The organism is Bacillus sp. V2I10 (assembly GCF_030817055.1).
Lineage (GTDB): Bacteria > Bacillota > Bacilli > Bacillales > Bacillaceae > Bacillus_P.
Genome location: NZ_JAUSYV010000001.1, coordinates 976,632 through 1,207,317, shown reverse-complemented (window position 1 = coordinate 1,207,317; position 230,686 = coordinate 976,632). Strand labels below are relative to the sequence as shown.

The 230,686-nt window shown below is 39.6% G+C and carries 232 protein-coding genes, 12 pseudogenes, 8 riboswitches and 1 other annotated feature (2 of these 253 only partly in view); of the genes and pseudogenes, 78 read left to right on the top strand and 166 right to left on the bottom strand.

Features of this window, described 5'->3' with window-relative positions; all coding sequences use genetic code 11:
- Window positions 1–305, bottom strand: the start of a protein-coding gene (locus QFZ72_RS06160) for an NAD(P)H-dependent flavin oxidoreductase (protein WP_307430795.1). 793 nt of this gene lie to the left of the window's left edge; only the first 305 of its 1,098 coding nucleotides appear in the window; the start codon lies at window positions 303–305; the stop codon falls past the left edge of the window.
- A gap of 170 nt (window positions 306–475) precedes the next feature.
- On the opposite strand from QFZ72_RS06160, the gene QFZ72_RS06155 reads away from it, so the two are divergent.
- Together QFZ72_RS06155 and QFZ72_RS06150 are read left to right on the top strand one after the other, a co-directional pair.
- The gene (locus QFZ72_RS06155) at window positions 476–874 is read left to right on the top strand and encodes an HIT family protein (protein WP_373464434.1); all 399 of its coding nucleotides are present in this window, start codon (window positions 476–478) and stop codon (window positions 872–874) included.
- 59 nt (window positions 875–933) lie between these two features.
- Entirely contained in the window at window positions 934–1,266 is a 333-nt protein-coding gene (locus QFZ72_RS06150) for a DUF948 domain-containing protein (protein ID WP_307430793.1), read from the top strand.
- Between the two features lie 58 nt (window positions 1,267–1,324).
- Here the strand turns inward: QFZ72_RS06150 and QFZ72_RS06145 are convergent, their stop codons facing one another.
- From QFZ72_RS06145 to QFZ72_RS06125, 5 genes and pseudogenes are all read right to left on the bottom strand, one after another.
- Window positions 1,325–2,254 (bottom strand): MBL fold metallo-hydrolase, encoded by a 930-nt coding sequence (locus QFZ72_RS06145; RefSeq protein ID WP_373464665.1) that lies wholly within the window; start codon window positions 2,252–2,254, stop codon window positions 1,325–1,327.
- Window positions 2,248–2,652: a secondary thiamine-phosphate synthase enzyme YjbQ gene (locus QFZ72_RS06140; RefSeq protein ID WP_307430789.1), complete on the bottom strand. Its 405-nt coding sequence runs from the start codon at window positions 2,650–2,652 to the stop codon at window positions 2,248–2,250. Before QFZ72_RS06140 ends, QFZ72_RS06145 begins: the two co-directional genes overlap by 7 nt.
- Window positions 2,653–2,815: 163 nt before the next feature.
- Window positions 2,816–4,477, bottom strand: a complete 1,662-nt coding sequence (locus tag QFZ72_RS06135; protein WP_307430786.1) for an alpha-amylase family glycosyl hydrolase — start codon at window positions 4,475–4,477, stop codon at window positions 2,816–2,818.
- A 374-nt stretch (window positions 4,478–4,851) separates the two neighbouring features.
- The gene (locus QFZ72_RS06130) at window positions 4,852–6,165 is read right to left on the bottom strand and encodes a hemolysin family protein (RefSeq protein WP_307430783.1); all 1,314 of its coding nucleotides are present in this window, start codon (window positions 6,163–6,165) and stop codon (window positions 4,852–4,854) included.
- A 118-nt stretch (window positions 6,166–6,283) separates the two neighbouring features.
- Window positions 6,284–6,981: pseudogene (locus QFZ72_RS06125) on the bottom strand (glycosyltransferase family 2 protein); the annotation flags it as partial.
- A 97-nt stretch (window positions 6,982–7,078) separates the two neighbouring features.
- On the opposite strand from QFZ72_RS06125, the gene QFZ72_RS06120 reads away from it, so the two are divergent.
- A complete protein-coding gene (locus tag QFZ72_RS06120; RefSeq protein ID WP_307430780.1) occupies window positions 7,079–7,321 on the top strand; it encodes an atypical membrane-integrating protein (Mistic protein) in 243 nt (80 codons plus the stop codon).
- A 12-nt stretch (window positions 7,322–7,333) separates the two neighbouring features.
- Window positions 7,334–8,326 (top strand): potassium channel family protein, encoded by a 993-nt coding sequence (locus tag QFZ72_RS06115; protein WP_307430776.1) that lies wholly within the window; start codon window positions 7,334–7,336, stop codon window positions 8,324–8,326.
- On the opposite strand, the gene QFZ72_RS06110 is transcribed toward QFZ72_RS06115, so the two are convergent.
- From QFZ72_RS06110 to QFZ72_RS06090, 5 genes and pseudogenes are all read right to left on the bottom strand, one after another.
- Complete coding sequence (locus QFZ72_RS06110) at window positions 8,323–8,727, bottom strand: YugN-like family protein (protein WP_307430773.1); 405 nt, start codon at window positions 8,725–8,727, stop codon at window positions 8,323–8,325. The two genes, QFZ72_RS06115 and QFZ72_RS06110, sit on opposite strands and share 4 nt — an antisense overlap.
- A 416-nt stretch (window positions 8,728–9,143) precedes the next feature.
- Window positions 9,144–9,611, bottom strand: a complete 468-nt coding sequence (locus tag QFZ72_RS06105; protein WP_307430770.1) for a 2-thiouracil desulfurase family protein — start codon at window positions 9,609–9,611, stop codon at window positions 9,144–9,146.
- A 140-nt stretch (window positions 9,612–9,751) separates the two neighbouring features.
- Window positions 9,752–10,222 carry a DinB family protein gene (locus QFZ72_RS06100; protein WP_307430767.1) on the bottom strand — a complete coding sequence of 157 codons (471 nt, stop codon included), beginning with the start codon at window positions 10,220–10,222 and terminating at the stop codon, window positions 9,752–9,754.
- 56 nt (window positions 10,223–10,278) lie between these two features.
- Window positions 10,279–10,436, bottom strand: a pseudogene (locus QFZ72_RS06095) (IS110 family RNA-guided transposase); the annotation flags it as partial.
- A 78-nt stretch (window positions 10,437–10,514) separates the two neighbouring features.
- Window positions 10,515–11,519, bottom strand: coding sequence for a DUF3231 family protein (locus tag QFZ72_RS06090; RefSeq protein ID WP_307430764.1), 1,005 nt, complete (start codon window positions 11,517–11,519; stop codon window positions 10,515–10,517).
- 305 nt (window positions 11,520–11,824) lie between these two features.
- Here QFZ72_RS06090 and QFZ72_RS06085 point away from each other — a divergent pair, with 305 nt between their 5' ends.
- The 3 genes from QFZ72_RS06085 (at window position 11,825) to QFZ72_RS06075 (ending at window position 13,922) form a co-directional block, all read left to right on the top strand.
- Entirely contained in the window at window positions 11,825–11,983 is a 159-nt protein-coding gene (locus tag QFZ72_RS06085) for a hypothetical protein (RefSeq protein WP_162878778.1), read from the top strand.
- A 91-nt stretch (window positions 11,984–12,074) separates the two neighbouring features.
- A complete protein-coding gene (locus QFZ72_RS06080; RefSeq protein WP_307430762.1) occupies window positions 12,075–12,206 on the top strand; it encodes a hypothetical protein in 132 nt (43 codons plus the stop codon).
- Between the two features lie 303 nt (window positions 12,207–12,509).
- Window positions 12,510–13,922 carry a PQQ-dependent sugar dehydrogenase gene (locus QFZ72_RS06075; protein WP_307430759.1) on the top strand — a complete coding sequence of 471 codons (1,413 nt, stop codon included), beginning with the start codon at window positions 12,510–12,512 and terminating at the stop codon, window positions 13,920–13,922.
- A gap of 65 nt (window positions 13,923–13,987) precedes the next feature.
- Here the strand turns inward: QFZ72_RS06075 and QFZ72_RS06070 are convergent, their stop codons facing one another.
- From QFZ72_RS06070 to QFZ72_RS06060, 3 genes are all read right to left on the bottom strand, one after another.
- Window positions 13,988–14,548 (bottom strand): hypothetical protein, encoded by a 561-nt coding sequence (locus QFZ72_RS06070; RefSeq protein WP_307430756.1) that lies wholly within the window; start codon window positions 14,546–14,548, stop codon window positions 13,988–13,990.
- 266 nt (window positions 14,549–14,814) lie between these two features.
- Window positions 14,815–15,204: a cupredoxin domain-containing protein gene (locus QFZ72_RS06065; protein WP_307430754.1), complete on the bottom strand. Its 390-nt coding sequence runs from the start codon at window positions 15,202–15,204 to the stop codon at window positions 14,815–14,817.
- A gap of 582 nt (window positions 15,205–15,786) precedes the next feature.
- Window positions 15,787–17,073 (bottom strand): IS110 family RNA-guided transposase, encoded by a 1,287-nt coding sequence (locus tag QFZ72_RS06060; RefSeq protein ID WP_307430751.1) that lies wholly within the window; start codon window positions 17,071–17,073, stop codon window positions 15,787–15,789.
- A 267-nt stretch (window positions 17,074–17,340) separates the two neighbouring features.
- Between QFZ72_RS06060 and QFZ72_RS06055 the strand changes: the two genes are divergently transcribed.
- Window positions 17,341–17,574: a hypothetical protein gene (locus tag QFZ72_RS06055; RefSeq protein WP_307430747.1), complete on the top strand. Its 234-nt coding sequence runs from the start codon at window positions 17,341–17,343 to the stop codon at window positions 17,572–17,574.
- A 613-nt stretch (window positions 17,575–18,187) separates the two neighbouring features.
- On the opposite strand, the gene QFZ72_RS06050 is transcribed toward QFZ72_RS06055, so the two are convergent.
- Window positions 18,188–18,538: an NTTRR-F1 domain gene (locus QFZ72_RS06050; protein ID WP_373464664.1), complete on the bottom strand. Its 351-nt coding sequence runs from the start codon at window positions 18,536–18,538 to the stop codon at window positions 18,188–18,190.
- A gap of 8 nt (window positions 18,539–18,546) precedes the next feature.
- Here QFZ72_RS06050 and QFZ72_RS06045 point away from each other — a divergent pair.
- Window positions 18,547–18,720: pseudogene (locus tag QFZ72_RS06045) on the top strand (tyrosine-type recombinase/integrase); the annotation flags it as partial.
- A 98-nt stretch (window positions 18,721–18,818) separates the two neighbouring features.
- Here QFZ72_RS06045 and QFZ72_RS06040 read toward each other — a convergent pair.
- Together QFZ72_RS06040 and QFZ72_RS06035 are read right to left on the bottom strand one after the other, a co-directional pair.
- A complete protein-coding gene (locus tag QFZ72_RS06040) occupies window positions 18,819–20,171 on the bottom strand; it encodes a glucose-6-phosphate isomerase (protein WP_307430742.1) in 1,353 nt (450 codons plus the stop codon).
- Between the two features lie 143 nt (window positions 20,172–20,314).
- Window positions 20,315–21,478 carry an iron-containing alcohol dehydrogenase gene (locus QFZ72_RS06035; RefSeq protein ID WP_307430739.1) on the bottom strand — a complete coding sequence of 388 codons (1,164 nt, stop codon included), beginning with the start codon at window positions 21,476–21,478 and terminating at the stop codon, window positions 20,315–20,317.
- A 159-nt stretch (window positions 21,479–21,637) separates the two neighbouring features.
- Between QFZ72_RS06035 and QFZ72_RS06030 the strand changes: the two genes are divergently transcribed.
- A complete protein-coding gene (locus tag QFZ72_RS06030) occupies window positions 21,638–21,871 on the top strand; it encodes a DUF378 domain-containing protein (protein ID WP_223437825.1) in 234 nt (77 codons plus the stop codon).
- A gap of 247 nt (window positions 21,872–22,118) precedes the next feature.
- Here the strand turns inward: QFZ72_RS06030 and yugI are convergent, their stop codons facing one another.
- The 5 genes from yugI to QFZ72_RS06005 all read right to left on the bottom strand — a co-directional run bounded on the left by yugI (window position 22,119) and on the right by QFZ72_RS06005 (window position 27,396).
- A complete protein-coding gene (gene yugI, locus QFZ72_RS06025; protein WP_101569160.1) occupies window positions 22,119–22,517 on the bottom strand; it encodes a S1 domain-containing post-transcriptional regulator GSP13 in 399 nt (132 codons plus the stop codon).
- Window positions 22,518–23,326: 809 nt separating this feature from the next.
- Entirely contained in the window at window positions 23,327–24,970 is a 1,644-nt protein-coding gene (locus QFZ72_RS06020) for a hypothetical protein (protein ID WP_307430732.1), read from the bottom strand.
- Window positions 24,963–25,520: an RNA polymerase sigma factor gene (locus QFZ72_RS06015; RefSeq protein WP_307430729.1), complete on the bottom strand. Its 558-nt coding sequence runs from the start codon at window positions 25,518–25,520 to the stop codon at window positions 24,963–24,965. Before QFZ72_RS06015 ends, QFZ72_RS06020 begins: the two co-directional genes overlap by 8 nt.
- Window positions 25,521–25,732: 212 nt before the next feature.
- Entirely contained in the window at window positions 25,733–26,899 is a 1,167-nt protein-coding gene (locus tag QFZ72_RS06010; RefSeq protein WP_307430726.1) for an aminotransferase, read from the bottom strand.
- Window positions 26,896–27,396 carry an Lrp/AsnC family transcriptional regulator gene (locus QFZ72_RS06005; RefSeq protein WP_070875881.1) on the bottom strand — a complete coding sequence of 167 codons (501 nt, stop codon included), beginning with the start codon at window positions 27,394–27,396 and terminating at the stop codon, window positions 26,896–26,898. The genes QFZ72_RS06010 and QFZ72_RS06005 overlap by 4 nt, the downstream gene beginning before the upstream one ends.
- A 401-nt stretch (window positions 27,397–27,797) precedes the next feature.
- Here QFZ72_RS06005 and QFZ72_RS06000 point away from each other — a divergent pair, with 401 nt between their 5' ends.
- Complete coding sequence (locus QFZ72_RS06000) at window positions 27,798–28,625, top strand: alpha/beta fold hydrolase (protein WP_307430720.1); 828 nt, start codon at window positions 27,798–27,800, stop codon at window positions 28,623–28,625.
- Window positions 28,626–28,668: 43 nt separating this feature from the next.
- Here the strand turns inward: QFZ72_RS06000 and QFZ72_RS05995 are convergent, their stop codons facing one another.
- On the bottom strand, window positions 28,669–28,923 hold the full coding sequence (locus QFZ72_RS05995; RefSeq protein WP_307439611.1) for a DUF1871 family protein: 255 nt from the start codon (window positions 28,921–28,923) through the stop codon (window positions 28,669–28,671).
- A 464-nt stretch (window positions 28,924–29,387) separates the two neighbouring features.
- Here QFZ72_RS05995 and QFZ72_RS05990 point away from each other — a divergent pair, with 464 nt between their 5' ends.
- From QFZ72_RS05990 to QFZ72_RS05980, 3 genes are all read left to right on the top strand, one after another.
- Window positions 29,388–30,554 carry a MalY/PatB family protein gene (locus QFZ72_RS05990; RefSeq protein WP_307430717.1) on the top strand — a complete coding sequence of 389 codons (1,167 nt, stop codon included), beginning with the start codon at window positions 29,388–29,390 and terminating at the stop codon, window positions 30,552–30,554.
- 58 nt (window positions 30,555–30,612) lie between these two features.
- Window positions 30,613–31,089 (top strand): histidine kinase dimerization/phospho-acceptor domain-containing protein, encoded by a 477-nt coding sequence (locus tag QFZ72_RS29410; protein WP_373464431.1) that lies wholly within the window; start codon window positions 30,613–30,615, stop codon window positions 31,087–31,089.
- A gap of 65 nt (window positions 31,090–31,154) precedes the next feature.
- Window positions 31,155–31,469 (top strand): hypothetical protein, encoded by a 315-nt coding sequence (locus tag QFZ72_RS05980; RefSeq protein ID WP_307430713.1) that lies wholly within the window; start codon window positions 31,155–31,157, stop codon window positions 31,467–31,469.
- Window positions 31,470–31,506: 37 nt separating this feature from the next.
- On the opposite strand, the gene QFZ72_RS05975 is transcribed toward QFZ72_RS05980, so the two are convergent.
- Both QFZ72_RS05975 and QFZ72_RS05970 read right to left on the bottom strand, forming a co-directional pair.
- Window positions 31,507–32,079 carry a superoxide dismutase family protein gene (locus QFZ72_RS05975; RefSeq protein ID WP_307430711.1) on the bottom strand — a complete coding sequence of 191 codons (573 nt, stop codon included), beginning with the start codon at window positions 32,077–32,079 and terminating at the stop codon, window positions 31,507–31,509.
- A gap of 202 nt (window positions 32,080–32,281) precedes the next feature.
- Window positions 32,282–32,494 carry a hypothetical protein gene (locus QFZ72_RS05970; RefSeq protein WP_307430708.1) on the bottom strand — a complete coding sequence of 71 codons (213 nt, stop codon included), beginning with the start codon at window positions 32,492–32,494 and terminating at the stop codon, window positions 32,282–32,284.
- Window positions 32,495–32,640: 146 nt separating this feature from the next.
- On the opposite strand from QFZ72_RS05970, the gene kapB reads away from it, so the two are divergent.
- Window positions 32,641–33,024: a kinase-associated lipoprotein KapB gene (kapB, locus tag QFZ72_RS05965; RefSeq protein ID WP_307430705.1), complete on the top strand. Its 384-nt coding sequence runs from the start codon at window positions 32,641–32,643 to the stop codon at window positions 33,022–33,024.
- 34 nt (window positions 33,025–33,058) lie between these two features.
- Here the strand turns inward: kapB and kapD are convergent, their stop codons facing one another.
- Window positions 33,059–33,682, bottom strand: coding sequence for a 3'-5' exonuclease KapD (gene kapD / locus QFZ72_RS05960; protein WP_307430703.1), 624 nt, complete (start codon window positions 33,680–33,682; stop codon window positions 33,059–33,061).
- A 382-nt stretch (window positions 33,683–34,064) separates the two neighbouring features.
- On the opposite strand from kapD, the gene QFZ72_RS05955 reads away from it, so the two are divergent.
- From QFZ72_RS05955 to QFZ72_RS05945, 3 genes are all read left to right on the top strand, one after another.
- Entirely contained in the window at window positions 34,065–35,243 is a 1,179-nt protein-coding gene (locus QFZ72_RS05955; RefSeq protein ID WP_307439609.1) for an MFS transporter, read from the top strand.
- 115 nt (window positions 35,244–35,358) lie between these two features.
- Window positions 35,359–37,230 (top strand): transglycosylase domain-containing protein, encoded by a 1,872-nt coding sequence (locus QFZ72_RS05950; RefSeq protein ID WP_307430700.1) that lies wholly within the window; start codon window positions 35,359–35,361, stop codon window positions 37,228–37,230.
- A 58-nt stretch (window positions 37,231–37,288) separates the two neighbouring features.
- Window positions 37,289–37,687, top strand: coding sequence for a thiol-disulfide oxidoreductase DCC family protein (locus QFZ72_RS05945; protein WP_307430697.1), 399 nt, complete (start codon window positions 37,289–37,291; stop codon window positions 37,685–37,687).
- A gap of 33 nt (window positions 37,688–37,720) precedes the next feature.
- Here QFZ72_RS05945 and QFZ72_RS05940 read toward each other — a convergent pair whose 3' ends face one another.
- Both QFZ72_RS05940 and QFZ72_RS05935 read right to left on the bottom strand, forming a co-directional pair.
- Window positions 37,721–38,278, bottom strand: a complete 558-nt coding sequence (locus QFZ72_RS05940; RefSeq protein ID WP_307430694.1) for a DUF5366 family protein — start codon at window positions 38,276–38,278, stop codon at window positions 37,721–37,723.
- A 115-nt stretch (window positions 38,279–38,393) separates the two neighbouring features.
- Window positions 38,394–38,627: a hypothetical protein gene (locus tag QFZ72_RS05935; protein ID WP_307430691.1), complete on the bottom strand. Its 234-nt coding sequence runs from the start codon at window positions 38,625–38,627 to the stop codon at window positions 38,394–38,396.
- Window positions 38,628–38,856: 229 nt separating this feature from the next.
- Here QFZ72_RS05935 and QFZ72_RS05930 point away from each other — a divergent pair, with 229 nt between their 5' ends.
- From QFZ72_RS05930 to QFZ72_RS05895, 8 genes are read left to right on the top strand one after another with little or no spacing between them, the layout of a single operon-like run.
- Window positions 38,857–41,247: a Na+/H+ antiporter subunit A gene (locus QFZ72_RS05930; RefSeq protein WP_307430688.1), complete on the top strand. Its 2,391-nt coding sequence runs from the start codon at window positions 38,857–38,859 to the stop codon at window positions 41,245–41,247.
- Window positions 41,244–41,681 (top strand): Na(+)/H(+) antiporter subunit B, encoded by a 438-nt coding sequence (locus QFZ72_RS05925; protein ID WP_307430685.1) that lies wholly within the window; start codon window positions 41,244–41,246, stop codon window positions 41,679–41,681. Before QFZ72_RS05930 ends, QFZ72_RS05925 begins: the two co-directional genes overlap by 4 nt.
- Entirely contained in the window at window positions 41,681–42,022 is a 342-nt protein-coding gene (locus tag QFZ72_RS05920) for a Na(+)/H(+) antiporter subunit C (RefSeq protein WP_307430682.1), read from the top strand. The genes QFZ72_RS05925 and QFZ72_RS05920 overlap by 1 nt, the downstream gene beginning before the upstream one ends.
- Complete coding sequence (locus QFZ72_RS05915) at window positions 42,015–43,496, top strand: Na+/H+ antiporter subunit D (RefSeq protein WP_307430679.1); 1,482 nt, start codon at window positions 42,015–42,017, stop codon at window positions 43,494–43,496. The genes QFZ72_RS05920 and QFZ72_RS05915 overlap by 8 nt, the downstream gene beginning before the upstream one ends.
- Before the next feature lie 5 nt (window positions 43,497–43,501).
- On the top strand, window positions 43,502–43,978 hold the full coding sequence (locus tag QFZ72_RS05910; protein ID WP_307430676.1) for a Na+/H+ antiporter subunit E: 477 nt from the start codon (window positions 43,502–43,504) through the stop codon (window positions 43,976–43,978).
- Window positions 43,978–44,262 (top strand): Na(+)/H(+) antiporter subunit F1, encoded by a 285-nt coding sequence (locus QFZ72_RS05905; RefSeq protein ID WP_307430673.1) that lies wholly within the window; start codon window positions 43,978–43,980, stop codon window positions 44,260–44,262. Before QFZ72_RS05910 ends, QFZ72_RS05905 begins: the two co-directional genes overlap by 1 nt.
- On the top strand, window positions 44,246–44,605 hold the full coding sequence (gene mnhG, locus QFZ72_RS05900; protein ID WP_307430671.1) for a monovalent cation/H(+) antiporter subunit G: 360 nt from the start codon (window positions 44,246–44,248) through the stop codon (window positions 44,603–44,605). The genes QFZ72_RS05905 and mnhG overlap by 17 nt, the downstream gene beginning before the upstream one ends.
- A gap of 38 nt (window positions 44,606–44,643) precedes the next feature.
- Window positions 44,644–45,300, top strand: a complete 657-nt coding sequence (locus QFZ72_RS05895) for a DNA alkylation repair protein (protein ID WP_307430668.1) — start codon at window positions 44,644–44,646, stop codon at window positions 45,298–45,300.
- A 348-nt stretch (window positions 45,301–45,648) separates the two neighbouring features.
- Here the strand turns inward: QFZ72_RS05895 and QFZ72_RS05890 are convergent, their stop codons facing one another.
- From QFZ72_RS05890 to QFZ72_RS05845, 10 genes are all read right to left on the bottom strand, one after another.
- Window positions 45,649–46,209, bottom strand: coding sequence for a GNAT family N-acetyltransferase (locus QFZ72_RS05890; RefSeq protein WP_307430665.1), 561 nt, complete (start codon window positions 46,207–46,209; stop codon window positions 45,649–45,651).
- Between the two features lie 68 nt (window positions 46,210–46,277).
- The gene (locus tag QFZ72_RS05885; RefSeq protein ID WP_252202204.1) at window positions 46,278–46,667 is read right to left on the bottom strand and encodes a hotdog fold thioesterase; all 390 of its coding nucleotides are present in this window, start codon (window positions 46,665–46,667) and stop codon (window positions 46,278–46,280) included.
- A gap of 13 nt (window positions 46,668–46,680) precedes the next feature.
- Window positions 46,681–47,763 carry a PQQ-dependent sugar dehydrogenase gene (locus QFZ72_RS05880; protein WP_307430661.1) on the bottom strand — a complete coding sequence of 361 codons (1,083 nt, stop codon included), beginning with the start codon at window positions 47,761–47,763 and terminating at the stop codon, window positions 46,681–46,683.
- Window positions 47,764–48,028: 265 nt separating this feature from the next.
- Window positions 48,029–48,715, bottom strand: coding sequence for an SIMPL domain-containing protein (locus QFZ72_RS05875; RefSeq protein ID WP_307430659.1), 687 nt, complete (start codon window positions 48,713–48,715; stop codon window positions 48,029–48,031).
- Window positions 48,716–48,802: 87 nt separating this feature from the next.
- Window positions 48,803–49,444 (bottom strand): response regulator transcription factor, encoded by a 642-nt coding sequence (locus QFZ72_RS05870; protein ID WP_307430656.1) that lies wholly within the window; start codon window positions 49,442–49,444, stop codon window positions 48,803–48,805.
- 81 nt (window positions 49,445–49,525) lie between these two features.
- Window positions 49,526–51,838 (bottom strand): sensor histidine kinase, encoded by a 2,313-nt coding sequence (locus QFZ72_RS05865; protein WP_307430654.1) that lies wholly within the window; start codon window positions 51,836–51,838, stop codon window positions 49,526–49,528.
- 28 nt (window positions 51,839–51,866) lie between these two features.
- Window positions 51,867–52,028 carry a competence pheromone ComX gene (gene comX, locus QFZ72_RS05860; RefSeq protein WP_307430650.1) on the bottom strand — a complete coding sequence of 54 codons (162 nt, stop codon included), beginning with the start codon at window positions 52,026–52,028 and terminating at the stop codon, window positions 51,867–51,869.
- A gap of 16 nt (window positions 52,029–52,044) precedes the next feature.
- Window positions 52,045–52,980 (bottom strand): polyprenyl synthetase family protein, encoded by a 936-nt coding sequence (locus tag QFZ72_RS05855; RefSeq protein ID WP_307430647.1) that lies wholly within the window; start codon window positions 52,978–52,980, stop codon window positions 52,045–52,047.
- Window positions 52,981–53,114: 134 nt separating this feature from the next.
- Window positions 53,115–53,255 carry a degradation enzyme regulation protein DegQ gene (degQ, locus tag QFZ72_RS05850; protein WP_101567816.1) on the bottom strand — a complete coding sequence of 47 codons (141 nt, stop codon included), beginning with the start codon at window positions 53,253–53,255 and terminating at the stop codon, window positions 53,115–53,117.
- A 240-nt stretch (window positions 53,256–53,495) separates the two neighbouring features.
- Window positions 53,496–53,723, bottom strand: a complete 228-nt coding sequence (locus QFZ72_RS05845; RefSeq protein ID WP_252202211.1) for a hypothetical protein — start codon at window positions 53,721–53,723, stop codon at window positions 53,496–53,498.
- Between the two features lie 237 nt (window positions 53,724–53,960).
- Between QFZ72_RS05845 and QFZ72_RS05840 the strand changes: the two genes are divergently transcribed.
- Window positions 53,961–54,263: a YuzC family spore coat inner layer protein gene (locus tag QFZ72_RS05840; protein ID WP_307430638.1), complete on the top strand. Its 303-nt coding sequence runs from the start codon at window positions 53,961–53,963 to the stop codon at window positions 54,261–54,263.
- Between the two features lie 21 nt (window positions 54,264–54,284).
- Here QFZ72_RS05840 and QFZ72_RS29405 read toward each other — a convergent pair whose 3' ends face one another.
- From QFZ72_RS29405 to QFZ72_RS05790, 11 genes and pseudogenes are all read right to left on the bottom strand, one after another.
- Window positions 54,285–55,109: a methyl-accepting chemotaxis protein gene (locus QFZ72_RS29405; protein WP_373464663.1), complete on the bottom strand. Its 825-nt coding sequence runs from the start codon at window positions 55,107–55,109 to the stop codon at window positions 54,285–54,287.
- A 126-nt stretch (window positions 55,110–55,235) separates the two neighbouring features.
- Window positions 55,236–56,159: pseudogene (locus tag QFZ72_RS29400) on the bottom strand (cache domain-containing protein); the annotation flags it as partial.
- Between the two features lie 193 nt (window positions 56,160–56,352).
- Window positions 56,353–56,961, bottom strand: coding sequence for a pyroglutamyl-peptidase I (locus tag QFZ72_RS05830; protein ID WP_307430632.1), 609 nt, complete (start codon window positions 56,959–56,961; stop codon window positions 56,353–56,355).
- Window positions 56,962–57,101: 140 nt separating this feature from the next.
- On the bottom strand, window positions 57,102–57,737 hold the full coding sequence (locus QFZ72_RS05825; protein ID WP_307430628.1) for an NAD(P)-dependent oxidoreductase: 636 nt from the start codon (window positions 57,735–57,737) through the stop codon (window positions 57,102–57,104).
- Between the two features lie 169 nt (window positions 57,738–57,906).
- On the bottom strand, window positions 57,907–58,557 hold the full coding sequence (locus QFZ72_RS05820) for a DsbA family oxidoreductase (protein WP_307430625.1): 651 nt from the start codon (window positions 58,555–58,557) through the stop codon (window positions 57,907–57,909).
- 84 nt (window positions 58,558–58,641) lie between these two features.
- Window positions 58,642–59,085, bottom strand: a complete 444-nt coding sequence (locus tag QFZ72_RS05815; protein WP_307439608.1) for an Rrf2 family transcriptional regulator — start codon at window positions 59,083–59,085, stop codon at window positions 58,642–58,644.
- Between the two features lie 110 nt (window positions 59,086–59,195).
- Window positions 59,196–60,098, bottom strand: a complete 903-nt coding sequence (locus tag QFZ72_RS05810) for an aldo/keto reductase (protein ID WP_307430622.1) — start codon at window positions 60,096–60,098, stop codon at window positions 59,196–59,198.
- A gap of 218 nt (window positions 60,099–60,316) precedes the next feature.
- A complete protein-coding gene (locus QFZ72_RS05805; protein WP_307430619.1) occupies window positions 60,317–60,748 on the bottom strand; it encodes an HDOD domain-containing protein in 432 nt (143 codons plus the stop codon).
- A complete protein-coding gene (locus QFZ72_RS05800; protein WP_307430616.1) occupies window positions 60,723–61,184 on the bottom strand; it encodes an EAL domain-containing protein in 462 nt (153 codons plus the stop codon). The genes QFZ72_RS05805 and QFZ72_RS05800 overlap by 26 nt, the downstream gene beginning before the upstream one ends.
- Window positions 61,185–61,231: 47 nt before the next feature.
- Window positions 61,232–61,405, bottom strand: a complete 174-nt coding sequence (locus tag QFZ72_RS05795; protein ID WP_307430615.1) for a hypothetical protein — start codon at window positions 61,403–61,405, stop codon at window positions 61,232–61,234.
- A gap of 104 nt (window positions 61,406–61,509) precedes the next feature.
- The gene (locus QFZ72_RS05790) at window positions 61,510–62,781 is read right to left on the bottom strand and encodes a tetratricopeptide repeat protein (protein WP_307430613.1); all 1,272 of its coding nucleotides are present in this window, start codon (window positions 62,779–62,781) and stop codon (window positions 61,510–61,512) included.
- A 138-nt stretch (window positions 62,782–62,919) separates the two neighbouring features.
- Between QFZ72_RS05790 and QFZ72_RS05785 the strand changes: the two genes are divergently transcribed.
- Window positions 62,920–63,060, top strand: coding sequence for a lipoprotein (locus QFZ72_RS05785; RefSeq protein WP_307430609.1), 141 nt, complete (start codon window positions 62,920–62,922; stop codon window positions 63,058–63,060).
- A 155-nt stretch (window positions 63,061–63,215) separates the two neighbouring features.
- On the opposite strand, the gene QFZ72_RS05780 is transcribed toward QFZ72_RS05785, so the two are convergent.
- Together QFZ72_RS05780 and QFZ72_RS05775 are read right to left on the bottom strand one after the other, a co-directional pair.
- Window positions 63,216–64,469, bottom strand: coding sequence for a S8 family peptidase (locus QFZ72_RS05780; RefSeq protein WP_307430606.1), 1,254 nt, complete (start codon window positions 64,467–64,469; stop codon window positions 63,216–63,218).
- A 523-nt stretch (window positions 64,470–64,992) separates the two neighbouring features.
- Window positions 64,993–65,382, bottom strand: a complete 390-nt coding sequence (locus QFZ72_RS05775; protein ID WP_307430605.1) for a YueI family protein — start codon at window positions 65,380–65,382, stop codon at window positions 64,993–64,995.
- Window positions 65,383–65,891: 509 nt separating this feature from the next.
- Between QFZ72_RS05775 and hpaB the strand changes: the two genes are divergently transcribed.
- Entirely contained in the window at window positions 65,892–67,352 is a 1,461-nt protein-coding gene (gene hpaB, locus QFZ72_RS05770; RefSeq protein ID WP_307430602.1) for a 4-hydroxyphenylacetate 3-monooxygenase, oxygenase component, read from the top strand.
- Here hpaB and QFZ72_RS05765 read toward each other — a convergent pair.
- From QFZ72_RS05765 to QFZ72_RS05735, 7 genes are all read right to left on the bottom strand, one after another.
- A complete protein-coding gene (locus QFZ72_RS05765; RefSeq protein ID WP_307430599.1) occupies window positions 67,343–69,397 on the bottom strand; it encodes a molybdopterin oxidoreductase family protein in 2,055 nt (684 codons plus the stop codon). The two genes, hpaB and QFZ72_RS05765, sit on opposite strands and share 10 nt — an antisense overlap.
- Before the next feature lie 131 nt (window positions 69,398–69,528).
- Window positions 69,529–69,750, bottom strand: a complete 222-nt coding sequence (locus tag QFZ72_RS05760) for a substrate-binding domain-containing protein (RefSeq protein ID WP_307430596.1) — start codon at window positions 69,748–69,750, stop codon at window positions 69,529–69,531.
- Window positions 69,710–70,504: a helix-turn-helix transcriptional regulator gene (locus QFZ72_RS05755; protein WP_307430591.1), complete on the bottom strand. Its 795-nt coding sequence runs from the start codon at window positions 70,502–70,504 to the stop codon at window positions 69,710–69,712. The genes QFZ72_RS05760 and QFZ72_RS05755 overlap by 41 nt, the downstream gene beginning before the upstream one ends.
- A 94-nt stretch (window positions 70,505–70,598) precedes the next feature.
- Entirely contained in the window at window positions 70,599–70,814 is a 216-nt protein-coding gene (locus tag QFZ72_RS05750; RefSeq protein WP_307430588.1) for a spore germination protein, read from the bottom strand.
- Between the two features lie 224 nt (window positions 70,815–71,038).
- Window positions 71,039–72,193, bottom strand: a complete 1,155-nt coding sequence (locus QFZ72_RS05745) for an AI-2E family transporter (RefSeq protein ID WP_307439606.1) — start codon at window positions 72,191–72,193, stop codon at window positions 71,039–71,041.
- 179 nt (window positions 72,194–72,372) lie between these two features.
- The gene (locus QFZ72_RS05740; protein WP_307430586.1) at window positions 72,373–73,707 is read right to left on the bottom strand and encodes a hemolysin family protein; all 1,335 of its coding nucleotides are present in this window, start codon (window positions 73,705–73,707) and stop codon (window positions 72,373–72,375) included.
- An 84-nt stretch (window positions 73,708–73,791) separates the two neighbouring features.
- The gene (locus QFZ72_RS05735) at window positions 73,792–74,205 is read right to left on the bottom strand and encodes a MerR family transcriptional regulator (protein WP_307430583.1); all 414 of its coding nucleotides are present in this window, start codon (window positions 74,203–74,205) and stop codon (window positions 73,792–73,794) included.
- Between the two features lie 441 nt (window positions 74,206–74,646).
- Here QFZ72_RS05735 and QFZ72_RS05730 point away from each other — a divergent pair, with 441 nt between their 5' ends.
- Window positions 74,647–75,192, top strand: a complete 546-nt coding sequence (locus QFZ72_RS05730; protein WP_307430581.1) for a TVP38/TMEM64 family protein — start codon at window positions 74,647–74,649, stop codon at window positions 75,190–75,192.
- 229 nt (window positions 75,193–75,421) lie between these two features.
- The gene (locus tag QFZ72_RS05725; protein WP_307430579.1) at window positions 75,422–76,927 is read left to right on the top strand and encodes an esterase/lipase family protein; all 1,506 of its coding nucleotides are present in this window, start codon (window positions 75,422–75,424) and stop codon (window positions 76,925–76,927) included.
- A gap of 42 nt (window positions 76,928–76,969) precedes the next feature.
- Here the strand turns inward: QFZ72_RS05725 and QFZ72_RS05720 are convergent, their stop codons facing one another.
- Window positions 76,970–77,503 (bottom strand): HD domain-containing protein, encoded by a 534-nt coding sequence (locus tag QFZ72_RS05720; RefSeq protein ID WP_307430576.1) that lies wholly within the window; start codon window positions 77,501–77,503, stop codon window positions 76,970–76,972.
- Between the two features lie 238 nt (window positions 77,504–77,741).
- On the opposite strand from QFZ72_RS05720, the gene QFZ72_RS05715 reads away from it, so the two are divergent.
- Complete coding sequence (locus tag QFZ72_RS05715; RefSeq protein WP_307430573.1) at window positions 77,742–78,197, top strand: helix-turn-helix transcriptional regulator; 456 nt, start codon at window positions 77,742–77,744, stop codon at window positions 78,195–78,197.
- 544 nt (window positions 78,198–78,741) lie between these two features.
- Here the strand turns inward: QFZ72_RS05715 and QFZ72_RS05710 are convergent.
- The 11 genes from QFZ72_RS05710 to QFZ72_RS05660 all read right to left on the bottom strand — a co-directional run bounded on the left by QFZ72_RS05710 (window position 78,742) and on the right by QFZ72_RS05660 (window position 91,525).
- On the bottom strand, window positions 78,742–79,740 hold the full coding sequence (locus tag QFZ72_RS05710; protein WP_307430570.1) for an asparaginase: 999 nt from the start codon (window positions 79,738–79,740) through the stop codon (window positions 78,742–78,744).
- A 35-nt stretch (window positions 79,741–79,775) separates the two neighbouring features.
- Window positions 79,776–80,930 (bottom strand): ROK family transcriptional regulator, encoded by a 1,155-nt coding sequence (locus tag QFZ72_RS05705; protein ID WP_307430567.1) that lies wholly within the window; start codon window positions 80,928–80,930, stop codon window positions 79,776–79,778.
- Between the two features lie 245 nt (window positions 80,931–81,175).
- Window positions 81,176–82,063, bottom strand: coding sequence for a sugar phosphate isomerase/epimerase family protein (locus QFZ72_RS05700; protein WP_307430564.1), 888 nt, complete (start codon window positions 82,061–82,063; stop codon window positions 81,176–81,178).
- 2 nt (window positions 82,064–82,065) lie between these two features.
- Window positions 82,066–83,127, bottom strand: a complete 1,062-nt coding sequence (locus QFZ72_RS05695; protein ID WP_307430561.1) for a Gfo/Idh/MocA family protein — start codon at window positions 83,125–83,127, stop codon at window positions 82,066–82,068.
- 51 nt (window positions 83,128–83,178) lie between these two features.
- On the bottom strand, window positions 83,179–84,054 hold the full coding sequence (locus QFZ72_RS05690; protein WP_307430558.1) for a sugar phosphate isomerase/epimerase family protein: 876 nt from the start codon (window positions 84,052–84,054) through the stop codon (window positions 83,179–83,181).
- Window positions 84,055–84,122: 68 nt separating this feature from the next.
- Window positions 84,123–85,091, bottom strand: a complete 969-nt coding sequence (locus QFZ72_RS05685; protein WP_307430556.1) for an ABC transporter ATP-binding protein — start codon at window positions 85,089–85,091, stop codon at window positions 84,123–84,125.
- Window positions 85,084–86,073 (bottom strand): ABC transporter ATP-binding protein, encoded by a 990-nt coding sequence (locus QFZ72_RS05680; RefSeq protein ID WP_307430554.1) that lies wholly within the window; start codon window positions 86,071–86,073, stop codon window positions 85,084–85,086. The genes QFZ72_RS05685 and QFZ72_RS05680 overlap by 8 nt, the downstream gene beginning before the upstream one ends.
- A 14-nt stretch (window positions 86,074–86,087) precedes the next feature.
- A complete protein-coding gene (gene nikC, locus QFZ72_RS05675) occupies window positions 86,088–86,984 on the bottom strand; it encodes a nickel transporter permease (RefSeq protein WP_307430552.1) in 897 nt (298 codons plus the stop codon).
- A 12-nt stretch (window positions 86,985–86,996) separates the two neighbouring features.
- A complete protein-coding gene (gene gsiC, locus QFZ72_RS05670; protein ID WP_307430550.1) occupies window positions 86,997–87,920 on the bottom strand; it encodes a glutathione ABC transporter permease GsiC in 924 nt (307 codons plus the stop codon).
- An 84-nt stretch (window positions 87,921–88,004) separates the two neighbouring features.
- A complete protein-coding gene (locus tag QFZ72_RS05665; RefSeq protein WP_373464662.1) occupies window positions 88,005–89,531 on the bottom strand; it encodes a glutathione ABC transporter substrate-binding protein in 1,527 nt (508 codons plus the stop codon).
- Between the two features lie 1,427 nt (window positions 89,532–90,958).
- Window positions 90,959–91,525 (bottom strand): hypothetical protein, encoded by a 567-nt coding sequence (locus QFZ72_RS05660; protein ID WP_307430544.1) that lies wholly within the window; start codon window positions 91,523–91,525, stop codon window positions 90,959–90,961.
- Window positions 91,526–91,684: 159 nt separating this feature from the next.
- Between QFZ72_RS05660 and QFZ72_RS05655 the strand changes: the two genes are divergently transcribed.
- Window positions 91,685–92,173, top strand: coding sequence for a DinB family protein (locus tag QFZ72_RS05655; RefSeq protein WP_307430542.1), 489 nt, complete (start codon window positions 91,685–91,687; stop codon window positions 92,171–92,173).
- A 274-nt stretch (window positions 92,174–92,447) separates the two neighbouring features.
- On the opposite strand, the gene QFZ72_RS05650 is transcribed toward QFZ72_RS05655, so the two are convergent.
- On the bottom strand, window positions 92,448–93,200 hold the full coding sequence (locus QFZ72_RS05650) for a (S)-benzoin forming benzil reductase (RefSeq protein ID WP_307430539.1): 753 nt from the start codon (window positions 93,198–93,200) through the stop codon (window positions 92,448–92,450).
- Window positions 93,201–93,361: 161 nt separating this feature from the next.
- Entirely contained in the window at window positions 93,362–97,888 is a 4,527-nt protein-coding gene (locus tag QFZ72_RS05645; protein WP_307439604.1) for a cell wall-binding repeat-containing protein, read from the bottom strand.
- A gap of 1,633 nt (window positions 97,889–99,521) precedes the next feature.
- On the opposite strand from QFZ72_RS05645, the gene QFZ72_RS05640 reads away from it, so the two are divergent.
- Both QFZ72_RS05640 and ald read left to right on the top strand, forming a co-directional pair.
- Window positions 99,522–100,754, top strand: coding sequence for a sporulation transcriptional activator AdeR (locus tag QFZ72_RS05640; protein ID WP_307430537.1), 1,233 nt, complete (start codon window positions 99,522–99,524; stop codon window positions 100,752–100,754).
- Between the two features lie 150 nt (window positions 100,755–100,904).
- Window positions 100,905–102,035 carry an alanine dehydrogenase gene (gene ald, locus QFZ72_RS05635; RefSeq protein WP_307430534.1) on the top strand — a complete coding sequence of 377 codons (1,131 nt, stop codon included), beginning with the start codon at window positions 100,905–100,907 and terminating at the stop codon, window positions 102,033–102,035.
- A 68-nt stretch (window positions 102,036–102,103) separates the two neighbouring features.
- On the opposite strand, the gene QFZ72_RS05630 is transcribed toward ald, so the two are convergent.
- Window positions 102,104–102,835, bottom strand: a complete 732-nt coding sequence (locus QFZ72_RS05630) for a DsbA family oxidoreductase (protein ID WP_307430533.1) — start codon at window positions 102,833–102,835, stop codon at window positions 102,104–102,106.
- 285 nt (window positions 102,836–103,120) lie between these two features.
- Here QFZ72_RS05630 and QFZ72_RS05625 point away from each other — a divergent pair, with 285 nt between their 5' ends.
- Window positions 103,121–104,056 carry a DMT family transporter gene (locus tag QFZ72_RS05625; protein ID WP_307430530.1) on the top strand — a complete coding sequence of 312 codons (936 nt, stop codon included), beginning with the start codon at window positions 103,121–103,123 and terminating at the stop codon, window positions 104,054–104,056.
- Here the strand turns inward: QFZ72_RS05625 and QFZ72_RS05620 are convergent.
- Together QFZ72_RS05620 and QFZ72_RS05615 are read right to left on the bottom strand one after the other, a co-directional pair.
- Window positions 104,053–105,822, bottom strand: coding sequence for an ATP-binding protein (locus tag QFZ72_RS05620; RefSeq protein ID WP_307430527.1), 1,770 nt, complete (start codon window positions 105,820–105,822; stop codon window positions 104,053–104,055). The two genes, QFZ72_RS05625 and QFZ72_RS05620, sit on opposite strands and share 4 nt — an antisense overlap.
- A gap of 173 nt (window positions 105,823–105,995) precedes the next feature.
- The gene (locus QFZ72_RS05615) at window positions 105,996–106,592 is read right to left on the bottom strand and encodes a sulfite oxidase-like oxidoreductase (RefSeq protein WP_307430524.1); all 597 of its coding nucleotides are present in this window, start codon (window positions 106,590–106,592) and stop codon (window positions 105,996–105,998) included.
- A gap of 108 nt (window positions 106,593–106,700) precedes the next feature.
- Here QFZ72_RS05615 and QFZ72_RS05610 point away from each other — a divergent pair, with 108 nt between their 5' ends.
- Window positions 106,701–107,285, top strand: a complete 585-nt coding sequence (locus QFZ72_RS05610; RefSeq protein ID WP_307430521.1) for a biotin transporter BioY — start codon at window positions 106,701–106,703, stop codon at window positions 107,283–107,285.
- A 50-nt stretch (window positions 107,286–107,335) separates the two neighbouring features.
- Here the strand turns inward: QFZ72_RS05610 and QFZ72_RS05605 are convergent, their stop codons facing one another.
- A complete protein-coding gene (locus QFZ72_RS05605) occupies window positions 107,336–107,869 on the bottom strand; it encodes a DUF6241 domain-containing protein (protein ID WP_307430518.1) in 534 nt (177 codons plus the stop codon).
- A 187-nt stretch (window positions 107,870–108,056) separates the two neighbouring features.
- Between QFZ72_RS05605 and QFZ72_RS05600 the strand changes: the two genes are divergently transcribed.
- Window positions 108,057–108,200 carry a hypothetical protein gene (locus QFZ72_RS05600; protein ID WP_307430515.1) on the top strand — a complete coding sequence of 48 codons (144 nt, stop codon included), beginning with the start codon at window positions 108,057–108,059 and terminating at the stop codon, window positions 108,198–108,200.
- 115 nt (window positions 108,201–108,315) lie between these two features.
- On the opposite strand, the gene QFZ72_RS05595 is transcribed toward QFZ72_RS05600, so the two are convergent.
- The 3 genes from QFZ72_RS05595 to QFZ72_RS05585 form a co-directional block, all read right to left on the bottom strand.
- Entirely contained in the window at window positions 108,316–109,644 is a 1,329-nt protein-coding gene (locus QFZ72_RS05595; RefSeq protein WP_307430512.1) for a Na+/H+ antiporter family protein, read from the bottom strand.
- Between the two features lie 235 nt (window positions 109,645–109,879).
- The gene (locus tag QFZ72_RS05590; RefSeq protein WP_307430509.1) at window positions 109,880–111,370 is read right to left on the bottom strand and encodes a leucyl aminopeptidase; all 1,491 of its coding nucleotides are present in this window, start codon (window positions 111,368–111,370) and stop codon (window positions 109,880–109,882) included.
- A 15-nt stretch (window positions 111,371–111,385) separates the two neighbouring features.
- The gene (locus QFZ72_RS05585) at window positions 111,386–111,769 is read right to left on the bottom strand and encodes a DUF309 domain-containing protein (protein ID WP_373464661.1); all 384 of its coding nucleotides are present in this window, start codon (window positions 111,767–111,769) and stop codon (window positions 111,386–111,388) included.
- A gap of 172 nt (window positions 111,770–111,941) precedes the next feature.
- On the opposite strand from QFZ72_RS05585, the gene QFZ72_RS05580 reads away from it, so the two are divergent.
- Window positions 111,942–112,421, top strand: a complete 480-nt coding sequence (locus tag QFZ72_RS05580; protein ID WP_307430504.1) for a divergent PAP2 family protein — start codon at window positions 111,942–111,944, stop codon at window positions 112,419–112,421.
- Window positions 112,422–112,433: 12 nt separating this feature from the next.
- Window positions 112,434–113,249: a cobalamin-binding protein gene (locus tag QFZ72_RS05575; RefSeq protein WP_307430501.1), complete on the top strand. Its 816-nt coding sequence runs from the start codon at window positions 112,434–112,436 to the stop codon at window positions 113,247–113,249.
- Between the two features lie 201 nt (window positions 113,250–113,450).
- Here QFZ72_RS05575 and QFZ72_RS05570 read toward each other — a convergent pair whose 3' ends face one another.
- The 5 genes from QFZ72_RS05570 to QFZ72_RS05550 form a co-directional block, all read right to left on the bottom strand.
- Window positions 113,451–114,149: a 3D domain-containing protein gene (locus tag QFZ72_RS05570; RefSeq protein ID WP_307430499.1), complete on the bottom strand. Its 699-nt coding sequence runs from the start codon at window positions 114,147–114,149 to the stop codon at window positions 113,451–113,453.
- Between the two features lie 139 nt (window positions 114,150–114,288).
- Complete coding sequence (locus QFZ72_RS05565; RefSeq protein WP_307439602.1) at window positions 114,289–114,579, bottom strand: YuiB family protein; 291 nt, start codon at window positions 114,577–114,579, stop codon at window positions 114,289–114,291.
- Between the two features lie 102 nt (window positions 114,580–114,681).
- A complete protein-coding gene (locus tag QFZ72_RS05560) occupies window positions 114,682–114,807 on the bottom strand; it encodes a YuiA family protein (protein ID WP_307439600.1) in 126 nt (41 codons plus the stop codon).
- Window positions 114,808–114,970: 163 nt separating this feature from the next.
- Window positions 114,971–115,453, bottom strand: coding sequence for an NUDIX domain-containing protein (locus tag QFZ72_RS05555; RefSeq protein ID WP_307430497.1), 483 nt, complete (start codon window positions 115,451–115,453; stop codon window positions 114,971–114,973).
- Between the two features lie 98 nt (window positions 115,454–115,551).
- Window positions 115,552–116,775 carry an NAD(P)/FAD-dependent oxidoreductase gene (locus QFZ72_RS05550; RefSeq protein WP_307430495.1) on the bottom strand — a complete coding sequence of 408 codons (1,224 nt, stop codon included), beginning with the start codon at window positions 116,773–116,775 and terminating at the stop codon, window positions 115,552–115,554.
- Between the two features lie 389 nt (window positions 116,776–117,164).
- Here QFZ72_RS05550 and yumC point away from each other — a divergent pair, with 389 nt between their 5' ends.
- A complete protein-coding gene (gene yumC / locus QFZ72_RS05545; RefSeq protein WP_307430492.1) occupies window positions 117,165–118,160 on the top strand; it encodes a ferredoxin--NADP reductase 2 in 996 nt (331 codons plus the stop codon).
- 210 nt (window positions 118,161–118,370) lie between these two features.
- Here the strand turns inward: yumC and QFZ72_RS05540 are convergent, their stop codons facing one another.
- A complete protein-coding gene (locus QFZ72_RS05540; RefSeq protein WP_307430489.1) occupies window positions 118,371–119,090 on the bottom strand; it encodes a hypothetical protein in 720 nt (239 codons plus the stop codon).
- A 128-nt stretch (window positions 119,091–119,218) separates the two neighbouring features.
- Between QFZ72_RS05540 and QFZ72_RS05535 the strand changes: the two genes are divergently transcribed.
- Window positions 119,219–119,743 (top strand): hypothetical protein, encoded by a 525-nt coding sequence (locus QFZ72_RS05535; RefSeq protein WP_307430485.1) that lies wholly within the window; start codon window positions 119,219–119,221, stop codon window positions 119,741–119,743.
- 52 nt (window positions 119,744–119,795) lie between these two features.
- Here the strand turns inward: QFZ72_RS05535 and QFZ72_RS05530 are convergent, their stop codons facing one another.
- The 3 genes from QFZ72_RS05530 to QFZ72_RS05520 all read right to left on the bottom strand — a co-directional run bounded on the left by QFZ72_RS05530 (window position 119,796) and on the right by QFZ72_RS05520 (window position 121,773).
- Window positions 119,796–120,158 (bottom strand): HesB/IscA family protein, encoded by a 363-nt coding sequence (locus tag QFZ72_RS05530; protein ID WP_223437992.1) that lies wholly within the window; start codon window positions 120,156–120,158, stop codon window positions 119,796–119,798.
- A gap of 90 nt (window positions 120,159–120,248) precedes the next feature.
- Window positions 120,249–121,109 (bottom strand): diaminopimelate epimerase, encoded by an 861-nt coding sequence (gene dapF, locus QFZ72_RS05525; RefSeq protein ID WP_307430482.1) that lies wholly within the window; start codon window positions 121,107–121,109, stop codon window positions 120,249–120,251.
- Between the two features lie 421 nt (window positions 121,110–121,530).
- Window positions 121,531–121,773, bottom strand: a complete 243-nt coding sequence (locus tag QFZ72_RS05520; RefSeq protein WP_070876045.1) for a YuzB family protein — start codon at window positions 121,771–121,773, stop codon at window positions 121,531–121,533.
- Between the two features lie 283 nt (window positions 121,774–122,056).
- On the opposite strand from QFZ72_RS05520, the gene QFZ72_RS05515 reads away from it, so the two are divergent.
- Window positions 122,057–123,124, top strand: a complete 1,068-nt coding sequence (locus tag QFZ72_RS05515) for an NAD(P)/FAD-dependent oxidoreductase (protein WP_307430474.1) — start codon at window positions 122,057–122,059, stop codon at window positions 123,122–123,124.
- Between the two features lie 811 nt (window positions 123,125–123,935).
- Here the strand turns inward: QFZ72_RS05515 and QFZ72_RS05510 are convergent.
- Both QFZ72_RS05510 and QFZ72_RS05505 read right to left on the bottom strand, forming a co-directional pair.
- Window positions 123,936–124,607: a DUF899 domain-containing protein gene (locus tag QFZ72_RS05510; RefSeq protein ID WP_307430471.1), complete on the bottom strand. Its 672-nt coding sequence runs from the start codon at window positions 124,605–124,607 to the stop codon at window positions 123,936–123,938.
- Between the two features lie 426 nt (window positions 124,608–125,033).
- On the bottom strand, window positions 125,034–125,906 hold the full coding sequence (locus QFZ72_RS05505) for a branched-chain amino acid transaminase (RefSeq protein ID WP_307430468.1): 873 nt from the start codon (window positions 125,904–125,906) through the stop codon (window positions 125,034–125,036).
- 627 nt (window positions 125,907–126,533) lie between these two features.
- Between QFZ72_RS05505 and QFZ72_RS05500 the strand changes: the two genes are divergently transcribed.
- Window positions 126,534–127,256, top strand: a complete 723-nt coding sequence (locus QFZ72_RS05500; protein ID WP_307430465.1) for an HAD family hydrolase — start codon at window positions 126,534–126,536, stop codon at window positions 127,254–127,256.
- Between the two features lie 428 nt (window positions 127,257–127,684).
- Here QFZ72_RS05500 and QFZ72_RS05495 read toward each other — a convergent pair.
- A pseudogene (locus QFZ72_RS05495) lies at window positions 127,685–128,009 on the bottom strand (YuzD family protein).
- A gap of 219 nt (window positions 128,010–128,228) precedes the next feature.
- Between QFZ72_RS05495 and QFZ72_RS05490 the strand changes: the two are divergent.
- Entirely contained in the window at window positions 128,229–128,450 is a 222-nt protein-coding gene (locus QFZ72_RS05490; protein ID WP_101568137.1) for a NifU family protein, read from the top strand.
- 46 nt (window positions 128,451–128,496) lie between these two features.
- Here QFZ72_RS05490 and QFZ72_RS05485 read toward each other — a convergent pair whose 3' ends face one another.
- The 7 genes from QFZ72_RS05485 to yutH all read right to left on the bottom strand — a co-directional run bounded on the left by QFZ72_RS05485 (window position 128,497) and on the right by yutH (window position 136,499).
- On the bottom strand, window positions 128,497–130,485 hold the full coding sequence (locus QFZ72_RS05485; RefSeq protein ID WP_307430462.1) for a S9 family peptidase: 1,989 nt from the start codon (window positions 130,483–130,485) through the stop codon (window positions 128,497–128,499).
- A 180-nt stretch (window positions 130,486–130,665) separates the two neighbouring features.
- The gene (thrB, locus tag QFZ72_RS05480) at window positions 130,666–131,601 is read right to left on the bottom strand and encodes a homoserine kinase (RefSeq protein WP_307439599.1); all 936 of its coding nucleotides are present in this window, start codon (window positions 131,599–131,601) and stop codon (window positions 130,666–130,668) included.
- Window positions 131,598–132,656, bottom strand: a complete 1,059-nt coding sequence (gene thrC, locus QFZ72_RS05475) for a threonine synthase (RefSeq protein WP_307439598.1) — start codon at window positions 132,654–132,656, stop codon at window positions 131,598–131,600. Before thrC ends, thrB begins: the two co-directional genes overlap by 4 nt.
- Complete coding sequence (locus QFZ72_RS05470) at window positions 132,656–133,954, bottom strand: homoserine dehydrogenase (RefSeq protein WP_307430459.1); 1,299 nt, start codon at window positions 133,952–133,954, stop codon at window positions 132,656–132,658. The genes thrC and QFZ72_RS05470 overlap by 1 nt, the downstream gene beginning before the upstream one ends.
- A 294-nt stretch (window positions 133,955–134,248) precedes the next feature.
- Window positions 134,249–134,422 (bottom strand): hypothetical protein, encoded by a 174-nt coding sequence (locus QFZ72_RS05465; protein WP_307430456.1) that lies wholly within the window; start codon window positions 134,420–134,422, stop codon window positions 134,249–134,251.
- 51 nt (window positions 134,423–134,473) lie between these two features.
- Complete coding sequence (locus QFZ72_RS05460) at window positions 134,474–135,439, bottom strand: 2-hydroxyacid dehydrogenase (RefSeq protein WP_307430453.1); 966 nt, start codon at window positions 135,437–135,439, stop codon at window positions 134,474–134,476.
- Between the two features lie 61 nt (window positions 135,440–135,500).
- Complete coding sequence (gene yutH, locus QFZ72_RS05455; protein ID WP_373464660.1) at window positions 135,501–136,499, bottom strand: spore coat putative kinase YutH; 999 nt, start codon at window positions 136,497–136,499, stop codon at window positions 135,501–135,503.
- A 165-nt stretch (window positions 136,500–136,664) separates the two neighbouring features.
- On the opposite strand from yutH, the gene QFZ72_RS05450 reads away from it, so the two are divergent.
- A complete protein-coding gene (locus tag QFZ72_RS05450) occupies window positions 136,665–137,165 on the top strand; it encodes a phosphatidylglycerophosphatase A family protein (protein WP_307430446.1) in 501 nt (166 codons plus the stop codon).
- 434 nt (window positions 137,166–137,599) lie between these two features.
- Here QFZ72_RS05450 and QFZ72_RS05445 read toward each other — a convergent pair whose 3' ends face one another.
- Together QFZ72_RS05445 and QFZ72_RS05440 are read right to left on the bottom strand one after the other, a co-directional pair.
- On the bottom strand, window positions 137,600–138,370 hold the full coding sequence (locus QFZ72_RS05445) for a TIGR01457 family HAD-type hydrolase (RefSeq protein ID WP_307430443.1): 771 nt from the start codon (window positions 138,368–138,370) through the stop codon (window positions 137,600–137,602).
- A gap of 83 nt (window positions 138,371–138,453) precedes the next feature.
- On the bottom strand, window positions 138,454–138,891 hold the full coding sequence (locus tag QFZ72_RS05440; RefSeq protein ID WP_307430440.1) for a DUF86 domain-containing protein: 438 nt from the start codon (window positions 138,889–138,891) through the stop codon (window positions 138,454–138,456).
- Between the two features lie 200 nt (window positions 138,892–139,091).
- Here QFZ72_RS05440 and QFZ72_RS05435 point away from each other — a divergent pair, with 200 nt between their 5' ends.
- Together QFZ72_RS05435 and QFZ72_RS05430 are read left to right on the top strand one after the other, a co-directional pair.
- Window positions 139,092–139,358 carry a DUF3055 domain-containing protein gene (locus tag QFZ72_RS05435; protein WP_307430437.1) on the top strand — a complete coding sequence of 89 codons (267 nt, stop codon included), beginning with the start codon at window positions 139,092–139,094 and terminating at the stop codon, window positions 139,356–139,358.
- Between the two features lie 197 nt (window positions 139,359–139,555).
- Window positions 139,556–139,843 (top strand): cytosolic protein, encoded by a 288-nt coding sequence (locus tag QFZ72_RS05430; protein WP_307430434.1) that lies wholly within the window; start codon window positions 139,556–139,558, stop codon window positions 139,841–139,843.
- A 24-nt stretch (window positions 139,844–139,867) separates the two neighbouring features.
- Here the strand turns inward: QFZ72_RS05430 and QFZ72_RS05425 are convergent, their stop codons facing one another.
- The gene (locus QFZ72_RS05425; RefSeq protein WP_070877943.1) at window positions 139,868–140,143 is read right to left on the bottom strand and encodes a YutD family protein; all 276 of its coding nucleotides are present in this window, start codon (window positions 140,141–140,143) and stop codon (window positions 139,868–139,870) included.
- Window positions 140,144–140,256: 113 nt separating this feature from the next.
- Between QFZ72_RS05425 and QFZ72_RS05420 the strand changes: the two genes are divergently transcribed.
- Complete coding sequence (locus QFZ72_RS05420; RefSeq protein WP_307430431.1) at window positions 140,257–140,910, top strand: YhcN/YlaJ family sporulation lipoprotein; 654 nt, start codon at window positions 140,257–140,259, stop codon at window positions 140,908–140,910.
- Window positions 140,911–141,059: 149 nt separating this feature from the next.
- On the opposite strand, the gene lipA is transcribed toward QFZ72_RS05420, so the two are convergent.
- Entirely contained in the window at window positions 141,060–141,956 is an 897-nt protein-coding gene (lipA, locus tag QFZ72_RS05415; RefSeq protein ID WP_307430428.1) for a lipoyl synthase, read from the bottom strand.
- 273 nt (window positions 141,957–142,229) lie between these two features.
- Here lipA and QFZ72_RS05410 point away from each other — a divergent pair, with 273 nt between their 5' ends.
- Window positions 142,230–143,171 (top strand): M23 family metallopeptidase, encoded by a 942-nt coding sequence (locus tag QFZ72_RS05410; RefSeq protein ID WP_307439594.1) that lies wholly within the window; start codon window positions 142,230–142,232, stop codon window positions 143,169–143,171.
- 34 nt (window positions 143,172–143,205) lie between these two features.
- On the opposite strand, the gene QFZ72_RS05405 is transcribed toward QFZ72_RS05410, so the two are convergent.
- The 7 genes and pseudogenes from QFZ72_RS05405 to QFZ72_RS05375 all read right to left on the bottom strand — a co-directional run bounded on the left by QFZ72_RS05405 (window position 143,206) and on the right by QFZ72_RS05375 (window position 149,503).
- Window positions 143,206–143,313, bottom strand: a complete 108-nt coding sequence (locus tag QFZ72_RS05405) for a methionine/alanine import family NSS transporter small subunit (RefSeq protein WP_307430425.1) — start codon at window positions 143,311–143,313, stop codon at window positions 143,206–143,208.
- A complete protein-coding gene (locus QFZ72_RS05400; protein WP_307430423.1) occupies window positions 143,313–144,818 on the bottom strand; it encodes a sodium-dependent transporter in 1,506 nt (501 codons plus the stop codon). Before QFZ72_RS05400 ends, QFZ72_RS05405 begins: the two co-directional genes overlap by 1 nt.
- 298 nt (window positions 144,819–145,116) lie before the next feature.
- Window positions 145,117–145,886, bottom strand: a pseudogene (gene yunB, locus QFZ72_RS05395) (sporulation protein YunB).
- Between the two features lie 131 nt (window positions 145,887–146,017).
- On the bottom strand, window positions 146,018–146,320 hold the full coding sequence (locus tag QFZ72_RS05390; protein ID WP_223438022.1) for a YunC family protein: 303 nt from the start codon (window positions 146,318–146,320) through the stop codon (window positions 146,018–146,020).
- A gap of 61 nt (window positions 146,321–146,381) precedes the next feature.
- Complete coding sequence (locus QFZ72_RS05385) at window positions 146,382–147,785, bottom strand: bifunctional metallophosphatase/5'-nucleotidase (protein WP_307430417.1); 1,404 nt, start codon at window positions 147,783–147,785, stop codon at window positions 146,382–146,384.
- Between the two features lie 15 nt (window positions 147,786–147,800).
- Window positions 147,801–148,625, bottom strand: coding sequence for a sulfite exporter TauE/SafE family protein (locus tag QFZ72_RS05380; RefSeq protein WP_307430414.1), 825 nt, complete (start codon window positions 148,623–148,625; stop codon window positions 147,801–147,803).
- 20 nt (window positions 148,626–148,645) lie between these two features.
- Window positions 148,646–149,503, bottom strand: coding sequence for a DUF72 domain-containing protein (locus QFZ72_RS05375; RefSeq protein ID WP_307430413.1), 858 nt, complete (start codon window positions 149,501–149,503; stop codon window positions 148,646–148,648).
- Between the two features lie 725 nt (window positions 149,504–150,228).
- On the opposite strand from QFZ72_RS05375, the gene QFZ72_RS05370 reads away from it, so the two are divergent.
- The 3 genes from QFZ72_RS05370 (at window position 150,229) to QFZ72_RS05365 (ending at window position 152,012) form a co-directional block, all read left to right on the top strand.
- Window positions 150,229–150,702 carry a hypothetical protein gene (locus QFZ72_RS05370; protein ID WP_307430409.1) on the top strand — a complete coding sequence of 158 codons (474 nt, stop codon included), beginning with the start codon at window positions 150,229–150,231 and terminating at the stop codon, window positions 150,700–150,702.
- A 549-nt stretch (window positions 150,703–151,251) separates the two neighbouring features.
- Window positions 151,252–151,464: a helix-turn-helix domain-containing protein gene (locus QFZ72_RS29395; RefSeq protein WP_373464428.1), complete on the top strand. Its 213-nt coding sequence runs from the start codon at window positions 151,252–151,254 to the stop codon at window positions 151,462–151,464.
- Between the two features lie 98 nt (window positions 151,465–151,562).
- The gene (locus QFZ72_RS05365) at window positions 151,563–152,012 is read left to right on the top strand and encodes a CBO0543 family protein (RefSeq protein ID WP_307430405.1); all 450 of its coding nucleotides are present in this window, start codon (window positions 151,563–151,565) and stop codon (window positions 152,010–152,012) included.
- Window positions 152,013–153,068: 1,056 nt separating this feature from the next.
- On the opposite strand, the pseudogene QFZ72_RS05360 reads toward QFZ72_RS05365, so the two are convergent.
- From QFZ72_RS05360 to ppsA, 10 genes and pseudogenes are all read right to left on the bottom strand, one after another.
- Window positions 153,069–153,487 (bottom strand): annotated as a pseudogene (locus QFZ72_RS05360) (type I restriction endonuclease subunit R, EcoR124 family); the annotation flags it as partial.
- Between the two features lie 65 nt (window positions 153,488–153,552).
- On the bottom strand, window positions 153,553–153,867 hold the full coding sequence (locus QFZ72_RS05355; RefSeq protein WP_307430402.1) for an XdhC family protein: 315 nt from the start codon (window positions 153,865–153,867) through the stop codon (window positions 153,553–153,555).
- Window positions 153,846–154,679, bottom strand: coding sequence for an XdhC family protein (locus QFZ72_RS05350; RefSeq protein WP_307430399.1), 834 nt, complete (start codon window positions 154,677–154,679; stop codon window positions 153,846–153,848). The genes QFZ72_RS05355 and QFZ72_RS05350 overlap by 22 nt, the downstream gene beginning before the upstream one ends.
- Window positions 154,680–154,685: 6 nt before the next feature.
- Complete coding sequence (locus QFZ72_RS05345; RefSeq protein WP_307430397.1) at window positions 154,686–156,992, bottom strand: xanthine dehydrogenase family protein molybdopterin-binding subunit; 2,307 nt, start codon at window positions 156,990–156,992, stop codon at window positions 154,686–154,688.
- Window positions 156,979–157,863: an FAD binding domain-containing protein gene (locus QFZ72_RS05340; protein ID WP_307430394.1), complete on the bottom strand. Its 885-nt coding sequence runs from the start codon at window positions 157,861–157,863 to the stop codon at window positions 156,979–156,981. The genes QFZ72_RS05345 and QFZ72_RS05340 overlap by 14 nt, the downstream gene beginning before the upstream one ends.
- Complete coding sequence (locus QFZ72_RS05335; protein ID WP_307430391.1) at window positions 157,857–158,468, bottom strand: nucleotidyltransferase family protein; 612 nt, start codon at window positions 158,466–158,468, stop codon at window positions 157,857–157,859. The genes QFZ72_RS05340 and QFZ72_RS05335 overlap by 7 nt, the downstream gene beginning before the upstream one ends.
- Window positions 158,469–158,473: 5 nt before the next feature.
- Entirely contained in the window at window positions 158,474–158,962 is a 489-nt protein-coding gene (locus QFZ72_RS05330; protein WP_307430388.1) for a (2Fe-2S)-binding protein, read from the bottom strand.
- A gap of 162 nt (window positions 158,963–159,124) precedes the next feature.
- Entirely contained in the window at window positions 159,125–159,595 is a 471-nt protein-coding gene (locus QFZ72_RS05325) for a nucleoside deaminase (RefSeq protein WP_307430385.1), read from the bottom strand.
- Window positions 159,596–159,916: 321 nt separating this feature from the next.
- Window positions 159,917–160,339, bottom strand: coding sequence for a hypothetical protein (locus QFZ72_RS05320; protein WP_307430384.1), 423 nt, complete (start codon window positions 160,337–160,339; stop codon window positions 159,917–159,919).
- Between the two features lie 339 nt (window positions 160,340–160,678).
- A pseudogene (gene ppsA, locus QFZ72_RS05315) lies at window positions 160,679–163,292 on the bottom strand (phosphoenolpyruvate synthase).
- Window positions 163,293–163,405: 113 nt separating this feature from the next.
- Between ppsA and QFZ72_RS05310 the strand changes: the two are divergent.
- Window positions 163,406–163,606, top strand: a complete 201-nt coding sequence (locus tag QFZ72_RS05310) for a hypothetical protein (protein WP_307430381.1) — start codon at window positions 163,406–163,408, stop codon at window positions 163,604–163,606.
- Between the two features lie 343 nt (window positions 163,607–163,949).
- On the opposite strand, the gene sufB is transcribed toward QFZ72_RS05310, so the two are convergent.
- The 20 genes and pseudogenes from sufB to QFZ72_RS05210 form a co-directional block, all read right to left on the bottom strand.
- On the bottom strand, window positions 163,950–165,347 hold the full coding sequence (sufB, locus tag QFZ72_RS05305; protein ID WP_252202289.1) for a Fe-S cluster assembly protein SufB: 1,398 nt from the start codon (window positions 165,345–165,347) through the stop codon (window positions 163,950–163,952).
- 80 nt (window positions 165,348–165,427) lie between these two features.
- Window positions 165,428–165,856, bottom strand: a complete 429-nt coding sequence (gene sufU / locus QFZ72_RS05300) for a Fe-S cluster assembly sulfur transfer protein SufU (protein WP_307430377.1) — start codon at window positions 165,854–165,856, stop codon at window positions 165,428–165,430.
- Window positions 165,846–167,066 carry a cysteine desulfurase gene (locus QFZ72_RS05295; protein WP_307430374.1) on the bottom strand — a complete coding sequence of 407 codons (1,221 nt, stop codon included), beginning with the start codon at window positions 167,064–167,066 and terminating at the stop codon, window positions 165,846–165,848. Before QFZ72_RS05295 ends, sufU begins: the two co-directional genes overlap by 11 nt.
- A complete protein-coding gene (sufD, locus tag QFZ72_RS05290; protein ID WP_307430371.1) occupies window positions 167,066–168,370 on the bottom strand; it encodes a Fe-S cluster assembly protein SufD in 1,305 nt (434 codons plus the stop codon). The genes QFZ72_RS05295 and sufD overlap by 1 nt, the downstream gene beginning before the upstream one ends.
- A gap of 17 nt (window positions 168,371–168,387) precedes the next feature.
- On the bottom strand, window positions 168,388–169,173 hold the full coding sequence (gene sufC, locus QFZ72_RS05285) for a Fe-S cluster assembly ATPase SufC (RefSeq protein ID WP_307430368.1): 786 nt from the start codon (window positions 169,171–169,173) through the stop codon (window positions 168,388–168,390).
- Window positions 169,174–169,355: 182 nt separating this feature from the next.
- Complete coding sequence (locus tag QFZ72_RS05280; protein ID WP_307430365.1) at window positions 169,356–169,523, bottom strand: YuzK family famiily protein; 168 nt, start codon at window positions 169,521–169,523, stop codon at window positions 169,356–169,358.
- A 197-nt stretch (window positions 169,524–169,720) separates the two neighbouring features.
- A complete protein-coding gene (locus QFZ72_RS05275; protein ID WP_307430362.1) occupies window positions 169,721–170,089 on the bottom strand; it encodes a carboxymuconolactone decarboxylase family protein in 369 nt (122 codons plus the stop codon).
- A gap of 171 nt (window positions 170,090–170,260) precedes the next feature.
- Window positions 170,261–171,094 carry a MetQ/NlpA family ABC transporter substrate-binding protein gene (locus QFZ72_RS05270; protein WP_307430358.1) on the bottom strand — a complete coding sequence of 278 codons (834 nt, stop codon included), beginning with the start codon at window positions 171,092–171,094 and terminating at the stop codon, window positions 170,261–170,263.
- Window positions 171,095–171,107: 13 nt separating this feature from the next.
- The gene (locus tag QFZ72_RS05265; RefSeq protein ID WP_307430356.1) at window positions 171,108–171,764 is read right to left on the bottom strand and encodes a methionine ABC transporter permease; all 657 of its coding nucleotides are present in this window, start codon (window positions 171,762–171,764) and stop codon (window positions 171,108–171,110) included.
- The gene (locus tag QFZ72_RS05260) at window positions 171,757–172,782 is read right to left on the bottom strand and encodes a methionine ABC transporter ATP-binding protein (RefSeq protein ID WP_307430354.1); all 1,026 of its coding nucleotides are present in this window, start codon (window positions 172,780–172,782) and stop codon (window positions 171,757–171,759) included. The genes QFZ72_RS05265 and QFZ72_RS05260 overlap by 8 nt, the downstream gene beginning before the upstream one ends.
- A gap of 167 nt (window positions 172,783–172,949) precedes the next feature.
- Window positions 172,950–173,061, bottom strand: a riboswitch (SAM riboswitch).
- A 103-nt stretch (window positions 173,062–173,164) separates the two neighbouring features.
- A pseudogene (locus tag QFZ72_RS05255) lies at window positions 173,165–174,438 on the bottom strand (O-acetylhomoserine aminocarboxypropyltransferase/cysteine synthase family protein).
- 119 nt (window positions 174,439–174,557) lie between these two features.
- Window positions 174,558–174,667: riboswitch (SAM riboswitch) on the bottom strand.
- A gap of 76 nt (window positions 174,668–174,743) precedes the next feature.
- Complete coding sequence (locus QFZ72_RS05250) at window positions 174,744–175,067, bottom strand: hypothetical protein (RefSeq protein ID WP_307430349.1); 324 nt, start codon at window positions 175,065–175,067, stop codon at window positions 174,744–174,746.
- 161 nt (window positions 175,068–175,228) lie between these two features.
- Window positions 175,229–175,537, bottom strand: a complete 309-nt coding sequence (locus tag QFZ72_RS05245; protein WP_307430346.1) for a thioredoxin family protein — start codon at window positions 175,535–175,537, stop codon at window positions 175,229–175,231.
- Between the two features lie 25 nt (window positions 175,538–175,562).
- On the bottom strand, window positions 175,563–175,910 hold the full coding sequence (locus QFZ72_RS05240; RefSeq protein WP_070874732.1) for a toprim domain-containing protein: 348 nt from the start codon (window positions 175,908–175,910) through the stop codon (window positions 175,563–175,565).
- 116 nt (window positions 175,911–176,026) lie between these two features.
- On the bottom strand, window positions 176,027–176,272 hold the full coding sequence (locus QFZ72_RS05235; protein ID WP_307430343.1) for a YusG family protein: 246 nt from the start codon (window positions 176,270–176,272) through the stop codon (window positions 176,027–176,029).
- 53 nt (window positions 176,273–176,325) lie between these two features.
- The gene (gene gcvH / locus QFZ72_RS05230) at window positions 176,326–176,709 is read right to left on the bottom strand and encodes a glycine cleavage system protein GcvH (protein ID WP_307430341.1); all 384 of its coding nucleotides are present in this window, start codon (window positions 176,707–176,709) and stop codon (window positions 176,326–176,328) included.
- A 61-nt stretch (window positions 176,710–176,770) separates the two neighbouring features.
- Entirely contained in the window at window positions 176,771–177,130 is a 360-nt protein-coding gene (locus QFZ72_RS05225) for an arsenate reductase family protein (RefSeq protein ID WP_307430338.1), read from the bottom strand.
- Between the two features lie 155 nt (window positions 177,131–177,285).
- Window positions 177,286–179,070: an acyl-CoA dehydrogenase family protein gene (locus tag QFZ72_RS05220; RefSeq protein ID WP_307430336.1), complete on the bottom strand. Its 1,785-nt coding sequence runs from the start codon at window positions 179,068–179,070 to the stop codon at window positions 177,286–177,288.
- Between the two features lie 41 nt (window positions 179,071–179,111).
- Window positions 179,112–180,287, bottom strand: coding sequence for an acetyl-CoA C-acetyltransferase (locus QFZ72_RS05215; RefSeq protein WP_307430333.1), 1,176 nt, complete (start codon window positions 180,285–180,287; stop codon window positions 179,112–179,114).
- A gap of 14 nt (window positions 180,288–180,301) precedes the next feature.
- Window positions 180,302–182,686: a 3-hydroxyacyl-CoA dehydrogenase/enoyl-CoA hydratase family protein gene (locus tag QFZ72_RS05210; protein ID WP_307430330.1), complete on the bottom strand. Its 2,385-nt coding sequence runs from the start codon at window positions 182,684–182,686 to the stop codon at window positions 180,302–180,304.
- Window positions 182,687–182,887: 201 nt separating this feature from the next.
- Here QFZ72_RS05210 and QFZ72_RS05205 point away from each other — a divergent pair, with 201 nt between their 5' ends.
- The gene (locus tag QFZ72_RS05205) at window positions 182,888–183,037 is read left to right on the top strand and encodes a YuzL family protein (protein ID WP_223438051.1); all 150 of its coding nucleotides are present in this window, start codon (window positions 182,888–182,890) and stop codon (window positions 183,035–183,037) included.
- Window positions 183,038–183,258: 221 nt separating this feature from the next.
- Here QFZ72_RS05205 and QFZ72_RS05200 read toward each other — a convergent pair whose 3' ends face one another.
- Entirely contained in the window at window positions 183,259–184,176 is a 918-nt protein-coding gene (locus tag QFZ72_RS05200) for a proline dehydrogenase family protein (RefSeq protein WP_307430326.1), read from the bottom strand.
- A gap of 176 nt (window positions 184,177–184,352) precedes the next feature.
- Here QFZ72_RS05200 and QFZ72_RS05195 point away from each other — a divergent pair, with 176 nt between their 5' ends.
- Window positions 184,353–184,613, top strand: a complete 261-nt coding sequence (locus tag QFZ72_RS05195; RefSeq protein ID WP_307430323.1) for a hypothetical protein — start codon at window positions 184,353–184,355, stop codon at window positions 184,611–184,613.
- A 12-nt stretch (window positions 184,614–184,625) separates the two neighbouring features.
- Window positions 184,626–184,964 carry a spore coat protein gene (locus tag QFZ72_RS05190; RefSeq protein ID WP_307430320.1) on the top strand — a complete coding sequence of 113 codons (339 nt, stop codon included), beginning with the start codon at window positions 184,626–184,628 and terminating at the stop codon, window positions 184,962–184,964.
- 281 nt (window positions 184,965–185,245) lie between these two features.
- Here the strand turns inward: QFZ72_RS05190 and QFZ72_RS05185 are convergent, their stop codons facing one another.
- Both QFZ72_RS05185 and QFZ72_RS05180 read right to left on the bottom strand, forming a co-directional pair.
- Window positions 185,246–185,968, bottom strand: coding sequence for a gamma-glutamyl-gamma-aminobutyrate hydrolase family protein (locus QFZ72_RS05185; RefSeq protein ID WP_307430317.1), 723 nt, complete (start codon window positions 185,966–185,968; stop codon window positions 185,246–185,248).
- An 88-nt stretch (window positions 185,969–186,056) separates the two neighbouring features.
- The gene (locus QFZ72_RS05180) at window positions 186,057–186,599 is read right to left on the bottom strand and encodes a GNAT family N-acetyltransferase (RefSeq protein ID WP_307430316.1); all 543 of its coding nucleotides are present in this window, start codon (window positions 186,597–186,599) and stop codon (window positions 186,057–186,059) included.
- 122 nt (window positions 186,600–186,721) lie between these two features.
- Between QFZ72_RS05180 and QFZ72_RS05175 the strand changes: the two genes are divergently transcribed.
- A complete protein-coding gene (locus QFZ72_RS05175) occupies window positions 186,722–186,937 on the top strand; it encodes a hypothetical protein (RefSeq protein WP_307430313.1) in 216 nt (71 codons plus the stop codon).
- Between the two features lie 194 nt (window positions 186,938–187,131).
- Here QFZ72_RS05175 and QFZ72_RS05170 read toward each other — a convergent pair whose 3' ends face one another.
- The 5 genes and pseudogenes from QFZ72_RS05170 to QFZ72_RS05150 all read right to left on the bottom strand — a co-directional run bounded on the left by QFZ72_RS05170 (window position 187,132) and on the right by QFZ72_RS05150 (window position 191,096).
- Complete coding sequence (locus QFZ72_RS05170) at window positions 187,132–187,398, bottom strand: YusU family protein (RefSeq protein WP_252202312.1); 267 nt, start codon at window positions 187,396–187,398, stop codon at window positions 187,132–187,134.
- 23 nt (window positions 187,399–187,421) lie between these two features.
- On the bottom strand, window positions 187,422–188,153 hold the full coding sequence (locus tag QFZ72_RS05165) for a (2Fe-2S)-binding protein (RefSeq protein WP_307430308.1): 732 nt from the start codon (window positions 188,151–188,153) through the stop codon (window positions 187,422–187,424).
- 2 nt (window positions 188,154–188,155) lie between these two features.
- Window positions 188,156–188,965, bottom strand: coding sequence for an ABC transporter ATP-binding protein (locus QFZ72_RS05160; RefSeq protein ID WP_223438060.1), 810 nt, complete (start codon window positions 188,963–188,965; stop codon window positions 188,156–188,158).
- A 73-nt stretch (window positions 188,966–189,038) separates the two neighbouring features.
- Window positions 189,039–190,095 (bottom strand): annotated as a pseudogene (locus QFZ72_RS05155) (FecCD family ABC transporter permease).
- Complete coding sequence (locus tag QFZ72_RS05150) at window positions 190,095–191,096, bottom strand: FecCD family ABC transporter permease (RefSeq protein ID WP_307430300.1); 1,002 nt, start codon at window positions 191,094–191,096, stop codon at window positions 190,095–190,097. The pseudogene QFZ72_RS05155 and the gene QFZ72_RS05150 overlap by 1 nt, the downstream one beginning before the upstream one ends.
- A gap of 242 nt (window positions 191,097–191,338) precedes the next feature.
- Here QFZ72_RS05150 and QFZ72_RS05145 point away from each other — a divergent pair, with 242 nt between their 5' ends.
- On the top strand, window positions 191,339–192,340 hold the full coding sequence (locus QFZ72_RS05145) for an ABC transporter substrate-binding protein (protein ID WP_307430297.1): 1,002 nt from the start codon (window positions 191,339–191,341) through the stop codon (window positions 192,338–192,340).
- 147 nt (window positions 192,341–192,487) lie between these two features.
- Here QFZ72_RS05145 and QFZ72_RS05140 read toward each other — a convergent pair.
- Window positions 192,488–192,844 (bottom strand): annotated as a pseudogene (locus QFZ72_RS05140) (acyl-CoA dehydrogenase family protein); the annotation flags it as partial.
- Window positions 192,845–192,925: 81 nt separating this feature from the next.
- Between QFZ72_RS05140 and QFZ72_RS05135 the strand changes: the two are divergent.
- A complete protein-coding gene (locus tag QFZ72_RS05135) occupies window positions 192,926–193,651 on the top strand; it encodes a ZIP family metal transporter (RefSeq protein ID WP_307430293.1) in 726 nt (241 codons plus the stop codon).
- A gap of 33 nt (window positions 193,652–193,684) precedes the next feature.
- Here the strand turns inward: QFZ72_RS05135 and QFZ72_RS05130 are convergent, their stop codons facing one another.
- The 5 genes from QFZ72_RS05130 to QFZ72_RS05110 all read right to left on the bottom strand — a co-directional run bounded on the left by QFZ72_RS05130 (window position 193,685) and on the right by QFZ72_RS05110 (window position 199,620).
- Window positions 193,685–194,992, bottom strand: coding sequence for a TrkH family potassium uptake protein (locus QFZ72_RS05130; RefSeq protein ID WP_307439592.1), 1,308 nt, complete (start codon window positions 194,990–194,992; stop codon window positions 193,685–193,687).
- Window positions 194,993–195,019: 27 nt separating this feature from the next.
- Complete coding sequence (locus tag QFZ72_RS05125) at window positions 195,020–195,676, bottom strand: potassium channel family protein (protein WP_307430291.1); 657 nt, start codon at window positions 195,674–195,676, stop codon at window positions 195,020–195,022.
- 98 nt (window positions 195,677–195,774) lie between these two features.
- Window positions 195,775–195,919: riboswitch (cyclic di-AMP (ydaO/yuaA leader) on the bottom strand.
- A 279-nt stretch (window positions 195,920–196,198) separates the two neighbouring features.
- Complete coding sequence (locus QFZ72_RS05120) at window positions 196,199–196,879, bottom strand: response regulator transcription factor (protein ID WP_307430288.1); 681 nt, start codon at window positions 196,877–196,879, stop codon at window positions 196,199–196,201.
- Between the two features lie 3 nt (window positions 196,880–196,882).
- Complete coding sequence (locus tag QFZ72_RS05115; protein WP_307430284.1) at window positions 196,883–198,244, bottom strand: sensor histidine kinase; 1,362 nt, start codon at window positions 198,242–198,244, stop codon at window positions 196,883–196,885.
- A 128-nt stretch (window positions 198,245–198,372) separates the two neighbouring features.
- Entirely contained in the window at window positions 198,373–199,620 is a 1,248-nt protein-coding gene (locus QFZ72_RS05110; RefSeq protein ID WP_307430282.1) for a dicarboxylate/amino acid:cation symporter, read from the bottom strand.
- Between the two features lie 154 nt (window positions 199,621–199,774).
- A riboswitch (cyclic di-AMP (ydaO/yuaA leader) is annotated at window positions 199,775–199,917 on the bottom strand.
- Between the two features lie 117 nt (window positions 199,918–200,034).
- Between QFZ72_RS05110 and QFZ72_RS05105 the strand changes: the two genes are divergently transcribed.
- On the top strand, window positions 200,035–200,769 hold the full coding sequence (locus tag QFZ72_RS05105) for an alpha/beta fold hydrolase (protein ID WP_307430279.1): 735 nt from the start codon (window positions 200,035–200,037) through the stop codon (window positions 200,767–200,769).
- 91 nt (window positions 200,770–200,860) lie between these two features.
- Here the strand turns inward: QFZ72_RS05105 and QFZ72_RS05100 are convergent, their stop codons facing one another.
- Both QFZ72_RS05100 and QFZ72_RS05095 read right to left on the bottom strand, forming a co-directional pair.
- Window positions 200,861–202,654, bottom strand: a complete 1,794-nt coding sequence (locus QFZ72_RS05100; protein WP_307430276.1) for a M3 family oligoendopeptidase — start codon at window positions 202,652–202,654, stop codon at window positions 200,861–200,863.
- Between the two features lie 144 nt (window positions 202,655–202,798).
- Window positions 202,799–202,975, bottom strand: coding sequence for a twin-arginine translocase TatA/TatE family subunit (locus QFZ72_RS05095; RefSeq protein WP_252202324.1), 177 nt, complete (start codon window positions 202,973–202,975; stop codon window positions 202,799–202,801).
- Between the two features lie 224 nt (window positions 202,976–203,199).
- Window positions 203,200–203,377: riboswitch (Lysine riboswitch) on the top strand.
- A 144-nt stretch (window positions 203,378–203,521) separates the two neighbouring features.
- On the opposite strand from QFZ72_RS05095, the gene QFZ72_RS05090 reads away from it, so the two are divergent.
- The gene (locus QFZ72_RS05090; RefSeq protein ID WP_307430274.1) at window positions 203,522–204,937 is read left to right on the top strand and encodes an amino acid permease; all 1,416 of its coding nucleotides are present in this window, start codon (window positions 203,522–203,524) and stop codon (window positions 204,935–204,937) included.
- A 30-nt stretch (window positions 204,938–204,967) separates the two neighbouring features.
- Here QFZ72_RS05090 and QFZ72_RS05085 read toward each other — a convergent pair whose 3' ends face one another.
- The 3 genes and pseudogenes from QFZ72_RS05085 to gltP all read right to left on the bottom strand — a co-directional run bounded on the left by QFZ72_RS05085 (window position 204,968) and on the right by gltP (window position 207,306).
- Window positions 204,968–205,381: a CBS domain-containing protein gene (locus QFZ72_RS05085; protein ID WP_307430272.1), complete on the bottom strand. Its 414-nt coding sequence runs from the start codon at window positions 205,379–205,381 to the stop codon at window positions 204,968–204,970.
- A 15-nt stretch (window positions 205,382–205,396) separates the two neighbouring features.
- Window positions 205,397–205,549 (bottom strand): annotated as a pseudogene (locus tag QFZ72_RS05080) (sensor histidine kinase KdpD); the annotation flags it as partial.
- A 506-nt stretch (window positions 205,550–206,055) separates the two neighbouring features.
- Window positions 206,056–207,306, bottom strand: coding sequence for a glutamate/aspartate:proton symporter GltP (gene gltP / locus QFZ72_RS05075; RefSeq protein ID WP_307430269.1), 1,251 nt, complete (start codon window positions 207,304–207,306; stop codon window positions 206,056–206,058).
- 266 nt (window positions 207,307–207,572) lie between these two features.
- On the opposite strand from gltP, the gene bcaP reads away from it, so the two are divergent.
- Window positions 207,573–208,958, top strand: coding sequence for a branched-chain amino acid transporter BcaP (gene bcaP / locus QFZ72_RS05070; RefSeq protein ID WP_307430266.1), 1,386 nt, complete (start codon window positions 207,573–207,575; stop codon window positions 208,956–208,958).
- A 182-nt stretch (window positions 208,959–209,140) separates the two neighbouring features.
- Here bcaP and QFZ72_RS05065 read toward each other — a convergent pair whose 3' ends face one another.
- Window positions 209,141–210,319: a D-alanyl-D-alanine carboxypeptidase family protein gene (locus QFZ72_RS05065; RefSeq protein ID WP_307430263.1), complete on the bottom strand. Its 1,179-nt coding sequence runs from the start codon at window positions 210,317–210,319 to the stop codon at window positions 209,141–209,143.
- Between the two features lie 180 nt (window positions 210,320–210,499).
- Here QFZ72_RS05065 and QFZ72_RS05060 point away from each other — a divergent pair, with 180 nt between their 5' ends.
- The 4 genes from QFZ72_RS05060 (at window position 210,500) to QFZ72_RS05045 (ending at window position 212,733) form a co-directional block, all read left to right on the top strand.
- Complete coding sequence (locus tag QFZ72_RS05060; protein WP_307430261.1) at window positions 210,500–211,081, top strand: TetR/AcrR family transcriptional regulator; 582 nt, start codon at window positions 210,500–210,502, stop codon at window positions 211,079–211,081.
- Window positions 211,082–211,158: 77 nt separating this feature from the next.
- Window positions 211,159–211,497: a DMT family transporter gene (locus tag QFZ72_RS05055; RefSeq protein WP_307430258.1), complete on the top strand. Its 339-nt coding sequence runs from the start codon at window positions 211,159–211,161 to the stop codon at window positions 211,495–211,497.
- Entirely contained in the window at window positions 211,497–211,811 is a 315-nt protein-coding gene (locus QFZ72_RS05050; RefSeq protein WP_307430255.1) for a DMT family transporter, read from the top strand. Before QFZ72_RS05055 ends, QFZ72_RS05050 begins: the two co-directional genes overlap by 1 nt.
- Window positions 211,812–211,824: 13 nt before the next feature.
- Window positions 211,825–212,733: an EamA family transporter gene (locus QFZ72_RS05045; protein WP_307430251.1), complete on the top strand. Its 909-nt coding sequence runs from the start codon at window positions 211,825–211,827 to the stop codon at window positions 212,731–212,733.
- Window positions 212,734–212,814: 81 nt separating this feature from the next.
- Here the strand turns inward: QFZ72_RS05045 and QFZ72_RS05040 are convergent, their stop codons facing one another.
- Both QFZ72_RS05040 and QFZ72_RS05035 read right to left on the bottom strand, forming a co-directional pair.
- Window positions 212,815–213,378 carry a hypothetical protein gene (locus QFZ72_RS05040; protein ID WP_307430249.1) on the bottom strand — a complete coding sequence of 188 codons (564 nt, stop codon included), beginning with the start codon at window positions 213,376–213,378 and terminating at the stop codon, window positions 212,815–212,817.
- On the bottom strand, window positions 213,368–213,874 hold the full coding sequence (locus QFZ72_RS05035; RefSeq protein ID WP_307430246.1) for an RNA polymerase sigma factor: 507 nt from the start codon (window positions 213,872–213,874) through the stop codon (window positions 213,368–213,370). Before QFZ72_RS05035 ends, QFZ72_RS05040 begins: the two co-directional genes overlap by 11 nt.
- A gap of 244 nt (window positions 213,875–214,118) precedes the next feature.
- Between QFZ72_RS05035 and QFZ72_RS05030 the strand changes: the two genes are divergently transcribed.
- From QFZ72_RS05030 to QFZ72_RS04995, 8 genes are all read left to right on the top strand, one after another.
- Window positions 214,119–215,174, top strand: a complete 1,056-nt coding sequence (locus tag QFZ72_RS05030) for a LacI family DNA-binding transcriptional regulator (protein ID WP_307430244.1) — start codon at window positions 214,119–214,121, stop codon at window positions 215,172–215,174.
- Window positions 215,175–215,329: 155 nt separating this feature from the next.
- Window positions 215,330–216,487, top strand: coding sequence for a Gfo/Idh/MocA family protein (locus tag QFZ72_RS05025; protein ID WP_307430241.1), 1,158 nt, complete (start codon window positions 215,330–215,332; stop codon window positions 216,485–216,487).
- A 114-nt stretch (window positions 216,488–216,601) separates the two neighbouring features.
- A complete protein-coding gene (locus QFZ72_RS05020; protein ID WP_373464659.1) occupies window positions 216,602–217,489 on the top strand; it encodes an ABC transporter permease in 888 nt (295 codons plus the stop codon).
- 12 nt (window positions 217,490–217,501) lie between these two features.
- Window positions 217,502–218,383: a carbohydrate ABC transporter permease gene (locus tag QFZ72_RS05015; protein ID WP_307430238.1), complete on the top strand. Its 882-nt coding sequence runs from the start codon at window positions 217,502–217,504 to the stop codon at window positions 218,381–218,383.
- 18 nt (window positions 218,384–218,401) lie between these two features.
- A complete protein-coding gene (locus QFZ72_RS05010; protein WP_307430234.1) occupies window positions 218,402–220,009 on the top strand; it encodes an extracellular solute-binding protein in 1,608 nt (535 codons plus the stop codon).
- Between the two features lie 70 nt (window positions 220,010–220,079).
- The gene (locus QFZ72_RS05005; protein WP_307430232.1) at window positions 220,080–220,721 is read left to right on the top strand and encodes a YesL family protein; all 642 of its coding nucleotides are present in this window, start codon (window positions 220,080–220,082) and stop codon (window positions 220,719–220,721) included.
- A complete protein-coding gene (locus tag QFZ72_RS05000) occupies window positions 220,718–221,809 on the top strand; it encodes a DUF3472 domain-containing protein (protein ID WP_307430229.1) in 1,092 nt (363 codons plus the stop codon). Before QFZ72_RS05005 ends, QFZ72_RS05000 begins: the two co-directional genes overlap by 4 nt.
- Before the next feature lie 117 nt (window positions 221,810–221,926).
- A complete protein-coding gene (locus QFZ72_RS04995; protein WP_307430226.1) occupies window positions 221,927–222,796 on the top strand; it encodes an oxidoreductase in 870 nt (289 codons plus the stop codon).
- 16 nt (window positions 222,797–222,812) lie between these two features.
- Here QFZ72_RS04995 and QFZ72_RS04990 read toward each other — a convergent pair whose 3' ends face one another.
- The 5 genes from QFZ72_RS04990 to QFZ72_RS04970 all read right to left on the bottom strand — a co-directional run bounded on the left by QFZ72_RS04990 (window position 222,813) and on the right by QFZ72_RS04970 (window position 227,431).
- Window positions 222,813–224,018: a M20 family metallopeptidase gene (locus QFZ72_RS04990; RefSeq protein WP_307430224.1), complete on the bottom strand. Its 1,206-nt coding sequence runs from the start codon at window positions 224,016–224,018 to the stop codon at window positions 222,813–222,815.
- A gap of 19 nt (window positions 224,019–224,037) precedes the next feature.
- Window positions 224,038–224,868 (bottom strand): MetQ/NlpA family ABC transporter substrate-binding protein, encoded by an 831-nt coding sequence (locus QFZ72_RS04985; protein ID WP_307430221.1) that lies wholly within the window; start codon window positions 224,866–224,868, stop codon window positions 224,038–224,040.
- A gap of 13 nt (window positions 224,869–224,881) precedes the next feature.
- Window positions 224,882–225,532, bottom strand: a complete 651-nt coding sequence (locus QFZ72_RS04980; RefSeq protein ID WP_307430219.1) for a methionine ABC transporter permease — start codon at window positions 225,530–225,532, stop codon at window positions 224,882–224,884.
- Window positions 225,522–226,553 (bottom strand): methionine ABC transporter ATP-binding protein, encoded by a 1,032-nt coding sequence (locus QFZ72_RS04975; protein WP_307430215.1) that lies wholly within the window; start codon window positions 226,551–226,553, stop codon window positions 225,522–225,524. Before QFZ72_RS04975 ends, QFZ72_RS04980 begins: the two co-directional genes overlap by 11 nt.
- A gap of 89 nt (window positions 226,554–226,642) precedes the next feature.
- Window positions 226,643–226,749, bottom strand: a riboswitch (SAM riboswitch).
- An 82-nt stretch (window positions 226,750–226,831) separates the two neighbouring features.
- A riboswitch (SAM riboswitch) is annotated at window positions 226,832–226,941 on the bottom strand.
- Window positions 226,942–227,017: 76 nt separating this feature from the next.
- The gene (locus QFZ72_RS04970; protein ID WP_307430211.1) at window positions 227,018–227,431 is read right to left on the bottom strand and encodes a DUF4395 domain-containing protein; all 414 of its coding nucleotides are present in this window, start codon (window positions 227,429–227,431) and stop codon (window positions 227,018–227,020) included.
- 219 nt (window positions 227,432–227,650) lie between these two features.
- A riboswitch (SAM riboswitch) is annotated at window positions 227,651–227,758 on the top strand.
- A gap of 72 nt (window positions 227,759–227,830) precedes the next feature.
- Between QFZ72_RS04970 and QFZ72_RS04965 the strand changes: the two genes are divergently transcribed.
- The 3 genes from QFZ72_RS04965 to metG form a co-directional block, all read left to right on the top strand.
- Window positions 227,831–228,601, top strand: coding sequence for an alpha/beta hydrolase (locus QFZ72_RS04965; RefSeq protein ID WP_307430209.1), 771 nt, complete (start codon window positions 227,831–227,833; stop codon window positions 228,599–228,601).
- A gap of 50 nt (window positions 228,602–228,651) precedes the next feature.
- Window positions 228,652–229,386, top strand: a complete 735-nt coding sequence (locus QFZ72_RS04960) for an AAA family ATPase (RefSeq protein WP_307430206.1) — start codon at window positions 228,652–228,654, stop codon at window positions 229,384–229,386.
- A 47-nt stretch (window positions 229,387–229,433) separates the two neighbouring features.
- Window positions 229,434–229,708: a binding site (T-box leader), on the top strand.
- A 54-nt stretch (window positions 229,709–229,762) separates the two neighbouring features.
- A protein-coding gene (gene metG / locus QFZ72_RS04955; protein ID WP_307430203.1) for a methionine--tRNA ligase crosses the window boundary here: on the top strand, window positions 229,763–230,686 show its 5' portion. It continues 705 nt past the right edge of the window; 924 of the gene's 1,629 nt are visible here — the first part of the coding sequence; its start codon is at window positions 229,763–229,765; its stop codon lies beyond the right edge, outside the window.

The following is a 230,686-nucleotide window of genomic DNA, read 5'->3' as shown; positions in this document are numbered from 1 at the left end:
GTCAGCATGTTTAATTTTTCAAGGACACCCTTCATCATCTGAATATCTTCTTTGCTGATCCCTACTTCTTTTTCAGGGACGAAAAGATTCACATTAAAAGGTTTGTCTGTTAAACCTTTTATTTCTTTTATTTGTTGATCAAGCTGAACGGACTTTAAATACCCTGCACCGACTGATCCCAATGCTCCGGCCTCACTGACCGCGCTGACAAGCTTCGGGACAGTAATTCCTCCTGCCATCGGTGCTTGAACAATTGGGTATTCAATCTTAAGCAGCCTGCTTATAGAGGTATAATTCCATGTCATACAGTTTCCCACCCATCTCAGAAGAATGCTGTATATCTTCTTCTACATGGCGGCCGCTGTTCCCTGCCATACTAAAAGGAATACCCGCCTAGAAGCAAATATCGCGTTCATTTTGGCTGATTATGCTAAAATGGTAAAAAATAGATTCAGATAGATAGGAGTTGTCTTAGTTGGAAGAGTTATGCCCGCTTTGCAATCCCGAAATGATAGAAGATCAAAAAGCCGTTCTGTCCAATGAACATTGCGTCTTTTTGCAAATGCCGCAAAAAGTGCTGAAAGGCTCGGGCTTAATCGTTCCAAGAGAGCACAGGCCAACCGTTTTCGATTTAACAGAAGAAGAGTGGCACGCAACTTTCAGCCTGCTGAAGGAAGTGAAGAAATGGCTCGATGATGAGGATCAGCCTGATGGCTATACGATTGGATGGAATTCAGGAGAAACAGGCGGACAGCATATTTTTCACGCCCACCTGCATGTTATTCCCCGTTTCAAAGACGAGCCTTATGCAGGACGCGGCATTCGCTCATGGCTGAAGGATATAGACAATATGAGGCCCTCTATCCTAGATTAAGAAATGGCCTTTTAGGGTAAAAAATAAAAAAGAGAAGAAATAGAAAGGAGTTTTTATCGATGGCTATTGTTTATATAAGCATCGCGCTTGTAGTTTGTGCACTCATTTATTTAGGAACCTCTGCTTTTAGAACGTTTAAAAAAGCACAGCCTGCATTGCAGGATCTTCAGGAAACGGCTAACCGCATTCAAAAGCAAACAGAGGGCATACAAACTGAAACAACCAAGCTGACTGCCACACAGCAGAAAATCATGTCAGATGTTGAATACAAAAAACAGACAGTCCAGACAACAATTGAGATCGCCAAAGAAACTCCGGAAACAATTAAAGGCTTTAAAGAGTTTTTGCCGGCTAAAAAAAATGAACGGTTTACTTATAAGGTACGGGGATAAAAAGAAGGCGGCTCGTTTAAATGAGCCGCCTTCTTTTTCTGATTTCGGGGAGCAGCTCTCACTGCTTCCTCCACCATGTTTCTCCGATTTTCATGACCATAAGCAGCTCTTTATCAAGCGAAAGTCTTTCCCATTCTGAATACAGGCGCCCGAGGGCTTCGGGCCCTGTATCATCTGCCAGCCTGTATGCACCATAATGCATGGGGATAAATGGTCCTTTTGAATTTATATCAAGAAACGCCTGAATCGCGTCTTCCGGATTTATGTGGGAAACCTTCATAAACCACTCCGGCTCATACGCTCCAATCGGCATTAGGACTGCATCGATATCGTATCTGCTCCCAACCTCTTTAAATCCTCTGAAATAACCTGTATCACCAACGAAATAAACAGTGTATGGCGTGACAGTATCCTCTATCACCCAGCCGCCCCAATGAGAAGAGTTGGTATCCCACAGCGTTCTCCTTGTCCAATGCTGAGCAGGAACGAAGGATAGCTTTCCGCCATTTACTCCAAATGAATCCCACCAATTTGCTTCTATTACCTGCTTATACCCTCTTCTTTTGAAAGCAGGTTTCAGGCCTTCCGGCACATAATACACCGGATTTCCTTTTAATTGTTTAATACTCGAAAAATCAAGGTGGTCATAATGTCCATGCGAGATTAGAACAAAATCGATCTCAGGAAGATCCTGTATTTGAAGTCCGGGCTTAGTAAGCCGTTTTTGAACGCCCATTCTTTCTGCCCATACCGGATCAGTCAGAATATTCATTCCATTTAGCTGTATCAGAAAAGTAGAATGGCCGATCCAGGTGATGCTTATGTCTGATCGATTGCTTTTTAATTCAGCTTCAACTGTTTTGTCTGTTCGTTCAATCGATAGAGAAAGATCCTTTTGCTTGCTCCTTCTTTCTTTCATCCACTTTCTCAAATCGGAAAAGTTCTTCGTATTTTGAACATCGTCAAGATTTTGATACTTTTTCACAATGAAGACTGCAGCTTTACATAAAAAGTACGTTCTCTCGGGCCGTCAAACTCACAGAAGTAAATTCCCTGCCATGTGCCGAGAACCAGCTGTCCGTCTGATACGATAACATGCTGCGTGGCGCCCACTGTGCTCGCTTTCATGTGAGCAGCAGTATTTCCTTCTGCATGCCGGTCTTTCTCATGGTGCCATGGATAGATTTCATCAAAACGTCTGATCATGTCTCTTTTTACGTCTGGATCAGCATTTTCATTAATTGTAATGCCTGCTGTAGTATGCGGGCAGTAAATAAGGACAGTTCCTTCTTTTATAGAAGCTTCTCTCACTAGTTTTTCAACACTTGAAGTCACATCTGCCATCTCGTCGCGAGAGTTTGTTTTTATAGTAAACCTTTTCAGCATTATGCGAGTCCTCCTTATTTCCTTTGGTTGCATTGTATCATTAAGCATCCTAATCCGGCACGTTGGAGCTACTCGCAAGCTTTGATCTGCTCACTTTTAAGGAAATTATCTACTTCATAACAAAACCCCCAAAAGGCATTCATCCTTCTTGAGGGTATGTGGTTTAAAGAACGTAAACTCTTGTTTCAAATGGTTTCATTGTAAATGATGTTGTGTGCTTATGTTCAGCAACATCGTAGTTTTGAAGGATCAGCTGTTCTTTAGATAACGGCAGCTTGCTGTACTGGTAAAAAGCCGTTTTGTTGCTGATGTTTGAGATAACCAGTGCTTTTTTGCCTTCAAAAGTTCTTGTGTAAGCATAGATTTGCTTATCCTCTGGAAGAATCAAATCATAAGATCCATAAACGAAAACCAGATGCTCTTTACGCAGGTCAATCATCTTTTTATAGAAATGATAAACCGAGTTCTCATCTTTTACCTGCTTTTCAACGTTAATTTTTTTATAGTTTTCATTCGCTCCAAACCACGGTGTGCCAGTAGAGAAGCCACCATTTTTCTCTTCATTCCATTGCATAGGTGTACGGGAATTATCACGGCCCTTATGCCAGATAATTTCCATGATTTCTTCATGTGAACGTCCTTTTGCCGTTTCAATACGGTAAAGGTTTTTCATCGCTATATCATCATAATCATCAATTGACGGGAAATGAACATTTGTCATACCAAGCTCCTGTCCCTGATAAATAAATGGTGTACCCTGCATTAAGAAGTACATGGCTGCCAATGCTTTTGCACTTTCTGTCAAAAATTCCTTATCGTTGCCCCAGGTTGATACAGAGCGGGCCTGGTCGTGATTTTCAAGAAATAATGCATTCCAGCCGGATCCGTCCAGCCCTTTTTGCCATTTTGTTAATGTTTCTTTTAACTTAATGAGGTCGACTGTTCCTTCTTTGCCATTATCCCATAATCCGAGGTGCTCAAATTGGAAGATCATGTTGAAGATTCCATTTGTATCGCCAACCCAGTCTTCTGCCTGCTCAAGCTTAACGCCATTCGCTTCGCCGACTGTCATGATATCATAACGCGCAAACGTTTGCGCTTTCAGCTCGCTGAGGTGCTCCATAATGCCTTCTACATTCATGTGGTAATCAAAAGAGGAAACAAAATCAAGTCCGTTCGGATTAGGAAGATCAGGGAAGCCGTCTTTTTTGTTAATATGAGAAATTGCATCTACACGGAAGCCGTCGATGCCTTTATCCAGCCACCAGTTAATCATATCGTAAACTGCTTGCCTCATTTCTTGGTTTTTCCAGTTTAAATCAGGCTGCTTTGTTGCGAATACGTGCATGTAATATTGGTTTGTCGCTTCATCATGCTCCCAGGCAGAACCGCTGAAAATACTTTCCCAGTTGTTTGGCTCTTTTCCTTTTTTGCCGTCGCGCCAGATGTACCAGTCTCGTTTGTCGTTCTCTTTTGAAGATCGTGATTCAATAAACCAAGGATGCTCATCACTAGTATGATTCACTACCAGATCAAGAATCAGCTTCATGTCTCTCTTGTGCACTTCAGCCAGAAGATCATCAAAGTCATCCATTGTACCAAAGTCTGCCATAATGTCTTGATAATCACTGATGTCGTAGCCGTTATCAGCATTAGGTGATGTAAAAATCGGGCAAATCCAGATCACATCAATGCCGAATTCTTTTAAGTAATCTAATTTAGAAATAATCCCGCGGATATCGCCTATTCCGTCACCGTTGGAATCCATAAAGCTTCTAGGATATATTTGGTATGCAACCGCTTCTTTCCACCAAATCTTTTTCAACTTAAACACTCCTTTATATCAACCTTAACGTCAAGTAAGACGAATGAAAAATAGGAATAAAATGTTAAAAAGCAAAGTATTCGCTTACATTTATTAAAAGTTGTCATTACTAAAAAATATTATACTCTAATTATGTTAAAGATTGAACAATTTCCTTCGAATTCCCTCTAATTGTATTTATAAAAAAAAGAAGCAGATACCTGCGGGTAGATACCGTTCTTCTTAAACAATTATGAAAAGTTGGAACTACGTTTTGAAATCATCATTCTGCGACATTATCACCGGCTGCATTGAGCATTAATTGTGCGTTTTTTTAAAATCAGACATGTTTTGTCAGTCATCTGCCATCTTTTTATTCCGAAAAAAACAGGCAATCATTCACGATTACCTGCTGCAGTTTCCACCTTCTTTTTAGCTTCAAGCGTTCTAATATGATGCCCTTCCATATCGGTTACGGTAAACTCGTAGCCGTCAGACATGATTTTGTCTCCTTTTTTCACATCGATTTTCTCTGTGAGCACCCAGCCCCCGATTGTGTCGACATCTTCTGAATCAATCTCGAGCTGAAGGAGATCATTTACTTCTTCAATAAGTGCTTTGCCGTCAAAAATGTAGTGATGCTCGCTTTTCTTTTGAACATTAGGCAGTTCGTCCACATCAAACTCATCCAAGATTTCTCCGACAATTTCTTCAAGAATGTCCTCTACTGTTACAAGCCCTGCTGTACCGCCATATTCATCTACCAGGATTGCCATGTGGATTCGGTCTTTCTGCATTCTCAGCAATAAATCTTGAATGGGAATCGTTTCGATCACCTTGATCACGGGACGTATATAATTTTTAATCAGCACGCCTTCTTTTGACATGTAAAGGGCATTTAATATTTCTTTAATATTGATTAGACCAACAATGTTATCTTTATCTTCATGTTCGAGCGGATATCTTGTATATCTTTCGCTTCTCATGATCTCTAGATTCTCCTCGAGAGAATCTTCAAGGGATACCGTAATCATTTCTGTTCTTGGAACCATAATTTCTTTGGCAATTCTGTTGTCAAACTCAAAAATCTTATTGACGTATTTATATTCTGACTGATTGATTTCCCCGCTTTTTAAGCTTTCAGACAGAATAATCCGCAGCTCTTCTTCTGTATGAGCCACTTCATGCTCGGATGCTGCATGCAGACCGAAGAGCCTGATAATAAATAACGCAGAACCATTCAGCGTTTTTATAAAAGGATACATGATCTTGTAGAAGAAAATGAGCGGACGGGACAGCGTCATTGTCACCCACTCGGCTTTTTGAATGGCAAGCGTTTTTGGGGCAAGCTCTCCAATAACTACATGCAAGTAAGTAATGGCAATAAAAGCTAGCACAAATGATAAAATGCCGGAAAGAGACGGGTTTAATCCCCATGAATCAAATAGCGGATGTAGCAAATATTCAATTGTCGGCTCTCCAAGCCAGCCCAGTCCAAGAGCTGTGATCGTAATTCCCAGCTGGCAGGCAGATAAATATTCATCAAGGGCTCCAGTCACTTTTTTTGCAGCAATGGCATTCTTATTTCCTTCTCCGACAAGCTGATCAATTCTGGAACTTCTCACCTTTACTATGGCAAATTCTGCAGCGACAAAAAAACCGGTTGCAGCAATTAACAGGGCTACCAATATCAAATTTGTGGCAATCAAAAGTTCCCTTACCCGTTAGCGGATAAGGTCACCTCCCTTCTATGGTGAAATCCATCTCGCTGAATTCTTTATATATAGTTTTTATTCTTTACTAAATAGATGGCGTTTATCATCTCACTTATTTCCATATTCGCCTCAAACGAAAAAATTCTTGAAAATAGCCCCATACAGATACTGGTGACATTAAGATTTGATACGTTAAGACAAATAAGAAAAAACCGGCTGTATTTTTTCTGACTCGTAAATCAAGCTCCCTGAACACTTTTTTCTGGTAAGAGTAAATACTGAAATAGCTGATTAAGGTAATCGGGAGAACAAATAGGGTCATCGGGCCGACGATCCAAAATAACCAAATAATGCGAGAATAAGTCCCGGAATCCAAAAAACTGTGTATGTAAAATCAAGGTATGGCATGATAAAGTTTACGCCAGTCAGAAATTTGGCGAACAGAACCGGCTGATGCCAAGGCTTCATTTCCTTTAAAGCTTCTATCATTCCCCTGGCCCATCTTGATCTCTGCTTTGCAAAATGACGAAATGTCGATGGAACTTCAGTAAATGCAACTGAAAAAGGCTCGAAGTATACCCTGTAATTACAGTGAAGGAATCGCCATGTCAGCACGATATCCTCACCAATTGCTTCAGGCCAACCGCCGATTTCTTTAAGCGCTTCTGTTTTATAAAGACTAAAAGCTCCTTGTGCAACAAGCGTTCCCTGATAAAGCCCCTGAAGTCTCTTAATGGCTGCAATTCCAAGGAAATAATCCCATTCCTGCATTTTGGTCAGTAAATTCTCACGGCTGTTTCTGGCAAGAATCCAAACTTTAGAACTTTCACTGATTGCCGAAAAAATAGAGCAAGATTGCACATACTACAGAGGAATACATTTTGAACGGACATAAGGAAGTGAAACGATGAAATTGACTGAAGATGAAAAAAACGCACTCAGCGATGCGATTGATAAAATGAATGAAGGTCTTGATATCTTTATCCAATTCTACAATGACGCAGAAGAGGATAAGCCTATAATCGAATTCAATGAGAAAACATTGTCTGCCATTGAAAAAGCTATAGGTGTCTATGGAAAAGAGGCTGTCACAGAGAAAATCAATTCCATTATCAGAGAGGTACTTTCATTTCTTCCAAAAGATAAATAAGAGGTGAGTTTGGTGAAGTCTAATAAATTATTGATTGATTGGCTGAAATGGCCCCTGTATTTCAGAATTGTTTTGATCGTTATGCTGATCGTGCTGCTTTTCGGTCAGATTATTTCACTCATTGAACCTGAAGTTTTTCCAACCGTGTTTGATGGAATCTGGTGGGCGCTTGTCACCGTATCCACCGTAGGCTTCGGAGACTATGTGCCTGAAACCGTAGCGGGGCGCTCTGTTGGAATGGTGCTCATTTTAATCGGAGCAGGATTTGTCACAACTTATTTCGCAACATTGTCAGCTGCAGCTTTTCAAAAACAGCATTCTTATCTAAAAGGAGATACAGCTTATAAACATGGCAATCATATTGTGATTATCGGATGGAATGAGAAAACGAGTGAACTGATTGAGACTTTCCAGAAAATAAAGCCATACAAAAACCTTGTACTAATTGATGATACGCTTGAGGAATCTCCTCTTATTGAAAATCTTCATTTTATTAAAGGCAACCCGACAATAGATCGGACACTCGTGAGAGCGAATATCGAACATGCAGATGCAGCCATCATTACAGCCAATCAGCATAAAAATGAATCGGATGCAGATATGAGCTCCATTCTCATTTTACTTGCTTTGAAAGGGATAAATCCTGATTTATATACAGTCATCGAGCTCGTAACGGGAATGCATGTGAATAACGCAAAGCGTGCCGGGGCAGATGAAATTATTAAATCGTATCAGCTTTCAAGTCATTTAATGATGAACAGCTACTTAGCAAAATACGGCTTATCGAATGTGTATTCTGAACTGAATGCTGCAAATGGAAACTATTTTAAAATCGAACCGATTCCAGAAGAATTAATTGGAGAAACTTTTCGTGCGGCAAGCCACGCCCTGCTTGAAAAAGAACTGCTGTTAATCGGCATCAAAAAAGGAGACAAGACTAAGTTGAACCCGCCTATCTCCCTTATCCTGCAACAGGATGATCTTCTCATACTGATTACCCATTAATCCAGCAATACTGCTTCAAGTTCTTTCACTAAATCCTTGCCAATATCGACATACTTTTCAGGAAACTCGGCATCCTTATCCTTTGGCTCCTGAAATTGATCAAATGAAGCTTTCGCATTTCCAATATGAACATTATCATCAAGTCCAATTTGGTATTTATGTGAAAGCAGGTATGGATTTGTCAGCTTAACCGTTGTGTTTTGCGAGTCAAGCTGACCATCCACCGCTGTAAATGGCACACGAAGAAACTGATAGCCCGCTTCATCATCAATTTTATAATCAAACGAACCATGATCATACTCCCAGCCCCCGCCGATTGTATAGCCAAGCGGCTTTAGCTGCTGTTCTAGATGGTAAAGCTTAAACGACTTCCCTTCAAGCTTAGATGGAATTTCAATCATGATTTCGACCTCCTTTTTTAGTATGATTTACAACGTGGAGAGATTTTATAAAAAAAGAGTAAGTCGAGTTAATTTTTTTCAATAGAGTTTCCTAAGTCTACAAAAGAAAGATAAAAAAAGATTGAAGAAATAGTAAGAGAAGGAAAATCAAATCAAATTAAGAGAATGTGTTCACTATTCTTCAACTAATCTGCCTATTTAGTTAAATAGCAACATACTCTTTCAGGAAACGCAAGAAAGCCGGGGCATGGTTTCAATCTCCCCGGCTTCTTTTTTTCCAAACATGTATAATTAGTATCAGCCTTTTACTTCTTGTTCAGGCAAAAGCGCCCGATTGTTTAAGAACGAAAGTATGAAATTAGGTAAGAACATTTCTCAATAATACTCAATTACTGCACTCTTTAGTTGAAGATATGCTAGATTAACTCAACAAGATTATCCGAAAACTGTTCTTCTGAAATTACTCGTAATCCGTTTCTTTTTAGTAAAGCAGTTGTGACTCCATTTCCAGCAATTTTCTTACCTATAAATTCACCATTGTAAATCATTGAACTTCCACAGGATGGGCTATTCTCTTTAAGAACAACAATTGTTGCATTAACCTCTTTTGCTTTATTAAAAGTTACATAAGCTCCTTTTATGTACTGTTCAGTTACGTCTCTTCCTGATTTCTCGACTACTTTGGCATTCCCATCCAGTACATCTTCCCCGTTGCCGCCTATTATCTCAGCAGGTTCTCTTGGTGTTGAAAAACCACCAAGCAATTCGGGACAAACGGTTATTGCTTTATTTTCTTCTATTAGTTTACTTATCTTGTTATCTAGACTATGCGTACCGTTATACCTTACCTCTAACCCTGCTAAACAAGAACTCACTAATATCATTTCATATCCCCTCAATCTAATAGTACCTTCTTGTACAACTAAATGGCTCCAATTGTTCAAAAAAATAGCATTATTTATGAAGTTATGCCAACCGTCAATTTAACAATTGATTGATTACTATTAACTTTCAATCTGCCTATTCAGTCCCAAATTCGAACTCTGGGTATGCCTGCAGATCTTAGATAATCTAATACCTGACCAGTGTGGACAGATTCATGATAGGCCACACGCAGCAGCATATCTCCCAGACTTCTTATATATCCAGATTCGGATCTGTCAATTTTTATGGTATCTAAATCTTCTTCAGAAAACGATTTAACTGTATCTAAGAACTGTCTTCTATACAGGTCTGCAAACTCTAATTCTGCTTCTACTGATGTATATGGAAGGTTTTCAAAGGGAGAATCAAAAGTAGAGAGGCTCCCTCTGTTTTTAATTGCCAAGTGATAGTAATGTTCACTTTCTAAAACATGTCTAATCATTTCTAAACATGTCATAGCTTTATCATCTGGTTTCCAATTAAGTTTTTCTGCGGGAATAGAGGTCCAAACCTTTATGCTCCTTCTTCTAACTTCATTAAAATTTAAGATAATCAAATCAATTGAGTTCATAATTTCCTCCTTTAAGAAGTATGTCTCAATTATACACGAATGAACGTTCGATATAGAATAGAAGTAAGCTCTCCAGCACGAAGTAGCTGAGCTAATCCAGTAGAATCTCTTTTATCTGTTTTGACACGATCGCCCGAACGTTTGGGATAAGAGAGGGTGCCACAACCATACATTCAATGTCCATAGATAGAAGTAATCGATAAAGTCCATACCCAGGAAAACCTGTTAGTTGAAACAAAATTAATAGCGATTTGAAAAAGCAAATCGCTGTTTTAGTAACTATCGCTTACAATTAATTAGTTCTATTCCTCAATGCTTCCCTATCCACATTTTGTGGTGGCTGTTCCATCCACCTGTTTTCAATCATCAATTTAACGCCATCATTTGCATATTGCACAATTTCAGCAACTAGTCTTGTATAATGACCACCTAAATCTTTTCTAAGACTCGCCCCAATAGCTGCCCCATAACCAGCGACGCTAATGGCAGTTAAACTATTGGTTTGAAACATCATTAACTTATCAGAAAATGGGGCATCAATAGACTGGGAAATATTCGAATCCCATGTACTTGGTAATGGCACTCCATCTTCCACCAATATTTGTCTAAACATGGTTTCATGCTTTGCGGCTATTTCCGTACCCCTCTCCATATATTTTCTAACTTCTGGTGATTTAGCAGTTTGGGAAAAGCCAGCTACAAACGTTCTACCAATTGAGTTTGTTTCTGTATTTTTAGAAATATGGGCTAATTCAATGGCGGTTAAAGGACGATGCTTGCCGATTAATCCTGATAGAAATGATTCACTTTGAAGGTATTCAGCTTTTTCCATTGGAGCAATAGTAGGCGAACGGACAAATGCCCCTTTCTTTAGAAGAATATCACAAGCATTATTGTAAAGTTTCATAAATATTTCGGAAGTTTTCGAAAAAAATGCTCTTACATCGTTTCTTGCCAATACTTCTAGTAAAGCCGCTGCAGCTGCAGTTCCAGCAGCAGCCACATATTTAATATAACGCAAGGCAAATAGGTCTGAATATACTCGACCCGCTTTTAAGTTTACATCTTCTTGTGTAAATCCAATAGGTATTGCGTGATTTTCTTTTTCAAAGATTTGTTTGATCTCATTTACAACATAATTACAATTTGTTAAAGCAGTTTGAATAATGTCTGTACTTTCAGTATCTTCATTTATATTGGCAAAATGCTGAATAATACAATAAGACATTGAATTCTGCATATAAGCACTCCACAATGCTGCCACTTCTGAAGATATTAGTTTTGGGTTATGCTCCATTTTTATTAACACTCCTAAAATTTTTTCTTAGTATGTACAAAAGTGATTGGAAAAATTTACTCAAATTTCTTTTGGAAAAGTAAAAAGTTTGTTTTTATATCCAATTTGTAAATTACATTAAATCAAGTACCTTCTTGAACTAACCTGACCGTTAGTCGAATAAGAAAAAGGGGCTGCCGCAGCAACCCGATTGTTCAGCGAATGCTCCCTTTACTTTAAGTGAAATTCGCTTAAATCCTCGGGATATACCGAGTGTTTTTTTGTAAATAATAAGATTGTTAAACAATAAATTGAGGAGGAATTGTATGCAACAGGATCAACAAGCTAAAGAGAATTTGGGTTCTATTATGAAACCAGAATTTGCCGGAACTGATGCACAAAAAGTAAAACAAGAAATTCAAAAAGATGTAAGCGAAGGGCAAGGTGCAATGACTTCCCGAGAGGCAGGAGCAATGCGCGATTAAAAAACCACTCTGAGTGGTTTTTTATTTTTCTGCTTCAAAATTAAACACTTTACATCTCTCATTTCGATTTGATGGAGATGCTGCAAATTTAATGATTAAGCACGGTTGGTTTGAAAGAACACCTCAAGCGATTGACCGTGAATATCTAGCTAAAGAAAAAACAAATAAATATAGCAGAAGTTTAGCTACATTAATTGAGCAACCCTTATTTTTATTGAGCTAACCTGCTCTTTCGTATTATAAGGTCAGCCAGAAAATATTTCTGGTTGACCATTTTTTATATGTTTTTATTATTACAGTAGCCAGGGTAGAACGTACCTGCCCGTGGGGCTTGAGGATTTACAACGTTAAGAAAATTCTTAAAAATTTCACTTATTTTAGTTCAACTAACGCACTCCTTTAGTTTAATTACGCTCGTGCGGAAAGTGGTGCAATGCCTTATCAGTCCCCGGCCTAATTTGGTACTAATAGACAGTTCTAATCATATTCTTATAAAAGAAAACAATAAGAAGGAGTGCAAAGTCAGTTGATAAAAGTTAAGGTTGGTTTACGGCCCATTGCAAGTAAGATAAATTTACCTACTGTTTTGAAAACAACTATACTTCCAGGTGACTCAATTGAAAGGTTATTTATTGCAACCCAGGTAGGAGAGATCTTTTACATAGGAAACGGAGTTATAAGGACTTTTTTAGATATTCGCCCGCGAATCCTAAAACTAGGTGTTTCTGGTGGCGGATATGATGAACGGGGATTGCTAGGGCTAGCGTTTCATCCAAATTTTTTTTATAACGGTCTGTTTTATCTTCATTATTCAGTAGCTGGAACACAAGGACCAGGTGCTCTTCCTGAATCTTTTAAGCCTAATCCGTGTGATCCTAGAACTTTAAACCTAAGGTGGATAAAAAGAGAAACTCGATATGATCATATTGATACAATTGAAGAATGGATTTTACAATCGAATGGTCAACCCCAAAAACGACGGACACTACTTAACTTGAGAAGACCATTTTCAAATCATAACGGGTTCAATAGTTTAAACTTTTCACCTGAAACAGGAAAACTTGTTTTAACAACCGGAGATGGTGGATCTGGCTATGATCCATTTAACTTAAGCCAGGACGATCTAGAAATCGCTGGTAAAATAATTGAAATTGATGTAGGTAAGAATACAAACATCAATAACCCACCCATTGTCACACGTTTTAATGAACTTCCCACAACTATTCAGGAAACGCTCATGGTAATGGCCAAAGGGGTTCGCAATATACCTGGAATTTCATTTCAAAGGTTTTATAATCAGTATATTAAATATGCGGGAAATGTCGGCCAGGATTTGGTAGAGTCGATTTTTTCATTCGTTCATTATAAACCAATACCGGTTACTCAGCTTATTCAAGCTTCTTTCATGAATTCTGAACCTGACAAAGAAGGATTTATTAACTTTGGCTGGCGAGGTTGGGAAGGTGTTTTTCCTGCTTCGATTATAAGAGACTGCACTGAAAATCCGACTTTGGATAAGAAAACAATTGCTTATTACAATGAAGCAGTAACACTTTCAGGGAGTCGTCTTCAGCCTTTAACTAGTTATTTTCATAAAGATACCAGACCCGATAAGTTTGGAGGAACTGCACTTACAGGAGTCCAGCCATATATGGGGAAAAGAATCCCTGGTTTAACAGGAAGCGTTGTATTTACCGATCTTGCCCGGAAAGAATCTCAACCTCAGGTTAGAGGGGCTTTAGCTTATACCATCGTAAGACCAAATGGTAAACAAAATGATTTTAGTGTGATACAAACCGATTATGATTTTGGGTCTCAGTCAGCCTATTATGTTAATTTGGGAACGAATCTGAATCACACCAGATTATATTTAGGGGTTTATGACTCTATGAAAGTGACTGATTTTAACCAAGGCACTGTTTTTGAAATAGTTCCATGAATCATAACTATAAAATTCTACTTAATCATCTTACTTGGATTTAATGAATCGAAATTAAAAGATCACTAAATTATTATCATTTTTAATCTTTTAAAAATGATTAAAGCAATTTCAACCCATAACCAACTATAAAGGAAAGCAAATAAAAAGATACTTCCAGTTGTAAGAAATGAAAAGGAAACAGAGACGACTGAACCTAAAACTGGAAAGTGAACAAAAAATAGTAGACTCATAATTCCTAACATTAAAAGAATTGTACCAGTAGCAATAATACTTAATCTCTTCCTAAAAAAGTAAAAAGATGCCCCTATGCCAAGTCCTAACAATCCTGTTGTAAAAGGAAATACAATTAGTTCAGTTGGCTGTAGGATGAATAACAACATAATTGTCAGAAAGTAGGTCATTACTCCAAATGGAATGGAAAACATGGAACATAACAGAATAGGTGCAGTGGCTAGCGGACTTAAAAAATATCCTATACCTGGTAAAAAGCCACCAGCTGCCTGTAGAATAGCAGCAATACAGGCAAAAATCGATCCTAAAATGAGCTTCATCGTTTTTTTATGTTTATTGAATATTATTTGAGATAAACGAACCTCATCAGAAATAGGTTTAAAAAAATACACCTTTCCACCTCATTCTAAATGGTTTATACGTTACCATACATTATATTTACCATTTATTAGAGGTGGAACAATTATTAATAATCCAAACATCAATATCCTGTGTAATGAAAAATAAGCTTAATAAAAAATCTCTAAAACTTAACCGATATTACAAAGGAGAGAACATCAGTTTGCGGAGAAAAAATTAGCTGTTATGATGATGTCTGGGTAATAATAAGTAATTTCCTTTGCCTATTAAAAAAACAAGGCATTATTGGCCCTGTTTTTTATTTGACTATTACTTTTCCAACCATTCCTTCCTGGAAATGGTACCGACATATCAGTTCATATGTACCGGGCTGTTTCGGTTTCACTGTAATGTTTTTTTCTTTACCTGGCTGGACCTCGGCGTCAATTCCGAGCTTTTCCACTGTGAAGGTGTGCTCTTTCTTACCTTTGTTTTTCAATATCAACGTTGTGGTTGTTCCATTCGGAATAGTGATGACTTTCGGATTAAAGTAATCATCGTTCAACTCGACCTCAATCGATTTCACCGTATCCATAGGCTGAGTTACAACACTGGATTCGGCAAATACGCCGAATGAGCCTAGAGTTGTCACAACTACAACTATTGCAAGCACAACGACCAATCCTGTTACCCACTTTTTTACAGACATTCGCAATCCCTCCTTTCCTAAACACTATTTTTTTCCAATTCATAAAATATTATTCCTATAAATTTGGTTGCAGCTTTCAGATAGTAACTTTTTTATCTGAAACAGTGAAAAGAAAAAGATCGACACTAATGACGATCTTCTGGAATCTATTCTTATGCAACTAAACTCCCTCTATAAAGAAAGGAATAACTCTGGATTTCTAGCTTTTTCTTAAGATTTCATCTAGATTTATTTTAATTAGACATCAAAGTTATGGATGTAAGTTGAAAATAAGGATATTTTTGGTGCGTTAGAGAAAAAAAGTCCTTAACTGCCTAACCACTCCTATCCAAAAAGTGGTTAGGCAGTTAAAGTATGGTTGCACTGGTGGATGTCCACATGTCTCATGGAGGTCAACCCTCCCATGTCTCACAGAGTCTACGCTCCAAAATTCCTTCGTCCAACCTTTCCATGAGGTGGATGTCAGTGATGCTGCCCGACAGGATCAAAGTCCGTACTTTAATTGTTTTACTGACTAATCCGTGCTTCAAATGTCTAAATAATAATCCTAAATAAAACCTTTTGAATATTAACTAATGAACCCTAAGCTGCTTTCAGTAAAGGAGCCATATGAGGAATATCCTTCAACATTCTATCTTCACTAAATTCACATTGTTTTGTACCAATCGTAAAAAGAATACGTATCAGCTTATTACATATCGCTATAAGAGACTGCATTTTCTTTAGAGGATTATTTTTACGTGTTGTAAAATACTCATGTAAAGCTTTAAAAGCAGTGTTCTTAGCTACTAAAGGCATCGCTACTCGGAAGAGGAGAGCCCTTAGTGTCTTCCTGCCTCTCTTTGTAATCTTCGTATGCCCTTTGTGCTTTCCAGAGGTGTTCTCCTTTAAACTCAACCCAGCTAACTTGATGATTTGTCGAGGGTGAGAATAGTAACTTAAATTCCCTACTTCAGAAAAGAAGCCAGCTACAGTGTCCTTGCCGATTCCTGTGATGGCCAACATTTGTTGAACACCTGGTATCCGTTCAAGGAGTCCATCAATATCAGATTCTAGTTCTTCGAACTTTTCATTTATTAACTCATACTTGTCTAGTAAAGTGCGAAGCTCTAATTTAGCCATCCTTGAACCTTCACGAATACCGATAGAGTCTTTGGCTACTCGTTTAAGTTCTTGAATTTTACTGAGTCCAACCGCACGTTTTACAGCTTTTCTGAGGTGAATGAGGATCTCTTGTTCCGAGACTATCTCTAACTCATGTGGTAATACGTTTAACTTTAATAATTGTAGTGCTGCTTTTCCTTCCCAATCCTTAAACACTGTAAGGAATTCAGGGAAATATCGATCTAACCAGTTATGAATTTGCCCCTGCACAGCTTGTAAGTCAACAAATAAGAGATCGCGTATTTTCCTTGCCACACGAAGTTCTGCATAAACTCCTTGTGGAATATTAGGTTCGGCATATCTCCCATCTTTGACTAGCTGTGCAATGACTTTAGCGTCCTTCACATCATTTTTGGTTGGAGAATTATCATCTAATTCTTTAGATTTCTTCACATGCATAGGATTTACCACGACAAACTTTATCTCCTCTTCTTTAAGAAAATGAGCGAGGTTGAGCCAATAATGACCTGTCGGCTCCATTCCAATAATCACCTTATCCATGCCGTGTTGTTCCATCAAATGTTTTATCCAGCCTAAAAAAAGATTAAAATGTGATTTGGTATTTTCAAAATGACAAGGTGCACCAAACTCTAGGCCTCTAAAGTCTTGAGCACGAGCTACATGCTTGTACTTCGCAATATCTACACCTACAATTAGTGTTTGAGAAGTTATTTGAGCAATCTTTTTATTTTGGTTATAATTCATTTGAACAGCCTCCTGGTTATTTGAGTTCGTCCTTTTTGCCGGCAAGCACTGGACACTCATATCTTACCAAGAGGTTTATTTTTTGTTCAAACCCCATTTTTCTTCATTACAGGAATGCTGCCCTTTAATGGAGTAACTAATATTTCCATTTTAACATTATTGTCCTATATCCTTCCTTAAGTATCTTATAGAAAAAGCACACCACTTTATGATATTGAACAGATTGATTTTCCAAACAAACAAAAAGAAATGGAGATGAGTGAGGAGATGCAAATAGTAATTGATCTCCATTATTTTGTGAATGGAATGAAAACTTTACAATGTGGATATTTCATGGTGAATGGAAAGAAGTTTAAATATAATCCTGAAGAGGAATCGGCAAGAGTTGCTTTTGAGTGGTTTCAGAAGGTGAAACGTGATTTTATTTATGATGTAGATCTATACAAAGTGCTTTATAATCAAATTGATATTACAGAAAAGGTAAAAACCCTCCTCACCTAAGAGAAGGGTTTTTATACCTTAAGTGTTAAAAACTGTAGCAATCAGCGAGCGTGCTCTAAAAGTTCCAATTGATACATTTGTTGCAACTCCTTGAATTATTAAAGTGTACGTGTAAGTGCCTGCAGATACAAAATCAATACAGTTCAGAGACGTACTAAAGACAGTGTTGTCTTCATTAGTAGGGTTTTCTTTTAAAATATTAGTCTGTCGATCAGTTGTCCTAAAAACATCGGGATTACCATTTCTTAAAAGAAAGAGGTTTGTATTTGCAGTATAAGTAGTGTTTATTTGATCTGACAAATAGGATGTTTCTGTTGTTGCTTCTAATTTGATTATTACATTACCTGTAACTGTAATAGGGCCAACCGATAGGAATTCCGTAAAGTTTCCTGTTTCAAAACCTACACCACTTGTAGTTTGGTCTGCTAAAATCTCTATTACTCCAGTGGCTCCAGTGGCTTCAGTAGCACCGGTAGCACCAGTGGCACTGCTAATACTGTCAATTGTTAGAAGAGCTACATCATCTACTATTACATCAGAAGATCCAGCTTGGGGTAACTTGTTAATTAAAACTAATGCTTGTGTTGTTCCAAGTGGAGCTGGGGAAGTTGTTTCATAGATCTTCTAACCATGTTTCATCTTCAACGTTAGGTAAGCGGCTAGAAGGGATATTTGTAATTAAACCGTAGCCTAAAAACCCAAAAGATGAATCATAGTAAGCGACCGTTAAGGAAACTGGAGGACTTGTGAGAGTGCCTACTTTTGCTAATGAACCTAGAAATTCAAACCTCTCAGTAGGATTTGCTTCGACATACTGAAAGATAAAGCTATTAATATTACCTCCCAATAGACGTGCTGCAAAAGAACCACTATGAGAAAATTGATTCGTAATAGTGGCATTAGAAGCTACCCATGGTGAAAATGTACCTGTTTCAAATCCACCATTTATAACTCGATTTTCAATTAAGGCTTACTCATGCTGTAATGCTGTTAGAAGCAGAAGTTTCCTTAAAAGAGATTCAAGAAAGATTAGGACACAAGGATATTATGACAACGGGAAATATTTATTCCCATGTTACAAAATCTACGGAAACCAAAACAATAAAAAAATTCTCGGAGTATATGGCCGACTCAAACACATTTTAGCAAGGAATGTGGTCAAAATGTGGTCAGTCACCCTTTTTATACCCCGAGAACTAAGAAATTACCTTATAAAATACCACTAAGGAAAGTAGCGTAAAACCTTATTCCTCTAAGCGTTTCTCAAGCTTCGCTTTCACTTCTTCAAAACCTGGTTTCCCAAGTAAAGCAAACATGTTTACTTTATATGCTTCAACACCAGGCTGGTCAAATGGATTGACGCCCAGCAGATATCCGCTCATTGCACATGCTTTTTCGAAGAAATAAACAAGGTATCCGAATGTGTACTCGTTCATTTCCGGAAGATTCACGATTAAGTTCGGAACGCCGCCGTCTGTATGAGCAAGCATTGTGCCCTGGAATGCTTTTTTATTGACGAAATCAACTGTTTCACCAGCTAAGTAGTTTAAGCCGTCCAAATCATTTTCTTCTGCTTCAATCGTTAATTCATGACGAGGCTTCTCTATGTTCAGCACGGTTTCAAATAAATCGCGGCGGCCTTCTTGAACGTATTGTCCCATTGAATGAAGATCCGTTGAGAAGTTTGCTGAAGCAGGGAAAATGCCTTTTTGATCTTTTCCTTCACTTTCGCCAAACAGCTGTTTCCACCACTCTGCAAAGTATTGAAGACCCGGCTCATAGTTAATCAGCATTTCAATCGTTTTACCGCGGTTATATAAAGCATTTCGGACAGCAGCATATTGATATGCAGCATTATCTTCCAGCTCAGAAGTTGCAAAATCCGCCATTGCGGCTGCCGCGCCTTTCATCATTTCCTCGATGTCAGCTCCTGCAGCAGCAATCGGCAATAAGCCAACAGCTGTTAAAACTGAGTAACGTCCGCCGACATCATCTGGAATAATAAATGATTCGTAGCCTTCTTCAGTCGCGAGTGTTTTTAATGCACCGCGGGCTTTGTCTGTTGTTGCGTAAATACGGGATTTAGCTGCAGCTTTGCCGTATTTTTCTTCGAGCAGCTTGCGGAAAATACGGAATGCAAGCGCAGGCTCAGTTGTTGTTCCTGATTTGGAAATAACATTGATAGAGAAATCTTTTCCATCAAGCAGATCCATTAAATCCTTCATATAGGTCGAGCTGATATTGTTGCCCACAAAAATAATCTGAGGCGTTTTGCGCTGTTCTTTAGAAAGAGCATTGTAGAAAGAATGATTCAGCATTTCAAGAGCAGCACGTGCCCCAAGGTATGAACCCCCAATTCCAACAACTAAAAGAACATCTGAATCAGATTTAATTTTTTCAGCACTTTTTTGAATGCGTGCAAATTCTTCTTTATCATACTCAGACGGAAGATCAACCCATCCTAAATAGTCGCTTCCCGCACCTGTTTTTTCATGAATTGAATGATGCGCCACTTTAACGAAATCGCGCAAATATGTAAGTTCGTGTTCACCAAAAAATGACAACGCTTTAGAATAATCAAAACGAACATGTGTCATTGCAGTTCCTCCATCGCATATAAAAATTTTTATCCTCTTTCACTTTAACGAAACTGAGATAGTAAATCAAGCGAGCCTCCCAATGTAAACGCGTCCAATTCAAAAATAAATAAAACACCCTGCCGAAACAGAGTGTTCTTCTATTATAGAGATGCTCTTAAAATCACAAGAACGTCTTCTTTATTCAGCTTTTTAAAGTTGCCGAATTCTCCGTTAGACATTGCTTTATCGGCAATCAGGTCAATCTTCTCGTCTGTGATGCCGTAATCAGCCAAGCGGCTCGGTGCGCCTAAGCTGCTCCAGAATTCACTTAGCTTATCGATGCCCTCTAATGCGATGTCACGATCTGATTTCCCTTCAGGATCTACATTGAATACTCGTACAGCAACTTGTTTGAAGCGGTCAACGTTCTCAGACAGCGTATGTCTCATCCAGTTAGGGAAAAGGATTGCGAGACCTCCTGCATGCGGAATGTCATACACAGCTGATACAGCATGCTCAATGTTATGAGTCGCCCAATCGCCGCGGTAACCCATTTGCAGAGATCCGTTTAATGCAATTGTGCCTGAATATAGGATGGTTTCGCGAAGCTCATAATTTTCTAAGTCATTCATCAGCTTAGGAGCTGTTTCAATTACTGTCTTTAAAGTAGCTTCACAGAAACGGTCCTGCAGCGGTGTGTTTTTCGTATGGTGGAAATATTGTTCAAACACATGCGACATCATGTCAACCATCCCATACACGGTTTGGTCCTTTGGAACTGTAAATGTGTTAACAGGATCTAAAATAGAGAATTTCGGGAATGTAAGAGGACTTCCCCATCCGTACTTCTCTTGTGTTTCCCAGTTAGTGATAACAGAACCTGCATTCATTTCAGATCCAGTTGCAGCTAATGTCAGAACTGTTCCAAACGGAAGAGCTTCTGTCGGCATATGTTTTTTTGTAACGATATCCCAAGCATCTCCGTCATACTTTGCTCCTGCAGCGATTGCTTTTGTACAGTCAATAACACTTCCTCCGCCAACAGCTAAAAGGAAGTCAATATTTTCGCTTTTGGAAAGATTTACGCCGCGCTTTACAGTCGATAACCTTGGATTTGGCTCAACCCCTGCAAGCTCGAACACAATAGCTCCAATTTCCTCAAGCTGTGCAAGAACTTTATCATATAAACCATTACGCTTAATGCTTCCGCCACCGTAAACAAGGAGAACATTTTTGCCGTATTTAGGCACCTCAGTTTTTAGCTGTTCAAGCTGATCTTTACCAAAAATTAATTTAGTAGGATTATGGTATGTAAAATTTTCCACAATTATCGCCTCCTTACTTTTCTATAAAATAAGTATGGCCTTTTTTCGATTGTTTTTGCAAGAAATGCGCTCGGCAAACTCATTTTTGCCTAGATGAATAATTCTGCTGATATCTTCACACTCTATGAGTGCATTCTCATATCTTAAGGAGGTAACAACATGAGCGCATTACAACGCATTGCACTTGTACTTACTATTATCGGAGCGATAAACTGGGGTTTAATCGGCTTCTTTCAATTTGATCTAGTAGCTGCTATTTTCGGCGGCCAAGACTCTGCATTATCAAGAATTATCTACGGACTAGTTGGAATTGCCGGCCTTATCAACCTTGCAATTCTGTTCAAGCCGGCAGCTGAAATTGCTCGCGACGAGCCAAAACCAGAAGCACGATAAATGATAAATGCAGGCACCGAATGCCATTATTCGGTGCTTTTTTTGTTTTTCAGTAAATTTATTATCGCTGATATTCAACTTTATTTAGCTGAATTCTGCTTTTTTATAGCTGAAACTCGTAATCATTTAGCCGAAAAAGCAATTTATTTAGCGAAACCAGCCAAAAAAATTTTTTCGCAGACATTCATTTTTTACACAAAAAAAGAATCCATCCGCAAAGGATGCATTCTTTTAAATAAGGCCGGATTTATTTATTTGTTTGTTTAGATTGCTCGATCCACTCTTCTAATTTTTCTTTAAGAGTGTTGAAACCTTGTGGAGTTTCGTTAGAATAAGCAGGAGTTGCTTTCACTGTAGCTTGACGCTTTTTAGGCTTTTTAGGAGCTTCAGTTTGTGCTGGAGCTTCTTGAGTTGCACGAATTGAAAGGCTGATTTTACCAGCTTGCTCGTCAACTGAAAGAACTTTCACTTGAACTTCGTCGCCTACTTTTAATTGTTCGTTGATATCTTTAACAAAACCGTGTGCGATTTCAGAAATGTGAACTAAACCTTGTGTTGATTCATCTAATGCTACAAACGCTCCGTAGCGTTGGATTCCTGTTACTTTGCCCGTGTGAACAGAACCTGTTTCGTATTTTGTGCTCATGGTAACACTCCTATATAAGTTGTATTTTTCTCGTTTAATATACGCAATTTAAAACTATATCATATATCCCTATTTTTTTCAATGAGGTTTTTTATTTTATGTCAAGCATTTGAGCTCTCTGAAGATAGAAATTTCTTCTTCTCCATCACCCAGTATCCAGGTAAGCGCCTTCATAATAAAGGTGTTTCGGCAGCAAATTCACGTTAGTAAAACCGCACTTTTCATAGCACCCGAATGGCACGCTCGTTTGTCGTCAAAGAATCCATGACAAGTCGATCCCATCAGAAAGCAGGTAGGATGCATCGCCTAATCAGCTTTTGCCCGATTCCCCTGTTCCAAATATCTGACTCTCCTATAAAGTGATCCATTCCAATAACAGATCCCTCTGGGTATCCGTAAATACACCGCTTTTTATGAGTTATTTCATATAAATTGGAGATAGCCAATCGGGGTATGATCATAGGCTATGATACATCTTACGGTTTCGTTATTCCGATTGTAAAATTTCTTTTCAACCATTTCCAAAGAGAACGATTTGTCCTTTCCCTCATAAAACTAAAGGGCCCCTTTTGTCAGACAGCCATTTTGTCCAAAAACCTCTATCTCTCTAATTTTCGAACCGCAAGCTTATCAGTTTGAACCAACATATGAACGCCTTCCTTTTCCAATTAGAAAAACCGGGCTGCAAGCGCCCGGCTGAATCTGAATATGTCTAATCCACCTATTTCTCGGATTTATTAAACGAGATTTAACATTATCTTTCTAAATTAAGATTTTACCTATGAAACGAACCTGACGGAGCAACCTTCTTATTGATAAACCACACTCGAAGTGTAGTCCACCAGATTAATTTTCACTTCATACTTGATTGAGGATCCATCTTTAAATATCAATTCAAATGTTGCTGTATCTCCTTGCTCATTATATTCCTCGTAAACCTTATATATCCTGTTAGAAATATCTTGAAACTCAGCTGATTTATTCTGTATTTTCTTTTCAAAATCTTCTTTTGCCGGTGTTCTTTCTCCTTTGTAGAGAAGGTCATAAGCTGTATCTGCATCTCCTTTTACAATTGCATACATGTAAAGACGGATGCTGTCGGAAGGCTGCAAGTCTTTGAGAGCCTGGACGTCTCCATTCTCTTTATATACAAGGTATGCCTTATGAATTTTGTCAGGAAGGGGAAGGATATTGAACTCCCTGCCCCTCTTATATGAAACAGCAGGAGCTAAACCTTCAGGAACATCCACCTGATATTGCTCATATTGTTCTCTCGAATCAAATGCAAAGTTTTTTTCTTTTAATTCGTTATAGAACCTTGTAACAACAGTCGCCGTTTGACTATTTGAATCCTTCTCCATTACATATTCCAATGCCGACTTCCATTCTTCCTTTAAACGATTCTCTTCATCGATTGCAGGAGAATTCGTAAGTCCTTTTAAGAGTAAGAACAGCCAAAATTCATACCGCTCTTTCAGCTTTTCACCATATTTAAAGTTCGGATTTTTATTAATAAAGTCTTCTAATGCAAGTGCCCGACCCGCAAGCTCCTGAGGTGAAACACTGACTGCACCGTCTTCCGTCACCTGAGCCTGATTTTCAACTTCAAAATACTTCTTCATCTGCGGGCTCGGCTTTAGTTCAGTTTCCAATAATGCCAGGTCAGGCTGAAAATTAATCATCCCTTCACCTTCATGATAAAAACGATAGCCGCTGTCTCTAATTTCTTTCACTATAGGACCTGCTTCAGGGTCGTCTGTGCCAATACGATTCAATTCATCTGCAAAAGCAAACACATCTGTATATTGTAAGTTCAGTGATACAGAAAGCCACTTTTCAAAGTAATATTCATTCATCACACGCTGTTTTTCAAGCAAGTTGATGATTTCTTCATCTTTAATTTGCTTTCCTTCTTCAGCTTTTGCACGCAAGTTGGCAAGCTGTTCACTTGGAACAGAGACATTTTGCTCAACTGTCTGCTTCACCGTATTGTAGTAATTTTCAAGCTCCTGCTTTGATTTATAGGTTTCTCGTTTTTCAAAATCAGCAACAGCTTTCTTGGCGTCTTGTATAAAAGCATATTGTTCCGCATCAGCTATGCTGACAGCTTCATCAAATGCAATTAATTGATCTTCATACAGCTGTCTGACTTCTTTATGCCTTGCTTCAATTTCTTCAGCTGAAGGCGGCACAACTGCTGCCGGAGGCTGATCGCCAGTTCCGCCATTTCCCTGTTCCTTTTGCATTAAAAGCTGGGTACCCAGCAGTCCCGCTATGATTAAGACGCCAATGAAGCTTGCGGCATATAGGGTTTGAGCCGAGAAAAAGCTCCGTTTCTTTTTCTCTTCCTTTTTAATTCGTTCCATTATTTTATCGGAAGAAGTTTGCAAAGGCAACTGCTGATAGGATTGTTTTAAGTTCGATAATTTTTGCTCAAAGATTTGATCATCCATGAGTTTCACCTTCTTTCTTCTCGTGCTCCTCCAATATCTTCTTAAGCATTGTTTTTCCTCGTAATATTCTTGTTTTAACAGTAGATAACGTGATCGACATAATTTCAGCAATCTCTTCATATTTCAGTTCATGAAAATAATAAAGCACAATTGGGACTCTATATTTTTCATCAAGCTTTTGAAGACAAAGATGAAGGGCCCTGTCTTCTTCATTTTGAAGAACATGAGCTTCTACCTCCGGATAATCATTGGCAGGCTCGTTTTGAATTTTAAAGACCTTTTGCATATTTGACATACGTTTTCTTGCAGCATCACGCGTGACATTGAGGGTTATTTTATAAAGCCAGGTTGAAAATTTCGCTTTTGAAAATTGATCAAGAAAACGGTACACGCGTATAAATACTTCCTGTGTAATATCATCTATATCATCACGCCGGTTCCCCAGCTGATAAGCAAACTTTTCAACAACTGGAGTGTATTTCTCAACAAGCTCCTGAAACGCATTTATATTGCCTTTTTTTGCTTTTAAAACCAACTCATCATCGTTCATGTTCTGCCCTCCTTCTGACATCTATGAAACGTTGGCAAGGGAGCATTTGTTTCTAAAATATCTTCAGAATTTAGAAGAGAAAAAATGTAAAATAGAGGTTTAGCCCTCAAAAAAAGGGGAATACTATTAGCGTATAAGCTTTCTAGTATTCCCCCCTTTTGTTTATTGGACAAAACCCAAACGGTTTTGTCCATTTTTTATGTTTAAAATCCCTATTGGAAATTTTTCATAAACATAGAAATTCTTCTTAATGCCTCTTGCAGCTGTTCTAAGGAAGATGCATAGGAACATCTGATAAAACCCTCTCCGCTCTCGCCAAAAACATGGCCAGGCACAACAGCCACCTTTTGTTCGAGCAAAAGACGCTCAGCAAACTCTTCTGAACTGAGTCCGGTATTCGCAATTGAAGGAAATGCGTAAAAAGCTCCTCCCGGCAGATGGCACGGAAGCCCAATTTCATTAAGGGAGTCAACGAAATAATTTCTTCTTTGCCTATAGCTTTTTTTCATCTGTTCAACATCCTGCATTCCGTTTTTCAGCGCTTCGATTGCTCCGAACTGGGCCATCGTTGGAGCACACATCATAGAGTACTGATGAATTTTCAGCATGGCTTGAGAGAGTGCAGCCGGAGCTGCAATAAATCCAAGGCGCCATCCAGTCATCGCAAAGCCTTTTGAAAAGCCTGAGATTAAAATGGTACGTTCCTGCATGCCCTTTAAGCTCGGGAAACTTGTATAGGCCTCATCATATGTAAGTTCTGCATAAATCTCATCGGCTAAAATAATTAAATCGTGTTTTTCAGCCATTTCAGCGATTTGTTCGAGCTCCTTTTTATTTAACACAGCTCCTGTTGGATTGCTTGGCGAGCACAGCAGCAATGCCTTTGTCCTGTCTGTAATCGCCGCTTCTATGTGTTCAGGAAGAAGTTTAAATTGATCTTCTGCCCTTGTATGCAGAGGTACAGGCACCCCTCCTGCAAGCGATACTAAAGGTCCATAAGAAACAAAGCACGGCTCTGGTATCAATACTTCATCTAAAGGATTGGTGATTGCCCTTAAAGCAATATCCAAAGCCTGACTAGCTCCTACAGTTACAATTACCTCGTCCTCATAGCGATAAGAAACATTGAATTTCTTTTGCAAATACCGGACAATCTCCACTCTCAGCTCTGCAAGACCTGCATTCGCTGTGTAAGAGGTAAAGCCCTGCTCGAGCGATAAGATGCATGCTTCTCTGACATTCCATGAAGTGACAAAATCCGGTTCTCCGACTCCAAGCGAAATAACACCTTCCATGCCAGCCGCAAGATCAAAGAACTTGCGGATGCCGGAAGGCTTTAATTGTGAAACGGTTTTAGATAAATACCCCTCTTGTGTCATGGAGACACCACAATTCGTCTGTCTTCATCATCCTGCTCGTAAATTTTGCCATCATGCTTATATTTTTTCAAAATAAAATGAGTCGTTGTTGACAGCACAGAATCAAGAGTAGATAGCTTATCTGAAACAAAATGAGCAACCTCTGACATCGACCTGCCTTCAATCACAACCGATAAGTCGTAAGCCCCAGACATGAGGTACACCGACTTTACCTCTTTAAATCTGTATATTCGTTCAGCAATCGCATCAAAACCTGTTCCTCTTTTGGGAGCGACCTTTACGTCGATCATGGCTGTTACACCTTCATGACCATCTACTTTGCGCCAGTTGACAGTTGTCGAATAATCAATAATGACCTTCAATTCTTCAAGGCGTTTAATCGTTTCAATCGTTTCTTCCTCTGACAGCTGCACCATTTTGGCAATTGCAAGAGGAGTCAGTCTGCTGTTTTCCTCTAAAATCTCAAGTATTTCCGTTTCCTTTTGAGAAAGCTTCATTTCGTCGTCCTCCTTCTATCCATTAGAATGTTCTGATAATTATAGCATGAACATGAGAAAACAGACATGGGGTTTCCTGTTTTTTTTCCTGAAATTACGGGTAGATTTTACATGAGTTATTTCTGGATTCAAGGTTAAAATAGTAGAAACTTTTGCGGCAAAAATGCTGTTAACCGTCAGCTTTTGTCAAATTATACGAATTCATGTCATTGAAGAATAGCGCAAGCGCTTGTTTAGCTCGGGCATGGCAGATAAGAACCGGGCAGGAAAGTCCGGGTTTGACTTTTTGCCGGATTTTTTCTGGCCGGGGAGATGGGCAATTCCGCTCGGCCATCAATGCGCAAATGTTATATTTTCTTATCTCTTAAAGAAAATCAGAATAAATGCTGGAGTGAATGATTATGGTGATTTTTGAAAATAAGCAGGAATTCAAGATGAAGATACAGGGCATTCATGTTCATTACGAGCTCTATGAGAATCCTGGAAAACCTACAATGGTATTGATCCACGGCTTTCTTTCTTCCACATTCAGCTACCGGCGGCTGATCCCATATTTAAGAAATGAGTATCGTATTATTGCGGTTGACCTGCCTCCTTTTGGGCAGTCGGAAAAGTCCATCGCATTTGTTTACTCATACCGCAATATGGCTAAAGTCGTCATTGAGCTTTTAAAAAACCTTCAAGTGGATGACGCCATTCTTGTAGGACATTCGATGGGCGGGCAAATTTCTTTGTACGCTTTAAAAGAAATGCCTGAAATGTTCAGAAAGGTAGTCCTTCTTTGCAGCTCAGGATATATGAAAAGATCTCATCCCTCCCTTATATTCGGTTCATATGTGCCTTATTTCTATCTTTGCATCAAACATATTATGAGCCGGCAGGGAGTAAGGAAAAACCTTTGCAATGTCGTTTATGACCATTCATTGATTGATCAGGAAATGATGGATGGCTATATTCAGCCGTTTTATGATGACCGGATTTTTATGGCTTTATCACGCATGATTCGTGACCGTGAAGGTGATTTATCTGCAGATGATTTAAGGAAAATTGAAACACCGAGCCTGCTTATTTGGGGACAGGAAGATAAAGTCGTTCCCGTACAGATCGGTGAACGCATGAATAAAGATCTTCCAAATTCTCATTTCTTTTCGTTAAAAAATACAGGACATCTAGTTCCAGAAGAGCGTCCTGATTTCGTTTCCGAACGAATTTTCGAATTTTGCGTGTAACATGCAAAAAATGAAAACAAAAAATGCAGCTGAGAACGGCCTTTTACCGTTCACAAGCTGCATTATTTTTTATAAGAAGCAATTCAATGGCTATTTTTTCACATTCTTTTAATGGAATAATTTCTTCAAAGGAGAATTCATAAATAGACTGAATTTTTCTGGACAAAGCGGAATGCGCTTCTGAAACATGAACAGCCTGCAAAACATCGAATACTTCTGTTTCGTAAGCTTCCGCACCGTAATGTAACGGATCCCACTTATATAAAATTTCGAGCATCTGCTCATTAGCTTCTTTCATTTCCACTTAATATCACCATCCATTTCATTTGCATAGCTATTTTATCATAGATATTATAAAAGAAAAGCGGAACCGCCCGTTTAGCGCAGGCAGACAGATAAGGATCCGACAGAAAAGGCGCTTTTTGCCTTTACTGGCGGAGCCGTTCTGGCCGAGGAGTTGGGCGGTGGAGCTAGATAATAAGAAAAGCGAAACCGACTGTTTAGACCCGACAGACAAATAAGAATTCACCCAAACTTTTTGGGGGAGTTTGTTCTGGCCGAGGGGCTAGGAGGTGGAGCTAGACACCACGAAAAGCAGAACCGACTGAACAGACCCCGCAAACAGATAATAATTCACCCCAAAAGTCCGATTTTGACTTTTTGGATAAAATTGTTACGACAAGTGTTTAGGAGGCGGAGCCGGTCACCAGAAAGCAGAACAGCCCTTATAGTGCACACAAACAGGAAAGAAGGAGTGTTAAAATGAATCCTTTTGATCAGACAACTGACAGATATAATACTCAATCAGTGAAGTGGGATTATACGGAGGAAATTTTCGGTATTAAAAATGTTCTGCCTATGTGGGTGGCGGATATGGATTTTAAGGCTCCTCAAGAAGTAGTTGCGGCACTTGCAGAGCGGGCATCCCATGGTATTTTCGGCTATACTTCTGCAGGGTTCGGGGCAAAAAAAGCCGTGCAGACGTGGATGAAAAAACGCCACAACTGGGACATTACACAAGAATCGATTGTTTTCAGTTCAGGTGTTGTGACAGCTTTAAGCATGGCCATTCAGTCACTGACAGAGCCTGGTGACAGCGTCCTCATTCAGTCTCCCGTTTACCATCCTTTTTTTGATATGACCGAAAAAAACAATCGCACCATCGTTAATAATCAATTAAGTCTTGTGAAGGGTCGCTATGAAATTGATTTTGCAGATCTTGAAGAAAAGCTTTCAGATCCTGATGTTAAGCTCATGCTGCTTTGCAGCCCCCACAATCCTGGAGGCAGAGTCTGGTCCTTAGATGAATTGAAAAAGATTGGCGAGTTATGTGCCGTCCATCATGTAATCGTGGTATCAGATGAAATTCACTCGGATTTAATGTTATTCGGGCATAAGCACGTGCCTTTTGCCTCCATTTCCAAGGAGCTTGCCAACCTTTCCATCACATGCATGTCACCAAGCAAAACGTTCAATCTTGCAGGTCTGCAATCTTCTGCGATTATCATTCCAAATAAAGATCTTCGGACGAAATATGAGGATTTTCAAAAAAAACAGGGCTTTTATACGCTAAATACATTCGGCATTACAGGTATGGAAGCTGCTTATACTTATGGCGATCCTTGGCTCGAAGAGTTAAAAACATACTTAGAAGGAAACGTAAATATGGTCACTTCCTTTATCGCTGAAAAAATGCCTGCGTTAAAAGTGATTCAGCCAGATTCCACCTACCTCGTTTGGATTGACTGCAGAAGCCTCTCAAAAACAGACGCTGAATTGAAGGAATTACTGCTTGAAAAAGGAAGACTTGCTCTTGAAGAAGGCACAAAATACGGTCCGGGCGGCGAAGGTTTTGTCCGAATGAATATTGGCTGTCCACATTCAGTTGTACTTGAGGGATTAAAACGTCTTGAAAAAGCATTCTCTTAAATTGCAAAAGCCATAACTGAGATTATGGCTTTTTGTATGTTAGAAAATCCTATCTCCTATGATTATCTCCGGAAGCAATACGATAATCTTAGTGCTTGACTGGTTTTTCCTCCTATCCGCTTTTTTTATTGGTTACATTCGTGAAAACGCAATGTTGCGTTATCAGATTATCAAAAACGAAAAGTTCTCCATCATAAGCGAGCTCGCTTCAAGCGTTGCTCATGAAGTCCGCAATCCATTAACGGTAGTGAGGGTTTTTATTCAATTGGCGGGTCAGGAACTGCACGAGAACGAACATAAAAATAAGGACTATTTCGAATTAGTATTATCAGAGCTTGTGGATCGGGCTCTTTACACTAAAGGAAAAAGGAACCGGTCTTGGGTTAACTGTCACCTTTTCCATCATCCATCACCAAAGCGTTACTATACGCTATCAGAGTGCCGTTGGGAAATGAACAACTGTCACTGTTTCTTTGCCAATTCAATCAGATGCTCAAGTAGTTCGAATGTTTCTTTCGCTTATTTAATAAACTGACCATAGAGACGAGAAGTGACCAGATGAATAGAACATGAGGAGGGGTTTTACTGAAGAACCGATTCATGCTGATTTTTCTGCTGACCTTATGTTTATTAACCGCAGCCTTCTTTATCCCGAAGCAAATAGGGAACGGCGCACAAGCTATACCTAATGAAGAAATGCAGCAAGAAGCTGCCCTTGCGATTGACTCGATTCAAACACTTCACTTTAACTCCTTTCAGCGTGCACTTTCCCTGAACGAGGAAGTGCTGAGCATCAAAGAGCAAAAAGGCTCTAATCAGAAATGCTATGAAACGACGGTCCAGTTTTATACCTTTTTCGGACTGCCTCTCTCAAAAGTAAAAGCAGACTGTAATCAAATCGCGGAAATAAAGTAAAAACGGCCTCAAGGGCCGTTTTTTACTTGTTAAGTGATCACTGTTTTTCTTCTGCAGGCTTTACTTCCTTCTTATCAGGACGCTTTCCTTCTTTTTCAGTAATTTCACCGCATGCGATGCGTGTGCCTGAATCACCGGATGGCTGAGTCATTCCATCGTCTTTTAGTTCAGTAATAATGAGCGTTGTACCCTCTTTCATTAATAAAGAGTTTTTTGCATCTTTTTTCAGCGTCACAGTCGGTGCTGCAATTTCCGCCTCAACAAGCCCATTTTCATCCGCAATCAGGTTTTGCAGATCACCTGCATGAGATCCTTCTGGATGCAGCAGACCATGCTGCTTTTCATCTGGATTAAAATGATTGCCTGCACTTTTAAACTCCGGCGCCTCGCACTTTGCATTCTCATGAATATGAAAACCATGCTCTCCAGGAGGAAGACCCTCTAAGACCAATTCCAATTTTACACCTTTTGCCTGTTCGGAGATTTTCACTGTTCCAAGAGAATCTCCGCTTGCATTAAACAATTCTACATCTAATTTTGTCGGTGCCTCTTCCATGCACCCGCTTAGGAATGAAAGGAATATGACAGCCGGAACAATACGTTTTTTCATTGTTTCCTCCAGAAATATGTACTTCTTACCATTTTTTGCATAGTCTGTGTTTTTTATTCTGGAAAATCAAGAAAAGCTTAAAGGACGCCTTGTTCAGAACCGTTCTAAGCGAGGATCTGCAGCTAGACATAGATGCCAGGGACTATTTAAAATCTGATCCTATAAAAAATACCAATCCCGAAATTGGAACCCGGCTTTCATCTTACAATTTATTTTTATGAGCGGCTTTAAGGTTTTTTTCAAATTCCTCTGCTTTCAGTTCTTCTTTTTTCGAGATTTTTTTTATAAACATGAACGCTGCTACAGCGGCCACGAAAAAGATGAACATGGTAATCCCAGCTGGAAGGTACTCAGACTTGTCTTCAGGAAAATAGAGAAACAAACCTATTATGAAAGCGTTTAACAAAACGATCACTCCTTACCTTTATCCACTTAACTATAACAAGTTTCAGCCCCAAGCTCCACAATATTTCTTGAACTGATGTCTATAAACACTCTATTATTAAAATAACTTCAAAAATAAATGGGGATTTGCACCATTTAAAAACAGGGGGCATAAAAATGAGAGAAGAACTTCTTATTGGGGAAATCGTGACAGGCATCTATAAAACCGGAAAATATATCGGAGAAATCACAAATGTACGGCCAGAGCATTATTTGGTAAAAGTAAAGGCCGTTATGAAACATCCGCTTCAGGGAGACCTGCATATGCCAAAGGAAGCAGAGGTTCCTCTCTTTCATGAACGCAGAGCCCTTGCAGAGCATGAGCAAACCAATATTCCAAAGAGCATGGTCCGTAAATATGAAGGAAGCATCCCATCTTACCATGAATCTCTTAGCACAGCTGTAGCCGAACTTGAGAGCGATCTTAAAGAAGATGCAAGGCCATGGGCAAAAATGTCACTTGAGAAAATCCAGCTGTTAAAGGCCGATTACTTTAAATAATCAATAAGCCAAATCACGTGTAAGGTGATTTGGCTCATGTTGCAAATTTGTTCATGACTTTTGAAAAATCAATCCGGTCTCCGATTGTCGTTGGCGTTGGTTTTTGCAAATATCGTTTGTCATTTTCAACAAGATTATAAATATTGTAGGTGGTCAGTGCATCATCTAATGCGCAATGATGCCTGCCTGTTCCTTTTTTCCCATACTCTTCAACAGCTTTCCATAAACCCGTCTGATTTCTGTCTCCAAAAAACTTCTTGTACTCCATTGATAAATCTCTGAATTTGCCGGTGAAAGGGAAATCAGCATTATTCTTCTGGCAATTTTGCCTGAGTACTTTCATGTCCATATTCCCCCACGTCACAACGGTTGTCTTCGGAAAGTCTGCAAACTCCTTCAAGATCGTGATCAATTCCTGAAAGGAAATACCTGAGTTAACCTGTGCCTGAGAAATGTGCAGAAATGATTTGCAGCGATTTGATAAAAAGGGAAACTGAACTGGCCTTACATAAGAGGAAAATTGTTTATGTGCGGTTTGATTGATGATGGAGACGATTCCTACTTCGATTATTTCAGGATAAAATCCGCGAGGATTGGCTTTTCCTTCTGGCATGGTGAATTCAAAATCAATAAAAATTAATTGATGGTGATCAGCCATACGAACCCTCCTTTCAACTTATTTTATTATACAAAAAAGAAATTTCCTTTTTATTACTATTATATCACCAAAAAGTAAAATATAGCTTTATTTTTCTAAAAATAATGAATATTGCTCAGAAATTATTTCTAAAAACGAAAGGATTGATTTATAATATTAAGGGACCCGAAATAAAGTGAAACTTCACTCAGTGGAGTTTTTGGCTTTCCACTGAGTGTTAGTTGAACCAATCGGGCCTTTACGGGCAGTTGTCCTTTGATCACTTCAAAGGTATGGGTATATCTTTTATCTCGGACTTACTGCCCGTTAATCTGCGGTAAAATCCGTGCTTTTATCTAAAGAAGGTGTTTTTATTTCTATTCAAAAACGAAATTTCCTAATCATGTGGACGGCTAACTTTTTTGTTGCAGCAAGTGCGACAATGATTATGCCCTTTTTGTCTTTATACTTAAGCACATTTGGCGATTTTTCAGATGACTATGTGCGCAAATGGGCTGGCTATGTATTTGGCATCTCTTTTTTGATGGCTTTTCTTGTTTCTCCTCTATGGGGAAGATTTGGAGATAAGTATGGCTATAAGAAGATTTTGCTGATTACAGGCTCCGGCATTGCAACAAGCATTCTTTTAATGGGTTTTGTAAAATCTGTTCATGAGTTATTTTTGCTGCGGCTTGTGATGGGTGCTGTTACTGGATTTATCCCGACTTCTCTCGCTTTAATTTCAGCACAGACTAAAAAGGAGGTTGCAGGACGCACACTCGGAACCCTTCAGATGGGGACGGTATCAGGAGGCTTATTCGGACCGCTTATTGGAGGTCTTCTCGCTGACCAGTTTGGTTTTACGTACACGTTTTTCATTACCTCAGGCGTTATTTACATATCTGTCCTTCTTGTTGCTTTTGGGATTAAAGAAGCACCGCTGGGAATAAAAGAGAAAAAAAAGAAATCGTACACAAGAAAACAAGTCTTGCAGCATATTTTTAAATCTCCTCTCCTCTTAACCATTATGTTCTTAACCCTCCTTGTCCAAATTGGCAATTTCAGCATACAGCCGCTGCTCGCTCTTTATGTGAGCGAACTTCACGGTCCGGTCAATCTGGCATTTTTCTCAGGACTCGCTTTTTCCGCCACTGGCGCCGGCAATTTAATCGCTTCAAGGAGATGGGGTTCTCTTGGTGATCGGATTGGACATGAAAAAGTGCTGATTGGATTATTGGTCGCCTCTGTCTTCTGTTTTATTCCGCAGGCGCTTGTACAGAATTTATGGCAGCTGATGATTTTCCGTTTTCTGTTTGGCATGGCAATTGGCGGCATCATTCCCTGCATTACGGCATTTATTCGCCAGACAGCACCTGTATCTATGCAGGGTGAGGTCCTTGGCTATAATGTCAGCTTTAAGTTTCTCGGCAATGTCGTCGGACCTGTTCTTGGCGGAATCATTGCAGGCAGCTTTGGAATCTCTGCTGTTTTTTATGTAACAGCCGGATTGTTTCTGTGCAGTGCGATTCTATTATGGAAAAGCCTGCGCAGTGAACAAAAAGCCCTGGCAAAAGTGAGCTGAAAACGTGCTATCCAAACTGGAGCGCGTTTTTTCCTCTGCGCCCTTGCAGGAAATATCTTCTATCTTATTTCAGCAGATGGTACTATAAGGTGTACACTATTAACCTATAAAGCGAGTGACAGCATTGCGTTCAATAATCGGCTGGATATGCCTGTTTATCATGGCCCCCGTTCTTATTTATTTATTTTTGATCTCTGGGGATGAAGTAAAAAATGTAAAAGCTGTATCAACGGTTTTAGATGAAAAGATTCCTTTAAAAGAAATTCCTCTGACACAAAATAGTTTTATCGTTGATCAAAACGGGACCCTCGTCTCTGAGGTCGTCACAAATCAAGAAAACCGGAGCTTCGTCCCTTTTGATAAGATTCCCGAAGCTGTTAAAACCATTTTCATCGTTTCAGAGGATCAGAAATTCTATGAACATATGGGATTTGATCCTGCCGGGATGGCGAGAGCGGTAATGATTAATGCCAAAAACCAATCCATCGAACAAGGCGGAAGCACGATTACCCAGCAGCTTGCCCGCAATGTCTTTTTATCACACGAGAAAACCTATAATCGGAAGCTGAGTGAGCTCCTGTATTCCTATCACATAGAGAGAACCTTTTCAAAAGAAGAAATTCTCGAGGGTTATTTAAACGCCGTCTATTTTCATAACGGGGTATACGGGGTTCAAATGGCAAGCAATTATTATTTCAGCAAGCCAATCGACAAGCTGACGCTTTCTCAAATTGCTTTTATCAGTGCAATTCCGAATAATCCGACCTTATATGATCCGATCAAGCATTTTGAAAATACAAAGAAAAGACAGCAGCTGCTGCTTAATAATCTATTAGACGATGAATATATTACTCAAGAACAATACGACTCTGCTTCAGCAGAAAAGATCAGATTAAATCTGCATCATCGGACAGACCGCTACCCTGACTACGTCACCTATGTACATGATGAACTAAAACGCCTTATTGCTGAAAATGAAGGCTACACTAAAAGAGAAGCAGATGCGGACGGGGATGAAAAAGCCATCCTTGAGGAAGAGCTTAAAAACAGAGTGCATGAAGTAGTGAAAAAAGGCGTGATCATTCATACGGCTCTTGATCCGGCCCGGCAGGCTAACGTTGCTGATGCTTTTAAAAATCATCTAAGTGATTCTTCTGTTCAAGGAGCGAGCGTGGTAATTGATCATCATGCTCATCAAATAAAAGCCTTATATGGCGGCCATGATTATCAAAAATTCGATTTCAACCGCGCTTACCAGGCATATCGCCAGCCAGGGTCAGCCATAAAACCATTGCTCGATTATGTTCCGTATATAGATGTGAAAAATGCTTCCGCATCGTCCCTTATAAGCGCAAGACCTTTTTGTAAGAAAGACTATTGCCCCCAAAATTATGATGAGAAAACTTACGGAAATGTGACACTTGAAACGGCTTTTAAAAAATCATACAACACACCTGCAGTCAGAATGCTTGATGAAGTTGGCATTGAAAAAGGATATTCTTATTTAAAGCCGTTCGGTTTCCGTTCGGTAACGGATGCCGATTACGTGCTTCCTTCAGCAATCGGCGGCTTCACACATGGATTTTCACCTTTAGAACTTACGCAAGCCTATTCGGCTTTTGCAAATGATGGTGTCTTCCATAAAAGCCATGCCATTATCAAAATAACGGATTTACAAGGGAACGCTTTATACAAATGGCAGGAAAAACCGGTAAAAGTGTGGAAAAGCACAACTAATAATGAAATGAGAAAGCTCTTATCGGCTGTTACAGCAAGCGGTACAGGAACAAAAGCCAATCATTCCGCTCCCTATACAGGCGGCAAAACAGGTACGACTAATGACTATAAAGATCTTTGGTTTGTCGGTTTAACCGATCGCTATGCTGCCGGCGTGTGGATTGGCAAAGACAAATCAGTCAGCATAGCGAATTTAGCCAACTCCGCCCCTCAGCAGCTTATATGGAGGGATATCACAAAAAATCGGTAGTTTTAGATTGTTTATTCGTGGAAAAGTAACGATATAGCTTGTAATTGAGGGTGAAATGATGTCAAAGGGAAAAATTTTATTATTTGATGGTGTGTGCAATTTCTGTGATGGAACCGTGCAATTTGTGTTAAAGCACGATAAAAAGGCTGTTTTTAAGTTTGCCTCCCTTCAGTCTGATGCGGGACAGCGAATTCTTGCTCATCACAGCCTTCCTCTTTCAGATTTTGACAGCTTCGTTTATATGGATGGTGACAGGGTTTACCTCAAATCTACCGCTGCTCTGCACGTATTAAAGGAGCTTGGCGGTTTATTCCGGCTAACCTTTCTATTTATAGTCATCCCAAGGCCTATCAGGGATTATATTTATAGCCTTCTTGCCATGAACAGATACAAATGGTTTGGAAAGAAGGAATCGTGTACACTCCCTTCTCCTGAAGCAAGAGAAAGATTTTTATAGGAAAAGCCCCTCGCAATAGCCGAGGGGCTTCTTCTATACGGGCAAACTCGCCATCACGCTGTTGTACAATCTCATGCAAATATAAAGGATGCCGAACAAAAAGATAGACCAGAACAGCACATGAAACAAAACAAGTCCAATTAACGAGAACGATGTTAAGAAAAAGCTGAACTGATAAACAACAAATATGAAATAACACAGCGTGGCCAGCAGAAAGACAGCGAAAATTCCGATTCCATATTGAATGAGCAGCAGAGAAAGAGCAGCTGCAATTAAATAGAACGCTGATCCAAGCCTGATTTTCTTCAGGCTTTCGCCGTTCACATCCTTTGAAAAAAACAGCAGAGAAAGCTCTGTTACTGTATCTGCAATAAGCTTTAAAGCGGAAAAAATCATAAAATAAATAAGGGCAAAAACAATAAACAAGGCTAATTTGATTCCATTCTCCGAAAAGAATTCAAGCATTCCCCCGTAAACACCAAGCCTCTTAAGCACCTTTAAAACCATCATGACAGTAGATATTGAAAAAGATGTGCTGAACAGCAGAATGGAAATCAGGGGGAAGTAACTTGTAAAATATGTATTTTTCATTCCATGAAATCTCCTAATCTGACATAATACTCATTCATTATGACCGAGTGCTATCAGGGTTACAAGAATTATTTTCCACATACAAAACAGAACGTCATATGATTGACGTTCTGTTTTACTTATTCACATTCACAATCCGAATGTATTCTCTCGGCTTAAATTTCTCAAGCATCCTTTTATCCTTATTTGACAAGTAGAACGGTTCTTCAGTTTCAGTCATTTCGGCTTTGCTCCCATTATTGAAATCCGGATCAATGTAAGAGCGTTTTGTTTTTTCATTTGCAGCCCATGCACTGCTGAACATGGCTGTGAAAATAATAGATGCAGTGATGATCTTCTTTTTATTCATGTGGATCACCTCATTACCAGCATGCTCATTCATATAAACAAATATACAGGCCTTAAACCGTTACTTTTTGGCTAATTTTTGTTTCTTTCTACTTATTTAATAGAACCAATAAAGGAGGTCAATAATACATGTGTAAGGAATGCATGAACGAAATTTTTAAGTTATAATTAATTTTGAAATCAATTTAGGGTCTTATGACCGTGAAATTTCATCATAAGGAGGATCAAAAATGTCGTTATTGCATGCGGCTATCATCTCACCATTTCTACTGGCCATTCTGATACCTTTCCTTTATAAATATTTCAGAAGCATACATACTGGTTGGTTTGTCCTTATTTTGCCTATTGTATTGTTCGTTTATTTTCTTGGATTTATCGGGGATACCGTTCAATCAACTGTAAATTGGATTCCATCGCTTGGCATCAACTTTACAGCCTATGTGGACGGGCTTGGTCTGCTTTTTGCTTTGCTGATTACAGGTATCGGATCACTCGTCGTCCTGTATTCCATTTATTATCTCTCAAAAGAAAAAGAAAAATTAAATCATTTTTATGTTTATCTGCTTATGTTTATGGGGGCTATGCTTGGTGTTGTTCTTTCAGATAATGTCATTGTGCTCTACACTTTCTGGGAATTTACCAGTCTTTCATCGTTCTTATTAATCGGTTATTGGTACCACAGAGAAAAATCAAGATACGGTGCATTAAAGTCGATGTTGATTACGGTATTTGGCGGACTTTCGATGCTTGGGGGTTTTGTCCTGCTCTATTTGATGACAGGAACGTTCAGCATCCGTGAAATGATTGAAGCTGTTCCTGGCATTATGAACAATCAGCTGTTTATTCCGGCTCTTGTTCTTGTCCTGCTAGGAGCGTTTACCAAATCTGCTCAATTTCCATTTTACATCTGGCTTCCAGATGCGATGGAGGCACCAACGCCTGTCAGCGCGTATCTTCACTCAGCGACGATGGTTAAAGCAGGAATTTATCTTGTTGCAAGGTTCAGCCCTGTATTTGCGATGACGGCTGAATGGTTTTGGCTTGTCAGCATTTTCGGACTCGTTACGCTGTTCTGGGGCTCATTAAATGCTGTAAAGCAAACCGATTTAAAAGCGATTCTCGCTTTCTCAACTGTGAGTCAGCTTGGATTAATCATGTCTTTGCTCGGAGTCGGCGCAGCCGCTCTACATTACGATTCACTTGATGATAATTTTTATACGGTAGCTACTGTTGCAGCTATTTTTCATTTAATTAATCATGCGACATTTAAAGGAAGTCTTTTCATGGTAGCTGGTATTGTTGACCATGAAACCGGCACACGTGATATCCGCAAGCTCGGGGGTTTGATGAGCTTTATGCCGATTACGTTCACAATCGCTGTTATTGGGGCTTTCTCAATGGCCGGTCTGCCGCCATTTAACGGATTTTTAAGTAAAGAAATGTTCTTTACCGGAATGCTCAATGTAACAAAAATGGATATTTTTAACATGGAAACATGGGGCTTATTATTTCCTGTTCTCGCGTGGATTGCGAGTATCTTTACGTTCTTATACAGCATGGTGCTTGTATTTAAAACTTTTACAGGTCCTGTTCAATTGGAGAAGCTCGAGCGCAAACCGCATGAAGCACCTCTCGGCATGCTGATTTCTCCTATCATTCTCGGTTCACTTGTTGTGATTTTCGGATTTTTCCCGAATCTGCTGTCTTATACACTAATCGAGCCTGCAGTAGAATCGATCATGCCGTCGCTGCTTCCTGCAGGCAAAAAATTCGAAGTCCATATCACCTTCTGGCATGGTTTCACTCCTGAATTAATGATGACTATCGGAGTGATCGCAATAGGTGCAATCGGATACTTGACACTTGGAAAATGGAGAAAAGTATATGATCTGTTCCCGAAAAAACTTGCGCTCAATAAATTCTATGATGCTTCTCTAAGCGGCATGGAACGTCATTCAAACACGTTTACGCGCTTTTACATGACAGGGTTCATCAGAGATTATCTTGCCTATATTTTTGTTTTCCTGATTGTGATAACAGGCGGAACGCTGGCCATCAAAGGAGGATTTTCATTCAATTTGAATGGTACTGCGAAGATTGGCATTTATGAGGCTGTTCTTGCTTTTGCCATGGTGCTTGGAACGTTCACGATTTTATTATCAAAATCCAGATTGACCGCTATTATTGCACTCGGATCAGTCGGCTACAGTTTAGCCCTGTTCTTTGTCCTGTTTCGCGCACCAGACCTTGCTCTTACCCAGCTTGTAATTGAAACGGTATCGGTGGCGCTGTTTTTACTCTGCTTCTACTTCCTGCCTTCTTTTAAGAAAAGAGAAAAGAAGCTCAGCTTCCGATTGGTCAATTTCCTCATTTCATTTGGAGTAGGCCTTGTTGTCACATTAGTCGCCATTTCGGCAAACAGCAATCGTGCCAGCGAAACAATTTCATCTTTCTTTATTGAAAACAGCTATACAGAAGCCGGCGGAAAAAATATGGTCAACGTCATACTGGTAGATTTCCGCGGTTTTGATACTTTGTTTGAGATTACTGTTCTTGGCATTGCTGCACTTGGTATTTACGCCATGGTCAAACTTCGGATGGCAAAGGGGGAGGAAGGATGAAAAAAACACATATCAAAACAAACGATGTGATTCTGCAGACGGTTACTAAAGTTGTGTTCTTTATTATCATCATTTTCTCGATTTATCTCTTTTTCGCCGGGCACTACACACCTGGCGGCGGATTTATTGGAGGATTAATGACTTCCTCCGCGATCGTGCTGCTTCTGCTTGCTTATGATGTAAAAACAGTGATCAATATTCTGCCTGTCAATTACATTAATCTTGCTGCAGCAGGACTGCTGATTGCTGTATTAACGGGTGTCGGCTCTTTCTTTTTCGGCGTTCCGTTTTTATCCCATACGTTCGGTCATGTTGATCTGCCGATTCTCGGAGATACGGAGCTTGCTACAGCAGTCTTGTTTGATCTTGGTGTTTATCTGGTTGTTATCGGTGTAACACTGACCATTATTCAGACGATTGGAGAGACGGAATAATGGAGATTTTAATGGCAATCGTTGCTGGTTTATTGTTTATGGCTGCAACTTATTTAATGCTTTCAAAAAGCTTGCTTCGCATTATTATCGGTACAGGCTTGCTCAGTCATGGCGCCCATCTTCTAATCCTTACAATGGGAGGCCTGAAAAAAGGCGCAGCGCCTTTACTTGGCGAAGAAGCTTCATCATATGTCGATCCTCTGCCGCAGGCTTTGATTTTAACGGCAATTGTTATCAGCTTTGGTGTTACATCCTTCTTGCTTGTTTTAGCTTACAGAGCGTATCAGGAACTCGGAAGTGATGATATGGATCAGTTAAGGGGAAATGATCATAATGAATAATATCGTGATGCTGCCTCTCATTGTTCCATTATTGGCAGGTATTCTTTTAATCTTTTTCAATAAATATATAACCATCCAAAAGTGGATGAGCGTTATTGCATCTTTAATAGCAGTTATCATTTCTTTTCTGCTCGTTTTGGATGTCAGAGAAAATGGTATTCTCACAGTGGAAATCGGAAGCTGGGCACCTCCATACGGGATTGTATTCGTTGCAGATATGTTTTCCAGTCTGCTCGTTTTAACAACAAGCATCATCGGAATGACTTCTATACTGTTTGCCTTCCGTTCAATCGGGGCTGAAAGAGAGCGTTTTTACTTTTATCCGGCTGTTCAGTTCCTGCTGACTGGTGTAACAGGCGCTTTTTTAACTGGCGATATCTTTAACCTGTTTGTCTTTTTTGAAGTGATGCTTATGAGCTCGTATGTACTGATTGTCCTTGGCGGAACAAAACCGCAGCTGAGGGAATCTATTAAATATATCATAGTGAATATTTTTTCCTCAGCTTTATTCGTCATCACTGTTGCTTACTTATATGCAGTAACCGGCACACTGAATATGGCAGATTTGAGTCAGATAATCAGTGAAAACGGACAAACAGGGATATTGACTGTTATTGCGATTTTATTTTTAGTCGTTTTCGGCATGAAAGGTGCAATCTTTCCGCTTTACTTCTGGATGCCGGGATCTTATCAGGCGCCTCCAGCTGTGGTAACAGCTTTATTTGGAGCTTTGTTAACAAAGGTCGGCGTATATTCCATTACCCGGGTATATACACTCATTTTCATTCATGACACGGGCTATACGCATCAGATTTTAGCATGGCTCTCTGTTCTGACCGTTCTGTTCGGAGTGATTGGAGCAGTTGCATATTGGGATATAGAAAAGATTGTGATTTATAATATCATTGTCGCAGTAGGCGTCATTTTGTTTGGAGTTGCAGTCTTTAATTCACCTGGGATTGAAGGGGCCATTTACTACTTGATCCACGATATGATCATCAAAGGCGCCCTCTTTATGCTTACAGGTGCCATGATTGTGATTACAGGCACAAGTGATTTACGGAAAATGGGCGGACTGCTGAAAAATCATCCTCTCCTGGCGTGGATGTTCTTTATCGCCGCCATTGCCCTTGCTGGAATTCCTCCATTAAGCGGTTTTGTCGGCAAGCTTAAAATTGTCCAGGGCGGCTTTGAAGCCGGAGAATATGTCTTTGCTTTATTTGTACTGATATCAAGCTTGCTTGTTCTCTACTCCATTATGAAAATTTTCATCAATGGATTCTGGGGTGAAGTCAAGCTTGCGAAAGAACAGGAGAAAGGCTCGACAAAAGGTCTTCTCTTTCCAATCGCTGTCCTGATTGCTCTATCGATTGCTTTTGGGGTTGGAACGGAAGCAGCTGCACCGTATATCACTCAAGCTGCTGAAACGCTGCTTGATCCATCAATCTATATTCAAGCCGTGCTGAAGGAGTAGATGTTATGGCCTTTCAAATTTTACTTAATTTCTCTATTGCATTTACATGGATGTTCTTAAAGAACGAATACTCCGTTCAGGACTTTTTTAACGGCTACTTTTTTGGACTGCTGATGATTTTTGCGCTTCGCCGTTTTTTCAATCATCGGTTCTATCTATGGAATATTGTCGCCGTTTTAAAGCTCCTTTATATTTTCAACCGTGAGCTGATTATGTCTAATCTTGCGGTATTAAAAATCGTGCTTGCACCTAAAATCACAGCCCGGCCCGGGATTTTCAAGCTTGAAACTGAGCTGAAAAAAGATTGGGAAATTACCATTCTGGCGAATTTAATTACCTTGACGCCCGGGACTCTTGTCGTTGATGTCTCAGGCGATAACCGCTTTCTGTATATTCATGCGATGGACTTAGAAGACGCAGAAGAAGCAAGAAAAGATATTAAAAACACGTTTGAGAAAGCCATTCAGGAGGTGAGCCGCTAATGCTCGACCTGATATTAAAAATCTCACTTCTCATCATAGCTATTTCAACTGTTTTATACTTGTACAGGCTGATCAAAGGGCCATCGATTCCTGACCGTGTTATTGCACTTGATGCCATTGGAATTAACCTGATTTGCATTACGGCCCTCATTTCAGTTATGCTCCGAACCAATGCTTTCCTTGAGGTCATTCTGCTGCTTGGAATCCTGACATTCATTGGAACAGTTGCCTTTGCAAAGTTCCTTGAGAAGGGAGAGATAATCGAAAATGATCGTAATCGCTAATATCATTATCGGGTATTTCATTCTTCAGGGGGCACTGCTTAGTCTGATAGCAGCCTTTGGGGTTGTCCGCCTGCCTGATGCCTATACGCGCAATCATGCCGCTTCCAAGAGCGCAACGCTTGGCGTCATCAGCATCCTGCTTGGTGTATTCTTCTATTTTTGGCTGATTGAAGGCCATTTAAATGCACGAATTATACTGGGTATTGTGTTTGTCTTTATGACAGCACCGGTTGCCGGGCACCTTATTATGAGGGCTGCCTATAACACGAAAGTGCCGCTTTGGGAAGAAAGTGTTCAGGATGATTTAGAATCAGATCGGAAAAAAGAAAGTGTAAAAGGATGAGAACTGTCTCATCCTTTTTTTAAAGGAGCAGAAGCATAATGAGCTACGCTATTGATCTAAGAGATGTATTTTCACAGCACGCAGATCAGGAAAAAGCCATGGCGATGGAGAAGTATATGCGCGGTCAATTTCGCTTTTTTGGAATAAAATCACCTGAAAGAAAAGAAATAACAAAGCAATTTCTTAAACAGCACGGGCGGCCTGATCACTTAAAAACCACGATTTTGAAGCTTTGGACGTTTGAAGAAAGAGAACTATTATATGCTGCCATCGATATTCTTCTCCTTGAAAAAAAGAAGCTTGGGCCGCTGGACATAGAATGGATGAAACACCTGATCATTACAAACCCCTGGTGGGATACGGTGGATCTAATTGCATCAAACATAATCGGTAACCTCGTTATAAAGAATCCCGAATTGCGGGAAACACACCTTGATCAATGGGCTGACTCGGACAATTTCTGGCTTCAAAGAACGGCCATCCTGCATCAATTAAAATATAAGCAAAAAACAGATGAAGCCTGGCTTTACAATGTCATTTTAAAGCACTCAGCATCAACCGAATTTTTCATTCAAAAGGCTATTGGCTGGTCATTGCGGGAATACTCGAAAACAAATCCTGATTCCGTAAGAACATTTATTGCAGGGAATGAATTGCCTTCTTTAAGCAGGCGTGAAGGAACTAAGTATCTGTGACCATTACATCTATTTTTTTTAGAAAAAATAGAATAAAAGTGTATTTTGGTTACTCATAGAGTGCGGTTGATACCCTAAACAGGTATTATTCTTGGTTTTAGGGAATCGCAGAGTGCAGTTGATACCCTAAACAGGCATACTTCTTGGTTTTGGGGAATCATAGAGTGCGGTTGATACCCTAAATAGGGCTACTTCTTGGTTTTGGGGATTATAGAGTACGGTTGATACCCCATATTTATACATAAGATGTAATTAAAACAACAAAAACGGCAGTGAATTCTGTGTCATTTACTGCCCGTTTTCTTCTGCATTTTGCTGTTATTTTCATCAAACCGGGAAGAAGCATAATTAAATGCTCTGTTTTTTCACGTACTCTTCTTTTAAGATCGAGCATACCGCTGCATCACAAAATACCCCTTTTTCATATGCAGCCTGTCTTAAGACACCTTCATATATAAATCCTGCTTTTTCGAGGCACAGCTTTGAAGCCGTATTGTCCGGATCATAATAAGCTTCAATGCGATTTAAGCCCATTTGGGCAAAACCAAACTCCAAAATGGGTGATAAAACCTCGCTCATTATCCTTTTTCTCCAATGAGAGCGATTCAATTCAAAGCCTATTTCTGCTTTAAAATGCTCTTTTGCCCAGCTGTGGTAGCCGCAGCTGCCTATAATTTTATGGGTTTCTCTATCAGCAATTCCCCATCTGTACCCTTCATTTTTATCGAACCTTTCAGCCCAGCGGTTAATCACATGAACAGCCTGATCTATTTCAGTAAAGCTTTCAAGATCGTAGTACCTTGTGACTTCATCGTCTGAAAAATAAGCAAACACCTCATTAGCATCGCTCTCATTCATTTTCCTTAAAACAAAACGTTCTGTATAGAGGACCGGAAAATTTGTTTTCATTGTTATTTTCCCCTTTTTCTCATAGAAAACAAGCCCTGATAAACATCAGAGCATGCAGTCGATCTGAATTATTTTTTCTGTAAAATTGCCATCGTGCATCTGGAAATGCAGATCAGGCTTTCTCTTTCATCGACAATTTTAATCTCCCAAACCATTGTTGTTTTGCCGCGGTGCATAGGGATGGCGTGAGCAGTAACGGTGCCGTCCTGCTTTCCTCTTATGTGATTTGCATTAATCTCAAGTCCAACGCACATCTCTGTTTCCTGGTTGATTAAATGATAGGCACCTATGCTTGCAACTGTTTCTGCAAGCGCCACAGAAGCCCCGCCATGCAAAATGCCAAAAGGCTGTCTCGTACGCTCATCCACAGGCATTGTAGCGACGACACCGTCATTTGTGATGCTTTTCACCTCAATACCAAGTGAGTTCAGCAGCGTATTTTCAACATTGTATTCCATTATATTTCCTCCTCTATTGCGGGCTTAGTTTCTTCACCAGCATCTGATCATCATCTTTGCGCGGATTTCCTCTGCCATCGCGATTATTCGTTACTGTATACAAATTGTCATCTTCAATCATAACATCGCGCATCCTGCCCCATCCTTCCAGGTAAGTCGCCACCTCTCCTGTATGGACTTCAAATCGTTTAACTGCATTTCCGGATAATGTCGCCACATACAAGATTCCTTCCTTATAGGCAAGGCCAGAAGGCGCCCAAGTCTCTTCCCCGGTTTGATAGAGCGGTGTTTCCATGCCTTCCTGCTGCTCGTCCCCTTCTATTACTGGCCAGCCATAATTTTTCCCCGGCTGAATCCAGTTAATTTCATCGTGAGCAGACTGGCCGTGCTCTGTGCTGAACAGTGAATTTTTCTCGTCCCATGCAAGCCCTTGAGGATTACGGTGCCCATAAGAGTATACATAGGAATTTGGAAACGGATTGTCATCCGGCACCGATCCGTCAAGTTCAAGTCTTAGGATTTTTCCTGCCAGAGAATTTTTATCTTGTGCAAGCTCAGGACCCATAGCATCGCCTGCTGTTGCATAAAGCTTGCCGTCAGGGCCAATTTTGAGTCGCCCTCCGTTATGGAAACGCGCACCTGGAATATCTTCTAGTACAGTCTTTACTTCCTCCCAATGGTCTGCCTTTTCCTTTAGAACAACGATTCGGTTTTTTACTTTGTTCTCATCTTTATATGTATGGTAGGCAAAGGCTTGCTTGCTCTCTCCAAAATTAGGGAAAAGCTCAAAGCCAAGAAATCCGCCCTCACCTTCTAGATGCAGCTTCTTTTTCAATTTCACCTTTTGAGTCACCTTTTCATCAGACACCTGGTTCCATTTCACAATTTGCCCTTTTCGTTCATTCAGATAAAAAACATCATCACTCTTTGCAATGGACCATGTAACATCCATATCCTTTAGAATGCTTTCTGTATCCTGCCGCTCAGACTGGCCGCTCACTTCTTTGTCTTCCTGCTCTTCATTCTGAACAGACTGACATCCCGCAATGACCAAACTGCTGAAAATAATAACCCATAACCTCTTCAGGAAAATCACCTCTTATTCCCATTTCCTTTAAGTTTAACGAATATTAAGAAATGATTCACGAATTTATACGTCCATTTTTATTTTCGAAGGGCGTATACAGCAAAGAAAAAGTAAACGACCAATAATATAAGAGCAGGTAATACCGTGATCACGTCCATCATAACCTCCCGGTAAGAAAGCGTTTTCCAACACTTGAATCTGTAATTAGATTCCATCTTAGCTCAGGTTTATGATGGCGATATTGAGAGAAAGTTTAAATTTTGTAAACTTATGCTTACTGATACGTAAACAAAACCGTCAGTTCTGCAACAATTTCAATTTTCCTTGCAAAAACAGGGGTCTGTCCTGAAGATTGTGCACCTAGACTTAATTCTTTAGACAATGGGAAAAATCCTCTAGGTTCTTCGGTTATTTTTACAGGTTTGCGCTGCAGATTGAGCTGATAGGAACGGGCAATTGCCGCTGCCTTATCCAAAGCTTGTTTTGCAGCAAGGTTCAGTGCCTCATTAATCCACCTTTCTTGGTTGGAAAGTGAGAATTGTACAGAATCTGCCCGGTTGGCTCCATTAGAAAAGGCTGTATCATAAATCAAACCAATTTCATCTAAATTTTGAGTTGTGATGGATATAGTATTGGTCACTTCATATCCTTTTAAGATTGGATCCGTACCCGTACTATAATCGTATTGAGGAAAAACGGTGTAGGAAATGGTTTCAATTTGCTGTTCTCCTATTCCAATTGACTGCAAGGCTCGAATAAGCTGATTGACGCGTCTTTTATTTTCCTGCTGAGCTGCAGTTACATCCTTGTTCACAGTAACTACTGCAAGCTGAAGAACAGCCGTGTCTGGTTTTGCTTCCACTCTTCCCGTCCCGCGAACAGATATCATGTTTTTTGATTTTGGTTCTCTCACGCTTGTTCTGTAAGCCGCTTCAAAAGGCTGCCCATACATCGGAAACATAAGCCTCACTCCTCTCAGAATCTAACACTCTTTTCCATCTATATGCCTGAGCAATAAAAAAAAGTGCGCAAGAATGGCTCTTGCACACTAATCAATAATTCCTTCTGATTTTGAAATTAACACAGCTTCTGTTCTTGAACCGACATTTAATTTATTAAAAATAGAGGTTAAACTATATTCAATTGACCGCTTGCTTAAATGAAGCTTATCGGCAATCTCCTGGTTCGTCAGCCCTCTTTCAACCTCTTGCAGTATAGCTTTCTCACGATCATTCAATGCTTCTGTATCATTTGAGGCGGATCTGCTTTTCATTTTTTGCTGAAGAATGAGAGATTTTAAGTAGGAATACGGCACGACAATGTCACCTGAGAGAACATGCCGAATGGAAGAAAGAATCTTTTCCTTTGTCTCTGTTTTGCTGATCGCCCCGTGAATCCCAAGGCGAATAGCCTCTTCAAAATAATCTTCTACATCGTAGCCTGTATATAGAATAATCTTGCAATCCTCGGAATGCTTGATAATTTCTGTGGAAAGCTCCATTCCATTAATATCTCCTAGATTCATATCCATCAGGACAACATCGTATTCATGAAAGCTGATATGCTTAATAACATCAATTGAATAGGGGGGATTTAAGCAGGATACTCTCACATCAGACTCTGTTTCTAATATCGCTTTTGTTCCCTCACGTACTGCTGGATGATCATCTACAACTAAAATATGTATCATGTAATCAACCTCTCTGCTCCCGAGCATTTACTCTCTATTTTATAAAAAAGACCTGGCAAATGCCAAGCCTGAACTATTCTATCAGATTTCTACAACTACTTTAAAGCCATTTCCCTTTGAAGTTTCAATATGAAGGGAGCCGTTTAATGCTTTTACCCTCTCCGTTATACCAGAAAGACCCATGCTTTGATTATTGGAATACAGTTCACTTTGATCAAAACCGATGCCGTCATCCTCATAATGAAGAACAATTTTATCCTTTATGCAAACAAGCATAATCAGAACATTGAGTGCATTGGAGTGCTTATCGGCATTTGTTAAAAGCTCCTGAACGATCCGGTACAAATTCAGCTGTGTATCAATATCAATCGCTTTAGTGAAGTTTCCTGTATTTAATCTCACATCAAAGGCTGCGGACTCATTATATTGAGCTGCAAGCTTCTGCAAGGCTTTTACTAGCCCAAGATCATATAAAAGCTGCGGACGAAGCTCCTGGCACGTTTCCCGCGTAGTCTTGATGATATTGGTCATTGAGCTGTTCATTTCCTTCAGCTGATCCCTGAAAACAGTCGGAGCCATTTCAAGCTCAGCTAGCGCAAGCTCGCCTTGCCGCTTTAAAGAAATTAAATCCTGCAAAACAGAATCATGCAAATCCTTTGCCAGGTTAGAACGCTGTTTTTCCTCTATTGAAAATAATACTTTCGTAAGCCATGCCGGATTGCTGCCTTCGCTCTCAATCTTTTGTAAATGATTCATCAGCTCTTCTATCTTAAGGAAGTTCTCAAGGGATATATTCGTATAGAAAGAAAGTGTTTTTAACCAGGAAATTTCATCGCGATTCAGCTTTGGAGTATTAAGCATAGACAAACAAACCATGACATAACTTCTGTCATCTGTCTCGCCTACATTAATCACAAAACCACGATCCACTTCGATAATCTTTCCGATCTCTTGGGTTGCCTTCTTAATCTCTTTTTCATATGAAAGATAATCTGTATCCTTCATATTAATCTCGACAGATATGATGTTCCCGCTCTTATCCACTTCCACATAATTCGCTCTGCTGACAAGCAATACATCTGTAATCACCTGTTTCAGCTCATTTATTACATGATGAAGCTTGCTTGCCTTTCGAATGCTTTGCGTATATTTAAAAATACTGTCCTGGTAATTGTATTTTTCGGAAAAACGTTTGAAGCGAAAACGGAAGTCAAGAATTTCCTTAAAGTAAAAGACTACAAGCATTGTGATGTAGATGAAGATTGATAGTTTAATTGGATAGAACGTCGGGCTATTCTCTTTAATAATTAACATAATACTTACACATACAACCGTAGGTAAAACTGCTAGTAAAGCGTAGTATCTGACACGTCCTAAAATAAATTCTATATCATAAATTTTAGTAGCGAGAAATTGGTAAACCAAAGAAAAAGGAATTAATAATAAAAATGCTGCCAATATATTAGGCGGGAAAATATGTCTATTTAAAAAGACATACGGCAAAATGTAAAGGAAAACAAAAGGTGAGAATGCAACAATATTTGTTATTATTAAAATTTTAACCAGGTAGCCTTGTGCTGAGTATCTAACTTTTTTTAATCCTATAAATTTAACAATGAAGGTTAAAGCAAATAAAATTACAAATGAAGCTAAATTTAAGTTTTTTACAAAAATATAGAAAAAACTATAAGAAAGATTTACAGTTTCTGTACAAAGTTCTGCAACTATATTAATAGCTACAATTAAGAAAGACACATATAAAAACTTTTCAGAGAAAAGCTTTTTACCCAATTCTTTAAAGTAGTAATATAGAAAAGACATATAGGTAACAGGCACTGATAAAAAGAAGCTTAGATTCATGTACCTACTTAAAACATCGCCTCTCGAAGAACCTGTTCCGCTGAAATGAGCTAATGTAATCATTAATAGAAAAATATTTAGTAGAAACGCTGACTGCAATTTTAACTTTTTATTTGTTTTATAAATAAAATAACTGCAAAATAAACAAAGGACATATAAAATAATAGGAACAACAACTAAAAAAAGACTCTGGTGACTTATTATTGAATCTTTAACAACGTAACTAATATCGTTTCCATCTCTTTCAATTGTTACATTTTCTAACTGCTCAAGCATTCCATAGCGAACTGCAGGGTAGTGTTCATGAGCATGCTCATGGTTAATCCTGGTTACAGTATCTCCTATTTTCAAACCAACTTTTGAAGCCCAAGTGTTAGGCTCAATAAGCGTTATTTCGAGCTTATCTGCATCATTGAATCTAACACTGGCACCTACGTAAGGGTATTTAATACCTATTGATAAAAAATACACAACTAAAATAAAACTTAAAAATAGTGTAATAAAATATAATTTGTTAAAGTTTAAATATTTCATTCTAAACCTTCTTAATTTAAGCTAAACTCTAATACCAATACAAGTTAGTAGTTCTATCTGTACTCAACAGTCCTTCTACTAATCCTAACACTTCATCCACACTTTTCACACCCAGTAAACTTGCTTCACCGTTAGCTACTTTTTCAATTATTTCCGGGTTTTCTACTAAAAAGTTTACGATTTCCTGCATGACTTAATCTCTCCTTTTATTTTTCAGCTGAAATTATGATCAAATGAGACTTTAGAAGCTCAATTTGATTTTGAGGCAAGGGTAATTCTGCAATCAGGGTTGAAGCTTTTTGAATCGCGATTTGCTTCATCACATTCAGGTAATGCACAACCCCAGATTGGAACAATTTCGATTTAAATGCATCAATACTCCCGTAGTGTTCAATAAATGTTTCACTGCTGAAGATAAAATCGGCAAGCTCCTTTGAATGCTCGTTAAACCCTCTTTTTAAAAAGAGGAGCGACAGTGATTTTTTCTGTGCAGATAGATCATTTTTATGTTCATGAAATAGATCACGGTAATCGTTCTCAATTTGAGCAGCAAGTCCTATTTGATAGGAGTAATGTTCAACGCATGTAAATTCTTCTCCTGCGGCAAGCATGGCGCCTGTGACTGATGCCAAAGCAATCAGTGAACCTGATTTTTTTTCAATCATAGAGATGCACTCTTCTTCAGTTGAGATGTCATTTAGAAGATCTGTGTGCTGACCCTCCATTGCCTGCAGGGCAAACCGCTGGAACGTGCTGATGATCTTCCATTTATGTACGCTTGATAATTCATGAAGCATTTGCAGACTGATTGTATACATAGCAGTGGCAGCATTCAGTGAGAGAGATGGGTTTATTTTCATCCATGGCTCTTCATAGTTATCTAGGTCTTCAAGATCATCTAAGATGTCGAATGATAGCGCAAGCAGCTCAACTGCAGCTGACAGATGAATGATTTCCTTTTCTTCTCCGCCAAAAGCTGTGTAATGCAAATGTGTCAATTGACCGAAAGGAAAGGTTTTTTTCGTTTCTGAGAACGACAGGATAAGCTGCAATAACTCTTTGTTCGTTATATATGAAGAAACTACATCTTTCAGACTGCAAATCATATCTTCATAGTCCAAATGTAATCTAATTGCAATCACCCCTTCGAAATTATATTACAATATTCGCGACCAATATAGTAGATATAAAACAATGTTTTTACATAAATATAAAATATTTAACATATTTTTGAAAAAACAGACATAAAAAAAGACTTGGCTCGAAAGGCCAAGTCTTATGACACGTTTATAAAAGAGTATTTATCATACTTATCAATGCTTTTATTAATTGATCTCAGTGACTGTTTCGTTTCCTGAATTTCTTTCTCAAGACGTTTCAATAATTGAGTTATTTCTTCAATGTTGTGCTTTTTCATCGTTTCCACACTCCTCTGTAAAAGATCAAATTATGCATGGTGAACGAAACACTTGTTTTGATCTTCCCTACTTTAAATCTTATAGGATGCAGAAAGTATTTTCACCGAAAATAATGCGAAATAATCAATGCGTGATACCGCAAACGGCACAATAGTCCATTGTATCTGTTTTTATATGGACAGAATATAATACCATCTTCATAATTTTACACAGAAAAAAAGCCCCAGAACAGGGACTTCTCACTTTGCAGCAATAATTGTGTTCAAATAAATGGACTGTGCTTCTTCCATCGCAATTTTCGTCAGTTCATCTCTCTTTTCAATCGGTCCGCTAAACTCTAAGGTGTAATCCAGAATTCCCTGTTCTGACAGTAAACACTCCATTTTAACCTTACATTCGCCATCTGCAACCGAAAATACCGCAACCGTTTTATCATCCAGCACATATATGGATGGCCGCACGCGCATAGAGAGCTGAACCTCCCCCGAAAAAAGTAGTTTAACAATTATCCAAATTCGACATAAGCAGCAGTATTCCTGCATCTTTTTCCTTTTATAAAAAAAAGCACGGACAAGAAACCTAACATATATATAAGGAGCAAGTTCACTCGGAGGTGAATTACTTTGCGGGTGCAAAGGCAACAATGGTTACGGCCGTTTTATTTCAACCCTTATTATCCAGCTCATTACCCTTGTGATCAATATATGAGGAGACCTCTGCCAGAAGTTGATTCAAGTCAATTTGTTCATTCCGCTTCACAAATGGATGGACTACTAACTGATGCTAAAAAATTGACTGCTTACCTCTCAACTTCAAAAGAACAGGCAAAAAAGATTCTGGCTGCCGCTCAGGCGTCCAACAGCGTCTTGGTAAAAAAACTTTTGCGCGCTTCCGGCATTACAAATGAGTTAGAAACTGAGTTTAATCCTGACGGTGTCAGACTCATCCTTTCTTATAAAAATCCTGACTTGAATTGCTGCCGGTTAATAGTGGTGCTGAGATGGTGAAAAAAAGGATGACGAGTATCGTCATCCTCCAGTTTTAAATCTTTTCACTAGCTCCTGAAGCTGTTTAGTAGCCTCACTTAAATTTTCAGCTGAATCTGCAACTGTTGAAAGAGCTCTGAGCTGTTCATCTGTTGAAGCATTCACCTCTTCTGCAGCTGCCGCAGATTGTTCTGTAATGGCCGAAATATTTACTATTGATTCTATAACCTGTTCTTTTTGCAGTGTCATTTCTTTAATATCTTCAGTGATAGTCGAAATGGATTGTGAAAGCTCACTCATCATCACTGCAATGGTCTGAAAGGCCTCACCCGAATTTTGAACTGCTATATGCTGTTCATCATTCATTTCCTTTGTGCGAACCATTGCATCAACTGCTTTAATGGATTCTTGCTGAATGCCGAAAATCGTTTCCGTAATCCTGCCAGTTGCTCTGGCTGACTGCTCTGCGAGTTTTCTTACCTCAGCAGCGACTACGGCAAATCCTTTCCCGCTCTCTCCTGCCCTTGCAGCTTCAATGCTTGCATTTAGAGCCAGCAAATTGGTTTGATCCGAAATGGCCGAAATGGCTGTCACCACTTCTTCAATTTGTTTAATCTTACCAGCAAGATCAGATAATACACCTTCCACTGAAGCAAGCTCTTTATTCGATTCTGTTGATTTAATTTGAAGAACGTTTAATTTTTCCAGCCCATCATAGCTTGCATGCTCCGACTTAGTAGACAAGGTCTGAATATGTGAAATGGAGTCATTTACTTTAGTAATCTTCAAAGATAGGTTAGTTGTGCGTTCATTCATATTTTCAACATCAGAAGTTTGTTCAGATGCTCCTCTTGCAACATCTTCCATTGCACCTGCAACTTGCTCACTGGCTGCCATCGTTTCTTCAGAAACCGCACTTAAATTCTCTGCGGAATCATTAATCGTTGTGATAGACAAATCCACTTCCTTAATCATGCGTTTCATTTCAGAAACCATAGTGTTGAAGTTTTCAGCAAGCGTTCCAACTTCATCCCTATTCGAAACGTTCACTTTGAGAGTTAAATCTCCCGCCGCTACTGCTTTTGCACTTTCTCCTATACGGACGATAGGATGTACAATTGATCTTGAGACGAAATATCCAATTACAACAGCAATAAAAAGTGCTGCAAGTGTAATCAGCGTACTTGTTAAAGAAACTGTATTGGCCGTTTCCATCAGGTCATCATATTTATAAACCGCACCAACCTTCCAGTTCAATCCGTTAATTGTCTCAAAATAAAGCATTCTGTCTTCAGATTCAAAAACGTATTCTACTAACCCTTTCTTATTTTCCATCACAGAGTTCATAAAATCTAACTTAGATAAGTCTTTTCCCTGTTCTTTCGGATGAGACAATGCGATCCCTTTTTGATCAATTAAGAAGGAATATCCGCTATAACCAACTGTTACGCTGTTCACTATGTCATTGATCGCATCTAACGACAAATCAAAGGCAATGACACCTACTACTTCATTATTTTTCACAATTGCTTTTGCACCAGTCACAATATATGTGCCCTTTACAGCATCTTCATAAGGTTCAGTCCATACTACCTTATCCGGGCTTTCTTTAGCCAGAGTATACCAGGGTCTTGTTGTAGGATCAAAATCCTCAGGAAGTTCGACCGAAGGCTGAATGAACAGCGATTTTTTTTCGCTTCCTGCATAAATTAAGCTTACCTGCTTGTTCGTCTCGAGAAAGGTTTGAAACTGCTGTGATACATCTGCTTCATTTCCTTCTTCACTTAACAATCTGACTAGCTGATTATCTTTTCCAAACCTGATGAGGCTCTTCTCATAATCACTCAGACTTAATTCAATATTGCTTTTCAGCTGCTGAATAATGCCTGTACCATTTCTTTTTGCATCTTCGTGCATTTCCGATTGCAGATAAAAATATGAGAAAATCTGTACGGCAGAAAGCGCTGCGATGATGATGACAGCCAAAAACAAAGTAATTTTAACTTGAAGCTTTTTGAACATTTTTATTTCCCCCACTAGTTTCTGTATATAGGGGTTATATCGTCAATTCAGTTCTAAATATTAGGCTGCACAGAAAAAAGAAAGTCGGTTAAGCCTCTGGCAGATGCTGGATCATGATAGACACAGCTTCTGTTAAATCCTGCTGAGAAAAACTTGGTACATTCCCTATTTCCAGACCCAGCTCATGTGATGCAGGAAGGTGAATAAATCCTGCCGGAATGTCCCGATCTGCTTTTTTAAAGTAGTGCAAAGTCTGATACATAATATAATTGCACAAGTAGGTTCCGGCAGTGTTGGATATTTCTGCAGGCAGCCCTTTTTCCTGCATCACATTTACAAATGTTCGGATAGGCAGTGTGCTGAAATAGGCATCTGGTCCATCGGACTGTATCCATTCATCCTGTTTAATAACTCCCGCATTATCTTTTTCGCCATCAGCACAATTAATGGCCACTCTTTCAGGAGTAATTTTGTATCTTCCTGCTGCAAGCCCAAGCAGCAATACGGCGTCAGGCTTTTCCTCCTCAATATGAACATGGCATTGCTCCCATGTTTTTGAAAATTGAACAGGCAGTACTTTTCCGCAGACTTCAAATTGACCAATCGATTGTCCATGCAAATGCTTCACAATTTCAGCTGTTGGGTTAATTGTATAATGCAAAAACGGTTCAAATCCTGTTAACAATACCTTTTTCATTCTTTTCTCTCCTTATTTAGTCACTCGAATGAAATTATTATATCAGAAAATTCAGTTTATATAATGGTGCAGATTAAATGCTGCCCGAATAAATAAAAAAGCAAATGCGGATTATGGCCCGCATTTGCTTTTCATGAAGATTATTTAGACACAACTGTAAAACGCTCATTCTTATGTTTTGGATTTTCGATTTCATCTACAACAGCAATGGCATAATCTGCATAGCTGATATAACTTTCACCATGTGAATTCGTTAATAAATGGTCTTTCCCTGAATGGTATGTGCCTGTTTTTGAACCCTGCGGATCAAAGTTTGCTGAAGGACTGATATATGTCCATTTTACTGTTTCTTCTTTTTGAAGTTCATCCAGATTGATTCCCATATTTTTTGCAGTAGGGAAATAGGCTGCTGGAAAATTCGGATCATCCATTACACGTGTTGTTTTTTCTTCATCTAAATATAAACTACCAGCTCCTCCAACAACAACTAATTTCGTATTAGTGTTGTTATCCAAGGCCTGAATGAGCACTCTTCCGGCATCAACATGAAGATGTTCTTTTCCAGGAGCAGCATTAACCGCATTAACCACTACATCAAAAGGTTTTAAATCATTGGATGAAAGGTCAAAAAGATCTTTTTCGATTACTTGAACATTTGTGTTTTCTACTTTTGAAGCATCCCTGACGACAGCTGTTACTTCATGGCCTCTTTCTAATGCTTCTTCCATGATAAGGCTGCCTGCTTTCCCAGCGGCTCCAATAATTGCAATTTTCATTATAAATCCCTCCGAATTTTATTTGATTTATTTTTTAAAAACCTGATTCTCACAAATTTATCAGGTTACAAAATAAAGACAGGTTTGCAATTAAAAAAATTCCACATTTCCCTGGCTGTTTATTTGGTTCTCCAAATCTTTTTTGTTAAATGTGTAAATTAAAATTGCCTTAGCAATTGCCATTAAGATCACACTGCAAACCATCTATGGCAAGTAAGTGCTTTTTATCTAATTCCTTATCGATGACTTGTGCCAGTCTTTCTTTGCTTGCCAATCCCTGAATCACTTCGTCCCCAATAATAAATGTAGGAACGGCTGTAATCCGAGCTTCTTCATAAGCATGTCTCAAAGCTTCCTGATGAACCTCTCGATATTTGCGGCTTACTAGAGCGTCTCTGAAGCCTTCCTTAGGCAGGTCAACTTCACCAGCTAATTTTGTTAATACTTCTACATCTTCAATGTTTTGCTCTTCCTGGAAAAATGCAGTGAATACTCTATGGTGAAATTCATTTCCTTTTCCGTGATCCTTTGCAAACAGACATCCCTCAAAAGCTAAATGTGTATATGGATGGGGAGACAGGCGCGGCAAACGCATCTCAACGCCAAGCTGCTCTGAAGCAGGCAAAATAAAGGAGTCCCAGGAACCTAATTTATCTGCTTCTTTCCAAGGATCAATTTTTGGAGCAGGACTCGGACGCAGTTCAAAAGGCATCCATTCTACCTCCACATCCTTTTCCTTAATCATTTCATCCAGAGGTCCCTTCCCTAAAAAACAAAACGGACAAATAAAATCTGAATAAGCTTTAATTTTTAAAGTCACGGCTTAATTCCTCGCTTTTTTAATTTTTTAGTTGTAACCTAATATGTTACAACTAAGGTGAAAAATTAAGCATTCTGAAGAATGCTATACTTTCTTTTCACTTTGTATCTGATCTTGCAGAGTTGTAAACAGCTGGTCCATCGTGATGCTTTCTAATACTTGTTCCATAGCTTCCTGTGCTTGAACCAGAATAAGCTCCAGCACGCTCTGAATATTTGCACCTATTGGACAATCCGGATTTGGCTTTTCATGAAAATGAAACAGCTTATCTTCTTCAACTACTTGAACTGCACGATAAACTTCGAGTAATGTGATGTCATGCAATTCTTTCAGCAAATAAGCTCCACCGGCTCCGCGCCGTACTTCCACAAGTCCTGCCTTTTTCAGATAGGACAATATTTTTCTTATGATCACTGGGTTCGTGTTCACACTGCCAGCCATAAATTCAGAAGTACAATCAGAAGGCGGATTTTGCTTTATTAGAGATAAAATATGAACAGCTATCGTAAATCGGCTGCTTATTTTAATCTTAATCACCTCCGATGTAATCATTATAGTTACAACGAAAATGAATGTCAACAGTTAGTGATTCGTCTGCAAAAACCTCCGCCCATAAGCGGAGGGCGGAGGTTTCCAAACTATACGACTTCTCGTCCCATAGCAGCCTGCAGGATATCAAACCATTGCTCGCGTGTTAATGTTAAATCAAGTGAGCAAATAGCAGACTCGATGCGGCTCATTTTACCTGAACCGACAATCGGCATAATGTTTGCAGGATGACTGATCAGCCATGCATAAAGGACTTCATCAATCCCTTTTGCACCGATTTCGAGAGCGATTCTCTCAAGTATATCACGCAGATTCTTAGCTCTCTCGTCATCAGCAGAGAAAATAGATCCTCCAGCAAGCGGAGACCATGCCATCGGCGCTATTCTTTCTTCTTGGCATAAATCAAGCGTGCCATCTTTAAAGTTCTCAAGATTGTAGGCAGAAAGCTCAATCTGATTCGTAATTAGCGGGAAGTCCAAGTATGATTGAAGCATTTTAAACTGTGAGCGTTTAAAATTCGACACACCAAAATAACGGACTTTGCCTTCATTTTTAAGTTGTGTAAACGCCTCTGCAACTTGTGCTGGATCCATATACGGATCCGGACGGTGTATAAGCAGAACATCTATGTAATCTGTCTGAAAGTTTTCAAGGGACTTATTGACGGAAGCCAAAATATGCTCTTTGCTTGTATCATATGATTTTATTCTGTGTTCAGGGCGATTGTCTGAGACAAGTTTAATGCCGCATTTCGTGACAATCTCCATTTGCTTTCTGAGCTCTGGCTTCAGTGCAAGTGCATCTCCAAATTTTTTTTCACATGTGTAATTTCCGTAAATATCGGCGTGATCAAAAGTTGTAATGCCAGCCTCTAAGCAATCCTCTATTAATTTAAGCACTTCTTCATTTGACATGTTCCAGTCAGAAAGACGCCATAATCCATGAATGATTCTTGAAAATGATAGATCTTCAGTAAGTTGTATTCTCTGCATAATCGTTCTCCTTTCCTTATCATTCTATACTGAGGCGCTCAGGTTTCAAAATGGCAGAATTTGAATCCTGCCAGCTCTTGTCAGCTCGCATGTGCAATTTCTTCATGGGTTAAAAGATAATTTGACCAAAGAATAGCTTCCATACAGCATTCATGAATTTCCTCAGGGGAGAGCGGCAAATCTTCTAAATGCCAATTTGATTTTTCGATTTGAATCGCTCATTTAAAAACCTTGCGAATGTCGTTTTCTTTTCCGCTTAGATCCTCCCGAATTTCATCCGAGAGAGGAAGCTCATATAATACTGCATCTAAATGGCGGTGAAGAAGAGCATCTACAAGAGAGAACATCCCTGTCAGCAAATAAAGCGACGGCTCTTTTCTGCCAGTCTTAATTGACAGCTTCTCGCACAGCTTGGCGCGCATAAGCGATAGGCGGATGACTTCCTCCTGAATTGGATCATTTTTTCCATTCAGGCTTTTAAGGGACAGGATATAAATCCACTTTTTCATTTCATTTAATATAAGAAGGACGATTGCCTGTTTGATCGATTTGATTTTGTTTCTGGGTCTGAATGCCGGTGAATTGATTAGTTTCAATAGCTTATAAGATAGGGAAAGATCCTGTTCAATCTGCTCCCGAAATTCTATCAATATCAGGCTCTGTTTTAGATAACTCATGGAGAATCTGCTGAATATAAACGGGAATGTCATAGCTTGAGAGAACGACCAGCTTACTGAAGAAATAGCCTTGATAATAGTCATAGCCTTCTCTTAGTGCAAGTTTATATTCCTCTTGTGTTTCAACCTTTTCTGCTAAAAAACACACCCCATACTGTTTGTACCGGCTCATGTTCTGCTTTCTTCTATTCTCTTTTGTCTGCAGAAAATCCACCTTGATAATGTCGATATGATTTAATAATTTTGGAAGCAGAAAATAGTTCTGCTGGAGGTTAAAATCATCCAGCGCAATGGTATATCCGAGTTTTTTCATCTCAGCGCAAAGATCTATCAGTTCTTCTGTAATTGGAACATCTTCGAGAATCTCCACTACAATTGAACTTGGATTAAAGTAACTTGGAAGCTTCATTTTCAGCAGGCTTCCTGTGAAATTAATAAAGCATTTTTTTCCCTGCGTTAGCTCATCAAGTCCAATATTAAAAAACTATTTATTATAACGTCAGCTGTTGCTTCATCCCCATCCATAGGAGGAAATGCATTGCTGTTATCTCCATTTCGGTAAAGCAGTTCATAGGCAACACTTTGTCCGTTTCTGTCAAATATCGGCTGCCTGGCTACGAATACCTTCATATCTCCAACCCCTTTTGCCCTATCTCCAATCAGTACATTTGAACTATATCGATTGTACATGATAGAAAGCATGGATTGTGTCGAATTATGTAAACTTGTGATTTTTACAGCTTTAAGTATTTTTCTACAACATAGAAAAGTGTTTTTTCATTTTTCGTAACATAAGCTATTTCAGCTATTTTTTTCAGCACTTCTTTTACAATAGAGGAATCTCCAACCATGGCAGAATGATTCAGGATCTCATAATAGAACTCCAGAGCTTCTTCCTGATGATTTTTCCGATGATGCAAATCTCCGATTAAATGCAGAAATTTAAATTTAAAATCGCTGAAATCACTTAGATAAAATTCCAGGAACGTTTCATAAAGTCTTAGTACTTCATTATCCTGTCCTGCCTCATAAAAGGTAACGGCCAGCTCATACAGCGTATTTAATATTCCTTTTACATCATCTTCTTGTTTGTAAATTTCATGTGCAGATTGAAGATAGGACATCGCGCTGTCAGCATCCAATAAATATCTGCTGAGAATTCCTAAGTTTGTATATGTGCCCGCCAAATTCAGCTGATCGTCTGTGCCTTCGAAAAACAGCAAAGCTTTTGCGTAGGCCGCACTCGCGTTTTCATACTCATTCATTCGTCTGTAGCACAAGCCAAGCACCATGTATACAACACCGGTTTGATAGTAAATGGATGTTTTGCTGCTGATAGCCAGTGCCTGTTTCAAAAAGCGGATCGCAGAATAAAATTCTCCTTTTTTTGCATGTGCAAGACCAAGGTTATTCAGTAAAGATATTTTTTCTACACCTGATGCCTTGAAGGCAATTGAATCGTCATAAGCTTCATTTAAATAAGAAAATGCCTTTGATAACTGATCCTGGTTAATGAGCAAGGTCGTCAAATAATTGCTGGTTCTGAGTCTCTCTTCAGAATATTGCAGGCTGCAGAATAATTCGTAGCTTTTTTCATAAGCTGCAATGGCCTCTTCCATTTGAAGCTTTACCTGCTGCAGAATCCTTCCCTGGCAAAAATAATAGAGAGCAAGATCATTTTGGTTCAATGATTCAAGATTCTTTTCTAAGTCGTTTAAATGCTCAACTGCATCTGCAAAGTCATCATTTATCACTGCAAATTCCAAACTGGAAAGAGCTTTTTTTATATCAAAAGACAGAAGTGATTTATCCTCTTCTTCGAAAAAATCGTGAATATCACATTTCAGTCTTTCGCTGAATTTCAACAGCAGTTTATAAGAAGGCTGGACCATTCCTTTTTCAAGCTGGCTGATGTAGCTGCGGTTCACTATTCCAATTGCCAGCTCGCTCTGAGTCAATTTTTGTTTTTTCCTCAGCTGTCTTAATTTCATTCCAACGGTATTCATACGGCGCCTCCTGATAAAATTTTAATATGTATTGACAAGAAATTGAATAATTGTATATATTTGAATTGTCAGATAATTATAACAAAATGTTACTTATTTTAAAAATGTTAAAGTAAAAGAACTAATGGAGGCTATGAGATGAAAAAATTCAGAAAACATCTTTTATTACTTGCACTTGGTACGGCAATCCTCTTAACTGGATGCTCTAAAGCTGAGCAAAATATCCACACTGCTGACGAAGAATGGCCAAGAATTATTAAAGCCAGCCAATCTAGTTAACAGCTGCTTAAAATATCTTTCTGAAGATACATGGCTTCACTCTATATCTATCTATTAAAACATATTTTCATAGAATTTAACCAAAATATAGTATGACGAAATAGTAAAAGAGCTTTCCCGATTCAGATGGGGAAGCTCTTTTACTATTTCTCTTATTATTGAACTCTTGCAAATCCAAAGCCTGATGCGTAGTCATCGCCTGTTGCCGCACCAATGCCGCCTTTAATATCATACAGCTTTGCACGGCGCTGCAGCTCTGCACGAACTTGAACGTTGCTTTGGCCTTTATTGGAAGACCAGATTTTCGCAGCAAGCCCAGATACGTGAGGAGTCGCCATTGAAGTACCGCTGATCGTGTTGTAACCGCTGTTGATCCAAGTTGATTCAATAGCAGCACCAGGAGCGGAGACTTCAATATCACGCTCTCCAATAATATAATCTCCATCTGTTGCCGAGTTTCCGCGTGAAGAGAAGTTTGCAACACGGTATGTTCCATTTTGCTGAACATTTTCAAGAGCCGCAACTGCAACCGCATTTACTAGAGCGCCAGGATATCCAATAGTATTATTGCCTGATCCTGAGTTTCCGGCTGCTGCTATAACCAAGGCACCTTTGCCATAAGCATAGTCTACTGCACTTGCAATTAAACTATCTTTACTGCTCGATCCAAGAGACATTGAGATGATGACTTTAGAACCAGTCCGTGTTCCTTCATCTGCAGCATGTCTGATTGCAGCTGCAATATCATCTGAGTAGCCAGAACCGCTGTCTGTCAGTACTTTGTATGCCCAAAGCTCAGATTGAGGTGCCACGCCGTAAATTCCCTGTCCATCAGAACCGCCATTTGCAAGTGCCGTTCCTGCAACATGTGTTCCATGTCCATTGCGGTCTGTGCAGGAATTATTTGTATAAGTAGTCCCAACTGTAAAATCTTTGCACTGCTCGGCATTTTGCGACAAATCAATATGGCTTGTCTGAACTCCGGTATCAAGAACAGCAATTTTAATGCCGTCTCCTCCACTAGTTGAAGTCAGCGAGCTGTTATTATAAATGGCTTTAATTCCCCATGGGGTTCTTGTGCTTGGAAGGGCCATTGTCTGAATCGGCTTTCCGGCAGCTACTTTAAAAGTCGGAACTTTTTCAACCTTGATTTTACTGTTCTTCTGCAGTGCTTCTAATTGTTTCTGTGTAACGGTTGTTGTAAATCCATCCTTGCCAAAATCGCGCCGTACCTGATGACTCATCTTTATTTTACCCTTTTCTGCATCAGTTCCCTTGATTACTACACGAATTGATTCCTGTTTCACATCTGTTTTTACCTGTTCATTTGCAAAAGCGGCTGTCCCAAACATTGACAGACTCATTGATAAACTTAATACTGCAGCTCCAAACGCTTTACCGATTTTCATTTCTTTTCCCCTTTCAAAATGTTAGTATTTTATAACTTTTACTCGAAAGCAAATTAAATATATAACACATTAATCATTATCACAATAATCTAAATTTACTAATAACTTTATTGTAAAGCTATGCTAATTGATGCTAGTTTTTAATCCATATCCCACTAATAGCCCGCTCTTTCTTAAAATGATTAAAAAAAAAGCTGTAAAATAAAAAAACCACCTTCGTGAGGTGGTTCATGAATCCTATTCGCATCTGCAATATTCGACTACTGCTTGATCTTTCACTTGTATAATTCATATACGAAAATCCAAGTGAAAGATTAATCGACAATTTAAGACAAAGGATTCATTGATTAATAACGGTATCCAGAGATATATTATTCTTAAGACAGAAATGCGGGGTATATGATGAGGGAAGATCCAGCATTTGCAAAAGGCTGTTTTTACGGAGTTATCCTATCGATTCCAATTTGGATTCTGATTTTTTATATCCTATATAAATTATAAAAAAACACAGGCTCTCCTGTGTTTATTTAAAAGTCTGTTCAAATATTTTATCTTTCACATAAATTTCTTTCTGATCAATCGCATGATCAGAAGCAACGATTAATCCTATTTTTGTGTCGTTTTGATCGCTTACAATGGTAAATGGGATTTTCTCTTTATTTGCAGCTTTGATATATTTAGACAGGGCTCCATAATCTATTGTTCCATTTAAAAAGAGTGCTTTGTTCTTTCTTGTTTCCAATGAGGCAAGCACTTCACTGTATATTTTATTTTGTCTCACTTGTCCAACGGTGAGAGCCACATATATTCTCTCTCTCAATGTGCCGAGGTAAACATTTCTCTCTTCCGGCTTCGTTTCAAAGGTTCCGTATATTCCCTGCTTGATATATAAATCGATCTGATCGTCTGACATGGTGTCATTCTCCTTGTCTAAAGTCCATTACAGGATATAGTCTGTCAGAGCAGAAAGCTGACATGAAATGATACGATTGATTACCATTTAGAATAAGATAAAATCATTTTCATCCACCCGAAGAAGGCTACCCACAATGGAACACTAAGAATGGTTGCCCAGATCATTCCTTTGAAAAAGTTAGTATCTTGCATGAGCAGCTCTCCCTCCGAATCTTCCTTACTATGCATTTTACCCTTCTCTTTGTTTTCTATAACTGCAGAAAAAAAAGTAAACGCTTACATTATATTTAATTCTTTTCTTTCTTATGATATCCTCTAAAACCGTTCATTATTTTTCTGCATTCCCATAGGAGGGCTTTTTTTGTCAAGTTTCACCTGTACTTCTTCGGCAGCATATAGTGTTTAAATCAAAGGCTGTTTTCTCACATCCCTTTCTGCCTGTTTACAAAACAGGCTTAACCGTTCATTAGAAAAGAGCCAGATCAATAGACCGCTAGGAGGAAAAGAATGCCGGCCATTTCAGGGAGAGAATATCTGCAGCGCATGGAAGCATTGAAGCCTAATGTTTGGTTAAAGGGCCAAGCCATTACAGAAGGTCTCATGAGGCATCCCGTTTATAAAGGGGTTATGCAAACAAAAGCATCTCTTTATGATTTGCAGGTCGAAAAGGAGAATATCAGCTTTATGACATTCCCTTCCCCATTTACGCAAAATCGGGTGGGAATGTCCTATCTAGAGCCGAAGACAAAAGAAGATTTACAGAATAGAAGAAAAATGATTGAATACTGGGCGAATGCAACATGCGGGATGATGGGGCGGAGTCCTGACTATATGAACACGGCATTAATGTCATTATCAGCAGCATCTGCCATTGTCGGCGCTCAGGATGAAGAGTTTTCGAACAATCTCCGGAACATGTACGAAACTGCGCTTGAACAGGATTTATCTTTTACACACAGCTTTATTAATCCGCAGGTAAATCGTTCGTCCTATTATTTTGAAACATCCAGGCAGCCGGTCGCAGCAAAAGTGATGAAAAAGACTGCAGATGGACTTGTTATTAAAGGAGCCAGATTGCTTGCAACAGAAGGCGGAATGGCGGATGAAGTGCTGATTTTCCCTTCAGGCGGCAATAATCTGGGTGACGAGTATGCATTTGCCTTCAGCATTCCGGCAAATACGCCGGGACTGAAATTTATCTGCCGCGAACCGTTTCATGCTGGTGAATCTGCTTTTAACTATCCGCTATCCTCACGCTTCGATGAAATGGATACGCTTCTCGTCTTTGAAAATGTTCTGGTTCCATGGGAGCGCGTGTTTTTTTACCATAGACAGGATATTGCCTTTAACTTATTTAACAAAAGCGGGTTTATTTCGCATGCCCTTCATCAAGTTGTTACACGACAGACAGTGAAGCTGCAATTTTTAATCGGACTTTCTCAATTATTGATCAATTCTATGGATGTTTCTGAGTATGAACATATCCAGCTGAAACTGTCTGAAATGATTTTAGGTTTTGAGAGCATGCATGCACTCCTGCTTAAATCAGAAGCAGAGGCCAAGATGGATACCTTCGGAACGATGACTCCAAGCTCTCATCCGTTATACGCAGCCATCAATCTGTTTTCAAAGCTGTACCCTCACTACATCAGTCTTCTGCAGCAGATCGGGGCAGGCGGTTTAATGGTTCTGCCATCAGAGGAGGATTTCACTTCCCCTATCGGCAGGCACGTTGAGCAGTATCTGCAGGGAGCTTCACTTGATGCAAAAGCAAAAACAAAGCTGTTTCGATTAGTATGGGAGCTGACGATGAGCTCTTTTGGCACGAGACAAACTCACTATGAAAGGTACTTTTTTGGAGACCCTATCCGCCTTGCAAAAAATTTATACAGCGGTTATGCACGAGAAAAATACCTGGAAAGAGTCAAAGACTTTTTAGATCAAACGAAAGAAAGACCTCAGGAATGAGATCTTTCTTTTTTTCTAACGCCAACTCTTCCTGAAAAAAAGGTTGCGCCCCCGCCCATATCTGACAGCCTGTCTGGCGTAAGCGAGTTTACAAGCTGTTTTTTTCCGGGTTCATCTGACCATAATCCTTGGCTGACGACTACACCAGGCAATACGTTCTCTCCAACTGAAACTGTCAGCTCACATTCACCCCGAGCGTTCCAAATGACAGCCATATCTCCATTTTCCAAACGAAGCAGTCTGGCATCCTTACCATTCATATGCAGTTTAGGAGCTTTTTCAAGGGATAAATGTTTTTCATTGTTTGAAAACGTGGAGTTTAAAAAGTTATGATTTGGACCTGGGACAAACAGGAAAGGCAAATCGCTTTCTTTGACGAGCGGTGAAAATGTCGGCAAAGGCGGATATCCTGCTTTCTCCATGGCACGTGAGTAAAGCTCTATTTTCCCGCTTGGCGTGTTAAGTCTTCCCGGAAATAGCGGTTTTACATTTGCTTTCACATATTTTTTCTTCTTCAAATCCTGAAAAGTGATTTTATCCAAATACGGATTTTGAGGATTGTTCAGCGCCTGATTAATCATCTCTTCCTCTGAATCTTTAAATGCCTGTTCTGAAAATCCCATGCCTTCTGCTAAAAGCCTAAACACTTCGACGTTTGATTTTGACTCGCCATATGCTTCAACAACCGGCTCCTGCAAGTGAAGATAATGATGCCAGTATGACGTATAAATATCTGTATTCTCAAAGGCTGATGCTGCAGGGAGGACGATATCAGCATAGGCTGCAGTTTCGGTTAAAAACAAATCATGGACCACTAGAAATAAATCATCCCGCTCTAATCCCCTTTTCACTTTGTTTGCCTCTGGAGCGACGACTGCGGGATTGCTTCCGTATACAAACATGGACTTTATCGCTGGATCGGCATTTAAAAGCTCTTCACCAATTAAGTTCATATTGATGATTCTGGTCTGTTTATTCTGGATGAGGTCAGGACGCTGCAGAGCATCTGTATTAAATGCCAAATACCCTGAATTGCCCTTAATAGCGCCTCCTCCTTTATTCAGCCACTGGCCAGTCAGAGCCGGAAGACAGGCAATGGTCCGAATGCACATGCCGCCATTATCATGATGCTGCAGGCCATTGCCGATTCGAATACAGGATGGTGATGTTTGGCCGTACATTCTTGCCAGTTTTAATAGGTCATCTGCTGGAACTCCTGTTATTTCTGAAACTGTATGAGGATCATATTGAACTACATGATTTCTCAGTTCTTCGTGTCCAACTGTGTAGTTTTCAAGGAAATCGCTGTCCGCTAAGTTCTCCTGAAACAAGATATGCATGATTCCAAGAGCGAGGGCACCGTCCGTTCCCGGAAGTATCGGAATAAACCAGTCTGCAAGTCTTCCGGTCTGATTTTTGTGAACATCAATGACGATAATTTTGGCCCCATTTTTACGCGCCTTTTGAGCAAGTGCGACTTGATGCATATTTGTGCTGACCGCATTAATGCCCCACATAATAAACAGTTTAGTATGTACAGTATCCTCAGGATCGATCCCAAAGCTTCCACCCATTGTATACTTGTAACCAGTTGAACCTGCAATTTGGCAAATTGTCTGGTCAAGTCTGCTTGCGCCGAGCTTATGAAAGAAACGGCGATCCATTCCCTCAGCATTCAAATTGCCCATATTTCCATAGAAACTGTATGGAAGAATGCTTTCCGGCCCATCCGTTTTAATTAGTGTTTTCCATTTAGCAGTAATAATTTCAAAGGCTTCGTTCCAGCTGATCCGCTCAAATTGTTTTGAGCCCTTTTTCCCTGTCCTTTTTAAAGGGTATTGGAGCCTCTTCTCATCATAGATACGTTCAGCCATGTGCCGCACTTTATTGCAAATGCTGCCTTTAGTAACGGGATGATCCGGATCTCCTTCCACTTTTATGATTTTGCCGTCTTTCTTATGGACAAGAAGACCGCATTGATCAGGACAATCCAATGAACAAACAGATGGAAAGATACCATCCCGCTTTTCTATATAAGATTGCATTTGGTTTCTCCTTTTATGAGAATAGTTGTCTTAATGATAGAATAGTTTTAACTTTCTATCAAGAATTCCTTTTTCGTGTATTTAGACATTAAAAAAACTGAAAAAAGAACTTCTCTCTTCAGCCATGTTTCCTATTGTTTTGTTGATGTTGAATCTCTCATTTTCAGTCTGGATGGAACCAGCACTTTAAGAGGCGTATCTCTATGCTCCATTACTTGCTCATGTATTAGCTTCACTGCGATCTTTGCTATCTCAGCTGATGATACATGAATGGCAGTCAAGGAAGGGGCAAAGTAATGAGTTTCAGGCACATCATAAAAACTGACAATTGAGACATCCTCTGGTATATTCATATTTTCCTAGCAATGCCATGATAGCGGCAAGGGACATGACACTGCTTTGAATGATATAGGCATCAGCAAGCTGGCTGTTTGAAGCAGCTTCCTTTAGAATCCTGTATCCTTCCGTTCCGTACGGTTCTGTCAGGTAAATATGCTCTTCTGACAAAAGATTCGCTTTTTCCAGCTGCTCTTTTATTGTCTGCCCCCAATTAAAAGCGCCTATGTATCCAATTCGTTCATGTCCCATTTCTTTTAGATGCGAAATAACGAGCTCTGTCATTTGAGCAAGGTCTATACTTACGATATCTGCAGTGGAATTTGCAGCCCAATCTGTAACGAGCACGATGTTCTTTGAAACCTTTTTCAGCTTTTCCATATCGTCTTCCTGTAAACCGCCTATGACAATGATTCCATCCAAAACTTCCATCTTATTAGTCGAATCGATATTTTCATAGCGGATTGTCTCTTTAATATGGACGTTATTTAGGAGGCATTCCTGCTCAACATGCTTCCTTAGTGCGATATAAAAAGGATTTTCCAGCTCTCCGCCCTCAGCATCTAAAATGGCAAGTGCAATATGGATGCTTTTGTTACTGGACGAAGACATTTGCTTCTCTGTTAATCGGTAGTTTAATGTTTCTGCAGTCTGAAAAATTCTCGATTTCATTTCTTCAGAGGCCGTTGATTCAGCATTTTCATGGAGCACTTCATATGCTGCTGCAGCAGACACCTTGGAAAGCTTTGCAATCTCTTTGATCGTTGTCATCCCTACACCTCTTCATTCATTGAATTCATAGGTTTTAATACCCTTTTTCAAGCAAAAAGAAAACCCTCTCTCAGGATAAGAAAGGGTCATTCGTTTAGCCATTGAAAAAAGTTGGCTGATCGATAATGTCAAAGTCATAAAAATTTGTGATGTTTTTATCATCTGTAATCACCATGAAGTCTCCTGTATTGAGTGCACCCGAACCAACAGAGAATTTACTTGTGCTTTTTGGCGAGAGGGCAAAGGCATCCCCTGCACTAATAGCACCGCTGCTTGATTCAATTAAAATGGGACCAACAAAAGCCGGCATAGAAACTCCTCCTTTATTTTTTATTAGACTATGCCGAAAAGGGCTTTTGGGTTTCTTATAAAAAAGGCCCTGTAAAATAATAATGCCTCTACGTTAAATTAGAATGAATAATAATGTAAATGAAATTTTCCCAGCAGGACAATCACAGCTGGGGTATTGATGGAGCTTGTACAGATTGGCAGCATAATAGTACGTTATCAAATGAACAATAGAAAAGCCGCCAGTTACACCAGCGGCTTTCTATCGTTTTCATCTCTTTTATTTTTTCGGTTCTCTGTCTCCTGCTTATACCTGTTTCTTAATTTCACCAGCCTGATGACGTGTAAAAGAACAGCTTTTAGTACCGCATATGTCGGCACAGCTAAAATCATTCCTAAAATACCGCCAAAGCTGCCTGCGCCAATCAGCAGGAGAATGATGGTGAGTGGGTGTGTGTTTAATCTCTTGCCGATAATTAATGGTGAAAGAATATTTCCGTCAATTTGCTGAACAACGGTTACAACAACTGCAGCGAGCAAAGCTTTAGTCGGTGAATCGAGGAGAGCAATCACCACTGCAGGTGCAGCGCCGATAAATGGTCCTAAATAAGGGATGATGTTTGCAACAGCTACAACAATCCCGAGTATGAGCGCATAGTCAAGTCCAATCAGCGTATATCCGATAAAGCAGCCTGTCCCGACAAAGAGAGAAACAAGCAGCTGGCCCTGTATATAAGCGGCAAGCGTCTTATAAAGGTCTTCAAAAATTTTAATGCCTTCACGTCTATACGCTGCAGGCAGAATTTTGACTGCTGTGACGGGAAACTTATGCCCGTCTTTCAGCATGTAGAATAAAATGAATGGAACCGTGATGACGATAAGAGTAATATTTGTAACAAAACCCAGAACCTTTGTTACAGATGATGTAATGCTTTCCGGCAGCGATGTCGTCAGATTGCCCAATGATTTTTCCATTTTATCGATCGTTTCCTCAATTGAAACATATTCCTGTGTCATCACCCATGTAAACCAGCGGGACTCAGACAGGTTCATGATGAACTGCCTGATTTCAGTTATGTATCTCGGGAAATTTTTAAACAAGTCTGTGATCTGCTGAGAAACAACCGGTCCGACTGTGGATAAAAGCAGCAAGATCAATCCGATAAAGATGAGATACAAGATAAGGATTGCAAGTGTTCTTGGCACTTTGTTTTTTTCTAACAGCTTAACCACAGGGCTGAAAATAAAAAACAGGATACCGGCAATCAAAATCGGGAAGAACAGCGTAGATGCAAAAACAATCAGCGGCTGAAATAAAAACGAAACCTTCGTACTTACGTAAAAAATTAACAGCAGCAGCAAAATTTCAATCGTCCAAAAATGAACCTTTGACTTATACAGGTTACATCCTCCTCTGCTTCATTATGCCTGTTTCAAACGTACTATGAGAATGAAAGAGTGTCAAATTAAGATTTGATGAAGCTTAACCCTTTCAGAGCTGAATGAAGCATATTGGTAATATTTTCCTGAATTTAAAGAAAAAGCTATGCACTAAGCATAGCTTTCATAATAAACACAGATTAATTTTCTTCAGCAACAAGCTCTTCTTCAGCTTTTTCAAGCTTAAAGATTTCAATTACTCGGATCAAGTGGCCTTCCATTTCTTTTGCAAAAAACTCATAGCCATCTAAAATGATGCTTTCGCCTTGCTGGATGTCAATATTTTCTGTCAGCATCCATCCGCCGATTGTGTCTACATCCGTATCATCGATATCTAGACCAAGCAGATTATTCACTTCATAGATAAGAACCTTTCCGTCAAGCAAGTAATGGCCTTCGCCTTTTTTCTGAACCTCAGGAACCTCATCTTGGTCAAATTCGTCACGGATCTCTCCAACAATTTCCTCGATAATATCTTCGACTGTTACAAGTCCGGCTGTTCCGCCATATTCATCCACGAGGATCGCCATATGAACGCGTTCTTTTTGCATCTTTATTAATAAATCATGAATTGGAATCGATTCGATTACTTGAATAACAGGGCGGATATACTTATCAATCGTGCTCTTTTTTCGTTCTTCTTCGGATAATGAAAAAATGTCAGTGAAGATCTCCTTGAGATTGATCATACCAAGGACGTGATCTTTGTCTCCGTTTACAACCGGATAGCGAGTATATTTTTCCATACTCATTGTCTCAAGGTTGTCCTGAAACGATTTCTCTACTGAAGCAGCTACAATTTCAGTTCGAGGCACCATAATTTCTTTTGCTACACGATCATCAAATTCGAAAATTTTGTTCATATATTTTAATTCAGATTGGTTGATTTCTCCGCTCTCATAACTTTCTGAAAGAATAATCCGAAGCTCTTCCTCAGTATGAGCAATCTCATGCTCAGATGCAGGCTTAAGTCCGAAAATACCTGTTACTACGCGGGCAGAGCCATTTAATACCCAAATGAATGGGAACATAATACGGTAAAACCAGATCAATGGAGCTGCAAATAAAAGTGTCACAGCCTCTGCTTTTTGGATCGCTACTGTTTTAGGAGCAAGCTCTCCAATGACAACGTGCAAGAACGTAACAGATGCGAATGCAATTCCGAAAGTTAAAATATGGGAAAGCGATTCGTTAATTTCAAAGTTATCGAATACCGGTCTGAGAAGACTTTCTACTGTTGGCTCCCCCAACCACCCAAGACCTAAGGCTGTTACCGTTATTCCGAGCTGACACGCTGATAAATATTCATCTAAATGAGTTGTTACTTTTTTTGCAGCCACTGCCCCTTTTTTACCTTCTGCAATCAATTGATCCAATCGTGAACTGCGGATTTTGACAATCGCAAATTCTGATGCAACGAAAAAAGCTGTTAAAGCAATTAAAATCGCCACGAATAACAAGTTAACTATGTCCAAAACACCCTTATTCCCTAATAGAGAATAAGGAGTCACCTCCTAAAATAGTAAGTTATCAGTTTAAAATATCCGTAAACTATAAAATCAATGAAGCAGAATCATTAATGATTGCATAAGCGCCATGCTCTGCGGAGAGATGCGGCTTGCAATGATTTCCTGGTTTTCCCCATTCATTTTATCAAAAATTGGTTTCAGCTCTTTTATTTCATGTTCGAGCTGTTTCATATGATTAGCCAGTATTTCGGCCTGTTTGATTAGCTTATCTTCTTCATTGGTTTGACTTCTCTTAAGTTCAAGTCTTTCTTTAATATCCTGCAGACACATATTGAATAACTTGCATTCCTCAATAAATTGAATGTCGTTAAGTGCCTGTTCAGAATAGAGGCGATAGTTGGACTTAGACGTCTTATCTACATGGAGCAGCCCAATTTGAGTATAGTAATCAATTGTTCTCTTTGATACGTTTGCCAATTTTGCTACTTCGCCAATTCGATACAATGCCCCATCTTATCACCCCAATAAAAAAAGATTACTCCTATCATACCTTTTTTTAAACTGTACAGTCAAACGTTACGGTTATGAAGTGAGGTATTCTCAGTCTATAAAATTAACAAAAAAAGTTGACTATTCCACTAATTCACAAATAAAATACTTGGCAGATTGATGTCATTTATCATCATGGCAGCCTAAGGTTTAACCCCGCTTTTTATGGATTAACTTCCTTATTTATATCTTCAGACATTAAGGTGCAAACCATCATGCTGTGCAGATCAATTCCTTTGCTTCTTGCAGGCCCGTTTGTTTATTTCAAAGTGTCTGCGCTCCGAAATGAGCAATAACAATAGTGATTCTTAGAATTATTTATTAGTATGTGAGCTCAGCGGAGTTTAAACTATAGATAGGTGCTAGTACACATATCTAAAAGACAGCGGTGAAAGAATGAAAGAACAATTGATAGAATGGCTGGAAATCAGCGGACAGTGGGCATTTATTATAAGTCTCGCTGCTAACACAATCATTAGTTTATTGGCATTTGTGCCGAGTGTTTTTATTACAGCTGCCAACCTTTCTTTTTTTGGATTTGCAGAAGGTCTGCTCCTCTCTTTTTCTGGTGAAATCTTTGGACTCCTGGTCAGCTTTTATGTATACCGGAAAGGTTTCTCATTCCTAAAAAAAACGAAAGCGCCCAAAAACGCCATGCTGCAAAACCTTTCAAAAACGAAAGGCAAAGATGCATTTTTTCTTATTCTTGCATTAAGGATTTTCCCCTTTGCTCCATCAGGTGCTGTTACACTTGCAGCAGCATACAGCAAAGTGAGCGCAGGTGTTTTTTTCAGTGCAAGCCTGATTGGGAAAATTCCCGCTGTTCTTATTGAAGGGTTTGCCGTGCAGCAAGTCCTGAAAGCAGACTGGCGCATTCAGCTCATGACAGGAATTGGATCTATTCTCATTCTTGTCATTCTCTGGGTAAGCAAAAGAAAGTAAAAGAAAAAGCTGCGGGAGCACTGTTCTCCTGCAGCTTTTTCTTTGTCACTGTTTTTTTCCAGCAAAGAAATCATTTTTTCGTTTTGTTCGATGAGTTCCTTATTTCGCTTTATGTAGACAGGAGGCCAATTGACACTGCATTCAAAATGGGCAATTGTTCCTTCTTCTTTTTCAAATAAGCGCTCCATATATTTGTAAAGGCTTTCATCACATTGTAAAGGAGTCCTATATGATCAGAAAACTGATAATATTGCTTACGGCTTTCATGCTTTTTGCTCCAGCAGGCACATTTGCCGGCTCATTTGGTGATCAGGATCCTCCCGGAAATCCGGGCCAATGGTATACAGGAGATACTCCGCCCGGCAGCAGTTTACCAAAATCTCCTATCGTCTTCATTCATGGTTTGAACAGCTCATCAAATGCGTGGTGGAATCAAAATGATATGTATAGCACCGCTTATGCAAATGGATATCGTACAGCTTTTATTGATTTATATCCTGCGAAAAACATGTGGGATAACGGCGCTCTGCTGGCACAGAAATTAAGCGAAATCTATCAGTATTTTGGCGGCCAGAAACTGATGCTTGTCACTCACAGCAAAGGAGGAATCGATGCTCAATCTGCGCTTGTGCATTATGGTGCGCATCAATATGTAAGCAACGTGATTACGCTATCGGCTCCGCATTCCGGATCGCAGCTTGCGGACCTTGCTTACAGCAGCTGGGCTGGATGGCTGTCAGGAATATTAGGAAGCAAAAATGATGCTGTTTATTCCCTTCAGACCGGCTACATGAGCAATTTCAGAGCACAAACGGATGCTCATGCAAATTCCAGAAAGAATCGTATCTATACTTTTGGCGGGACCAAGTGGGGAAGCTTTGGTTCATCCCTTTATTGGGGCGGATTATATTTAAGCTCCTACGGCAGCAATGATGGAGCTGTAACCGTGCAGTCTTCCAGATTATCTTATGGCACTGAAATCAGAACCGGCAGCTGGGATCATACTTCTATTAAGAAAGGAAGTTCAACCTTTCTGTTATTTGAACCGTATTTAAGAAGCACAGCTGCTGCAGAAAGCATCCATATGATAAGTGAAGAAAACAATGCAGCCGGAGCTTCCTATTATTATCGCGGCGGAGAATTTACCGGCACACAGCAAGAGTCATTCAATGTTGAAGAATCTGTCAGTGAAATCACCGTTGATTGGATGAGCAGCTCGCCTTCAACGAAGCTTGCTCTCGATTCCCCTGATGGAAAGACAGATTATCCTTCGTTTAAAACGATAAAAGCAGATGGAATTTTCGAAGGAGCCTATCATCATCAAATCGTCATTCCAAAGCCTCAAAAAGGTAAATGGAGTTTAACTGCATTAAACTCTTCAGGTGAAGCTTATTTCCTGAACGTCGCTTTTCTTTCAGCTGACAATGATGCTATTTCACTACTGCCAATCAATAAGCAAAATCAGAACATTGCCTTTAAAATAAACCAGGCAAAACTTCAAAAAGAGGTCGAAGCTTTCGTGATAGTTGATCACTTTCAAACTAAAACAAAGAAGCAGACAAAAACGTTCATAAAATCAATAAAAAAAACGGGTATCGGACTAGAGTTAAAGCAGGAAGGAATCTATAATTTAACGGTTGATATTAGAGGGAAAACTCAAAATGGAGACATATTTGAACGAACAATTGTTCAAACAGTCTATGTTGATTCATCGGGAAAAATATTCAGCCAATAAAACAAATCAAATCCACCATTTCCTTGGGTGGATTTATATCATTCATACGGATTTTTTCAAGGTGGGGTTTTGCAGCTGATTGATTTTTTCATCAAGCTTTTGAATTTTATTTAAGGCTGTCTTTTCGCTAATCGTCCGGTAATGATGACTTCCGCCTGGTTCCTCATCCATTTCATCAGCTAAGCGAACTACTTTTTGAAGTGAATTTTGATTAAGAGAGCCTTCCGGCAGGTAAGAATCTGTATGCAGCAAAATGGCTAAAGCGATCTGTTTAGCAGATTGCGGATCCTCCCCAAGACGGATCAAAAGCTTATGGGCACGTTCTGCACCTTTTATCGCATGTATATCATTCTCTTTATACTTTTCATAATCCCATTCCCCATCTGTGTACCACTCATAATGCCCAATATCATGAAGCAGAGCTGCTTTGGTTGCAAGATCGGGATCTACACCGTGCTGAATGGCTAATCTATATGCATGGTAGGTTACAGCAATTGCATGCGCTACTCCTGAACGCTGTAAATATTTTTGAGCAATAGGATGGGAATAAACCTCTGTCAATGTTACATTTCGCATGTAATCTCCTCCCTGTAAATAGTGTGAAACTTGTAAGAACTATATAATTAAGCTGAGGTATTCTTAAAATATTTCTGTATACATTAACATAATACGGCATTTGCCGCAACAATCCTGTTATATTGTATGACATGATTATCTCATCTATCTAACTTCTTTAATAATTTAAGCAGTTATACTGAAGTTGCCTTTCATTTCGTGTAGAATTACACTATATCAAGGGAAAAGGAGCTCTTTCATGAAAAAGCATGAACTAACTGCCAATCTATCTAAAAAAATGCTTCTAATCCGGACCGAATCCCGTTACACACAGGAAGAAATGGCTGAAGTACTTGGGCTCTCCAAAAAAACGCTCGTGCAGATTGAAAAGGGACGGCAGGAAGCATCATGGTCAACGATCGTTGCATTGTGTGCCCTTTTCAGACACAGCACCATTCTTCAGCAGACTACAGGCGGTGACCCCTTCGATATTCTGCAGCTCGTCGCTCATCAAAAAATGCAGACCCGCAAGGAAAAGACACTCGGTGGAAAAATATGGTGGAAGGATGTTGATCAGATCAAAGGCTTCAAACTCCAGCAAAACGTGATCAGCTTCCATTTTCGCATCATTGATGAAGATGATTATCGCTGGTACTCTTCCTTTGACCGGACAGAAATGGAAAAAAAGCTGAATGAGCTGACAGATAACCATTAAACCTGACGATTTTAGAGTTTGTCTTTAATATATATATGTCAATTTTAATGAGTTGCCATAGGGAAAATCATTAAAAATCATGATGAAAAAGGAGGAAATGAAACAGTAGGGGCTTTCAGCACTTTTAGTCTTTCTATAGCACAAATTGCCCCTGGCTTGCTGCCTGATATTAGGAATCAGGATATTTGCGGATATTACTTGATGATTGCCACAGCAGTGCTTGATCATTTACCTCGTCAAAGGTCGATGGAATATTATATCTAAATTCTCGTTTGCAAGGATTAATTCCCTGAGAGTCTCCTCATTAATTTGCTTATCTTAAGTAAGCACACCGAACACGACACCATCCGCATCTATCCAAAGCTGTTTCCAAAACCGCTCTATGCAAAAATGCTTCGCCTGCTTGGAATCTGCAAAGGGAAGCATTCATTCATTTTGAACCTTATTTCCCTACCTTATCTAAAAGATTCGCCTTCCGAGAGGAGGATTTTGCTAAGAAATAAGGCAAAATTCCGATAAAATCATTTTGTTCATTAACAAAGCCTTATATCGAAAACCTTTCATTAATATATCCTACTTCTACCCCAGCGTCATTTCTCATAATTGAAGGCCTTAACGCCCGCAGTCTTGTAATGGTTTCTTTGTTGTTATAATTCATTTGCTCAAGAATGGAAGCAACGATATTTGGCCACATATCTTCAGATCCATTTAACACCTTTAACGCAAATCCAAGTCTTTCATTTTTTAATCCAAAACAATATACACCTTGGGCTCCGCCTTTTGCTATAATATTTTTATCCTTTAACAGGATTGAACAAATAAAATGTTCTGAAGCAATCATATTATATTGGTTATTCATTATAGCCGTCATCTTTTTTAACGCATTTTGTAATAGAAGATCTTGTATGATATCAGGGCAAGCCAATTTCAAGTAGACTGCAGCCATATTTTTTAATGGCACTGCGAATACAGGGACTCCGCATCCATCTATCCCCGTATGAATCTCAGAAACCGGCAGTTCAGATAATGAAGAAAGGATTGATAAAATTTGAAGCTGAAGCGGATGATCCTTTTTCCAATAGCCTTCAATTGGATAACCTAATTCAAGGCACACCGTGATGAACCCCATATGCTTGCCAGAACAATTATGATATAGTCTTCTTTTCTTCGTGCCATTTCTGATCATATCTTCTTTTGACTGCACATTTAATGGATAAGAAGGGGGGCAGTATAATTCTTCTTCATTTACCGGCAGTTTTCTTAGCATGGATTCTAGAGCTGTTATATGATAGGATTCTCCTCTATGCGATGCTGTAAATAGTGCTGCTTCTTCTTCAGTCAGTCCATATTTTGTTATGATATTTGTTAGGAAGATCGGAAGTGCCTGGAAAGGTTTTGCAGCGGAACGGAAGTATGTATAATGTCGATCATCTCCAATTTGATAGCAAGTTTGTGATTGATCATTTACACCACATATCATTCCAATGTGAACATTTTCCAATATTCCAGCTCTTGTTTCCTCTACTAAAGTTAAATATTTCAACTCTAATTCTCTCCTTACAAGTATAATGGCAACTTTTATTCAAGATCCAGTAAGAGATTTTGTGCCTGTATGGCAGCTCCCAGCACGACGCCATGTTCACTTAATTCTGAATAAACGATTTGCACAGTTTGCTTTAATGGCTCCCAAATATATAACTCACACTTTTGTTCTATCGCTTGCTTCATTTCAGGCAGTTTTTCTATCGTATTTCCGCTCAAAATTATCACTTCAGGATTATACAGACATAAGATATTGCTAATTGCAAGAGCAATATACGTTGATGCTCTATCCATAATATTCAGCGCCCACGGTTCTCTGTTTCTATAGGAATGGAAAACATCATCAATCGAAGGAATTTCTTTCACTTTCCTGCTATCAGCAAGGATTGCACCCTCAGAAATATACGTTGCAAGACAGCCTATTTTTCCGCAATTGCATACATTTCCAGTGGGATCTATCACGGTATGTCCAATTTCTCCTGCATTATTGGATTCCCCTCGATAAATTTCACCATTTAGTATAATCGCTGACCCAATCCCTGACCCGATCCCTAATAAGATGCAATTCTGAGAGTTCTTTGCCTTCCCTATAAAATTCTCAGCTACTACTTTCATTTTTAGCTCATTATCAATAATTACATCAAATGAGGTTAGTTTCTTAAGATCATCAGCCAGGTTAACATCCTTCCACTTCAACTGATCTGAAACCTTTACTACACCATTTTTGTAATCAACATAACCAGGCAAACCAATTGCTAATCCAATTATTTTCGTTTCAGGTATACCGTTTCTATCCATTATACTTTTTACATTTATGTTTACTTTTTGCAGCGTTTCATCATAACTCTCTAACTCATTTCTGTTATATTTATGTAGGGATTCGATTTCTCCAACATAATTTACGATCCCAATTTTGATAATGGATTTATCGATCTCTACTCCAATTGTATAAAGGACATTCCCGCACACTTCCAGCAATGTTGCTTTTCTACCTACCCCAGATGTGACTAATTCTGTTTCTCTCACAAACCCTTGGAACTGTAATTCATTTACAATCCTTGTAATGGATGTAGGACTCATTCCAGCTAATCTCGCTATCTCAATTCTTGATATAGGAGACTTATTTTTTAATATATCAAGAACTAGATTTTTATTTTGTCTTTTCATAAAGAATTGATCGTGTTTCACCATTCTTCTACCTTCTTTTTAATTTCAGATTTAGGTTTACAATTTCAGAAGGAGCATTTAAAGAATCGTGTTGATCCTCACCCTCAATAAGAAAACCAACATCATTCTTTAAAAATAGAGCTCTATTCATGCGCCATTTCCTTTATACTTCCAAAAGAGAATAACTAGATTCTCTTATTGGAAATATAGGGTTTATAAATTGAAAATCCCTTTAACATTATACACTTTGCCCATTCGAGTGAAACAAATTATCTAAACTTTTTAATAAATGCAATTGCTTCCGAAATATCGTTGATTGGGTTATTATTAACCTCTCTCTCAATGGTTAAATAACCTTTATAGTTAATTTCATTTAGCGCAGCAAAGTATTTTGGAAAATTCACTTTTCCTTTTCCAAGTGGCAATTCTCTAAAATACTCTCCAGAAGTAACCATTTCAGCGATTTTTTCATGGTCTGTACTGCCTCCATATCCCATAAATCCATAAACATCACGAGAATCAACAGGTTTTAATCTTTCCCCATCTTTAACATGCGTATGAACAATGTAATCCTTAAGAAGCTTTACACCTTCTATAGGGTCATCGCCCGTTACCATCACCATATTGGCAGGATCAAAATTGACCGAAACCCCATTTGTACATAGACTATCCAAAAAAGCTTTTAATCTTTCTGAAGGTTCTGGACCTGTTTCGATTGCAAAGTAGGCACCCATGCTTTTCGCATAAATCCCCAGCTCTTCACAAGCCTTTTGCATCGTTTCATAAATCCTGCTTTCTTGTTCTTCAGGTATGATCCCGATGTGGGTTGTCACAATGTTTGTACCGAGTTCTACAGCAAGATCCAAAATGCGTTTTGACTTTTCAATTTTAATTTGATTTTGCTGATGGTCCTGAAAACCATGTCCTCCCAAGTCGCCACAAAGAGCAGATATTTCTAAGTCTAATGACTCCATTTGGTTTTTTAACTTTTTACGCGATACTGAACTTAAATTTCCAGGTGCCATTTCTCCTTCCACTGCATAGATTTGTACCCCATCAGCACCCATTTTTTTTGCAGTTACCAGACCTTCATATAGCGGTAACCGAAGACTATCAACAATCACACCAATTTTGTTTGTTACTGTTTTATTGTTCATTATTATGTAAAAGTCACCTCACATTTCTTTTCTGCTGCTTCATAAATGCCAGATAAAATTTTCATCATTTCAACTCCGTCTTCAACTGGCGCCATTGGCTTGATTCCTGTTAAGCAACTGGTCACAAATGAATCAATTTGATTTTGAAATGCATTTGTGAAGTCAAATGATAAATGATCCATTTGCGGCTGAATGTTAAGAAGTGTATTATTCTCTTCGCTAATCAGGATAAGCTCAGGTTCTAGCTCTGCTCCGCCTTTTGTTCCAAATAATTTGACTTGGATTTCATCTTTTTTGGCGTGAAGAGTATAAGAAACATCCACAATTAAAGAGGCACCATTATCAAAGGTAATAAGAGCATTGGCTAAGTCTTCAACGGTATTTTTATCCTTATCATAGTCAGCAGTCTTATAAAAACTTAAATTTTCGATGTGCCCCCGGTTTCCCAGCTGGTTGTATACATTTCCTGAAATGGACTTTACTTTTGGACGCCCCATTAAATACCAGCAAATATCAATGACATGCACTCCAAGGTCTATTAATGGACCGCCCCCAGAGCGTTCTTTGTCTGCAAACCAGCCGCCAGGATTCCCCAATCGGCGCAAGCAAGATGCTTTAGCATAATAAATTTCACCTAATTTTCCATTATCAATAAAGGATTTTAATACTGCTGTATTCGTTGCAAATCTTCTGACAAATCCAACTTGTAATGTCTTCTTGTTTTTTTGTACAGCCTCTTCAACTTTTAATGCTTCTTCTACAGTCATTGACAAAGGTTTCTCTACTAAGACATGTTTTCCGCCATTTAATGCTCCGATTGAAATTTCAGCATGGCTATTATTCCAGGTACAAATACTTACGGCATCAATATTAGAATGATTAAATACTTCTTCAATATTTGAAAACACATGGCTGATTCCATAATGCTTGGCCTTTTCTACCGCTCTTTCTTTTGAATAATCGAAGACGCCGTAAAGAATAGCGTCAGGGTTATTTGCAATGGACTTTAAATGCATATCCGATATGGATCCAGTCCCAATAATACAAACTCTTAAGGGTTCCATATAATTCATCCTTTCTATACGCCATTTGAGAATCACTTTTGCTGAATTTCATTAGTGCACTTCATTCCATAATCTTCTTACGTTATCCATTCCAATTTTTGAACCTATTTTACAATCTTCCATTCCTTCAAATTCAACTGTTAGGTAACCATCGTATCCAGAATTTTTTATAAGCTTCATAATTTCACGAATTTTAATATCTCCGTGACCAACAATAGCGCCACGCAAATAGTTTTCATTAACCGTCCGGAACCAAACACCATCCCCTGGATTTTCATAATAGGGACGAATATAGAAATCTTTCAAATGTACGGTTGCTGCATATTTAATATTTTTCTTAACACCCACAAGCGGATCTTCATCAATACACAGAAAGTTTCCAACGTCGAGAGTGGTTTTGAAGTTTGTACGGTTAACGGCATGAATCACCCGTTGTACGCGGTCGCTTGACTGGACATTAAATCCATGGTTTTCTATTGTCGTTGTAATCCCGTATTGGGCTGCATAATCCGCAATCAGCTGGCTGCCTTCTACTAATTTTGCTAAATGCTTTTCGAAATAGTGAATTGTCATTTCTTCTGGTTCTAATTGGAACGCGGTTACATCATGGCGCATAATCTTAATCCCTAAACGATTAACGATATCCACATGTTGTTTTAGCCGTTCTACTTCTTGATCAAATTCTTCTTGTGTTTGTTGAACAAAATTAGCAGGTAAGGAATAGGCAGACAGTACAATTCCTGCAGACTCCGCTTTCTCCTTTATTCGATCTGCCAATTCTATATTATCCACTACAGAAAAACCGTATGGAACAATCTCCATATGTTCCCCGCCATTATCAGCGATCCATTGTATGACATCTAAAACCGTTATTTTCTCTTCTCTTAATTCTCTTACTAAACTGTAAGTACTAAGTCCTACTTTCATTGATAACCACTCCAGTTTTTAATTTTCCAAATGATCTGCATTAAATTAAAAAGTTAATGATTATTCTGCTACTCTATTAAATGACAAGCCACAAAATGATCTTCAGTTAAGCCCTTTTTCACAACAGGTTCTGCTACTTTACAAATTTCCATACAAGCAGGGCAGCGGGTATGAAACCGGCAGCCTGCCGGGGGGTTAACAGGACTGGGTAAATCTCCTTGCAAAACGATACGTTCTCTTCTTAACCTTGGATCTGGAATGGGGACGGAAGATAATAGCGCTTTTGTATAGGGATGCTGGGGGTTTGAAAAAATTATCTCTTTCGGACCAGACTCAACAATCGTTCCTAAATACATAACACCAATACTGTCGCTTATGTGTTCAACTACACTTAAATCATGTGAAATAAATAAATAGGTTAAATTAAGTTCGGTTTGTAAATCTTTTAATAGATTTAGTATTTGAGATTGAATGGATACATCTAGTGCAGATACTGGTTCATCGGCAATAATTAACTTTGGCTTCATTATAAGTGCTCGTGCAATTCCTATTCTCTGCCGCTGGCCACCACTGAACTCATGAGCATATCTATCTGCATGATGCTCGGTTAACCCGACTACTTCAAGCATCTCGGAAACCAGCTTATGCCGTTCTGTTTTTGAAAATTTTGTATGAATGATAAGTGGCTCGCCAATTATATCTCTAATTTTCATCCGCGGATTCAGCGAAGCATATGGGTCTTGAAAAATCATCTGTATCTTCTTCCGTACTGCTTTTAGCTGTGATTCTTTTTTTTGAGAAATTTCTTCCCCTTCTACCCAGATTTCTCCGTCACTTGGTGTAATTAATCGTGATATCAGGCGTCCTGTTGTTGATTTCCCGCATCCGCTTTCTCCAACTAAACTATACGTCGTCCCTTCTTTAATCATGAATGAAACCTCATGAACAGCTTTTAACATTTTCTTTTTTCCAAACATTCTGCCAGGTATTGAAAATGATTTTTTTAACCCTGTTACTTCTAATAGAGTCTTAGACATAAATATCCCTCCTCCCCTCCGTATACATCCAGCAGCTGCACAATCTGCTATTTTCTAATTCAGTAACATCCGGTTCTTCCTCCAAACAAATAGGCATGGCATCATTGCATCTTGGAGCAAATTTGCAGCCCTTTGGCATATAGCTTGGATCTGGAACATTTCCTTTAATAGAATCAAGCTTCTCCTTTTTCTGACCAATCTTTGGCACCGAACCAATTAGTCCTTTAGTATAAGGATGTTTTGGGCTTTCAAATAAATCGAATACATTTGCTTCTTCCACTATTCGCCCTGCATACATAACAGCTACACGGTCACACATTTCAGCTACTACACCCAAATCATGAGTAATTAATAAAACAGACATTTCTTCTTCCCTTTGAAGCTGTTTCATTAATTCCAGAATTTGCGCTTGTATTGTTACATCGAGTGCTGTAGTCGGCTCATCTGCTATCACTAGCTGAGGGTTACAAGACATTGCCATAGCAATCATGATTCTTTGACGCATACCGCCGGACATCTGATGGGGGAACTCATTTATTATTTCTTCTGCACGCGGAATACCCACTTTTTTCAAAATAAAAATCGCATGTTCCTTTGCCAGTTTCTCGTTCAATCCAGTATGAAGACGAATTGGCTCGAGTAGTTGTTCTCCTATTTTCATGACAGGATTTAATGAAGTCATCGGTTCCTGAAAAATCATAGCCATTTGTTTTCCACGAATCTTCCTCATTTCACGTTCAGATTTATTGGTTAAATCCTCTCCCTTAAAGTAAATTCTGCCACCAGATATTTCTCCGCTAGTGCCTTTAAATAGTTTCATTATCGATAGGGATGTTAAGCTTTTTCCACATCCAGATTCACCTACAAGCCCTAGAACCTCTCCTTTTTTTATATAAAAATTCACACCGCGTAATATTTTTATTTTTTGTTTATCCTTCGTAAATTCTGTTTCAAGCTGATCAACCTGCAGTAACTTCTCCATTCTTTTAAGCTCCCTTACTCATTCTTCGTTTTAGGATCCAATACATCACGTAATCCATCTCCAACAATATTGAAGGCCAACACAGTTAAAAAGATCGCAATTCCTGGCATCATTACCACATGAGAGGCTGTACTTAAATAATCCCGGCCAAGACTTAGCATTGCTCCCCAATCTGGTGTCTCAGGACTCGCTCCTAAACCAAGAAAACTTAAACTGGATGCAGCTAAAATGGCAGTTCCTATTCTCATCGTAATGAATACAATTAAACTGCCAAGTGTTTCAGGAAAAATATGCTTGAACATAATTCTGCGATGTGATGCTCCCATTGATTTTGCAGCCTCAACAAATACAGACTCTTTTCCTTCCAATGTAGAACCTCTCACCAATCTTGCAAAAGAAGGAATACTAAAAATAGAAACAGCAATCACTACGTTCGCTAATCCCGGCCCTAAAATCGCAACAATGGCAATAGCTAATAGTAAATCAGGGAACGCAAACATTACATCACTGCTTCTCATGATGATTCGATCTAACCAGCCGCCAAAATAACCGCTTACTAGTCCTAAAACGATTCCTCCTATTGCACCTAAAAATACAGAAAGGAAACTAACACCTAGAGAGATCCTTGCACCTGCAAGAAGTCGGCTAAAAATATCACGGCCGTATTCATCAGTACCAGCCCAGTGTTCTTTGCTCGGCTCCTGCAAGGTTGAATTGTAATCCGGCTGGTACGGATCGTATGGGGCAATGTAAGGTCCAATGATTGCGATGAGAATTAGCAGCAGGATAAAAACACTGGCCCAAAAGGCTGTCTTTTGTTTTCTCCAGTTCTTTAAAAATTCTTTTGCAGGTGAATACTTTTTTTTTGAAATCAATGGGTTATAATGATTTACTTCCTTCGTAATCTCCATGACTCCCCTCCTCTAGGATACATAGCGTATTTTTGGATTGAGCAAACTATACAGGATATCAACAATCAGATTTACGAGAATAAATTCAATAGAGAATAATAATAATTCAGCTTGTATGACAGGATAGTCTCTGAAGGCAATTGAATCTATTAACAAACGGCCCATCCCAGGAAAACTAAAAACGGTTTCCACGACAACGGATCCGCCTAATAAGAATCCAAACTGGAGTCCTGCAATTGTAACCACTGGAATCAAAGAGTTTCTTAATGCATGTTTCGGAATGACAACTGATTCTTTTAAACCCTTTGCCCTTCCAGTGCGAATATAGTCTGCTCTTAACGTTTCAAGAAGGGACGATCTCGTAAACCTGGCAAGCATTGACATAATTCCTGCTCCTAATGTGATTGAAGGCAAAATATAACTTTTCCAGCTTTCCGCCCCGCCTGTTGGAAACCACCCCAGCTGGACGGAGAAAATCTGAATTAGAATTAAACCAAGCCAAAAACCCGGCATAGAGATTCCAGAGACTGCCGTGATCATTCCAATGTAATCCGGCCATTTGTTTTTGAAAACGGCTGATAGGGTACCTATTAATAACCCCAGCACCAATGCCCAGATCATACTTAAGAAGGTTAAATAAATGGAGGGCATAAAACGGTCAGAAAACATTTCTGAAACAGGTAATCCTGTCTTTAATGAGGTTCCTAAATCTCCTTGAAATAGATTAATCATATATGTTATATATTGGTCCGAAATAGGTTTATCGAGACCAAGCTCGGATCTGATCATATTAACCTCTTCTAACGTTGCATCCTTTCCAGCAACCAATCTTGCTGGGTCTCCAGGAATTAAATGAGTAAAAAAGAAGATTAATATAGAAACAATAAATAGGATTGGTATCATTTCTAAGATTCTTTTTAAAATATATTGAAGCAAAATGATAACCCCTTTCTTAAAAGGAAAGAAGCAATGGGAAAGATCCATCTGCCTCTTCTTATTGCCTAGTTTCTGAATTCGCTATTATTTAAAATGTGCATCAGTTACATTAATACCGCCTGTTGGGGAGATAAAGACTCCTTCTATATTTGATCGCGAACCTGCCAGAATTTCATCTACACCCAGAAAAATCCATGGTGCTTCATTATAGATAGTGGATTGAATTTTACTATAAATTTCTGCTTGTTTATTAACATCAACTGTCTGATTAACTTCTGTTATCCATTTATCTATATCATTATTTTTGTAATAAGCTGTATTAGCTCCATCTGGCGGAAATGAGCTGCTGCTGAACAACGGTTTTGTTGCATTAGTAACATCAGAAGGATAGGCTGACCAGCTTACGTACCACATTTGCACCTTCGCTTCTTCTGGTGTCTGAGGTCCATAAATCTCATCTGACAAAGTACCTTCTTCCATTGATTTTATTTCCAGATCAACCCCAATTCCCTTTAATTGCTGCTGGATAAACTGCATTCCTTTCAATGTATCGGAATTAGTGTTACCCCAAATTTCCGCTTTGAAGCCACCTTCATATCCTGCCTCTTTTAATAATTCCTTTGCTTTTTCAATGTTTTGATCATAAGTTTCTTGTTTAGAATAATGCTGAGTTTTACTTGGGATAATGGAGTCTAATGGCAGCCCAAACCCAGAATTAACTACATTAATAAATGCCTCTTTACTTACAGCATAGTTAATTGCCTGGCGAATCCGAATGTCATCAAACGGTTCTTTCATCGTATTAATCGATACATATCGAGCAATCGTGGAAGGGATTTTATGGATTTCAACATCCGTATTATTTTCTAGCTCTTTCAAGTTTTGAACTGGCATCGGGTAAATAACATGAGCTTCTCCTGTTTTCAACATCGACACACGTGATCCATTTTCCGGAACAGGTTTATACGTAATGGTTTTTACACGATCTGCCTTTTTCCAGTAATCTTCAAATCTTTCAACTGTTAAATGGTCCCCCTGAACCCACTCAACCAACTTGAATGGTCCAGTACCTATCGGAGTCTTTCCAATATCTTCACTAGAATCATTGAGTATTTTAGGACTAAGGATTTTTGCTGAGACAAATCTTGTTAACATGCCAGCATATGGTTCTTTTAGGATTACTTTTATTTGAAATTCATCCAACACTTCAATGCCAGTAATAAGATTGAATCCGCGGCTATTTAAACGAAGGCTTTCATCTTTCATGATCCTTTCAAAACTAGCTTTTACTGCCTCTGCATTAAATGCCTCACCATCATGGAATTTTACTCCTTGACGCAGCTTGAATGAATATTCCAGAGCATTATCACTCACACTATATTCCTCAGCTAACTGCGGGATTATTTTCCCTTCTTCATCAGTTCCCAATAGCCCTTCTAACATTGCTGATTGGACCGAATTAGAATTTGTATCCCCGGTATTATGCGGATCCATTGAAATAAAGTTTTCGTTTACGGCTATGACTAACTCTTGATTTTTGTTCGATGGATTATTTCCGCCATTATCCTTTTCCTCAGTCTCTCCACTTTGTTTACTTGAACAACCAGCCATTAATACCGCAGACACTAAAACAAAGAATAGCGTTTTCCAAAAATGTAACCTTTTCAATTGGTTTCCCCCTTATTTGATATATATCAGGTATTTTCTATAGTGGCAGCATACCTTTTTGTATTACCTGAATGATTATAATTACTCCTATCTTCTCTGAAAGTCAGAATAGATATTAGTAATCTTAAATCCTTATAATATTTATTTTCTTGATGTTAATGTATATCTAGTTTTGCATAAAAAATAAACTCATTTAAGCTATCTATCATTTTAATTTCTCCACTGGTGAAATTAATTAATTTTATTATAATTTCCGGAAAAGACATTTACAATATAAAGTTTCAGAAATTTATTAAAATTATTAATATTCTATTATTTCCTTTCTTCATTTTTGAGCGTCCATATTTTTACTAGACCAATATATTGAGGTTTTAATAGAGTTTAAACAAAACATGCAATTTAGTGTGGAGCTTGTAGAATGGGGAACAAAGCATCGATTTGGAGCGGACTTGAATGGATCATTTCAGACAATGATAGAGGTTAAACCATTCCGTATATCGAAGAAGGCTGGATGATTACTGAAATAAAGGGAGATATTCACCATCCTAAAGAGGAGACTCCTTTAGTTTCTCTTCACGCGGTAAACCCGTGAGTGGAAGCGAATCACCTAGACTGCTGGAAATTATTGAAACAAACGATACCGCATGCTGGCATTCAATGGTTTTGTCTCTAGGCTTCTTATTCGGATTAAGGATTTTTGGAGGAATAAACATTGGAAGGGCTCGACGAAATATTGATGGTGGAAATGGAAAAAGCTTTATAGAAATGTATCTAATGAAGTAGTGGAATATCTGGACGCAGGAGAGAAAAAGTATCAAACCATACTGTTAAAAGGTGATCAAGCCCAGGTAAACAATTATCCATCCTTCACACGGGGAACCTGGCCATGGAGGTATTTTTTGAAAGAACATCTGTAAATAGACAATAATCCTTACTTGATTTCCTATGAATGGACAGAGCTGAATAACTAAGCTGACGCAAAGAAATACTTAAAGCTGCACCTTCATAAAATTTGGGACCAATTTCCCTCAGTGATGCAGTTTGTAACATCAAAACAGACTCTGGCAATAAAAAACGGAACCAATTGAAGAAAATACGAATACAGGGAAATCGGGAAAGAGTTGTATTTTTGCTTCTGGCTGATATAGCAAATGTCCGCAACGGATCTGGAAACGATAATCCTTTTAACGAGAATTATGTCAAGCAGCCGGATTTTTTTAAAAGGCATTGACCGTGTCGTCGATATATGAAATCAAAAGAGCGGCCATTACGATTTCAGGCTTACAGGGCTTGAAAGGGAAGAGTTTAAGAGACTGCACTTACTTGGAATTTGAAAGGGACGACATTTTTGCCGTCCCCTTTTCCCCCGTTTATCCCTTGGATTGCTCTTTCATTAAAGTTTTCATCTTCTGATTGTGTTCTTTCATCTGCTGTAATTTTGCATTCAGCATTTCTTTGATTTTGGCTTTGTCCTTGCTGTCGATTGCTTGCTTCCACTGCTCTCTCATCTCTTGTCTACCTTGATGGTGTTTCATTTTATGTTCTCTGAAAGCTTCCATCTTCTCTCTCATTTGTTCCTTCGTTATTTCACCTTTTTTCACTTTTTCTTCAAGCTCTGCTATTTCCTGTTTTCTCTTTTCTCTAAGTGCATGATGCTTCTCTCTTAAACCTGTTTTATCCAGCTGCTTGAAAAGCTCTTCTCTCTCCTTAAATACATTCTCCCATTCTTGCTTCGTTTCAGGTGAATACTTGCTTACTAATTCAAGAATCTTTTGCTCCCGTTCAGCTTTTCTCTCATGCCAGTCCTTCTTTACTCCTTCATGGTTTGCAGGCTCATGCTGCTCACTGATCTGCCATTTTTCCGTGTTTGCCATTGCAGTTGTCGGAATGACAAGCGCCAGTGCAGTGAAAGCAATAAGCCATTTCTTGTTTTTCATTTTCCATCACTCCTTTTTCATCTTTCTTCCTTATCATGTCCATCTGATTCCGTAACATAATAAGAGAATTATGTGAAATAATGTGAAAAAAAATTTAAGAGATTTCTAAAGGGAATACGGAGTGACTTGTGGAAATTCTCCTAAAAGGAGATGAGAAGAATGAATTCGAATGAAATTTTCAAAGAACAACTAATGGCCTGCTTTTTTGAAGATAATTGGTTTGCCTCGCTTGAAACAGCCCTAAAGGATTTAACTGAAGAACAAGCCTCGTGGAAAAAAGAGGAAAACCTTCATTCAATTTGGGAGATTATTAATCATCTGGTTTTCTATAACACAAGACATCTTAAACTTTTTAAAAAAGAGCCTTTGTCAAACAGTCACCCTGCTAATGAAGATACCTTCGTCATCAAAGAAGGTGATAATTGGCATGACAAAAAAGAGCAGCTTTTTCTGGTCATAAAAGAATGGATAGATGAACTTGAAAAATTATCGGAAGAAGAACTTCAATCATCCGTTCGAGAAGATAATAAAGAGCCGTGGATTTCCGTTTTGCTAAATGTAACCATCCACAATGCAAGTCATGTCGGTCAAATTATCCTTATCCGTAAACTCCAAGGGAGTTGGAAAAAGGAACTTAGTGTGTCTTAATTAGAAAAGCGGAGCCGACTGCTTAGCTCCGACAAACAGATAAGGATCCGTCAGAAAAAGCCGGTTTTGCTTTTACTGGCGGAGCCGTTCTGGCCGAGGAGTTAGGAGGCGGAGCTGGACAATCGAAAAGCGGAATCTCCCGTTTAGCTCCGACAGACAGATAAGTCTCTGACAGAAAAGTCGGGCTTGACTTTTTTGGCAGAGCCGTTCTGGCCAGGGAGCCAGGCGCGAATAAAAAAACGAAACACCCAAGTCAGGATGCTCCGCACTGTTATTATATAAGTTCTTTTATGTCATATACTTTTCCATTTTCAAGTGGCCTGTTTAATAACTTAAGCAGTTCACTTGCCACAAATTCAGCGGATCTAAGCTTCCCTGAATCATGGTATTCTTGAAACCTTGCCACTTCTGCAAAATCCTCAGGCTGTGTATTACGTATATTTCCCTGCATATCTGTGTCCATAATTCCCGGTGAGAATGAAAGGACAGTGACAGGATGCTGTTCTTGTTTCTGTTCAAGTCCAAAAGCTTTAGTGAACATATCAAGCCCTGCCTTTGAGCTGCAGTAAGCGTTCCATCCGTAGATTGGATTATTTGCAGCGCCAGATGAAATATTGACAACCACTTTTTCGGCTTTTATATTCTTGGTTTTATCTGCAAAAGCATTTGATAAGACCATCGGTGCGATCAAATTCAGCTGGACATGCGCTTCAAGTTCAGCCGCTTCTGCTTTTCCGACAGGCTTCATAGGATCGACCGTGCCCGCATTGTTAATCAGGGTGATCCTTTCTGCAGCATTCAAATCAATTTTTTCGAAAATTTCAGGGATTACTGCTTCAACATGAGGAGCGTTTGATAAATCGCATGGTACAAACTGCAGAACAGCATCTTTTTCAACAGCAAGACGTCTTAGTTCTTTATTCTCAGACCTAGAAAGATAAATAATTTGATGGTTGGGTTCCAGCAGCTGTTTTACAATAGCTTCTCCGAGTCCCCGGGATGCACCGGTAATAATCGTCGTATTCATAGTATCGCCCCTTCCTTCTTAATCTGTATTTTATCAAAGTTTTAAGCTGTCTAATAGGTAATTCGATTCTAAAGTATTTTCAGCTGAAATTGTTTGCTCCATTTAAAGAAATGCTTATTCTAAAAAACTGCCGGGAATCTCCCGGCAGCTCAATTTCTTGCCTAGTACTTTTTTAATTGATTGATTATTTCTTCACTTACCGCATTTTCTCCGCCAAGAACGTTAAATTCATCCGCTTTGATCACCTTTAATGCTGCTTCTGTTTCAGAAGGAATGTTTTTAGGCTTAACTAGAAGCATTGATGCATTATCTTTGGCTGCAAGTACAGATCCGGCAAGTGCATCAGCAAAGTTCTCCCCAGTTGCAATAAACACCTTATTTGACGGGTTGAGCTCTGTCGCAATGACAGCAGCTGTTCCGTATCTGTTTTTTCCGTAATAGCGTTCAGGTTTTTCAAGCTGCTTGAATACTGTGGCATTTACTACAGCTTCACCGCCTACTACGATTGTACTGTCTATATTTTTTAATGCTTTCTTTGAAGCTTCTGGAAGTTTATTAGAATCCGTTAAAAGGATTGGATATCCTTTATGCGCTGCATAAGAAGCTATTGATAGTGCGTCAGGGAAATTCCTTCCATTTGCTATAATAGCTTTTTCAGGTGCTCCGCCAAGAACAGCTGCAATGTTTGCTGCTGTTTCAAAGCGGTTATCTCCGCCAATACGCTGCACTTTTAAGTCCATGCCTTTAAGCTGGTATTTCACATAATCGCTTACTGCACCTGATCCGCCAAGAATAACTGCTTTCTCGGCACCGAGGCGCTCGATTTCTTCTTTCGCTGCTCTATTTAATGATCCTTTTTCTGTCAGCAGTATGGGTGCGTTAAGCTTGTAAGCAAGCGGTGCACCCGCAAGTGCGTCAGGGAAAGAATCTCCGCGTGCAAGGACAACTGTTTTCGCTGTTTCCCAGCCTGATTTAGAGATTTCAACAGCTGTTTCATAACGATTTTTACCCTTAATGCGTTTTACAGGAGTTTCGGTTACTTCTGTTTCTTGAATAATTCTGCCTTCAACCACAGGTGAAACTGGATTGTTCTTTGCAAGATATGATGTGAAGACCTCATAATCTACTACGAATAACTCTGTCATACGGCCTTCGTCTTTAGCTTTTTTAAACATCGTATATCCGTCTCCGCCATCTGCTGTAAATGCATTGGTAGCGACTCTATATGTTTGCTTTGCATCAATTGCTTCAAATCCATTATCTGTTTTCGCTTCTGCAAACCAAACCCGGTCTCCGACAGGCTTGGTTACGTCATACTTAAATTTAATCCCTGATACTTGCAGGAAACGTCCTTCTCCTGTTTCTACTCCGCTTACACTGTGCTCAAGGGCATCCAGGATTTCCTGGCCTGTCAGGTCAAGTGTCACCAGGTTGTTTCCAAACGGCAATACTGTCAGAACCTCGCCAAGCGTAATCTCTCCAGAATTGATGGACTCACGGATTCCTCCTCCGTTTTGAAGAGCAATATGCGTTTTTACAGATTCATTTGCTTTCGCAACCATTCCATCTGCAATAAGATTTCCTAAGTTTGTTTCTTTTGTGCGTACATCTGCACGTTTTCCGTTAAGTTCAACCGTAGTATTTCCAACTACTTGTTTCTTAATTTCTTCTAGCGGCACTTTGTATTCTTCAACTTTTTCTTTTGCAGCAGCATCCTCAGCATAGTTTGATAGTGTCACTAATTGACCATTATGACCAGTTACAACACCATCTTTGTTAAATGTTACATCTACTAAACCAAGGAAGTTTAAGTATTCGCCGGCTTGAACAATAACAGTAGGCTCTTCTTTCTCGATTAAAACCGGTGCATCCAATTTTGTATGAGAGTGGCCGCCCACAATTAAATCAATTCCATCTACATCTTCGGCAAGCTTTAAGTCTTGAGAATACCCTAAATGAGAAAGGGCAACAATTTTGTTGACGCCTTCTGACTTAAGCAGATCGATCGTTTCATTTGATTTTTGAACAACATCTTCAAATACAACATTTTCACCCGGGCTTGCAAGGAATGCCGTATCTGGAGTTGTTAATCCATAGATCCCTATTTTTTCTCCATCTACTTCTTTGATGATGGCAGGATAGATGTTTCCGCCTTCACCAGGTGTTCCGATTTCATTTTTGAAAAGGGGACCTAAATCAGCATCTGCTGTTACATTTACGTTTGAAGACACCATTGGGAATTTCATTTCATTTATAAAGTTTGCTAGTGTTTTAGAGTCTTTATCAAATTCATGATTTCCGAGTGTCATAGCGTCATAGTTCAGCTGATTCATAAAATGCAGATCAGCCAGTCCAAGATATTGGCGGAAGTATAGCGTTCCTGAGAAAACGTCTCCTGCATCAACAAGTAAACTGTTCTCTTTTTGGCTGCGCAATTCGTTTACAGCTGTGATTAAACGAGGATAGCCTTCCACATGTGCATGTGTATCATTTGTATGCATAATAGAAAGATTGAACTCGTCATCAGAAGATAAGTCAAACTGTCCAACATAAGCATCGTGGTCACTTGCACGGCCATGCTCTTCCATATATGGAGAGTTAAAGTTGACAATATCATATTCTGTACCGGCCGCCAGTTGATTCGATGCCAGCATGTGGTCAAGAACCTGTGCGTTGCCTTGGTAGTTATAAGTATAGCGTTCAGCTGCAGGAAGGGTTTCAACTAAATTCACAAGCTCAGAACCTTTTAGGGTTTGAAGCGGCGCTGAGAATTCGAAGTCATTTAAATCTCCCATCACAACTACATTTGCATTTTCATTTTTTTCGTGAACATCTTTTACAAAAGAATGAACAATTTCAGCAATTTTCAGGCGCTGTTCTTCGCTGCCCAATACAGGAGGCTGGTTTTTGCCGAATAGCGGCTGGTCTCCGCCTTTAGAGTTGAAATGGTTATTGATGACAATAACATCTTCTCCTTTAAAGGTGAATTGTGCAGCAAGCGGCTTGCGGCTGTCTTCAAAAGCCGGGTTTGTTGGATCGATTCGTCCAGGATTTAATGTCAATGAGCCATTTTCGTAAGCAACTGCCGTTGTTGCATCACCTTTTGTTCCTTCTGATAAAGTGACTCTTTCAGGATTGTACAGGTATCCAACACGGATATTTCCTCCAGGAACACCGCCATCCTTTTTATCTTCTGGTGCAATTTCAGTAAATGCGTAAGTCGGACCGCCGTTAGCAGCAATCGCATTGCTGAGCGCCTTGTAGTTTGCATCTCCTTTTACTGTGCCGTCATCTGTTTCGCCGCTTTCATCCAGCACTTCTACTAAACCGATAATGTCTGGAGATTTTAAGTTTTCAACAACAGATTTAGCAAGCTTATCGCGTTTTTCCGTATCTGCTGATGCAAAGTTTTCGATGTTATAGCCAGCAATCGTTAATTTATCTTCTTCCTTTTCAATTGTTGTAACATCTGATGTAACTTCACGCTCTGTCAATTCAGGCAGATTTGCTTCTTTTACTAGAATCTTAAAATTGCTGAAGCTGTAACTCACAACACCTGTAACAGTTCCGCTGAACTGGTCTCCGACTTTTGCCGTATAGCTGCGGTTATCTAATAATAAGAACATTCTCTCTGGGTTTTGATTATCTTTAGTTAGTAAAGGCGCGCCTTCTTTTGTATAGGCTTTTCCTTCTTCTTTTCCTGTAATGACAGGTACTTCACCATACTTTTGCGGTCCGGTAACTGTCGGACTTTCAAGAGAAACACGCATACCTTCCAAGCTTTCATAAAAATCAATTCCATCTTCCTGCGGATCGAATGTGCCCAATTGGTCATTGTCGATTACTGCTGTCGGAGGAATCGCATCTTTGCCGATGATGACAGCAGCCGGCAATGCTTGACCGCTTGACTTAATCATTACATTTCCGTATTGAGCATTGATTTCTGTCATGGCAAGGTCCGTTTCAAGCTTCTCTGCATAGCCGTCCAGAACCCATTCCTTTACTTGTCCATCTACTGAAACTAGATCACCGGCTTTTATGCCATGTGACGGTTTGTAAACAAGAACAGCCTCTGATGTGTTTGCATTATCATCAGGTGACGCATCCTGCATATAGAAGTTGCTTGCATCGACTACATGGGTTACTACACCTTCAACTGCTTTTACGTTCTGTGACTGATAAGGTGAAACATGGCCAGCACCTTGGATATCATGAATTCGCAAGCCTTCAATTCCTTCAAATGGCTTCGGTTCTTCAGGTGTTTCGCCTTCGAAAATCATTGCAGTAGGGTTTTTAAGGCCTGGAACTGAAAAATAAGCTTCTAATGATCCAGTTATAATGACTTTTTTGCCCACAATATCAGGATTCGTTTTCAGACCGAATTTTGCCCGCAGCGATGTTGGCGATGATGGCAATTGAACAGGAAGAATCTTTGCCGGATCCGTTTCATCTGCCTTGTCTGCTATAGCAAAATTTGTATCAGCGCTAAAAGGCGCTTCAAAATCATAGCTGGAACCACTGTTTGTATAACCGACTATATATCCTTCTACAGTACCTGTACCTGAATTATTGGCGATCGCTTCTTGCACTGTTAGATTGTCTGCCGCCGATGCAGGCGTGCTAAATGGAACAATATAACTGACAAGCAATGCCAAAATAGTTGTCAGAATGAACAACTGCTTTTTCATAATCTTCAACCTGGTTCCTCCTCAAATTCAAAAATATTGCAAAATAAGCATATGTACCTTATCCGCTTATTTTAGCTGCCGCTAACTAAAAACCGGAAAAGTAATCAACGAATTGTAAGCGCTTACTACAGAATTCGTTCTAATAAATCATCCATCGGAAAGGCTCCTTCGTTCGAAATCAGACGATTAATGAACACCTCCAAAACCTTGTTATTTAGCACTCTTTAAATATATCATTTTTTTGTCAAAAATTAACGAATTTACAGATGATTTGCAAAAAAACCACAAACAGTTAACAAAACGTAAATACTTATTACCATAAATTAGGTTTTCCGTCTGAACACTTCGTCCCAGTTTAACTTCTAAAATAAAAAAAACACGGACCATAAGTCCGCGTCAGCCAGCAGAACAGCCTGAATTCGAGGATAGCAAGCCGTCCAGCTGATCATGAAGCTGAGCAATCGTAATCCGTATTGTATAGGCTGTTAATAACCGTTTATAAATACGAGCTGATTTAATTAATCCATCCTTCTTAGAAGTGTCATTCGCTTACCTATCCTTTTTCCAAAATCAGTGACTGTGTTCATAATGCATGTTATTGGTTCAGGTATTAAGTTTCATATCATGCTCTTTTCAAGGTGAAAAACAGCTGCTTCTATACATAACAGCAACAATATGATTACCTAATGCCTGGGTTTGGGCACTTTTAGGGTCTCATAGGAGCTCTATGATTACCCAATGCCTGGGTTTCGGCACTTTTAGGGACTCATACGTGCTCTATGATTACCCAACGCCTGGGTTTCGGCACTTTTAGGGTCTCATAGGAGCTCTATGATTACCCAATGCCTGGGTTTGGGCACTTTTAGGGTCTCATACGTGCTCTATGATTACCCAATGTCTGGGTTTGAGCACTTTTAGGGACTCATACGTGCTCTATGATTACCCAATGTCTGGGTTTGAGCACTTTTAGGGTCTCATATGAGCTCTATGATTACCCAATGCCTGGGTTTGGGCACTTTTAGGGACTCATACGTGCTCTATGATTACCCAACGCCTGGGTTTGTTCACTTTCAGGGTCTCATTTGGACTCTATGATTACCCAACGGCTGGATTTGAGCAATTTTAGGGTCTCATACGTGCTCTACGATTACCCAACGCCTGGGTTTGGGCACTTTCAGGGTCTCATTTGGACTCTATGATTACCCAACGGCTGGATTTGAGCACTTTTAGGGTCTCATACGTGCTCTATGATTACCCAATTCTTGGGTTTGAGCTGGTTTAGGGTCTATTACGAGCTCTATGGCTACCCGATTCTTGGGTTTTAGCTATTCTAAGGCATCATGCAACCTATAAATTGACCCAGGAGCCTGTAAAAATAATGACAAGTCCAGTCATCGTACAAACGACGATTAACGCTTTCATTTAATAGTAATATAATTTAATTGTTAGAAATCATAAAACAGAATTATCCTTTTTGTTGATTTTTACAAATGCCAGTTACATAATATCCATAAGGGTGTACCTTAATATAATTAAAATAGTACCAATTTACTTGAAAATAGATCATTTTGAAGTGATATACGAAGATAAGATTTCAACCAATGTATTTATTTAGAAGAAGCAGGTGAAATGAATGAACAAACCGGCTAATGAAGCCTTTAAATACAATGCTGACCGTCTTGAAGATGTCGCTGACCGCATCAGCGAGGTTCTTCAATGCCCGATCACTATTGAAGATATAAATCACCGCCTTCTCGCTTACAGCACACATGATGACTGTACAGATCCTGCGAGGATATCAACGATCATTGGAAGACGCGTTCCGGAGAAAGTCATTAACAGTTTATGGAAAGACGGCACGATTCCAATGCTTCTGCAATCAGATGAGCCTATCCGCGTAAAAAACATTGATGAGGTGGGCCTTGGAAACCGCATTGCCATATCCATCTGGAAAAACAATGAAGTTCTTGGTTTTATCTGGGCTTTGGAAATTAATAAAAAGCTGACAGATGATGAGCTTGAACTTTTAAAGAAAGCTGCGCAGGTTGTTAAAAATAAGCTTCTAAACCTGCACAACCGCAAATCGAAAAAGGAAGAGCGGAATCAGGAGTTTTTCTGGAAACTGCTTACCGGGCATATCAACCAGGAATCTGACATAATCAATGGTTTTCATGATATCGGCATTACTCCTCCCTCTTTGCATTCCGTTGTCTTGTTCCGGTTCAGCGATGAAATTAAAGAACCAACTGAAAAACAAATTAATTATCTGCTTCAAACAACTCAGCAGGTTCAAATTATCCTTTCCACCCTTGATCAGAATGAACTGATTATCCTGCTTGCGCCTAAAAGCGGCGAGCCTCTTTCGGATATTAAACAATTTGTCGACTGGACCATCCTTCAGCTTAAAGAGCGATTCATGATTGACCATGTAAAGGCGGCAATAGGAAGTATTTATAAAGAAGCGGAGCAAATTGAACTCAGCTATAAAGAAGCAATCGCCGTTCAAAATATAAAAAAACGTTTTGTTGCAGAAACAGTGGGGCTCATCAGCTTTTCAGAACTGGGCATCTATCAATATTTGGATTTGCTTCATGAAAAACGGAAGCAGGAAGGGTTTATAAACTATCCTCTTAGAAAACTGAAGGAATATGATGAGATGCATCACACAAACCTTATTGAAACGCTTGAAGTTTACTTAGACAAAGACAGCAATGTGAACGATGCTGCCAAAGCGCTTAATGTACATGTCAATACATTAAGCTATAGAATTAAACGCATTTCCCAGATTGCAGAGCTTGATTTAAGGGATCCAAATCAAAAAATAACTGTTTATCTTAACTTAAAGCTTGATAAAATGAGTTTGTGAAATTTCACAAAAGATCAGAAATCCTTTCTCTTTTTTAAACAAACAAATGTGTGAGAAAACGCTTTATACTAATCTCATATTCAAAAATCATCACACATTCAAGATAAGCGGCACAGTATAAACTGGCTGTTAAAGGAGGAAGGGTTTCAAATGATTATTGGAGTACCTAGAGAGATTAAAAATAATGAAAATCGTGTTGCATTAACGCCTGGCGGGGTTACACAATTCGTGGCAACTGGACATAAAGTACTTATCGAAAAAGACGCAGGAATTGGAAGCGGTTTCACAAATGAAGACTATCTTACCGCCGGTGCAGTAATTGCAGAAGATGTTAAGGATGTATGGGCTGCTGAAATGGTTATGAAGGTTAAAGAACCTTTAGCATCTGAATATGTGTATTTCCGCGAAGGGCTTATTCTTTTCACATACTTGCATTTAGCTGCTGAACCAGCTCTTGCAGAGGCGCTAAAAAATAAAGGTGTTACAGCTATCGCTTACGAAACAGTAACAACTGGCCGCACACTTCCATTGCTTACTCCTATGAGTGAAGTAGCTGGACGCATGGCAGCACAAATTGGCGCACAATTCCTTGAAAAACCAAAGGGCGGCAAAGGCATTCTGCTTGCAGGAGTACCAGGAGTGAGCCGCGGCAAGGTAACAATCATCGGCGGCGGTGTAGTTGGAACAAACGCTGCAAAAATGGCAATCGGCTTAGGCGCAGATGTTACAATTATTGATTTAAGTGCGGACCGTCTTCGTGAATTAGACGATATCTTCGGCAATCAAATTAAGACATTGATGTCTAACCCTATCAATATTGCAAATGCAGTTGCAGAAGCAGACCTATTAATCTGTGCTGTACTAATCCCTGGTGCAAAAGCTCCGACACTTGTATCTGAAGCAATGGTTCAATCTATGAAACCAGGCTCAGTTATCGTTGACGTAGCAATTGACCAAGGCGGTATCGTTGAGACAGTTGACCACATTACCACTCACGATAACCCAACTTATGAGAAGCATGGCGTTGTTCACTATGCTGTTGCAAACATGCCTGGAGCTGTTCCTAGAACATCAACACTTGCACTTACGAACGTGACAGTGCCATACGCTCTTCAAATTGCAAACAAAGGCGTAAACAAGGCAATTGCTGACAGCCTTGCTCTTAAAGCAGGTGTCAACGTTGCAAAAGGCGATATCACGTATGAAGCGGTAGCCCGCGATCTTGGCTATACATTCGTTCCTGTTGATGTAGCGCTTGATAAAGAAATCGCTGTAAACTGATTCGTTTAATAAACGGATGGAATACAGAAAGAGCCTGGAGGCAGCCTCCAGGCTCTTTTTTTGATGTACTACTCCTTGTTCGGCGGTACCGCACAGCTTCCGTCTGCGCAAAATGCGTCATTACCGCTTTCTTCAGACAGGTCCTGCAAGGCAGGTTCAGGATTTTCTTCTTCCCAAACCTTCTGAAGTGCACCTGCAAATGTTTCTGCCCGCTGCGCCCCTGAAATCGCATATTTTTGATTGATGACGAAATAGGGCACTCCGCTTATGCCGTATTGCTGCGCAATTCCTTCATCTTTTCGCACTTCAGCTGCATATGAACTTTTGTCACCCAGAACTGCTAATGCTTTCTGGCGCTCTAGACCTGATGCTTCTGCCAGATCTGCAAGGGTTTGATGATCTCCCAAGTCTTTATTATTTGTAAAATAGGCGTAAAGAAGGTTTTCTGTCATAGTCCCCTCTTTACCATGTGTTTCAGCAAACTTTGCCAGGCGGTGAGCGTCAAATGTATTCGTTGGCTTCATCTCGTCAAAGCGGAAAGTCAGACCAGCACTTTTTGCCTGCTGCCCGATTCCGGCATTCGCTTCCTTCGCTTGTTCAATCGTCATGCCGTATTTGGATGCCAATGCCTCATCAATCGTTTTCCCGCTGTTTAGCGGAGCATTTTGATCCAGTTCAAAGCTCTTATAAACAACTTCAACTTGATCTTTATGCGGAAATTCAGCCAGCGCTTCTTCTAATCTGCGCTTGCCTATATAACAAAATGGACATACAAAGTCAGACCATACTTCAATTTTCATAAGACACCTCATTCATTTATAGAATTGCTTCTATAGTAGCATAACCTATTTCAAAAGCGCAGGCGCCTTGCTCAGTTCCGTTCAAACCGGGGAGTCAGGCAACCCTGTATATTGGTATCATTTCCTTAAACATCAACATCAAACAATGCTCTTGCTCTCCTTGTAAATGTGGAAAATGTCGAAAAGCAATTCTCCAAAAAACAGCCTTTTTCCAATCTGAACATATCAAAGACTCTAAAAAAAGTGGTAAGGTGAACATAAGAAAATTGAAACGGGGAATGAAAGATGAAGAAAGAACAGGTACTTCCTTACCTTGGCGCTGTATTAAATGCCTCCATAGTCGGACTTACCTTTTTATTTACAAAGCTTGCGCTTGAAGATGCTTCGCCGATCGATACACTCTCATACCGGTTTACACTTGGGTTTCTTGTTTTACTGGTTCTTCAATTCTTTGTGCCTATTAAAATGCCTTCATTTAAGGATAATGGAAAATCTCTTGCTTTTCTGCTGCTGCTTGCTTTATTTTATCCGACGATGTTTTTTACTTTCCAGGCGTTTGGTCTGCTTTATACAACATCTGCAGAAGGCGGCATCCTGATGGCTTTTGCACCAATCTTAACCGCCTTGCTTGCTTCTGTCTTTTTAAAGGAAAAAACCAGCCTGATTCAAGTTCTGTTTATTTTGATGTCGATATTCGGTGTTGTCTATATATTTTTCATGAAAGGGGCAGGCATCGAATTTAACAGTTTGCTTGGTTTTCTTTTATTGTTCATTTCCTGTTTATCGATTGCAGGGTATACAGTGCTTGCGAGATTTCTGTCTGTTTCATATTCGCCCTTGCAGCTTAGTTTTATTATGGTGACATTCGGGTTTATCTTTTTTAATCTGTATGCTATGATACAGCATTTGGCTGCAGGAGATTTTGTTCAATATGTCTCGCTGTGGACAAACGTGCCATTTTTACTATTCACGTTCTATTTAGGTGTTTTTGCTACACTATTGACTTCTTTTCTGTCAAACTACATTCTCTCAAAAATTCCCGCTTCTCAAATGAGTGTGTTCGCTAATTTATCAACAGTCATTTCAATTGTTGCAGGAGCGGTTATCCTGAACGAAACCATTTATTTCTATCACTTGATAGGCGCTTTTTTCATTATCGCAGGCGTTATCGGAACAAACGCATTTAAACAAAAACGGGATAAAGCAGTTGATGCAGACTAAATGGATTCTGCAGGAAGGATGATATGAACTGTCGTTCCGCGTCCTTCCTCGCTTTCAAATAGAATCTCTCCTGCGTGCTCTTCCCGGATGATTTTATAGCAAACCGTTAATCCAAGGCCCGTCCCTTTATCCTTTGTCGTATAAAAAGGTTCACCTAATTTCTCCATTCGTTCTTGACTTAACCCAATCCCCTCATCTGAAATAGAGATTCGAATGCCGCCATCTTCTGAACGCTCTATAGCAGTTTGCACGGTTCCTCCATCAGGCATGGACTCAATTGCATTTTTTATTAAATTTATAAAAACCTGTTTTAAATGATTTTTATTCCCACTGACTTTAAATATGTCCGCTTCGTGATTGAGCATAAGGCTGATGTTATTTTGCAGTGCACTGCTTTTCATTAGTGTCATAACGTCTTCAATGACTGTCTTCAAGTCAACGGATAAGACTGTTTGCATTTGCGGCTTGGCAATTAGAAGCAGCTCGCCTACTACCTCGTTGATTCTGTCAATCTCTTCTGACATGACTCTTAAATGTTCGCCGCTCTGCTTCATATGCTCATCTTCCTGCAGAATTTGCACAAAACCTTTTATTGATGTCAGCGGATTTCGGATCTCATGTGCAATGCTTGCCGCTAATTCTCCGATGACGCTCATTTTTTCTGTTTTTAAAATAACCTCTGCATCCCTTTTCTTCTGTGTCACATCATTGCCGATGCAAAGAATATATGTCTCCCCTTCCAATCTTACAGGGATCTTTGTCACTTCAATCCACCTTGTATTCCCGGCTGAATCAATCGCAAGCTCAGGCTCCGCCCATTTCTCTGTTTCCCAGGCAAGAATCTGAAGCTCTTCATCGCGGATTTTCTTGATCTGATCCGGCTGATCATTAAAATCAGAATCAATCTTTCCTATTAACTCATGTACTTCTTTGCCGTATAAAGCGGACATTGCCTTGTTAGCCAGAACAAACTTAAGCTCATGGTTCTTTACATAAATATAGCTTGGGTTTAAATCCATTACTTTGTGAAGAAAATTCTTCTGATCCCTCAAATCCCTGTTCATCAGCTGAATTCTTTTTGAATGCATGTTAAAGTAAGCCATAAAGATAATCAAGGTCGAGAGAATCGAGCCAAAGCTGGATAAAAATAGCGGAAAGATTTGATAGCCTGACAGCACACCATTAATAAAAACGAATAAAATGGATGTACAGAAAAAAATACTGAATGATCGCAAGTCCTTATTTTTAAGTTTCTTCGACACAAGAATTAGTAAGATAATGTTAATAAATACAAAAAAGACATTCAAATAGTACGTCCAGTTCAGCGGTCCAAAAACCGGATAATAATGATCCGGGAAAAAGTCATCCTCTATCATTTTTATACCGGATACTCCAAATGACGTTAAATTTATTGCAAAAACAGCCAGGCTCCAGATAATGAGCATGATGAGTATTTTAATATTAATAAAACGGAACCTCTGCTTTTTTTCGGCTTCGTTTTCTTGATTTATCATTAAGTACATAAAATAAAATAAAATCGGCATGATCATAATCGACCCAAAACGCCCTATTTGAAATAAAATTCGTGCTGTTTCCATAGAGAATAAATCAGTGCCATATAAGAGAGCAACGTCTATTTGCCAAATAAAAAGCATGATTAAGAAATAAACGATCGCTCTTGATAAGATGGTTTTCTCATTCATATATATAACCATCCCAAGCAGCAGCGGGATGAGAGAAACAAGGCCAAGCACAGTAAAATACATTGTAAATCACTCCGAACGTTCGTATGAAATTGCCAACCTTCTCATTATAGACGAAGAAAGGAAATTGGCCTATCTCATTTTTCCAGAGGCTTCCGTTTTACCCGAGTACGTCCAGATTCCAGTCAGATTCATAACCATAAAAAAATACACCTGAATCATACAGGTGTATTTTTTCAATCCCATGTAAACCGCTCTTCTTTCCAGGGATCTCCATTCATATGATATCCGTTTCTCTCCCAGAATCCAGGGTGATTGTGTTCTGTAAACTGGATCGCACGTATCCATTTTGCACTTTTCCAGAAGTATAAATGCGGAAATACGGCTCTGAACGGAAATCCATGCTCCGGCGTTAGCGGTTCTCCGTTATGGGAATGAGCAAGCAAACTTGTTTCCTTAAGGAAATCATCAAGCGGCAAATTTGTTGTCCAGCCCTCCTCTGCATGGATTATGCAATAGTTTGCATTCTCACGCAGCCCCAAATCCTTCACGAGCTGGCGGGTGCTGATTCCTCTCCACACATTATCAAGTTTTGACCACCCCGTTACGCAATGAATATCGTTGTCCTGATCGACTTGCTCCATGTTCATCAGATCTTCATATGTAAATCTCTTGGGATGATCCAGTAAGCCAAATACTTGCAGGTCCCATTTACTTAAATCCTCATAATAAGGAACATTGCCTGCGTGAAGAACCGGAAATTTGGTTGTGACATGCTGATTAGGCGGAACCCGATTGGGATCTCCTTTGCTTTTGACCTTGCCGAAATACATATTGACACCTTCTTTTTGTTAACTTCAATAAAATGAAGTTGACATATTTAACTGAATTCAGTACTCTTTTTATAGAAAGCTACATAGCATCTATGGGGGGATGAGAGAATGAAAAACAAATTAAAGGCTTATGATTTAGCACTCGTCGGAATGTTTGCAGCTCTAATGGCGATTGGTGCAAACCTCACTTCATTTTTAACCGTTGGAACGGTTCCGTTATCGATGCAGCCCTTTTTCTGTATTTTAGCAGGTTTGCTGCTCGGAAGCAGATTAGGCGCATTATCCATGATCGTTTATGCTCTCGCAGGAATAGCTGGTGCACCTGTCTTCGCACAGTTTAGCGCAGGCATTGGAGTTATTTTCGGCAGCACAGGCGGGTTTATTTTATCCTATATTGCTGCTGCTTATGTAGCTGGCAAAATTGTTGAAGCAAGCAAAAAACCAGCACTTTCCGTTTTCTTCCTTTCATCATTTGCAGGAATTGCTCTTATCTATATTATCGGAACGACTTATATGTACGCAGCGCTTAATTATTGGCTGAATGTTGAAATGAGCTATACTGGCGCATGGCTTGTGATGACTTGGTTTATGGTGAAAGATGTCATCTTTACAGCCATTGGCGCTGTTATTGCTCCACGCATTTATACAGCTGTAAATAAAGCTACGAGCCTTGGGAAGCATCGCGCTGCCTGATCTGAAATATAAGTATTAAAAAAACACATGAGAAATCATGTGTTTTTTTATTATTTAATCTCAGCCTTATTTTCTTCAAGATATTTTAATTCTTCGTCTTTGGACAGCACGCCAGTTGCTTTGCCTATTGTACCTCCCTGAAGGCTCCAAATAGCATTGTGGTCCCTGTCAGCTTCTGCATAATCATTTTCAAGCCATCTGCTGAGGATGTCCAAATATAAATCCGAGTTTTCAAAGGCTTCTTTGTCGCTTTCAATTTGTTTGATTAAATAAAGAATTCTCTCTTCCGTGATTTCAAAGTGATTCCACTTATCTTTGGCCTCCACTTTTTGGTGAGACATCCCGTGCAGATATTTCTGTATTTGATCTTCTGTAATCGTAGCTCCGCCTACTGGAAATGGATTGTTGCTTAAATCAATTTCAGCAAGCTTCTCCGAACTTTCATTAATTGTCTTATTTACTTGTTCTGTACTTTGTACAGGCGTATGCATCATTTCAGTAAAAATATAAAAAATAACACCCGTACAGCATAGCAATAATACAATTGCACCCGTGAGAAACTTATGCTGTTTCATCCATTTCATTCACTGCACCCCTATCTTTTTTATACTAAATAGTTCTATTCATCTATTTATATCTCCTTCTCTGGTAAAGATTCTTGCATAACTAGACAAAATTCGATAAAATCTTACAGTATCCTAGATTTCATGTATAAAAGATTCCTATTTTGGAAAATACTAGTGTGAGATCTTGTGAAAGAGGTGAGCTTTCATGACAGTATTGCAAATGAAGCGTTATTTCTTAAATGAAAAAGAACGCGAAACATACGAGAATACTCTTTTAAAAAGACAGCCTGAACTGTTGGAGATAATCCTGAAAATGGATGACGAAGAGTTATTAGAGAGATTGAAATAAGAAAAGCGAAGCTTAACATCATAGAAAAGCTCTGTCTCATGATCAGGAGACAGAGCTAAGCATCGAAATAAAAGGCCGCCCTGTTTATATACAGGCGGCCTTTTCTATTTTTCTATTATAGGACAATTGCCGCGATCCATCCGAAAATAACCAATGGAATGTTATAATGCAGGAATGTTGGCACACATGTATCCCAAATATGATCATGCTCTCCGTCAGCATTTAAACCTGACGTTGGTCCAAGTGTGCTGTCAGATGCAGGTGAACCTGCATCACCGAGCGCTCCGGCAGTACCTATGAGTGCAATGGTTGCCATAGGGCTAAAACCCAGCTCAAGGCAAAGCGGTACAAAAAGAGTCGCAATGATTGGCACCGTTGAGAAGGATGAACCGATTCCTATCGTAACAAGCAGACCAACAAGCAGCATTAAAAGAGCTGCGATAGACTGATTTCCGCCAATTAATTCAGCAGAAGTTTTAACCAATGTATCAATATGACCTGTTTCTTGCATGACAGCTGCAAAGCCGGAAGATGCAAGCATAACAAATCCAATGAACGCCATCATTTTCATCCCGGTAGTCAAAAGCTGATCCGCTTCATTCCATTTCATTGATCCTGTTGCATAGAGAACAATAATTCCCGCCAGAGCTCCGAAAATCATTCCTTCTACTTCCAGTTTCTGCGAAAGGAATAATTGAACACTTAATGAAACGATAATAGCAAGTATTGCAAAAGAAACACTTTTTTTCGTATAAACAGCTGGTGCATGTCCAGCTATTTCTTTTGTCTCATATGAACGTTTCTTTCTGTACGTAAAAAACGCCAGAATTAGTCCGACAACCATACCTGCTGAAGGAATCAGCATCGCCTCCGGAATATCCTTAAGACTTACAGACAAGCCGCCAGCTGCCATATTTTCTTGAAGAATGCCATGGAAAATCGCACCGAATCCGACCGGCAACAGCATATAAGGTGTAATTAAACCAAATGAAATGACAACAGCGATTAAACGGCGGTCCAACTGTAATTGATTTAATACCTTTAATAAAGGCGGAATTAAGACAGGTATAAATGCGATATGAACAGGTACAACATTTTGAGAAAAAATAGAAATAATCAATATAATTATAATAATAAGTACTTTTGAAAGAGATTTCCTTCTCTCTTCTCCTTCTTTACCAACTAGCTTAATAGCTGCTTCTACCATTGCATCAGGCAATCCAGTTTTTGACAGAGCAACTGCAAAAGCGCCAAGAAGAGCATAACTCAGGGCAACAGTGGCGTTCCCGCCAAGACCTCCTGTAAATGTTTCAATTGTCGCTTTTAAATCGAGTCCGCCTGTTAAACCTCCAACAAGTGCGCCTGCCACTAAGGAAAATACAACATTTACCCGAAGCAAACTTAAAACAAGCATGACCAAAACAGCCAAAATAACTGCATTCATCTATAAAACCTCCAGAAATCTCTTTACTTTAGTATGCTAATGTATTAGTGAGATAAAATTCAATAGAATTAAAATAACATATTTTCTTTTTTAGTGTCAATGTTAAAATTTTATTATATTAGCAGACTAAAGGATTATGGAATAAGAATGAATTTGATGTAATCCTTTCGATAATGAATGAATCAATTCCATTTCCACAAAAAAAAGGCACTGTAATCAGTGCCTTTCCCCGTCATTAAACCTCAAATCGTTCTACAAAAGCGGCAAGCGTCCGAGCCATGACACCAGTGCCGCCAGAAGGTCCAAGATCATCTGCATTGGAAGATGTCCCTGTTCCTGCGATATCTAAATGCACCCATGGCGTACCTTCTGCAAATTCTCCAATAAATGTCCCCGCCATGATGGCATGGCCTTCACGTCCAGGGGAATTATTCAGATCCGCCATTTTACTGCCGCGAACTTTATCAATGTCTTTTTTTGTAATCGGCAATCTCCAGATTGGCTCCCCGCATTCATGGGATGCCTCTAATACTTGCTCAAATAATGATTCATTATTTGTCATCGCACCTGTTGTATGTGTTCCAAGGGCAATGATGACTCCGCCTGTTAATGTCGCAACATCTACTAAGTAATTTGCGCCATGATGCTTGGCATATGTGATGCCGTCAGCAAGGACTAATCTGCCCTCTGCGTCTGTATTGAGCACTTCAATCGTTTTTCCGCTCAGTGAAACGATGACATCATCAGGCTTGAAAGCATTGCCGCTGATCATGTTGTCAGTTGATGGAATGACAGCGAGTACGTTTTGTTCAGGCTTCAGTTTTCCAATGATCTCCATCGCTCCTAAAACAGCTGCTGCTCCGCCCATATCTGATTTCATGCCGACGATGCCGTCTTTCGGCTTAATTGAGTAACCTCCAGTATCAAAGGTAATGCCTTTTCCAACCAGACCAATCACATCTGTCCATTCTTCTTTTCCCTGGTATTTAAGAACAATCATTTTCGGCGGCTCATCAGATCCCTTGTTCACAGCAAGGAGAGCACCCATTCCAAGCTTCTCCATATCTTCTTTTTCAAGCACTTCATATTCAAAACCGTATTTTTTAGCGATATCAACAGAGTATTTAGCAAGTTCCGTTGCCGTTAAAATATTACCGGGCATGTTGACAAGCGTTCTTGCAGAGTTTGTTCCTTCTCCGAATGCAGATCCAACTGCAAGACTTGAACGTATTTCGGCTTCATCTTCATTTGAGATGATCGTAACTTGGTTGATGTTTCGTTCTGGCTCATTTGATTTTTGTTTATAGTCCTGTATTTTATAAGTAGAAAGCGGAAGAACTTCTGCTAATGCGTGAGCAGCTTCATTTACCTGAACATGTTCACTTGTGAATGTATCAAGAACGATTGAAAAAGATTGAATTTTAGCTTTTTGCATCGTCTTGAACAGCTTCGCAAAAGACTCTCTGGCAGCATCAAAATCATATTCCTTTTCTTTGCCAAGGCCAGTAAAATAAATTCGTTTTGCGCCGATTTTACCAAGAGTATGCACTTTCGAGATTTCTTTCTTTTTGGCAGAAATATCCCCCTCTTTTACAAGCAGTGAAAAATGACCTTCAAGCTTTTGGTCAAGCTCAGCTAAATGGCCTTCTAACGAGCTTGTCTTTTGAAACAATCCAAAAATGATTGTTTCTTCGTTCCATTTAATTGATGATTGAATATGAAACATGAAAACGCACCTCCATTAATAGTTAGGTTTTCCCGGCTCTTCTTCAAGGTATAGAAAAAGAGCCGGCAATTTAGGCAGCTGCCCGGCTTTTTCAAAAGAAACCGACTGAATGCCGGCAGGAATGATAACCAGACATTCTTCAATGAATGCATTTACTTTTTCAAGGTCCACTCCCCAATGGAATGGGCGGTAAGACTGTATGTAAGAGTGTCCGGCTTGCATCATGAGCCTTGCTCCTTTAATATTGCCATATTCGTAATGATAAATAGCAACTGTCATTTGCAGCAGGCCTTTTAGAAATAAGTTATCCTTCTCCGTCAGCCAGATTAATTCAAGCAAATCATGGCATGTATAATAATCGCCTTCATTAAAATGGATAAAAAACTGATAATATTCCATTGGGTAAAGAGTCACGTGGCATGCACTCCTCTCTGACCTTATTGTATCAAAGGATAAAAAGTTTTTATACTATTTGAAAAAATGACAGAGGATAAGGGCATGAATGCATGGAACTATACCATACAGTCAATAATAGAGCATTTATTTTTGAACGGAAAGGATGTCCGACCTCATGGAGATACTGCTTAATTTCCCGCTATTAGCTTCCTTGGCAGCCATTTTCTTTGCACAATTTGTAAAAGTGCCGATTACGTATATTGCGACTCGGAAAATTGACTGGTCTCTTATTTTAAGCACCGGGGGAATGCCCAGTTCCCACTCTGCGGCTGTTACGGCACTTGCAACAGGAGTTGCTCTCGATAACGGGCTCGCCTCTTCCCTTTTTGCTGTTTCAGCGGTTTTTGCTATCATTACAATGTTTGATGCCACTGGAGTAAGAAGACACGCCGGAGAGCAGGCAACAGTTCTTAATAAACTTGTAACAGACTTTAATACATTTGTCGGCGAGGCAAAGGCATGGCCGCAGCAAGAAGAAAAAGAAAAGCAAAAGAAATTGAAAGAACTTCTGGGACATCAGCCTATTGAAGTATTCTTCGGAGGATTAACAGGAATATTATTGGCCTTGTTCCTGCACTATTTATTCATTAAGTAAGGAGGGATTGCTTTGCGGCTTATATCCATCTGTCCAAGCAACACAGAGCTTGCCGCCTATTTAGGACTGACTGACGATCTCATCGCAGTCGACGATTATTCAGACTGGCCGAAACTAGTGAATGATCTGCCGCGTCTTGGACCTGACTTATCCATTAATATGGATCTGGTAGAACAACTGCAGCCTGACCTTGTTCTAGCTTCATTGAGTGTACCGGGTATGGAAAAAAACGTTGAAGAGCTTATTAAAAGGAATATTCCTCACCTTGTATTAAATCCCCAATCTTTTGAGGATATAGGAAACGATCTTATGGCCGTAGGTATAGCAGCAGGTAAAGAAAAAGAAGCCAAGGCAGTTGTCTCCCGCTATTATGGGATTTTAAAGGATTATAAAGAAAAAGCATCAAAACTGGATTACCGTCCTTCTGTTTATTTTGAATGGTGGCCTAATCCAATTTTCACACCTGGTCAAGTAAACTGGCTGACTGAAATGTGTGAATTGGCAGGAGGGCGCAATAGTTTCCGTGATGTGGAGCTTGCGAGTGTCCAAACCAGCTGGGATGACATTCTCCGCAGAAATCCTGATCATATTTGTCTTGCATGGGTCGGCGTTAAGCAAAGCAGAATGAAAGTCCAGCATGTTCTGAAGCGTGAATCGGCAGAAAACCTTACAGCAGTAAGGGAAAATCGGATTCACCTTCTTGAGGAACAGCTTTATTGCAGACCATCACCCAGGCTTTTAAACGGGCTTGCGAAACTTGCTGTCATCCTTCATCCGGAACACTTTCCGCAGCCTGAAGAGACAGATTACTTAACTTCTAATACATAGAAAAAGCTCAGGTGTTATAACCTGGGCTTTTTCCGCAGTTGGGAATCCTCATTTATTCTATATTTTTATTATGTCCTTATGATTTCAAGATGATCCAATGAATTCTATGACTTTCGAGATTAATTCCATGACTTTAAAAGATTAACCACTTCTGCAGAAATCTTCTCAGGCCGCGGGACCCAACAAGGAGTAACTCACTAGTTAACTTTTTGTTTTCGGCTTCATGTATTTTTGACGAAATGCCTGCATAGACTTAGCTTCATTCAATTTCGTCAGTTCATTTTCAGTTAATCGTCCGTTTCCTTTTTGAACGATATATATGTCTAACGTTTTTTTGCCCCAGGATTGAAATACTTCTTCAACAGTATCGTAATAAAGATCCAGTTCATTCCCCTTAATCGCTCCGCCCTTGTCTGCTACAACACCAAAACCGTAACCCGGAATAAAAAGAATGGTTCCTATCGGAAACACACTTAAATCAGCTGCTATAGTTGAATACAAATCTCTTTTTACTTTCACACCAGAATACGTAATGCCATATTCGGGATGTTCAGGATTTTTGCCTGTGGATTCATAGCCTGCCGTGTATCCGGTTGCTGTTACTTCTTTTTTCGGATATTGCGACCAGTTCATTTCATTTTCAAGCGACATTTGGTTTAAAGAACTTCCGCTTGACGAAATAGCAGTTGCGACAGTTTTTTCATTGTGCAGAGATTTTGGGATAAGGCCTGTCAGCTTATACGGATGGTTTTCACTTTCCAAGATGCCTTTGCTCCACCCATTTATATCAGACAGATTCTTTGCCTCCACACCTGAAAAAGCTTTTAAAGTGGTACCGAGCGCTACTAGCAGTAATAGTGTCATTAATAGACGCCTTGACCAGGTTTTTGTCCTATCCATTTACGATGTGTTCACTCCTCTCACATCAATAATCGTTTCCAAATGATAAACGAAATATTCAAGATAGAGAGAAATCCATATTTTACAAGTTTTGTTTTCTGCAAATAAAAAGATCTGTACACGTTGTACAGATCACATTTTAAAACATTTGATAGCCTCTTTTGCGGAGCATGTTAATAACAATTCCGGACACAATCGCTCCGATAAAACCGCAGACCAGTATTAGAATATCTGCCAAAGCCAAAGATAGAATACGCTCTCCTAAAGTTGAAAAAGATGGTCCAGGTGAGGTAAAGTATTGAGTGACTCTCACATTATCTACAATCAATATACAAACAATCGGATAGATAATTGCCATGATCCAAGACATGCGAAGCAGCATATTCAGCAAGAAACCGATTCCAAAAAATAAAACAAAGAATAAAAGCATCGAAATAATCAATACAGGTAAAAACAAATTATCGCCTCCAGTACACCTATTTAAGTGTACTGAACAAGCGATTATCAGTCAATTGTAAAAACATTGAACGTTTTATGAAGACTTCTTTCCTGTTCCATTGCAGCAATCGCACGTTTCCGAACCGCCAAGAAGCAATTGAAAATAACCATTACCCGAACAATATGGACATTCTTTCTTTTCAATAGCAGATGCATTCATCATCTATTCTCCCCTTTGTCAAGTATCTCTTTTTTGATATTGAAGATACTATATCAGGTTCTTTGTAAAGGATAAAGGGAGAAAATCTGACGGGATTCTTGATGTAAGCGAATACATCAAGCTCTTCCTCTTATTTTCTCAATTTTTCTTATTATTTTGAAAATTATAAAAATAAATGATATGATGTGTATCCAAACTGATCCCCAGGATTCAGGGCATCTATTTTATAAAGCATTGTCTCAAACCCTTCTTCTGCAAATGACTGAAGCAGCAGGGATGCATCCTCGTCGTCCTTAAGAATATCGGGAGGGAAAAAGGCAGCTTCAAATAATTCTTCTTCCTGTACGATGATTTGTGAAGAATTCGCCTTCAGTTTAAAAATAATCATATTATCGCTGATTGTACTTTGAATGACTCCTGACCGGATACCAATAACACCTTGCACTTCAGCTTCAATTCCCGTTTCCTCATGAATTTCCCGAATAATCGCCTCATCGAGCGTTTCCCCTTCATTTACGAATCCGGCTGGAAAAGACCACTTCCCTTTCAAACCGCCGTATTTCTTTTTCACGACAAGCCAGTCCCCGTTTTCATTTTCAACTACACCAGATACAGCAATCCATACATTCCCCCGCTTATTAGCCACCATAATCCTCCCCTTTTGACTTACTATATTAAATTAGATTTTTCGATAAAAAAAAGACAAAAGCTTAAAGGCTCTTGTCTTTTATTTTACTCTACTTCTTAGAAAAATTTAAATTTACCTTTTTTAACGACTAATCCCGCTCCGCCAACCATTAATAAAGCACGGTTATCAATCATTTTTTTCATGAATGAAGCTTTTGTTCCCATTACTTTCTTGCCAAATACCATACCTACAGCGTCATCTTCGCCAAGTGAAGCAACTGTACCTTTGATGTCTGGTTTGAATTCTTCCATTTCACCCTGGTCACGAACGGCCACAGCAATGTTTTTTGCTGCTGTAATACCTTGCTGCATAGCAATTTGAGCTGTTGGAGGATATGGACGGTTGATTTCTTCGTTGATTACTAGAGAACAGTCGCCAATGATGAAAACATCTTCATGGCCTGGAGCTCTTAAGTAAGAATCTACCTTTACACGTCCGCGCATGTTTTCAAAGCCAGCTTCTTCAACGATGCTGTTTCCGCGCACACCTGCTGCCCATACAACTGTATCAGCTTTAATTTCTTCCATTACGTCATCTTTTGCAACGATGATGCCGTCTTCAACACATTCTTTAATGGCTGTGCCGATTTTGAATTCTACCCCTTTACGCTCTAAGTGGTTTACAGCGTATTCTACAAGCTCTGGATCAAATCCAGGAAGAGCTGTTGGAGCAGCTTCTACACAGATGATGCGTACTTTCTTATGATCAACATCGTACTCGCGGCAAAGCTCAGGAACACGGTTAGCAAGCTCGCCAAGGAACTCGATGCCAGTGAAGCCAGCTCCGCCCACAACGATTGCAAGGCGCTGATCGCGTTTTACTTCTTCTGTGTTGTAAGTAGCGAATTGATATTCGATATGCTCGCGCAATTGACGTGCTGCATTGATGTTTGTAATACCGAAAGCGTACTCTTTCAAGCCTTTGATTCCGAATGTTTCTGGATGAGATCCAAGAGAAATCACAAGGTAGTCATACTCAAGCTCGCCATTTGAAAGAACAATTTTCTTTTCATCTTTGTTGATGGAAACAACTGTTTCTTTCACAAAATTTACACGGCTGCTATCAATAACATCTTTCACTTGGTATCTTGCTTTATCATGATGCAATGTACCTGCTGAAGCTTCGTGAAGCCATGTTGTTTCATAGTGATAATCATTTTTGTTAATCAGTGTAAGATCTGCTTCGTTTACACCAATCATTTTTTGAAGACGTGTAACTGCCATTAATCCGCCGTAACCTGCACCTAAAACTACTATTTTGGGCTTTCTCAACCGAATCACATCCACCTTTTTTTCTGATTTGTTGTAAAGAATGAAATAATTTCTATACTAATTATCTTCCGCTGCTTCACAACATTTTATTTTGTTTTGCCTAAAAAAGTATGTGAAAATGTTCACTTAACTTTTCAAAATAATACTGAAAACTCTGTGAGTAGTAACATAAAATATAAATAATGCCTATATTACATAATAGCATCTGCGGTATATTTTTCAAGACCAAATTGAAGCATTAGAAACGTTAAGAATTTTACAAAAATAAAAACATTCTCTATAATAATCATATTCATCATACAAGCACATCTCTTTACTCAATTACCAGATGAAATTGTTAAAGAGATATGATATGTTATAATTAAGAATTATTATCAATTACAAGCGGGGGGATATTTGTGAAGGAAGACACAAAAGTATACGATATAACGATCATTGGCGGCGGACCTGTTGGTTTGTTCACAGCTTTTTACGGCGGCATGCGCCAGGCTTCAGTTAAAATCATTGAAAGTTTGCCGCAGCTCGGCGGTCAGCTTTCTGCCTTATATCCTGAAAAATACATATATGATGTTGCAGGATTTCCTAAAGTGCGCGCACAGGAGCTGGTAAACAATCTAAAAGAGCAAATGGCCAAGTTTGAGCCGACAGTATGTTTAGAGCAAGCGGTTGATACTGTTGAAAAACAGGCTGACGGCGTGTTTAAATTAACAACTGATCAAGAAGTTCACTATTCTAAAACGATTATCATTACTGCAGGAAACGGCGCGTTCCAGCCTCGTAAAATTGAACTTGAAGAAGCTGCTTCATTTGAAAAAGCAAATCTTCATTACTTCATTGATGATTTAAATCAATTTGCCGGCCAGAGAGTTCTTATTTGCGGAGGCGGAGATTCTGCTGTTGACTGGGCACTTATGCTCGAGCCAATTGCTGAAAAAGTAACACTTGTCCATAGAAGAGATAAGTTCCGTGCTCATGAGCATAGTGTTGAAAACCTGAATAACTCAAAAGTTCAAGTTCTCACTCCTTTCGTTCCAAAAGAATTAACAGGTACAGCTAATATTGAACAAGTAGTATTAGAAGAAGTGAAAGGCGAACGCAAAGAAGTCATTGATGTTGACTCTGTCATCGTCAATTTTGGATTTGTCTCATCACTTGGCCCAATCAAAAATTGGGGTCTTGAAATTGAGAAAAACTCAATTGTCGTTAACAGCAAGATGGAAACAAACGTTGAAGGCATCTATGCTGCAGGGGACATCTGCACATATGAAGGAAAAGTAAAACTGATCGCAAGCGGGTTTGGTGAAGCTCCAACTGCTGTTAATAATGCGAAAGCTTATATGGATCCAAAAGCAAGAGTTCAGCCGCTTCACAGCACGAGCTTGTTTGAAAAATAATAAGAAAAGCAAAAGCGCCTTGATTAGCGCAGGCATGGCAGATAAGATCCGGCGAAAAGCCCGGGTTTGACATTTTTTGTCCAAGCCGTTCTGACCGGGTAGCTAGGCGCTTCCGCTAGCTATTAATGTGCAAAAACTTTATATTCATACAATAAAAAGAGGAAAGCGGTCTGCTTTTCCTCTTTTTTATTGGAATAAACGCTGCAGAACTTATTGCTGCCAGTAATAGCTGTAAGGATTGTAATAAACCGGCTGATTCCATTGCTGGTATCTTTGGCCGCCAAACGGCATGCCGCTTTGATCATCTCCAGGCATTTGACCAAAAGGACTTCCCTGACCGCCCTGAGTGCCCCCATTTTGACCCATTCCCGGCATTTGGCCGAATGGACTTTCCTGACCGCCCTGCATTCCTCCAGGTTGACCCATTCCCGGCATTTGACCGAATGGACTTTCCTGACCGCCCTGCATTTCTTCAGGTTGACCCATTCCCGGCATTTGACCGAATGGACTTTCCTGACCGCCCTGCATTTCTCCAGGTTGACCCATTCCCGGCATTTGACCGAATGGACTTTCCTGACCGCCCTGCATTTCTTCAGGTTGACCCATTCCCGGCATTTGACCTACTTCCTGATCGCCTTCTGTCCCGCCGTTTTGTTCTTCTGATTCTTGAGGAGCCTCTTCTTCCATTTTTGGAGGTTCCGGCATCACTTCGAAGGTTTTAATATCATTTACATTCGCCTGACTTGTCGTTAATGCGGGAAATGACAAAATAAACACCGCACCTGATTGTTTATCTAAGTAGAATATAAATGCCTCTTTTTCCGTACCGTTTGTAAAGGTTAATTTTACCCATTTATATAGGCCTTCATTTAATTCATCTGTTGATGAAAGACGGAATCGATTATACATCTGATATGGATAGTAATTCATTATTCAAGCTCCCTTCTCTATTCACACATCCATACTATATGCCCGTTATTTGTCCTTTGTTTTTAAATTGGAACCTGAAACCTTTTTCTATTTATCCTCGACTATGTTTTCAAGGAGGGGGAAATAGTGTGAAATGGAAACTAAAACTAATCTTATGCGCGGTAATTATGTCAGGCATCTTTTTAGTAAATAAAGAAAATGGCTATGCTTGTTCTTGTGCGCAGCAGCCTTCCGTTCAGTCAGAATTAGAAAACAAAACAGCCATTTTTTCAGGAAAAGTATTAAAGATCAATGGAAGCAGTCAGAAAAAAGTGTTAATTGAAGTGGATCTTATCTGGAAAGGCCCTTCTCAATCACAGCTTATTGTTGAAACAGAGAGGGACTCTGCAGGGTGCGGAGTTGATTTCATTGAAGGTGAAAATTATCTTGTTTATGCATACGGAGATAAGAATATCCTTGAGACCGGATTATGCGAACGAACAAATTTGCTCACAGACGCAGGGGATGACATAAGAAATCTCGGTGCGGGAAAAGAACCTGAAAAGCAAGTGAATCTGGAACATCAGCTAGGAACTAATGCCATTACTTGGGGAATTTTTATCGCGATTCTTTTCATTTGCACTCTTTTAATGTTTTTACGGAAAAAGAAATAAAAAAGACACTTCACTGACGTCGTTTTTGCCAATGAAATGTCTTTTTTTATATTCAGCACTCTTCAGGTGTACCTGTATTCGTAGCTGTTCTGAAAGATGAACCGCATCCGCATGAAGCAATCGCATTCGGATTATCGATGGTAAATCCGCCCCCCATTAGGGACTCTTTAAAATCAATTTTTGTCCCTTTTAAAATAAGGGAGCTTTCTTTATCGACAAGCACATTGATGCCATGCACCTCAAACTGAGTGTCATCCTCATTCGGTTCTTGTTCAAAACCCATGCCGTAAGATAAACCGCTGCAGCCGCCGCCTTTTACGCCAACGCGCAGAAAAGCCTGCTCTTCGCCGTTTTCTTTCATCATATCTTTTATCTGATAAGCTGCTGCTTCAGTAATTATTACAAAATCATTCATTTTCTTGTTCCTCCTTTGCCAATAATCCAAAGGCTATACATTAAGTATACCCAATCCACCCGGAACTCTCAAATGAAACACCCTGCACTGCTATTTATCGTAGAAGTAAACACCTGTACAGATAACCTCCGCTGGGCCAGTCATTAAAACATTTCCCTCTTCCTTCCAATTAATAAGAAGATCCCCGCCGGCAAGATGAACAGTTGTATCCATTCCTCTCTTCGTATGTCCATTGAGAACAGAAGAGACAACGGCTGCACAAGCACCAGTTCCGCATGCCTGTGTAACACCTGAACCTCTTTCCCACACTCTGAAATGAAGTTCATTTTCGGCAGCCACTTCAACAAACTCTACATTGATGCTTTCAGGGAAAAGAGGATCTTTCTCAACCCTTGGTCCAAGTGTTAACACTGGAGCTGTTTCAATGCTGTCCACATAGAAAATAAGATGAGGATTTCCCATTGAAACTGCTGTAGCATGATAGGTTTCACCGGCAAATTCAAGCTGTTCGTTTATTACTTTTTCATCAGGAGTGCCGGCCATAGGAATTTCAGCCCGAACAAGCTTTGGCTGCCCCATATTGATTGTTACTCCGCTGACTTCATTATCTTTCACTTCGAGCTTTGCATGAACCAAACCTGAAAGTGTTTCAATCGAAAATTCTTTTTCATCTATCAGTTTATTCTCAAATGCATATTTTGCAACACAGCGAAGACCATTTCCGCAGTTTTTCCCTTCAGAACCATCACTGTTAAAAATCCTCATCTTTACTGGTGCTTTTTCAGATGGACAAATTAAGATAAGTCCATCTGAACCGATCCCTGTAAATACATTGGATACTTCCTTTGCAAGCTGAGGAAGTTTTGACTCTTCAATTTGTTCTTCAAACATATTTACATATATATAATTGTTGCCGAGTGCATGCATTTTTGTGAATTGGAATTGTTTCATGCTGATCTCCCTCTTTTTTTTCTTTTTTTATAAGTATAAAATGCTGGAAACAGGATCACAATAGAAATATCCCCCGTTTGTTATAGATAATAAAAGCTCTCTGCTTTGGTGCAGGGAGCTTTTATTCGTGATAAAACATGAAATTCCCTGCTATGACTGCACTTAAAATGCTGGCAAGGGGCTAATTGTCTACTCTTATTTTGTATCTGTTTGCTTTAAGTTATTCAAATAATGCATTTTATTAACACATCATACTTTTTACCTGCAAAAAAGTCATTGAAAAAGGGAAAAAACACCCCCGAAAAAGCCATCATTGAAATGGCAAAAGACAGATGGCGAGAAATGAGAGAATTGAAACAAAAGTATCCAATCAGCTAAATATAAGCAGTAAAAAAACGCGTACTAAATGTACGCGTTTTGCTTAGAACATAGGATTCTCATCCAGGTAATCATATATGTTTTTAACTAGCTCTTCAGATGATTCCCCAGTTACAACCTCACCGTTTACAAGGGCATAAAGAGAAGCATAGCATTTTCCGCAATATCCAAGACATCCGTATTCAATAATGTCCAGATTAGGATCCTTTTCTAACTTTTCCAAAGCAGCTTGTGAACCGTTCGCTAAATTGCTTATACAAAATTCTATTATTGGTTTCAACTTCATCACCTCACACCTGCAATCCTATGCTACCTCTTTCTATGTACTATCGTCAATAATTTACGTTTTATGTTATACTTTTTTCATAAATACCAACACATTTTCATTAAAGTGATTTACTAATGGGCGGGTATACTGATTAATAGACGACTTTTTCATAACATATTGTGGTTTATCATCAAATTCGTTATACTTTTAGATGGCATATTGCAAAGGTTTTCTTAATAACTGATTTAACCTATAGATAAGAATATCACTCACTAAAAGAGGAGAAAAAGGGGAATCTGCAATGAAGAACTTAGTAATTCTTGGCGGAGGATACGGCGGCATGCGCGTCCTTCATCGACTGCTCCCAGGTCAGCTGCCTGATGATGTGCACATTACACTTATAGATAAAAATCCCTATCATTGTTTAAAAACGGAATATTATGCACTGGCTGCGGGAACGATTTCAGACCATCATATCCGCGTAGATTTTCCAGAGCATGAACGCCTGCATGTAACTTTCGGGGAAATAACCTCGGTTGATCTTGAAGAAAAAAAGGTTCATCTGAATAATCAGGAACCGATTTCATATGATGATCTTGTTATCGGATTAGGCTGTGAAGACAAATATCATAATGTTCCAGGCGCGAAAGAGTTTACCCACAGCATTCAGACAATCGATCAATCAAGAGAAACCTACCAGCTCCTTAACAATTTAAGCGGCGGTGCTTCTGTTGCAATCGTTGGCGCAGGACTAAGCGGCGTTGAGCTTGCCAGTGAACTCCGGGAAAGCAGAAAAGATCTTAAGATCACGCTTTATGACCGCGGCAAAAACATTCTGTCCAGTTTTCCAGAACGTCTCAGCAAATATGTTCAAGGCTGGTTTGAAGATCATGGCGTAACCATTATCAACAGTGCCAACGTGACAAAGGTAGAACAAAATGTTCTATATAATCATGATGAGCCTGTTTCATACGATGCCATCGTATGGACCGCAGGAATTCAGCCGAACAAAGTCGTAAGAGATCTTCCTGTTGATAAAGATCCTCAGGGCCGTGTAGTGCTTACAAAACAGCATCACCTTCCACATCACGAGGATGCATTTGTTGTTGGAGACTGTGCAAGTCTTCCTCATGCACCAAGTGCACAGCTTGCTGAAGCTCAGGCTGAACAAATCGTTCAAGTTCTGCTTAAAAAGTGGAATGGCGAAGAATTGCCGCAGGACTTCCCTGTCTTCAAGCTGAAAGGCGTATTAGGATCGCTTGGAAAGAAACATGGTTTCGGCCTTGTGAATGACCGCCCTCTAATTGGACGAGTTCCTCGACTGCTTAAATCGGGTATACTTTGGATGTACAAATACCATAATGGATAAGACATTAAAATAGATTTTATTGCATTTAAAACCTTGATAAATCAAGGTTTTTTTATTTATGAAAATCAAAATAGATTAAAAAGAATTAAACTTCGGGCGGGTTTTTGGCGGGTTTTTTCTAAAAAAGTTTTTGCCACCTCAACCAACAGTTTATCCCTAACGGCACCATTTGGACAAAATGTTAGGGGAAGATCGGTCTAAGTATAGGCAAGCTAAAACAGTTTCCACAAAAGTTATATGATGTATTGAAAACGAGTCCGAAAGAAACTCTGATGGGATATGAATGTGACTACTCATAAATATATAGACACAAATTACCGTTCTATTTGAATCATATTTATTCAATAATTACCAATTTCATATGTTATAATCCATATATCGTAACTCAAAATCATCCAAATCTATGGGTGACTACACCCACCTATGTAACAAGCAGGGAAGGAGAGCGTTATTCTTGCGGATACCTTCTTATTGGACAGGATAAAAGCCTCTTGGCTTTCAATACATTCAGAGTATTAGTAAAGAACTTCCCACAGTTTCAAAAGAAGTATTAGCAGAAATCGCTAACTCAATAAGTGAGCATTGATATCATTAGGGGCGTGGTTCTTCATCAATCGCCCCCGATTGTTGAATATTATTTATGTTGTCTTATCGAAGAAAAGCGCCCGTTTGTGGAAGACTAAAAAATAGGCTTTAAGATTAAATTGTGTTGTATGGCATCTAATGAATAAGCTGCTATACAAAGCTTTCCTCATACTATGTCCCACTTTTGCACGTAACTCGGACACAGCCGTTTTAGACTACTCCCCTCTCAATCACCGTATTCGTCGTGTAGGCGCCACCACGTATAAGGCGGGGTTTGCGGCCACCCCTCAGGTGAATCTTCCCAGTCTTCCTGGCGACCGAAGGGTGTCAGGTCCAGGAAATTGAAGTCGGCCTTGATCCTGTCGACGCCGCGTGCCGTCGTGTAATAGGTGCGAAAGACGCTGTCGTTATCACGGAGGAAGACACTCAGGCCGAATCCACTGCCCGCACCGCAGTCGACGTTGAAGTTGTCGCCGTTCGAAGAGAACCAGGGCACAGTCCAGCCCATGCGCTTCTTGTAGGGCTCGATCTGTGACAGTGGTGCGGGGGAAACTAGAATTAAGGTGGTATCACGGGCATGTAGATGAGCGAGATGCCCAATGTTGTCTACGAAGGACGAGCAGCCTGGGCAACGGTGGTCGGAACCCGGAGCCATCATGAAGTGGTAAACGATGAGCTGGCGACGTCCGTCGAAAAGATCAAGCAGGCTTACTTTACCGTTCAGGCCCTCGAAGACGTACTCTTTGTCGATCCGGACCATCGGCAGCCTCCGACGCTCCGCGGCCAGAGCGTCCAACGCACGAGTGAGTTCCTTCTCTTTGACGAGCAGTTTTTCGCGAGCAAGCTGCCACTCGTCTTCTGACACGACTTGCGGAAGTACTGTTTTGTTCTTCGTCATATGATTTCTCCTCTCTTTATTCCTTATGTTATCACAAACACCTGATGTGGATTTCTTCAATATAGTATGTAGCAACCTGTTCGAACCGTTTCAATATCTCTTTTGTATCCAATAGATCTCCCACTTTCTTTATAATTTTCTTCCTTCTTAATGTTGAGTAGTACGTCCCAATGCTAAACTAAATTACATCTTCTGAATTAACTTCGATTTACTTACGAATAATCCCTTCTCTTTTATTCAAGAAAATGGCCCGATTGTTGAAGATCATTTATGTTGTCTTATTGAAGAAAAGCACCCGTTACTTTAAGTGAAAAAGTTCACATATTATGTTGAAAAACAAACTAAAAACTACTTATATTTTACCCCGTTTCACATCATTAACTTCATGTATATCTTGTATTGTTGAACAATGGCATTTAATAATTTTTAATACACTGGTGTACAATAGCCTAAATAATTTACATTGTCTCCCCTAACAATTTTTTCATATATAGACCTAATTTCCTTTGTAATCGGTCCCTCTTGTCCTGTTCCAATAATTCTTCGGTCGATTTGTATGATAGATTTAATTCCGATAGCCGTACCTGTAAAAAAAACTTCATCGGCTGAATATAGCTCTGTTCTTGCTAGGCTCTTTTCAAAAACAGGTAACCGCAATTCATGTTTAGCTAATTGCATGACAGTATCTCGAGTAATTCCTGACAGAATATCGTCTGATATAGGAGGAGTTATCAATTGATTATTTTTGACGATAAAAATGTTCTCTCCTGGTCCTTCACTTACATTTCCTTCCTTTGTAAGAAAAATAGCTTCATCGTACCCATTTAACCTAGCTTCTGTAGACGCTAAGGCTGAATTCAAATAACCTCCTGTAGGCTTTACTTGAGGGGGTATCATATTACTGCCCACCCGTGTCCAGGAAGAGACACTTACGTTTAAAGCTGGTTTAGCAATGTACTCTTTTAAATGAGTACAATAAATCATTACTCGATTAAAAGGACCTCCCAATTCAGGGCCTAGTGTAATTTCACCATTAATACAAATAGGACGGATATAAACATCTTCCCGGATATTGTTTATTTTTAATAATTGTATTGTCCAATATACTAATTGCATCTGAGAATAAGGAATATTTAGATGCAGTGAATGACCAGACTCATGGAATCGTTTATAGTGATCTAGAAGTCGAAAAACAAAAAGTTGTTTTTGTTTTTCATTCCAAAAAGCCCTTATTCCTTCAAAACAACCCAATCCATAATTTAATCCTTTATTTCGTACTAACCGAAACATTATCCTCATTTAGGAATTGCCCCTGATTAAAAATATACACAATTTCCCTCCCAAAAAAATCAGTGTTAATTTATATGTATAAGTAATTATCTGAATTTATTCAGGGCATTAATAATAACTTTTTAGTATCAATAAGCCGCCAGTCTAAGATGAATCTTTTATCTCTAGAAAACTTCCTCCATTAACCTGCCCGTTAGCACTCAAAACGGTTGCCGCAGCAACCCCTGTTCTTCAACTCTAGCACCCGTTTGTTGAATAATAAATGAGTTAAAACAAAAGATATGCATCACACTTAGGCTGATGCATGTTACTAATCATACGTATCCCCAATGGTAACAAATTTATCTTGTAGCCAATACCAAAACTGTCCTTTACCACTAACCAAACGTTTTAGAAGTTCAGTAAAAGATTGAGCGATAATAGGACAACTCCCTACCACACCATAATTCTCCCAATGACTGTCATAACATCGACCAAGACGTGAAGGATATAGATCAGCGGTTATGTAATTATTATTACTATCTCGACCAAGTATGTACCAGGTTGATGAAATATCGTAAGCTGACTTCAAGTAATATTAACTTAGACATTGTGGGACAATAGTTAGAGCTTAAAATACTTGGAAAGGGGTAAAAAATGCAAAAGCAAAACATTTTATTTAACCTTGACGATACATTATCATACTGTAATAGATATTTTAACCAAGTAATAGGTGAGTTCGCTAACCAAATGATCACATGGTTTGACCCCATAACCAAGGAAGAAATAAAACAGAAACAACTTCAAATTGATGTTACAGCGATTAGTCAGCACGGTTTAAAGTCGGAACGGTTTCCCGAGTCATTTGTTGGTACTTATAAATACTTTTGTGACCTAACAGGGAGGGAAAAGAAAAAAGACGAAATCCAATATCTAAGAGAATTGGGGTTTAAGGTATTTGATATTCCGGTTGAACCAATTCCATATATGAATGAAACACTACAACGTTTAAAAGAAGAGGGACATGAATTATATTTACACACAGGGGGGGATGAGGCTAATCAAAGCAGGAAAATTGCCCAGTTAGAACTCGCTATATATTTTGAACATCGTATTTTTATTTCGGAACATAAAGATACAACAGCTCTATCGGATATTTTAAAAACAATTAATGCCGATCCTAAAGTAACATGGATGGTGGGAAATTCATTAAGAACTGATATTGTCCCAGCACTTGAAATGAATATCCATGCAATATTTATTCCAGCTGAATCAGAATGGCAATATAACGTTGTTGAAGTTAACGTTGAGCATAGTAGTGATTTTTTAACACTAAATTCACTTCAAGAAGTACCTGATGTGATTCATAAGCGTATCTAAGAGCAGGCAATGTCCAACTTATAAATAATACTTTAAGTGCGTAAAAAGCATAATAGTAATCCCATTTTATTTGATATATATATATAAGAATAAAAAAATGGTTAATAAAAGTATTCATTCCTAAATATAAAAACCGATTATAGCTTTTTTGCTTATATGAGTGTTTTTCCAGATTGCATATAAGTTAATAACAAGAGCCACGAATGCAGCTATGGCAAAAACGAAAGCGTTTATGCTGGCCTCGGAGTGCACCGTTACAAATACCATAATGGATAAGAAAAACGCAAGGCAATGAGATGCCTTGCGTTTTTTCTTTAATCTGAGGGATTTTTTATGGGGTGAGCGCCCAGACCTTGAATCATTCAGTTTATTATTTGTTCTAATTATAAAAAAACATTTTCAGCAAGCTGCACTTGCACGTTAAATGATTAAGCAGAAACATACCCATGCTTCTCCATTTCCGCATAAATTGTTTTCAATTTCGGATTGCCTTCTCCTACTACCACTCCATTAATAACAACCAAAGGGTAAAAATACTCATCATTTGCGATTTTCTCCCGCAAAACTCTTTTTTTCTGGATTGTCTTGAGGCGAAAATACATCAACATATTCTATTTTAAACTGCTGCTTCGGGAATTTCCTTGAAATTGCTGCTTCCAGCCATTCATATGTTTCTTTTGATGAGGGAAGATTTACACAGCTTGGGCATAATACTTCAGCTCCATATATACACACTTCCACTTGTTTTTTCATCGTATTCCCCCTTTTCTTAAGTTTCATTGTAAGGGAGGAAGCGTTTTTTTTCCATGAAAACTTATATGCTGAAAGTATCCATTTTTATTCGCCGCGGAATATGTTAAAATAGTGACATTAACAGATTTTACTTCAATCATATGAATAGATTTTCAGCGTTTATTTGAATATAATAGCAGGATAAGGAAGGAGTCGATTAAGTTGACAACAGAAACTCAAATGGTAGAACAAGTACAGGAAGTATTAGATAAATTACGCCCATTCTTGCTTCGTGATGGCGGGGATTGTGAACTAGTAGATGTAGAAGACGGCATCGTAAAATTACGCCTTTTAGGAGCCTGCGGCAGCTGCCCAAGTTCAACAATCACACTTAAAGCAGGGATTGAACGCGCTCTTCTTGAAGAAGTACCGGGTGTTGTAGAGGTAGAACAAGTATTCTAATGCAAAATGAAAAGATGGTGAGCCCGCTCACCATCTTTTTTTATGTTTATAAATATTCGCTGAACCAATTTTTTATATGATTTAACCGGTCGATCCTAAGCTTAGGATGCCCGCTTCTGGATAATTCATGATTCGCCTCTGGAAAGCGCACGAGTTTTGTTTCTTTTTTCAGGCGCTTTAAAGCGATATAAAGCTGCTCAGCCTGCTCTACAGGACAGCGGTAGTCTTTTTCGCCATGAAGAATCAATAGAGGCGTTTCTACGTTTGTGACATATTTTAACGGCGAGTGCTGCCACAGTTTATCAAAATCATCGATCAGATTGCCGCCGATTTCCCACTCTGTAAAGTAATAGCCGATATCACTCACTCCGTAGAAGCTGATCCAGTTGCTGATTGAACGCTGTGTAACAGCTGCTTTAAACCGGTTTGTATGACCGACAATCCAGTTTGTCATAAACCCGCCATAGCTGCCTCCAGTTACACCTAATCGATCTTTATCAATATAATCATAGCTTTCAAGAGCATAATCCACCGCACTCATTAAATCGGTATAGTCGCTTCCTCCATAATCACCGCGCACCTGATCAACAAAATGCTGTCCATATCCATGGCTTCCCCGCGGATTTGTATAGAGGACGGCTTTCCCGCTTGATGCAAGCATCTGAAACTCATGGAAATAAGTGTTGGCATACATGGCGTGCGGACCGCCATGTATTTCAAGAACGAGCGGGTATTTTTCGCTTTCCTTAAATCCAACCGGCTTCATGATCCACCCGTGAAGCTCAAGTCCATCTTCTGCATTCCACTTAATTGCTTCAGGTACAGCGAGCTCGATTTCCTGTAAAAATTCATCATTTACATTTGTAAGCTGACGATTTTCCCCTGTGCTGAAATCAAAGAAATACAGGTCACCAGGATGATCAGGACAACTGATTCCAAGAACTGCAGTATGACTGCCAGGGTGAACCGATAACTCGTACACATGCTCCTGTTCAAACCTTACCGGCAAGGTCTGTCCTTCAAGCGATCCATAATAGACACCCGTATTGCCCTGATCGGTTAAAATAAAGTAAAACCCCTGGCTGTCCTCTGTCCAAATAAGACCTGGATTCACACTTCCAGATATAAAATCCGCTACAACGGCATCACTGATGTGAACGTCCCAGTCAGCTGAATAGCACGATAACTCTTCTGTTTCCATTCTGTAAAGCCAAATTTTTGAGAAAGTCGCACTTTGGAATTCTTTTTCATGACCAAGAAAAGATAGATAGCTTCCATCCGGCGACCAGGATAGATTGCCAAAGAAACCATTGCTGTTTGTCAGCTGCTGCTGCTCATTAGTTTCTAAAGATAGAATAAAAACGTCTGAGATTAAAGTTTGATCAGGATCGTCCGTCATATTCGAAGTAAACGCAATCGCTTTCCCATCCGGGGACCAGGCTCCATCGTTATAATCAAATTCTCTTGAACCGATAAGTTCAAGCTCCCCTGTTTTCACATCCACAATCGCAAGCTGCCTTTTACGGTTCTTTACAAAACCGGCTGCATCAGACTTGTACCTCATATCCTCAACTACGAGCGGCTCTGGCAGCTTTTTCTCATCCCTATCCTCTTTGTCTAATTTGTCCTCTGGCGCCAAAGTAATAGCTGCAAGTATTTTCTTGCCATCGGGACTCCAGACAGGCTGTGAGACAGATAAATGTTCTCTTGTGAGTGCTTTAGCCTCCCCGCCAGATGCTGACATGAGAAACAGCTGATTCTTTCCACTCCGATCTGATATAAAAGCAAGGCGGCTGCCATCAGGAGACCATCTCGGAGAAATATTTTTACCTTCACCATATGTCCATTGACTGGAAATATTCTTTTCTAAGTCTGTTAAAAATAGATTTGATATGTATTGATGTTTTTCTTCGTGAATTGACGTTTGAACGTAAACGGCTTTTGTACCGCACGGTGAAACTTGAGGATCGTTGACTGACTTCAGCTTGTATAAGTCTTCAGCTGTCATCCCTCTCTTTTGCTTTACACTTTCCATTTTGATCAACACCATACTTTCCCTTGAATTTTTTCCGTTATTCTATTTATTTCGACAAGCTAAATAAATTTCCTTCTGAAGCGGCTTAAAATAGATAAATTTTGAAATTGAACAGAAACATCCAAAACTCAGGCTGATCAGCCTCTCAAAACAAAAAAAGCATCCTCACAAGAGAATGCCCTATCCAATCGAATCCCGAACTTGTCCAGAACGGGCTTCATAATAAACCTTTGATCCCTCTAATACTGGTGTCAGCTCTTCAACTTCACATTTAGGAAATTGCGCTTTAAGCAGTTTAGCGAGTGTTTTCCCTTTCCCTTTAGCCGTAAATGCCAAGACAGTAGGCCCAGCACCGCTGAGAGCCGCGCCATATGCACCTGCATCCATAGCTGCTTTCTGTACTTTCGAAAGCTCCTTAATCAAAGTACCGCGATACGGCTGGTGAAATAAATCTTTTTGCATCATTTTCCCTGCAAGCGGCCAGTTGTTTGACAGAACAGCTGCTACCAAAACATTGCTGACTGCGCTTGCCTCTACTGCCCCGCTGTATTCCAAATAACCGGGAAGGACGTCGCGGGCATCTTTTGTATACAGCTTGTATGGAGGAACAACTGCAACTAGATCTACGTCGACTTCATGAACGGCTACCAATTCTGTTTCTTGCTCCTGATGAAGCCCCACTACTAATCCTCCGTACAAAGATGCTCCTGCATTATCCGGGTGGCCCTCAATAATACTGGCCAGATGCAGCTTTTCTTTCATGCTTAACTTTAAAGAGCATAATTCATTTGCAAGCTCCACTCCCGCCACGATAGCAGCTGCACTGCTCCCTAACCCCCGTGCCATAGGAATATCGCTCCATACCTCAACTGTACAGCCGGGCAGGAAAGATTCATAAGATGATGCCACTCTTTTTGCAACTTGATAAATGAGGTTTTCTTCATCTCTTGGGATAGTGAGCATTTCCTCGTTTAACGGAATAAAAGACCATGTTTCAGCAGGAGTAACCCTCAGTTCCAGATAACGATTTACAGCAAGACCGACAGAATCAAAGCCAGGTCCAATGTTCGCCGTGCTTCCGGGAACTTTTATCTTTAACATGTCGCCTTCCTTCACCATGCACCCACTCCCTTAAGCTGCTCCATAACGGCAAGTTCATCGTTAGGAAGCACGATTGGTTTGATTTCAGAGAGATCAACAGCTACGTTTGGATCTTTTAATCCATTTCCTGTTAAAACAGCAACGGCTTTAGCTCCCTTTTGATAAACGCCCTTCTTCACGCTCTTTATTAATCCTGCAATGGAAGCGCATGAAGCAGGCTCTGCAAAAATGCCTTCAGTCTTTGCTAAAAGCTGATAGGCTTCAATAATCTCCGCGTCTGTTACTTCATCAATAAAGCCGTTTGACTGCTCAGCTGCATGAACAGCTTTGTCCCAGCTTGCCGGGTTGCCGATCCGAATGGCAGTTGCAATCGTTTCAGGATTTTCAATTACTTGATTGCGCACAATGGCAGCTGCTCCCTCTGCTTCAAAGCCGTTCATTTGCGGGAGGCCAGTCTGATGAATGCTGTCATATTCTAAAAAGCCCTTCCAATACGCAGAAATGTTTCCGGCATTGCCGACAGGGATTGCCAGAATATCTGGAGCTGCTCCCAATGCGTCGCAAAGCTCGAATGCAGCTGTTTTTTGCCCTTCAAGCCTGTAAGGGTTCACAGAGTTTACAAGAGTAATAGGAAGCTTCTCAGACATGCTGCGGACCATTGTCAGCGCCTGATCGAAATTTCCCTTTATAGCGATGATTTCAGCTCCGTACATCACTGCCTGTGCCAGTTTTCCAAACGCAATCTTCCCGTCAGGAATGACAATAATACAGCGCATTTTCGCTCTGGCTGCATAGGCAGCTGCTGCAGCGGATGTATTTCCCGTAGAAGCACAGATGACTGTATCACTGCCTTCTTCTTTTGCTTTTGCAACAGCCATTACCATTCCTCTGTCTTTAAAGGAGCCTGTCGGATTGGCGCCTTCTGTTTTTGCATACAGCTCAAGCCCTAACTGCTCTGAGAGAGTTGGTAAAAAAACAAGAGGGGTATTTCCCTCGTTCAGAGTAAGTAAAGGTGTTTTGTCATTTACGGGTAAGTAATTCCGGTATTGATTCAAGAGACCTTTCCACATCATGAGTAACCGTTCCCTTCTACGCGATATGAGCTTTTAATGCCCTGTACGACTTCAAGATCAAGCAGGTTTGAAAGAATCTCATCAAAGTCTTTGTTTGATGCCTGATGCGTGACAATTACAATTTCTGCCAGATTGCTGTTTTTTAGCGGAAGCTGCAGAATTTTCTCAAAGCTGACCCCGCGTTCTGAGAACAAGGAAGTAATTGTTGAAAATGCCCCCACCTGATCTTTCACATGAATCCGAAGGAAATGCTGGGCATAGATTTCATCGCTCTGCTTCAATGCTTTTTCAAATTGAGGAAGCACTGCGCTTCGTCCATTCACTCCAAGTCTCATATTTTTCATGACGCCTACTAGATCAGAAACAACAGCTGTTGCAGTCGGCAGGCTTCCTGCACCCGGACCGTAGAACATCGTTTCTCCTACAGCTTCTCCGTACACATATACAGCATTATATTCGTTGTTAACCGATGCCAATGGATGATAATCGGGCAGCAGTGTCGGCTGTACACTGACTTCGACTTTATTATGGTTGCGGTTGGCGATGCCGATCAGCTTCATTGTATACCCAAGTCTCTTGCTGTAGCTGATGTCCTCATCCGTTACTTCACTGATCCCTTTAACACTTACATCCTCTAAATCTACGTGCATTGAAAAACCGAGACGTGCGAGAATCGCCATTTTGCGCGCAGCATCCAGGCCTTCTACGTCCGCAGTAGGATCCGACTCAGCATAGCCAAGATCCTGGGCTTCTTTCAGCACTTCTGCATACGGACTTCCCTGTTTGCTCATTTTTGTTAAGATGAAATTCGTTGTTCCGTTCACGATTCCCATCATTTTGTTGATGCGGTCTGAAGCAAGTCCATCTACTAAACTTCTTAAAATCGGAATTCCGCCGGCAACACTTGCTTCATAAAATAGGTCACAGCCATTTTCTGTTGCAGCATCTAAAAGCTCCGTGCCATAGACGGCCATAAGATCCTTATTCGCAGTAACTACATGCTTTTTAGCCTGAAGAGCCTGAAGAATATATTCCTTTGTATGCTCGATGCCGCCCATTACTTCAATAATGACATCTATATCAGGATCGTGGATAACTTCATCAGCGTTTCTCGTCAGAAGCTCTTTTCCGAATTCAACCTGTCTTTTTTTATCAATATCCTGTACTAGGACCTTTTTCACTTTAACTGGACAGCCTACCTGGTGCATCAATTTATCCTGGTGATCGTTAATAATTTTCACTACACCGGTTCCGACTGTACCTAGTCCCAATAAACCAACTTGAATTGCTTTCATGAATTTATCCACTCCCTTGATGTCCTTCTTAGAAATACATTTGTATATGTATGATAGACATTTTCTATTATTGTCATTATAAACAGTGTGCCATTGCTTATCAATAGGAATTTTCAGTAATTTATCATGTAATCGCTTTCTTCGTTGATTATACTGGGTTTATATTTTTTGGAAAATAAAAATATGTATCAGATCCGATCTGATCAAGGATCCAAGCTCTTAAGATCAGTCGCTTAAAACTATAAAAATTTTGATGCAAAATAAAAAGACGTGCGGTAAATCGCACGTCTTTTTCTATTCGCGGTCAAGCTGTATATCATTTTCGTTTTCTACTATTACATCAATGTGTCCTTTGCGCTCAAGCTTTTCTTTTTCAAGCATGGCTTCTTCCTCCGTTGGGAAAATGGGACCATCAAAGATCCTCTCCATTGTTTCTTTATCTGTATACTGCACTAAAAAACTGTTCATTGTGAAACCTCCCGTTTTAGAACACTATACCCCGTTCTTTAAAACAGTAATCTAATTTAATGGCGTAATGGGAGGCTTCCCTGTTAAAACCGACTTGATATTCTGAACACAACAATCGATCATAGCGTATCTTGTTTCAATCGTTGCACTGCCAATATGAGGGAGCGCAACTGTATTTGGAAGCTTTAACAGCGGATGATCGGGGCTGATTGGTTCATTTTCAAATACATCCAACCCCGCTCCCGCAATTTCACCTTCCTCAAGGGCTTTTATCAAATCCTCTTCCACAACGGTTCCGCCTCGCGAGGAATTAATAAACATAGCTGAAGATTTCATTTTCCTGAAGCTGTCAGCATTGAACATCTTTTTCGTTTCATTCGTAAGAGGCGTCATGCAGACTACAAAATCCGATTGTGCCAGCAGTTCATCCAGGCTTTTATAAACTGCCTCCAATTTATTTTCAGCATCGTAATCTCTAGACCGATTATGATATAGAATGTTCATGTCAAATCCTTTTGCCCGTTTTGCCACAGCCTGGCCTATTTTCCCCATGCCGACAATCCCAATCGTTTTATGATGAACATCTGCTCCAGCAAGCAAAAGAGGGCTCCAGCTTGTCCATTTCCCTCCCTTCACATAGTCTGCCGCTTCAATGACCCGCCTGGCAGCAGCGAGGATGAGGGCAAATGTGAGGTCAGCTGTTGTATCTGTTAAAACATCAGGTGTGTTTGTGATGATCACATTTTTTTGCTTCGCATAGTCAAGATTAATATTGTCGTATCCTACAGCAAGGTTTGAAATGACTTTTACGTTCTCTGCTTTGTTAAGCAGCTCCTCGTCAACCTGGTCGGAAAGCATCGTCAAGAGCGCATCTGCTTCTTTTGCTTTTTCAAGCAGCAGGTCCCTTGGACATGGCTCATCCTCTTTATCCCACATCTGCACTTCACCTAAATTCTTAAGCGCTTCCAATCTTTCTTCAGGACATTTTCGTGTTATGAATATTTTTGGTATTTTCATCCTCTCACCCTTTTCCCTTTTCTTTTATCTTAACATTAGGTGTGAGAGGATTGAACAGGCTCTAAAGCCAATGTATAGCAGGCAAATAGATTTTTTTCGTCCGCATGGACAGTAATTGTGCATAGGATTTCAGGAATCCTTCGTATTTGGAGGAAGTCTTGAGCATTTCCGAAAGCTTTGCCTCATAATAGGGTTTATCTGTTTCTGATGATAAATAATAATCTTCAATGCATTCAAAATAATGAATCGGCAGAAGCAGGCGGCTGTAAATGAGTCTCCATGAAAAAGACGAGAGCGGCGTTGTCCGGTCATACTCATCTAAAAGTAAAAATCCATCCTGGCGGAGAGTATCGGGATGTTCAAAAAATTGGTTTCTTAAATATTCGGCAATATCTCTGCTGCAGTGATCAAACACCCAATCAGTCGGAATTTTGACAAGTCCTGATGATCTCCATGTATCCGAATAGAATCTGTGATGACAGACAGTTGCTGAATCTATGGGCTGAGGCTCATCGTCAAGTTCTGTGTCTACTAAGTATTGAATAGCATTTTCGGCAAGGCCCATATAATATGGAAAGGATTCAGCGAACATTTTTTCAAAAGAATCAAGCGGCTGCGAACGGACTTTTCCTCTCCAAAACCCCTCAAGCTGATCTGTGCGCTTTTCCCAAAGCACCTTCCATTGGCCGATTCTGCTTATCTTTGACACCTGATAGGGATAGCTCCTGGCTTTTTGGTGAAATCGTGCAAGTTCTCTGCCCACCTGAAACACCCGCTCACTTGGAACATAAGAGGTTTTCAGAATTCCATATTTCCTTTTTTCCCATTCTATATATAAATTCCCTTGCTTCGTTAACAAAAAAACCGCCACAAACGGGTCCCCGCGTTCAAGCAGAAATTGACTCATATTATACAGTTCATAAAGCTCTTCATCGTCTATATGTGCCAGCGGGACCATCAAATAGACATGCTGATGATATGAGAAAGCATCATAATTACCTACTCTGAATGTCTCTGCCACTCTAAGTCCATATTGTTCCCGTATCAATTTTTCCACCAGTTTCTCCCCCATATATAAAAGTCCTTACCCTATCGTAATCGCAAGTTTGCTCATTTATGTATATTTTGGTTCCTAAGTTAAACACTTTTTAATGATTGACATTTTTCATTACACATTCAGAAGACCGTTTGCGTAAAATAGTAAAAAGAAGATTGGGTGAAATGGATGAAAGAAAAAGAGAAGATGGATATTGTTGAAAAAACAGCAAGACAATGGATACAGGACCGTGGAGTAAAAGTAGAAGATATCGCAGAACTCGTATACTTTCTGCAAGTCAAATATCATCCTTCATTAACAATCGATCAATGTTTGGAAAATATAGATCGAGTATTATCAAAAAGAGAAGTGCAAAATGCCATATTAACCGGCATACAATTAGATATTCTGGCGGAGAAAAAGATGCTTGAGGAACCGCTTCAGTCCATCATCGAAAGTGATGAAAGCCTTTATGGGGTTGATGAAATCATTGCCCTGTCCATCGTCAACATCTATGGATCAATCGGATTTACGAACTACGGCTATATCGACAAAGAAAAACCTGGAATCCTTAAATTCCTCAATGATAAATCATCCGGAATGGTCCATACCTATCTCGATGATATCATTGGAGCCATCGCAGCCGCAGCATCAAGCAGGCTTGCTCATCGGGCTAAGAATACTGAATGATAACGAAAAGCGGAGCCTGCTCAGGCAGGCAGATAAGAATTCTACAGAAAATCCGGGTTTGACTTCTTCGGGGAATTTGTTCTGACCAAGAAGTTAGGATGCGGAGCCAGACAACACCAAATGTGGAATCGCCTGGTTAGCGCAGGCAGACAGAAAAGGGTCCGCCATATAAGGAGCTTTTAAGTTATATGGCGCCCCTTTCTAAAAGGGAAGTTTAAACGCCGCAGCAGGACACCACTGCCGGCATACGTATTAAAGTTTATAGCGAAAATCGCCATTTTATATGCGGAAAATCGACTTATTAGAGCCATTTTACTAATTTTTTCAGCTGAAATCGAATTTTTTAGCTGGCTAATTTATTAGCTTATATTCCCTTATTTTTAGCTGCCACAATATAAAAAAAGCGCATCAAACCCGATGCGCTATCTGCTTCTTTAAATTTTATCAAACCACTCAGACAATGAATCAACCGTATAAGTTGGCTTTTCCTCATAATTCAGCAAATGCTCGCGCAGGGTCACTCCAGTATGGACAAGCAGAGTGTCCAAACCTGTATTCATGCCCGCTTTAATATCTGTATCATAGTTATCGCCAACCATTAACGTATCTTCAAAGCCTGTACCCAGTACTTTTAAAGCCTGTTTCATAATGATGCTTTCCGGTTTACCGATAAAAATCGGCTGTACGGTTGTAGAAACCGCAATGACCGATGTTAATGAACCGTTGCCCGGGAGCAGTCCGCGTTCTGTAGGTATGGCGATATCGCCATTTGTTGAGATAAAAGTTGCGCCATTGCGAACAGCAATACAGCCCAATGCTAATTTTTCATAAGTAATGTCTCTGTCTATCCCTGTTACGACAAAATCAGGATTTTCATCAACAAGCTTCAGGCCCCGTTCGATCAATGCCTGCTGAATGCCTTCTTCTCCAATCACATAAACGGTCGCACCTGCTTTTTTCTCATGAATGAAATTTGCCGTTGCCTGGCTTGTTGTAAATACTTTATCCTCGTCTGCAGGAATATCAAATGAATTTAATTTATCCGCTACCTGCTGAGGTGTTCTTGATGAATTATTTGTAACAAATAAATACGGTATACCTTTTTCTATTAATAATTTAACGAAGTCGCTTGCTTCTTCGATTCGCTCTTTGCCGCGATACATGGTTCCATCCAGGTCAATTAAATAGCCTTTGTACTTCTTCATCCATCTCACTCCTTGCTTTATGTAAAAAAAATGAGACGCCTTCTTAAAAAGAAAGCGTCCATTTATTATAATACGTTTATTCTTTAATGTCTAAAAGCAGAAACCGGTCCAAGTTCATTTTCCAGATAAGCTCTTACGCGGGAAGGAAAACCGTCAAGCACAACCAACTGTTTTTTCAAGATATCTGTAAGTGCAGTGTGATCGATGAATAGATACTCCTGTACGAGCTGTTTACGGAAACCGATTACTTCTTTCAGTCCATCAGCTTCGGCGGCGGCAACCACTTTTTCATCGAGCAAAATATCGATAATATCCTCATAACTCCCCGGGTCTCTCATAATAAAACCGTCAATAATTGCGTTTCCGGTATCGAGTATGGCTTCAATCATCATTTGGGCAAGACGTTCAAGCGCTTTCACTTCGATGTCAGTTTTCCATTCTTTGTGCTCTGAAAATAGAGTAAGGTTTTTTTCAAAATAAACCAGGGTTTCTTCGATTTTTTCGCGATCTACAAAATACATCTTTTGACACTCCCAACTTTCTCTCAAGTGCAGCACGCATGAGCCGCTCAATAATTGTATTTTATCACAATTTGGTTGATTTCAATTTATTCCCGTAATAATTCCTTTCACTGAAAAACGAAATGTTTACAACTTGTTTCGATAAAGTGAAACGTTTGCTATGATTAGATAAAATGATCTGGTCCAAGGGGGAAATGAACATGTCCGAAAGATTTTATTTATATGATGATACAATCGAAACAAAAACACGCTTTGTCAGCTTCATGGGTGAAAACAGCCGCTTTGATTTAGCCATTGTTAAGTCAGACCGTTATTATGGAAAACACCTTGTACTGAATTTATTGAGCAGCCGTTTTGCGATTATCGGCGAAGATGACTTAAACGAACCGGGATATATTGAGCATGCTTTCAGCCTTGAGGAAGAAGAAGCAAATGAGCTGAGGGAATTTTTGTATGAAATGGTGTAAGGATAAGATACGGTCATCCATCGTAAACTAAGTCAGAAAAGCGGATGGCCCGTTTAGTTCAACGATGACAGATCGGCGAAAAGTCCGGGTTTGATTTTTTTTGACGGATTTGTTCTGGCCGAGGAATTGGGCAATTCAGCTTTTCATCCATGCACAGAATATTACTTTCTTATCTCTCGAAAAAAGCAGGTGAAACAATGGATGATAAAGAAAAACGGGAGTATACTGATTTTTCAAATGTTGAAGACATGAGAAATATGGTCCTGGCGGAAATTTTTCCAGAGGGGCCTTACGGTGCACCGCGGGGCAAGGATGAACCTGTCGAAAACAAAAGCTCTGAGTGGAAAGAGGGTCAGCGGTATTACAGCGCTTATAACTATGAGTTTAAATCGCTGCATCAGAATCTGCCAAGGCAGTATCCGGGAGCACATCCTACCCACGACGACCCGGGGAAAAATGAAGAACCTCCATATACGTCAAAATAATAAGCCGTGGATTTTCCCCACGGCTTATTTCTTTATTCTCTTTAAAACAAAGTGGGCACATCCAAAATTGCAGTACTCAAAAATATATTCATCAAGGGTGCTGATTTTTGTGTCATAGGAAGCTTTTTGATTTTGATCATCAAAAAAGCCTTTAAGTCTAAGCTGGTTATAGCCCCAGTCCCCGACGATATAATCATACTTATTCAGGATTTCTGAGTAACGCGCTTTAAATGCCTCTTCATTGAAACCATTCTTTTCGTCCTTAATGAGTTCAAAGCTATGATTTTGAACCGTAATCACTACTATCACCTCGCATGAAAGCTGTCTAAATACTATCATAATCGATTTCCCCATCAATTGCTAAGAAAGATTGCGTTTGTTTTGGTCAACCTAAGGTTACGGAGGTGTTTGCGATGAAGAAAATCGCGTTCACGGCGTCCTTGATAGGTATGTTCATCATAACTGGATGCCAGAATACTGCAAGTGAAAATGAGTTATTTGAAGATGGCGGCAATACCGTTAATGTAAAAAATGAAAACGGCATAGAAAACGGTAAAGACAATCATTCATCCGATTTTGGCTATGTCCGTCATGTAAAGAGCAATCTGGCCGAAGACGAAGATTACAACAAAGTACCGGGTATAGATCACCAAAAGGTGGCTAATGCCATTTCAAGCTTAATTGTCCAGCTTCCCAATATTCAGGATGTTGCTACGCTCGTAACCGATGAAGAAGTACTGATCGCCTATCAGACCGATTCTAAAAATCGAAATGAAACAGCCGATCAAGTGAAAAAAACCGCGATTTCTGTCGTTCCAAGATACTACCATGTATACCTTTCAGATAATCCTGAAATGATTAAGCAAATTGAAGGGTACTCAGGCCTTGATCCAAACAACAGAGATATTGATCAAATCATCAATAATACAAAAAAAGAAATGCTGAAATCACCACAAGGCCGCAAACTAAACAAAGGTGAAAACGCAAACGGAGAAGGCTACGGTGAAACAAACGAAAACCTTGATCAGGATATGAAGGATAACTACGAGCAGACTAGGTATAAATAGAAAAGCGGAATCGACTGGGCAGACTCGGGCAGACAGATAAGAATTCACCCGAAAAGTCCGGGTTTGACTTTCCTGAGGGAATTTGTTCTGGCCGAGGGGGCTGCCCGCAAATAAAAAGCACCCGCATCAAAGATGCGGGTGTTTTTTAGTTACGCCTGTGCTTGTCTTGCTTTTGTTGCTGCATTAACCTGCTCATCTGCATGGTATGAAGAACGTACGAGCGGGCCAGCTTCACAGTGGCTGAAGCCTTTGCTCATTGCAATTTCACGAAGCTCTTCAAATTCCTCAGGTGTGTAATATTTCAATACTTTAAGATGCTTTTTTGAAGGCTGCAAGTATTGGCCGATTGTCATAATGTCTACATTATTTGCACGTAAATCATCCATTGTTTCGATAATTTCTTCTTTCGTTTCGCCAAGGCCGATCATTAAGCTTGATTTTGTAGGAATATCAGGCTGCATTTCTTTAGCGCGGCGTAAGAATTCGAGGGAACGATCATATTTTGCACGTGCGCGAACTCTTGGAGTCAAACGTTTTACTGTTTCAATGTTATGGTTTAGAATGTCTGGTCTTGCGTCCATAAGCGTTTTTAAGTTTTCTTCAACCCCGCCCATATCAGATGGAAGGACTTCTATAGAGGTAAACGGGTTTTTGCGGCGTACAGCGCGGACTGTCTCAGCAAATACATTCGCTCCTCCGTCACGGAGATCATCTCTTGCAACAGCTGTAATAACAGCATGTTTTAAGTTCATTAGTGCTACTGAATCTCCTACACGTTCCGGCTCTTTCAAATCAAGCTCGTTTGGCAAGCCAGTTTTTACTGCACAGAAACGGCATGCACGAGTGCACACATCGCCAAGAATCATAAATGTCGCTGTGCGTCTTACTGCCCAGCATTCATGAATATTAGGACATTTTGCTTCTTCACAAACGGTGTGAAGGTTGTTCTCGCGCATCATTTTTTTCAAGCCTGTGTAATTTTCATTGGTGTTCAATTTTATTTTTAGCCAATCCGGCTTTCTCAGGTATTCTTCTTTCTTAGCCATCTGAATCATCTCCAGTATGTATTATAAGTATTCCTCTGTGTTTTCTGCGATTTATCAGCATAAAAGGAAAATGAAAATAAAACATGTACATTAGTCACTTTAACATAACAGATCAAGATAGGACAAGGGAAAGAGATTGAAGTAATTTCTAACATTTTCTACATATGAATTTTCTTTATTACACCAAACTAAGGTTATGAAATTGGTTTAAAGGAGACCGGTAATGTGAGAAAAATATGGATCCTGTTTATTCTTTGTTTCTTCTGTACCGCCCTGCCGAATCAAGCGCTGGGTGCAGATAAAAGCATCGAACAAATTAATCAAGAACGAATGAACTTATTTAAAAAAGCTGAAACCATTACTCAAATTCCCTGGTACGTACTGGCCTCTGTTGATCAATATGAGCGTAATGTAAGAAGAACCAGGAATGATATCCCTAAAGCAAAAGGAGTAATTGGCATCTATATCAGACCCGAAGTATGGGCCGGTGTGCAAAATCCAGACCAATCTGACACAAACCCAACGAGCATCTCATTGTTCGGAGGAATTGGAATTGACGGAGATGACGACGGCAAGGCTGAGCCTGACAATGACGAAGATGTGCTGTTTACGTTTGCAGCCTATTTGCTGTCTTATGGAATTGATCTAGAAAATATAAAAATTGGTCTTTGGGATTACTATCAGCGTGATAAAACGATTGGATTGATCTCGGGACATATGAAGCTTTTTCAAAAATACGGAAGATTGGATCTTGATCAGCATTCTTTCCCTGTGCCCATTCGCTTCAATTACAGTTATAAAAATACATGGGGGGATGCACGCGGCTGGGGCGGGCGAAGAATACATGAAGGCACAGACATCTTCGCTAATTACGGGGTTCCTGTGAGCTCTACTTGCTATGGCATTGTTGAAATGAAAGGCTGGAACAGGTTCGGCGGCTGGAGACTTGGTATACGCGACAGCTCCAACACCTACCATTATTTTGCCCACTTAAACGGATTTGCTGACGGGCTGCAGGTAGGACAAATTGTAGAGCCTGGTCAGTTAATCGGTTCAGTCGGCAGCTCAGGCTACGGTCCTCCCGGAACCTCGGGAAAATTCCCTCCGCATCTCCATTACGGCATGTATAAGGATAATGGCAGGACAGAATGGTCTTATGACCCTTATCCGCAGTTGAAAGTTTGGGAACGTGCAGAATACAGAAAAAGAAAATAAAAAGCAGGTCAGCATTGATACGCTGACCCGCTTTTTATTTTGATCTTTTAGCTTTAACAACTGCATGGGCTATACTTGCAGCCAAACCACCCCATATAACAACGATTCCAACAATCATCATTGTAATAGCACCAAAGCTCATCAGCGTGATACCTCCTTATCAGCTGGAAGCTCGATTGTATCCTTTTTCCACGAAATAAAGGAGAAAATGATACCTGCAAGTAATGCTCCTGCTGCAACCAGCCATCCTGAATAGAAAAGGAACTCACTTGAATATGCTCCTCCGCCATATGGCTCAGCTCTAAGCTTATCAACCATCATATATCCTAATACAATTGGAGTAACAAACCCTAAGCATAACTTCCACCATGAACCGAGCTGGATATCAGAAATTTGATTAGCGTGTTTTTGAAGATCGGTTAACTGTCTTAATACCCAAACTACCACAATAACCTCTACAAATCCTGCAAGTGTTACACCAAAGCTGTTAATGAATTCATCTGCAACATCGAGGAAATTGATTCCTCCTCTTGTCGCAAATAAAAGGGAAATAATGGCCGAAATTCCGCCGCCGATAAATACGGCCTTAGTTCTCGAAATCTTAAATTTGTCCTGAACGCCTGCAACAAACGTTTCAACGATTGAAATAAGTGACGTTAAACCTGCTAATGTTAGTGATCCAAAGAATAAGAATCCAAAAAGGCCATTAAATGCAGGGAACTCGTTAATAATTTGAGGGAATACTACAAATGCAAGTCCAATTCCTTTTGTAACAACTTCATTTACAGGAACACCCTGCTGCATAGCCATGAATCCAAGAGCACTGAATACACCGATTCCTGCAAGCAATTCAAACGCCGAGTTACCAAAGCCCGTGATAAAGGCATTGTTTGTAATATCCGATTTTTTTGGAAGATAACTTGAATAAGTAACCATGATTGCAAAAGCAATAGATAAACTGAAGAAAATTTGTCCATATGCAGCAATCCATACCTTGCCGCTGAAAATCGTCTCCCAATTTGGTTTGAAAAATGCTTCAAGCCCTTGTGCTGCACCTTCTAATGTTAATGCGCGAATAACAATAATTAAGAAAAGTATCACTAAAGTAGGAATGAAGATTTTATTTGCCAGTTCGATCCCCTTTTTAACACCAGCAAATAAAACACCCAGCGTGACAATCCATACAACCAGCAGCGGCAATAATACACCAGGTGCAAAACCGCCGAATTCACCAGGAGAAACAGCCTGCAGGTATTCTTTAAATAAAAATCCTTCCGTGTCACTCCCCCAGCTTAAATTAAATGAAAATGCACTATAAGAGATCGCCCAGGCGATAATAACTGAATAATATGTTGAAATGACAAATGAGATGCCGACCTGCCACCAGCCAAGCCATTCAAATTTTTTGCTCAGCCTAGCATACGTTAATGGTGCAGAACCCCGATACTTATGACCAAGCGTAAACTCCATAACAAGAAGCGGAATACCTGCAGTCAATAATGCAAATAAGTACGGAATAAAGAAAGATCCTCCTCCATTTTCATATGCAACTCCAGGAAAGCGCCAGATGTTTCCCAAGCCGATTGCCGATCCAATAGCTGCTAAAATAAAACCTGCCCTTGTTCCCCATTGTGGACGATTTTCCATGATGAATTCCTCCTGCTGTGATTTAAATAATTAAACAATATAAATATTTGCTATTTTCTGATATTATTTGACTGTTTTCATTATAATCCGACAATTTACCTATGTCAAAATTTTTTTAAAAATTTAGTATATTAAAATGATAAGAGGCTATTTCAAATGATGATAAACAGTGGCTTTTATTACAGAAAAATAGTTATTGTATTTCATCTCATCTTCAGCATAAATAGCTGAAAAGACTGAAAAAAGACAGCTGCTCATGGCATACTGTCTTTACATGAAGATCTAATATGATTCGATATTACCTTCCAGATGATCCCTCAGGTACATCAATTGCAGGAGGAGAACTTCCTCCGCCGCCATTGTAATAACTTGGCACCTGCCCCTGTACAGCTTTTATTGCAATTGGTATTGTGTTTCTTACAGTAGCGGTTTGAGTGGAAAAAGGGATGACAACTTCTACATTCACTTCAATTTCAACCGCAATCTCTATTAAAGAGCATTATTAATTCCATACTGCTGAATGGTTTCTTTTACGTCAGTCTGCACTTCTCCGACGACATAGAAGCGAACCGGAACCCTTGGCCCCAGGTTACCGATCAGCGCATTATTTGTAGCTTGGCCCAATGGGATGGAATAGATAATTCCCTCTCCCTGCTCATCTTTTGATATATGTTCTCCCTCAGGAAGCTCAAGTGCATCTATATTTCCTTTCGAAGCTTCTCTCAAGTTCGTTTGAATTTTATCTGTTGTTTTAGCAAGCACGCTTCTTACAAACTTCGCGTTGAAATCAATCGTAGTAACATTCCCTTTTTCATCTGTATCGACAACAAACATTTCATCCACATCAACGTCTTCTTTTATGTCTTTATTGATTGCATTTTGAATAACGAGTGTTGCAATCCGTTTCGTTTCTGTCTCTGCAACAGTCATTAATGTTGGTTCAATTCCTTTATTAACGATCCACAGACCTGCAGCTGTAGAAAAAATAAAAAAGACAAGTGAAAGCAGGAATACATACCGGAAAGGAAGCGGCCCCTTCTTTTGAGGGCGTTTGCGGAATCTGGCCAAAAATAAATCCCCCCTTTACATGATATGTTTATGCAGGAAAGGAGGGATGTACGCATTCTTTTTCATCTATGATTTTGAAATGAATATTTAATAAGCTATTCCTAAAATAAGGCGCTTTTGTTTTTCTGACATTACAGCATTCTTAACAGTGCTTCTCTGCCGCTCATACCGACGTGTATGCCGCGATTTTCCGCTTCAAATGTAATGGATTCAAGAGGGGCATCAAGCAGCTGTTCAATGGTACGGACGCCTACTGCACGCCCAGCAATAATTCCACGGTCTTTTAATTTTTCATTGAGCAAAGCTACATCAAGCGCGCCGCACATAATGTATCCCTTCTCACTTGTCACAGCCAAAAAATTGGTTTTTGGCAATGCTACCGTAATGGCTGTAAACTGATTGTTTTCAATAATAATTGGTGTCATTGATACCATCGTTATTTCACACTCCCTTCCTTCTACAATTTATGAAGAAAGCAGACATGTAGTGTGAAAATTAGGCATTCTTGGACGAATGTACCTGTTTTAGCTTCCAGGCAAGCAAGTCCCTCAGCATTTCAGGCATATGATACGTTTTCTTTTCCGCATGACCAATAGCTGGATACAGGACACCAAGTGTAAACATATCCACCGTAGCTACTGTATAAATTCGATCAAGCTGTATGGGTGCCCCTGATACCAAGATTTCTTTTACATGGAGCAGACCGTCTTCTAATGGCTCTGTAAAAACCTCAATTCCGTCAAAAACCATTCGTCCCATTACATGGCCCCGGAATCCAAGACCCTTTAATTTCAGCTGCTCCATCCTTTCTGAGCGCGCTTCTAAAATAACTTCCTTAAGGACGTCTCCTTTTAAATAAACAGTGCAGGGATTAATAGGATGCGGACAAATTCGGTGCAGATCCTTTTTGGTGACAGGGCCTTTTTTAAGAGGTTCCAGCAGCATTCCTGCATTTACCATGCTGACCTCTCCCTTGCACCATTCTTTTATCGCAGCTGCTAATAGATCAGGGAATTCTGAGGGACCAAACCAGTCCAATGATAAATCCTCTTCTAAAACAGTAACTGTTTCTGATAGGATCTCATCACTTTTTATAGTCTCATTTACTAGAAATTGTTTTGTATCTTCACATTCGGGCTCTGAAAGAATGTTAATAACTTCAGCTTCCTTTTCTACTAAGGTGCGGGCATTATCCACAGTGAGAGAAATATGCCCAACCAATCCACAGTTTTTCCCTGCACCTGTTAATAAAGTGCCATGCAGAAGTTTCCCTTTTTCAAAGATATGATGAGTATGAGCCCCGAGTATGATATCAATATCCGGAAACTCTTTTGCCGCGATTTCATCATCATTTATTCCTAAATGAGAAAGCAAAATGATAATATCCGCTTCATCTTTCACCATTTCAATTGTCTCCTGCAGACTTTGAAACGGATCTTTTATTTTCCAGCCGAGCAATTGATAAAATTTTTCGTAAAAAACGCTTACTCCCAGTAATACTGCCTTCGTGCCATTTGATAGAGTGATGATTTCATAAGGCTTCACCCAGCTCGGACGTTCACCAAGTTCGGTGTATAAGTTTGAAAGAACAACCGGAAAACGCGCATCTTTGTATAGAGTATCAAGCGCTTCATGAGGGAGAGTAATCCCTTCATTGTTGCCGATGGTAACGGCATCATAATTCAGGGCATTTAGAAGGTCGACATTTGCTTTTCCTTCTGTTGCTTCTGTAATGGGATGAACACGGTCGATGTGATCTCCTACATCTACTAAAATCATTTCTTCACCGTTTGCAGCATGTTCTTTTTTCATTCTTTTTAAATAGTGCGCAACTTTGGGCCAGTTTTCAAAATAACTGTGCAAATCGTTTGTGTGATATAGATGAATGGTCTCTGCCATTTACATTCTCCTCTATTAAAAAATACCTTCATAAATCAGTTTTAAACCGGCCAGAATGAGGATGAGACGCAGTAAGTTAATCACGGTTTTACCCGATAGCTTTGTCGCAATCATGGCTCCTGCATTCCCGCCAGCCCACGCACCAGGTATTAAAGCTAAAGCAAAAAGCCAGTTCACATTTCCAAGCGCGATATGCATGACAGAGCTTGAAAGACCTGATAGAAAAATAATAAACATTGATGTGGCGACTGCAATATGCGGCGGAAATAAGAACAGCAGCACCATTGCAGGCACCATTAGAGCTCCGCCGCCAATTCCGAACAGCCCTGAGATAAATCCAACTCCAAATGAGATAAAGACAGCAGGTGCCGGTTTATAAAAATAAGCAGCATCTTTGCCGTTTTCAGATGGATAAAAGCGGATTACATCACCCAGTCCCGGCTCTCTGTATTTCGGCTTCCATTTATCTCTCATCATAAGCAGCAGAGAGACAGCAATCATGAATAACCCAAAATAAAGAGAGAAAGAATCCAAATTTAAATACTTATTAAGATAAGCGCCTAATAATCCTCCGGGACCGCTTCCGATAAAAAAGATCCATCCGCTTTTATAATCTACTTTTTTAACCTTCATATAAGCAAGCGTTGAGGATAAGCCAGTGAAAATGACAACAAGCAAAGAAGTTCCGACGGCCGTCTGCGGAGTTACGTTTTCAAAAATCGTAAAAAAGGCAGAAGAAAAGAGCATAGCCGGAACAACAATGATGCCTCCCCCAAGCCCCACAAGACTCCCGATCGTCCCAGCAATAAAACCGATCAGGACAAGAAATATCCATTCCATTTAAGCCAACTCTTTTCCGTTTATTCACCGCTGAATAAATCCAGCTGTCTGGGTGCAAGGTCTTCGTACTCAATACTTAATAGCTTTTTCATTTGTTTTGCATTATCTGCAGCGTCTCCGCCTGAATTATTATTAAAGAGAAGATAAATATCTTTAGTTGCATCTCTCAGCTGATCAATCTTTTCATGCCATTCCTGCAATTCCTGCAGATTGTACCGGTATAGGTACCTGACTTCCCGCCAATCTTCACCATTAGCAGGTCTTGTCCATCCATGCACATTTCTGCCATGCATCCTGATTAACGTTTTATTGTTATCTGTCGCCCTCACTACAGCGGGAATGGACCCGCTGCCAGCTTGAGGCTCGTCGCAAATGCTGTGGATCCACTTTTCCTGTTCCATAAAAGTTAGGGTCTTCTCATATGTATTAGGTGCAAACCATGATTGATGCCTGAATTCTAACGCAGCGGGAACTTGACCCATTTGCTCTTTGCACCATCTCAAATAACTGACATTCTCTTTTTTGCATTCAAACCATGGCGGGAATTGAAATAAAACCATCCCAAGCTTACCTCCTGCCTGATACGGTGCAATAGAATGATGAAAAGCCTGGAACATCTCTTCTTTAGAATCAAAAGGTATATCTCCCCGCTGATGTCCTGTCATTCCCTGATAAGCTTTCACGATAAATTGAAAGCTGTCAGGGGTATCCTTCACCCATTTTTCTGCGTTGCGCTGAGGCTGCACAGCATAGAAGCTGGCATCCACTTCAACAATCGGAAAATGCCCAGAGTATTCCTTCAGCTTATCTCCGGCAGAAGTACCATTAGGATAAAGCGCATCATGATCTCCCCAGCCTGTAAGTCCAATATAAATCAAAGCAGCCTCAGCCTCCTTTATTATTTTATGATACTACAAGGCATTAAAAAATTCATTGAAAAGGACATTCATTTACTTTCATGAAAAGTTAGCGGAGGTTGATTTATTGGAAAAACTTTAAAAAATAAATTTACAGCATCAACAAAAGGAAATATAAGTTGTATTCATTTGAGAGGGCCATGTGTATGACACTTTTCTGCACAGAGACACTTTTTTATACAGAGAGGCGTTTTTGCTCCTTCGCCGGTTCCCGGACTTAAGACTGAAATAGGATCTTAATACTGCTTTTATAAATACAAAAAGCTCACCACAAATGGTGAGCCTTTCTTCTTTTATTAACCGATAGGACCTTCCATTTCGAACTTGATTAACGAGTTCTTTCTAACTGTTTTTCGCAAATGAACAAGGTGCATAAAACCAATGTTTTTATGTTTTTGTATGATCAAACCTTTTCAATCTTTTTTTGTACTAGTCGGTACGAAATCGGCACGTTCATTTTTGTAATCATTTTTATACAGGTAAAAATACAAGTTCCTACTATTAACAGTACATGTAGAGAATGAAATCGCAAAGATATCCACTCAGCATCCGTTATCTCATTAAGAAAAGAGTTTTAGCAAAATAACTAAATCACATATATAGCATCATCCGTTTTTTCAAAACCATTCTTTTAAATTTGAATAAATAATCATTTATGAGTAACAATAAAAAAATGGAGGGATTTTATGAAACAACCAGATTTTGCTTTTTCTCAAGGCTGGTGGTATCCTGCCATACTTGGCACAGCATTACTTTTATTTATTTTAATTATGCCTAAAAGATTAAGTTGGAAAGAAATCTATATTACTTTTGGTATCATTGGTTTTATTGTATGGATGGTAGATATTACACTAGCAGTTCCATTTGACATTTTCGACATAGGAGATCCTAAAAAAGAAGGAATATCTGAGCTTTTTCTATATGGTGTAATACCCTCATGTTTATCAGTCATTTATTTAAACTATTTTAAACAAAGTAAGAAATGGTCTATTGTTATCTTCTTTGTCATTTTATCTCTAATATTAGAGTGGCTAACAATCAAAGTAGGATTAATGAAACTAAAGCTTTGGAATACATGGTGGTCAATACCCGTTCATTTTATTGCCTACGCTTTTTTCTTACCTTGGCATTTAAAATTTATTAGGAGAAATCAATCTTAAGCTTGATTTCTTTTTTAAATTATGACATTCATTTGTATTTTTTTTAATCAACCTTCTTCTACTAAACTGCTTCGTTATTTTAAGTACATTCCTTCACAATCTCTATTTTTAACATAAATATCCAAATTAACTACCAAGTGTTATTCAAGAATATGGCCCGTTTGCTGAAGAAAAAATAATTTCGGATCCTCCATTTTAACTGCCCAATCTTAATATGAAAAGGCGATCACACTGTGCTACAATCGCCCCCGATTGTTGAAAAACACCTTTTTCAAATGCAGCTTTTTTTATCCTTTTACTACTAAAATAGCTACTGGTGAATCTTCTTAAAAACCTTTAAATAAAGCACTTTATAATCAAATTGACATTACCGAATTAGTAAAGAAAGAGGTGGATTTTATGAAGGATCCAGGTGTTGGTGGTAGCCCACTCCTTTAAAAACCAGGAACAGGAAGTTAAACAAAAAAAGTACACCTCAATAAATAGAAGGGCTTTGTGTACTGTATATTACACACTCTATGCCGATAAATATATATATACATATAACAAATGCACAAAGGACTGATTACAATTATCGCCGGTACAAAGCTTCGGCAATTCCGTGAAGAACGAGGAATCCCCCTTGGTCTGTTAGCCAATTATCTAGTTATTTCAGTCAGCACACTTATATCAATTGAGAGAAATAAAAAAAACTTGACTGCTGATCAAATTGTAAAAACTTGCGAACTGTTTGATATTAATAAAAGTGATTTGCTGGAGTAAAAAGATAGTGAAGCCACTCAGATGAGAAGGGCTTTTTTTATTAAATAGAATACTCCGTTTTATAAAGGAGAAAATTAGTATAGAGGGGAGGATTAAAAATGTTCTTTAATGTCCTGACAGCATTTATATTTCCTTGGATATTAGGAATTGTTCATCTTTATAAAAAAGATAAACAAATCATTCACTTTATAGCCCCATTATTTAGTGTTGTTGCATTTGTGATAAATGAATTTGGATTGTACTTTGATTTTTGGAAAATCAGTCCATTTTTCGATCAAAAAACTTTGTCAGCCATGCCATTCAATTTAGGTCTTTATCCGATATTAGCAAGTTACTTAATATATTACATAAAGAAAACTAATAAGCCTTATTTAATTCTTATTATTTTTTCACTATCTACTACCATTCTTGAACTTACATTTGTTCTTGCTGGCAAAGTGATTTACAGTAATGGATGGAATATTTATTGGACATTTTTTAGTTATCTTTTCCCATTTATGTGCATGTATTACTATTTTCTATATTTAAAAAAAGTGAATCTAATCTGAATATAAAAAAGGTTGTTTAATGTGAGTTTTTGGTACAAAACTTTGAAATTGATATTCCTCAATAAGTGAGTGCCCTTCTCAATTAAGAGAAGGGCCTTTTTATTTCAACTAATGCCACCATTTAACAAGAACGGATAGCTAGATTTTAGTATTTAAATAGTGTTACATAGTTGATGAAAGTGCACTGGCACTGTATATAGGAAGTACATAAGATATTACAAGCTTCTAAGCAAGTTTTATGAAGCTAATTAATCAAGTCAGGAGCTAGTATAAAATTTGTATCTCAACGACTTGGGCATAAAACCATCAAAACGACAGCGGACACTTATCTTGATATTACCGATAAAATAGAAGAAGACGAACTTAAAAAGTTCGCCTCCTATACTACAAGAAAAATTTGAATCGGCACGTTTTCGGCACGGCCGGTTTTTTTGTTGCTAAAAATACTCATAAAACGTTGATATATCAAGGTGTTTAACGATTTAACCGATAGAACCTTCCATTTCGAACTTGATTAATGAAGACTTTCATAACATTTTTAATATATGCATAAACCTTGTTAAATCAAGGTTTTCCCGATTTTCATTTTTAAACCATTTCAATGCTTTTCAAATTCAGTTGGCACGAAATTGGCACGAAACGATATGGATGGGATTCAATGATGAACTTGTGTTAAAGCCAATGTTAAAATCACCAATATAGCCGGAATAAAAATTTGTTTCCTTTTAATAGCTATCTATAAAATGACCTCTCGACACTTTGTAATCGACCCATGTAAGCCCACCTGAAAAGAATTTATGTACCCATTAAAACAGTAGGCTTTGCCTAGGATCAGAACGCTGTTGGGGACAGTTTTTCCTACAGATAAAATTGAATTAGTTAAAAAACTAACTGGTGTAATGGAAAGATTAGATATATATTTTTATGAGTAATAATCAACTCTCTCAAACATATTCTTATTCCGCCTTATCTTTTTTCGGATAAAGTATAGGCCAACTACACCTTCGCAGTTGGCCTATAACTATATAGATTTTGTTTATTTATTTCAAAACTATTTTATCTCAACTCGTCATCCAAAGGTACAATGACTTCATCTAATGTCATTCTCCACTGACGCTTCATTTTCTGGTCCGTATTTCAATGGTTTTGCATCTGGATGTACGGCTTTATACTTATCAAATTGCTTGCTGTTGATGATTCCCCCATTATTCGGAATAGGGTCTGTTCCTATCACATATTGAATCGCGGATAAATGCAGCTCATTTTCTTCCACAAACCAAGTATTCGCAAATTCTTCAATCGCTTTATTATAGGATTCAGTGAAGAAGCGTCGTTTCACTACAAGAATATCTTCCTCTGAATCTATTTCTTTGGTATCAATAGCGTTAAAAAATCGCACGGTACACGTCTTTAACAATTTCTGATTTCTTCAGTTTTTGAAGTGCTTTTTCGATCTCGTCACGGATATTCTGATTAATGGTTTAAATTGCAATGCGCTTTTTAATCATACAGAAACGTTTTGATGTTTTTTACACATGGTTCACAGCGGTTCGATAAATACATCCATTATGCCTCCGCAAATGCCTCCGTCTTCATAAAGCAGCCCGCTTGTAAGGTCCACACGATGCTGAGCAGGAAGGTTTGATTGAATTACCTCAAAAGCTTTTTCAATCACCGCTGCTTCACCGCAGCCACCGCCGATCGTTCCTTCAATTTTTCCGCAATCAAAGATAATCATTCTGCTGCCTGCTTTGCGGGGGGTAGAACCTTTTGTGCGAATAATGGAAGCTAATGCTGCTTTTTCACCCCCTTTCCTAATTTCAATCGCGCGTTTTATGAGTTGCAGCTGCTCCATTTTGAATCCCCCTCTTGAAACCCAAGCTTGGCGTATTTTCTTACTTTTTCACTCAAGGAGTGACCGGATTTTTGATTTTTCACTTTTAAAATTTCTGCCATTATGCTAACTGCAATTTCAGATGGGGTCTGTGCACCTATATCAAGTCCAACAGGGGTGTAAAGCTGGTCAAAACAATCATCAGGGAAGTCCTGTTTTAGTTCTTCAAAAACGCCGGATATTCGCCTTCTGCTGCCGATCATCCCAACATAGGCTGGTTTTTCATTGCGGTTTAATAGCTCTCTTAAACTCAAAACATCAAATTTATGTCCTCTTGTCAGCAGGAGAATATAGGTTTTATCAGATAATTTAACAGTTTGAAAATATTGGAGATAGGACCTGCAAATAACCTGATCTGCAAGAGGGAAACGATCCCTGCTAGCAAATTCAGCCCGATCATCCAGTACAGTGACAAAAAAGCCAAGCATTCTTCCCATTTCTGCAACCGGTTCACAAACATGGCCTGCACCGGCAATAATTAAGTGAATGGGAGCAGGGAAATATTCTACAAAACACTCTATTGAGACCTCGTTCCACTGCAAATGTATAGTGCCGGACCGATTTTTTTTTATTAACTTTTTGCACTTTTCTATCAAACTTTTGTTTAAATCTAACGAAATAGGGTCTTCAGTATAAAAATCTCCATCAGGCCATAATAGAGCTTTGGCGCCAATTAATTGCTTTTCAGGGTGGCTGATAATAGTTAATAAGAATGTATTTATTCGTTCATTAAGTGCTTCAGTGAGTTTTTCATACATACTCTCATTCATCATTTCGGGTCACCTTGCAGATTGGATATTTTCATTTTTTAAGGCTTTTAATGCATTAAAAACTCTTTCTGGTGTTGCAGGAAGATGCTTGATCCTTGCGCCTGTTGCATCATAAATAGCAGACATGATAGCTGGAATAATCGGGATCATTACAACTTCTCCAATACCCTTCGCACCAAATGGTCCTGAATGTTCAGCTTCCTCGACTGGAAATGTTTCAATTAGTGGAGTTTCTCGAATAGTAGGGATGATATAGTCTGTGAAGTTTCGTGTTTTATGATAGCCTTCTTCAATTAATACATCTTCGAACAATGTGTAGCCAATACCCATAACAGCTCCGCCTTCTGCCTGGCCCTCTAGTCCCTGCGGATTTATCACCTTGCCGGCATCAGGAATAGATACTACTCGAAGAACGTCTGTTTCACCTGTTAATGTATCAACCTCTACCATCACAACATGTGTCAGATAGCCGTATATATGATGAGGTGCTCCGCCTGAACCTTCAATTTCTTTCTTTTCTTTTGGAAGGAAGAAGTGACCTTCAACTCGAGTTTGTTTCCTTTTTTGATAGAGGTAATCAAATATAGACTTATATGTTAGACATGATCCGTTTGCTGCTATACTATTAGGATTAACTTCTACTTTTGATGCAGGAACCTCAAGCATTTCTGCGGCAGTTTCCGTAAGTAGTTTAAGCATATTTGATCCTGCAGCAGCAACAGCTCTGCCTCCTGTATAGGTAGAACGGGATGCGGTCACAGTACCTCCGTCGATCGTCTTGGATGTGTCGCCTTGAACCACTTTGATTTGGCTTATATCACATTTAAGGATTTCAGCGGCTACTTGCGCATAGACTGTGCCATTTCCTCCGCCGATTTCTTCACAGCCAACTGCAACAAGAAATTTTCCGTCAGGCAAAAGTTCAATGGATGCTGCGCCATAATCAGGCAATCCTATTCCCATGCCAATTCCATGAAAGGAGGTAGCGAGGGCGACTCCTCTTTTTTTCCAAGGTTCACTGACATCAGCTTTGTATTTTTCCCTGTTTTTCCATAGATCACAATTTTCTGCGGTTTCAAGGGTTTTAAAAGTACCTACGCTCGTTTTTACGATATGCCCTAAGCTTGAAATTTCTCCTTGGTGATAGACGTTTTTCTTGCGAATTTCGATAGGGTCTATACAGAGAATCTCCGCAATCATATCTAAATGAGTTTCAATGCCCATACAGACTTGATTGACTCCAAATCCTCTAAAAGCTCCTGCTATCCCATTATTCGTATATACACAAAACCCTTCCAGGTTTACATTTGGTATTTTATAAGGACCGCATGAATGTTCAATTGCAAGTGCAATAACGGCTCCGCCAAGCGATGCATAAGCTCCTGTATCAGCAACAGCCCTAACTTCGTTTGCTAATAAAGTGCCGTCTTTTTTCGCAGCTGTTTTCATATGAACCTTGAAAGGATGCCGTTTTATCCCAGCAATGACCGATTCTTCACGGCTGTAGTGAATTTTTACAGGACGGCCATTAGTATGCATAGCTAGAAGAGCGAGGTATATCTGGACTGTTATTTCATCCTTTCCGCCAAAAGCTCCTCCAATTGGACTGGAAATGACTCGGATCCGCTCAGGATTGTAAGCGAGCGCACGTGCGATTTGCATTCTGTCGCGATAGGCATATTGGCCAGGACAGCGAATGGTGATGCAGCCGTCCTCATCCATTACACCCCAGCCGCCCTCTGTTTCAATAAAAGCATGCATTTGGCGGGGGGAGTAAAAGGTGTTTTCAACGATAATATCTGCTTCCTGAAAGGCTTGATCAACCTCACCATTTTTGATTTTTACGTGGCTGTGGATATTTCCGTCAGGGTGGAGGTTAAGAGCTGTTGGTGACATTGCCTGTTCAGCATCTGAAATCACTTCGAGCAGTTCATAGTCAACCTCGATTAATTCAAGTGCCTGTTCTGCAATTTCCTGGGTTTCTGCCGCAACCAAAGCAATCGCATCAGCCGTACACCGGACGACTTTAGAGCATAGTACCGGCTGATCGGGAATAACGATGCCGAAGCCGTTAAATCCAGGGATGTCTTGATGGGTAAGCACAATTACAACACCTGACAGCTGTTCAGCCTTTTTTGTATTTATTGATTTTATCTTGGCATGAGGGTATTTTGCGCGAAGAACTTTTCCCCACAGCATATTGTCGAACTGGTAATCGGTCATGTATTTTAATTCACCTGTCACCTTTTCGGGTCCATCAATTCGTTTGACTCTTTTTCCTACCCAATTTAAGGCTTCTGTATTATTTTTCTCCATCGTTTTCCCACCTCCTTAAAAGTCGATATAATCCGCGTTCGAGCAGCGAGCTTGCCATATCTCTTCGGTATGCGGCAGTTGCTCTTCCATCCGTTATTGGCATCACCTCTTTCCAGGCAATTTTTCCGATATTTTGAATCATTTCATCTGTCAAAGGCTGCTGTGTCAGTAATGCCTCACATTTTTTTGCCCTGATAATGGTGGGTGCTACGGCCCCAAAGGCAATTTTTCCGCCCAGGCATTTGCGATCCTTACCCATTAAAAGCGAAATAGCTACATTCACGATCGAAATAGATTGTGCTTTTCTTGGACCGAGCTTTTGAAAAATACCGATTTCATTTGCTTTTTGGGATGGGATCATAATGTTTGTAATCATTTCTTTTTTCTTTAAAATGGTTTTTCCTGGGCCTATAAAGAATTCTTCGATTGGTACCAGACGTACAGAAGTAATGGAGCGCAGCTCAATGACTGCACCGAGTACATAAAGTGCTGGGATGGTGTCCCCGGCAGGTGAAGCAGTCCCGATATTCCCCCCGATTGTTCCCATATTTTGCATTTGAGTTGCACCTACTTCACGGGCAGCCTCCACTAATACATCGGCTTTCTTTTGAAGCAGGGTGTGGCGAATGATATCAGTGTGTGTTGTTAATGGCCCAATGTGGATGGCTCCGTCCTTTTCTGAAATGTAACGCAATTCATGTAAACCTTTGATGTTTATCCAAACTTCTGGACGCCATTTTCCTTCCTTCATCCTCACTGCTGCATCAGTCCCGCCCGCTATCAATCTATGGTCAATGCTTTTATCGGATAGCAGCTTTAAGCATTCTTGTAAAGAGACAGGGGAGACGAGGTCAATTTCAGAGATTAGCATGGTGAACGGTCCTCCTTTATTTGTTGTTTTAAAGCCATTTGATAATCATCCGGGGTGTTAAGATTTAGTAGAATTGCTGGATTATTTACAGATACTTCCATAACAGTATCTTTATATTTTTGAAAAATGCTCCTAAGACCCATTGTTTCTTCATTAATGGTGAGCAGATCATTGTGTAATGAACCGGAAAAAAGAACGGGATGGCCTCTTTTTCCGAGGAAAACAGGCACTGCAATGAGGTGATCCCTGCCTGCAAGTGATTCAGAAAGACTATTAATGGTATCAGTGTCTAAAGGCTGATCTAATGCTGCTATTAAAATATTATTTTTTGGATTTTTCATAGCTTGAAGCCCAGATAAGATTGAAGAACATTTCCCGAATGGATTTTTTTTATTAAACTCCATCCTTACTGGAAAATATTTTGCTAGTTTCATAAATTGTTCTGCCTGATAGCCAACTACGACAATGATTTCTTCCACGGATGATTTTTCTAGTGTCATTAGCTGGTGCTCAAATAATGTTACTCCCTTCCAAGGAAGGAGACCTTTTAATCTGCCCATACGGCTTGACTGTCCGGCTGCAAGAAGAATGGCTGTCACACCCATTAACTCTATACTGTTCCTAGCTCTTTAAGATTCTTCTCCGCTGCTGTTTTTACAGCCTGAATGATTTTCGAATATCCAGTACATCGGCAAAGGTTCCCGCCAAGGGCAGTCTTAATTTCATCAACAGAAGGAACATAATCTACATCATTGAGAAAGGCCTTTGCGGATACGATGATACCTGGAGTACAGTAGCCGCATTGTGTTGCGCCTTCTTCAATAAAGGACTCCTGTATATTATCCAGGTGAGGAGTTAATCCGACCCCTTCACAAGTAATAACATTTTGATTTTCCACCTGCCCAACAAGAATCAGACACGAACAAACCACTTCATTATTAACAAGGACAGAACATGAGCCGCATTCTCCTTTACCGCAGCACTCTTTACTTGCTGTCAAATCCAAATCTTCTCTTAGAACATCCAACAGTGTTTTAGCAGGATGGCAAGTAATAGAGCAGGGAGCACCATTAACAGTAAAATGAATTTTTCTCATCATAGAATTCCTCCAATGTGCACAAAGATAAATTTTATCAAATCTGAAATACCCATCAACAATGGCAATGTCTCCAAAGAATTATCCGCAGCTTCTCTTCCTGATACTACAGAGATTTTTTTCGTTAATTGATTTCTCCTCATAAACACTATCTCTTATTTCAGATTAGTAATGTTTTTTATCTTTTGATTTTTCCCATGTTTTAAACGGTAATTCATATTGATTTGGAGAAATTTGTTTCATAGTAATATTACGCTGGTCAATTGGAAGGGAAAGCTCTTCATAAATAAACTGATCGTCGAAACCTATTTTCGCTGCATCTTCCTTCGTACATGCATAATAAACAGCTTTTGGTCTCGCCCAATAGATTGCTCCGATACACATCGGACAAGGTTCACAGCTCGTATAGATCTCGCAATCGATAAGCTGGAAGTCGTTTAAATATTGGCAAGCTGCCCTTATGGCCTGCACCTCAGCGTGTGCAGTTGGATCATTTGATGCTGTTACTGCATTTCGGCCGGTACCAATTATTTTACCGTCTTTAACAACAATGGCTCCAAATGGTCCACCGTGGTTGGACATGACATTTTCTAAAGCCACTTCAATTGCTTTTTCCATAAAAGAGAAACCTTTCATACAACCACTCCTCGGTTCATATCATGCATTTATGCTTATCAATACGACTAAGCAAATAGAAATATTACACAAAGTAAGTTTCATAGTTTTGCGGAAGCCAAAATAAATGAAATTTTCGTATTTGGCCCAGTACCAGCGTAGCTGAGTTTCATTTCATCTTCCTTTTTCTTTTTATAATCTTCCTTCTCTTTACTTCAATAAAAAGCGCACTTCTCCTTCTTGAAGAAATGCACCCGTTTGTTGAAGATCATACTATTTACAATTATTATTTATTTGTTTAAGTGTAAAATGTGATCCACGTACTTTGTCTTTGTTAACAACTTACCATTTATTAGATCCACGTTTTATTTTTATAAGTACATTCGTTCCATCTGTTTCTTTATAAAATATATAACCAGTCAATAAATTGCCCCATTTATGACTGTATTCATCATTGATTATTAATAACTGACTATCTCCGATTGAGGTTCCATTAAACAAAGAAATCAGTGAATTTAAATGAGTATCATTTCTTCCTATAGAAATCATCATCTTTATTAAATCGCTATAACTGAAGATATAAGCATTGTCTTCGGATTTTATATTTGATAACGATGGAAAGCTTCTTTCTATATCTTTAGTAATTTTATCATTAAGAAGCTTCATACGTTTGTCATTTGATTGTGATCTAGCGAAAACATCGTAATTTAGTAATTGAAATGATAACATAAGAACCAATATAGAAGATACCAACAATTTAAGCAAAGTAATATACCCCCACTTTTTGTTTGTGTTATCTTTCCAACTTTCTTCTTCAACTATTCTGCCTTTCCTTTATGAGAAAAAGCTATTCTCCTTCTTGAAGAATTGCACCCTTTAGTTTAAGTGATAGCGTTCACAAAATTATATATAAAAAGCCGATCTTCACATTTGGAAAATCGGCCATATTGATATATTGAGTGGCGTTGGATCGGTAAATATCATTTGTAAGTATGCACCACCGATAAAGTTGTTCAACTTCTTGTCCCAATGGAAAGATTGTAAGACACCGCTCTGGTAACCACTGGAGCGGTGCTACTAATTAAATCTAGACGTATTCAACAATTACAATATTTCGATATACCCTTCTGTTCCATTCACGCGAATTCGTTGCCCATCTTTTATGAGTTTGGTAGCATTATCCACTCCGACAACTGCTGGTAAGCCATATTCACGTGCAATAACTGCTCCATGAGTCATCAGTCCGCCAACTTCGGTGACTAGACCTTTTATAGAGACAAACAATGGTGTCCAGCCAGGGTCAGTAAAGGAGGTGATCAATATATCTCCATCTTCTAAATTAGCATCTTCCATGTTTAAGATGACACGTGCTCGGCCCTCTATCAATCCAGAAGAAACTGGAAGACCTACAATCGCTTCGGCTGGGAGATTTTCTCGTTTGTACTTACCCGCAATGATTTCACCATCAGACGTGATAACACGTGGGGGAGTTAGTTTTTCATATAATTTGTACTCATCTTTTCGTTTGCTGATGATCCCGTAATCCAGTTTATTTGTACGAACGACTTCGTGAAGCTCTTCAAAAGTTAGGTAGTATATATCTTCTATTTCATGAATAACGCTGCCTTGTTCGAGTTGTTCGGCTTCTTTCAGTAAAGCCTGCTTATAAACGAAATAGCGATTAATCATACCGTATTTTGGATATTCACGATAACCGATGAAATTCCGGATTAGACTGATCATTCGTTTTGTCTCTTTTACTTTTTGTTTACCGTCCGGTAAATGCTTCAATCGATCTAATAACTCTTGTTCTTTTTTCAAAGCTTCCTGTAGCCCTTGTTCAAATTTCCGATTACCAGCGTTAGCTTCAAAGTCTTTCATGTTATTTAAAATCATTGGGATTAGTGTAATTGGTTTTTCAATCCAGCGAGTTTTCGTAATATCGATTTCTCCACTACATCGCATTCCATATTTATTGAGAAAAGCATAGATCGCGTCTCGAGTTTTCTCCACCTTCAAACTTCTCCAGTTCATCCAAGAAGTTATTATCTTTTACATGTTGTAAATACTCAATGACTTCTGGATACGGACGAATTACATCTGCGACATCCAATAATGCTAGACCCATTTCCGAAGTAATATTGTTTGGTACAGATTGAGAAAGCGTGTCTGCTACGTTTTTTTCACCTAACCACTTCTCCATGTTTTTATTGATCCATGATGAAGCATCTATAGCTGCCATAATTACAGCCAAACTCTGTGGGTCAAATAATATCTTCTTTAATTGCTGGATATCTTCTAGAATAAAATCAAATAAATCTGATCCTGATTTCGTTTGGATGTTTTGTTTTAACTCTTCTATCGATGTTTGACTACTCTTTATCAAATCAGAAACGATTGTCGGATCGTTTTCGATTTGTACTTGAAAACCCGCAGACAACATACCTTTATTGCTTTTACCTGGACTCTGTTCTTTTTTATCATTTGGTAACGATTTTATAAAATCTCCTCGCTCTATTATGGTGATAAGTGCGTCTTTTATGAGCGGATCGGATTGTCCCAGGGTATCTAATATCATTTCTCTGCTGACAGGTGAAGCCAGATTATGTGTGATATCAACAAATAACCTTCCACCTGCTTTACGCATAGGTGCAGGAGTCGTTAACAGGTAAAAAGACAGTCCCAGTGGTTTCATGGGGTCGGTCATTATTTGTTGATGACCGACAGATACATAGACGTGATTTTCTTGATCATTCGCTTCAGGGATGGGGTATAAAGTAGTGATTGGCCGACTCTGGACAATATAAAATGTATCATCAACCAAACACCATTCGATATCTTGTGGGCATCCAAAATAAGCTTCGATCTGTCTTCCTATGCGTGCTAGTTGTAATATTTGTTGTTCAGTAAGTGTTTGAGTCTTTTGCTGATCAGGATCGATCTGCTGTGTCTCTGTTCCGCCTTCTTTTCGTCCATAGATAGCCAATTTTTTGGTTGCTATCTTCTTATCGATGATTTCCCCTTCCTGTACTTTATAACAATCGGCAGATACCAAGCCAGAGACCAGTGCTTCTCCAAGTCCAAAACTGGCATCGATTGATAGCAACTTTCGGTTGGAAGTAATTGGATCAGCGGTAAATAAAATCCCTGAAGTCTGTGGGAAAACCATCCTTTGAACGATAACGGATAAATAAACTTGACTGTGGTCAAATCCATTTTGCATACGGTAGATTACTGCGCGATCCGTAAATAGGGAAGCCCAACATTTGCTGATATGCTGCAAGATTGCTTCTTTGCCGATGATATTTAAATAGGTGTCTTGTTGACCAGCAAAAGAGGCATGTGGTAAATCTTCAGCAGTCGCACTAGAACGCACTGCATAAGCATGTTCCTCGCCAAACTGGGAGAGATAGTGAGTAACTGCTTTCACAACATCGGAAGGAATTTCTACTTCCATAATGATTTGTCGAATCTTCCTGCTGATTTCACCAATTTGATCTCGATCTTCTACTTTTAGCATTGTTAGTCGATCCAACAAAGCATGATACGTTTCGTTTTGTTCGATGGCTTTTTGATATCCCACTGTTGTAACACAAAATCCTTCTGGTACTTGTATTCCTTGAATTTTTGATAATTCCCCTAAATTCAACCCTTTTCCGCCAACGAGCAAAAGCTGTGTTTTTTCTATTTCCTGAACACCGAGAGCCAAAGAACTCATTCTACATCTCTCCTAACCATTAATGTTCTATTGATTTTACCCGTAGTAAATGGGAATAAATAGTCTATATTTACCATTTTTTATATGCTATAATTAAAATAGGAAGAGTACAGATGTCTATTTACGATTACATAAAATTTAATGCATATGAAGCTACCGCAGATTCCCATGGAATCGGTTATGGGGTACTAGCAGGTTGGAGAAAACATGGTTGGCCTAAATCGAGTAGTGGATGCGGCAAACTCATTAACTATAAAAAATATGGATGGATCATTGATGAAAATGATCAGCTAAAAGGATTGAACTGTTGTTAAAAAACAATAATTAAAGGTTTTTTAGTATTCAAATAAACGCTTATATTAAAGGCTATTAGTATTATTTGGAGGGTCAAACTGCAGATCCAGAGAAATTCAATTCTTATTCCACAATCGGGTGCTTTAATGGAATAGACCCGAAAATAATTACAACCCCGTACTATATTTAGAACGGGGTTTTGCATGTTGATTAATTTTATCTGCACTTTAACATCAGCAATTTTTAATTATCCTTGGCGGTAAGAATCATAAGTGGTTTTAAGTTGGCACAAAAATGGCACGACACTAATTTTCACATAAAAAAGCCTTGGTATATTCCTTATATACCAAGGCTTTTAAGACTTTATCCGATTGAACCTTCCATTTCGAACTTGATTAAACGGTTCATTTCAACCGCATATTCCATTGGAAGTTCTTTAGTGAATGGTTCAATGAATCCCATAACGATCATTTCAGTTGCTTCTTCTTCTGAAATACCGCGGCTCATGAGATAGAATAACTGCTCTTCAGATACTTTTGAAACCTTCGCTTCATGCTCTAAAGAGATGTTATCATTGAAGATTTCGTTATATGGAATCGTATCAGATGTAGACTGATTATCCATGATTAACGTATCACACTCAATGTTGGAACGTGCACCTTCAGCTTTGCGGCCGAAGTGAACGATTCCGCGGTACGTTACTTTACCGCCTTGTTTAGAAATTGATTTTGAAACGATTGTTGAAGACGTATTTGGTGCTAAGTGAATCATTTTCGCACCTGCGTCCTGATGCTGGCCTTTTCCTGCTAATGCAATGGATAATGTCATACCGCGAGCGCCTTCACCCTTAAGGATGACAGCAGGGTATTTCATCGTTAATTTAGAGCCAATGTTTCCATCGATCCATTCCATTGTAGCGTTCTTTTCACAAACTGCACGTTTTGTAACAAGGTTAAATACGTTGTTCGCCCAGTTTTGAATCGTTGTGTAACGGCAGTAGCCGCCGTCTTTTACGATAATTTCAACTACAGCACTGTGCAGAGAATTAGTTGTGTAAACCGGAGCTGTACAGCCTTCTACATAGTGCACATGTGCACCTTCATCAACAATAATCAGCGTACGCTCGAACTGACCCATGTTTTCAGAGTTAATGCGGAAGTATGCCTGAAGCGGTGTATCAACTTTGATGCCTTTTGGCACATAGATGAACGATCCGCCGGACCATACAGCTGAGTTTAGAGCTGAGAACTTATTGTCTGTCGGCGGAATGACTTTGCCGAAATGCTCTCTGAAAATATCTTCGTTTTCTTTAAGAGCTGTATCTGTATCTTTAAAAACGATACCCAGTTCTTCAAGATCTTCTTTCATATTGTGGTATACAACCTCAGATTCGTACTGAGCAGATACACCAGCCAAATATTTTTGCTCTGCTTCAGGAATTCCAAGTTTATCAAACGTGCGTTTGATTTCCTCAGGCACTTCATCCCAAGAGCGCTCTGATTTTTCAGATGGTTTTACGTAATACGTAATTTCATCGAAGTTAAGTGCAGCCATATCGCCGCCCCATTGAGGCATTGGCATGTTATAGAAATGCTCCAGTGACTTCAGACGAAAATCAAGCATCCATTGAGGCTCGCTTTTCATGCGAGAAATTTCTTCAACAATTTCTTTAGTTAATCCCCGCTTTGAACGGAAAATCGAAACGTCTTTATCAGCAAATCCATACTTGTAATCGCCGATTTCTGGCATTTTTTTAGCCATCCGTTTTCACTCCAATCATAGTAGAATGAGGTCTGCCCCCATTCTTTTTCTTAAGAAGGCATAAATTTAAGGTTCCGCTATTAGCTGTTTTTAACCCCTTTTTCCATTGCCTTCCACGCAAGTGTTGCACATTTGATCCGTGCAGGAAATTTAGCAACACCTTGCAAAGCTTCTATATCCTCAAGCTCTACGTCATCATCGTAATCTTTTCCCTGCATCATGTCTGAAAAGATTTTTGAAAGCTTTAAAGCTGTTTCGACCGATTGACCTTTAATCGCTTGAGTCATCATTGATGCTGATGACATTGAAATCGAACAGCCTTCACCGTCGAACTTTGCATCCTTAATGCTGCCGTCTTCAATCTGCAGCGTTAAACGAATACGGTCTCCGCATGTAGGGTTATTCATATCTATTGTTAAACTATCTTCGAGTACACCTTTGTTCCGCGGGTTTTTATAATGATCCATGATGACCTGGCGGTACAGAGTGTCCAGATTATTAAAAGACATTCGTGAAGTACTCCTTTGTTTTTATGATTCCTGCAACAAGCTTATCAACTTCTTCTTCTGTGTTGTACAGGTAAAAACTTGCACGAGCTGTCGAGGAAACATTCAGCCATTTCATTAAAGGCTGTGCACAGTGATGGCCGGCACGAACTGCTATACCTTCAGCATCTAATACTGTGGCAACATCATGAGGATGCACATCTTCAATATTGAATGTCACAAGACCGGCACGCTTTTTAGGACCGTATATAGTGATGCCTTCAACTTCTGACAGTTTCTCAAGTGCGTAATCAGCAAGCTTGTGCTCATATGCTTCAATGTTTTCAAGACCGATTTCTTCCAGAAAATCAATGGCAGCTCCAAGGCCGATTGCCCCTGCAATAATTGGTGTTCCGGCTTCAAACTTCCAAGGAAGCTCTTTCCATGTTGATTCGTATAATCCGACGAAATCAATCATTTCGCCGCCAAACTCAACAGGCTCCATGTTTTCAAGAAGTGCTTTTTTGCCGTACAGTACGCCAACACCGGTCGGACCGCACATTTTATGAGCTGAAAAAGCAAAGAAATCACAGTTTAAATCTTGAACATCAATTTTCATATGCGGAGCACTTTGCGCACCGTCAACAACCATGATGGCACCTTTGCTGTGGGCTAACTCTGCAATTTCTTTTATAGGATTTATTGTTCCCAGAACATTTGAAACTTGCATAACAGAGACAATTTTAGCTGAATCTGTTATCGTTTCTCTGGCATCTTCAAGAGAAATCGTGCCATCCTCCTGCAAAGGAATATACTTAAGTGTAGCCCCAGTAGCTTTAGCAAGCTGCTGCCAAGGTATGACGTTCGCATGGTGTTCCATATACGTAATCACAATCTCATCGCCAGCTTGAAGATTTGCACGTCCATAGCTTGCAGCTACTGTATTCAATGCAGTTGTAGCGCCGCGTGTGAAAATGATTTCTTCTGCAGACTGAGCATTTATAAACTTCCTTACCTTTTCGCGTGCTCCCTCGTAGCCATCTGTAGCTTTGGTGCCCAGTGTATGAACTCCGCGATGGACGTTGGAATTATATTCTCTATAGTAGCGGTCCAGCGCTTCAATGACCGGCAGCGGCTTCTGAGAAGTCGCTGCACTGTCAAGATAAACAAGATTCTGTCCATTTACTTGCTGATCCAAAATCGGGAAGAGTGAACGGATATCTTGGATATTCATTACTTAACTTTCCTTTCAATGACCTCAACAAGCTGTTTCTTAACGCCTTCGATTGGAAGTACTCTTACAACCGGCGCAAGGAAGCCGTGAATGACAAGACGCTCTGCCTCAACTTTAGGAATGCCTCGGCTCATCAAGTAATACAATTGAAGCGGATCAACGCGGCCAACAGACGCAGCATGTCCAGCCGTTACATCGTCCTCGTCAATTAATAGAATCGGATTTGCATCTCCGCGTGCTTTTTCGCTCAGCATAAGAACTCTTGATTCCTGCTCTGCATTTGATTTAGAAGCACCATGCTCAATTTTGCCGATTCCGTTAAAGACAGATGAAGCACTGTCTTTCATTACGCCGTGCTTTAAGATGTAGCCCTCAGAATTTTTGCCGAAGTGAATCACTTTTGTTGTGAAGTTTTGAATTTGATTTCCGCGTCCGACAACAACAGATTTAGTGTCTCCATAAGAGCCGTCACCTATCAGGTTTGTTGTGTTTTCAGAAATCGTATTGCCGTCATTCATCAAACCAAGCGCCCATTCAATGCGTGCATCGCGTGCAGCAGTACCACGGCGGTTTACATAAGTAGTAACACCTTTATTCAAATGATCAACAGCACCGTAAGTAACTTTTGCATTATTGTTCGCAAATACTTCCGTTACAATGTTGAAAATCGATTCTTCCGTTTCAGTCGTTGAAATATAGTTTTCAACATAAGTGACAGAACTGTTGTCGTCTGCAACAACGATAACATGGTTGAAAAGAGTTGTTTCCGGGTTTTCATGTACATATACAGCCTGAAGAGGTGCTGTTACCTCAACGTTTTTAGGCACATATACAAATACTCCACCGTTCATAAGAGCTGCATGAAGTGCTGTTAATCGATGCTCATCAACTTTCACGCCTTCAGTCATGAAGTATTTTTGCACAAGCTCAGAATGTTCGCGGACAGCCGTATGAATATCAGTGAAGATTACGCCCTGATCTTTCAAATCCTGAGAAAGAGATGTATAAGCAGGCGTTGTGTCTAATTGGATATAAAGATTTTTGTTCTCATCTTCAAGATCAATTAAAGCTTTTACTTCATCACTTAAATCATTAAGGGATGCTAAAGCTTTGCTTTTAACTGAGTGTGTTTGGAATTGTGTGAAATTCCACTTATCAATTTTCGTTTTATCCGGTCTTGGCATTGAAAGGTCTTCAGCTTTTTCAAGAGCTTGTAAGCGCAGTTCTTTAAGCCATTCCGGTTCACCGAGTTCATTTGAGAAACCCGTGACATAGTCGTGGTTGAATTTCGTCTCTACTGTCATCTTAATCCCCCTAACGCTTACGCTTCTTGACCAACAGTTTCGTCTTCGATGCCAAGCTCTTGTTTAATCCAGTCATAGCCTTCTGATTCTAAACGCTGAGAAAGCTCAGGACCGCCTGATTTTACGATGCGTCCCTGCATCATTACGTGTACATGATCAGGTGTGATGTAGTTTAACAGGCGCTGATAGTGAGTGATGATCAGGCAGCCGAAATCCTCGTTGCGCATTTGGTTAATGCCTTTTGAAACAACTTTTAATGCATCGATGTCAAGACCTGAATCGATTTCATCAAGAATCGCGATTTTAGGCTCGATCATCATTAATTGAAGAATCTCATTGCGTTTTTTCTCTCCGCCGGAGAATCCTTCATTTAGATAACGCTGTGCCATATCAGGATCCATTTCAAGGAATTCCATGTTAGAGTCCATTTTGCGGATGAATTTCATTAAAGAAATTTCCTGTCCTTCTTCTTTGCGTGCATTGATAGAAGAACGAAGGAAGTCAGCATTTGTTACTCCGCTGATTTCGCTTGGATATTGCATCGCTAAGAATAGACCTGCACGTCCGCGCTCATCTACTTCCATCTCAAGAACATCTTCACCATCAAGAGTGATGCTTCCTTGTGTTACTTCATATTTAGGGTGCCCCATGATCGCAGATGATAGTGTGGATTTACCAGTACCATTTGGTCCCATGATTGCGTGGAATTCTCCGCCTTTTATTTCAAGGTTTACACCTTTTAAAATTTCTTTCCCGTCAATTTCAACATGTAAATCTTTAATAACTAAAGTAGAACCTGCCATAAATAACTATACCTCCAATAATCTATAAGATCTCAATTTAATCATTCTCATTTTATTCTCATTCTAATTTTATAACAAATGAAATGTGAATACAACTTTTTCGGTAGCTTCTCTAAAAGGGCCGGATTTATTTATAACTCAAAAAGAATCAGCCAGTGACTGATTCCTTTCGGATTGGTATATTAATTCATTTTACGGTCTAATACTGCGAATAGCTGTTTGCTTTGCTGATAATCTTTTTCACGATTCTTTTCTACTTCCATACGCTTTTCATGGTTTCTGCTGTACACTGCATATCCCATTTTATGAGACTGCATTAAGGCTTTTTCCATTTCAGTTGTGTATTTCAAATCAAGCTTTTGCTGACTTGCGTAGATAATGAATCATCCTTTCAAGTTTTATCAACTAGTACTGTTACATGATAACACCTGATCAAATCAGCCTCAATCATCATATAGAAGGATATGAAAGGATCGTGGTTCTTCATATCGGATTTCAGCATTTAAGACACAGTTCTTATATAAATACTCCAATATACTCGAGTATGCTATTGCTTATGCTGATTTAATTCTGTGATGCACTCTTGTACTAAGGTAACGGATTGACTCATTGCCGCTCCTCCGCCAAAAGCAGCTGTTACTCCAACTGTTTCTAGAATTTCCTGTTCGCTTGCCCCTTGATCTAAGCAGCCTTTTGTATGATAAATAATACAATACTCATCTTGTGAATAGATGCTTATGCCAAGTGCAATCAACTGCTTTTCTTTTTGGGAAAGTGTTCCTTCTTTAAAACATTCTTCAGTGAATTCATTATAAAGATGTGCAAGCTCAGGCATTTTCTCTGTAAAAACTCCCAGACCTTCTTTGTAATTATGCAAAGCGGCTTCGCTTATATTTCTCGCTTCAAAATGCTGCATCAATTTTCAGCTCCATTCCTGATAGTAATCACCGTTAGTATGCAAAACATTCAGGAGATGTATGCGTAAAAAGAGTTTTTCGGGGAGTGTTTATTCCTAATTTCTACTATATTATATTGGTATATTTCAGATAAAAAAGAGAGCACCAAATTTCGGGTGCTCTCTTGCTATTTATTCTCCGTCAACAGGTACTACTGCACCTTCATATTTTTCTTCAATAAATGATTGAATTTCTTTTGAATGAAGCACTTCAACTAAAGCTTTAATTTCTTCTTTGTTTTCGTCGCCTTTGCGGACTGTGATGATGTTTACATATGGTGATTCTGAACCTTCAAGTGCAATCGCATCTTTTTGAGGATTGAGCCCTGCACCAATTGCATAGTTCGTATTAATTAAAACAGCATCGCCTTCATCGTTGTTATAAGCCTGCGGAAGAATGCTTGCTTCTACATCTGCTTTGAATTTTAGATTTTTATTGTTTTCATCGATATCATCAATTGTTGCAGTTGTTTTATCGACACCTTCTTTAATCGTGATTAAGCCTTCGCTTTCAAGCAATGAAAGCATACGGCCATGGTCAGCTACTGAATTACTCATGATAATTGTGCCGCCCTCTGGGATATCTTCTAATGATTTATGTTTTTTAGAATACACACCAATTGGCTCGATATGGATGCCGCCTGCATTAACAAAGTCGTAATCTTTATTTTCAGCCATTTGAGACTCTAAATATGGGATATGCTGAAAGTAGTTGGCATCAATTTCTTTACTTGCGAGAGATTTATTCGGCAGGATATAATCCTGGAACGGTACGATATCAAGCTCAATGCCTTTTTCCTCAAGCAAAGGCTGTGCTTCCTCCAGAATTTCCGCATGCGGGACATTTGAAGCTCCGATTTTCAGCGTTTTTGTTTCTTCTCCTTCGCCATTTCCGCCTCCAGTACCACATGCAGCAAGAGCGAAAGCAGATGTTGCGAATACAGCACTTAACAATAATTTCTTCATATAAATTTCCTCCCTAACGTTTATCTAATTTTGATGTTATAAAGTCTCCAATAAATTGGATGATAAATACAATGACTAATATCAAGATTGTCGCAATCATTGTTACAGCATTATTATTCCGCTGAAAGCCTTCAAGAAATGCAAGATTTCCTAATCCTCCGGCGCCGACTACCCCTGCCATGGCTGTATAGCCGACAAGTGCAATAGCGGTTACGGTAATACCGGAGATAAGCGCAGGAGATGATTCAGGTATTAACACCTTCCAAATGATCGTTGATGTTTTTGCACCCATCGATCTTGCAGCCTCAATGACTCCTTTATCTATTTCTCGAAGAGCAATTTCAACCATCCGCCCGTAAAATGGTGCAGCGCCGATAATTAAAGCCGGCAATGCTGCTTTTGCACCAAGGAACGTATCTAAAATGGCCTTTGTAAAAGGAATCAGCAAAATGATAAGAAGAATAAACGGAATCGACCGGAAAATATTCACGAATGCAGATATAATGATATTTACCGGTTTATTTTCCCAAATTCCGCCTCTGGAAGTTAAGAATAACAGCAGCCCGAGTATAATGCCCAAGACAAATGTTGCAGCCACGGAGAATCCTGTCATGAATAAGGTTTCACTTGTAGCTTCCCATACATTTTCCCATCTCACATTCTCAAACATTCGCAATCACCTCCGCTTCTACTTCTTGAGTGCGGATAAATGCCATTGCCTTATCCAGCTCTTCAGGCTGCCCGTCCATATGAATGAACAAGGTTCCATATGATCCGCTTTGAGTTTGCGATATTTTCCCTTGAAGGATGTTTACTTCAATCGGATGGTTTCGTATAAGATTCGTAATGAGCGGACTTTCTGTTGACTCCCCCACAAATGTCATCTGAATAACCATGCCGTGTTTGTATTTTTCAAGAATCAATTCCATCGTTTCCTGTGTATCATCATGCTCTGTAATTTGTTTCACAAAGCGCTTAGTAATAGACTGCTGCGGTTTTTTGAATACATCGAGCACTTCACCCTGCTCAACAATGTTTCCGTTTTCCATAACGGCAACACGATGGCAGATTTTACGAATCACATGCATTTCATGTGTAATCAGGACAATGGTCAAACCCAGTCTTTCGTTAATATCCACCAGCAGTTCAAGAATTGAATCTGTTGTTTGCGGGTCCAATGCTGATGTTGCTTCATCACAAAGCAATACTTTTGGATTATTCGCAAGAGCTCTTGCAATGCCGACACGCTGTTTTTGTCCCCCGCTCAGCTGGGATGGATATGCATCTTCCCGCCCTTCCAGCCCAACAAGCTTAATCAGCTCTTCCACACGTTTCATCCGCTGCTCTTTTTTCACTCCGGCGATTTCTAATGGAAACGAAATATTTTCCCGGACCGTTCTTGACCAAAGGAGATTAAAATGCTGAAAGATCATGCTTATTTCGTGTCTTGCCTTTCTCAGCTCATCTCCACGGATTTTATCGATCTTTCTTCCCGCTACTTGAATGGAACCGCCTGTGGGCTTTTCAAGTCCGTTCAGCAATCTGATCAGTGAGCTTTTTCCCGCACCGCTATAACCGATAATTCCGAAAATTTCACCTTGATTTATATTCAAGTCAACCGAATCAACCGCGGTAACATTTCCGCTTTTTGATTGAAAGACTTTTTTGACATCTTTTAACGTAATCATGACTTCACCTTCTTCCAAAATTCCACTCACTATCATTTTGCACGAAATGCGTCAGGTTCATGTTTTTTATTAAGAAAAGCGGAACCACTGTTCCCCTTTAACTTAAAGAAAACAAAAATGCCTTTCTGCATAAATGAGCAGAAAGGCATATCTATAGAAGAACCTTTCTCTCATCTTTCAAAACTGAATAACAGCTTTGAGTGAATTGGCACCTTTTCAATAAAATTGACGGTTGCCGGGCTTCGCAGGGCACTTTCCCTCCACCTCTCTGGATAAGAGACTTACAATTTATTTAATTAGTTTACTTTTAAATTCAGTGAGTTAGTAGTACGAGTGTGATTTTATCATGTGCCAAAAGACGGTGTCAACCAAAAGTTTTTTATTAATTCGAAAAGACGGATGATTCAATTAATGATTTCACACCCGTTGCTTGTTCAATTGCCTGTTCAAGATCCTCCAGAAGGTCATCTATATGTTCAATCCCAACAGACAATCGAATTAAGTTTTCAGTTACTCCTGATTTTTTCAGGCCTTCTGTATCCAGCTGCTGATGTGTAGTGCTGGCAGGATGAATGATCAGGCTTTTGGCATCTCCGACATTTGCTACATGCGACCATAGGTTAACAGAATTAATCACCTTTGCGCCTGCTGCACGGCCGCCATCAATGCCGAACACTACAACCGCTCCTGCCCCTTCAGCTAAATATTTATCTGCCAGGGCCTTGTCAGGGTGCTGTTCATCTTCAGGGTACAGCACCCATTTAACTGCAGAATGCTCATTTAAATACTCAACCACTTTTCTCGTATTAAAAATATGTTCTTTCATTCTTACATGAAGTGTTTCTACTTCAAGAGTAAATTGAAATGCATTAAGAGGACTGATAGCAGGCCCTAAATCCCTGAGGAGCTGAACTCGGGCTTTTACAATAAAGGCTGCCTCCGGCAATGCTTCTGCATATACAAGATTGTGATAGCTTGGATCTGGAGTCGTAAAGCCCGGAAACTTATCGCTGTTCCAATCAAACTTTCCTCCGTCTACGATAATTCCTCCGAGGGTCGTGCCATTTCCAAGCAGCCATTTGGTGGCAGAGTGAATGACAATATCTGCTCCATGTTCGATCGGCCTGCATAAATAAGGAGTTGCAAGGTGTTATCAATAATTAATGGGATACCGGCTTCATGAGCGATTTTTGCAGCTGCCTCTATATCAAGTACCTGCAGACTTGGATTGCCAATCGTTTCTGCAAAAATGGCCTTTGTTTTAGGCGATATGGCATCCCTGATATTCTCAGGATCATCCGCATTTACAAACTTAGTCTGTATACCGTACTTAGGCAATGTGGTTTGAAAGAGGTTGTAGGTCCCACCGTATAGGCTTGAGGCAGAGACAATCTCATCCCCTGTTCCGGCAATATTTAATATGGCAAGCGTTATCGCTGCCATGCCGCTTGCTACAGCAAGACTTCCTACGCCCCCTTCTAATTGGGAAACTCTTTCTTCAAAAACCGTTGAGGTAGGATTATGTATCCGGGTATAAATGTAACCCTGCTCTTTTAAGGCAAATAAATCCGATGCATGTTCCGTGTCATTAAAAACATAGGCGTTAGACTGATAAATCGGCACAGCCCGGGCTCCTGTTGCAGGATCCTTCTGCAGACCCCCATGTACATTTAACGTCTCAAGCCGAACTTATTTTGTCCCATATTTCCCATCCCCTTTTTCATTTATTCATATAAAAAAACCCCTTCAAAGAAGAGGCTGAATCACCATATCTCTTCTTATCTTCCAGAGCAGTCTTGCCTGCTCTGATGGAATTGGCACCGTGTTGCAATAACCGGTTGCCGGGCTTCATAGGGCCAAATCCCTCCACCTCTCTTGATAAGATCAAACTTATTGAATCTAAATGAATTGTAACACCGCTTCATTTACCCAGTCATTTAGTAGTTTGAATTTTTAGACTATTATTTAGACAACTGGATAATGGATTCAAGCCTAAGTACATTACGAAATGATCCTTTTACTTCAATCGCTCCAAGCTTTGAGAGCTGAAGAAGTCTGATTGGTGAATGAAAACAGTCAGAAAGATGATTTTCATCACCTGAAACCAGTACATGTGCTGAAAGATTGTCATTGTCGCTGCTTAAAAAACAAGCCCCCTTTTTTAAAACAAGCAGGATAGGTTGTTGTTTTGAACTGGTTATCCGTATTCTCAATTCTTCGTTTGGAAGCAGAGGCTGAATAAAATAAGACGCATTCATTTTTTCTACAAACGAAAATAAGTCCATTTCTTTTTCTCTCCCCATTTCTTTCCTATCAGATCATAACGTATTAATTCGTTTTAATACGACTTATCACCTTTATGAAAGGTTCGACACTTTATTAAACTTGGAGAGACAAAATAATGGTTTTTTCTATTTCCCAAGAAATATGTCAAATGCCGCCCTGCTCAGGCGGCATATTCTTTCAATATTTGATAAATATATTCAACAGAATGAAAGGCATATTTCTTGTGGGTAACCGTTCCATTTTCAAATATAAGCAGGCAGGGAACACTTTCAATTCCCCATTCTATCGCTTGCTTAGGCAGGAAATTTAAGTTTGCCGCATGAATCGCTAAAGCTGGGAGCAGCTCTTCAACAACAGCCAGCATTTTTTTTGCAAGCTGACATGTTCCGCAAAACGGAGTGTAAAGATAAAGGATGCCAAATTCTTTTTCAGCAAACATATCTAATTGTTCTTCCTTTATTTCAATCATTGCTTTTCATGAGACTCCCTTTATTTTATAAGTATTTCGCCTGTACATCGATATTTGCGCTTAAAAGCACAGCAGCAACATGCTGATCAGGTGCAGTCGCAACTTCACGGTACATTCTATCTATAAACAAATGCGCAGCTTCGGGCAGTTCCCGCTTGAATTGCTTTCTGAGGCGATCCCCTGATTCATCTGAGTCTACGAGCACGTATACGTCTCTATAAAACAGAGCATCAATCATTTCGTCTAATCGAGTAAGACTTATTGTTCCATTTGTACAGATAATTTCTACAGGTTCATTGACAACATTAAGTACCTTTCGTTTGTCAGATGTTCCTTCAACAATTATGACCTTTTCAACCTCAATTGCAGACATCGCCATCACCTATTCAGTTAAAGTATGTGTTATCTTATAACCTATTCGAATTGCATGAGGTTGTTTCTTAAAATAATTGAACAAAAATGGCAGTGGAACATTCCACTGCCATTCGATTAGCACCAGCCGTTTTCTTCGTCACAATCTACATACTTTTCATCTTTTTTTAATAAAACGTCTGCATACTGGAAAAAGGAATGGTTTTCTTCTTCATATCCATTTTTCAATGAAACCTGATTTCCATTTTGACCAAATGACATTGTGCCAATTTGCTCTTTTTCAAAAAATAAGTTCATTTGACCTTCTGAAAAGCGTCCTGTTACCCGGTCTGTAATATCTAAGCGCTTCTTTTCAAATGACATCCTTGAACACCCTCCTTTTTAAAGGTTAGGGTGTCCTGGTTTAATGCCATTTATCAGTCTTCGTTTGTCATTCCCACATATTGCTCAGCAGTCATTAGGCTGTCAACATCACTTACATTGCTTGGCTCGATAACAATCATCCATGCTTTTTCGTATGGAGATTCGTTTACAAATTCTGGGCTGTCATCGAGATCCTCATTGATTTCAACAACTTTTCCGCTGATTGGCGCATAAAGCTCAGAAACCGTTTTTACAGACTCAACGCTTCCGAAAGGCTCGTCTGCTTTAATTTCATCTCCAACTTCAGGAAGCTCAACAAATACAATATCCCCAAGTTCTGATTGAGCAAAATCAGTAATGCCGATACGTACTTTTTCACCTTCAACTTTAACCCATTCGTGCTCTTCAGAATAACGAAGTTCTTTTGGTGTGTTCATTTTTATTACCTCCAAGTTTTATCATGTTTATTTGTAAAAAGACTGAAGTTAAAGTCTTCTACTACTTTGCCCACGCTGCTTCGAATTGATCTTCTTTAAAGCCGACGGTAACTTTCTTGCCGTCTGTTGCTAATGGCCGTTTGATAAGCATGCCGTCTGATGCCAAAATCTCAAGCAGTTCTTCATCAGATAAAGAAGCAACCTTCTCTTTCATGCCTAATTCGCGGTATTTTTGACCGCTGGTATTGAAAAACTTCTTTACTTCTACCCCGCTGTTATCAAGCATCGTTTTTAATTCTTCTTTTGTCGGTGGATTTTCGACAATATGTACATCTTCTACCTGCAAATTGTGATCTTCAAACCACTTTTTAGCTTTTCGGCATGTACCGCATTTAGGATACCAATAAAACGTAATAGCCACTCTTCTCACCACCTGCAACCGTAATTGAACAAGATTATTTTACCACAATCAATTGGACAATCATAATCACAAGTTTCTATTATGTAAAATTCAGTTTCCTCAAAGAAATAAGACCTTTTCCGTTACTGGAAAAGGTCCATTTCTTATACTTTGTTTTAAGCGCGGTAACCATTTTCTTCAATTAATGCAGCAGCAATTTCACGTTTTTTGGCAATCACGTTGATCGGAGTGTGACGCGTGAATTTTCTGAGTGCCGAAATCATCATGCGAAGCGTATCGCCTTGCTCAATAGCAACTAATGATTCCTTCGCGTGTGCTTCAATCTCATTAAATGCTTCCTGACAGTAAACTTGAGTATACAGGAGCTTTTGAGCGCTCTTTGCTTCTCCTGCTTTGCTGATTGCTTTTTCAGTGCGCAGAATCGCTGATTCCATTGCATAAATGCTGCTTACGATATCTGCAATATTCACTAATACTTCTTGCTCCTTCTGCAATGCCTGACCGTACTTTTGTGCAGCAAGTCCAGCGATCATCAAGCCGATCTTTTTAGCATTCTTCAATAAATGTTTTTCTTGTTCAAGAACACCTTCGCCAACTTCTTCAGGCATGAGCATCATTAACTCTTCCTGCAGAGCCTGAGCCTTTTGCAGCAATGGCAATTCACCTTTCATTGCTTTACGCAAATACGTTCCAGGCACTAATAAGCGGTTAATTTCATTTGTTCCTTCGAAAATGCGGTTAATACGGGAATCACGATACGCTCTTTCCACTTCGTATTCTGCCATAAAACCATATCCGCCATGGATTTGAACGCCTTCATCTACTACATAATCAAGCGTCTCAGATCCTAATACTTTATTTAATGAACATTCAATTGCATATTCGGCAATGGAAGCAGCTACTTCTTTGCCGTCTTTCACTTCTTCAGGCGACAGACGGTTCATGCGGTCTTCAAACAATCCTACAGTACGGTATACAGAGCTCTCCATTGCATAGGTTTTAGAAGCCATATTAGCCAGTTTTTCCTGAATCAGCGAGAAGCTGCTGATTGGCGTTTTAAATTGCTGGCGCTGATTTGCATATTGTACAGAGACATCGATAATGCGTTTTGATCCGCCGATCGTTCCCACTGCTAATTTATATCTTCCGATGTTAAGGATGTTAAATGCGATAACATGGCCTTTTCCAAGGTCGCCTAATAGATTTTCTTTGGGAACCAATGCATCCTCAAGAATAAGAGTTCTAGTTGAAGAGCCTTTGATTCCCATTTTCTTTTCTTCCGGTCCTGTTGATACTCCAGGATATCCTTTTTCTACGATGAAAGCTGAGAAGTGTTCGCCGTCAACTTTTGCATAGACTACAAAAACATCAGCAAAGCCAGAGTTTGTAATCCATTGCTTTTCTCCATTTAGTACATAGTGCGTGCCTTCAGCATTCAATCTCGCAGTTGCTCTTGCACCCAGTGCGTCTGATCCGGAACCAGGCTCAGTTAATGCGTAAGCTGCAATGCGCTGGCCTGTTGCAAGGTCTGGAAGATATTGCTGTTTTTGTTCTTCATTGCCGAAGAGCACAATTGGAAGCGATCCGATTCCTACATGCGCGCCGTAGGATAATGAAAAACTGCCTGCACGTGCAAATTTTTCTGTGATCAAAGCTGAACTGATTTTATCGAGTCCAAGGCCGCCGTATTCTTCAGGAACATCTGCTCCAAGCAGACCCAGCTCGCCTGCTTGCTTAAGCAGCTTCACAGATTTATCAAATTGATGATTCTCAATATCTTCTAAGTGCGGCAAAACATCATTTACGACAAAATCCTCTGTCGTTTTAGCAATCATTTTATGCTCATCTGTAAAATCCTCAGGTGTAAATACACTTTCAAAAGTCACATCATCTAATAAAAAGCTGCCGCCTTTAATTACATTTTCAGACGTTTTAGACATGTTTGGTTTCCCCCGTTTACTAAAGTTTTATTTCAAGATCATTAAACTAATTCGAACACTCCTGCAGCGCCCATTCCGCCGCCGATGCACATTGTAACAACTCCAAATTGTTCATTGCGCCGCTTCATTTCATGAATAAGGGACAGGGTCAGCTTTGCTCCCGTACAGCCAAGCGGATGCCCAAGTGCAATTGCACCGCCGTTAACATTCACTTTATCTTCATCTAATCCAAGCTCTCTAATCACCTGGATCGATTGAGAGGCAAATGCTTCATTCAGTTCAAAAAGTCCGATGTCAGATAAGCTCAGTCCAGCTTGTTTTAAAGCACGGGGAATCGCTTCAATCGGGCCAATCCCCATTACCTCAGGCGGAACTCCTCCCACAGCGAAGGATCTGAATTTTACAAGGGATTGCAGACCTAGTGCATCTGCTTTTTCACGGTCCATCACCATAACTGCCGCAGCCCCGTCACTTGTTTGTGAAGAGTTGCCCGCTGTTACAGATCCCTTAACAGAAAATGCAGGTCTTAAATTCGCAAGAATCTGCATGCTTGTTCCAGGACGTACACCTTCATCTTTCGAGAATTGGAAATGCTTTTCATGAAGCTTATTGTCGATGCCAACACTTCTTTGTGTGACATCTACTGCAATAATTTCATCATCAAATTTGCCTTCTTGGATGGCTCTTGCAGCGCGCTCATGACTGCGTACGGCAAATGCATCCTGATCTTTACGGCTAACACCGTATTTTCTTGCCACCTGCTCAGCTGTATGCCCCATTCCCATGTAATATTCAGGAGCGTTCTCAGCCAGATTTGCATTTGGACGGACAACATGCCCCATCATCGGAACCATGCTCATTGATTCTGCTCCCCCTGCAATCGCTGTATCTGAATGGCCAAGCATAATTTTTTCTGCTGCATAGGCAATACTCTGCAATCCTGATGAGCAATAGCGGTTAACGGTAATGGCGGGAACTGTGTAAGGCAGTCCAGCCAGCGCCCCGATATTTCGCGCTAAATTTAATCCCTGTTCTGCTTCAGGCATTGCACACCCGATAATCAAATCGTCTATATTTCCTTCATAGCCCCCGGCACGCTTCAGCGTTTCTTTTACAACGAGAGCTCCTAAATCGTCTGGTCTTACAGTTGCAAGTGATCCTTTTTTCGCTCTTCCTACAGGTGTTCTCGCACCTGCTACAATGACCGCTTCTCTCATAACAGTGCACCCTCCTAATTACGTAGTGGTTTCCCTTTAACAAGCATGTGCTGCATTCTTTGCTGTGACTTGCCCTCTTGAACCAAGCTCAGAAAAGCTTCTCTTTCTAAACCCAACAGGTACTGTTCATCCACTTCGGTGCCAAATGGAACCTTGCCGCCAGCGATGACATAAGCAAGTTTTTTTGCAATTTTTAAATCGTGCTCTGAAATATACCCTGATTGAAGCATGGATTGTGCACCTAGCAGCAGTGCTGCATATCCTGTTTCCCCTACAACTGGAACCTTTTTGCGGACAGGTGCTTTATATCCTTTATCAAACAGCTCAATCGCTTTTTGCTTTGCATCATGCAGGAGATGATCTCCATTAAAGCTCACAGAATCGCTTTCATTTAAGAAAAAATTGTTTCTCGCTTCAGCAGCAGATGCTGAAACCTTTGCAGTAGCAATTGTCTCAAAGACTTTATTTGCGACATTCTGAAGATCAAAGTCTACGCCTTTAGGAATGCTGTTAAGAAGTTTAATGTAAAGCTCTTTGTTGCCGCCCCCGCCCGGGATTAAACCAACGCCTGCTTCCACTAATCCCATATACGTTTCACTTGAAGCCTGTATATGCGCAGCAGGCAGACAGATTTCAGCTCCTCCTCCGAGCGTCATGCCAAACGGTGCTGCTACAACTGGCTTTGGACTATATTTAATCTTCATCATCGCCTGCTGGAAGTGGCGGACAACCATGTCAACTTCAAAATAGTTGTCATCCTGTGCTTCCATTAAAATCATCGCAAGATTTGCTCCAACACAGAAGTTCTTGCCCTGATTTCCGATGACAAGCCCTTTGTAATTTCTGCTGACTTCATCGATTGCGAAATTGATCATTTGAATGATATCCATGCCAATCGCATTATTTGGGGAATGGAACTCAAGAAGGGCAACATCATCTCCAAGGTCAATTAAACTTGCACCGCTGTTCTTTTTAATGACCCCTTTTTTCTCTTTTATATCTTTTAAATCAAGGACTTTTTCGTTTTGCTGGATGCGTCTGTAATCACCTTCATGATAAAAATAAGAGATGCCATCTTCTTTTTTATAAAATGAAGTAAATCCACGATCAAGCATGTCTTTAATCCAAGCCGGAACATTCTGGCCTTCTGCCTCCATTTTTTCAACTGACTTTGAGAGCCCAATGGCATCCCATGTCTCAAATGGACCATATTGCCAGCCAAAGCCCCATTTCATTGCTTCATCAATCGCAACGATGTCATCTGCGATCTCTCGTGATAATTGTGCCGAGTAAAGGAGTGTCGGACTTGTTATATTCCATAATAATTGGCTAGCTTTGTCTCCAGAATAGATAAGCGCTTTCATTTTAGCTGCTGCACCTTTTGCCTGTTTTGCAATCTCTATGCTTTGGGCCTTTAATTTTTTTCTTTCTCCGTATTCGAGTGTGTCAGGATTCAGCTCAAGAATTTCTTTTCCTTCTTTTTTGAAGAAGCCCTGGCCCGATTTGCTTCCAAGCCAGCCATTTTCAAGCATTTTTTTCATAAATTCAGGAATTTCAAAAACAGCTTTCTCTTTTCCTTCAACCTGGTCATAAACGTTTTGCGCTACATGTGCAAATGTGTCGAGTCCTACAACATCCAGAGTTCTGAAGGTGGCGCTTTTCGGGCGGCCGATTAACGGTCCTGTGACAGAATCCACTTCGCCTACGCTGTAGTTTCCTTTCAGCATTTCCTGAACAGTGACAAGCAGACCGTATGTTCCGATTCGGTTTGCGATAAAGTTTGGAGTGTCTTTTGCTTCAACGACGCCTTTGCCAAGCACATCTTCCCCGAACGTTTTAATGAAAGATAAAACCTCTGATGATGTTGTTTTAGTTGGAATGACTTCGAGCAATTTTAAATAACGGGGCGGATTAAAGAAATGTGTTCCAAGAAAATGCTTCTGAAAATCCTCAGATCTTCCCTCTGACATCGCTTCAACTGAGATTCCTGATGTATTAGAGCTTACAATACTGCCTTGTTTTCTATATTGATCTACTAATGTAAAGACTTTTTTCTTTATGTCTAAATTCTCAACGACTACTTCAATAATCCAATCAGCTTCAGACAATCCGTGCATGTCATCTTCGAAGTTACCCGCTTCGATCAATGAAAGATTTTCCTTAGCAGTCAGCGGAGCCGGCTTTTGTTTTAATAACTTTTGGATAGATTCATTAGAGATTCGGTTTCTGACAGATCGATCTTCTAAAGACAGCCCTTTCTTCTCTTCGTAGTCCGTAAGTGAACGCGGGACGATATCAAGCAATAAAACAGGGATTCCGATATTTGCCAAGTGTGCAGCAATTCCTGAACCCATAACACCAGATCCTAAAACTGCAGCTTTTTTAATTCGCTGGACCATGAATGCTCCCCCTTTTGTCAATTTGAATGAATGCTCATTCATTTTTTGATGAAAAAAATAGTCAGGAATCAATTCCTCTATATACTAATATAAAAGATTTCGAAAATTTGTTCAATACATTTACAAAAAATTCACACATTTTTTGATGACGGGATGAAAAAAAGCGGGGCGGGAAGGCTAAAAGCCAGGAGGTGACCAATTATGGCAAGATTAAAGAAAGAACCATCTAAAGCAGGAGTAAGTGCATCCAGCGTAAAAGGCAGCTCTGGTCCAACAAATGAAATGGACGGCGGGGGCAAACGCTCGAGTACAAATCAGCAATATAAAAAGAAAAACATGGGACATGAATAAATAATGATAGAAGCTGATTCTCAGTGGGGAATCAGCTTTTTTTATTCTGTTACTCTTCTTCACTCGTTATTGAAGTAGAAAAAGGCGTAAAAATATTTGCTGAAAACATTGGAGAAAGACAGCCAGCCGTATTCCTTAACGGGTAGCCCGTGAGCCAATAAAATGTTTGAAAATCAGATAAATGAGCTCCCTGAAAAAGTCTATCGCTTCCTTGTTTTTTCTTATTTTTTAACGATTCCCTTCAAAACGAATGCCACGTTTGCCGTCCTTTCTGCAAGACGGCGCATAAAGTAACCGTACCAGTCTGTTCCGTATGGGACATATACCCGCATTTTATATCCTTCTTTCACTAGTTCGAGCTGGCGATCCGGCCTGATGCCATACAGCATTTGAAATTCAAATTGGCCATTTGGGATGTTGTTTTCTTTTACAAATCGTTTTGTAAATTCGATTATTGCATCGTCATGGGTTGCGACTGCTGTATAATTTCCATTTACTAAATGCATTTTGATTATTTTCTTAAAATTTTCGTCCACATCTTTCTTTTCAGGAAAAGCTACACGCGGAGATTCTTTATAAGCTCCCTTAACAAGCCGTAAATTGGGATGAAACTGATTCAGATCATCGAGATCTTTGACCGTTCTATATAGGTAAGCCTGAATAACCGTTCCAACGTTATCATACTCTTTTTTCAGGCTTTTAAAGATTTCTATTGTTTTCCCGCAGCGCGAATAGTCTTCCATATCAATGGTCACAAAAACATTGTTTGTCTTTGCGGCTTCAAGAATCCTCCGCATATTCCGAAGGACAACCTCATCTGAGATATCAAGACCCATGGAAGTCATCTTTAAGGATAGCTGTGACTGCAGATCTTCCCTGCCTATTGCTTCAATTGCTTTTATTGAATGATTAGCCATTTCATTAGCCTCTGCTTCGTTATCGATGAATTCTCCCAAATAATCAATCGTAACATCTAACCCCTTCTTATTTAACTCTTTAATTGCAGCCGCTGCCAGTTCAATTGTTTCTCCTGCAACAAAGCGAGCAGCTCCAAATCTCAGTCCATACCTTTTAGCTGCTTTGGTCAGTACTTTATTTTTTGATAAAAACAAAAAAAAGCTTCGAAGTAATTGCTCCATATAAAGTCCCCCGCTCTCCAGCGCAAAAATTAAGAATTATCTGTTATTTTATCATCTTTAGAATAGTTTGAAAATATTTTAAGCTCATTTGCAATGCCCGTCACTAAAATTCCGTATAGTATTTTATGGATGAGGAACGATAAGGAAGAAAATGTTTGAAGGAGGTTATATATACTATGCAACAACAGCAGAATACAGGCACACAGCAAGGGATGATGCAGCAGCCGCCGTCTGTCATTACAACAAAAGATCACCTTTATTTAACAGATATGCTTTCATGGAACTTGCTTGCCATGAAAAAAGCTCACTTCTTTGCATCACAATGCAGTGATCAGCAATTAAAAAGCGAGCTTGAGAAGGTTGGAAAAATGCATGAACAGCACTATTCTAAAATTTTAACTCATTTAAATCCAAATCAGAAAGCTCAGCTTCAATAGGAGAGGTGCAGGATGAATAATAATCAGAACCAGACCAAAATCGGCAACCCTGAAACACAAGTACCTAAAACCCCTCAAATGAATGACCGTGACTTTATTAATGAACTGCTGGCTACCGAAAAATATATGACAGATTCTTATTGCACTGTCCTAAATGAGATGAGCCATGATTCTCTTTATCAGGATATTCAGGGAATCTTCAACGAAACTCAAAATTGCCAAAGAGAATTATATAATGTGATGTACAAAAACGGCTGGTACAAGCTTGAAGCGGCAGACAGCCAAAAGCTTCAGCAATCTTATCAGCAGTTTGCTGATTATCTGCAGCAGCAATCACCTTATCTTCAATAAAGAAAAGCAGAATCGACTGGTCAGACCCGACAGACAGGATAAGAATTTCCCCGGAAGACTCTGAAATTCCGGGGTTTATACTCATATTTATTGGTTTGCACTTATTTCTTGATTTACAACCTTTATTCCTAGACTTTTCGTATTAATTCCCACACTTTTATATTCAATTCCGAGACTTTCTAAGATTATTCCAAGACTTTTACAAATAATTCCGTACAATTGTGAACATCCACATTTTCAAGAATCAAACCAAAAAAAATGGAAGCAGCATTATGCCGCTTTCATTTTTTTCTGCATTTACCTACAAATGTTTTAAACAGGTTATGCATCGCCTCATCCTGGGCAGCCATTTCCTCAGGATGCCATTGAACAGCAAGCACATACCACTCATTATCGGTTCCTTCAATTCCTTCGATAATGCCATCAGTTGCCTTGGCTGTTGCCACTAGTCCATCTGCAAGCTTTCCGACAGCCTGATGATGCATACTGTTCACACGGACTGTTTCTGTTCCAAAAATGTTCTGCAGTTTGCTGCCTTTCTCAATCATGATTTCATGAGTTGGATTTGGGCGGTCAGCTGTTTGATAATGCTTAATCGGATTCTCGTAATTGCTTTCAATATCCTGGGTGACCGTTCCTCCAAGAGCTGCGTTAAGCATAGCTATGCCCCTGCAGATTCCAAATACGGGCTTTTTATTTTCTTTCGCATATATCACAACTGCTATTTCCATTTCATCCCGCGTGCTATTTGTTTTTCTAAGTTTCGGGTCTGGGTCCTCTCCGTAAGAATGAGGGTCCACATCCTCCCCGCCGCTTAAGATGAAGCCATCGCATTTTGACACAATAACCTTTGCCATTTCATCATCTACAAGAGGTATGACGACCGGAATGCCGCCCGCCTGAATGACAGAACTGATATATTTTTGATGCACATGCACGCTCGGTATATCTCCGTGATCGACTACTGAGCTTGATATGCCTATAACTGGTTTTGAATCGTCCATTGGTGTTCACTCTCCCTGGCAATTACTCTTCTTAATCTATACCCCTCACGATCCCAGGTCGAATCCGCTTTTTATCATTTTATAAAATTTACCTTTTTGCAGATCGTTCTTCCCACTCTTCCCGCAATAAACCGATTCTGATGGAATCGTAGTATTCTCCATTTACCACTCTGCATTTTCTCATGCGTCCCTCTACTGTCATGCCGAGCTTTTCTCCCACTTTGATCATTCTTATATTTCCAGACCATGTTGTATAGCCGACTCTTACAATGGGCAATGTCTCAAATAGGTGATCTATCCATAAACGGAAGGCTTTCGTTCCATGTCCATCGTTCCAATAAGAAGGATCATAAATGCCTATCCCCATTTCAAGCCATAGTGAAGGCTCGTGTTCCCAATAATAGCTTACTGTCCCGATGATTTTTTTACCTGCAACGATCGCCCAGTAATCTTCTTGATTTACGATACTGTCTTTCTGTGAAAGGAAGTCTGTCAGAGTAAGATTCTTATGTTCAAAATAAGGTGCATCCCAATTCTTCCACTCAGGATGCTCGTCTTTATACTTGATCTTCCATAAATGAATAAGATCCTTCGTTTCAATTGGACGGATCATTGCTATTGACTGACACATAACTTGTTAGTCCCCCATTTTTACAAGAATTTATTCACTGATAAAAGATTTAGCAGCTCTTTTCCTCTATCAAAATATACAGTATAATCAAAATAAAGGAAAATTTTGGAGTTGATATACCTATGAAAAATTATGCGGCATCCGTGCTAATCTATCTATTTTCTGTAGGTCTTTTATATGCGGCAGGCTATGCATTTGAGATTGTTTGGCTGAAGTGGGAGCACACAGTCACTTATCAGGATGGGTCTATTAAAGCGGTTTCAGGATCCATTATACCCTTTTTCTTATGTGTGCCTATTTATTATTTCCTTAAAAGAAAAGCGCAAGCGCCTGTTTAGCTCAGGCATGGCAGATTATCACCTGGCAGAAAAGGTCCGGGTTTGACTTTCTTGGCGGATTTGTTCTGGCTGTGGAGTGGGGCTACGGAGCAGACATCGAAGCAACAAATACTTTCTTATATCTTAAATCATCAAAAGAGTCTTCCGACGATTAAAAATGAAAAATCTCAGAGCTCTTTCATTGTTCTCTGAGATTATGATTCATTATTATTTGTCTGTGATTTTGCTCGATGCTGTTCATTCAGCTGCTTAATTTCAGAAATAAGCTGTTTGACCTTTTCTTTCTCTGCCGGATACGTTTCATTCCAATGCTTCGCAAGCGGCGGCATGGACTTGGCAATGTGTGAATAAATCACCCAGCTTTTCACTTTTTCCTGAAGCTCAGGCGTCGCCTCTCCAAGAAGCAATTCAGTGTATTTTTCAATCAGGCCATTCAGCGGTTCTTTAAGATTTTCCTGCAACAAAATCTCCTCCTCATCATCCATTAAGTTAAACAATGCTTCGGACAAGTACTGCAGCGATCTCTTTTCTCAGAAGTCAGATAGTAAAGACAGCATGTTTGTCTCGTTACTTGCCCTTGTTCTCTATAGAAAGGCAAGAAAGGGTTTTTCATTCCTTCTCCGAAAAGTTCTCCGTCTGCTTCTTTCACTACATACATATAATCCGCTTGTATTTGCTCTATCGTAACATACTCAGGTATGTTTGCAAGCAGCGTGTTATACATCCATACAACGTAAAGGAAGATATTCTCCCAAAGGATCAGTTTAGAAATTCTAGCTTTCTCTGACACGATAGTCACAATTTTACTTAAGTGATTCCGAAATAACTCTCTCAGAATTTCGTCTCTCCACGCATCTCTGCTTTCTCCAGCAGAAACACACTCCAAAGAATGAAAGTAAAAAGAAGGGAGCCATAAAGGATCCAAATCATCAGTCTCAAGTGTTAAATTTAAAGGGTCAGTATTCATCTTTTTCCCAAAAACAGTCATGGAAAAAAGAGCCATAGCTGCAAGAAAGGCGTAACGTTTAACAAGCATAGACCCTGTAACATTCAATCTGTCTGAATGAATTCTTGGCTGGATCTTAATTAAGTAACTTGAGAGAAAATCAGATTCCAGCAAGTTTGCCGCTTCTATCGATATTGCTGATTCACTTCGACCTAAACTCAGCCTGAATCTCGATAAATGCTCGAGCTCTTCTTTTGAAAAATGGTTCATGATTAAATAGCCGCCTCTTTAATAATGCACCGGCCTCTTCCATGCGGAATGCACAGAGGAGTTCCAAATAGCGGATCCATTGTAACTTCGCAGTTCATTTGAAAAACATCCTTCACCAGATTGCAATTAATAACATGTTCCGGTCTGCCTTCCGCATAGATTTGCTTATCCTTAATAGCGACAATATGGTGAGCATACCTGCAGGCTAAATTAAGGTCATGAAGAACCATAACAATCGTACGCTGTTCTTTTTCATTCAGCTCAAATAACAGATCCAGAATTTCGATTTGATGAGTCATATCTAAATAAGTCGTTGGTTCATCAAGTAAAATAATATCCGTATCCTGAGCTAGAGTCATGGCAATCCAGGCACGCTGACGCTGTCCGCCTGACAAGGAATCAACCGGTCTTTCAGCAAATTCCAGCATTCCTGTAGCATCTAATGCGCTCATAACTGCCTTCTCATCTTTTTCCGTCCATTGTTTGAGCCAATTTTGATAAGGATAACGGCCTTGTTTGACGAGCTGAAGAACCGTCAGGCCTTCCGGTGCAGCAGGACCTTGAGGCAAAATGGCAAGTTTCTTTGCCACTTCCTTTGTGGGAAGCTTCGCAATGGCTTCTCCTTCTAAAAGAACTGCGCCTTTTTCAGGCTTTAAAAGCCGTGCAATTGAACGCAGAAGCGTTGATTTTCCGCAGCCATTGCTGCCTATGAATACAGTGATTTCGCCTTTTGGAATCTCTAAATCGAGCTCATTAATAATGGTTGTTTCTCCATAAGACAATGTGAGCGCCTTTGTTTTAATAGCTGTCATTTACTATCCACTCCTTTTCACATAAGGATTAATTATTAGCTGCGGGATGAATTTCAGATGCTTCGGAAACAGCCTAGTTATTTCTGCTTCTATAAAGCAGGTAGATGAAATAAGGTGCCCCGATCGCTGCAGTGAAAACACCTGCAGGAATTTCAAGCGGAGCAAAAAGGGTTCTTCCAATCAAATCTGCAACCATAACGAGCACCGCTCCGAGCAATGCCGATACAGGAAGTAAAGCACCGAAAGATGACCCTACGAGTCTTCTGGCGATATGCGGGGCAATGAGACCTACAAACCCGATTCCGCCCGCAAATGCAACAGCACTTCCTGTTAATGCAGTTGCAATCAGACAGCAGAATAAATCGATTGCGCTGTACGGCGCTTCCCACACCAGCTGCAAGCTCATCCCCTAATTCCTGAATGTTCACGTTTCTAACAAAAATAAAGCTGATGATGACTAATACGATTGTAATAGGCACCATAATCTTTACTTGATCCCAAGTTGCGGAATAGACAGTTCCTGTAATCCAAATATTTGCCTGCGCCGCGCGGTAGATCGGCCCTTTTATCATTAATAAAGTTGTAAGAGACTGAGCAAGCATAGAAAGTCCAATTCCGACCAAAACGAGTCTTATAGAAGAAGAACCGCCCCTCCATGACAAAATATAGACTAATAAGGCAATGACTGTCGCTCCTATGAAAGCTGCAACCGGCATCCACTGGATCGGTACAGTCAAAGTATTATTTTTATCACTGAATATGGCTAAAAACATCACAACAGCGACGGAAGCTCCGCCGGTAATACCGATGATATCGGGAGATGCAAGCGGATTGCGGATAATCCCCTGAAGAATGCCGCCTGCAACAGCAAGTGATATTCCGACCATTAAAGCAATCAGGATTCTCGGCAAACGGAAGGACTGAATGACAAGCTCATCCATCTCTGTTCCGTATCCAGCCAGTGTTTTAAGCACCTGAATCGGGCTGATTCTCAAATCACCCATACCTGTACTGAAAAGAAAGGTAAACGCAGTGACAAGGAGCAAAACACAGAAGACCGTTAAGGCTTTTTTATCAATAAGGAAAGAAATAAACCCTTTTCCTATTCTAAAAGATTGATAGCTTTTCATTATTTCTGGAACCCCCTGCGCGCGATGTAGATGAAAAATGGTGTTCCGACAAGAGCCGTCATCACTCCTACCGGCACTTCTTCAGGCATCGCGACGAACCTGGCCCCAATGTCAGCCGTCACTAAAAGCACTCCTCCGAGTACTGCACAATAAGGAAGAATCCAGCGGTGATCATTCCCGACAAAGTAACGGGCAATATGCGGAATGACAATCCCTACAAATCCAACAGGACCTGCAATCGCAACTGCTCCTCCTGCAAGCAGAATAATAACAGCAGCCGTCATTAATTTGACGGTGCCTGTTTTCTGGCCGAGCCCTTTTGCGACATCTTCACCCATCATCAGCAGGTTGACCTTGGATGCAAGAAAGACACAGATAACAAAAGCAACTCCAATATAAGGAAGCACGCTATAGAGAAGCTCAAGCTTCCTTCCCTGAACAGAGCCGGCAAGCCAAAATAATACTTGATCCAATGCAGCTTCGTTACTCACAAGAAATCCTTGAGTCAGCGAGGAAAACAAAGCAGCCATCGCTGCTCCGGCCAATGTAAGCTTCATTGGTGTTAATCCTTCTCTCCCAAAAGAACCTGCAAAATAAACAGTGAAAGCAGCTGCTGCCGCTCCTAAAAAGGAAATCCAAGTGAAGGCCTGCAAAGAGCTGACGCCAAACATGGATACGGCAATCACAACAAAGAATCCCGCTCCTGCATTAATCCCGAATACGCCCGGAGATGCCAGCGGATTTTTAGTAAGAGCCTGCATCAGTGCCCCTGCAACAGCAAGGCTGGCTCCAACAACAACAGCTGTTGCTGCTCTCGGAAGCCTTACTGTTTGAATAATTAAATGTTCGTCAGAACCATTAAAATTTGTAAGCGCATTAATGGCTGTTTCCCACGAGGTTTGTGTATAGCCAAGCACGACACTTGCACAAATACTCACTAAAAGCAAAATAAAACCAGTGATAAGTCCAGCTATTTTCACTAAATTAGTCTGTAATAACATATTTATACCTCTTGATGTGAAACCATCACTTCTTAATATTTTTCTAAAGCTATTGTAACAAAGTCAATTGAATTTGAAAATCATTTTCAATTAAATATTGACAATCGAAATCAGAAAAATTAATATTTTATTCGTAAATGAAAATCATTTTCAATTAAATATTGACAACTGATAGGAAAAAAATTAATATTTAACTTGTAAATGAAAATCATTATCAAATGAAAATATGGGGGTAACAACAAATGCAAGCTACATATCAAAAAGCATGGCTGTCACTTATTGCAATCGTTTTATCAGCAGTACTTCTAGCAGCATGCGGAAACAACGAGAAAGATAAAACGGCTGATGATACTGGCAGCAAAGATAAAGAAAGCGAAGCATATACTGTTGAGCATGCAATGGGCACAACTGAAGTTAAGAAAAAACCTGAAAAGGTTGTTATTTTAACAAATGAAGGAACAGAAGCTCTTTTAGCTTTAGGCGTAAAACCTGTTGGAGCTGTTAAATCCTGGTTAGGCGATCCTTGGTATGATCACATTTCAGATGAAATGACAGACGTTGAAGTTGTTGGTGATGAGAGTGCACTTAATGTAGAAGCAATTGCTGCATTAAAGCCTGACTTAATTATCGGAAACAAAATGCGTCAGGAAGACCAATATGAAAAATTAAGCCAAATCGCTCCTACTGTTTTTGCTGAAACCCTTAGAGGCGACTGGAAGGAAAATTTCAGCTTCTACGCTAAAGCATTAGACCGTGAAGAAGAAGGCAAAAAGGTACTTGCTGACTATGATGCCCGCATTGCGGATATTAAAGCAAAAGCCGGCGATAAACTAGATCAAGAAATTTCAGTCGTTCGTTTCATGGCTGGAACAACTCGCATTTATTATAAAGACACATTCTCTGGTGTCATCCTTGAAGAGTTAGGATTTGCACGTCCTGCAAACCTTGAAAAATTATTCTCAGACAATCCGGACGACTTATTCGTTCGCGAAGTAACAAAAGAATTAATTCCAGAGATGGATGGAGATTATTTATTCTACTTCACTTATGCTCCTGCTGAAACAAAAGCGGATGCTGAAAAACAGGCAGAAGAATTTACAAATGATCCGCTTTGGAAAAATCTTGATGCAGTAAAAGCAGGCAAAGCCTACCAAGTTGATGATGCGATCTGGAACACGGCAGGCGGTGTAAAAGCTGCTAACTTAATGCTCGACGAACTTGAGAAAATCGTTCTCGAGAAATAATTTTGTCTCCCAACCAATTTATATACACTAAGAAACCCTTTTAAACGAAAAAAGTCTTCCACCCGGAAGATTTTTTTCGTTTTCTTCTATATATATGCATTCTTAACAGATCCCTTAGATTCAACAATTAAATCATAATATTTTATGGCCAGATTCAACCTGAGACAGAAGATATCCTAAAGCATATGAATAGTGATAATCTGCCTTTCTGTTCAATTCAGGAATGTTTTTATGCAGATAGCCGACAATCCCTGTTTGATAGGTGTCTTGGATTGTTTTTTTATACCCCTCGTTCAGCCAGACTTCCGAGACAACATTTCCAAATTTATCATAGCTGATAAGCTTTGGCTGTCCCTCTCTATCCGTATGCGCTGCACGCTGATCAATTTCTTCAAAACAAAGCATTTGAAATTCTGACAGTCTCTGAACGGTATATTCATAAAGCTCTGCATCCATAAATTTCTTCAGATTAAACAGCAAATTAGCATCCAATTTAATTAGCATCTCTCCCAATGACTTTTTGCATTTTTTGTTAGATATTTGGTAAGCTAACGGTAGATAGTAAGTTAGGAGGGAATCAGTCGAATGCTGCAGGCTGCGATTTGGGGAGCTTTTGCTGGTTCCTCTATTTTATTGGGTGCTTTGCTTGGCATCTATAAGGAGATACCGCGCAAGGTTTTAGGTTTTATTATGTCATTTGGAACGGGTGTCCTGATCGGGGCAGCTTCGTTTGAACTGCTTAGGAAATCAGTGGATGGCGGAGGAATGCTGGCAGCATCGGGCGGATTCATTTTTGGATCTTCAACATTTACAGTGTGTGAATTGCTGATTACAAAAAAGGGCGGAAGCGACAGAAAACGCTCAAAGCAAAACCCGGAAAATCACTCAGGAGTATCCATTTTTATCGGAACTGTCATTGATGCTATTCCTGAGTCGGTTATTATCGGCGTCAGCCTGCTTCAGGAGAATACAGTCAGCTTCTTAATGGTGACAGCTGTTTTCATCAGCAATTTTCCGGAGGGTCTTTCAAGCTCTGTAGGATTGCGTAAAGATGGCTATTCCAAAAAAAAGATTCTTTTCATGTGGCTGATCGTTTTACTTCTTTCTTCCCTCAGCTCATTTCTCGGCTTCTCGCTGCTGCAAAATGCAGACACTGCAGTGATTGCATTTATTGGAGCCTTTGCAGCGGGCGGCATCATTGCAATGGTGGCCTCGACGATGATGCCCGAAGCATTCGAAGAAGGGGGCCCAATCGTAGGTTTGATTGCTTCCTTAGGTGTACTTGCTTCGTTAATCCTCTCAAATCTATAATACAAAAGGCTTCGCATCTGCGAAGCCTTTTTCTCATCCTGTTAATATGTCTTCATTAGGATATTTAATTTTTTGTTTTTGGGGTTTAGTCAGTGTAAATAAAAGCGTAAGCGGCCCTACTTTTCCAATAAACATGATCACGATAATGACTTCTTTTCCTAGATCCGTCAGGTTTCCTGTAATCCCCATCGATAAACCTACTGTGCCGAAGGCTGAAACGGTTTCAAACAGGATTTCCATAAATGTTGCTTTTTCAGAAATGGTCAAAACAAAAATCGCTATTATAACAAACATTAAACTGAACATTGCAATCGCCAGCGCTTTTAGGATATAGCGTGAATGAATGCTTCTTCTTCCAATCGTAATATCTTCTTTTCCGCGTAAAAAGGTTATAGTAGCGAGCACGATAATAATTGCTGTAGTAAGCTTAATTCCGCCAGCAGTTGAAGCACTTCCCCCGCCGATAAACATCAGAATAATCATGAGGAATAGTGTGGCCTCATCAAGGCTTGCCATATCCAATGTGTTAAAACCTGCTGTTCTTGGTGATACCGCCTGAAAATAGGAGGCAAGCAATTTTCCGCCTGATGAAAGCTCTCCGAGAGTTTCAGGGTTTGAGTATTCTACAAAAAAGATGAACAACATGGCAATAACATTGATTACAAGAGTGCCGACAAGCATGATCCTCGTATGCAGGGAAAATTTGCTGAACTTTCTTTTTTTCCATACATCAAGGAGCACAGTAAAGCCGATACCTCCAATAATAAATAAACAAGAAATCACAATATTAACCAAAGGGTCATTCACATACCGTATTATATTATCTGGCCATAGGGAAAATCCGGCATTGTTAAAAGCTGAAATGGCATGAAAAAAGCTGAAGAACAGCCCTTTTGACCAGCCGAACTCCGGCACCCATCGAAAGGATAAAAAAACCATGGCGATGAATTCAATCATGATGGAGAATAAAAATAAGTATTTAACAAGATTTACAACTCCGCCAATCGAAGTCTGATTAAGTGCTTGCTGCATCACAAGCCTTTCTTTAATGCCTATCTTCTTTCCCAAAACCATATAAGTCAGAATGGCAAATGACATGATTCCAAGTCCGCCAAGCTGAATGAGGATAGCGATAATCGTTTGACCGAATGTCGTAAAGGTGCTCCCGGGATCAACGGTTGCAAGACCTGTAACGGTCATGGCAGAGGCAGATATAAATAGCGCATCAAGCCATCTGATGGAATCATGAGTCGCAATCGGCAGTTTTAAAAGCACTGCTCCAAGAATAATTCCAGCTGCAAATACGATGACAAGCAGCTGAGAAGGATTAAAGCGAATCATTTTTTGCAGTTTTTGTGCTCTGATCACCTACATCCCCTCCTCCTCGAAACGGCTGATGTCCTTATTTCGTCCAATCACAAGCAAAATATCACCTGATTTGATAGATTCTTCGGCAGGAGGCGAAACAATCATCTCTTCATCCCGCTGAATCCCGACAATATTACATCCATATCTTGCTCTAATATCTAAATCAATCAATGTTTTACGATGTATTTTTGCTGAAGCAATCAGCTCTACCATGCTGTATTCCTTTGAAAGCTCAATATAATCAATCATTTTTTCTGAAATAATATGATGGGCAATCCGCTTTGCCATGTCACGTTCAGGATGAATGACTTTATTTACACCTATTTTGTCTAAAACCTTCTGATGGTAGTCATTTTGAGCTTTTGCCCATACTTGCGGAATCTCCATTTCTTTCAGCAGCAGAGAGGTTAAGATACTTGCTTCTATATCATCTCCGAATGAAACAAACGCGTGGTCTACATTGCGGACGCCAAGCTGTTTCAGTGTCGCTTCATCTATCGCATTTGCCTGCACAGCAAGTGTTGCATATTGAGAATAATATTGAACCTTTTCATCATCTTTATCGACCGCTAAAACTTCAATCCCCAACTCATGAAATTCTTTTACAAGACTTCCTCCAAAACGCCCAAGACCAAATACAGCAAATTGCTTTTTCAACAGGATTTCCTTCTTTCGATACCAATTTTTGCACACAAAAAGACACAGAGGTCCCATGAACCGCTGTGTCTGATTTTTAAGATCACATTAGTTTCATTATCCTCTCTCAAGAACGCTTGCGAAGTTAGCTGTCGGGTTCGGGCAATGAGAGTAGCCCTACCTGTAAAGGATTCACCCCAAGCTGCAAAAGATGCCAGCAAAATTGGGTCCCCCGCTCCGTAATGGATTAAGCGAATTAAGAATATCTGAAATGTATTTATGAAAGTATCTTACTCCTGTTGAATAGGACAGTAAAGAGCCAATTTTTGCAGAAATTAGTTATAATTGATCAAATATAACCGTTTAAGCGCTCTCAAGTCTCATTTGCTCAGCATATCTGTTTATTTTAGATTCTTTGCAAGGCTGAAATGATGCGAGGAAGTTGTGGTTTAACAGCATATGTTTAAATCAAAGTTCTATCATCTAAAATTGCAGCTCTATCATTAATTTGCAGTTTTATCAGCAGAAGAGTTTGAATTGGTTTTAATTATTTTTTTCATCTTTCCACTTGTACCCTGCTCCCCAAACGGTTTGAAGGTGATCATCAATTGGAAATCCCGTTTTTCTCAGCTTTTCTCTAAGATGACGCACGTGGGAATCTACCGTCCGGTCCTCCGTACCTGCATCATAACCCCAAATAGTCTGAATTAAATGCTCACGATTAAATACTCTGTTTCGGTTCTTTAAAAAGATGCCGGCAAGCTGAAATTCTTTTGGAGTTAAAAGGATAGGCTCATCTTTATAGCTCGCTTCCTGGCTTCGATCATCCCATTTAAGACCCCTGTATTCTATGGCTTGATTATTTTTGACTCTTCTTAATATCGCTTCTATTCTTGCCAATAATTCCGTTTCATTAAAAGGCTTTGTTATATAATCATCCGCCCCTGTCTGCAGTCCTTTTACAATGTCCTCTTTTTGGCCGCTCGCAGTCACCATTATAATCGGAATATCTGAAAAGCTTCTGATTTCTTTACACACTTCAAAACCATTCATTTCAGGCATCATAAGATCAAGAATCATAAGGTCAGGTTCTTCTTTTTGAACAATATCAATAGCGTGTTGTCCTGATGAGGATTTTATGCACAAATACCCTGCAGGTGCAAGATAGAGGGCAAGCAAATCCAGCATCAGTTCCTCATCATCTACAAGCAAAATCTTTTTCATCGTTTAATCCTTTCTAAAGACAATGATAATGGCCGTTCCTGTTCCAAATGTACTTTTTGCCCGGACTGTGCCGCCAAGAGCCTCCACAATTTCTTTTACGATCGCAAGGCCAAGACCTGTTCCTCCGCTATGGCGGGACCTTGATTTATCAACGCGGTAAAGTCTGTCAAACAGATATGGAAGATCTTCTTCAGGAACACCTATTCCTTCATCTGAAATGACAACTTTAATGATCCCGCCTTGTTCAAGAACCCTGATTGTAATGGAAGTCCCTTTTTCAGAAAAATGGATGGCATTGTCCATGATGTTGAGCAGCACCTGTTCGAACCTTGCAGGATCTATCATATGATGAACAGAATAATCCGGAAAAAGAAAATTCACTTTCCTATTTTCTTTGATTAAGATGGGATTTACTTTCGCTACTGTTTTTTTAATAAAGGAGCAAAGATCGATCCGCTCTTTTTCAACCTGAAAAGAATGCTGATCAAGCTTTGCAAGCTCAAATAAATCCTTTACAAGCTTCGATAAGTACTCTGTTTGTTCACTTATAATAGATAGATAGTTCACCTGGTCAGTTCTTGCCAGATCAGGCCTCTTAGCAACATCTGCATACCCCTTGATATACGTAAGGGGGGTACGCAATTCATGGGCGATACTTGCCAGGAATTCATTTCTTTCCTTCTTTAGATGCGATAAATCATTCGCCAGTTTTTGGATAGAAACTCCTAGCTCGCCAAGTTCATCATTTCTTTGCATATGTAAGTTAACTGTAAAATCCCCCTCACTAAGGCGTTCAGTCGCCTGCTTCATGGAGAGCAGCGGTTTTGTCACAATCTTTGACAAAAAAACAACCGCAATGATAGTAAGAATAACAGACAATGTACCAATAAAGATAAAGTGGTCATTTAATCTGGAAATCATCAATTGAATGGAATCTGTTCCCTTAAACATATAGACAAAGCCTATTGTTTCATCGTTTATACGGACCGGGCTTACTGTCCAAATGAAAGGACTGGCTTTCCAGTTCGCAGGCTCTTCATCATTTTCCACTTTATGATTGTTGATTACTTTCTGCATGAATGGATGAATCTCATTTGAAGAATGCATCACTTCTCCTTCTGCATTTGTCAGCACAACATCCGTATCTGCTTCAGATTCCATTAAAACAACATGCTGCATCGTTGTTTCATCATTATGCTTCAGAAGAACATCACGGTGGCTGTTGCCTCTTGCCTGTAGAGCAGAAACTTCTTCATTTACTCTCGTATTGACTAGATTCTGATATAAAAATAAAAAGAGACAGGTTTCTACTACAAGAATGATCGTAAAAAATAATAGCCCAATTTTTATAGCAAGCTTATTCATTTATTAAACTCCTTATTGTTGCACCTCTTTGTTTTACAATACCAAAAAAATTTGCATTTTTCGTGCAAATTAAGGTAATTGAACTTTATATGTAAAAAAAGGCGACCTGCTTAAGGCCGCCTTTCTCATTATGACATTTTTTCTTCCATTTCAGGAATTTTCAAGTCTCCATATTTCTTTTCTGTTTCTGCTACAATCACTGCACATGCCGCATCTCCTGTGATGTTAACTGCTGTACGAGCCATATCCAGCAGACGGTCTATACCGATGATCAAGGCGATGCCTGCTACAGGAAGGCCTACTGAGTTTAAAACCATCGCAAGCATGATAAGTCCAACTCCTGGCACACCGGCTGTTCCAATTGAAGCGAGAACAGCTGTAAGTACTACTGTCAGCAACTGAGTGAAAGAAAGATCAATATTGTAAACTTGAGCGATAAAGATTGTTGCTACACCCTGCATAATGGCCGTTCCATCCATATTAATGGTTGCGCCGAGCGGCTGAACGAAACTTGAGATCGGCTCTGGAACCTTCAGACGCTTTTGTGCTGTTTCCATAGATACAGGAAGTGTCGCATTACTGCTTGATGTACTGAAAGCTACTGCCATGGCAGGAGCGAAATTTTTAAAGAACCAGATCGGGCTTTGCTTTGCCAGAAAAAGAATGGATGAACCATAGGTGACAATAGCATGAATCACAAGTGCAAGCATTACAACTCCCATGTAGAGTCCCATTGCTTTAAGGGCGTCTAAACCTTGACTGCCTACGGCAGTAGCGATAAGACCGAAAGTACCGTATGGAGCGAATTTCATCACTAGATTTACTAAATACATCATTAAATCATTGCCTTGCTCAACTACTTTAAATAAAGTATTTGCTTTCTTTCCAAGAAACGTGATGCCAAGGCCAACAAAAATTGAGAAAATAATAATTTGCAGCATATTACCATCGGCAAATGCTTTAACAGGATTCGTTGGAATCATATTTAAGAATGTTTCTGCAACAGATGGAGCTTCTTCAGCTTTATATTCAGCGGACTTTGTATCGAATTCACCCACATTGCCGGGCTGAATTGTCAGTCCAAGGATTAAGCCTATAACAATGGCTACTGCTGTTGTTACTAAAAAGTAGGTGACCGTTTTAACACCTATTCTTCCTAATTTCTTTGGATCTCCTAACCCAGCAACTCCCAGAGTAATAGAAAAGAAGACTATTGGTACAACGAGCATATTGATTAAGTTTAGAAAGATTTTTCCAAGCGGGGTAAATAGGAACGTGTCTAACTGTTTAAATAAATCCGGAGCCGTGATATTAAGAATGAGACCGACAATGGCCCCCAGAATAAGACCAATGATGATTTTCGTTGCTAGTTTCATATAAAACCTCCGTAAAAAAGTAATAGATAGTGTTTTATTTCCAATAAATAGAGAAGGAGAAACATAAATGTGAGACTTTTTAAAAAATACAAAAAACCGCGAGAGAATTCTCGCGGCTGTATTCGTCAAATTGAATAATTATAACGTTTCTACAGATGAGTCTCTCCAACGCATACGAGGTTAGCTGTCGGATTCGGACGAAGAGTGTCCTACCTTTTGACTATAAAGGATTCACCCCAGTGCATGTGCACAGTTTGGTTCCCCCGTTCCCATTTCAGGATTAAGCGTATATTTATTAAGTTATACTACTATTCTAAGTAAAAGATTTAATTTTGGCAAATATAAAAATTTGTCTTTAGTTGGATTTAAACATAAAATTTAGCAGAAAACGTTATTATTTAAGGAGTTTTAACCATGAAAAAGTGGATAAAAAATATTTTCCTGATAGCTTCAGCAGGTCTGATTCTTTCATTTGCAGGATTTTATATCTGGTCCCAAATCACCTATAAACCTGCTGAAGAACTGTTTAACACTACTAATTTACAGGATCAAAATGAAAAAAGTGGGTATCTGCTGTTTCAGCCTGAAAATCAAAAAACGAATAATGGCATCATTCTATATCCTGAAGCAAAAGTTGATCCGAGAGCATATGCCTATCTTGCAGAGCAGTTAACTCAAAAAGGGTTCACTGTCGTCATTCCTAAAATGCCCTTTAACCTTGCTATTGCAGGCATCAGCAAAGCAGATAAAATCATAAATGATAGAGACGAGATTGAAAATTGGTACATTGGAGGACACTCTCTCGGAGGTGCGGCTGCTTCTATTTACGCGTATGAACATCCAAAAAATATAAAAGGGCTTTTTCTTCTTGCTGCTTATCCGGCAGATTCCAGTGATTTCTCAAACACAGATTTTCCGATTCTGACCATCTATGCAGAACATGACGGATTAACAACCCTGGATGATATAAAAGAAACGAAACATCTATTGTCTGACAATACCTTTTATTACAAAATTAACGGCGGCAATCATGCACAGTTTGGCATTTACGGAGAACAAAAAGGAGATAGCAAAGCACAGATCAATGTCTTTGTTCAGCAAGATCAGATCATTAGAGAAATGAACAGCTGGATCGAGCGGATTGAGTAGAAAAGCGGGGAGATTTTCTCGCTTTTTCTGCATTTACAAGTCATAAAAAAAACGGAAACAGGCAGCTGAACCATGCCGGTTTCCGTTTTTTTTATTTTGTCGCTTCCAAAAACTCTTCCACATCTTGCACAGTCAGCTGAACTGCTTTTTTCCAGAAATCCTCTTTTGTTAGGTCCACTCCTAAGTGTTTCATAGCCAAATCTTCTACCTGCATGGAACCTGTATCTTTTAAAAGAGAAATGTATTTCTCTTCAAATGCAGTTCCCTCTTCCAATGCTTTCGCATATATGCCAAGTGAGAACAGATAGCCAAACGTATATGGGAAATTATAGAACGGCACCCCCGTAATATAGAAATGCAGTTTAGATGCCCAGAAATGAGGATGGTACTCTCCTAAAGCATCACAATAAGCTTCTTTTTGTGCAGCTTCCATTAATTGATTTATTTTTTCCGTGCTGACGATTCCTTTTTTGCGTTCCTCATAAAAAGAAGTTTCAAATAGAAAGCGGCCGTGAATATTCATGAGCAGTGCAACACTTCTTTGCACTTTATCTTCTAATAGCGCCAAACGTTCTTCATCAGATTTTGCTTTTTTAACAGAAGCATCTGCCACGATCATTTCAGCAAATGTTGATGCTGTTTCAGCTACATTCATCGCATAATTGCGGTTAAGCGGATGCACTCCCGCCATAGCATGCTGATGGAAGGCATGGCCCAGTTCATGTGCAAGGGTTGCGATATTTGACGGGGTGCCGGAGAATGTCATGAAGATTCTTGACTGGTCACTTTCGGTAAAACTTGTGCAAAAACCTCCCGGAGCTTTTCCAGAACGATCTTCAGCCTCGATCCAGCGGTTCTCAAATGCCTTTTTAGTAAATGAAGTCAGCTCTTCTCCAAAGTGGCTGAATTGATCTAAGATAAATTCAGCTCCCTCCTGATAGCTGACCTTCGCTTCTTTCCCGCCAATCGGTGCATCGAGGTCGTACCAGCTAAGTTTATCAACACCAAGCAATTCTGCTTTTCTTTTTAAATAGCTTACAAGCGGCTGTTTATTCTCTGATATCACCTTCCACATGACATCAAGGGTCTCGCGCTTCATTCTGTTGATCTCAAGCGGCTCACTCAGAACATCGTCCCAGCCCCGCTTTTCATATACATTCAGTCTAAAACCAGATAGATGGTTCAGCGTATGGGCAAATAAATCTGCACCGCTTCCCCACGCTTTTTCCCATTCTTCAAACACAGATTTTCTGACTGATCTGTCCGCATTTGAAAATTTATTGGCTGCCTGGCCTACAGACAATTCATGTATTTTGCCATCTTCTTTGAACGGTATTTTCACTTTGGAAACGAGAGTATCATAAAGCTGTCCCCACGCATGATAGCCGTCTACTGACAAGGCATTGATCAGTGTTTCCTGCTCCATCTGCAGTTTGTTTTTTGCTCTGTTCCGGCGCTCGGTCAAGGCAAATTTTAATTCAGTCAAGTCTTCTGCATTTACAAGCTCTGGCCAAACCGCATCGTCTACTTGAACGAGCTTTTGATCAAAGGCTGCCAAAGCATTTTGAAACTGAGAGCTGAGTTGAGTAACCTTCCCCCGGAGCACGGAGGCATGCTTATCATTTGTATCCTGAGCCTGCAGACACCCGACAAAAGCTCCTGCCTGCCTCATCCGTTTTGCAATACCCTGAAACTTCTCAAGAATCTCTCCTAAAAGGACGCTATCTTCTTTTGTTTGGGGTACTTTGATGCTCTCTGCCTGCACCTTAAATGAAGGAACATCAAATTCAAGCTCCTCTAAGTACTTTTTAAAAGCAACAGATTTGCTTCCACCTTCAAAAAACACATCTAAATCCCATGTTTCAGCATACGTAGCAGCTTTCATCGCCATTCCCCCTGTTTATGTATTTCGGAACACTAAATAATCCCTCACTTGTCATTATAAAACAATTGACTAAAAATTTGTACAATTCTAATGGCAGGAAGCAAAAAAAAAGGTATGACGAAATGTCATAGCCTCTGCTTGTATTTATTTGATTGTTTTATCTGATTTTGCATCATCGTCGTCCATAAGACCTTTAGTAGCATTCTTAAATTCTCGTAGCGTTTTACCTGCCGCTTTACCCAGTTCAGGCAATTTTTTCGGTCCGAAAAGAAGCAATGCGACAAAGACGATCAACATAATTTCCCCGAATCCCAAGTTCATGATGAACCCTTCTTCCACATTAATTTATTAGATTATTTCACAATAAAAAGAAAACGCTGCCTTTGTAAATTATAGTTGATCTATCCATGAATTGCAAAATGAAATTAGGGCGATTTCCTCAGGGAAAATATAGAAATACATGAAATCCATTGACAAACGCAGGCTGAGTTGGTAGTTTTATTTTATTCAAATATTATTTTTACTATAAATCCTCACTAGAATCTCGGTGAGGTAGAGGTTGCACCAATTAAGAGTAGATTGCAAGAGGCTAGTGGAGCTGTTGACTGCAAATTCGAAAGGACTTGGTGCCGAAGTTTGAAACAGCCACTTTGTTTCTTGCTGGGACTGTATCGAATAGGTACTGGACTGCCACAGTGTAATCTGTGGAGTGCTATCATGAGATTTTTGAGTGAGTTTTTTGTGTATTTTGCGCATGGGCTTGTTCCATGCGTTTTTTGTTTGTCAAAAATGATCCATTTCGTCAAAAAATACACACACTAATTATACAGCCATAACATTATGGTTCTATTATAGGAGGTTTCAGCAGTGAAACAGAAAAAATGGGGATTTTGGCTTTTAACAGCCTTTGTAGTAGGAAATATGGTGGGCTCTGGTATTTTTATGCTGCCAAGCACCCTGGCGCAGACCGCAAGTCCGCTTGGTGTCACCAGCGCCTGGCTTGTAACCGGATTAGGTGTATTAATGATTGCACTTGTATTCGGTAATTTATCAATCCGCAGACCTGACCTTACAGCTGGTCCGCAAAGCTACGCAAAAGCTTTATTTGATACACCGAAAAAAGGAAATGTAGCCGGGTTCAGCATGGTGTGGGGATATTGGGTCGCGAACTGGATCAGCAATGTCGCAATCATCACAAGCTTCGCTGGCTATCTTTCTACATTCTTTCCGATTATGTCAGACGAATCCATTCTTTTTTCAGTTGGTTCGCAGGAAATTCAATTAGGAAGACTTGTTACATTTATTGTTTGTACTATTTTGCTTTGGGGCACTCATACCATCCTTTTAACGAACTTGAGCGGAGCAGGCAAATTAAATTTTGTTGCTACTGCTTCAAAAGTAATCGGGTTTATGCTTTTTATCATTGCTGGTTTATTTGCACTGGAGTCGGCTGCATTTGGAGAGTTTTATTTCCCGGTGGAAGCAGAGCCTGGCGTGACATACGGGCTGACAAATCAAGTTCAATTTGCCGCAATTTCGACTTTATGGGCATTTGTAGGTATTGAGTCGGCAGTCATTCTGTCAGGACGCGCTTCTTCTCAGCGTGATGTAAAGAGAGCTACCATCACTGGCTTAATCATTGCTGTGTTCATCTATATGATTATTACACTTATTACAATGGGCGTTCTGCCGCACGATCAGCTGCAGTCATCTGACAAGCCTTTTGTTGATGTTCTTTCTGTCATTATTGGCGATGCCGGTGCAAATGCAATGGCACTATTGGCAGTCGTATCTTTGTTTGGATCAACTATTGGATGGATCCTGCTGTCATCTGAAGTGCCGTACCAGGCTGCAAAATCAGGTATTTTCCCTGCTTTCTTTGCTAAAACAAATAAAAAAGGAAGTCCGAAAAATGCTTTGATCATAACAAATTTAATGTCTCAAATCTTTATTTTCTCAACGATTTCCGGAACCATCAGTGAAGCTTATACATTCTTAACAACATCAGCTACACTTGCCTATCTTTTCCCATACCTTGTATCGTCTATCTTCTTCTTGAAGCTGATTGCCAAAGGAGAGACTTATGATCTCATTCAAGGGTCGAGAGTAAGAGACGGAATCATCGCCTCACTAGCCTGTATTTATTCTGTATGGGTGATTGTTACAGGAACTGCTGATTTAAAAACATTTATACTTGGAGTCGGCCTATTCTTTGCGGGATTTGTGATTTATCCGTTTTTGACGAAATATATGAAAAAACAAGATACAGGCTCAACCATATAATAGAAGGCTGCATGTTGAATGCAGCCTTTTTTAATTCTTTTTCCCAAAAAGCTGATCTGAGCAATATTCAATAATTTCCCTTCTTCTGATCATCCCTATAAAGATTCCCTGATCATCTGTAACAGGTACGAAATTCTGTTCCATCGCCCTTAAAATAATGTTCTCCATTTCTGAATGAATAGATATTGGTTCATTCTTTCGATGGTAATTAAGATCAGTTAATCGAATTTTTTCTGTGTTATGAAAATGCAAATCAGGTGTGTTTTTCAGCATCCACAGCAAATCACCTTCTGTCAGCGTTGTTACGTACTTCCCTTCATCATCAAGCAGCGGAACAGCTGAATAACGGTGATATTCCATTCGTTCAAGCGCCTGCCTCATGGTGGCATGAATGTTTAAATAAACAACTTCCTTTTTGGGTATTAGGAAAAAAGCAATATTCATTTCTCCTGAACTCCTTTAAGATCGTCCATCTGACACGATGTGAATATCAATATTCTCTGTCGTTCTCATAATCGTATTCACAATGGAACCTTTTCTAATTTCTTCCCACCTTGTTCTCGCTGACTGACCGAGAAGGATTTGTGTAATGTGATACTGTTTTTTTCCATTTCTCCGTTTTTTCCCGTTTTTCCTGCGTAAAGCCTATTGAACTTTTCGACTACAGAGAAAATAATGCCGCAAATCACCATTAAGAATAAACTCATTTGATGATCAGACCAATCATTAATTATTTGTCTTCCATCTTAAAATTTCTCTTTTCTTCTATTAAATATACGTTACAAAATTAGAGCAAGAACAACATCAATTCCTTTGAATCCAACAAAGGGAACAAGTACTCCCCCGAGCCACACAAATCATAAATTTCTACTAAGCAAGTATCCGAACTTATCTCTGACCCTTTTTATAGCGAGAGGAATCAATATGGGAATAATGACGGCGAGTAAAATTACTTCTGTGGTTAAATCTTATAAACTTATAAAGCACGAAATATTGGCAAAAACAGGTTTTAAATCCTTCCCAAATTTCTAAGGAAATACAACTCATATTAACTAATTCATCAATTTCCTGCTGTGTACATATAAAAAAGCCCGATTCACATCGAATCGGGCTCTCTTTTATGCAGCTATATGCTCTTTATTCTTTTGGTTATCAAACTCGCCTTCCCATTTAGAGATCACAACTGCAGCCAGTGAGTTCCCTACCACGTTTACAGCGGTTCTTGCCATGTCCAATATACGGTCAATACCTGCGATAAAGGCCAATCCTTCAACCGGAATTCCTACCGTTCCCAATGTTGCGAGGAGCACAACGAATGATACGCCCGGTACACCGGCAATCCCTTTAGAGGTTACCATTAACACTAGCAATAAGGATACCTGCTGCGAGATCGATAAGTCGATTCCATACATTTGCGCGATAAATACAGCAGCCAAAGCCTGATAAAGTGTCGAACCATCCAGGTTAAAAGAATACCCTGTCGGAATAACAAATGATGTAATGGCTTTCGGACAGCCGAATTTCTCCATTTTCTCCATGATTTTCGGTAAAACTGTCTCAGAGCTTGCGGTAGAATAAGCAAGAATCAACTCATCCTTCAGCAGACGGATAATGTTGAAGATGTTAATTCCAACCATTTTAGCAACCAACCCTAATACACCCACGATAAAGAACAGCATGGTTCCGTATACTAAAATAACTAATTTACCAAGCGGAATGAGAGACTCTAAACCAAACTTAGATACGGTTACACCAATTAATGCAAAAACACCAAATGGAGCAAACTTCATAATAAGATTTGTTACATAGAACATCGTTTCTGCCGTTCCCTGGAAGAATGCGAGAACAGGTTTTCCCTTTTCTCCCACAGCAGCGATTCCAAGACCAAATAATACAGAGAAGAAAATAATTGGAAGCATATCACCCTGAACAATGGACTCAAATAAGTTGCTTGGAACAATATTCACAAAGGTATCAGCAAAACCATGCGATTCTACATCCTCAGCTGTATCCACATAGCTATTGATATCTGTTTTCTCCAGTTTATCCATATCAACGCCAGCACCTGGATTAAATAGATTTGCAGCTACTAAACCGACAACAATTGCAATTGTTGTAATAATTTCAAAGTATAAAATTGTTTTCCCGCCGATTTTACCAAGCTTTTTTGTGTCGCCGACGCTTGCCACGCCAACAATGATACTTGAAATGACAATTGGAATAACAATCATTTTAATCAAACGTATAAAAATATCACCTATAGGCTGTAAATAATTTTCGATGTTTGGGTTACCGTAAAAAATAGCACCAAGTGCAATACCCAAAATTAAACCGATAAAAATCTGCCATGCAAGGCCTAATTTTTTCATTCAATCCACCCCCTTATGTTTGTTATTTATGAAAATAAAATGGTCTATTGAAAATAGTTAGAACTAAACCATCTTATCATTTACCATGAATCACATTTTTTTATAATATATCAAAATTGAGTATTTAACAATAACATTTATTTCCCACATGCATTCATCACCTGAATCGAATGAATATTCTGAAAATTGTTGACGTTCCATCAATTCGACGACAATATACTACAAAATATTCACTTCCTGTTATGACAAAATTAGTGGAGGATCATATGAGTTCATTGTTCAGAAAAAAATCTATTACAGATTTACTTGCACAAAGTCAGCAAAAATCACTTGCCCGCACTATGGGTGCATTTGATTTAACCCTGCTTGGAATTGGTGCAATTGTAGGAACAGGTATTTTTGTACTGACCGGCGTCGTTGCGGCAGAAACAGCTGGTCCGGCTCTCATTTTATCATTTATTTTATCTGGTATTGCCTGTGCACTCGCAGCCTTTTGCTATGCGGAATTTGCGTCTTCTGTTCCCATCTCGGGCAGCGTGTATACTTACACATATGCAACTCTTGGTGAGCTGTTTGCTTTCCTTATTGGCTGGGATTTAATGCTTGAGTATCTTCTTGCAACCTCCGCTGTTGCCACTGGATGGTCCGCATACTTTCAATCCCTCATTGCAGGATTTGGTGTGGAACTGCCGGATGTCATTACTTCAGCACCAGGAGCAGGAAAAGGCGGATTTATTGATTTGCCTGCAGTGATTATTATTCTGCTCATAACCGCTCTCCTATCAAAGGGCATTAAGGAAAGTACACGGGTTAATAACATTATGGTATTTGTTAAAATTGCTGTAATCCTGATATTTATTGTTGCAGGCGTCTGGTATGTTAAGCCTGATAACTGGACCCCCTTTGTACCATTTGGATTTGATGGCATTGTAACGGGTGCAGCAACAGTCTTTTTTGCTTATATTGGATTTGATGCAGTAGCAACTGCTGCTGAGGAAGTAAAAAGACCGCAGCGGGATGTGCCAATCGGAATTATCGCTTCATTGACAGTTTGTACTGCACTATATATTATCGTCTCGCTTATTTTGACAGGGATGGTTCCATATACTCAATTAAACGTCGCAGACCCTGTTTCTTTTGCTCTCCAATTTGTAGGACAGAATTCTCTTGCAGGTTTGATTTCAGTTGGAGCAATTGCCGGAATTACAACTGTACTGCTTGTTATGTTGTATGCACAAGTCAGAATATCATTTGCGATGAGCAGAGATGGATTGCTTCCGAAACGGTTATCTAAAGTGCATCCATCTTTTAAAACACCATTCCAAAATACATGGATTACTGGTTTCGTTGCAGCAGCGATCGCAGGTTTTGTTGATTTAACTACGCTCGCACATCTTGTGAATATGGGAACACTTGCAGCATTTACGCTGATTTCTATCGCCGTTATTGTTTTAAGAAAAACACATCCAAATCTGGAACGTGCCTTTAAAGTGCCTTTTGTTCCGGTATTGCCAGCAATCAGCGCACTGTTCTGCATGTATCTCATGGTAAGTTTACCTGCTATTACGTGGATCTCTTTCTTCATCTGGATCGGTATCGGCACGGTCATCTACTTTGTTTATGCCAGAAAAAACAGCAAGCTTGGCAGTTAATAAGAAAAGCACAAAAGCCTTGGTCAGCGCAGGCATGGCAGAAAAGGATCCGCCAAAAAGTCCGGGTTTGACTTTATTGACGGATCCTTTTTGACCAAGAAGTTAGGCGATGGAGCACAATTTTATACTTTCTTCTATTAAAATAAAAAAATCCTTTCTCCAACACTGGAGAAAGGATTTTTTTATAATCTTCTTACTTCCCTAAAGAAATAGCCAACAAGAAGCAAAACAACTGCGAATGAAGAGATGACAATATACTTCAAGTGATCATGCAGGATGCTTTGACCGAGGGTTGGCTTCACTTCTGCTACCGTCCCTTCCATAACATCATCCGCATTTGCTGTTTCAGGTTTTAATTTATAGGAAGCGATTTCCCTGCCATCCTCCCCTTCAACCGCAAGCATTCCATCTAAATCTACATCTGCAGAGATGCTTTCATTTAATTTTTTGGCATAATACAGCGGTTCACTCAGTGTAAACTCCTGGCCGCTCTGATCTTCAAAGGCTGTATCCTCTGCAATAAATTCTGATGTAAAATGATTAAAGCCATAATCTAATAATTTCACGGTATCTTTATATGAAATACGGTCTGTTTTAGCATTCAGGACAATCGCAATCAGACTGATATTCTCTCTTTCAGCAAGAGTGGATAAAGTAAACCCCGATTCGCTCACATACCCGTTTTTCCCGCCGATCATCCCGTCATATGGCGTTACTTTAAGTAGCTTATGGTGATTATGAAGCGTAGTATCCCACGTTTCCCCGTCCCACTTTAATTCTTCTGTTGAAAAAATTTCTCTAAATAAATCATTTTGTGAAGCGTACTGAGTTAACTTTGCAAGGTCTTCAGCGGTCGTTACATGTTCAGGATCAAACAGACCGTGCGGGTTGGTAAAATTGGTGTGCAGAAGTCCTACCTTCGACTTTAAAAATGCTGTCATTTCCGCAGAAAAGGTCTCGGTATCTCCGCTGATATGTTCAGCAATTGCTACACCCGCATCATTTCCTGAATTAATCATCAATCCCTGGATGAGCTTTTTCAAGGGAACCTGCTCTCCTTCTTCAAGGTAAACCCTTGTTCCATCAACACTTCTGGCATTTTTACTTATCGTCACAATATCTTCCATATTCCCATTTTCAATCGCATAAATAGCTGTAGCCATTTTCGTTACACTCGCTGGATACATAATCGCATCACTGTCTTTTGAGTACAGAATCTGACCTGACTTCGCATCAATCAATACAGCTGATTCACTTTGAATATCGGGTTCTTTTAAAGAGAGTTCATCAGCGTATGCTTTAAACGAAAAGAATCCGAAAGAAAAGATGCATACTACAAGAATCAAAGGGGCTTTAATCATAAAAAAAATCTCCTGTATAGTAGTTAAGATTATTATTCTATATTCAGTCCATATACAAGCATAACAGCTACTAATAAAGCATGACAATGTAAAGAAATAGAAATAGTCGTATATTCTTTCATTTGACTTTGTGAAGCACCGGATTTATAATAAACTGACGAACGTCAGGAAGGTGAAAAAATGACATCTGAACAAATAAAAGAAGCCGCGATCCGCAATTTTGCCGCACACGGCTATGATGGTGCATCTTTATCAGCAATAGCGAATGAAGTCGGCATCAAGAAACAATCTATTTACACTCATTTTAAAAGCAAGGATGAACTGTTTCTTACTGTCATGGCTGAGGTGCAGGAAAAAGAAATTGAGTACATTAAAAACTACTTTGTTTTCTCAAATTCCGCTTCATTAAAAGAAGTGCTTTACCATTACCTTTCAGAGTATATCAACCGCTATGAAAAAGATGATCAGACAAAATTCATGCTGCGGATCAGCTTTTTGCCGCCAGCTCATCTTTATGATGTAGTGATGAAGAAAGTATACACCTATCTAGATACCTTTGAAGAGCTGCTTACAGATATCTTTAATAATCCGAAAGTTATTTCAATTAACCAATCAGATGCAGTGATTGCTTATATGGGACTTGTTGATGCTGTTCTGGTTGAAATTCTCTATGGCGGTGCTGAACGATTTAAAAAGAGATTGGATGGCTGCTTTAACGTTTACTGGAACGGGATAACGATTAGAAAAGCGGATTCGTTCTAACCGAGGAGTTAGGCCACCCACATGCCACCGATGCATAAATTGTATACCATCCAATATTTAAAGAAAGGAAGAACATCATGAATCGTGACTGGATAAAAGTTTTCTTAGCCGGTTTCATTGAAGTCATCTGGGTGGCGGGATTAAAATACTCAGATAGCTGGTATGAATGGCTTATCACAATTATTACGTTATGTGTAAGTTTTTATTTACTGATCGGTGCAACTAAAAGACTGCCGGTTAGTACCGTTTACGCAGTCTTTACAGGACTTGGCGCTGCAGGAACCGTTATCTCGGAAATTCTCATTTTTAACGAGCCATTTCAGCTCATCAAAATTCTGTTAATTCTCATATTAGTCGCTGGAGTTATTGGTTTAAAAACATTGTCTGATGATAAAAAAGAGGAGGCTGCGCACTAATGGACTGGATTTTACTGATAGCAGCAGGCCTATTTGAAGTTGTTGGGGTCATCGGAATCAACAAAATGAAAGATTCAAAAGGAATTATTCCCTTGCTGATTATGATTGCAGGCTTTTCAATCAGTTTTCTTCTATTAAATCAATCTCTTCAAACCATTTCGCTTGGAACGGCATATTCTGTCTGGACAGGAATTGGATCTGCAGGCAGCGCGCTTGTGGGCATTTTATTTTACGGAGATTCAAGCAGCTGGAAAAGAATCCTTTTTATTAGTATGATCATCTCAGCTACAGCAGGATTGAAGCTTGTTTCATAAGGAGTTATCATTTGTGAGCCAATTATTTAAATACTCATTCCTTGTCTTGGTCGGCGCATGCAGTTACGGGGTTATTTCTACAATTATCAAAATCGCCTATATGCATGGGTTTACAGTAAACGAAGTGATCGGAAGCCAATATTTGTTCGGCTTTTTTATGTTTTTGATCTGTGTAACTCTTTTCTCTAGAAAAAAAGTTTCCTTTAAGCAGGCGCTTATCTTAATGATTACAGGAACCACTACCAGTCTGACTGGTATTTTTTACGGAAAATCTCTTGAAACGATTCCCGCATCGATTGCGATTATCCTCTTATTTCAGTTTACTTGGATTGGAATCGTCATTGAAGCAATCGCTGTGAAAAAGCTGCCGGGCCCTGATAAAGTGCTTGCTGCAGTCATTCTCTTAATAGGCACATTTATGGCGGGAAACATTTTTGGCCATGATGCTTTTAGCCTGAGTGATCCCGGAATTATCTGGGGACTTTTATCAGCTGTTTCATTTTCACTATTTATCTTTGCAAGCGGAAAAGTGGCAATTGAGCTGCCGTCTTTAAATCGAAGTCTGTTTATGTCATTGGGTGCTGCAGTCTTTTTACTAATCGTCTTTTCCCCTGAATTTCTGACAAATGGCTCCATGCAGTCAGGATTATGGATTTACGCTTTGCTGCTGGGTTTTTTCGGAGTATTCATACCCGTTGTATTGTTTTCAATCGGAACGCCAAAGATCGGTTCAGGCATTGCAACGATTTTAGGTGCCGCTGAATTGCCAATGGCCATTCTCTGCTCGGTCCTTATATTAAAAGAGCAAGTAACAATCCTGCAGACAGCCGGCATCATCATGATTCTTGCTGGAATTGTCACACCGCAGCTGTATCATTTTTTAAAACATAAGCAGCTTGGGAAAGAAAGCATATCTTCTTGACAAAGAGGGGTGAACGATAAAACGTTCACCCTCTTTTTTAGCATTTTCCTTATGTGAGGCAGCGTGCTTTTAGATATAGGCTTACTCAGCCGAAAAAGTACGCATAGCATCATTAGCTTGTTTCTCTGTTATATAAGGTGTATGAAAGTACACTCTTACCCATTCTTTTTCATTTGTCTGAACGAAATAGTGATAGGTTTGTGTGGCAGTCATTGTTTTAACATGCTCAAGTATTCTTTCTGCAGGATACTTTAATTCGTTTATTACTTTTCTTTCAAAAATTCCCGGTCCGCTTTCAAGGCTTTGCTTTTCCTCAAATGTACTCGGAGCTGCCCCTCCCACCGTCTTTTCTCCTTGCTTAAAGATCAGAGCATCTCCATTTCTTTCTGTTTTGATTCCATCAGGAAGCTGTATGCTGTATTTTAATTGCCCATTCCGGGTATCTTCTCCCTTTTCACCATTTATAAAAAAGAGAGAAAAGATGCCTACTCCGATTAAAAGGATCATTGTTACTGAAAGCTGAAATAATCGGTGCATCAAGGCAAGGTAAGCTCCTCTACGCCTCCTTGAGAGAGCGTTGCTGATTTTCTCCCGAGATCCGGGTGACAATGTTTTTTTAGGAAATTGAAGATTTTCAGGATTCAAGTTCGGCCCCTCCTTCCTTAATTGCATCTTTCCTGTTCTGATCCAGTTTCTTCAATGCCCTGTAATATGTGCGGCTGACTTTTTCCCTAGTCCAGCCCAGAACTTCTGAGGTTTCTTCCACGGAAAGATCAGAGATGACTCTAAGCATAACAACATCTCTGTATTCTGTTTTCAGTTCATCAATTGCTCTGTAGACTTCCCTAACATTTTCATGTTCCATCAGAATATCATCCGGACTTTTTTGCCGCTCTGGCTTTGGCAGCCAAGAAAGAAGCCGTTTCTTCCGGCGCTGATCGATTACAAGTCTTCTGGCAATGCCGATCAGCCATGTTTTCGGATGTGAATCACTGCGAAAATGGCTTTTTAAAGCCCTGAAAAAAACTTCCTGAACATCATCCTCCACATCGTGTGATCCTTTGTAGTAAACAAGAAAGTGATAAAGATCATCCCCGAACAACTTAAACATCCGCTCGATTTCTCTGTGATGTTCGTTCATTTATCCACCCCGTTTGAACTCTTTACCTAATTAGACGATTATTGATCTTAATTCTCTCACTTAAATGAAAAAAAACAGTTTTTTCAGAATTGATTTATTCCATCTTTTATTCAGGATAAAAATTCGATAACATAAATATAAGAATGAAGCACTATATTTGTTTTATTTTTCAGAAAATATTGACTTTTTTCCGGAAAACTATTAATTTATAGGAAAGCGTTTGGATAAATGTAAGGAGTATACTATGACAACATTAAAAGAAATTGCAGAGCATGTAGGAGTATCCATTTCAACTGTTTCAAGAGTAATCAATAACGATCTATCAAGAAATATTCACCCTGAAACGAAAAGAAAAGTTTGGGATGCCGTGAAAGACTACGGATATAAACCAAACCAAAATGCCAGGAACTTAGCTTCACAGAAAAAAACTGATAAGAAAAAAACAATGCAGATTGGCTGTTTAGTCCAGCATCCTCATCTAATAGAAAGATATGATCCGTATTATTCACCTATATTTAATGGGATAAGCAAGACTCTTACAGATCACAAATACAGCTTAATCTATATTGATTCATTCGACAAAAAAATTGAGGAAACAGATATTTACAGATCCATCAACTCTGACACATTGGATGGCATTATCCTTTTCGGAAACTTTGAGGAAAATGTCTTGTCCTTCATTAAAAATCAGATATCCTGCATTGTCGCTTTAGAAACTGCACACACGGATTGCTTAGACGTATCATTGGTGGACTATGACAGACAGTCTGCAAGCAGAGCAGCCATTAAGCACTTAATTGAGCAAGGTCATGAAAAGATCGGATTTATTGGAGGCGGAACAGGTGCTGACTACGAGAATCTTTCTGAAGAAGAGAGATATAAAGGCTATGTGAAAGCACTGCATGAATTTGGACTCGAATTTGAAGCAAATTGGATAGTAAATGCCAGATGGACCCCATCATTAAGTTATAGCAGCATGAAAGAAATTTTAAACCTTGAATCTAAGCCAACTGCCATGTTTTGTGCAAGTGACACAATGGCCATCGCTGCGATGAGGTCTGTTTATGAAAATAAACTGCAGATCCCAGAGGATGTTGCATTTATCGGGATTGATAACATTGAAATGTCTTTATATTCTAATCCCCCTTTATCAACCATTCATATTCCTAAATATGAAATTGGAAAAGCTGCAGTAAATGTACTTTTAAATCAAATAGAAGAACGGATGGACCTCCCAGTCGTGACATTGCTGCCATATCAATTAATAGCCAGGGAATCATCAACAAAAAATCTAAATTGATGCATCTTTAAAATTTTATGAGTTAAATTGATGCATTAATTTTACGCAGCAGGAAAACGCTTTCCTTATTTGGGGAAAATTTAATTTAAGGAGGTGATCTTTATTCATTGAAGAAGGATTTTTTCATTTGATAATTCGAGAGGAGACATTAGTAAATGACAAAAGTAAGAATTGCTTTAATTGGAGCAGGTTTAAGAAGTGGAATCGCAAAATACTGGCACAAACCAGATGGTGATTCAATCGTAGTCGCCGCAGCAGATATTTCTTATTCGAAATTAAAAGAATTTCAGGAAAAGATAAATCCCGAAGCGTTTATTACGCAAGATTACAAAGAACTGCTGCAAAGAGATGATATTGATGCTATTGCCGTGACGTCACCTGATTATTTACACGAGGAACACGCAATCGCCTCCCTTCAGGCTGGAAAGCATGTGTATTGTGAAAAACCTTTAGCAATAACAGTGGAGGGCTGTGACCGGATTATAGAAGCTGCCGAGAAATCAGGCAAGCATCTAATGGTTGGTTTTAACATGAGATATATGAATATGTACAGAACGATGAAAGGAATTGTTGATTCCGGTGCCATCGGAAAAATAAAAGCTGTTTGGGTCCGGCATTTTGTAGGATATGGCGGCTACTTCTATTTCCATGATTGGCATGCAAAATCTAAGAATACGACATCTCTTCTTCTGCAAAAAGGTTCTCATGATATTGATATCATCCATTGGATTACCGGAAGTTACACACAAAAAGTATCAGCATTTGGAGGCTTGGATTTTTATGGCGGGGACAAGCCAAATGATTTAACTTGCCCATCCTGCAATGAACGGGATACATGTACTGAAGCCAGTCCCCACACACTAATTGAATGCGCTTTCAGAGAAGAGGTAAATGTTGAGGATAATAATGTGGTCATAATGGAGTTAGAGGGTGGCATTAAGGCCTCTTACCTGCAATGTCATTTCACCCCTGATTATCAGCGGAATTACACATTCATTGGCACGGAAGGCCGAATAGAAAATTCAGAGCTGGAAGGAAAAATATATGTAAAGTCGCGTCGTTCAAACTCATGGAGAGAATTCTCTGATACTACCTATGAAATAAAAAAAGCAGAGGGCAGTCATGGCGGAGCCGATCCCAATATATGCAAAGATTTTGTAGATTTAGTGCATAAAGGCAAGCAGCCTTTAACAACACCTCTTGCTGGCCGAATGAGCGTAGCTGTCGGATGTGCAGCAACTGAATCGATCCGTTCTGGCGGACACATCGTAAAGATTAAGCCAATCCCCACAACTATTCCGAAAGCATTTTAAACATCAGTATAGCTGAAAGGGATGGTATTTTTGAAAATTGAACATAAACCTGAAAATTACACAAACACACGTACAGCCTCTAAGACCTCACTTACAAAATTATCTGCATTTCGAATATCCTTCAGGAAAAATTGGGATCTATATTTGTTGATTTCACCTGTCATACTTTATTTTATTATCTTTCACTACATTCCCATGTATGGAGTACAAATTGCATTTAAAGACTTTTTCCCTGTAAACGGAATATCAGGAAGTCCATGGGTTGGCTTTAAACATTTTGAACGATTTTTTAATAGTTATTATTTTTGGCGTTTAATTAAAAATACACTTGGAATCGGTTTATATACGTTAGCATTATCTTTTCCTATTCCAATTATTATTGCGCTCATGCTTAACGAGGTAAAGCATGAAAAGTACAAACGCTTCGTCCAAACTGTCATTTATGCTCCTCATTTTCTGTCAACCGTTGTCGTAGTCGGAATGCTGCTGTTGTTCCTGAAGCCTGATGGACTGGTCAATCAGCTCATTATCTTATTTGGCGGTAAACCTATCTATTTTATTACTGAGCCAAGCTTATTTAAATCACTTTATGTTTTTTCCGATGTTTGGCAAACGATGGGCTGGAGTTCGATCATCTATCTTGCTGCTTTAGCCTCTATAGATTATCAGCTTCATGAAGCAGCCATCATAGATGGAGCAACTAGGATGCAGAGAATCTGGCATATTAATGTTCCGACCATATTCCCGACAATCGTTATTATGTTTATCCTAAGTGCCGGCTCTATCATGGCCGTAGGCTTTGAAAAAGTATTCTTAATGCAAAATAGTCTGAACATGCCTACTTCTGACGTTATTTCAACATTTGTATATCGTGCCGGGATTTTAGATGCACAATATAGTTTTTCAGCAGCAGTTGGATTATTTAACTCCGTTATTAATTTCATTATGTTGATCGTCGTTAACTCATTTGCTAAAAAGATCAACGAAACTAGTCTTTGGTAGGAGATGAGGGATATGACAAACCGTTCATCAGATAAAGTCTTCAACTTCGTGAACTATCTATTACTTGCCATTATTACACTGCTTGTGCTGTACCCTTTATACTTTGTCCTCAGTGCATCGGTGAGTGATCCCCTCTATGTCTTAAGAGGAGAAATGTGGCTCCTTCCGAAGGATATTAATTTCGATGCCTATAAAAAAGTCTTTATGAATGATGATATCCTAAACGGTTTTTGGAACACGATAAAGTATACAACGGTTGGAACTGCCATTAACGTCGTGATGACAACAATGGCCGCCTTTCCCCTATCAAGAAAGGACTTTATGGGCAGAAACCTTATTATGGGATTCTTAGTGTTTACTATGTTTTTTAGTGGAGGATTAATTCCTTCCTATCTATTAATTAAGGAACTCGGAATGCTGGATACTTTTTGGGTAATGGTTATTCCTAATGCAGTAGCGATCTGGAACATCATTATTATGCGTACGTTTTTCCAAACAACAATTCCGATTGAACTGCAAGAGTCGGCAATGATTGACGGCTGCAGCAATATACAGATTCTTATTAAGATCGTTTTGCCATTATCTATGCCTGTCATTGCAGTAATGGTGTTATTTTATGCTGTAGGCCACTGGAATTCTTACTTCAACGCCTTGATTTACTTGCAGGACCGGGAGCTCTTCCCACTCCAGTTAATTTTGAGGGAAATTCTCATACAGAGTCAAACGGATGAAATGGTCAAAGCGACTTCCGAGTCATTTGTAAAGCAGCAGTTAAGTGTTGAAGGGCTAAAATATGCTGTACTAGTTGTGTCAAATATACCAATGATGCTCTTATACCCTTTCCTGCAAAGATATTTTGTTAAAGGGTTCATGATCGGAGCCATAAAAGGATAATAAAAGGAGGTTATGTTAATGAAGAGCAATAAATGGGGATATGGATTTTTATCAGGTGTTCTTGCATTTTCCATTTTGAGCGGCTGTACGAATGAGGAAGCTTCTAAAGAAAAGAGCGAATCTGCTGTCAAAGTCAATAAGACCGGAATGCCGATTGCAGATGAGAAAATAGAATTAACAGGATTTGCAGGGAAATTTTTTGCATCTCAAGACTGGAATAAACTTAAGTTATGGGAAGAATATGCAAAGATGAGCAATGTTGAAATAGATTGGGAAACGGTACAAGTTGATAGTTTAAAAGAAAAAAGAAACCTTCTTCTTGCAAGCGGTGAATATCCGGATGTTCTATTCTCATCCGCACTTCCAAAAGCCGATCTGATTAAATATGGGCAACAGGGTGTATTGCTTAAACTAAACGACCTAATTGATCAGTATGCTCCTAATTTTAAAAAGCTGATGGAAGAAAATCCAGTGGTTGCAAAAGGGGTTACTATGCCTGATGGAAGCATTTATGGGTTTCCAACTATTTATGATCCAGAATTTAAAGGCCTGCACTTGGGAACACCCTGGATCAATAAGAATTGGCTGGAAAAATTAGGGCTGGAAGAGCCTCAAAATTTAGATGACTTTTATAAAGTTCTCAAAGCGTTTAAAGAAGAGGATCCTAATGGCAATGGAAAAGCTGATGAAATTCCATGGTCTGGGGCATATGGAATTGGAGAAGCTATCGGATTTATTAAAGGGTCTTTCGGTCTTAATAATCATGGTTCTGCCAATGCATATATTGATTTAGCACCTGGAAGCAACAACCTCAGGTTCACTCCATCGTCCGATGAATATAAAGAAATGCTAGATTATCTTCATAAACTCTATAAAGACGGATTAATAGATAAAGAGATTTTCACAGCTGATCCACAAGCATTTACTGCCAAAGCTTCAGATGGAACCTTCGGTGTCATCAACGGACTCGATCCTGAGACGATATACCAGTTAAAAGGTTATGTCGGAACACCTGTGCTCAAAGGACCTAAAGGTGAGCAAATGCTTACATCAATGGGTTCACCACTTGGAAATATCGGAATGTTCGTCATCACGGACAAGAACAAAAATCCAGAAGCGACGATTAGGTGGGTTGATCACTTTTACGGGGATGAAGGAACAAAGATGTTCTTTATGGGATTTGAAGGTGTGACATACGAAGAGAAAAATGGAGAGTTTGAATACACTGAGAATATGACAAAAAACCCTGATGGCTTAAATTTGGATCAGGCATTGAGCGAATATCTTACATGGCCGGGCGGGTATTATCCTGGAATTGTTAAAGAAAAATACTTTAAAGGTTCTGAAGGTAAGCCTGCATCTAAAGAAAATGCACTAAAATCTGAACCTTACGCCATTAAACAAGAAGACATTTGGCCTGCATTTAACTTCAGTCCAGAAGAACAAGAAGAGCTGTCAACCATTTCAACTGATATAACGACATATGTAGATGAAATGACAGCAAGCTTTATCTCCGGAAAAACATCATTATCGAAATGGGAGGATTATGTTCAGACCCTTAAACAAATGAACTTAGACCGCTACATGGAGATTTATGAATCCGGCTATAAGAATTACAAGAAATAATGGGTGACATGGTAACCTATAAACTTCCTTATAGGTTACCTGAATTTCTTCATAGAAACTGGGTGAAATGATGACTGCAAGAATGCTTTTGCTGGGAAGCTATAGGCTCTTTGAAAAGATTATGTTAGCAGCCTATCTAAATATTCTATGGATTATATTTACAGCAGGCGGCTTCATTGTATTCGGAATCTTCCCTTCTACTGTAGGACTATTTACAGTTATTAGAAAAATGATTCTTTACAAAGATCATGATATTAAACTATTCAGCGAGTATTGGAGAGCAGTAAAAAAAGAGTTTGTGAAATCGAATGCTATGGGCTTTCTATTAACCCTTATCACTTTGCTTCTTTGGCTAAACTTTCAGCTGCTTCAAATCATCGGTGGAATACCACATCTCATACTTCTATTGGTCATATGCATGATTGGAATGATTTGGGTCATTCTCTTATTCTATTGGATTCCAATATATGTACATTTTGAACTGCCTATTCGGAACGTTTTGAGCGCAGCTTTTCTGATTGGTCTATCCAATCCTCTTTATACAATCTTAATGATTTTAGGGTTATCCGTACTGTACATGATTCTGCTTATCGTACCTGGTTTATTTCCCTTTTTTTCAATCAGCGTCTCTGTCTTCCTCACCATGCAGCTTGCTCTTAAAGCCTTTGAACGGAATCAAAAAATCACTTTCAGAAATGAGGAAAAGAAATGAAAAGAACATTTTTGGCTATAGGGCTTTTAGTATCAGCCCTGTTAGCATCTCCATCGTTATCTCATGCAGCCTCTGCTGATAATGTTTATTTAGGACCTCTAAAGAGTATTGAGTCTGATATCGTCATGAGTGATTGGTCACCAACTATTACTGCGCCTTATACATATTGGGCCACTCAAAACTGGAATCAAGGTGCAGAGGGCGGCGGATATGCAGGCTTTCAGCAGCAGGACGATCGGGCTTGGGCAAACAGGACCGTACATTTTGCATTATGGGACCCAATGGCTGTTCAAGCTCCCATTGTTTCCTTATATTCTCACCCTGAAGCAAAAGTTGAGCGTTTTGGCGGAGAAGGAACAGGATTAAAGGTAATGACACCATATGAATGGGATCTTTCAAAATGGTATCGAATGGTTATCAAACGATGGGATATGCAGGATGGCACTCATTTTGGGCAATGGGTAAAAGATGTCAGCTCTGATAAATGGGCTCTCATCACAGAAGTAGCCTATCCCGTTAAAGATGTGAATTTTGGCGGACGATTCACTCTTTTCCAAGAAGATTGGGCTGGCACTGCAGAGAACGCAAGAGGTGCCCGCACAAAGAATGGCTACAATCGATCAATTGATGGAACGTGGAATTCCTGGGATAAGCAGACAATGTCAACTAATAGCTCGAATACAAATTGGGCAGGAGGAGCAACCGAAGAATACTTTTGGTATCAATCTGGCGGAACAACCATTCCTAACCTTGCCAATCCGACGACTTTAACTATCAGCCAGCAAGCAGAACCAGAACTTGATGATATCGAAATCGATTCTGTTAAAGCTATAACTAAAAATAAAAAAGTCTATATAAGCTGGCAGCTGAAAGAATCCAGTTCTCCGCAATTTGAATATGAAATCACAATTGTCGAAACTGAAAATCAAACACAAGCAGCATCAGTGACGAATTTTGGTACAAAGTCTAATTCAGAAATATTGATAGCCTCATTAGATAAAAAGAAAACATATAACGCTGAACTTAAAATTACGGATATTTTCGGTCAGCAAAAAACAATAACAAAACAAATAATCCAAAAGCAGTAAAATTGAAACTCAGCTCTATAAATTTTTCCTTTGCATTAAATTACTCCAATACGATAAGACATTATATAATGAAAAAATATCATATATAGCTTTACTTATTGTTTAAGGAGGAATCTAATGTCAAAAAAAACAGTGCTTATTACCGGGGCTTCAAGCGGGTTTGGCATGCTTGCAGCACATGGACTTGCAAAAGCCGGATATCACGTGATAGCCACAATGAGAAATCTGGAAAAGAAAGCAGGACTGATGAAGTCCATACTGGATGATGGCCTTGATGAAAATGTGACATTGCTTGAGCTTGATGTCACGTCCTCTGACTCCATTCAGGCGCTTAAACATTTTTTGAATGAAACAGGCAAAATAGACATTCTCATCAATAACGCAGGATATGCATTTGGCGGCTTCGGCGAGGAAATTACAGCTGATGAGTACAGAGAGCAATTTGAAACTAACTTTTTTGGTGTGATTGCCGTTACACAGGCTGTCCTTCCTTTTATGCGATCACAGCGAAGCGGCAAGATTATTAATATGAGCAGCATAAGCGGATTGATCGGCTTTCCGGGACTGTCGCCGTATGTTTCGTCAAAGCATGCACTTGAAGGCTTCAGTGAAAGCCTTCGCCTTGAAGTGAAGCCTTTCGGCATTGATGTTATTTTGGTGGAGCCCGGGTCTTTTTCTACAAATATTTGGACAACAGGCAAGAGAGTTTCACCTGTCTCAATGGAAGCAAGTTCTCCGTATTTTGAATATATGATTAGAATAGAAGATGAGCTTGAACGGGGAAGAGAAAAACTTGGAAATCCAGGTGAGGTTGCTGCACTCATTGTAAAGCTTTGTAAAAAAAAGACTGGTGTTAAACTGAGATACACGGTTGGAAAAGGGGTCCGTTTTTCTCTATTCTTAAAAAGAATTCTTCCATGGAGTGTGTGGGAATCGATTATCATTGGAAAACTGCTGCCCAATAAGAAAAAGAACCCATCTTTTTGACGGGTTCTTTTCCATTCTAGCCCTCTAACGCCTTACGTTTCTGAAACTCTTCCTTTATATCATTGAATAAAGCTTCATCTGTCAAAAGTCTTAATCCAGTCAAAGCAAGCCCTTTCGCCCCCAGAAGGAGGGCTTCGTCACCACGCTCAGATTTAGCTGCTTCCCTGAATTCAACTGTATGTCCAATTAAGGTATCCGGGCCGATTTTAATATAAGGGTGGATCGTTGGCACTTCCTGGCTGATATTGCCGGCGTCCGTTGAACCTAATCCGTCGCGTTCACCAGTCTCAACCTGCTCTCCAAGACTTTCAAGCTCCTGTTTAAAAACATCATCAAATGAGCGGTTTAAAACCAGATTATCGACTTCATTTTGAAAAGCGATGACGTTTAGCTTTGCACCTGTTGCAAGTGCTGCACCTTCTGCAATAGCTTTCACGCGTGCAGTCGCTTCACTGCATTTTTTTCGGGTAGCTGCCCTGATATAAAAGCGGGCTTTTGCATATTCCGGTATAATATTCGGCGCATCACCGCCATGTGTAATGATCCCGTGAATTTTCACGTCATCTGTTACATGCTGGCGCAAAGCATTAATGCCATTGTAAAGCTGAATGACTGCATCTAAGGCATTAATGCCATGGTGAGGAGCAGCTGCTGCATGTGCAGGCTTTCCGATAAACTCAAAGTCAAGAGGATCAACAGCAAGTGAATTTCCGGTAATTCTCGTTGCATTCGCCGGATGCACCATTAAGGCTGCATCAATCCCTTTAAGCAGACCATGTTTGACAAAGCTTCCTTTAGCACTGCCGTTAGGACCGCCTTCTTCAGCCGGTGTTCCGAGGACTACAACTTCTCCCCCGGTTTCATCGATCACTTTGCTCAGGGCAATAGCCGCTGCCGTGCTAGTTGTGCCAATAATGTTGTGGCCGCATGCATGGCCAAGTCCGGGCAATGCGTCGTATTCAGCTAAAAAAGCAATAACCGGTCCGCTCTTTAAAGCAGATTTCTTTCTGGCAAGAAAAGCTGTTTCATGTCCGGCAACTCCGCGTTCAACGCTGAAGCCTTCTGACTGAAGAAGATCTGCGAGGAGCTTTGATGCAAAGAACTCCTCATTGCCGATTTCAGGGTTTTCATGAATGGAGTGGCTGATCTGAAGATACTTCTCCTTATTGTTATCAATATTTAAAATCGTTGCCTCTTTCAGAGTTTCAACAACTGTACTCAAGATGACCCCTCCTTAGATTTTATTCTCCAATTTTGCTTAAAGGCACAAACGTAGGAATCGTACTTCCGTCATATTCTTTTTCAATAAATTCAGCTGTATCCTCTTCTTGATAAAGCTGAACAATGCGTTTCAGTTCTTTGCGGTCCTTATCTTCTGTACGCGCTGCAATAATGTTGATATATGGAGTAGCCGTTTCATCTTCATGGAAAATTGAGTCTTTCACTGGGTTAAAGCCTGCATCTACCGCAATGCCATTATTAATGATCGATCCTGCTACATCCGGTAATACACGCGGTGTCTGGCCTGCAACAACAGGAACAATTTCTAATTTTTTCGGATTTGAAACAATTTTGTCCAATGAACCATTTCCATCAAAGTCCTCCGGAAGCTCAATCAAGCCTGCATCCTGAAGCAGAAGGAACGCTCTGCCCATATTGGTTGCTTCATTTGGAACGGCAATCTTTCCGCCATCCGGAATGTCTTTGATGGATTTATATTTTTCAGAATAAAGTCCAAGTGGAGCAATCACAGTTGTACCGATTGGTGAAAGATCAAGATCATGTTCTTTTTTAAATGCGTTAAAATAAGAGATTGTCTGGAATGCATTTGCATCAAGCTCACCTTCTGCCAGTGCCAGGTTTGGCTGAACGTAATCTGAGAATGTCACAATCTCAATGTTGATGCCTTCTTTTTCGGCTTTCTTTGCAACAAAATCCCAAATGCGGTTATCTGATCCGCTTACGCCGATTTTGACATTTACTTCTTCTTTCCCGTTTACTGTTTTATTTCCGCAGCCCGCAGCAAGAGCTCCCAATACTAGAATAAGTGCTAAGATAATAAATTTTTTCATTCTGTTTCTCTCCCTATCGTCTTCTGATTTTTTTAGATAATAAGTTTCCGGATGATTGAAGTCCCTGAACGAGTACAACAAGGATTGTAACGGTAATAATCATGACAACTGTATCAAAGCGCTGATAGCCGTATGTTATGGCGAGATCCCCGAGCCCGCCGCCGCCGACAGCTCCAGCCATCGCTGATGCCCCGACAAGACCAACCGTTGCGATTGTAAGACTTAATACAAGCGAGCTTAATGCTTCCGGTACGATGAATTTAAAGATGATTTGCGCTGGTGTTGCTCCCATAGCTTCTGCTGCCTCTATGACCCCTGGGTCCACTTCTAATAATGAGTTCTCAATCAATCTCGCAATATATGGACCTGCATAAAAGACAAGCGGTACTACAGCAGCTGCAGTCCCAATTGATGTTCCTACAATTAATCTGGTAAGCGGGACAATCGCGACCATTAATATGATGAAAGGTACAGAACGGAAGATATTGACGACACCGTTCAAGATATTAAAAATAATGGCATTTTCCCATAGGTGCCCTTTTCTTGTAATGACCAGCAGCACACCAAGCGGCAGTCCGATCAAGGTTGAGAAAAGCAATGAAAAACCGGTCATCGCAAGTGTTTCAATCAGTGCATCAATAATTTGCTGTGAATTAACTAGCATGTACTTCCACCTCTTTCACTGTGACATTTTCCTGATTCATAACTAATAACGCCCGTTTAATTTCGCTTTCCGCTCCCTGCAGCTCGACAATCAAATGTCCAAAAGGAATGCCCTGAAGCTCTGTGATGTTTCCAAATAAAACATTGATATCAAGATCAAACCGTTTAGCAATCTGAGAAAGCAGCGGCTGTCCCGAAGATTTGCCGACAAAGTTAATTTTGAAAATCTGTCCCTGTGCATTCTCATCCTGCACTAATTTCAGCACAGACACAGGGATGGAATCATTCAGAACAGAGCTGACAAAGTTCGAAGCTGTTTTTGTTTGAGGATTTGAGAAAACATCAAAAACTGAGTCTGACTCGATAATTTTTCCGCCCTCAATTACAGCAACCCTATCGCAAACCTCCCTAATAACTGACATCTCATGGGTGATCATTAAAATCGTAATGTTGTATTCCTGATTGATTTTTTTCAAAAGCTTCAGAATGGACCCGGTTGTTTGCGGATCAAGTGCAGATGTTGCTTCATCACACAATAGAATGGAAGGCTGTGTAGCAAGTGCTCTGGCAATGCCGACACGCTGTTTTTGACCCCCTGATAGTTGGTCTGGATATTGATTTGCTTTGTCCTCTAATCCTACAAACGACAATAGTTCTGTTACTCTTTCTTTGATTTCTTTTTGAGAAGCTTTTGCAAGAAGGAGCGGCATCGCAACATTGGCGAAGACCGTTTTGGAATTCAGCAGATTGAAATGCTGAAAGACCATGCCGATTTTGCGCTTAACCTGTCTTACTTCCTTTTGGGAAAGAGTCGTTAAATCGAGATTATCAACAATGATTTTTCCGGAGCTTGGACGCTCTAATAAATTAACTGTGCGGATCAGTGTGCTTTTACCGGCTCCGCTGAATCCGATCACACCGCAAATCTCCCCCTGCTTCACATGAAGATCAATGCCGTCAAGTGCTCTCACTTCATTTCCGCCGCTGTTATAAACCTTTGTGACACCTTCAAATTGAATCATATGTACGCCTCCCGCTAATTTATAAATAAAAAAACCCTCTTCTATCCGACAAGAAGAGGGCATGAATTCATAAAGAATCACTAGGTCTCTTCTTATCTCCCAGGCTTTTCGCCTGCTGGAATTGGCACAGTACTATTTAAAAAAGTCCGCTGCCGAAGCATCATCAGGCCAGTCCCTCCGCTTCTCTGGATAAGAAATCTATTTATTTTTTGAAAACAAAAAACCTCTTCCTGAAAGCCAAGAAGAGGGTAAGATCATAGGTAAAAGACCGTTCACTCTTCTTATCTCTCAAGCGAAATCACGCTTGTTGGAGTTGGCACAGTTCTCATGATTGAGTCTGCTGCCGAGGTTTCAAAGGGCCAAATCCCTCCACCTCTCGTGATAAGAAGTTTCATATTTTCGATGTGAGTCCTACTTTACGCTGGTATTTTCATAAAGTCAACACTTTTTTTAAAAAAATATGACTACTTTGAATGCCTGCGGTATCGGTATTGCTGCCACTGAAAACGAATAAAGCAGCCAACACAAAAGCCTAATATGGCAACGAATGCAGCAAGCGCGACCATAGCGGTAAAGATATAGGCAAGTGTCATCCAATTCATCATATAGCCAAGAAAACCAAGGCTAAGACAGATGACTGCAATCAGCTGATTAAACTGCTGCTGCTCAAAATCCTCCGGAATGTATTCTGAAGGCTTTTTTCTTAAAAAGAGCTTTGCTGTCTTCATAATAGGATTAAATTTAAAAAGAAGCCCCATTAATCCTGCTATTAGAGGTATAAGAAGAATCCAGCCGGATCCTATTATCCAGGTGCATGCTACGGATAAAACAATAAACCATTGATTCGTTAATACAAGAGGTTTAGGAATGGTATTCACTTAAATCCCACCTGTCTGATTGGAATATAAGTATTTTACTCTTGTTTTTGTCTTTTGTGAAGACAAATGCTTCACGGCGATTTCATCCCCCTTAAAAAAGCGCGTGAATGAGGTACTCAAATCGCTGGTTCTCCGCTTTCACGACCTCAAAATTTATTGACAGTTAAAAGCTGCTCATGATAAGATCGTTAAAACCAACTAAACCAATCAGAATTAAATAAATTATCAAGAGTGAACGAGAGATCTGGCTCCGCGACTTCACAGCAACCACCGGCAAACGGAAAGGTGCTCCCACCAGCAAAGCTGCTGTGCTTTGGTTGATAGAGAAAAACCCTCTCTTTACAGCCAATGAAAGAGAGGGTTTTTCTTTTATGATTTGATGAATTGGAGGAATCAAAAATGGCTGAAACGATTTACTCTGTATTGCCAGGTGCTGAAAGCTTTTTTTATAAAGGAAATGAGATTGGCATTTTGCTTTGCCATGGATTTGTCGGAACACCTCAAAGTGTAGGAGAACTGGGAAAACTGCTTGCTGATAAAGGCTTTACCGTCCTTGCCCCGCGGTTAAAAGGTCACGGTACAGATGCTCACGAGCTTGAAGCCTGCTGTTATCTGGATTGGATCAAAGACATTGAACAGGCTTATTTAAAGCTGAAAAAAATCTGCCGGAAAGTATTTATTGCAGGTCAATCTATGGGCGGTATCCTAGCTGTGCATTTAGCTGGCAAATACAAAGAAATCAGCGGTGTGATTACGATTAATGCTGCTTTAAGCGTGCCTGGATATGAGTCTTTCGAAGATCTAACTGAACCAAGGTTCATTGCAGAAGGAAAACCGGATATAAAAGCAGAAGGAATCAAAGAAATTACTTACTCAGCTGTTCCGATTACAGCCGTTCATAATCTCCTTAATCTTATAAAATCTGTAAAACCAAAGCTTTCAGAAGTCTCATGTCCGCTGCTCGTTTTTAAATCCGAAGAAGACCATGTCGTCCCTCCGGACAGCTCCGATGCCCTTTTTGAAAACGTCTCATCATCTATGAAAAAAATCATCAGTCTAACTAACTCCTATCACGTTGCTTCCATGGATTACGATAAAGAAATCATTGCAGATAGAACCTCGGATTACATTCATTTGTGCTGTCATCCATTCTACAAAATTTCCGTTTAGCCAATGACTTTCATCCGGCATTCCTGCTAAACTAAGAGCAGGTGATAAACATGTTTTTAAAATTAATCAAATTAAATAAAGAAGAGATTCCTTCGTTTGAAGCGTATCCTTTTTCTATTCCTGCAATTTCACATTTGGATGAACTTAAAATTAAAAGCCCTGTTACTTTTTTTGCAGGTGAAAATGGATCCGGCAAATCGACATTGATGGAAGCCATTGCCTATCAGTGCGGGTTTAATACCGCTGGCGGCAGCCATCATCTTTATGAAACCAGAAGCTCTCAATCTGATTTAGGAAAGTATATCAAGCTTGCCTGGATGCCTAAAGTTAAAAATGGCTTTTTCCTAAGAGCTGAGTCCTTTTATCAGTTTGCATCCTATCTGGAAGAATTAAATGAAGAGCCATTGTCAGGTGACGTTTTTGGCCCGTATGGCGGTAAATCACTCCATCATCAATCACATGGTGAATCTTTTTTATCCCTCTTTCTCAATCGTTTCGGAAAGAAAGCTGTTTATTTACTGGATGAGCCAGAGGCTGCTCTTTCTCCATCAAGACAGCTGACCCTTCTCCGCATCATTCATGACTTAACAAAAGACGGTGACACGCAATTTATTATTGCCACACATTCTCCTATCCTGCTTGGATTTCCCGGGGCAAATATACTAAGCTTTGATTCGGAACGCATAGCTGAAATCGATTATACGGAGACGGATCATTATCAGATTACAAAGTATTTTTTGGAGAATCGCAATCGGTTTTTGGAAGAGCTTTTTAAAGAAGAATAATCTGAGTATTTACACCTTTCCTCTTTTTGGATAAAATAAATGAAACAAGAAAAGCAATGACGAGGAAAAGTAAGTGATTCGGACGTCTGTACAGAGAGCTTCGGCAGCTGAAAAGAAGCAAGAAATCCGCCACTGAAAATGACCTTCCGAGCTTCACACCGAACATGATGTCAACTGTCATCATCTGTAGGCTGTGACGTGGTGGCTGACGTTACAACAGCATACGTATCGACACTTTTTTGTGCTCCGTACGGATAAAGGCAGATCATGTGAATGGTCTGCAAACTAAGGTGGTACCGCGAATTTAAACCTCGTCCTTAGACTTACTTAAGTCTATGGATGAGGTTTTTTTATGTTCAAAAGGAGGAAAAATGACATGTCTATTTTTATTGGAGGAGCATGGCCTTACGCAAATGGATCCTTGCATATTGGTCATATCGCAAGTCTATTGCCAGGAGATATTTTAGCAAGATATTATCGTTTAAAAGGGGAAGATGTTTTATATGTCTCAGGAAGTGACTGCAATGGGACCCCCATTTCAATCAGGGCCATACAGGAAAATGTTCCGGCTCATGTTATCGCAGACCGTTATCATAAGGAATTTACGGATTCCTTTCAAAAGCTCGGGTTCAGTTACGACTGCTATACACGCACAGATCATCCGCATCACCATCAAGCTGTACAGGACATTTTTCTTTCCCTGCTGGAAAACGGATTCCTTTACGAAAAAGAAACACTGCAGGCATACTGCGGACATTGTCAGCAATTTTTGCCTGACCGGTATGTCGAAGGAATCTGCCCAATTTGTTCAGCTCATGCACGAGGAGATCAATGTGATGCCTGCGCAAGTATTCTTGACCCGCTTTGGCTGACTGATAAAAAATGCAAGCTCTGCGGTCATGAGCCTCTTGGCAAGCTGACAGGACATTATTACTTTGAGCTTTCAGCCTTGCAAGAACAACTTGAAGTGTATGTAAAAAAAGCAGAAGATGCGCAGGTGTGGCGGGATAATGCCATTAAGCTGACACAGCGGTATTTATCTGAGGGACTTCTGGACAGATCTGCCACCAGAGATCTTCCGATTGGCGTACCTGTTCCTGTAAAGGGATATGAAGAGAAGAAAATATATGTCTGGATTGAAGCTGTATCCGGTTACCTGTCAGCAAGTAAGCAGTGGTCTGATGAAAATCAGCAAGATTGGCTGAAATTTTGGGATGGAGATACTAGAGCCTATTATGTTCATGGAAAAGACAACATCCCATTTCATTCCATCATTTGGCCTGGAATATTAATGGGACTT

Bases quoted from the DNA above. Each gene is read 5' to 3' on its own strand.
- QFZ72_RS06150 (WP_307430793.1), top strand. From the start codon at position 934: ATGGCTATTGTTTATATAAGCATCGCGCTTGTAGTTTGTGCACTCATT.
- QFZ72_RS06140 (WP_307430789.1), bottom strand. From the start codon at position 2,652: ATGCTGAAAAGGTTTACTATAAAAACAAACTCTCGCGACGAGATGGCA.
- QFZ72_RS06120 (WP_307430780.1), top strand. From the start codon at position 7,079: ATGAAATTGACTGAAGATGAAAAAAACGCACTCAGCGATGCGATTGAT.
- QFZ72_RS06110 (WP_307430773.1), bottom strand. From the start codon at position 8,727: ATGATTGAAATTCCATCTAAGCTTGAAGGGAAGTCGTTTAAGCTTTAC.
- QFZ72_RS06105 (WP_307430770.1), bottom strand. From the start codon at position 9,611: ATGATATTAGTGAGTTCTTGTTTAGCAGGGTTAGAGGTAAGGTATAAC.
- QFZ72_RS06100 (WP_307430767.1), bottom strand. From the start codon at position 10,222: ATGAACTCAATTGATTTGATTATCTTAAATTTTAATGAAGTTAGAAGA.
- QFZ72_RS06090 (WP_307430764.1), bottom strand. From the start codon at position 11,519: ATGGAGCATAACCCAAAACTAATATCTTCAGAAGTGGCAGCATTGTGG.
- QFZ72_RS06085 (WP_162878778.1), top strand. From the start codon at position 11,825: ATGCAACAGGATCAACAAGCTAAAGAGAATTTGGGTTCTATTATGAAA.
- QFZ72_RS06080 (WP_307430762.1), top strand. From the start codon at position 12,075: ATGATTAAGCACGGTTGGTTTGAAAGAACACCTCAAGCGATTGACCGT.
- QFZ72_RS06065 (WP_307430754.1), bottom strand. From the start codon at position 15,204: ATGTCTGTAAAAAAGTGGGTAACAGGATTGGTCGTTGTGCTTGCAATA.
- QFZ72_RS06060 (WP_307430751.1), bottom strand. From the start codon at position 17,073: ATGAATTATAACCAAAATAAAAAGATTGCTCAAATAACTTCTCAAACA.
- QFZ72_RS06055 (WP_307430747.1), top strand. From the start codon at position 17,341: ATGCAAATAGTAATTGATCTCCATTATTTTGTGAATGGAATGAAAACT.
- QFZ72_RS06040 (WP_307430742.1), bottom strand. From the start codon at position 20,171: ATGACACATGTTCGTTTTGATTATTCTAAAGCGTTGTCATTTTTTGGT.
- QFZ72_RS06030 (WP_223437825.1), top strand. From the start codon at position 21,638: ATGAGCGCATTACAACGCATTGCACTTGTACTTACTATTATCGGAGCG.
- yugI (WP_101569160.1), bottom strand. From the start codon at position 22,517: ATGAGCACAAAATACGAAACAGGTTCTGTTCACACGGGCAAAGTAACA.
- QFZ72_RS06020 (WP_307430732.1), bottom strand. From the start codon at position 24,970: ATGGATGATCAAATCTTTGAGCAAAAATTATCGAACTTAAAACAATCC.
- QFZ72_RS06015 (WP_307430729.1), bottom strand. From the start codon at position 25,520: ATGAACGATGATGAGTTGGTTTTAAAAGCAAAAAAAGGCAATATAAAT.
- QFZ72_RS06010 (WP_307430726.1), bottom strand. From the start codon at position 26,899: ATGACACAAGAGGGGTATTTATCTAAAACCGTTTCACAATTAAAGCCT.
- QFZ72_RS06005 (WP_070875881.1), bottom strand. From the start codon at position 27,396: ATGAAGCTTTCTCAAAAGGAAACGGAAATACTTGAGATTTTAGAGGAA.
- QFZ72_RS06000 (WP_307430720.1), top strand. From the start codon at position 27,798: ATGGTGATTTTTGAAAATAAGCAGGAATTCAAGATGAAGATACAGGGC.
- QFZ72_RS05995 (WP_307439611.1), bottom strand. From the start codon at position 28,923: ATGAAAGAAGCTAATGAGCAGATGCTCGAAATTTTATATAAGTGGGAT.
- QFZ72_RS05990 (WP_307430717.1), top strand. From the start codon at position 29,388: ATGAATCCTTTTGATCAGACAACTGACAGATATAATACTCAATCAGTG.
- QFZ72_RS29410 (WP_373464431.1), top strand. From the start codon at position 30,613: ATGATTATCTCCGGAAGCAATACGATAATCTTAGTGCTTGACTGGTTT.
- QFZ72_RS05980 (WP_307430713.1), top strand. From the start codon at position 31,155: ATGCTGATTTTTCTGCTGACCTTATGTTTATTAACCGCAGCCTTCTTT.
- QFZ72_RS05975 (WP_307430711.1), bottom strand. From the start codon at position 32,079: ATGAAAAAACGTATTGTTCCGGCTGTCATATTCCTTTCATTCCTAAGC.
- kapB (WP_307430705.1), top strand. From the start codon at position 32,641: ATGAGAGAAGAACTTCTTATTGGGGAAATCGTGACAGGCATCTATAAA.
- kapD (WP_307430703.1), bottom strand. From the start codon at position 33,682: ATGGCTGATCACCATCAATTAATTTTTATTGATTTTGAATTCACCATG.
- QFZ72_RS05955 (WP_307439609.1), top strand. From the start codon at position 34,065: ATGTGGACGGCTAACTTTTTTGTTGCAGCAAGTGCGACAATGATTATG.
- QFZ72_RS05945 (WP_307430697.1), top strand. From the start codon at position 37,289: ATGTCAAAGGGAAAAATTTTATTATTTGATGGTGTGTGCAATTTCTGT.
- QFZ72_RS05940 (WP_307430694.1), bottom strand. From the start codon at position 38,278: ATGAAAAATACATATTTTACAAGTTACTTCCCCCTGATTTCCATTCTG.
- QFZ72_RS05935 (WP_307430691.1), bottom strand. From the start codon at position 38,627: ATGAATAAAAAGAAGATCATCACTGCATCTATTATTTTCACAGCCATG.
- QFZ72_RS05930 (WP_307430688.1), top strand. From the start codon at position 38,857: ATGTCGTTATTGCATGCGGCTATCATCTCACCATTTCTACTGGCCATT.
- QFZ72_RS05925 (WP_307430685.1), top strand. From the start codon at position 41,244: ATGAAAAAAACACATATCAAAACAAACGATGTGATTCTGCAGACGGTT.
- QFZ72_RS05920 (WP_307430682.1), top strand. From the start codon at position 41,681: ATGGAGATTTTAATGGCAATCGTTGCTGGTTTATTGTTTATGGCTGCA.
- QFZ72_RS05915 (WP_307430679.1), top strand. From the start codon at position 42,015: ATGAATAATATCGTGATGCTGCCTCTCATTGTTCCATTATTGGCAGGT.
- QFZ72_RS05910 (WP_307430676.1), top strand. From the start codon at position 43,502: ATGGCCTTTCAAATTTTACTTAATTTCTCTATTGCATTTACATGGATG.
- QFZ72_RS05905 (WP_307430673.1), top strand. From the start codon at position 43,978: ATGCTCGACCTGATATTAAAAATCTCACTTCTCATCATAGCTATTTCA.
- mnhG (WP_307430671.1), top strand. From the start codon at position 44,246: ATGATCGTAATCGCTAATATCATTATCGGGTATTTCATTCTTCAGGGG.
- QFZ72_RS05895 (WP_307430668.1), top strand. From the start codon at position 44,644: ATGAGCTACGCTATTGATCTAAGAGATGTATTTTCACAGCACGCAGAT.
- QFZ72_RS05890 (WP_307430665.1), bottom strand. From the start codon at position 46,209: ATGAAAACAAATTTTCCGGTCCTCTATACAGAACGTTTTGTTTTAAGG.
- QFZ72_RS05885 (WP_252202204.1), bottom strand. From the start codon at position 46,667: ATGGAATACAATGTTGAAAATACGCTGCTGAACTCACTTGGTATTGAG.
- QFZ72_RS05875 (WP_307430659.1), bottom strand. From the start codon at position 48,715: ATGTTTCCGATGTATGGGCAGCCTTTTGAAGCGGCTTACAGAACAAGC.
- QFZ72_RS05870 (WP_307430656.1), bottom strand. From the start codon at position 49,444: ATGATACATATTTTAGTTGTAGATGATCATCCAGCAGTACGTGAGGGA.
- QFZ72_RS05865 (WP_307430654.1), bottom strand. From the start codon at position 51,838: ATGAAATATTTAAACTTTAACAAATTATATTTTATTACACTATTTTTA.
- comX (WP_307430650.1), bottom strand. From the start codon at position 52,028: ATGCAGGAAATCGTAAACTTTTTAGTAGAAAACCCGGAAATAATTGAA.
- degQ (WP_101567816.1), bottom strand. From the start codon at position 53,255: ATGAAAAAGCACAACATTGAAGAAATAACTCAATTATTGAAACGTCTT.
- QFZ72_RS05845 (WP_252202211.1), bottom strand. From the start codon at position 53,723: ATGCGCGTGCGGCCATCCATATATGTGCTGGATGATAAAACGGTTGCG.
- QFZ72_RS05840 (WP_307430638.1), top strand. From the start codon at position 53,961: ATGAGGAGACCTCTGCCAGAAGTTGATTCAAGTCAATTTGTTCATTCC.
- QFZ72_RS29405 (WP_373464663.1), bottom strand. From the start codon at position 55,109: ATGGAAGATGTTGCAAGAGGAGCATCTGAACAAACTTCTGATGTTGAA.
- QFZ72_RS05830 (WP_307430632.1), bottom strand. From the start codon at position 56,961: ATGAAAAAGGTATTGTTAACAGGATTTGAACCGTTTTTGCATTATACA.
- QFZ72_RS05825 (WP_307430628.1), bottom strand. From the start codon at position 57,737: ATGAAAATTGCAATTATTGGAGCCGCTGGGAAAGCAGGCAGCCTTATC.
- QFZ72_RS05810 (WP_307430622.1), bottom strand. From the start codon at position 60,098: ATGCAGAGAATACAACTTACTGAAGATCTATCATTTTCAAGAATCATT.
- QFZ72_RS05800 (WP_307430616.1), bottom strand. From the start codon at position 61,184: ATGAAGCTTCCAAGTTACTTTAATCCAAGTTCAATTGTAGTGGAGATT.
- QFZ72_RS05795 (WP_307430615.1), bottom strand. From the start codon at position 61,405: ATGAAGGTATTCGTAGCCAGGCAGCCGATATTTGACAGAAACGGACAA.
- QFZ72_RS05790 (WP_307430613.1), bottom strand. From the start codon at position 62,781: ATGAATACCGTTGGAATGAAATTAAGACAGCTGAGGAAAAAACAAAAA.
- QFZ72_RS05785 (WP_307430609.1), top strand. From the start codon at position 62,920: ATGAAAAAATTCAGAAAACATCTTTTATTACTTGCACTTGGTACGGCA.
- QFZ72_RS05780 (WP_307430606.1), bottom strand. From the start codon at position 64,469: ATGAAAATCGGTAAAGCGTTTGGAGCTGCAGTATTAAGTTTATCAATG.
- QFZ72_RS05775 (WP_307430605.1), bottom strand. From the start codon at position 65,382: ATGTCAGACGATCAGATCGATTTATATATCAAGCAGGGAATATACGGA.
- hpaB (WP_307430602.1), top strand. From the start codon at position 65,892: ATGCCGGCCATTTCAGGGAGAGAATATCTGCAGCGCATGGAAGCATTG.
- QFZ72_RS05765 (WP_307430599.1), bottom strand. From the start codon at position 69,397: ATGCAATCTTATATAGAAAAGCGGGATGGTATCTTTCCATCTGTTTGT.
- QFZ72_RS05760 (WP_307430596.1), bottom strand. From the start codon at position 69,750: ATGAATATACCAGAGGATGTCTCAATTGTCAGTTTTTATGATGTGCCT.
- QFZ72_RS05755 (WP_307430591.1), bottom strand. From the start codon at position 70,504: ATGACAACGATCAAAGAGATTGCAAAGCTTTCCAAGGTGTCTGCTGCA.
- QFZ72_RS05750 (WP_307430588.1), bottom strand. From the start codon at position 70,814: ATGCCGGCTTTTGTTGGTCCCATTTTAATTGAATCAAGCAGCGGTGCT.
- QFZ72_RS05730 (WP_307430581.1), top strand. From the start codon at position 74,647: ATGAAAGAACAATTGATAGAATGGCTGGAAATCAGCGGACAGTGGGCA.
- QFZ72_RS05725 (WP_307430579.1), top strand. From the start codon at position 75,422: ATGATCAGAAAACTGATAATATTGCTTACGGCTTTCATGCTTTTTGCT.
- QFZ72_RS05720 (WP_307430576.1), bottom strand. From the start codon at position 77,503: ATGCGAAATGTAACATTGACAGAGGTTTATTCCCATCCTATTGCTCAA.
- QFZ72_RS05715 (WP_307430573.1), top strand. From the start codon at position 77,742: ATGAAAAAGCATGAACTAACTGCCAATCTATCTAAAAAAATGCTTCTA.
- QFZ72_RS05705 (WP_307430567.1), bottom strand. From the start codon at position 80,930: ATGGTGAAACACGATCAATTCTTTATGAAAAGACAAAATAAAAATCTA.
- QFZ72_RS05700 (WP_307430564.1), bottom strand. From the start codon at position 82,063: ATGAACAATAAAACAGTAACAAACAAAATTGGTGTGATTGTTGATAGT.
- QFZ72_RS05695 (WP_307430561.1), bottom strand. From the start codon at position 83,127: ATGGAACCCTTAAGAGTTTGTATTATTGGGACTGGATCCATATCGGAT.
- QFZ72_RS05690 (WP_307430558.1), bottom strand. From the start codon at position 84,054: ATGAAAGTAGGACTTAGTACTTACAGTTTAGTAAGAGAATTAAGAGAA.
- QFZ72_RS05685 (WP_307430556.1), bottom strand. From the start codon at position 85,091: ATGTCTAAGACTCTATTAGAAGTAACAGGGTTAAAAAAATCATTTTCA.
- QFZ72_RS05680 (WP_307430554.1), bottom strand. From the start codon at position 86,073: ATGGAGAAGTTACTGCAGGTTGATCAGCTTGAAACAGAATTTACGAAG.
- nikC (WP_307430552.1), bottom strand. From the start codon at position 86,984: ATGGAGATTACGAAGGAAGTAAATCATTATAACCCATTGATTTCAAAA.
- QFZ72_RS05665 (WP_373464662.1), bottom strand. From the start codon at position 89,531: ATGGCTGGTTGTTCAAGTAAACAAAGTGGAGAGACTGAGGAAAAGGAT.
- QFZ72_RS05660 (WP_307430544.1), bottom strand. From the start codon at position 91,525: ATGAAAAACAAGAAATGGCTTATTGCTTTCACTGCACTGGCGCTTGTC.
- QFZ72_RS05655 (WP_307430542.1), top strand. From the start codon at position 91,685: ATGAATTCGAATGAAATTTTCAAAGAACAACTAATGGCCTGCTTTTTT.
- QFZ72_RS05650 (WP_307430539.1), bottom strand. From the start codon at position 93,200: ATGAATACGACGATTATTACCGGTGCATCCCGGGGACTCGGAGAAGCT.
- QFZ72_RS05645 (WP_307439604.1), bottom strand. From the start codon at position 97,888: ATGAAAAAGCAGTTGTTCATTCTGACAACTATTTTGGCATTGCTTGTC.
- QFZ72_RS05640 (WP_307430537.1), top strand. From the start codon at position 99,522: ATGAACAAACCGGCTAATGAAGCCTTTAAATACAATGCTGACCGTCTT.
- ald (WP_307430534.1), top strand. From the start codon at position 100,905: ATGATTATTGGAGTACCTAGAGAGATTAAAAATAATGAAAATCGTGTT.
- QFZ72_RS05630 (WP_307430533.1), bottom strand. From the start codon at position 102,835: ATGAAAATTGAAGTATGGTCTGACTTTGTATGTCCATTTTGTTATATA.
- QFZ72_RS05625 (WP_307430530.1), top strand. From the start codon at position 103,121: ATGAAGAAAGAACAGGTACTTCCTTACCTTGGCGCTGTATTAAATGCC.
- QFZ72_RS05620 (WP_307430527.1), bottom strand. From the start codon at position 105,822: ATGTATTTTACTGTGCTTGGCCTTGTTTCTCTCATCCCGCTGCTGCTT.
- QFZ72_RS05615 (WP_307430524.1), bottom strand. From the start codon at position 106,592: ATGTATTTCGGCAAGGTCAAAAGCAAAGGAGATCCCAATCGGGTTCCG.
- QFZ72_RS05610 (WP_307430521.1), top strand. From the start codon at position 106,701: ATGAAAAACAAATTAAAGGCTTATGATTTAGCACTCGTCGGAATGTTT.
- QFZ72_RS05605 (WP_307430518.1), bottom strand. From the start codon at position 107,869: ATGAAATGGATGAAACAGCATAAGTTTCTCACGGGTGCAATTGTATTA.
- QFZ72_RS05600 (WP_307430515.1), top strand. From the start codon at position 108,057: ATGACAGTATTGCAAATGAAGCGTTATTTCTTAAATGAAAAAGAACGC.
- QFZ72_RS05595 (WP_307430512.1), bottom strand. From the start codon at position 109,644: ATGAATGCAGTTATTTTGGCTGTTTTGGTCATGCTTGTTTTAAGTTTG.
- QFZ72_RS05590 (WP_307430509.1), bottom strand. From the start codon at position 111,370: ATGTTTCATATTCAATCATCAATTAAATGGAACGAAGAAACAATCATT.
- QFZ72_RS05585 (WP_373464661.1), bottom strand. From the start codon at position 111,769: ATGGAATATTATCAGTTTTTTATCCATTTTAATGAAGGCGATTATTAT.
- QFZ72_RS05580 (WP_307430504.1), top strand. From the start codon at position 111,942: ATGGAGATACTGCTTAATTTCCCGCTATTAGCTTCCTTGGCAGCCATT.
- QFZ72_RS05570 (WP_307430499.1), bottom strand. From the start codon at position 114,149: ATGGATAGGACAAAAACCTGGTCAAGGCGTCTATTAATGACACTATTA.
- QFZ72_RS05565 (WP_307439602.1), bottom strand. From the start codon at position 114,579: ATGCTTTTATTCTTTGTTTTATTTTTTGGAATCGGTTTCTTGCTGAAT.
- QFZ72_RS05560 (WP_307439600.1), bottom strand. From the start codon at position 114,807: ATGAATGCATCTGCTATTGAAAAGAAAGAATGTCCATATTGTTCGGGT.
- QFZ72_RS05540 (WP_307430489.1), bottom strand. From the start codon at position 119,090: ATGAATTACTATCCATATCAGATGTATAATCGATTCCGTCTTTCATCA.
- QFZ72_RS05530 (WP_223437992.1), bottom strand. From the start codon at position 120,158: ATGAATGATTTTGTAATAATTACTGAAGCAGCAGCTTATCAGATAAAA.
- dapF (WP_307430482.1), bottom strand. From the start codon at position 121,109: ATGAAACAATTCCAATTCACAAAAATGCATGCACTCGGCAACAATTAT.
- QFZ72_RS05520 (WP_070876045.1), bottom strand. From the start codon at position 121,773: ATGAAGTTGAAACCAATAATAGAATTTTGTATAAGCAATTTAGCGAAC.
- QFZ72_RS05515 (WP_307430474.1), top strand. From the start codon at position 122,057: ATGAAGAACTTAGTAATTCTTGGCGGAGGATACGGCGGCATGCGCGTC.
- QFZ72_RS05510 (WP_307430471.1), bottom strand. From the start codon at position 124,607: ATGACGAAGAACAAAACAGTACTTCCGCAAGTCGTGTCAGAAGACGAG.
- QFZ72_RS05505 (WP_307430468.1), bottom strand. From the start codon at position 125,906: ATGAGGATAATGTTTCGGTTAGTACGAAATAAAGGATTAAATTATGGA.
- QFZ72_RS05500 (WP_307430465.1), top strand. From the start codon at position 126,534: ATGCAAAAGCAAAACATTTTATTTAACCTTGACGATACATTATCATAC.
- QFZ72_RS05490 (WP_101568137.1), top strand. From the start codon at position 128,229: ATGGTAGAACAAGTACAGGAAGTATTAGATAAATTACGCCCATTCTTG.
- QFZ72_RS05485 (WP_307430462.1), bottom strand. From the start codon at position 130,485: ATGGAAAGTGTAAAGCAAAAGAGAGGGATGACAGCTGAAGACTTATAC.
- thrC (WP_307439598.1), bottom strand. From the start codon at position 132,656: ATGTGGAAAGGTCTCTTGAATCAATACCGGAATTACTTACCCGTAAAT.
- QFZ72_RS05470 (WP_307430459.1), bottom strand. From the start codon at position 133,954: ATGAAAGCAATTCAAGTTGGTTTATTGGGACTAGGTACAGTCGGAACC.
- QFZ72_RS05465 (WP_307430456.1), bottom strand. From the start codon at position 134,422: ATGAACAGTTTTTTAGTGCAGTATACAGATAAAGAAACAATGGAGAGG.
- QFZ72_RS05460 (WP_307430453.1), bottom strand. From the start codon at position 135,439: ATGAAAATACCAAAAATATTCATAACACGAAAATGTCCTGAAGAAAGA.
- QFZ72_RS05450 (WP_307430446.1), top strand. From the start codon at position 136,665: ATGAAAGAAAAAGAGAAGATGGATATTGTTGAAAAAACAGCAAGACAA.
- QFZ72_RS05445 (WP_307430443.1), bottom strand. From the start codon at position 138,370: ATGAAGAAGTACAAAGGCTATTTAATTGACCTGGATGGAACCATGTAT.
- QFZ72_RS05440 (WP_307430440.1), bottom strand. From the start codon at position 138,891: ATGTATTTTGTAGATCGCGAAAAAATCGAAGAAACCCTGGTTTATTTT.
- QFZ72_RS05435 (WP_307430437.1), top strand. From the start codon at position 139,092: ATGTCCGAAAGATTTTATTTATATGATGATACAATCGAAACAAAAACA.
- QFZ72_RS05430 (WP_307430434.1), top strand. From the start codon at position 139,556: ATGGATGATAAAGAAAAACGGGAGTATACTGATTTTTCAAATGTTGAA.
- QFZ72_RS05420 (WP_307430431.1), top strand. From the start codon at position 140,257: ATGAAGAAAATCGCGTTCACGGCGTCCTTGATAGGTATGTTCATCATA.
- lipA (WP_307430428.1), bottom strand. From the start codon at position 141,956: ATGGCTAAGAAAGAAGAATACCTGAGAAAGCCGGATTGGCTAAAAATA.
- QFZ72_RS05405 (WP_307430425.1), bottom strand. From the start codon at position 143,313: ATGAGCTTTGGTGCTATTACAATGATGATTGTTGGAATCGTTGTTATA.
- QFZ72_RS05400 (WP_307430423.1), bottom strand. From the start codon at position 144,818: ATGGAAAATCGTCCACAATGGGGAACAAGGGCAGGTTTTATTTTAGCA.
- QFZ72_RS05390 (WP_223438022.1), bottom strand. From the start codon at position 146,320: ATGGTATCAATGACACCAATTATTATTGAAAACAATCAGTTTACAGCC.
- QFZ72_RS05385 (WP_307430417.1), bottom strand. From the start codon at position 147,785: ATGGCAGAGACCATTCATCTATATCACACAAACGATTTGCACAGTTAT.
- QFZ72_RS05380 (WP_307430414.1), bottom strand. From the start codon at position 148,625: ATGGAATGGATATTTCTTGTCCTGATCGGTTTTATTGCTGGGACGATC.
- QFZ72_RS05370 (WP_307430409.1), top strand. From the start codon at position 150,229: ATGAAACAACCAGATTTTGCTTTTTCTCAAGGCTGGTGGTATCCTGCC.
- QFZ72_RS29395 (WP_373464428.1), top strand. From the start codon at position 151,252: ATGCACAAAGGACTGATTACAATTATCGCCGGTACAAAGCTTCGGCAA.
- QFZ72_RS05365 (WP_307430405.1), top strand. From the start codon at position 151,563: ATGTTCTTTAATGTCCTGACAGCATTTATATTTCCTTGGATATTAGGA.
- QFZ72_RS05355 (WP_307430402.1), bottom strand. From the start codon at position 153,867: ATGGAGCAGCTGCAACTCATAAAACGCGCGATTGAAATTAGGAAAGGG.
- QFZ72_RS05350 (WP_307430399.1), bottom strand. From the start codon at position 154,679: ATGATGAATGAGAGTATGTATGAAAAACTCACTGAAGCACTTAATGAA.
- QFZ72_RS05345 (WP_307430397.1), bottom strand. From the start codon at position 156,992: ATGGAGAAAAATAATACAGAAGCCTTAAATTGGGTAGGAAAAAGAGTC.
- QFZ72_RS05340 (WP_307430394.1), bottom strand. From the start codon at position 157,863: ATGCTAATCTCTGAAATTGACCTCGTCTCCCCTGTCTCTTTACAAGAA.
- QFZ72_RS05335 (WP_307430391.1), bottom strand. From the start codon at position 158,468: ATGGGTGTGACAGCCATTCTTCTTGCAGCCGGACAGTCAAGCCGTATG.
- QFZ72_RS05330 (WP_307430388.1), bottom strand. From the start codon at position 158,962: ATGATGAGAAAAATTCATTTTACTGTTAATGGTGCTCCCTGCTCTATT.
- QFZ72_RS05325 (WP_307430385.1), bottom strand. From the start codon at position 159,595: ATGAAAGGTTTCTCTTTTATGGAAAAAGCAATTGAAGTGGCTTTAGAA.
- QFZ72_RS05310 (WP_307430381.1), top strand. From the start codon at position 163,406: ATGTCTATTTACGATTACATAAAATTTAATGCATATGAAGCTACCGCA.
- sufB (WP_252202289.1), bottom strand. From the start codon at position 165,347: ATGGCTAAAAAAATGCCAGAAATCGGCGATTACAAGTATGGATTTGCT.
- sufU (WP_307430377.1), bottom strand. From the start codon at position 165,856: ATGTCTTTTAATAATCTGGACACTCTGTACCGCCAGGTCATCATGGAT.
- QFZ72_RS05295 (WP_307430374.1), bottom strand. From the start codon at position 167,066: ATGAATATCCAAGATATCCGTTCACTCTTCCCGATTTTGGATCAGCAA.
- sufD (WP_307430371.1), bottom strand. From the start codon at position 168,370: ATGACAGTAGAGACGAAATTCAACCACGACTATGTCACGGGTTTCTCA.
- sufC (WP_307430368.1), bottom strand. From the start codon at position 169,173: ATGGCAGGTTCTACTTTAGTTATTAAAGATTTACATGTTGAAATTGAC.
- QFZ72_RS05275 (WP_307430362.1), bottom strand. From the start codon at position 170,089: ATGCAGCATTTTGAAGCGAGAAATATAAGCGAAGCCGCTTTGCATAAT.
- QFZ72_RS05270 (WP_307430358.1), bottom strand. From the start codon at position 171,094: ATGAAGAAATTATTGTTAAGTGCTGTATTCGCAACATCTGCTTTCGCT.
- QFZ72_RS05265 (WP_307430356.1), bottom strand. From the start codon at position 171,764: ATGTTTGAGAATGTGAGATGGGAAAATGTATGGGAAGCTACAAGTGAA.
- QFZ72_RS05260 (WP_307430354.1), bottom strand. From the start codon at position 172,782: ATGATTACGTTAAAAGATGTCAAAAAAGTCTTTCAATCAAAAAGCGGA.
- QFZ72_RS05250 (WP_307430349.1), bottom strand. From the start codon at position 175,067: ATGGACTTATTTTCGTTTGTAGAAAAAATGAATGCGTCTTATTTTATT.
- QFZ72_RS05245 (WP_307430346.1), bottom strand. From the start codon at position 175,537: ATGATTGAAATAAAGGAAGAACAATTAGATATGTTTGCTGAAAAAGAA.
- QFZ72_RS05240 (WP_070874732.1), bottom strand. From the start codon at position 175,910: ATGTCTGCAATTGAGGTTGAAAAGGTCATAATTGTTGAAGGAACATCT.
- QFZ72_RS05235 (WP_307430343.1), bottom strand. From the start codon at position 176,272: ATGTCATTTGAAAAGAAGCGCTTAGATATTACAGACCGGGTAACAGGA.
- gcvH (WP_307430341.1), bottom strand. From the start codon at position 176,709: ATGAACACACCAAAAGAACTTCGTTATTCTGAAGAGCACGAATGGGTT.
- QFZ72_RS05220 (WP_307430336.1), bottom strand. From the start codon at position 179,070: ATGTCTAAAACGTCTGAAAATGTAATTAAAGGCGGCAGCTTTTTATTA.
- QFZ72_RS05215 (WP_307430333.1), bottom strand. From the start codon at position 180,287: ATGAGAGAAGCGGTCATTGTAGCAGGTGCGAGAACACCTGTAGGAAGA.
- QFZ72_RS05210 (WP_307430330.1), bottom strand. From the start codon at position 182,686: ATGGTCCAGCGAATTAAAAAAGCTGCAGTTTTAGGATCTGGTGTTATG.
- QFZ72_RS05205 (WP_223438051.1), top strand. From the start codon at position 182,888: ATGGCAAGATTAAAGAAAGAACCATCTAAAGCAGGAGTAAGTGCATCC.
- QFZ72_RS05200 (WP_307430326.1), bottom strand. From the start codon at position 184,176: ATGGAGCAATTACTTCGAAGCTTTTTTTTGTTTTTATCAAAAAATAAA.
- QFZ72_RS05195 (WP_307430323.1), top strand. From the start codon at position 184,353: ATGCAACAACAGCAGAATACAGGCACACAGCAAGGGATGATGCAGCAG.
- QFZ72_RS05190 (WP_307430320.1), top strand. From the start codon at position 184,626: ATGAATAATAATCAGAACCAGACCAAAATCGGCAACCCTGAAACACAA.
- QFZ72_RS05185 (WP_307430317.1), bottom strand. From the start codon at position 185,968: ATGGACGATTCAAAACCAGTTATAGGCATATCAAGCTCAGTAGTCGAT.
- QFZ72_RS05180 (WP_307430316.1), bottom strand. From the start codon at position 186,599: ATGTGTCAGTCAATAGCAATGATCCGTCCAATTGAAACGAAGGATCTT.
- QFZ72_RS05175 (WP_307430313.1), top strand. From the start codon at position 186,722: ATGAAAAATTATGCGGCATCCGTGCTAATCTATCTATTTTCTGTAGGT.
- QFZ72_RS05165 (WP_307430308.1), bottom strand. From the start codon at position 188,153: ATGAACCATTTTTCAAAAGAAGAGCTCGAGCATTTATCGAGATTCAGG.
- QFZ72_RS05160 (WP_223438060.1), bottom strand. From the start codon at position 188,965: ATGACAGCTATTAAAACAAAGGCGCTCACATTGTCTTATGGAGAAACA.
- QFZ72_RS05150 (WP_307430300.1), bottom strand. From the start codon at position 191,096: ATGTTATTACAGACTAATTTAGTGAAAATAGCTGGACTTATCACTGGT.
- QFZ72_RS05145 (WP_307430297.1), top strand. From the start codon at position 191,339: ATGCAAGCTACATATCAAAAAGCATGGCTGTCACTTATTGCAATCGTT.
- QFZ72_RS05135 (WP_307430293.1), top strand. From the start codon at position 192,926: ATGCTGCAGGCTGCGATTTGGGGAGCTTTTGCTGGTTCCTCTATTTTA.
- QFZ72_RS05130 (WP_307439592.1), bottom strand. From the start codon at position 194,992: ATGATTCGCTTTAATCCTTCTCAGCTGCTTGTCATCGTATTTGCAGCT.
- QFZ72_RS05120 (WP_307430288.1), bottom strand. From the start codon at position 196,879: ATGAAAAAGATTTTGCTTGTAGATGATGAGGAACTGATGCTGGATTTG.
- QFZ72_RS05115 (WP_307430284.1), bottom strand. From the start codon at position 198,244: ATGAATAAGCTTGCTATAAAAATTGGGCTATTATTTTTTACGATCATT.
- QFZ72_RS05110 (WP_307430282.1), bottom strand. From the start codon at position 199,620: ATGAAACTAGCAACGAAAATCATCATTGGTCTTATTCTGGGGGCCATT.
- QFZ72_RS05105 (WP_307430279.1), top strand. From the start codon at position 200,035: ATGAAAAAGTGGATAAAAAATATTTTCCTGATAGCTTCAGCAGGTCTG.
- QFZ72_RS05100 (WP_307430276.1), bottom strand. From the start codon at position 202,654: ATGAAAGCTGCTACGTATGCTGAAACATGGGATTTAGATGTGTTTTTT.
- QFZ72_RS05095 (WP_252202324.1), bottom strand. From the start codon at position 202,975: ATGAACTTGGGATTCGGGGAAATTATGTTGATCGTCTTTGTCGCATTG.
- QFZ72_RS05085 (WP_307430272.1), bottom strand. From the start codon at position 205,381: ATGAATATTGCTTTTTTCCTAATACCCAAAAAGGAAGTTGTTTATTTA.
- gltP (WP_307430269.1), bottom strand. From the start codon at position 207,306: ATGAAAAAATTAGGCCTTGCATGGCAGATTTTTATCGGTTTAATTTTG.
- bcaP (WP_307430266.1), top strand. From the start codon at position 207,573: ATGAGTTCATTGTTCAGAAAAAAATCTATTACAGATTTACTTGCACAA.
- QFZ72_RS05065 (WP_307430263.1), bottom strand. From the start codon at position 210,319: ATGATTAAAGCCCCTTTGATTCTTGTAGTATGCATCTTTTCTTTCGGA.
- QFZ72_RS05060 (WP_307430261.1), top strand. From the start codon at position 210,500: ATGACATCTGAACAAATAAAAGAAGCCGCGATCCGCAATTTTGCCGCA.
- QFZ72_RS05055 (WP_307430258.1), top strand. From the start codon at position 211,159: ATGAATCGTGACTGGATAAAAGTTTTCTTAGCCGGTTTCATTGAAGTC.
- QFZ72_RS05050 (WP_307430255.1), top strand. From the start codon at position 211,497: ATGGACTGGATTTTACTGATAGCAGCAGGCCTATTTGAAGTTGTTGGG.
- QFZ72_RS05035 (WP_307430246.1), bottom strand. From the start codon at position 213,874: ATGAACGAACATCACAGAGAAATCGAGCGGATGTTTAAGTTGTTCGGG.
- QFZ72_RS05030 (WP_307430244.1), top strand. From the start codon at position 214,119: ATGACAACATTAAAAGAAATTGCAGAGCATGTAGGAGTATCCATTTCA.
- QFZ72_RS05025 (WP_307430241.1), top strand. From the start codon at position 215,330: ATGACAAAAGTAAGAATTGCTTTAATTGGAGCAGGTTTAAGAAGTGGA.
- QFZ72_RS05015 (WP_307430238.1), top strand. From the start codon at position 217,502: ATGACAAACCGTTCATCAGATAAAGTCTTCAACTTCGTGAACTATCTA.
- QFZ72_RS05010 (WP_307430234.1), top strand. From the start codon at position 218,402: ATGAAGAGCAATAAATGGGGATATGGATTTTTATCAGGTGTTCTTGCA.
- QFZ72_RS05005 (WP_307430232.1), top strand. From the start codon at position 220,080: ATGACTGCAAGAATGCTTTTGCTGGGAAGCTATAGGCTCTTTGAAAAG.
- QFZ72_RS05000 (WP_307430229.1), top strand. From the start codon at position 220,718: ATGAAAAGAACATTTTTGGCTATAGGGCTTTTAGTATCAGCCCTGTTA.
- QFZ72_RS04995 (WP_307430226.1), top strand. From the start codon at position 221,927: ATGTCAAAAAAAACAGTGCTTATTACCGGGGCTTCAAGCGGGTTTGGC.
- QFZ72_RS04985 (WP_307430221.1), bottom strand. From the start codon at position 224,868: ATGAAAAAATTTATTATCTTAGCACTTATTCTAGTATTGGGAGCTCTT.
- QFZ72_RS04980 (WP_307430219.1), bottom strand. From the start codon at position 225,532: ATGCTAGTTAATTCACAGCAAATTATTGATGCACTGATTGAAACACTT.
- QFZ72_RS04975 (WP_307430215.1), bottom strand. From the start codon at position 226,553: ATGATTCAATTTGAAGGTGTCACAAAGGTTTATAACAGCGGCGGAAAT.
- QFZ72_RS04965 (WP_307430209.1), top strand. From the start codon at position 227,831: ATGGCTGAAACGATTTACTCTGTATTGCCAGGTGCTGAAAGCTTTTTT.
- QFZ72_RS04960 (WP_307430206.1), top strand. From the start codon at position 228,652: ATGTTTTTAAAATTAATCAAATTAAATAAAGAAGAGATTCCTTCGTTT.